Consider the following 230686-nt stretch of genomic DNA (forward strand, 5'->3'; position numbering starts at 1 on the left):
TCGCGGCGCTGCAGGTAGCCGGCTTCCTTGAACATGGTGGAGGCGATGTCTGACAGAGCACCCTTGTTGGGCAGTGCTACGCGAAGCATGTGGTTCTCTTTTCTGCTGTGGCGCACGGCAGGATGCTCACCTGCGGCGCCAAGGGATGATGGCTTGCCGGTGTCTATGCCGTCGGGCAGGGTGGGTTCGGGCTGGCGAACCCACCGCGCGACGGCTACAAATGCTTGTAGATATCGGCCAGGTCCAGTCCCTTGGCGATCATCATCACCTGGACGTGGTAGAGAAGCTGCGAGATTTCCTCGGCTGCCGCCTCGTCACTTTCGTATTCGGCGGCCATCCACACTTCGGCGGCCTCCTCGACGATTTTCTTGCCGATTCCGTGGACTCCGGAATCCAGTTCTGTGACGGTACGAGAGCCTTCAGGTCGGGTTTGGGCCTTGAGCGAGAGTTCGCTGAAGAGCTCGTCAAATGTTTTCACGTGTCTTAGCCTAGCGTTTTTGGGTACGCCGGTTCATCACGGCGTACCCATTGTGACGAAGCGGTAACCGGTTCAGCGCAGGGCTGCGGCGGTCATGACCGCGGCCGAGAACGCCTCATGCCCCTTGTCCTCCGAGGATCCTTCCAATCCCGCCCGGTCCAGTGCCTGCTGCTCATTGTCGCAGGTGAGCACGCCGAAGCCGATGGGGGTTCGGGTCTCCACGCTGACCTGGGTCAGACCCATGGTCGCCGCCTGGCAGACGTAGTCGAAGTGCGGGGTGCCGCCGCGGATCACCACCCCCAGGGCGATGACGGCATCGTACTTTTCGGCCAGGACCCGGGCGGCGACCGGCAGCTCAAAGGAACCCGGGACGCGCACCAGGTGTACGTCGGCGATGTTGGCTTCCTGCGCGGCGCGCTGGGCTCCGGCGATCAGCCCGTTCATCACGGTTTCGTGCCAGCTGGCCGCGACGATGGCGACCTTCAGGTTCGGGGTGTCCAGCGCCTTGAGCTGCTCGCTGGTGTTGGTGGGGGCTCCGTGCTTGCTCATGATTTTCCTTCTCTGGTGGTTCGTTGCCGGGTGGCTGGCGGCGGTGCGGCGCCCCGGCGTTGCTGTTTGCCGTCGGTGTGGGTCCGAGGGGCCCGGGCGCGCATCAGGGCAGCTGCAGGTTGTGCCCGAAGCGCTGCTGCTTGGTGCGCAGGTAGCGTTCGTTCTCGGCGCGCGGGGCGACCAGGCTGGGGACCTGCTCACTGACCTCGATCCCGGCCTGGCGCAGCTTGGAGACCTTGTCCGGGTTGTTCGTCAGCAGCCGGACGCGGTCGATGCCCAGGGTGCGCAGAATGGAGACGACCGCATAGTATTCGCGGGCATCCACCGGCAGGCCCAGGTGCTCGTTCGCGTCGGCGGTGTCCAGCCCGTGCTCCTGCAGCGAGTAGGCGCGCAGCTTGTTCAGCAGCCCGATGCCGCGGCCCTCGTGGCCGCGCACGTAGACCAGGTGCCCGCCCTCGGCGGCGATCTGCGCCAGGGCGGCGTCCAGCTGTTCGCCGCAGTCACAGCGGTAGGAGCCGAACACGTCCCCGGTTAGGCATTCGGAGTGGATCCGCACCAGCGGGGCCCGGCCCGCGGACCGGGCAGGGTCCGTTTCGGCGCCGCGGACCGGGTGGCTGAGCACGATGTGCTCGTTGCCCTCCACCAGGGTGGCCCGGGCCGTGAATTCGCCGAACGCGGTGGGCAGGTGGACCGGGGCGGTCAGCTCAATGGCGTCGTTCACCCGGCGCCAGCGGGCCAGGTCCTCGATCGAGATCAGCGGCAGCCGGTGTTCTGCCGCGAAGCCGCGCAGGTCATCCAGGCGCATCATCGACCCGTCATCGTGCACGATCTCCACCAGCACCCCCACCGGCTCCAGGCCGGCGGCGACGCACAGGTCCACGGCCGCCTCGGTGTGTCCGCGGCGTTCAAGCACCCCGCGTGGGTTGGCACGCAGCGGGAAGATGTGCCCGGGGCGGTTCAGCTGGCCCGCGGTGGTGCCCGGGTCGGCCAGCAGGCGTGCGGTCAGGGCGCGGTCGGCCGCGGAAATGCCGGTGCTGATCCCTTCGGCGGCATCGCAGGAGACGGTGAAGGCGGTGCCCTTGGCGTCCTGGTTGATCCCCACCATCGGGGCCAGGCGCAGCTCGTCGGCGCGGGCGGCGCCCATCGGCACGCAGATCACCCCCGAGGAGTGGCGGATGGTGAAGCCCATCAGCTCCGGGGTGGCGAACTGGGCGGCGAAGATGATGTCGCCCTCGTTCTCGCGGTCCTCATCGTCCACCACGACAACGGCCTTCCCGGCGGCCATGGCGGCCAGGGCGGTGGGGATGGAGTCGAACTCCTTCGTGCTGGTGCTCATCGGGTGACCTCCTGGAATTCGTTGAGCCGGGCGACGTACTTGGCCAGCACGTCGACCTCGATGTTGACCTCGTCGCCCACCTGGCGGGTTCCCATGGTGGTTTCGCGCAGGGTCGTGGGAATGATGCCCACCTCCACCCAGTGGGTTTCTGCGCCGGCCGGGCTCACGGCGGTGAGGGTCAGTGAGATCCCATCCAGTGCGATGGACCCCTTTTGCGCGGTCAGCGGCGCGTACTGGGTGGGCACAGCGACGCGGAAGCTGACCCATTGCCCGTGGTCTTCGCGTGAAAGCACGCGGCCCACGGCGTCCACATGTCCCTGCACGACGTGGCCATCGAGCCGGGCCCCGGCCTTGGTGCAACGCTCCAGGTTCACGCTGGCCCCGGGTTCCAGGGCGCCGATGGTGGTGCGGCGCAGCGTTTCTCCCATCACGTCCACGCTGATTCGCGGGCCGTCGATGGCGGTGGCGGTCAGGCACACCCCGTTGATGGCGATGGATCCGCCCAGTTCGAAGTCCTGCGCGTGCCCTGGGATGTCCAGGTCCAGCACGGCGCTGTCGCTGTGCGCGTCGTGCTGCAGCCCCAGCACGGTGCCGCGGCCGCTGATGATTCCGGTAAACATTGAAAACTCCTTGTGGTGGTGCGCGGGACGGTGGGTCGCCGCAGGACCCCTGCGGCGAGGGCCGGGGTTGGGGTGGGCGGTGGCGACCGGCCGCGCTGATTCTGGCGTCTGGTGCACGGTGCCGGGCGGCGCGCCTAGGGCCGGGTGTCGGGATCCGGCAGGGGCTCCAGATGCAGCAGCACGTCGGGGCCCAGCCGGGTGAGCGCCTCCTGGTGGGCGGCGTCGAGCCGGAAGCGGCGGGCCTGGCTCAGCGTGGTCACGGTGGGGATGTTCACCGCGGTGGTGCCGGCGCCGAGGATCATCGGCGCCTGGTAGCAGTACAGTTCGTCGGCCAGGTCCGCTTCGATGAAGGCGGAGGCGATCGTGGCCCCGCCTTCGATGAGCAGGTGGTGCAGTCCCAGTTCACGGGCCCGCTCCAGCAGCTGCTGAAGGTCGTGGGTGGGCAGCTGCTCCCAGTTCGCGTCGTGCGCCAGGGCCAGCTGGTCGGGCAGCTGCCGTTTGCCGAGCACCAGCCGGTAGGGCTGGCGTTCGTGCAGTCCCCCGGCGGCGGTGCGCGCGCTTAGCCGGGGGTCGTCGCTGAGCACCGTGCCGGTGCCCACCACGATCGCATCCACCCGGGCCCGCAGCTGGTGGGCGTGCACCCGGGAGGCGTCGGAGGTGATCCACTGGCTGCTGCCGTCCGGTGCGTTGATCCGCCCGTCCAGGGATTGGGCGGTCTTCACGGTGATGAACGGGCGGTTTTGCGCCTTGGCGCGGAACCAGCGGTGGTTCAGTTCCCAGCTGGCCCGGTCCGCGGCCTGGCTGACAGTCACCCCGTGGGCGCGCAGGTACTCGGCCCCGCCGCTGGCGGCGGTGTCATCGCTCATCGCGTAGTGCACGTGCCCGATCCCGGCGGCGGCGATCGCCTGCGAGCACGGGCCGGTGCGCCCGGTGTGGTTGCAGGGTTCCAGGGTGACAACCATGGTCAGCTTCGCCGCGGCCTGGGCATCCAGCCGTCCCAGCCGGCGCAGCGCGTCGACTTCGGCGTGCGGGTGCCCGGCCCCCTGGTGGAACCCGGTGGCGATGACCCGGGCCTGCTCATCCAGGATGCACGCGCCCACCAGCGGGTTCGCCCCGCGGGTGCCGCGCGCGGCGGTCTCCAGGGCGGTGCGCAGCGCCTGCTTCAGGTCCTGGCCGGTGATCATTCGGTACCGGCCTGGATGCGCGGGTCGGGCAGCTGGGTTTCCACGCTGGGCTTTTCATGGGACTTGGCGCGCATCCACACGAAGAAGCCGACAACGGTGAACGCCCCGTAGAACAGGTACATGAAGGCGGTGGCGTAGTAGCCGGCGGAGAACAGCAGCGGTACCCCGACCGCGTCCACGGCCACCCAGATCAGCCAGAATTCGACCCAGCCCTTGGCCATCCCCCAGGTCGCCAGCAGGGATCCGACGAACGTCCACGCGTCGGCCCAGACCGGTTCGTAGGAGCCCAGCACCCGGAACAGCGGGGTCAGGGCGATGGTGCCGATGACCAGCACGGCGGCCAGGCCCATGCGTTCGCCCAGGCTCGCCCAGCGCGGGGTGACCGCCTGGCCGCCCTCGTGCTTGGCCTTCTTCCAGCGCACCCACCCGTAGATGGCCACGGTGATGAACATGATCTGGCGTCCGGCCTGCCCCAGCAGGTTCGCCGTGCTGTCATGGCCGAACAGGCTGCCCAGGAATACCGTGAGCAGCAGCAGGTTGCCGATGATGCCCACCGGCCAAGCCCAGATCTTGCGGCGCATGCCGCCAAAGGCGCTGGCCAGCCCGAAGACGTTGCCGACGACCTCGCGCACCAGCAGCGCGGAGGAGCCGATCGTGATGTAGGAATTAAAAGCTTCTGTGAGCCACCGCAGGAAATCCATCTCTACCCTTCTCGAAGCGGCGGCTCCGGGGGTACCTCATTTGACGGCCTGCAATCGAATCACCCTGCCTCGGCTTAACGCCGCCGGCCGGATGGACTCCAGCTAATCAAATTCGTGCTTCTCCCATCCAGACTTTAACTGTCGGTACCGGAATTTCACCGGTTCAGCCAAGCCGGAGCCCCTGCTGGGGTTCCTGCTCGGGTCGCGGACTATCACCGCCGGTTCGGACTTTCACCGACCCCGGAGCACGTAATTGTTGTTACTACGCTCGATTATGGCACATTTAATGCCCACTGAGGGCAAGATTTCGTAACACATCGATTTCGACGGCCGGTTCGGGGGCGGAATACACCGCGGAGCCGGCCACGAACACGTCCGCGCCGGCCTCGGCGGCCCGAAGGATCGTGTCCCGTGAGATGCCGCCGTCGACCTGCAGGGCGATCGGCTTGCCGCTGCCGTCGATCGCGGCCCGGGCGCGGCGGATCTTGGGCAGCACCAGGTCCAGGAACTTTTGTCCGCCGAACCCCGGCTCGACGGTCATCAGCAGCAGCATGTCCAGCTCGCCGAGCATGTCCAGGTACGGTTCGACCGGGGTGGCCGGGCGCAACGCCATGGAGGCCTTCGTGCCGGCCGCGCGCAGCTCGCGGGCCAGGCGCACCGGGGCGGTGGAGGCCTCCACGTGGAAGGTCACCGAGTCCACGCCCAATTGCGCGTATTCCGGGGCCCAGCGGTCCGCGTCGGCGATCATCAGGTGGATGTCCAGCGGCAGCGTGGTGCTGTTGGCGATGGCCTGCACCACCGGCTTGCCGATGGTCAGGTTCGGCACGAAGTGGTTGTCCATCACGTCCACGTGCACCGCGTCGGCGGTGTGGATGCGTTCCAGCTCGCTGGCCAGGTTCGCGAAGTCCGCGGACAGGATCGAGGGGTTGATGCGCACCGTGTCTCTCCTAGGTGGTGGGGCCCGCCGCGGTGGCCGCGGCCGGCGGTGTTGGCGGGTGGCGGTCCGGTCCCGGGGCTTGGGTGGCCCGGCCGGTCAGGCGGTCTTGGTCAGCAGCGCTAGGAACATCGCGTCGCTGCCGTGGCGGTGCGGCCACAGCTGCACCGTGGAGCCCTCCCCCAGCGGGTGGCCGCTGGGGGCGGCGCCCGGCAGCAGGACCTGCTCCACCGCGGCGGCGGTGTCCAGCAGGCGTGCGTTCCGGGTGGATTTGAGGAAGTCCTCGATCACCAGCCGGGTCTCGGCCTGGTGGGGCGAGCAGGTGACGTAGCCGATCACCCCGCCCACGCGCACCGCGTTGAACGCGGCCCGCAGCAGCTGGCCCTGCAGTTCGGTCAGCTCCGGGATGTCGCGGGGGGATTTGCGCCAGCGGGCCTCGGGGCGGCGGCGCAGCGCGCCGAGCCCGGAGCAGGGAGCGTCGAGCATGATCCGGTCGTAGTCCCCGGTGTACTGCTGCTGGGCGTAGTCCCGCCCGTCCTGGTTGGTGACCATCCAGTAGTCCTCGGGCACCCCGGCCAGGGACTTCTCCACCAGCCGGGCACGGTGTTCGGCCAGTTCGTTGGCGGTCAGCCGCGCGTCGCGCTGCAGGGCGTGGGCGCCGAGCACGGCGGCCTTCCCGCCGGGGCCGGCGCACATGTCCAGCCAGTAGCGGTCTTCGCCGGGCACCGGCAGCGGCACCTCGGCCAGTGCGTGGGCGACCACCTGGCTGCCGGCGTCCTGCACGCGCACGCTCCCCTCGCGCACCCCGGGCACCCGGGTGACGTCCCCGTGCTGGTAGGTCGCGGACCCGGCCACCAGCGGCCCGGCCTGCGCGCCGGCCTCAAGCACCGCGTCAAGGTCCCCCAGACCGGGCAGGGCCACCAGGTTCACCACCGGTGCGGCATTGTCGGCCTGCAGCAGTTCGGTGATTTCCTCGGCCGGGCGCCCGTGGGTGACCAGGGCCTGGCGCAGGGCCCGCACGATCCATTCCGGGTGCGCGTGCTCCAGACCCAGGCGCTGGGACTCGTTGGCGGCGGTGGCGGTGATCTCATCCTTCCAGGCCTGGACGTCCTTCGCGCTGACCCGGCGCAGCACCGCGTTGATCAGCCCGGAAGGCCCGGCACCGATCTGGGCGCGGGCCAGGGACACGGTTTCATCCAGCGCCGCATGGTTCGGCACCCGCATCGCCAGCAGCTGGTGGGCACCCAGACGCAGGGCGTCCAGGATCGCCGGGTCCAGTTCGCCAAGTTCACGGTCGACCAGGGTGGCCAGCACCGCGTCGTAGAAACCCTGGGCGCGCAACGCGCCGTAGGCCAGCTCGGTGGCGAACGCCGCGTCCCGCTTGTCCAGCCGGTGGTCGCGGATCAGCCGGGGCAGCACCAGGTTCGCGTAGGCGTCCGAGCCGGAGACCTCCCGCAGCGCCTTGAAGGCCACCAGCCGGGCCGGGTCCGCGCTGCGCTTGCGCTGGCCGGGGGCGGCGGCGCTGTACTGGCGCGGGCCGCGCTGCCCGCGGTTGCGGGTGCGCCCGTGTTCGTTGCGCCGTGGGGCGGAATCCTGGCTGCTGGGGCTCATGCGAAACTCACTTCCGTGCCGTTGGCCAACAGGCCGCGGGCCCAGTCGGCGGCGTCCATCATTTTCTTGCCCGGCGGCTGGATCTGGGTTGGCTCCAGCGCCCAGGTGCCGGTGCCCACCAGCACCCGGGGGCGCTTGCCCGGTTCGATCCGCACCTGGCCGGGCGCCAGGTCGGTGACCTGCGGGTGTTCACGCAGCGCGCCGAACTTGAAGCGCCCGTCGGCGACCTTGATCCAGGGGCCCGGGAACGGGCTGGTGCCGTGGGCGCGGCGGCGGATTTCGGTGGCGGGGCGGGTGAAGTCCAGCTGCGCATCGGCATCGGTGATCTTCGGCGCGTAGCTGCCCGATCCGGTCTGCGGTTCGGGGCGGGCGACCCCCGCGTCCAGGGCCTGCAGCGTGTCGACCAGCAGCCGGGAGCCGCTGTCGCTCAGCCGCTGCAGCAGGGCCCCGGCGGTGTCCATCGCCCCGATCGGCTCGGTCACCTGCCCGAACACCGGGCCGGTATCCAGCCCGGTTTCCAGTTGGAAGGTCACCGCACCGGTGATGTCATCGCCGAAGATGATGGCGTGCTGCACCGGCGCGGCCCCGCGCCACTGCGGCAGCAGGGAGAAGTGCAGGTTGATCCAGCCGTGGCGCGGCACCTGCAGCGCGTCCTGCGGCACCAGTCCCCCGTAGGCGACGATGGCGGCGGCGTCCAGGTCCAGCGCGGTTAGCTGTTCGGTGACCTGCGCGTCGATCTTGGCGGCCTTGATGATCTGCAGGCCCAGCTCCTCGGCCCGCTGGGCCACCGGGGAGGGGGTCAGCACGCGTTTGCGCCCCAGCGGGGCGTCGGGCCGGGTGAGCACCGCGGCCACGTCGAAGCCCGCGTCCACCAGGTGGTCCAGTGAGGTGACGGCGACCTCCGGGGTGCCGGCAAAGAGGATGCGCATGCTAGTTGCCTCCCAGTCCGGCGCCGAAGCTGGAGCCCAGGGCCCCGGAGCGCTGCTGCACGGTGCTGGCGGCGGTGTTCTGGTAGTTGCTGGCCCGCAGCTTCTTCCACGCGGCCTTGCGTTCGGCCTCGGACAGGCGCTCCAGGAACAGGATCCCGTCCAGGTGGTCGGTTTCGTGCTGGATGCAGCGCGCCAGCAGCCCCTCGCCCTCGATCGTGATCGGGTTGCCGTACTTGTCAAAACCGGTGGCCTTGGCGTGCCGGCGGCGCGGGACCGGGGCGGCGATGCCGGGGATGGACAGGCACCCCTCCACCACGTCCGGCTGGTAGTCCTGGCTTAGTTCCAGCACCGGGTTGATGATGTGCCCGCGCTGCCCGTTGATCTGGTAGGTGAACACCCGCAGCGACACCCCGACCTGGGGTGCGGCCAACCCGGCGCCCTCGACGTTCTCCATGGTCTGGTCCATGTCCTCTACGAGCTTTTGGACCTCGGGCCCGAACTCGGTGACCTCCTGTGCCCTGGTGCGTAGAACAGGATCCCCGATAATCCGAATTCCCAATACCGCCATAATCGGTGCGTCGTCCTTTCAACGTGTGACTTCTCAGCATGCGGCCCCGCCAGGATTTGAGGATCTCTGCCCGTGGCGTCAGCGCAGGGATCCGGCCAGGGCCGGATCAACTCTTGTCCTAGTCTACGGGCCGGGCGGCGCCGGGCTGTGGGGGCGGGCCGATCTCTATCAGCCCCGAGGGCTGCTGCAGCAGCTGGTACTGCGCCTGCCAGGTGCGGTGCAGTGCCCAGAACTTGGACCAGTAGGCGGGCATGGAGCTGGGCCGGGCGGTGAAGGTGCGCGCCCCGACCTCGCCCAGCGCGACTGCCAGCAACATCACATCGGTATCGAACGGCCACGGCTCCCAGGTCCCGGCGACCGGGTCGATGCTGTGCTCCTCGGCCTTCGCGGCCGCCGCCAGCTGCATGATGACCTTCGGGTCCGGGGACTTGACCTGTCCCTCACGGTCGGTGCCGCGGGTCTTGTAGTCCACCAGGCACACCTGGCCGCCGATGCGGGCGACCAGGTCGATGGTGCCGGCGTAGCCCACGCTCTGGTTCCACACGGTCACCTCCGCGGCGATCGGCTCCACCTTGAAGTCGCGCCACCAGGTCTCGAAATGCCGCACGAAGCCCAGTTCGCCGTTCTCCCGCAGCGCCGCCAGCGCCGCGTCCAGCTCATGCGGCTTGCCCATTTCCCGCAACGCGTACTGCTCCGCGTAGTTGTGTACCCGGTCCCCGCGGGCGGCGGCCAGGTCCCGGTGGCCTTCGGCGGCGGAGGCCGAATCGCGCACCAGCCGGCGCATGGTCGATGGGTCGCCGGTGGCCAGCGGCAGCCGGGCGTCCTCGGACAGCGTCTTGGCGGCCAGGTAGCCGGCCCACCCGGTCAGATCGACCTTCTCCATGCCGATCACGGTGGTGATGGACGGGACGGCTGGCTGCCCGCCGACCTCGCGGGCATACATTCGTCCCAGTGCTGTCTGTACGGCCAACCGAGGGGAAGTCATAGTGCGATCATGGCATACCGCCCCGACACTTCAGCCCTAGTCCGCTCCAGATTCGGTACCGATTCGCGGGGCGCGGCGGGGAAAAAGCGGCTGTGAACCAGATCTCAGCTTTTGGATTTGGTGCTTCGGCATTTTCTCGTATAGAGTTTTTACTCGTTGGAAAGACGCCGAAACGGCAGATGAACTTCCAATTTTGCGGACATAGCTCAGCTGGTAGAGCGCAACCTTGCCAAGGTTGAGGTCGCGAGTTCGAACCTCGTTGTCCGCTCGCAAAAAGATCACCGGATCGGTTCGCCGATCCACGCCCGGTTTACCGACCGGACCTGGTGGGGTGGCCGAGAGGCGAGGCAGCGGCCTGCAAAGCCGTATACGCGGGTTCGAATCCCGTCCCCACCTCGCTGGAGGCATTTGCCTCAGGCATTATCTTTTTTGCGCGATTGGCGCAGCGGTAGCGCGCTTCCCTGACACGGAAGAGGTCACTGGTTCGATCCCAGTATCGCGCACTGGACATTCATCCTCGGATGGCTGTTTACGCGGACATAGCTCAGCTGGTAGAGCGCAACCTTGCCAAGGTTGAGGTCGCGAGTTCGAACCTCGTTGTCCGCTCCAAAGTTCCTGGGGTATCCTAGGTGCTTGGCCGAAACTCTTCGGAAATTCGGCGCGATTGGCGCAGCGGTAGCGCGCTTCCCTGACACGGAAGAGGTCACTGGTTCGATCCCAGTATCGCGCACTGGACATTCATCGTATGATTAATGTTCAACACAACATGCGGACATAGCTCAGCTGGTAGAGCGCAACCTTGCCAAGGTTGAGGTCGCGAGTTCGAACCTCGTTGTCCGCTCCACTGTCAGAAGGCCACCCCCACGGGTGGCCTTCTGCTTTTCCCGCCAGCACCTCCAGCCCATGCACGCATGCATCTCGCTGATGGCTGAATTCTTGCCGACGACGGTTCAAACCTTCCCCCGGCACCGCTGTTCGGTTTACCATATCCACAAGAGTGGGGACGGCAGGTGTTCCCAGCGTTGAAGGGAGGTGGCCTTTTTGTCAGGTTTTGACGAGCTGAAGGGCAAAGCCGAAGGACTGGCGCACAAGGCTGGCCAGTTTGCCGCAGAGAATTCAGAAAAGGTGGCCAACGGCATCGATAAGGCCGGAAACTTCGTCGATGAGAAGACCGGCGGCAAGTACGCCGACAAGGTCGACTCGGTTCAAGACGGAGCGCGCAACCTCCTGAACAAGCTCAAGGGCGATAACACGCCATAGCCGTTTATTGCGCGTCGAGTCGGGCATCGCCCCAAGCGCGTAGAAGGGCGTCGAACCACCGGTTCGGCGCCCTTCGCCTATCTGCAGCCGCGTGTCCACCGCTTCAGGGCGCTTCCCGCAAGGCGGACACTGCCCCGCCTCCCCGGGCGGACAAGTGTCCGCATCGCCCATTCCTCGCAGGCCGGCGCCGCCCGCATCATGGCCCGGCCAGCGCAACAGCCTGAAACAAATTTCGCCAACATCACAGGTGGCGGCTAGGAAAGGAGTCATGCCCACAGAACTGCCAGCACGCCCCAACACCCTCTCCGACGCGGTCATGGCCGGGTTCGTCACCACCATGGTCGGGTTCACCTCCTCCTTCGCGGTGGTGCTGACCGGGCTGCTGAATGTGGGAGCCGACGAAGGCCAGGCCGCCTCCGGCCTGCTGGCCCTGACGCTGCTGACCGGGCTGAGCACCATGCTGCTCTCGCTCTGGCACCGGATTCCGATCACGATCGCCTGGTCCACCCCGGGTGCGGCGATGCTCGCCAGTCTGGGCTCGGGCTCCTACGGCTTCGCCGAGGCGGTGGGCGCGTTCATCGTCAGTGCCGCCCTCATTGTGCTTTCCGGGCTGCTCCCGGTGCTGCAGCGGCTGCTGGGACGCATTCCGGTGCCGATCGCCCAGGGCATGCTGGCCGGGGTGTTGATCCCGCTGTGCCTGAAGCCGTTCACGTCCCTGGCGGTGATCCCAATGGCCGCGCTGGTCATCCTGCTGGTCTTCCTCATCGGGCTGCGGCTGCTGCCGCGCTTCGCGGTGGCGGTGACAATGCTCGCCGCCGTGCTGCTGGGCATGTGGCACATCACCAGCACCGGAACTTGGGGTGAGGTGTCGGCGCTGCCGCAGATGCAGTGGGTGGCCCCGGAGTTCAACCCCACCGCCATCGCCGGGATCAGCGTCCCGCTGTTCATCGTCACCATGGCCTCACAAAACGTGCCGGGCGTGGCGGTGATGTCCTCCTTCGGCTACCGGGTGCCCTGGCGGCCGGCGATGCTGGTCACCGGGACCGGTTCGGGGATCGGGGCGCTCTTTGGCGGCCACGCGATCAACCTGGCAGCGATCTCCGCCGCCCTGGCCGCCGGGGAACAGGCCGGGCAGGATCCGGCCCGGCGCTGGCGCGCCTCCTTCAGCTCCGGCGCGTTCTACCTGGTCTTCGCGGCCGGATCCACCGCCATCGCCACCCTGGCGGCCGCCTCACCGGCCGGCTTGTTCGAGGCCGCCGCGGGCCTGGCCCTGCTGGCCACCCTGGGCAATGCGCTGATGGGCGCAATGCAGGAACCGGCGTGGCGGTTGAGCGCGCTGGTGACGGTGCTGATCGCCGCAGGCAATGTGACCCTGTTCGGCATTGGCGGGGCCTTCTGGGCGCTGCTGGCCGGGCTGGTGACCCACCTGGTCGTGGAGCGCCCGGCACTGGCGCGCCGGGACAACAGGGGGCAGCACGGCACCGGCAACCCCGATGCCGCTGGGCAGCCGGAACACCGAACCCAGGAACCCGCTACGGAAGCGGAAGCGGCGCAGGACAGCGCACCGCCTGCGGGCGGGTAGCGCAAAGGCCCGCCAACGCTCGCGTCGTTCACGCGATGCGGGCGGGCCTGCTGCGGTGTGCAAAGCCGGCTGCCGGAACACAGGGACCCGGCGTGCGGGGCTATTCGGCGTTCTCGCCGATCTGGCCTTCGCGGGCCAGGGCAGTGAGGCGGGAGACCGCGCGGAAGTACTTCTTCTGGTAGCCGCCGGACATCATCTCCGGGGTGAACAGCTCGCTGAAAGGCTTGCCGGAGGCGATGATCGGCACGTCCTTGTCGTAGAGCCGGTCGGCCAGCACCACGAAGCGCAGCGCAATGGACTGGTCGGTGATCGTGTCCACGTTGTGCAGCACCAGCACGTCGGCCTCGGCCAGCAGCTGGCGGTAGCGGCTGGGGTGCACCTTGGACAGGTGCGCGACCAGCTCATCGAAGTTGTCCACCGCCAGCGTCGCTTGCGGGAAGCGCTGCTGGGCGTAGGCCTCGATGTCAGCGTCCTGCAGCGGGTCGGGAGCTTCGGGCAGGCCGCGGTGGCGGAAGTCCTCCCCGTCCACCCGGTGCACGTCGAACTGGTCGGATAGTGCCTTGATTTCGCGCTGGAAGTCCACGGCGGCGAAGCGCCCCTCCCCCAGCGCCCCGGGCAGCGTGTTGGAGGTGGCGGCCAGCTTGACCCCGGCGTCGGAGAGCTCGCGCATCAGTCGGCTCATCAGGACGGTGTCCCCCGGGTCATCGAGCTCGAACTCGTCGATGCACACCAGCTTGTACTGGCTGAGCACGTCCACGGTCTGGCGGAAGGAGAGCGCCCCGACCAGGTTCGTGTACTCCACGAACGTGCCGAACGCCTTCGGCCCCGGGGCGGCATGCCACAGCGAGGCCAACAGGTGGGTCTTGCCCACGCCGAACCCGCCATCGAGGTAGATCCCGTTCTTGGTGGTCTTGGCCTTGCCGAACAGCTTGGCGAACACCGAGCCCTTCGGGTTCTTGCCGACGGAGTCCGCGAACGCCTTGAGCTTGGTCACCGCCTCGGCCTGGGAGGGCTGGGAGGGATCCGGATGGTACGTGTCGAAGGACACCTCGCCGAAGCGGTAGGAGGGGTGGAACCCGGCCAGCAGCTCCTCGACGGAGACGTTCGGTGTCGTTTCCGTCAGGTGGGTAATCGTGGCCATGCGCTCCATAAAGTCCTTCAATCCCGTGCTCGTGTGCCCAAGCGTGCTCAAGTGTGCCCTGCTCGACCGGCGGGCTGGTCCATCGGCCAGTTTACCCCGAACCGTGGTGGGGATTGTGGCCGGATGTGACGTATGACGGCGCGAAATATTACGGCGGGGACTAACCTAGATAGGGAGTCGAGGCTGCTGCCCGCATCCGGGCGTCAGCGCTCCAACCAGCGAACCAAGCAGTTAGGAAAGTGAACGCCGCATGTCGCTCCCCATCGACACGAACCCAGCGTACGCCCAGTACGCCCACCCCGAACGGCTGGTCTCCACCCAGTGGGTCGCCGACCACCTGGGCAGCGACGGGCTGGTGGTGCTGGAATCGGACGAAGACATCCTGCTGTACAACACCGGGCACATTCCCGGGGCCCTGAAGATCGACTGGCACACCGAACTGAACGACGAGGTCACCCGCGACTACGTGGATGGCGAGGGTTTCGCCGCGCTGATGAGCGCCAAGGGCATCACCCGCCAGAGCACCGTGGTGCTCTACGGGGACAAGTCCAACTGGTGGGCCGCCTACGCGCTGTGGGTCTTCACCCTGTTCGGCCACGAGGACGTGCGCCTGATGGACGGCGGACGGGACAAGTGGATCGCCGAGGGCCGGGAGCTGAGCACCCACACCCCCACCGTGCAGCCCACCGAATACCCGGTGGTGGAGCGCGAGGACAGCGCCATCCGCGCCTACCTGCCCGAGGTGCTCGAGCACCTGGGCAAGCCGCTGATCGACGTGCGCTCCCCGGAGGAGTACACCGGCGAGCGCACCCACATGCCCGCCTACCCGGAGGAGGGCGCGATGCGCGGCGGGCACATCCCCACCGCGGCCTCCGTGCCGTGGGGCCGGGCCGCCGCCGAGGACGGGACCTTCCGCCCGCGCGCCGAGCTGGAGGCCATCTACCTGGGCGAGGCCGGTCTGCAGCCCGGGGACGATGTGATCGCCTACTGCCGCATCGGGGAACGCTCCAGCCACACCTGGTTCGTGCTGCAGCACCTGCTGGGCTTTGAGCGGGTGCGCAACTACGACGGATCCTGGACCGAGTGGGGCAACGCGGTGCGCGTGCCGATCGTGCGCGGCGCCGAGGCCGGGCAGCTGCCGGCAGGATTCGGGGGCCACGCATGAGCACCATGCCCGACGCGCTGAACGAAATCGTCGAGGAGTTCACCGAGGTGCCCGAGCCCGAGCGCCTGGAGCTGCTGCTGGAGTTCTCCCGCGAGCTGCCGGCCCTGCCCGAGCGCCTGGCCGACCACCCGGAACTGTTCGAACAGGTCGTGGAGTGCCAGTCCCCGCTGTTCCTGGTCGTCGAGGTGGCCCAGGATGCCCAGCACACCACCCGGCTGTTCTTCTCCGCCCCGCCCGAGGCGCCGACCACCCGCGGCTTCGCCTCGGTGCTGGCCGCCGGGCTGGACGGATCCACGGCCGCGGACATCCTGGCCGTGCCCGAGGACATGCCCCAGCAGCTGGGGCTCTCCCGGGCCCTGTCCCCGTTGCGGATGCGCGGGATGAGCGCCATGCTGGCGCGCATCAAGCGCCAGATCACCGAGCAGCTGGGGGCCTAGCACCGCGGCGATGGGAAAGAAGCCGAAACTCATCACCACCCCGGCGACGCTGGCCCTGGGCCAGGCCGGGGTGGCGTTCACCGAGCACCCCTATGAGCATGATGCGCGGGCCACGGACTACGGCGCCGAATCCAGCCGCGCCCTGGGGGCCGACCCGCGCCGGGTGTTCAAGACCCTGATGGCCACCGGCGGCAGCGGGGCCTCCACCGACTTCGTGGTGGCCCTGGTGCCGGTCAGCGCCCACCTGGATTTGAAGGCGCTGGGCAGCGCGGTGGGCCTGAAGAAGGTGGCGATGGCCGACCCGGCCGCGGCCCAACGCCGCAGCGGCTACGTGCTGGGCGGGATCTCCCCGCTGGGCCAGCGCCAGCACAGCCCCACCTTCATCGATGCCTCGGCCGAAGAGTGGCAGACCATTTTTGTTTCCGGCGGACGCCGGGGGCTGAGCCTGGAAATCGCGCCCCGCGATTTGGCGGCCGTCGCCGGCGCCCGGTTCGCGCCGATCGCCGCCACATAGCCGCCGCACCACCGACGTCCACCGGCAGCCTCCCCGCCGGCAGCCTCCCCGCGGGCAGGCTACCGGCGGGCGGTCACCGAGGGCGCCGCCTGCAGCCGCGCGGCCATGAATGCCTCGATCGCGGCGGCGAAACCCTGGGGGTCGACATTCGGCTCCCGGGTGTGCGCCGCCCCGGTGAAGGTGCGCAGCTGCACCAGATCAGGGCGCAGGCGCGCCAGCTGCTCGCTGGGGCGGCTGGGCACGAAGTCGTCGTCCCGGCTGTGCATGATCAGCACCGGGTGGCGCAGCTCCGCGGCGCGTTCCACCCAGTTCAGCCGCTTGAGGTTCACCGGCGCTGCGAGCCCGGTGATCCAGCGCCCGGCCCGGTTGCTCAGCAGCCACTGGGCGAAGAGCCCCACGGTCTGCGGGATGCGGTTCATCCGCGCCTGGTGGGAGAGCACGTCCACCCAGTTGATCACCGGCCCGACCAGCATCAGCGAGTCGATCTGCTCCGCCAGGTAGGAGCGATCCGCGGTCTGCAGGCTGATCGCCCCGCCCATGGACCAGCCCAGCAGCACGATGCGCTTAGCCTGGTGTTCGATGGCGTAGCGGATGGCGCTTTCCAAGTCATGCCATTCGGTGTCCCCCAGCCCGTAGCGTCCGTCGCTGGCATCGGGTGCCACCCCGTCGTTGCGGTAGCTCATCAGCAGCGCGGTGACCCCCAGCCCGCGCAGCGTGGGCAGCGCGCGGATGGATTCGGTCGGGCGGGCCCCGCGCCCGTGCACGCAGATCACCCACGTGTCCGGGTGCTCGGTGCCGGGCATCAGCCAGGCCGGGCCGGGCCCGACCTCCAGCTCGAGCTGCACCTGGCGCACGTCGATGCCCACGTCGTTGGGGTGCTCGTAGACGCTGCCCGAGAGGTTGGCCCGCCGCGCCCCGGCCAGCTGGCCGTAGTAGGTGTGCAAGACCTTGCGGGCCACCAGCTTCGGCTTGCCCGGCACCGGTTCGGGCCCGGAGAGGCGCACGCAGCACGCCCCGGCGTGGGTGAACATGCTGTGCTCCCCGGCCGCGGCGGTTTCCGCGTCGCGCACCAGATGCACCCACATCTGCCCGTGCTCGTCGGTGTGGATCGAGCGGATGACGTCCCGTCCGATGCGGCTGTCCTCCGGGGTGACCACGCGGCGGGCGAAGTAGGCGGCCAGCGCGGAGACGCTGGCGGCGACCAGGGACCCGGCGGTGACGCCGATCAGGGTGCCCAGCAGCGTGGCGGGGACCGTCTTGCGCGGTTCAAGGGACTTCACGATCTGGGCCATGGGTTCATCCTCTCAAATGCCCGGCGCAGATTCATCCGGGTTTCCTGCCGTCCGGGCCGGGGTTGGGCGGCGAAGTTGGCCGCAGCGGGGAATCTTCTGCCGCTGCGGCGCGTTAAAGGGGTATGACTTCCAACGATCCTGCTGCCCGTAATTCCGCGACCCCCAACCCCGCATCCCCGAACCCCGCATCCCCGAACGCCGCCGGCGGCGCGGCGGGGGAAAAGACCGAACTGGACTGGCGCCAGGTGCTCAGCCCGCAGGAGTACCACGTGCTGCGCGAGGCCGGCACCGAACGTCCGTTCACCGGCGAATACTGGGACACCACCACCGAGGGAGTGTACTCCTGTCGGGCCTGCGGGGCCGAGCTGTTCGCCAGCACCACCAAGTTCGATGCCGGCTGCGGCTGGCCCTCGTTCTTCACCCCGCTGGCCGAGGACCGGGTGCGCTACCTCACCGACAAGACCCTGGGCATGAAGCGGGTGGAGGTACGCTGCGCGGCCTGCGACTCGCACCTGGGCCACGTTTTCGAGGGCGAGGGCTTCAACACGCCCACCGACCTGCGCTATTGCATCAACTCGCTGTCGTTGACGCTGCGCGAGGCCAACGCCTAAGCCTCCCGGAGGAACCGGTTGCCCCGACCGCAGGCGGCCAGGGCAACCGGTGTCGATGCCAGATGAGGTGAACGCCACACCAAGCATTAGACCTGCTTTGGCTCAGGCCGGGCGGCATTACGAAAACCTGATTCTGGGCGTAGCGTGAGGGGTAGCAACCACTGATCCCGATCGACACGATGAGGTGAACGTACATGACCCAGAGCCCAGTACATCCACAGGTAAACGCCGACGAACTGGTGAACTCCGATGCCTGGCAGAACCTGAAGGCCGCCGCCACCGAGTTCCAGTCGCTGCAGGTGAAGGACGGCTCGCTGGCCGACGCCAAGGACCTGGGCCGAGCCCGCGAACTGCTGCAGACCGTGATCGCCTCGGTGCAGTCCCTGGCCCCCAGCTTCCCGCACGACGCCTCCTACCTGCAGAAGCTGGTGACGGACCTGCGCCGCTGGTCCGAAGAGGGCGTGGGCGTTCCGGACTTCCTGGATTCGCTGCTGCAGTTCCAGCCGCAGGGCCAGCGCCAGGACGGGCTGCTGCACCTGGTCGTCTTCCCCATGTACACCCAGAACGGCTCGACCAACCGCCACCTGGAGGCCGTGCTGGTCCAGGTGATGTGGCCGGACTTCATCGCCGAGCTGGAGGCGTCGAACTACTCCAACGCGCTGTTCGTGCCGCTGCGCTTCCTGGACTTCACCCCGGGCTACGACACCAACTCCGCGGTGCTCTTCCCCGAGTCGGTGGCCATCCGCGAGACCCCGTCCTTCACCTGGGGCGCGATCTTCCAGGACCGCGAGGCCGTGCGCTTCCGCAAGGTGCTGAAGGAGGCGGCCGCGGTGACCAACCTTGAGCTGCCGGCCGACGCCGCAGAACTGCTGGAGGACCAGCAGCTGGCCGAGGACACGTTCATCATGTGGGACCTGATCCACGACCGCACCCACATGCGCGGGGACCTGCCCTTCGACCCGTTCATGATCAAGCAGCGCATGCCCTACTTCCTGTACTCGCTGGAGGAGCTGCGCTGCGATTTGACCGCGTTCCGCGAGTGCGTGAAGATCGCCAACGACGCCAAGGCCGATGAGCGCACCGCCAAGACCGCCAAGCTGGTGCAGTACGCAGTGATCTTCGACCGGATCTTCCGCTTTGCCATCACCGGCAGCCGGGTGCGCAACTACGACGGGCTAGGCGGGCAGCTGCTGTTCGCCTGGATGCACCAGAACCACGTGCTGCACTGGACCGACACCAAGCTGTCCATCGACTGGGACGAGGTCCCGGCCGTGGTCTCTGCCCTGGGAGACGCCATCGACGAGCTGTACTGGAAGTCCATCGACCGTCCGAAGCTGGCGCACTGGCTGGCCGCCTACGAGCTGGTCTCCACCACCGTCACCCCGCATCCGGCGTCCACCTGGGCCAAGGGCCCGGACGCGCTGCCGCTGACCGCGCCGCTGCGGGAGATCACCGACCAGGTGATGGACGACGAGTTCCCGCTGTCGATGTTCTACGAGGCGCTGAGCAAGAAGATGAAGCAGACCATCGAGTCCACCCGTGGCATGTATGGCGCCAGCCTCATCTAGGCTCGGGGTATGGATAACACAACTATCGCCGATCGCACGATCCTGATCGCCGGGGCCACCTCCGCCAGCGGGGTGGCCACCGCCCGCGCCCTGTCCGATGCCGGGGCGCGGGTGCTGGTGGTCGGCTCCAACCAGCAGCGCCTGGAGGAACGCCTTGATTTCGCCACGGCCCGCTACCAGGCCGACTTGGGGGACGAAACCGAAGTCCAGTCCCTGACCAAGCAGGTGCACGACGAGCATGGACGGATCGACGCGCTGATCCACCTGGTCGGCGGCTGGCGCGGCGGCAAGGGCATCGTCGGGCAGTCCAGCCAGGACTACGACTTCCTGCACCGCTCGGTGATGACCACGCTGCGCAACACCACCCGCGCCTTCTACCAGGACCTGGTGGACTCCCCCGCCGGACGCCTGGCGATCATCAGCTCGCAGGCGGTGGCCACCCCCACCCCCTCGAATGCGAACTACGGGTCGGTGAAGGCGGCCGCCGAGTTCTGGGTCCAGGCCATCGCGCGCGCCTTTGCCAAGCAGGCCCCGCAGGCCGCGGCCGTGATCTGGGTGGTCAAGGCGCTGACCGAGCAGCGCCCGGAGGCCCCGGGCTCGAAGCTGGCCGGGTTCACCCATGTGGATGCGGTCGCCCAGGCGGCCCTGGGGCTGCTGGGCACCAGCGCCGGGCAGCTGAACGGCCGGCGGCTGGACCTGCCAGCGATCGACTAGCACTGCCCGCGCCCACACAACCATCCACCGTGCTGTAGCGTGTCCTTGGAACGAGAATTGGGACACGCTACAGCCGTCTTTTTGAGAGAACCGACTCAAACGCAAAGGATTGCACCGCTAATGAGCATCAGCCACGACACCACCCTGCGCGGATTCGCCTCCGATAACCACTCCGGAGTGCATCCCGAAATCCTTGAGGCGATCGCCCGCGCCAACGGCGGGCACCAGGGTGCCTACGGCGATGACCACTACACCGCCAAGCTCGATGAACTGGCCCGCGAAACCTTCGGCTCCCAGGCCGCGATCTTCCCGGTGTTCAACGGCACCGGGGCGAACGTGACCGCCCTGCAGTCGCTGCTGCCGCGCTGGGGTGCGGTGATCTGCGCCAGCACCGCGCACATCAACGTCGACGAGAACGGCGCCCCCGAACGCATCGGCGGCATGAAGCTGCTGCCGGTGGACGCCGAGGACGGCAAGCTGACCCCGGAGCTGATCGACCGCGAGGCCTGGGGCTGGGGCGATGAGCACCGCGCCCAGCCGCTGGCCGTGTCGATCACCCAGGCCACCGAACTGGGCACCGTCTACACCCCGCAGGAGATCGAGGCGATCACCTCCCACGCCCACTCCAAGGGCATGCGGGTGCACCTGGACGGCTCGCGGCTGGGCAACGCCGCGGCCAGCCTGGGGGTGCCGCTGCGCGCGCTGACCACCGACGTGGGGGTGGACATCGTGTCCCTGGGCGGCACCAAGAACGGGATGCTGCTGGGCGAGGGCGTGCTGACCCTGCACACCGAACTGGCCGCCGACATGAAGTACCTGCGCAAGATGAACATGCAGTTGGGCAGCAAGATGCGCTTCATTTCCGCCCAGCTGCTGGAGCTGTACGGCACCGATTTGTGGCACCGTTCGGCCTCCCACTCCAACGCCATGGCCGCGCTGCTGGGCCAGGCCGTGCAGGGCTCGCAGGGCGCCGAACTGGTCTACCCGGTGCAGGCCAACGGCGTCTTCGCCCAGCTGCCCAACGCCGTGGCCGACAAGCTGCGCGAGACGTTCCGCTTCTACGACTGGGACCGCGCCGCCGGGCACGTGCGCTGGATGTGCTCCTTTGACACCACCGAGGATGACGTGCGGGCCTTCATCGCGGCGCTGAACAGCGAACTGGCGGCCCACCACGCCAAATAGGTCTTCCCGGCGTGCCGTAACCCAACCCCGGTTACGGTGCGCCTTAGACTCGAAAATGTGAACCGCGAGCAACAGCAAAAGCCCGTTCCCCAGGCCTTCCGCCGGGCCCTGGAGGAACTCTCGCGCGCCAAAGTCCGCCAGGAGCTGCGCATCGCCGAAATCCCGGCGCCGCTGCGCCTGGCGCCCTACGCCCTGGCCCTGAGCGGCGAGGTGGAACAGCATTCACGCTCACTGCACGGCCAATACGGCCAGGAATTCGCCAAGACGCCGCTGCTGGAAGAACACCATTCCCTGGCCACCGGCCGCTTCGTGCTGCTCTACGACCCGGCCAGCCAGGACCTGTGGAACGGCACCTTCCGGGTGGTCACCTACATCCGGGCCCGCATGGAAGAGGACATGGGCCAGGACACGATGCTCTCCTCCGTGGCCTGGAGCTGGTTTGAGGACGCGCTGCGCGGCCGGCAGGCCGGCTACCACTCGGCCGGCGGCACCGCCACCCGGGTGATTTCCGAATCCTTCGGGCAAATGGCCACCGACGAGACCAGCGTGGACATCGAACTGCGGGTCTCCTGGTCCCCCGCCACTGAGGACCTGGGGGCGCACCTGAGCGCCTGGGCGGACATGGTCTGCACTTTTGCCGGGCTTCCCCCGCTGCCCGAGGGCGTCGAGCAGCTGCCGCTGCGCCGCCTGAGCTAGCCTGCCGTGGCGCGACACGCGCCGGGGCGCGCCGTGCCCGCTTGGTCACCTTTGCCCCGCCACCACCGGGCCCGGTCGTAGAATGGGGCTATCATGAGCAGTCCTGAACCCACCTCCAGCGCACACCCCACCCCCGTCTCCGCCGCCAACGGCGCGCCCGCCGACCCCGCGCAGGGGCCGCAGCCAGCCGAACCGGTGCTGGTGCCGCTCAGCGCCCCGAGCGAGGGCATCCCGGAAGTCATCAACACCGCCCCGGGCCTGAACCGGGCGATTCGCGCACTGCGCGGCGGGCAGGGGGCGCTGGCCGTGGACACCGAGCGGGCCAGCGGGTTCCGCTACGGACAGCGCGCCTTCCTGATCCAGCTGCGCCGCGAGGGGGCCGGGACCTGGCTGATCGACCCGGAGGAACTGGACACGCTGCAGCCGCTGGCGGACTTCGTGAACAGCGAGGCCTGGGTGCTGCACGCCGCCACCCAGGATCTGCCCTGCCTGCACGCCGAGGGGCTCTACCCCGATGAACTGTTTGACACCGAACTGGCCGGGCGGCTGGCCGGGTTCCCGCGCGTGGCGCTGGGCACCATGGTCGCGCAGCTGCTGAACCTGAAGCTGGCCAAGGAGCATTCGGCCGTGGACTGGTCCACCCGCCCGCTGCCCGAATCCTGGCTGAACTATGCGGCGCTGGACGTGGAGGTGCTGCTGGATCTGCGCGAGCGCATGGAGGTGGTGCTGGCCGAGCAGCACAAGCTGGAGTTCGCGCGCCAGGAGTTCGAGTACGTGCGCACCATGCCCGAGGCCGAACCGCCGGCCGAACCGTGGCGCCGGCTTTCGGGGATCCACAAGCTGAAGAACCGCCGGGCGCTGGCGATCGCCCGCGAGCTGTGGCTGGCCCGTGATGCCCTGGCCCGCAGCCGCGACGTCGCCCCGGGGCGGCTGTTGTCGGACTCGGCGATCATGGTGGCGGTGCAGCACCGTCCCAGCTCGGTGCCCCAGCTGCTGCAGATCCCCGGCTTCCATGGGCGCAGCGCCAAGCGCGACGCCCCGCGCTGGCTGGATGCGATCTCCCGCGGCAAGCGCACCCAAGACGTGCCGGATCTGCGCCAGGCCGGCAATGGGCTGCCCAACCCGCGGGCCTGGACCGAGAAGAACCCGGCCGCCGCCGACCGGCTGGGGGCCGCCAAGGCGGCGGTCACCGAGGTGTCCGAGGCCTGGAACATTCCGGCCGAGAACCTGATCACCCCCAAGTACCTGCGCCAGCTGGCGTGGGAGCCGCCGACCTCGGCCTCCGCCCCGGCCGTCGAGGAGGCCCTGGAGCAGCTTGGCGCGCGCCCCTGGCAACGCGAACTGCTGCGCGCACCGCTGGCCACCGCACTGGCCAAGTAGCCCCGGGGCCGGCGTCTTGGCGCCGATGGTCCATGCGGCCGCACCCCTTGCTCCCGGCGCCCCGGGAAAAAGGGGTGCGGCCGTTAGTTGTATCCGTCCCGCCAGGGCGGCTGCCTCGCCCCGCGCGGCGCGTGATGCAGCGCACTTGCACTTCAAGTTACCGCTAAGTAACATATGTTGTGGGTCACAGAACCCCTCCGATCTTCCGAGACCTCGGATTCGACCGACCACAACAAGGAGCCACACGGTGAGTGCTAACGATCCGACAGTGCACGCAGCCCTCGACGACCGCGACGTCGTCTTCATCGACGGAGTGCGCACACCCTTCGGCAAAGCCGGCGAAAAGGGCATCTACCATGGCATGCGCGCCGATGACCTGGCCGTGAAGACGGTGCGCGAACTGCTGCGCCGCAACCCCAACGTCCCGGCCGAGAAGGTCGACGAGGTGGCCATGGCCGCCACCACCCAGACCGGCGACCAGGGCCTGACGATCGGACGCACCGTCGGACTGCTCTCCGGACTGCCCAAGTCCGTGCCCGGCTACGCCATCGACCGCATGTGCGCCGGGGCGATGACCGCGGTGACCAGCACCGCCGGGGGCATCGCCTTCGGCGCCTACGACGTGGTGATCGCCGGCGGCGTGGAACACATGGGCAACCACCCGATGGGGGCCGGGGCCGACCCGAACCCGCGCTTCCTGGCCGAGAAGATCGTGGACCCGCAGGCGCTGAACATGGGCAACACCGCAGAAAACCTGCACGACCGCTTCCCGGCCATCACCAAGGAACGCGCCGACCGCTACGCCGTGGCCAGCCAGTCCAAGCTGGCCGCCGCCTATGAGTCCGGCCAGATCCAGCCGGACCTGGTGCCGGTGGCCTCCCGCCGCCCCGGGGAAGGCTGGCAGCTGAACACCGCCGATGAGCCGCCGCGGCCGGGCACCACGCTCGAGGACCTGGAACAGCTGCGCACCCCGTTCCGCGCGCACGGCCGGGTCACCGCCGGCAACGCGGCCGGGCTGAACGACGGAGCCACCGCCGCACTGCTCAGCAGCGCCGCGGCCGCCCGCGAACTGGGCCTGGCCCCCAAGATGCGCATGGTCTCCTTCGCCTTCGCCGGGGTGGAACCGGACGTGATGGGCTACGGCCCGGTGCCGGCCACCGAAAAGGCGCTGGCCAAGGCGGGGCTGGGCATCGAGGACATTGGCCTATTTGAAATCAACGAGGCCTTCGCCGTGCAGGTGCTCTCCTTCCTGGACTACTACGGCATCGACCAGGACGATGAGCGGGTCAACCGCTACGGCGGGGCGATCGCGGTGGGCCACCCGCTGGCCTCCTCCGGGGTGCGGCTGATGACCCAGCTGGCCCGGCAGTTCCAGGAGGACCCCTCGGTACGCTACGGCATCACCACCATGTGCATCGGCCTGGGCATGGGCGGCACGGTGATCTGGGAGAACCCGCACCACCAGGACTTCGGGACCAAGGCTTAGGAGAAGAGCATGACACAGGATACGCAGGACTTTTCGGCCGTCGCCGAACTGAAGAAGGACGAGATCGTCACCCATTCGCTCAGCCAGGAGCTGACCCTGCCCAGCGGCAAGAAGCTGGTGCTGATCACCCTGGACAACGGGCTGGACCACAAGCGCCCCACCACCCTGGGCCCGAATTCGCTGCTGGAGCTGCGCGCACTGCTCACCGAGCTGAAGCAGCGCGCCGCCGAGGGGCAGATCGATGCGGTGGCCGTGACCGGCAAGCCGTACTTCCTGATCGCCGGCGCGGATCTGTCCTCGGTCACCGAGCTGCAGCGCGCCGAGGACGCCCGGGCGATGGCGAGCCTGGGCCACGCCACCTACGACCTGCTGGCCGATCTGGGGGTGCCGACCTTCTGCTTCATCAACGGCCTGGCGCTCGGCGGCGGCATGGAGATCGCGCTGGCCTGCACCTACCGCACCGTGTCCACCACGGCCGGGGCGCTGGGGCTGCCCGAGTCCTTCCTGGGCCTGATCCCGGGCTGGGCCGGAATCTACCGCCTGCCGCGGCTGATCGGGCCCGAGGAGGGCCTGAAGGTGATCATCCAGAACCCCTGGAACAACAACCGCACCCTCTCCGGCCCACAGGCCTACAAGCTGGGCGCCGCCGATGCGCTGTACGAGCCGGCCGACTTCCTGGAGCAGTCCCTGGGCTTCGCCGATGAGGTGCTCACCGGCCAGCGCACCGTGCAACGCCCGAATGCGGTGGATGATGCGGACCCGCAGGTCGCCGCCCGCTTCCACGCCGCCGCCGATGAGGCCGAAAAGTTCGTCGACGCCAAGGTCCACGGCGCCGCCCCGGCCCCGTACAAGGCGCTGGAGGTCTTCCGCGCCGGGATCGGCAAGAGCCAGAAGCACTCCGCGCAGCTGGAAATCGAGGCACTGACCGAACTGATGGCCACCCACCAGTTCCACAACACCATCTACGCGTTCCTGGACCTGGTCCAGCGCCGCTCCAAGCGTCCGGCCGGGGCGCCGGACAGGAAGCTGGCCAAGCCGGTGACCAAGGTCGGCGTGGTCGGGGCCGGGCTGATGGCCAGCCAGCTGGCGCTGCTGTTCGTGCGCCGGCTGAACGTGCCGGTGGTGCTCACCGACCTGGACCAGTCCCGCATCGACAAGGGCCTTGGCTACATCCACGGGGAGATCGACAAGCTGGGCGCCAAGGGCCGGATGAACGCCGACGCGGTCAACCGCGCCAAGGCCCTGGTCTCCGGCTCGGTGACCAAGGACGCGTTCGCCGACGCCGACTTCGTCATCGAGGCGGTGTTCGAGGAGCTGAGCGTGAAGAAGCAGGTGTTCGCCGAGGTGGAGGCCATGGTCTCCCCCGAGTGCATCCTGGCCACCAACACCTCCTCGCTCTCGGTCACCGAGATGGGCCGGGACCTGAAGCACCCCGAACGCCTGGTCGGGTTCCACTTCTTCAATCCCGTGGCCGTCATGCCGCTGCTGGAGATCGCGGCCACCGAGTGGACCGACGAGGCGACCTTGTCCACCGCGTTCGTGCTGGGCAAGTCGCTGCGCAAGACCTGCGTGCGCACCACCGACTCGGCCGCGTTCGTGGTCAACCGGGTGCTGCTGCGGCTGATGAGCGAGGTGCAGGCCGCGTACGACGAGGGCACCGACGCGCAGACCGCGGACAGCGCGCTGCAGCCGATGGGCCTGCCGATGAGCCCGTTCACGCTGCTGGCGATGGTCGGGCTGCCGGTGGCGCAGCATGTGAACGAATCGCTGCATGCGGCGTTCGGTGAGCGTTTCAAGGTCTCGGCCAACCTGCAGGCGCTGATCGACGCGAAGATCACCGCGCTGTGGGTGAAGGACGAGCAGGGCAACCAGGTCATCGGCCCGAAGGCGCTGCAGGTCATGAGCTTCGGTGACCAGCCCTCCACCGCCGAGCAGCTGCTCACCCGGGTTCAGGACGCCCTGGCCGAGGAGATCGGCCTGCTGCTGGAGGAAGGGGTCGTCGCCGCGCCGCAGGACGTGGACCTGTGCATGATCACCGGCGCCGGCTGGCCGATGCACCTGGGCGGGATCACCCCGTACCTGGACCAGATCGGCGCCTCGCAGCGGGTGAACGGCAAGAAGTTCCACGCCTAACCCATCCCTGCGCCAGCAGGCGCACAGCCCCGGTACACCCGCAGCGCGCGGGGGTGCCGGGGCTGTGCGCGTTGGGCGCCCGGCGCTTTTCCCGGGCAGGGTTTTCTCTGGAAGAATGGAGGCATGACTGACGCCGTTCGCCCAGATCGCCGCACCATCATGTGCGCCACCGCCCTGTTCGGAGCCACCGCCACGCTGAGCGCCTGCGGGGATGGACGCTCCGAGGCCCCGGTCAACACCCCCGGGCCGGTCCCCGAGCCCAGCGGCGAGGGCCAGGTGGTCCTGCCCGCCAAGGACCTGCCGGTCAAGTCCCGTGCCCAGGTTGCCGCGAAGGACCCCTCCGGCGCGGACGTCGGGGTGCTGCTCTACCGCCAGGACGAGCAGACCGTGCTGGCCTACTCGAACATCTGCACCCACCAGGGCTGCGCGGTAGGCGTGAAGTCCCCGGCCAAGACGGACTTCTACTGCGCCTGCCACGGCTCGCACTTTGACCCGCTGGACGGCACCGCCACCGAGGGCCCGGCCAAGGGCGCGCTGACCCGCTTCGCCTGCACCATCGAGCAGGGCAACATCCTGGTCTACGTCCCGGCCGAAGACTAGGCCCCACACCGCGAGATGCAACGGCCAGGGGCCGGGGCCGGCCCAAAAAGCCGGTACCGGCCCCTGGCCGTCCCCTTGTCCCCCACGCGTCCCACCCGCGGCGCCGGGCCGTGCCGCGGCGCTAGAACAGTGCGACGCGCTGCGGGCTGGGGAAGATCTCGTCCAGCTGTTCACGCTCGGCAGCGGTGGGCACCCAGCGCACGGCCTGGGCGTTCGCGGTGACCTGTTCCGGGCGGGTCGCCCCGGCGATGACCGAGGCCACCGGGGACTGGGCGGCCAGCCAGGAGAAGGCCAGCTGCACCGGGCTCAGCTCCCGTTCGGCGGCGAAATCCGCGAAGCGCTGCAGCTGCTCGAAGTCGCTGGTTTCCAGCAGGTGCTGGCGGGCGTGGGTCAGCCGGCTGCCCTTCGGTGCACTGCCCTTGGAGTATTTTCCGGTCAGCAGGCCGTTGGCCAGCGGGAAGTAGGGCAGCACCCCGAGCCCGAATTCGCGCGCCGCCGGCAGCACCTCCAGCTCGGCCCGCCGGTCGAGCAGGTTGTAGTGGTTTTGGGCGCAGATGAAGCGGTGGGATCCGAGCTGCCGGGCCACGTACTCGGCCTGGGCGATCTGCCAGCCGGCATGGTTCGAGTGCCCGATGTAGCGCACCTTGCCGGAGGTGACCAGATCATCCAGCGCGCGCAGCGTCTCATCGATCGGCGTATTGGGATCCGGCGTGTGGAACTGGTAGAGGTCGATGTACTCGGTTCCCAGCCGGCGCAGGGAGGCCTCCACCGCGCGCATGATGTAGCGCCGCGAGCCCCGGGCCCCGAAGTCCGCCCCGTTCACCCCCTGCATGTCCAGGCCGAACTTGGTGGCCAGCACCACCTCGTCGCGGCGCTTTCCCAGCGCCTTGCCCAGCCGCTGCTCGGACAGGCCGGGCTGCTTGCCGTACATGTCCGCGACGTCGAACAGCGTGATCCCGGCATCCAGTGCCGCGTGGACCACCGCATCGGTTCCTGCCTGGTCCTCGGTGGCGGTCCCGGCCCGGCCGAGGTTGTTGCACCCCAGGCCGACCACTGACACGCTCAACCCGCTGTGTCCCAGCTGGCGGAATTCCATGTTCCCTCCTTGGCGGGCACGCTGCTGCTGCCCGCGGTCACCCACCACCGCGCCCGGTTCCCGTCGGCGGCCGGCGGGCGGCCCGAGGTGCTGCGGCGGTGGTCTGCCTCTGATTTCCTCTCCAGCGCGCCGCAGCGCGCCGGAACCTGCTTCCAACCTATCGGTTCGGATGAGGTCACGGACATATTTCGGTCAAAATTCACTACATTGCATATTTATCCACTATGCTGGATACATGTCTAAAGTCCTCACTAACCTTCCAGTCGGAGAACGCGTCGGAATCGCCTTCTCCGGCGGCCTTGACACCTCCGTTGCCGTCGCCTGGATGCGCCACAACGGCGCCATCCCCTACACCTACACCGGGGATCTGGGCCAGTACGATGAGCCGAACATCGACGCCGTTCCCGGCCGCGCCCTGGAATACGGGGCCGAGGCCTCACGCCTGGTCGACTGCAAGCCGGCCCTGGTCGAGGAGGGCTTCGCGGCCCTGGCCTGCGGCGCCTTCCACATCCGTTCCGGCGGCAAGTCCTACTTCAACACCACTCCCCTGGGCCGTGTGGTCACCGGCACCCTGCTGGTGCGCGCCATGCGTGAAGACGGCGTGGACATCTGGGGCGACGGCTCAACCTACAAGGGCAACGACATTGAGCGCTTCTACCGCTACGGGCTGATGGCCAACCCGCGGCTGCAGATCTACAAGCCGTGGCTGGACCCGAACTTCGTGCACGAACTGGGCGGACGCCAGGAAATGAGCGAGTGGATGGTCGCCCACGGCTTCCCGTACCGCGATTCCGCCGAGAAGGCCTACTCGACCGATGCGAACATCTGGGGCGCCACCCATGAGGCGAAGACCCTGGAGCTGCTGGACACCTCGCTGGAATCGGTCGAACCGATCATGGGCGTGAAGTTCTGGGACGAGTCGGTGCAGATCAAGTCCGAGGACGTGTCGATCACCTTCGAGGCCGGACGCCCGGTGGCCATCAACGGCCAGGAGTTCAGCAGCGCGGTCGCCCTGGTCAACGAGGCGAACCTGATCGGTGGACGCCACGGCCTGGGCATGAGCGACCAGATCGAGAACCGCATCATCGAGGCCAAGTCGCGCGGCATCTACGAGGCCCCGGGCATGGCGCTGCTGTTCATCGCCTACGAGCGCCTGGTCAACGCGATCCACAACGAGGACACCGTGGCCAGCTACCACAACGAGGGCCGCCGCCTGGGCCGCCTGATGTACGAGGGCCGCTGGCTGGACCCGCAGGCCCTGATGCTGCGCGAATCGATCCAGCGCTGGATCGGCTCGGCGATCACCGGCACCGTCACCCTGCGTTTGCGCCGCGGGGACGACTACACGATCCTGGACACCGCCGGGGAGAACCTGAGCTACCACCCCGACAAGCTCTCGATGGAGCGCGTGGGCGACGCCGCGTTCGGCCCGCTGGACCGCATCGGCCAGCTGACCATGCGCAACCTGGACATCGCCGACTCGCGTGGACGCCTGGAGCAGTACGCCACCATGGGCCTGGTCGGTGGGCACACCGCCGATCTGGTCGGCGCCCTGGAATCCGGCGGCGCCGAGGCCATCGCCGAGGTTTCCCCGGTGGAAAGCGAGGAGCTGGCCCAGGACCGGATCATCGAAAGTGCCGCGTTCGACGCCGGCACCGACTAGGAACCCGGCCCCGGCACCATGCTGAACGGCCCCGGCCGGCTTCCCGTTGTGGGAGCCGGCCGGGGCCTTGGCATGTGCGCCGTCCGCCTGGTTTCCGTGTTGCGCCCAGCATGGGGCTGTGTGCCCGCCGGGGCGCCGCGGTGGGGGCTAGCCGATCCACCCGTTCAGGACGGCCAGGGACTGCAGGGCCAGGATGAAGCCGACCAGCGCGATCATCCGCAGGCCGGCGTGAATGATCCTTCCGCTGCGGGTGTCCTTGCCCGGCAGGGTGAACGCCTCGTCGGCCAGCCAGGTCACTAGCGTGGTCAGCGTGCCGATCAGCGCCTTTTGCTCCTCGGGCATCCGCATCAGCCTGGCCAGGGCGATGCCCAGCGCCAGCCCGAACAGCAGTTGGCCGGCCACCAGCGCGGCGGCGCGCCAGCCCGGCCAGCCCCAGCGGTTCCGGCGCGGGCTCGCGGCCGGTGGGCGGTCCATGGTTGTGTCCCGTGCGGTCCGTGGTGCCATTAGCCGAGCAGGCTCATCAGCGCGCTGACGCAGATGGTGAAGCCGATCAGCGAGACGAGCTTGAGCACCAGCATGATCCGTGCGGTGGTGCGCAGGTTGGCGGTGGACCACTGCACGCCGTGCTCCACGGCCCAGGCCACGATGCTGATGATCACGCCGGTCAACGCCAGTTCCGCCGGCGGCAGGGCGATGACCTGCACCAATCCGAGTCCCAGGATCACCCCGATGCTGGCCTGGAACACCAGGTGCATCGGTGCCCGGCTCTCGCCCATGCGGGAGGTACGCCGCCCAGTGGCGTCGTGCCCGCTCTTGCTTTGCTCCATGTCTCCTCTTCGGGGGGTGTTTCGCGCCAGGTGGTACTTCCGGCGGTGCCGCTAGGCGGGCTAGGTCAGCGAGAACGGCTTGGGCGGCAGCGGGTGGACCGCCTTGGCAGCCTGCAGCCCGTCGTAGCCGGCGGTGGCGATCGTCATCTTGGTGAAGTCGAGTTTGGCCTCGCGGATGCACACCTTCACGGCGGCCACGGCCTTTTTCGGGGCCGGGGTCAGGATCCGGATGTTCAGCTTGTGCGGGGCAAAGTCGCTGGATTCCACGGTGCCCAGCCCACGCCAGGCCAGGTGGGAGGTCAGCGCGTCGGTGGCCTTGTGTTCCAGGTAGCGGTCGCGTTCGGTGCCGGCCGCGCTCTTCAGTGCGTACTGCACGATCACCCAGGACTGCTCCTGCTCCGGGATCGGGGCATAGCCGTCGGCCTGGCACTGCTCCAGGAAGCCGGCGAACAGTTCATCGGCCCGTTCCATGTCCACATCCTGCACCGAACTGGTCTTGGACTGGTGGCCGACCGCCCCGTGGTTGATGACGAACTGTCCCAGGTCCTCGTTTTCGAACTGCTGGTACCAGGCTTCCCGGAAGTGCAGCTGGTTCTTCTCGTCCAGATGGTAGGTGCGGATGATTGCCATAGTCAGTGGTCCTTGGTTTCGCTCAGGTTCGGATTCGGTGCGCGCAGCTCGGTGGCCCTCTCCAGCCAGGTCGCGCGGTACTGCCGGTTGAAGGGCGGCTGGTCGGCGCGGACCGCGGTCATCAGCTCCGCGGCGCTGTTGCGCATCTGTTCGATGAGCGGCCCGGGGTAGCCCATGGTGCGCGCGTGTTCCTCGAACTCGTCCTCGTCATCCAGGAACAGGCCGCGGGAGTTGGAGCGGATCACATCCAGGTCCATGTCGATCGAGTTCACTTCCCAGCCCCCGGTGGGCAGCGTCTGCCAGCCGATGCGGGTGGAGATGTCCAGGTAGACGTCCACGTCTTCGCCCGGGTTGTCGTAGAAGGTGCCGACCCAGGAGCCGGTGTGCGGGATCAGGCACAGGGCGTCGCAGGCGGCCAGGTGGGCGCGTCCGGGCCGGGAGACCAGGGAGCCTTCGGACTGGAAAATCCAGTAGCCGTACTCGTCCGAGCCCAGCAGGTAGCCGGGCACCACCCAGTGCGGGGTGCCGTCGTATTTCCAGGCGCGCGCCACCACCAGCTGGCCCAGGCGGGGCTGGCCGGGGGTGCGGGAGAGTCCGATCGGGCAGGACACGGCGTTCACAGTTTGGGGATCTGGCCGGTGGGCAGGTCCTGGCCGGGCAGCGGGCGGGCGAAGGGCACCTTGGTGCCCAGTACCTGGGCGAGCGTGTCCTGGGCGACCTGCTGGGCGGTGAGCCCCACCCGTTCAAGCACCTCGGCGCGTGAGCCGTGGGCCAGGAACTCGGTGGGCAGGCCGACCTCGTTCAGCGCGGTGTCCACCCCGGCGGCCCGCATCTCGGTGCGCAGCCGTGAGCCGATGCCGCCGGCGCGCACCCCGTCCTCGATGCACACCACGATCCGGTGGCGGGCGGCCAGGGACACCACCGACTGCGGGACCGGCAGCACCCAGCGTGGGTCCACCACGGTCACCGACACGCCCTGGCTGTTCAGCCGCTGCGCCACATCCAGGGACAGTTCGCTCATCGCGCCAACGGAGACGATCAGCACGTCCGGGGCCGAACGGTCCCCGAGCCGGGCGAGCACGTCCACCCCGCCGGGCAGCTGGTCGATGGCCTCGATCTCCGGGCCCACCGATCCCTTGGAGAAGCGCACCACGCTGGGCGCGTCCTCGATGGCCAGCGCCTCACGCAGCTCCTGGCGCAGCCGGGTGGCGTCGCGCGGCGCGGCCAGGTGCAGGTTCGGGACGATCTGGGTCAGCGCCATATCCCACATGCCGTGGTGGCTCGGCCCGTCGGGCCCGGTGACCCCGGCCCGGTCCAGCACGATGGTCACCCCGGCCTTGTGCAGCGCCACGTCCATCAGCAGCTGGTCGAACGCCCGGTTCAGGAAGGTGGCGTACACGCACACCACCGGGTGCAGGCCCCCGAAGGCCAGACCGGCCGCCGTGGTCATGGCGTGCTGTTCGGCGATGCCCACGTCGATCACGCGTTCCGGGTAGGCCTGGGCCATCTTCTTCAGGCCCACCGGCTGCAGCATGGCCCCGGTGATGGCCACCACGTCGGAGCGCTCCTGGGCGACCTTGGCGATCTCCTCGCCAAAGACGCTGGTCCAGCTCTGCGAGCCGGGGGCGGCGACCGGCACGCCGGTCTGCGGGTCGATCACCCCCACCGCGTGGAACTGGTCGGCCTCGTCGCGCACGGCCGGGGCGTAGCCGTGCCCCTTCTCGGTCATTGCGTGCACCAGCACCGGCCCGGCATACTGGCGGGCCTGCAACAGCGCCTCTTCGACCGCGGCCTGGTTGTGCCCGTCGATCGGGCCAATGTACTTGATGCCCAGGTCCTCGAACAGGCCCTGGGGTGCCCACCAGTCCTTGATGCCCTTCTTGGTGGCGTGCAGCGACTTGTAGGTGAACTTGCCCACCGCGCCGGAGTCCTTGAGCTTGTCCTTGAGCTTGTCCATCGCGGTCTCATAGGCCGGGTGGGTGCGCACCTTGTCCAGCTGCTGGCGCAGCCCGGAGAGCTGGTTGGCCAGGCCCCCGATGGTCGGGGCGTAGGAGCGGCCGTTGTCGTTGACCACGATGACCGCCTTGCGGTCCTTGTCCGCGGCGATGTTGTTCACCGCTTCCCAGGCCATCCCGCCGGTCAGCGCGCCGTCCCCGACCAGCGCCACGGCGTAGCGTTCGGTTTCCCCGCCGAGCTTGTAGGCCCGGGAGATGCCATCGACCCAGGACAGGGACGAGGAGGCGTGCGAGGATTCGACGATGTCGTGTTCGGATTCCCCGCGGTCCGGGTATCCGGACAACCCGCCCTGCTGGCGCAGGGTGGCGAAGTTCTGGCGCCCGGTGAGCAGCTTGTGTACATAGGACTGGTGGCCGGTGTCGAAGACGATGGAGTCGGTCGGCGAGTCGAAGATCCGGTGGATGCCCAGCGTCAGTTCCACCACGCCCAGGTTCGGTCCCAGGTGTCCGCCGGTGCGCGCGACGTTGTCGATCAAAAAGGCTCGGATCTCCGCGGCCAGTTCCTCCATTTGCGCCAGGGACAGGGCCCGCAGATCGCCAGGCTTCTTAATGGTCTTCAATAAAGACACGGTCATCCCCTTTACATTCTCGCCCATAACGGACACTACCAGTCCGTGCGGCAGCAATTCCGCGCGAAAGCAAAAGTATAGCCGCGCACCGACCTGTTCCATTATCCGCCACGGCGCGGCCGCACGCGAATCAGCGGGCCATGAAGTGGGCTACCCTCGGCTCTTTTAGAATGGGTGGATGAGCAGCGCTGCCCCCAGCATGGTTTTCGATTTGGACGGCACCCTGTGCTTTGACGGCGTCAGTGTTGCCGCGCCGATCGTCCGCGCCATTGACAGGGTCATCGCCGCGGGACGGCCGGTGGCATTTGCCTCGGCCCGTCCCATTCGGGACATGCTGCCCCTGTTGCCGGCGGCCTGGCATGGGCACCTGTTGATCGGGGCCAACGGGGCCCTGGTGCGACACGGACGGCAGGGTGCGGCCCGGAGCTTTGGCGAAGTGGACCGCCGCGAACTGGATGCGATCATTGAGCGGCACCAGCTGGCCTACTTGATCGACTCCCCATGGGACTACAGCTATACCGGCCCGGCCGGACACCGGTTGCGCCGACAGGTGGATCCGGGCGGGCTGGCGCGTAACCTGCCGCGACGGCACCTGAAGCGGTACTGCAAGGTCCTGCTGTTCAGCGACGCACCGCAAGTGCTTGACTGCCTCTCGTGCCTGCAGCTGGTGGCGCACCGGCATACTGGGCAGGGGTTGATCGACCTCTCCCCCGGGCGCACGACGAAGGCCGAGGCCGCCGCGCAGTGGCTTGCCGGGCCGTTCGTGGCCTTCGGAAATGACGCGAACGATGCCCAGCTGTTCACGGCCGCCCGATTCTCGGTGTGCGTCGGCTCGCACCCGGTAGCGGGGCTTGCAGACCTGGTGATCGCCGAGCAGCAGGTCTCCTCCACCATCACTGCCGTGCATGAACGCCTGCTCGCCGAGGCCAGCACCCCCTTGCGCTAGGACCAGCACCGGTTCCCCCGCGGCAGGAGCCGTGGCCGCGGCGCTAGTTGCGGTCGATGCTCACCATGGCCGCCACGTCCAGGTCCGAGGGCACCCCCTGGAAGCCGGCCTGGCTGAGCAGCACGGCGCCGAACACGGTGCTCCAGAAGGTGCGCACTTCCTTTTCCACGGACTTGGGCATGTGCCAGGCCTTGTCCTCCAGCACCGTCTCCACATAGCGGGTGGACTGGCGGAAGAGGACCTTCATGCCGGCCACCAGGCTCGGCTGCACGGACGTGTTCGCCCGACCCATGCCCAGCGCGGTGACCACCATCGGGGTGGAGGGCACGGCCAGTGCGGTGCGGGCTAGGGCGGTCACAAATGACTGCGGACTGGAGGCCCGCCGGGAGAGGGACCGCAGGCGTGCCGAATCCCGCAGCAGCAGCGAGAACGCGGCGTCCACGTAGAGCCCGTCCTTGGACCCGAAATGGTGGGTGATCTGGTTCGGGTAGACCCCGGCGTGGGTGGCGATGCGCGAGACGGTGACGTCCTCGGGGGCGAAGCGGGCGAAGAGCTCTACGGCGCTGGCCCGGATCCGGGAGCGGGTCACCGAACCGCGCACCTGCTTGCCCGTATGACTGCTGACTCGCTGCGGCTGACTCATGGGTATAGTCTAGACAAACCAATAAGACTTGTTTCCCATACAAGAAGGATGATTCATGGCCAATGTTGTGGTTTCCGGATATGGTGCGATCACCCCACTGGGCCGCGGAGCCCAGCAGTTGTGGGAGGGGCTGAACGCCCAGGAATCGGGCATCGGCACCCTGGAGGATGAACGCTTCAGCGCCGCCGGACTGGGCACTGCGGTGGCCGCGGCGGTCACCGTGGACATGGAACAGCTGCTGGGCCGGCCGAAGTCACGCCGACTGGACCGGTCCCAGCAGTTCGCCCTGCTCGCCGCGCAGGAGGCCTGGGAAGACGCCGGCCTGGATGAGGTCGACCCCGAACGCCTGGCGGTGGTCATCGGCACCGGCATCGGCGGGCTGACCACGCTGCTGGCCCAGGAAGAGGTGCTGCACAATTCCGGGCCGCGGCGGGTCTCCCCGCGCACCGTGCCGATGCTGATGGCCAATGCCGCCAGCGCGCAGGTGGCCATGGCCTACGGTGCCAAGGCCGGGACCTATACCCCGGTCAGCGCCTGCGCCGCCGGGGCGGAGGCCGTGGCGAGCGCTGCCCGGCTGATCGCCTCCGGGGAAGCGGACGTGGTGATCGCCGGGGGCGCGGAGGCAGCGGTCGCCCCGCTCACCGTCGCCGCCTTCGGCCAGGCCCAGGCACTGGCCAAGCCCGATGAGCGTCCGGCCGCCGAGCTTTCCCGGCCGTTCTCCGCGGACCGGGCCGGCTTTGTGCTCGGCGAGGGCGCCGGGGTGGTGATCCTGGAATCCGAGCAGCACGCCGCCGCGCGCCAGGCCCGAGTGCGGGCCCGGCTGACCGGGTGGGGCATCACCTCGGACGCGTACCACATCACGGCCTCGGACCCCACCGGGGCCGGCCAGGTGCGCGCCATGCGCCGGGCCATTGCGCATGCCGGGATCCAGCCCGCCCAGGTGGGACACGTCAACGCGCACGCCACGGCCACCAGCGTGGGGGATTTGAGCGAGTCCGGGGCCATCAATGAGGTCTTCGGCCACGCTCCGGTGGTGACCGCGCCGAAGGGCGCCATCGGCCACCTGGTCGGCGCCGCCGGCGCAGTGGAGGCCATCATCACCATTCAGGCCCTGGAGGAGCAGCAGGTGCCGCCGACCCGCAACGTGGGCAGAATGGATGAGCAGATCCAGCTGGACGTGGTCACCGGTGCCCCGCGGGCGGTGCACCTGGAGCATGCGATCACCAACTCCTTCGGCTTCGGCGGGCAGAACGTGAGCCTCTTGTTCTCCGCGAACTAGCCGGTTCCCCGAGGACACCGAGGGCTCCGGGGTCGGCACCGTGAAGGTGCCGGCCACGGGGCCCTGGCCTTTCTCCCCCCGCCCGGACCGGCCGCGCCAGCAGGCTCAAAGGGAACCGTTGGCCAGGCTTAAAGGCCCGCAGGGGCCCGAAGCCATGCGGCTTCGGGCCCCTGCGGGGTGTTCCGGTGACGGTGTGACCGTACCGCGTCCGCCTTAGTTGGCGGCAGCGATCTGGCGCAGCACGTACTGCAGGATGCCGCCGTTGCGGTAGTAGTCGGCTTCACCGGGGGTGTCGATGCGCACTACGGCGTCGAACTCGGTGACCTTGCCGTCCTCGGCGGTGGCGGTAACCTTCACGGTCTTCGGGGTCGAGCCGTTGTTCAGCTCGGTCACGCCGGAGATCGAGAAGACCTCGGTGCCGCTCAGGCCCAGCGAGTCCGCGGACTCGCCCTCGGGGAACTGCAGCGGCAGCACGCCCATGCCGATCAGGTTCGAGCGGTGGATGCGCTCGAAGGACTCGGTGATCACGGCCTTGACACCCAGCAGCGCGGTGCCCTTGGCGGCCCAGTCACGCGAGGAGCCCGAACCGTATTCCTTGCCGCCCAGGACCACCAGCGGGGTGCCGGCGGCCTTGTAGTTCTCCGCCGCGTCGTAGACGAAGGACTGCGGGGCGCCGTCCTGGGTGAAGTCGCGGGTGAAGCCACCCTCAACGCCGTCCAGCAGCTGGTTCTTGATGCGGATGTTGGCGAAGGTGCCGCGGATCATGACCTCGTGGTTGCCACGGCGCGAGCCGTAGGAGTTGAAGTCCTTGCGGTCCACGCCGTTCTCGATCAGGTAGCGGCCAGCCGGGGTGTCCGATTTGAACGAACCTGCCGGGGAGATGTGGTCGGTGGTGACCGAGTCGCCCAGCTTCAGCAGCACGCGGGCGCCCTCGATGTCCGAGACCGGTTCCGGGGTCTTGGTCATGCCCTCGAAGTATGGGGGCTTGCGCACGTAGGTGGAGTCCTCGGCCCATTCGAAGGTCGAACCCTCCGGGGTCTCCAGGGCGCGCCAGCGGTCGTCTCCGTCGAAGACGCCCTCGTAGCCCTTGGCGAACATGCCCTCGTCGATCGACGAGTCAATGATCTGCTGGACCTCGGTCGGCGAAGGCCAGATGTCCTTCAGGAACACCTCGTTGCCGTCCGCGTCCACGCCCAGGGCATCGGTTTCGAAGTCGAAGTCCATGGTGCCAGCCAGGGCGTAGGCGATGACCAGTGGCGGGGAGGCCAGGTAGTTCATCTTCACGTCCGGGTTGATGCGGCCTTCGAAGTTGCGGTTGCCGGAGAGCACCGCGGTGGCGGCCAGGTCGTTGGCGTTGATGGCCTCGGAGATCTCGGCATCCAGCGGACCGGAGTTGCCGATGCAGGTGGTGCAGCCGTAGCCGACGACGAAGAAGCCCAGCTTCTCCAGGTACGGCAGCAGGCCGGACTTCTCGTAGTACTCGGTGACGACCTTGGAGCCCGGGGCGACGGAGGTCTTGACCCACGGCTTGGACTTCAGGCCCTTGTTGGCGGCGTTGCGCGCCAGCACGGCGGCGGCCAGCATCACCGAGGGGTTCGAGGTGTTGGTGCACGAGGTGATCGAGGCGATCGAGACCAGGCCGTGGTCGATGGTGAACTTCTCACCGTTCTCGCGGGTGACCTCCACGGCGGTGGACGGACGTCCCACACCCTGGCCGTCGGTGGCATCCGAAACGTAGTTGTGGATGTCCTTGCGGAACTGTTCCTTGGCGCTGGAGAGCTCGATGCGGTCCTGCGGACGCTTCGGACCGGCGATGGAGGGAACCACGGTGGACAGGTCCAGCTCCAGGTATTCGCTGAAGCGGATCTCGCGGCTCGGATCGTGCCACATGCCCTGTTCCTTGGCGTAGGCCTCGACCAGGTCGATGTTCTCCTGGCTGCGCCCGGTCAGGCGCAGGTAGTCCAGGGTGACGTCGTCGATCGGGAACATGGCGGCGGTGGAGCCGAACTCCGGGGACATGTTGCCGATGGTGGCACGGTTGGCCAGCGGCACCTCGGCCACGCCTTCACCGTAGAATTCGACGAACTTGCCCACCACGCCGTGCTTGCGCAGCATCTCGGTGATGGTCAGCACCACGTCGGTGGCGGTGGCGCCGGCCGGGATCGAGCCGGCGAGCTTGAAGCCGACCACGCGCGGGATCAGCATGGAGACCGGCTGGCCGAGCATCGCTGCCTCGGCCTCGATGCCGCCCACGCCCCAGCCCAGCACGCCCATGCCGTTGACCATGGTGGTGTGCGAGTCGGTGCCCACACAGCTGTCCGGGTAGGCGCGCAGCACGCCGTTGACCTCACGGGTCATCACGGTGCGGGCCAGGTACTCGATGTTGACCTGGTGCACGATGCCGGTGCCCGGGGGCACGACCTTGAAGTCGTCAAACGCGGTCTGGCCCCAGCGCAGGAACTGGTAGCGCTCACCGTTGCGCTGGTATTCGATCTCCATGTTGCGCTCGATGGCGCCCTCGAAGCCGAAGGTGTCGATCTGCACGGAGTGGTCGATGACCATCTCGGCCGGAGCCAGCGGGTTCACGCGGGTGGCGTCGCCGCCCAGGTCCTCGACGGCCTCGCGCATGGTGGCCAGGTCGACGACGCAGGGCACACCGGTGAAGTCCTGCATCAGCACGCGGGCCGGGGTGAACTGGATCTCGACGTTCGGCTGGGCCGAGGGATCCCACTGGCCCAGCGCGTTGACGTGGTCCTTGGTGATGTTCGCGCCGTCTTCGGTGCGAAGCAGGTTCTCCAGCAGAACCTTCAAGCTGTAGGGAAGGCTGTCCGAGCCTTCGACCTTGTTCAGTCGGTAAATTTCGTATTCGGTTCCATTGACGTCAAGTACGCCCTTGGCACCGAAGCTGTCCACATTGCTCACTGGGACTCCTCTCGCCAGACTTCATCTTGATGCACGCGCACACTGTCATTCCAGTTAGGCGCTCCTAACTGAGATGGTCATGCTAGTTCCGCGGCAGAGCTAGTCCCAGTCTAGCCGCTTTGGCCCGTTTTTCCCCGCCGAGCACCACAAATCACGTTAATTTCACGCCCAAGCACCCGAAAGTGACGTTCAGCGGCGTTCGAAGAGCCCGATCGTTTCCATATGGTGGGTGTGCGGGTACAAATCGTGCACCTCGACGTGCCCTAATTCGTAGCCGCGGGCGGCCAACCGGGCCGTGTCCCGGGCGAAGGACGCCGGGTCGCAGGAGACGTAGCAGATCCGCGGCACGCCGCTGTTGCCCAGCTCCGCGGCGACCTTCTTGTCCACCCCGGCGCGCGGCGGATCAAGCACCACCGCATCCAGGCGTTCTGCGGCCAGCTGGCGCAGCATCCGCTCCACCCGCCCGCGGATCACCCGCGCCTGGTCCAGGGCGCGCAGGTTGCGCTTGGCGTCGCGGTGGGTGCCCGGGGCGCCCTCGATGCTGAACAGCGCCCCGGCCGGGCCCACCCGCTGGGCCAGCGGCAGCGAGAACAGCCCGGCCCCGGCATACAGGTCCGCGATGCGCTGCCCCGGGCGCGGGTCGACCAGCTCCAGCACGCGTTCGGTGAGCACGGTGGCCGCCTGCCGGTGGATCTGCCAAAACCCCTCCCCGGTCACCCGGTAGCGGTGGCCCAGCACGGTCTCGGGCAGCCAGGAGTGTCCGCGCAGCTGGTGCAGGGCACCCTGCCCGTCCGCCGCCGCCCCGGTGCCCTGGCTGAACGCGGCGACGTTCAGCGCCTCGGGCAGCTGGCGGGCCACCCGCACCGCCGCCTCCGGTTCGGCCTCTGCCAGCAGCACCAGAACGGTGGCGTCATCCGCGCTGGACACGGCCACCTCCACCCGGCTGATCCCGGAGTAGTCCACCTGGTAGATCCCGCTGTTCTCGATGCCCGGGTGGGCCAGCGGCATCTGCTCCAGCGCGGTGAGCCGGTGGCTGCGGTGCGCGCTCATCGCCAACGCGCCCTGCCCGTTCACCGCGTAGGCCATCCGGGTGCGCCAGCCCAGCCCGTCGCGCTCCCCCGGGGCCGGCTGTACGCCGGTGAAGCCGATCTGCTGCGCGTCCACGCCGGCCAGGCGCTGCAGCTGTTCGGCGAGGATCCGCCCCTTCAGCTCCCGTTGGTGGCCAAGGCTGATGTGCCCGAACTCGGCCCCGCCCACCGGGTCGTGGTGGGCCAGCGCGTCGGCCGGGTCCCAGAAGTGCGCCACCCGGTGCTCGCTGGGCTCGAGCACCTCGGTCACATCGGCCCTCCAGAACTTCGCATCCGGTTCGGCCTCGGTCAGCCGGGCCCGCACCAGTTCGCCGGGTATCGCGTGGCGCACGAAGATCACCCGGCCCTCGTGGCGGGCCACGCAGTGCCCGCCGTGGGCGATGGGCCCGATGCGCAGTTCAAGGGTGGGGGTGCTGGGCATGGTTGTCCTTTGCGGTTGCTCGTGCGGGATTCGGCCGGTGGCCGGCGGGGCTTAGCGGTGGGCGCTGGATTCCTCGGTGGTGCCGCTGGCGGAGCTGAGCAGGCGCCAGGGCACCGAGGCGACCACCACGCCCGGTTCGTGGTGCAGCCGGTTCTTCACCCGCACCGCGGTCTGGTTGTGCACCAGCTGCTCCCACCAGTGGCCGACCACGTATTCGGGGATGTATACCACGATCAGATCGCGTGGGGATTCGCGGCGGATGGAACGGATGTGGTCGATCAGCGGATCCACGATGGTGCGGTACGGGGAGGCCAGCACGGTGATCGGCACCGGGATCTGCAGCCGCTGCCAGTCGCTGAGCGTGCGCTCGGTCTTCTCGCTTTCCACATCCACCATGATCGCCTCCAGCTTGGAGGGGCGCGAGGCGCGGGCGAAGGCGATGGCCCGCAGCACCGGCTTGCGCACGGTGGAGACCATCACCAGGGCGTGCACCCGGGCCGGCAGCGCGGCCGCCTGGTGGTCCTGGCTGACCGCCAGCTCCGCATCCACCGCCCGGTAGTGGCGGTTCAGCGACTCCATGACCGCCATCAGCAGCAGGATGCCGATCACCGCCAGCCAGGCGCCGTGGGTGAAGCGGGTGACCAGCACGACCGCCAGCACCAGGGCGGAGAGCACCAGGCCCACCAGGTTCAGCAGCCGCTTGCGGTGGATCGCGGCGCGGGCGTTGCGGGAGGGGACCTGCACCAGGCGCCGGGACCAGTGCCGCAGCATCGCGGCCTGGCTGAGCGTGAAGGAGACGAACACGCCCAGCACGTAGAGCTGGATCAGGATCGTGACATCCCCGTCGAACGCGAAGATCAGCACGATCGCGGCCACCCCCAGGGAGAGGATGCCGTTGGAGAAGCCCAGCCGGTCCCCGCGGGTGCGCAGCTGGCGGGGCAGGTAGCCGTCGGTGGCCAGGTGGCTGGCCAGGTTCGGGAAGGAGTTGAACGCGTGGTTCCCGGCCATCAGCAGCACTCCGACGGTCAGCACCGCCACGCTGCCCACCCCGATCACCGAACCAAACACCGCGTCGGCCAGCTGGGTGAGCACCGGGGCCTGGGTGTACCCAGCCCCCACCGGCACCCCGTCGGCCAGCAGGTTCGCCTGCGGGTCGGCGACCACCTTCACCCCGGTGGCCCGGGCCAGCAGCAGGGTGCCGAAGGTCAGCACCCCGGAGAGCAGCCCGATCACCAGCAGGATCCGCCCGGCGTTGCGGGCCCGCGGCTTGGTCAGCGTGTGCACGTTGGAGATCGGCACCTCGATGCCGGTCAGCGCGGCCGAACCGGTGGAGAACGCGCGCAGGATCAGCAGCGCGCCGGTCAGCCCCTGCAACCCGGTGGCGAACTGGGCCTCCGGGCGGATTTCGTAGCCGGCACTCGGCGCGTCGCCCAGGTTGCCGCTCAGGGCCAGCACCGCGCCGACCGCGATCATCAGCAGCATTCCGCCGACGAACAGGTAGACCGGGATCGCCAGCGCCCAGCGTCCCTTGCCGCGCCCGCGCAGGTTGCCGAACACCAGCACCGCCACGATCGCCGCGGCCACCAGCGCCCGATGTTCCTCCAGCGCCGGGAACACCGCGCCGACGTACTGGGCGGCGGAGGTGCTGGAGACCGCCACGGTCAGCACGAAGTCCACCAGCAGCGCCGCGGCGACCGCGGTGCCCGGGCGCGGCCCCAGGTTCGCGCGCACGATCTCATAGTCCCCGCCGCCGGAGGGGTAGGCTGCCACTGACTGACGGTAGGACAGCACCAGCACCAGCAGCACCGCCAGCACCGCCAGGCCCACGGCCGGGGAGAGCAGGGTGGCGGCCACCCCGGCGGTGGCCAGGGTCAGCAGGATCTCATCGGGGGCATAGGCCAGCGAGGACAGGGCGCTGGAGGAGAAGATCGGCAGCGCGATTTTTGGCGGCAGCGGTTTGCGTTTCAACCGCTCGGTGCGAAACGGCTTGCCCACCAGCAAGCGTTTGACACCATCAAAGAATGCAGGCACGCATCAACGGTATAACAGCACGCGCGGCATGCTGAAGTCTCTGCCGCCCACACCCAGGCGGCCGGGGCAAAACGTGGCAGACTAATGCAGTGCCGGTTTTGCCCGGCACGCCCCGGGCCGGCGCCCGGGAAGGATGGCAGCGAACCTAAGGAGTATGCGATGGCCCACTTCGTGATCATGGGCTGCGGCCGGGTCGGGGCGACACTGGCCCTGACCCTGGACGCGGCCGGGCATTCGGTCACGGTCATCGACCAGAACGAGCGGGCCTTCGGCGCGTTGGGCGAGGACTTCTCCGGGGACACCGTCACCGGGGTCGGCTTTGACCGCGACACCCTGGAAGCGGCGCGCATCCGTGAGGCCTACGCCTTCGCCGCGGTCTCCAGCGGGGACAACTCCAACATCCTGGCCACCCGGGTGGCGCGCGAAACCTACAACGTGCAGCACGTGGTGGCGCGCATCTATGACCCGGGCCGCGCCGAAATCTACCAGCGCCTGGGCATCCCCACCGTCGCGGCGGTGCGCTGGAGCGCGGACCAGGTGCTGCGCCGGATCCTGCCCGAACATTCGATGCGCGGGGACTTTCGGGAATCCTCCGGCCGGCTGATGCTCACCGAGGTGGCGCTGCATGCGGACTGGTACGGCCACCAGGTCAAGTCCCTGGAGCGGGCCGCCGGGGTGCGCATCGCCTACCTGACCCGGTTCGGGGAGGGCATCATCCCGCAGAGCAACACCCGGCTGCAGGGCGGGGACCTGGTGCACGTGATGATGCGGGTGGACGAAAGCAGCGACGTGGAAAAGATCCTGGCCACCGCCCCGCGCCAGGCCCAGGACTAGAACGGAGAGCCACATATGAAGGTGATGATTGCCGGTGCCGGCTCGGTGGGTTCCTCCATCGCGCGCGAACTGCTGAACAACGGGCACCAGGTGCTGATCATTGACCGTGACCCGGATCCGGCCGAGCAGCAGGAGCTGCCTGAGGCCCGGTGGCTGCGCGGGGACGCCTGCGAGCTGGTGGTGCTGCAGCGCGCCGGGCTGGACGATTTTGACGTGGTGGTTTCGGCCACCGGTGATGACAAGGCCAACCTGGTGATCTCGCTGCTGGCCAAGAGCGAGTTCGGGGTGCGGCGCACCGTGGGGCGGGTGAACAACCCGAAGAACGAGTGGATGTTCGACGACGCGTGGGGGGTGGACGTGGCGGTCAGTACCCCGCGGCTGATGACCGCGCTGGTCGAGGAGGCCGTGGAGGTCGGGGACCTGGTGGAGCTGCTGAGCCTGAAAAGCGGGGCGGTGCACCTGGTGGAATTCACCGTGCCCCACGATTCGGCGCTGATCGGGCGCACCATGGGACGGGTCCCGTGGCCCGAGGACACCACCATGGTCTCGGTGGTGCGCGACAAGTCGCCCTTCCCACCCACCCGTGACGACGTCATCGAGGGCGGGGACGCGCTGTTCTTCTTGACCACCGAAGAAGCGCGCGAGCAGCTGCGCAAGGTGCTGCGCGAAACCCGGCGCTGAGCGCGCCGGCTAGTCCTGCTGCGCCGTGATCTGGCTGGCGGGGCGGGAAATCATCCATGCGAACCACAGACCCGCCGCGTACAGCGGCACCCCCATCACCAGGCGGCTGATGCCCAGGGCCACCACCTGGTCGGTGAAGTACAGCGGAAGCTGCACGGCCAGCCGGGCGGCGAACACCGCGGCCATGATCCAGGTGGCAATCGCGTAGCGCCGCAGCCGTGCGGGCTGCTGGCGCCAGTCGGTGCCCTCCTGGCGCAGGAACCCGTAGAGCACCCCCAGCAGCGGCCACTTGATCGCGATCGAGATCACCATTGCCAGCAGGTAGGCCCCGACAATGAAGAATCCGGGAACGTAGTAGTCCTTGGCCTCCCCGGTGCTGCGCGCGGCCAGCGCGCAGATCAGGATGCCCACCAGCCCACTGACCGACTGGGTGAGCGAGGAACGCTTGACCAGCCGGGCAATCATGAACACCGCACCCACCGCGATCGCGGCGATCAGCGCCACGTCCAGCTGCCGGGTGAGGGCGAAGAGCAGCACAAACAGGAATCCGGGGACCACGGTTTCCAGCACCCCGCGCACTCCCCCGATGCTGGCCATCACATCGATGTGCCCGGCCGCGTTTTTGCTCAGGTGCGCCGAGGATCCCAGGCGCTGTGCCAGCGACGGGTCCGGTTCACCATGGGTGCCGGGCTGCTCGGGGGAATCTGGCGTTTGGGTCATCTCACTCGCATTCAGTGTCAAAGGGGCCGCCGGGGCGGCTAGGCCTGCGGGCGTTCCTGCGGCAGGATCAGGTAGCGCGGGTTGTGCACCGTGGGAACCTGGTCCACCAGGCTCAGCATCCCCGAGTAGCGGATCTTCACCCCGGGCTTGATCCCCGGCACCCGCTTCTGGCCCATGAACAGCAGCCGCACGTGCGGGGCGGTGCGCCGACGCACCCCTGGGCGGGCCAACTGGTCCACCACGGTCGCGGTCAGCCGCGGCGCCTCCCCCGGCGGCACATGGGTCACCGACTGGATATAGCCGGTGTGTTCGATGCGGCCGCGTTCAGGCATCTGTTCCAGGTTCTGCAGGTGGCGGACCGCGGCGCTCTGCGGCAGCGCACTGACCGAAACCTGTGTCTTGCCAACCATGTCAGCGTTCCGTTCCAGCTAGCCGATCTGGGTGATTTCCGGCCCGCGTTCCGGGCGCTGCACCTCGGGCTGCCCGGCCGGGGCCTCGGCGCGGGTGGTGGCGTTGCTCGGCACGGTCAACGGCAGCAGCTCACGCGGCGGCAGCGGCCGGTCCCCGCGGTCCACCACGACCTGGCGCACCAGCTCCTCCACGGCCTTGGAGGCCTGCTCGTCGGAGATGGCCGCGCCGCCGATCACGACCCGCAGGAACCAGCGCGGCCCGTCGATGCCGATGAAGCGCAGCGCCACGTGTCCGGCCCGGCCGTCGGGCAGCTGCTGCGGCACCTTGGCCAGCAGCTCCTTGCCGTAGTCGCCGTCACGGGTGAAGATCTCCCCATTCTGGCCGGTGATGTCCTCGGCGATCTTGCTGGAGATGCCCGGCCAGAGTTCCTCGGACTTCGAACGGGCGAACGCCTGCAGCTGCACGCGCGATTCGGCCAGTTCCAGGGACAGCGAAATCACGCGTTTGGTCTGGTCCTCGATGTCCATGCGGACCTTCAGCCCGGTCATCGGCTTGATCAGCAGGGAACCGAAGTTCAGGTAGTCGTCCGGGTTGTCAATGTCCTTGATGTCGAACGGTCCGGTCACCGGCTGCGGAGTGCCGGGGGCAGCGTCCTGCGCATCGGTGCCGGGGGCAGCGTCCTGCGCGTCGGTGCCGGAGGCCGCCTGCTGGGTCGCACCGTCTTCAACCGGCTGCTGTTCCTGCTGCCGCTTCTTGCGCTTGAAAAACATCTCGTCCTTAAAACTCTTGTGGTTTACCTCTAGGGTACTTAGTTCGAGCTGAACCCGCCCGTTGAACCGAATCCGGCGGCGCCGCGCACCGTCTCATCCAGGGAATCCACGACGGTGAACTGGGCCTGTTCCACCTTCTGGATCACCAGCTGGGCGATCCGGTCCCCGCGCTGCACCTCGAAGGTCGCGTGCGGGTCGGTGTTCAGCAGGGTCACCATGATTTCCCCGCGGTAGCCGGCGTCCACGGTGCCCGGCGCGTTCAGCACGGTGATCCCGTGCTTGGCGGCCAGGCCGCTGCGCGGGTGCACCAGGCCAACGTAGCCGTGCGGGATGGCCAAGGCGATGCCGGTGGGGATCAGCGCGCGCTGCCCGGGGGCCAGCTGCACCGCTTCACGGGCGCACAGGTCCGCCCCGGCGTCCCCGTGGTGGGCGTAACCGGGGGTGGGCAGCCCATCGTCAAGCAGTTTGATGGCGATCTGCAGGCTTGGTTCACTCATGGGTGGTGTTTCGTCTTCCGTTGCATCCGGCAGTGGCTTCACTGTGCCGCGGGGCGGGCAGGAGCACTGCCTGCGGCACCTGAACAACTCTAGCGCCTCGGGCTTCGCCTGTGGTGGGCCGGGGACGGATTGCCCATAGTTCTTTACCGGCCGCCCGGCGCTGCGGGCGGGCTGGGCGGCACGCACAGGTTTCAGCGCCTAAAATGGAAGGCATGAGTATTGCGAGCTCCGGTGAGTCGACCGTGCTGTTCAACGAAAAACTGTGGCCTTCGGCCGGAACCTGGATTTGGCCGCTGCTGCTGGCCTTGACCGCGGGGGTGGCCCTGGCGCCGATCGGAGTGGCCTGGGGAATCCTGGCCGGGGTGATCGCCTTTGTGGTGATGACGGTGATCCTGATGCTGAACACCCCGCAAATCACGGTCACCGAGGATTCGGTGCGGGTGGGCCGGGCGAACATTGAACGCCAATACGTTGGCGAGGTCATCGGCTACCGCGGCCAGGAGGCCTTCGAGCAGCGCGGCCAGAAGCTGCACGGGCTGGCCTACATGAACCTGCGCGGCTGGGTGGACGCCGTGGTGAAGCTTGAGATCACCGACCCGCGCGACCAGACCCCGTACTGGCTGACCTCCACCCGCCGCCCCGAGGAGCTCACCCGCGCTCTGGGTGGTGTGATGAACGCCTACCGGCAGCCCGACGAGGTGCCCGCGGCCGAGGACGTCACCGCCGAGGACCAGGCCCAGCCGGAATCGCGCTCCAACCACGGGGACTCCCAGGGCCAGTAGCCTGTCGACGGCGATCGCCACCAGATACAGCAAGCCGCCCAGCACTTGCCCTCCCCTTGACGGGGATGCGGTGCTGGGCGGCTTCGGTGGTTAATGGGCCGGGCCCGGATCGGGCGCGCTCACGCGGGGACCGGGCTAGTCTTCACACTCGGTGCAGAACATCTGCGCGCCGTCCTGGCGGGCCAGCTGGGAGCGGTGGCGAACCATGAAGCAGGAGGCACAGGTGAACTCGTCGGCCTGCTCGGGCATGATTTCGACGCTGAGCTCCTCCTGGGTGACCTCGCCGCCGGGAAGCACGAACCCTTCGGCCAGGTCCGTTTCATCCTCGTCGATCAGGGTCGCCTGCTTCGCCGTCCGCCCGGCGTTCAGATCCGACAGCTGCCTGGCCGTCTCGGATTCCTCCTGCTTTTCGCGCGGTGCGTCGTAGTCGGTAGCCATTGAAGTATCGTTCTCTTTTCCTTGACGGATGTGCAACAACTCGTGGCGGTACACTACACCACCACTGGCACGCGTGTATAACGTCCTGGACGGCAAAAAATTCCCCGGATCCGGCCTGGAAGGGCGTTCTTCGCCCGCCAGGCCAAGGAAATCGCGCCACACCCTTGGCGGTAATAGGAATTCCGGGCGTTGAGTGGCAAAGTTTTACTCAGGAAATAAACCGTGTGGAGGGTAGTAATGCGTCAGCTGAGACTGGTAGGAATACATGAAAATGGTTCCAGCCTGCAGGTCAGCAGTGACGACGGGATGAGCTTTGAGCTGCCCGTCGACGATGCACTGCGCAGCGCCATGGCCGAAATCGCCCGCGCCCGTGCACCGCGCAACCGTGAACAGTCCTCCGACCACTCGCCGCGGGAAATCCAGGCCCGGGTACGCGCCGGCGCCTCGGCGTATGACCTGTCGGTGGAGTGGGATGTGCCGATCGAGCAGATCCTGAAGTACGAGGGCCCGGTGCTGGCCGAACGCGCCCACATTGCCGAACTGGCGCGCCGCGTGGAGGTTTCCGGTCCGCAGACCGATGCCGAGTACCGTGAGGCGTTTGGCGAGGAGCCGGCCGACCTGGGTGCCATGGTCACCCACCGGCTGGGCCAGCTGGGCATTGATGCGGAGTCGGTGCAGTGGGATTCCTGGAAGGACCCGGAGGGCCAGTGGCTGGTGACCGCCATCTTCAACTCCCCGCTGCACGAGGGCAACGTTGAGTCGCTCTCCGAGGAGAACCAGGACGACTCCCCCAACGTGGCCAAGTGGTCCTACCATCCGCAGCGGCGCACGCTGCGCAACCTGAACCGCTGGGCCCAGACCCTCAGCGAGCAGGCGGCCCCCGAATACTTCTCCACCATCACCCCGGTGGCGGTGGAATCCCCGGCCGCCGAGGCCCCCGGGGAGGCGGCTCCCACCCAGCCTGGCGACAGCGAGGAACTCGTGGAGCTGCTCAACGCCCGCCGCGGCCAGCGTTCGGGCAAGGACGAGGACTCCGATGAGCGGCTGAATGAGATCATCGACCGGAACCTGAACAACTATGGGCAGGACGATGAGGACGAGGGCCTGCCGCACCTGCCGCAGACCATTTCCACCCGCACTTCGCAGCTGACCGTGCTCACCCACGACTCGTCCAAGGACAAGCCGAAGCCCGAGCCGACGGCCGAAGAGGATGCCAACGCCCGCAAGTCCAAGCGTTCCTCCGTGCCCAGCTGGGATGACATCATGTTCGGGCGGCGCAAGAAGGACTAGGGGCCTGGTCCCCGCACCACCCCGGAACGCTGAAGGACGATTCCCCGGCAGCCAGCTGGCTGCCGGGGAATCGTCCTTTGCTGGCCCCCGTGGTTGGGTGGCCCGGGGTTATTCGGTGTGCAGCTGCAGCAGTGGCACCAGGCGTTCGGCGGTGGTCAGCGATCCGTGCTGCCCCACCATCTCAAAGGCCTTCGGGTTCACCCGCCGCCCGTCGTAGAAGGCGATGGACTCGGCGGCCAGGATCATCAAGTCCCCCAGCCGTTCGGCCACCGCGTCGCGCATCGGCCCGAACAGGCCGTGCTGGATCGCTTCCTGGCGGGTCAGCACCCAGGCCTTGGTGCCGTAGCGGCGTTGCCAGGCCTGACGCACCCGGGCGCGCACCGCATCGCTGGTGGCGGCGGCGAAGCTCAGCTGCACCCCGCGCGGCTCCCCGCTGGTCAGCTCCACCCCTTCAATCAGCTCCGGTTCCCGGCTGTAGTCGATGCGCTGGCTGGCCGGCACGTCCACCATGCCGTGGTCCCCGGTGATCAGCACGCTGGTTTGCGCCGGCAGCCGGGACACCATGGTCTTGAGCGTATAGTCCAGCTCCTCCAGGGTCTGGCGCCACTGGTCCGAATCCACCCCGTACTTGTGTCCGGCCTTGTCCAGCTCGTTGAAGTAGGTGTAGACCAGCGCGTGGCGGTGCGCGTCGAAGACCTCGGTGGTGGCCCGGCTGCGCGCGGCCAGGGAGGTGGCGGCGACGAACTGGGGCCCGCGCAGGGCAGCCCGGGTCAGTGCCGAATTCTCGAACAAGGCCAGCGAGACGCTGGCGGTGTGCACCCCGGCGTCGGCGACCTGTTCGAACACGGTGCGGTTCGGCTGCCAGGCCAGCGGGTCCAAGTCCGCGGGCCAGCCGCCCAACTGGTTCACCGTCCGGCGCCGCTCCGGGTCGATCACGTCGTAGCCGAGCATGCCGTGCGCGCCGGGGGCCAGCCCGGTGCCCAGGCTGCTCAACGAGGTGGCGGTGGTCGAGGGGAAGCCGACGCTCAGGCGCTGGGCCTTGTCGAACAGGCGGCGCAGGAAGGGGGCGTGGGCGATGTTCGACTTCAGCTGGTTCCAGCCCAGCCCGTCGATCATCACCACGTTCACCCGGCGGGTGGACTTCAGCCCCAGCGGGTTCTGGAATCCCGGCACACCCAGCGCGTGCGCGGCCGAGGGCAGCACCTCGGCCAGGGTCTGGGTGCCGTAGGGGGCGGGGGCCGGCAGCGCGGTGGCGGGCACGGGCAGGGTCGGGTCAGGCACGATGAACCCCGGCCCTAGAAGTCGGTGGCCTGGCGCAGGCGGACCGCGAAGCTGCGGGCCTTGTTGACCGCGTCCTGCCCGTCGGCTTCGGCGCTGACCCGGATCACCAGGTCCTCGGGCTGCGCGGTGCCGGTCACCCCGTGGTCGGCGTCGCATTCCGGGTCCGCGCAGGCGGCGGGGGTCAGGTCCAGGCGGGTGGTGCCGTTCCAGGACAGCCCGAAGGTCAATTCGCGCACCGCGTCCCCGCTGCGGTAGTGCTGGGGCTGGTGGAAGACATAGCTGGTGGCCACCGAGGCGATGCGTTTCAGGGAGATCATTTCGGTGGAGACCTGGGCGACGACCTGCTGGCCGTGGTCATCGAGCTGCTGGTCATCAACGTGGATGATGAACAGCGAATTGTCGCTGAGCACCAGCACGGTGATGTGGCGGTGCACCTCGGTGCGGTCGAAATGGGTTTCCAGGTGGACATAGTGGTCCAGGATCGGCCGGGTGTACATCGCTTCGGACAGCACGTCCTGGATCATCTGCGGATAGAAGCCGGCCCGGACCAGATCCTGCTGCAGTTCAGCGGCTGCAGTGGTCGAATACGATGGAGAACTCATGCCTTAAGTTTACCCAGTGCACCCGACTCTTACCTATGAGCCGCCCGCCCGGTGCGCCCCGCCCGCCGGGCGGTGAGAGCCTGCTCACATCGTACAGCCACGGCGCGCGCGACCGGATCCGGCACCGGGCGACGCCGCCCACCGGTTTGGTAGGTTCGAAGGATGAAGCAAATCGGTGGGGCGCACATCGCGCGGGCCATGGCATACGCACGCCACAAGGCGGGACTGGGATGAAGCGCTGGCTGCTGCTGGCGCTGGCGGTGATCGCCGAGGTCAGCGGGTCGCTGTCCATGAAGCTGGCCCTGGACGCCCCGGCGTTGTACCTGGTGACCGCCGCCGGGTACATTGTGGCCTTCGCCGCGCTGGCCGCCACGCTGCGCGCGGGCATGGCCCTGGGCGCGGCCTACGGCATCTGGGGTGCGTGCGGGGTGGCGCTGACCGCGCTGTTCTCCCACCTGCTCTTCGCCGAGCCGCTGACCCCGGTGATGCTGCTGGGGATGGGGTTGATCATTGCCGGGGTGCTGCTGGTCGAGTTCGGCTCGCAGCTGGCCGCCGCCCGCCAGGGCACTGCCCCGGCCCCGCGCGGAAGGTCCGGGGCATGAGCGCCTGGCTGCTGCTGATCCTGGCGGTCATCGCCGAGGTGAGCGGCACGCTCTCGCTGCGCATGGCCACCCACGGTTCGCGGCGCTGGCTGCTCCCGATGGTGTTCAGCTACCTGGTGGCCTTCAGTTCGCTGGCCACCAGCCTGGCGCTGAGCATGCCGCTGGGCCTGGCCTACGGGGTGTGGGCCGCCTGCGGGGTGGCGCTGACCGCGCTGCTGAGCTGGCTGCTGTTCAAGGAGCCGATGAGCTGGGTGATGTCGCTGGGGATCGTGCTGATCGCCGGCGGGGTGATGCTGATCAACACCGGTGCCCCGGCCTGAGCCGGGGCACCGCGGCCGGCCATGCTGCTCCCTCCCGGTTCGCGCTCGCGCGCCGCTTAGCCGCGCAGTGCCCGGCGCACGGTGTCGGTACGCTGTTCCGGGTTGCCGACCTGCACCTCGGCAGCCAACACGCTCAGCCCGTGTTCGGAAACGGTGACCGGGGAAATCTTCAGGATCGCCACCTCCGGGTGGTTGTCCTTCAGCAGCGCCACCCGGTTCAGCAGGTCCTTCAGCGCCGCCAGGTCCACCTGCGGCAGCCCCTGGTAGCCGAAGAGCCGGGCGCTGCTGCGTGGACGGTGGATCAGGTCCTCCAGGTCCTGCACGGACAGCGGAGCCACCCCGTGCGCCCAGTCATCGAGCAGGTTCACCGGGTCCCCGGAGAGCCCGAAGGAGATCACCGGCCCCAGCAGCGGGTCCTCCACCGCCCGGATCACGCAGGCCTGCCCGGCCTCGGCCATGGACTGCACCTCCAGGGCCTGCACCCCCCACTGCCCCATGGCCTGGAACATGTGGGCGTAGTTGGCCCGCAGCGTGGGTTCGTCGGTGATGTTCAGCCGCACCCCGCCCAGATCCAGGCGCTGGCGCAGGTAGGGGTCATCGGCCTTCAACGCCACCGGCCAGCCCAGCCGGTGCGCGGCCGCGACCGCCTCATCGGCGCTGTTCACCGCCTGGGATTCCAGCACCGGGATCCCGTAGTGGGCCAGCAGCGTGCTGGCCTGGTCGTAGTCCAGTTCGCGCAGCGTGGTGCCCGGGATCTGGGCGGTGAGGGTTTTCAGGTAGTCCTCTGCCCCGTCGGCGTCGATGCCCTCCGGTTCGGGCAGCGCGTCGTGTTCGACGTTCAGCCACTGCCGGTAGCCGTGAGCCTTGTCCAGGGCCCGCACCGCCGCGGCCGGGGAGGTGAACACCGGCAGCCCGTGGTGCACCCCGGTGCCGATGCTGCGGTCCGAACGCCCGGAGAGCACCACCAGCACCGGTTTGCCGCAGCCGGCGAAGCGGCCCAGCTCCCCCAGCAGTGCGTTGTCGCTGATGCCGGGCACCGGCAGCAGGGCGATGATCACCGAATGCACGGTGGCATCCTGCACCAGCTGCTGCACCCGTTCGCGCAGCAGCGGCAGGGCCCGGGACTGGCCCAGGCTGAAGTCCAGTTCGCGCTCGTCCGCGGCGGCGCTGAGGGTGCGGCTGACGGCCACATCGCAGGTGACTTCCGCCAGGGTGAGCGAATTGGAGAGCACCGTCAGGTTCGGCCCGGCCGGGGCCGGTGAGGTGCACAGCACGCTGGCCACGTCCATCAGCTGCTCCACCGAGCCGACCCGGATCACCCCGGCCTGGGCCAGCACCGCGTTCAGCGCCGCCGGCGGGGCCTGGGAGGTGCGCACCGAGTGCCCCGGCGGCAGGCGCAGGCCCATGACATCGCTCTTGGCCACGATCACCGGTTTGCTGCCGGACAGGCGCCGGGCGATGCGGGAGAACTTGCGCGGGTTGCCGAAGGACTCCAGGTGCATGGCCACCACCGCGGTGTGCTCATCGTCCTCAAAGTACTGCATGGCGTCGTTGCCGGACACGTCCGCGCGCAGGCCCGCAGAGATCGCGGAGCTCAGCCCCAGCCCGCGCTGGGCCTGCACCCCGTGCAGCAGCACCCCCATGGCGGCGGACTGGCTGAAGAAACCGATGTTGCCCGGGGCCGGCAGCTGCTGGGCGACCGAGGCGTTCAGCTGCACATCCGGGTCGGTGTTCTGCAGCCCCAGGGAGGCCGGGCCGATGACCCGCATCCCGTTGATCCGCGCCCGGGTGATCAGTTCGCGCTGTTCGCGCAGGCCCTGGTCGGATTCGTAGCCGGCGGTCATCACCAGCAGGCCCTTGACCCCGTGGGCGGCGCAGTCATCCACGACCCCCAGCACCCGTTCCTTGGGCACGCAGATGATGGCCAGGTCCACCGGGCCGGGCACCTCGGTGATCCGCCCGTAGCTGGGCAACCCGCCGATCTCAAAGGCCTGCTCGTTCACCGCGTACAGCGCCCCGGTGAACCCGGATTCCACCAGCCGGTTCAGCACGTCGTAGCCCAGGGTGCCCCAGGAGCGGCTGGCGCCGATGACCGCCACGGAGGCCGGGGCCAGCAGCCCGGCCACCGACTTCGCTTCGGCGCGGTGCTCGCGGGCCTCCATCACCGAACGGGACTTGTCGGTCGGGTCGATCGGGAAGACCAGCATCACCACCCCGTCCTCAAAGTGCCGGGCCACCGCGTAGCCGGCCTCGGAGAAGACGGTGAGCATCTTGCGGTTCTCCGGCAGCACCTCTGCGGTGAACTTCTCGATCCCGTTTTCGCGTCCGGCCGCGGCCAGGTGCTCCAGCAGGATGGAGGCGATCCCGCTGCCGTGGTACTCGTCCGAGACGTTGAACGCGACCTCCGCCTCGGTGGGGTCATCGAGCCGGTCATAGCCGCCGACCCCGATGACCTTCGCCCCGCGCAGCACCACGAACGCCACCCGGGAGGTGTGATCGACGTTGGTGAAGCGTTCCAGCTCCTTGGGGGTCAGCTGGGACTTGTAGGTAAAATAGCGCAGGTAGACCGACGCCTCGGACTGCTGGCGGTGCATCTCCTGCAGCGCCTGGGCATCCTTGGGGGTGATGGGCCGCAGGTGCGCGGTTGAACCGTCGCGCAGCACAACATCTGCTTCCCAATGTGCCGGATATGCCGCAGAAACTTTACGATCCACCATAAGCTAAACAATAGTGCGCGGTACCGGCCACGGCCAGATGCCACGCACCACGGCCTGCACCACGCCCGCGGCGCGCAGTCCGCCTGTTTGCATTCGAACAGTTTCTTATCGACCAGAAGGTAGGGGCACGAACAGCTCAATGGCTCGCAAGAACACTCCGGCCCTTGACGAGGATTTCGTCGAGAACATCATCGACATCGACGTCACCAGCGAGATGGAGAACTCCTTCCTGGAGTACGCCTACTCGGTGATCTACTCCCGGGCCCTGCCCGATGCCCGTGATGGGCTCAAGCCCGTGCAGCGGCGCATCCTGTTCCAAATGGCGCAGATGGGTCTGCGCCCGGAGAAGGGGCACGTAAAGAGCGCGCGCGTGGTCGGTGAGGTGATGGGCAAGCTGCACCCGCACGGGGACGCGGCGATCTATGACGCGATGGTGCGCCTGGCCCAGGACTTCTCGATGCGCCTGGCGCTGGTGGACGGGCACGGCAACTTCGGCTCCCTGGATGACGGGCCGGCCGCCCCGCGCTACACCGAGGCCCGGCTGGCCGCGGCCGCGGTGGCGATGACCGCGAACCTGGACGAAGACGTGGTCAACTTCGTGCCGAACTACGACAACCAGTTCACCCAGCCCGAGGTGCTGCCCGCCGCCTTCCCGAACCTGCTGGTCAACGGCGCCACCGGCATCGCGGTGGGCATGGCCACCAACATGGCCCCGCACAACCTGGGCGAGGTGATCGCCGCGGCCCGCCACCTGATCGAGCACCCCGAGGCCACGGTCGAGGACCTGATGAAGTTCGTCCCCGGCCCGGACCTGCCCTCCGGGGGCACCATTGTGGGCCTGGACGGGATCCGCGACGCCTACCGCACCGGGCGCGGGGCGTTCCGCACCCGGGCGAAGGTGGCGCTGGAGAAGATCTCGGCGCGCAAGTCCGCCCTGGTGGTCACCGAGCTGCCCTACACGGTCGGCCCGGAGAAGGTCATCCAGAAAATCAAGGACGGGGTGGGCAACAAGAAGATTGCCGGCATCTCCGACGTGGTGGATCTGACCGACCGGCAGCACGGGCTGAAACTGGTCATCGAGCTGAAGAACGGCTTCAACCCGAACGCGGTGCTGGCCAGCCTGTACAAGTACACCCCGATGGAGGACTCCTTCGGCATCAACAACGTCACCCTGGTCGAGGGCCAGCCGCGCACCCTGGGGCTGCGCGAGCTGCTGCAGGTGTACGTCGAACACCGCCTGGAGGTGGTGCGCCGGCGCACCACGCACCGGCTGGCCAAGCGGGAGGAACGCCTGCACCTTGTCGAGGGCCTGCTGATCGCCATCGTGGACATTGACGATGTCATCGCGATCATCCGCTCCTCCGAGGCCACCAATGAGGCCCGCGAACGGCTGATGACGGTCTTTGACCTCTCCGAGGCGCAGGCCAACCACATCCTGGAGCTGCGCCTGCGCCAGCTGACCAAGTATTCGCGCATCGAGCTGGAGGCCGAGGCCGAGCAGCTGCGCAAGGAGATCGAGGAGCTGCGAGCCATCCTGGGCTCCGACGCCCGGCTGCGTGAGGTGGTCTCCGGGGAGCTGGAGCAGACCGCCGAAACCTTCGCCTCCCCGCGGCGCACCGTGCTGGCCAAGGATGCGGAGACCAAGCCGCTGAAGGGCACCGTGCTGCCCGAGGCGGTGGGCAGCGGCAAGAAGGCCACCCTGGCCATGGAGGTCGCCGACCGGCCCTGCCGGGCGCTGCTCTCGGCCTCCGGGCAGATCGCGCGCACCCACGACCGCACGCCGCTGGATTTTGCCGGCTCCCGGGTGAAGCACGATGTGCTGCTCTCCGAGGTGCCCACCAGCGCCCGCGGCGAAATCGGCGCACTGACCAGCACCGGGCGGATCATCCGGGTGTCAATGATCGACGTCCCGGCGCTGGGCGAGGGCCATGGCTTCCCGCAGCTGGCCGGCGGGGTGTCGGTCAGCGAGTTCCTGAAGCTGCCCAAGGGCGAGAAGGCGGTGGCGCTGGTCCCGCTGAACCGCGTCTTCGCGCTGGGTACCCGCAACGGCGTGGTCAAGCGCGTGAACCCGGACTACCCGCTGAACCGTGACGAGTTCGAGGCGATTACCCTCAAGGGCAAGGACGAGGTGATCGGGGCCGCGGTGGCCGAGGATGAGGACGAGCTGATCTTCATCACCGCGCAGGCCCAGCTGCTGCGCTTCACCGCCTCCACGGTGCGCGCCCAGGGCCGCACCGCCGGGGGCATGTCCGGCATCAAGCTGGGCGCGCAGGACTTCGTGATCTACTTCGGCGCGGTGCCGGCCAATGACGCCTCCGCGGTGGTGGCCACCGTGGCGGTCGGCTCCCAGACGCTGCCGGGCACCTCCGGGCAGTCGGTCAAGCTCACCGAGCTGGACCAGTTCCCGCTCAAGGGGCGGGCCACCGCCGGGGTGCGCGCCCACCGCTTCACCAAGGGCGAGGACAAGCTGAGCCTGGCCTATGCCGGGCCGGGTCCGGCCCGGGCCAGCTCCGCGGCCGGGGTGGTGCGCGCCCTGCCCACCGAGTTCGGCAAGCGGGACGGCTCTGGGGTGCCGCTGGCGCAGTCCATCGCGCTGCTTGGCGGCGTGCTGCCGGCCGACACGCAAAGCGCGGACCCGGTCTCGGCGCGGGAACTGGATCAGACGCTGCCCAGCCCCGAGCACGCGGCGCAGACCACCAAGATCGGGCACGAACTGGTGGAGGACACCTTGCCGTTCTCCGATGGCGGGGTCATTCTCGGCGACGACTAGCAGCACCATGCATGAGGGGCGGGAAACCAGTGGCGAACTGGTGCCCCGCCCCTTTGGCCTCCCCACGCCCCGCACGCGCTGCGCGGGCGTGCCTACACCGTCAGGCCGTGCCGGGCCCGTTGGCCCAGATCTATCCGGTGGTCGCACTCGCCGGCCAGCTGGGCGTCATGGGTAATGAGCACCACGGTGCGTCCGGCGAGCGCGGCCCGCAGCTGATCGATCAGCGCCTGTCCCTCGTCCTGGCCCAGGTGGGCGGTCGGCTCATCGAGCAGCACCACCTGCTTGTCCGCCAACAGGGCCCGGGCCACGGCCAGGCGGCAGCGCTGTCCGCCGGAGAGGCTGTGGCCGCCGCTGCCGATGCGGGTCTCCAGGCCCTGGGGGTGCTGGGCGTACCAGGATCCCAGGCCCACCGCCTGCAGCACCTGGAGCATCTGCGACTCCGGCGGCATCGGCCCGTCCAGGCCCAGCGCCAGGTTGCGCGCCAGGGTTGAGTCGAACAGGTGCGCCTCCTGCGGGCACCAGGCCACCGAATCCAGGGCCTGGGCCGTCAGCGGTGAGAGCCGCCCGGCGGTGTCGATGGCGTGGATTTGCCCGGACAACGGGGGCAGCACCCCCAGCAGGGCGGTGAGCAGGGTCGATTTGCCCGAGCCGGAGGGGCCGGTCAGTGCCGTCCAGTCCCCGGGGGCGATGCGGGCGCTGAGCCCCTGGAGCACCGGTTCACCCTCACGGTAGCCAAGGGCCACCTCGTGCAGCTCAAAGCCGGTGACCGGCCCGAAATCCTCCTCCGGCTCCGGCAGCTGCTGCTGTGGTGCGCTGCTCACCCCACGGTCGGCCAAGGTCTGGCGCAGTTCGGCCAGTGCCCGGGCCTGTTGGATCGAGGCGACGCAGGCGGCGGCGGGTTCGGACAGGGCCAGGGCCAGCAGGGCGGCCACCGCGGTCAGTTCGGGCGTCACCTCGCTCAGGGCCACGCAGGCGGTGGCCAGCACGGCTCCGGTCAGGGTCATCAGGTTCGCCCCGACGCCCTGGCCCAGGGCGTGCCAGCTGGCCTTGCGGGTGTTTTCCCGCTCGGTGTGCCGCAGCCGGGCCAGCAGCTCCCCCAGGGAGCCGTTGGCCCGCAGCGAGGCCCGGTTGCGCAGAATGGCCAGCACGCGTTCGTTGACCTGCAGCCGGTGCTCCAGCTGCTCGGTGGTGCTGCGCCCCTCGATGCGGCGGATCAGCGGAACAATGACAATGAGCATCAGCAGCAGCGCGCCCAGTCCCGCATACCCGAAGGTCGGCTGGATCAGGAAGAGCACCACGGTGCCCAGCAGCCAGACGATCAGGGCCTGCAGGGGCGGGAAGACCACCCGGGCCAGCAGGTCGCGCAGTTCATCGACCTCGGCCAGGAAGAAGCGCAGCACCACCGGGGAACGGGAGACAACGCCCCAGCTGGCGGGCTTGGCCACCATGGCGTTCCAGATCTTTTCCCGCAGCTCGGCCGCGTACCCCAGCACGGCGTCGTGGATGGCCAGCTGCTCCAGGTAGCGCAGCGCCGCCCGGCCGATGCCCAGGGCGCGCACGCTCACGATCGCCACCATCAGGTGCAGCACCGGGGGCATGTAGCTGGCCTTGACGATCAGCCAGCCGCTGACCGCGGAGAGGGCCACGGCGAAGAGCACCGACAGCACCCCCAGCAGCACGGCCTTACGGGCCCCGGTGTAACGGGTCAGCAAATCCCGCACCGGGGTGAATCCGGTCGCCTGCTGGCCGCGCGGCGGCCGGGGCGCCTGCGGCAGCGCCGCCGGTTCGTCCGCATCCACCGGGGCGGTGGTGGCCGCCGGTGCGGCGCCGGGCACCTGGCGGGCGCCCAGCAGCGGGTCGTGGCTGGCCACCAGGACCGCGCAGCCGGCAGGCAGTTCGCCCAGCAGCCGGCGCACCGCGGCCGCGTTGCGCGCATCCAGGTGGGCGGTTGGCTCATCGGCCAGCAGCAGCCGGGTGTCGGGTTCGCTGTGGATGCGCAGCAGGGCGCGCAGCACCTCAAGTCGGCGCAGTTCGCCCGGGGAGTATTCGGCGATGGGCCGCTGCAGCATCGTGTGCAGCCCCAGCTCGTGGGCCAGACGCTGGATTTGTTCGGCACTGGCCTGGGGCGCATCCAGGGCCAATTGCCGTACGCCGGTGTCCTGGCTGAATTCCGGGTGCTGGCTGATCAGCGCGAACCCGCCGCGCAGCCGCAGCCGGCCGCTGGTCTGCTCGGCGTCCAGCGCGTTGGCGCTGGCCCCCTCGGCGATGGCCTTGAGCAGGGTGCTCTTCCCGGTGCCGCTGGCCCCGTCCAGCAGCAGGCGCTGGCCCGGGTCCAGGCGCAGCGTGTAGTTGCGGTAGAGCGGCGCCTCGGTGCCGTAGCGGAAGGAAAAGTCCTCCAGCTCCAGGATCGGCTGGCGGTTCCCGGCATCCAGGGGCAGCCGTTGGACGCTGATGGCCGGTTCGGGGTTCTGCCCCACCATCTGCTCGTAGCGCTGGTAGGCGGCCAGCCCGTCATCGGCGGCATGGTAGGCCGAGCCGACCTCACGCAGGGTTCCGAAGACCTCGGGAGCCAGGATCAGCACGATCAGCCCGGCGGCCAGGTCCATGTGGCCGCCGACCAGGCGCAGGCCGATGAACACCGCCACCACCGCAACCGAGAGCGTGGAGATCAGTTCGAGCCAGAAGCTGGAGAGGAAGACCGTCTTCAGGTTCTCCATGGTGGCCTTGCGGTAGCGTCGGCCCAACCGGGCGATCGCCGTTCCCTGGGCGCGGGCCCGCCCCAGGCCCAGCAGGGCCGGCAGCCCCAGGGCCAGCTCATACAGCTGGTGGGCCAGCGCGTCGAGTCCCGCCTGGCTTTCGCGGATCTTCTCCTGGGTGTGCATGCCGATCAGGGCCATGAACAGCGGCACCAGCGGAATGGTGATCAGCAGCACGATGGCGCTGGTCAGATCCACGGTCAGGACATAGATCCCCAGCAGCGGCGGCAGCACCAGTGCGCTGACCATGGCCGGGATGAACTTGGTGAAGTAGTCATCGAGCTTGTCGATGCCGTGCGCCGCCAGGGTGGCGGTTACCGGCACGGAGAACTTCTTGGACGCCACCGGGGCGATGGTGCTGACCCCTGCGGTGCTGGCCACCAGCTGTTCGCGCATCCGCTCCTTCGCGCCCAACCCCATCCGCCGGGAGGACACGTTCAGCCCCCAGCCGCCAGCGGCCCGCAGCAGCGCGCCGGCCAGTGCCAGCCACAGCAGCCGCGGGCCGGCCGGCGCACCGGAGCCGGCCAGGGAGGCGATCCAGGTGCCCAACGCGAAGGCGAGCAGGATCAGCCCCAGGGCCTTGCTGATCGACCACACGGTCAGCAGCACCAGCTGCCGGCGCTGCAGCAGGTTTGAGGGCAGGAAGCGTGGTGCGGCCATCTTCTCTCCTTGGCGTTGGGCCATCGACGGTTACTTGACCACGGGGGTGATCAGGCGGGTCTCCGGGATGTGCTTTTCGTGGATGCGCTTGCGGAACACCCAGTAGCTCCAGGCCTGGTAGGCCAGGACCAACGGCACCCCGAACGCGGCCACGATGCTCATCAGCCGCAGCGTGTACGGCGTGCTGGAGGCGTTCATCACCGTCAGGTTGAACGCCGGGTCGATCGTGGAGGGAAGCACCACCGGGAAGGCGGCGGTGAAGATCGCCGCGACCCCCAGTGCCAGGGCCGCCCCCAGGGCGATGAAGGAGAATCCCTCGCGGCCCGACCGGGCGGTGCCCCAGGCGGCCACCATGGCCAGCGCAGCCAGCCCCAGCAGCGCCCAGGCGCCCATCGAGTCGTTGCGCAGCAGCACCGCGAGCGCCCACAGCACCAGCGGCAGCAGGCCCAGCGGCAGCCACCTGACCAGCAGCGAGCCGCTGCGTTCGCGGATCGGCCCATCGGTCTTCAGGCGCAGGAAGGCCAGCGCCTGGATCAGGCAGTAGCCCACGACCGCCAGGCCACCAAGCACCGCTTCCCAGCCAAACCAGGCGAACGCTCCGCCGACCCGGTCCCCGTTTTCATTCAGCGGCAGCCCCAGGGTGGTCAGCGCCAGCATGGCGCCCACACCGAAGGCGGCCACGAAGGAGCCCAGGCTCATTGCCAGGTTCCACATCTTCAACGCGGTGGCGGTGTGCGCCTTGCCGCGGTATTCAATGGATACGGCACGGAAGATCAGTGCGGCCAGCACGATCACCAGCGGCAGGTAGAGCCCGGAGAAGAGCGAGGCATACCAGTAGGGGAAGGCGGCGAAGGTGGCCCCGCCGGCGGTCAGCAGCCAGACCTCGTTGCCGTCCCAGACCGGGCCGATGGTGTTGAGCATGACCCGGCGCTGGCGTTCATTGCGGGCCATCACCCCCATGAGCATGCCCACCCCGAGGTCGAAGCCCTCAAGGAAGAGGTAGCCAAGCCACAGGACGGCGATGACCACGAACCATAGTGTTGGAAGCCATTCCATTGTCAGTTTCCGTTCCCGCTAGTAGGCGAAGGACAGCACATCATCATCGTGCTTGTCCTCGTCCTTGCGCTCGTCGTTGTTCAGTTCGGGCATGGAGGAGGCCACCCCACCGCGGATGAACCGGGTGAGCAGCACGAGTTCGACCACCAGCAGCACTGCGTAGATCAGCGTCAGGCTGATCGTGGAGAAGAGCATCTCCCCGGCACTGACGGTCGGCGAGACCGCGGCGGCGGTGTACATGAACACCTGGTCAATGCCGCCCATCTGCGGGTTCGGCGCCACCACGAAGGGCTGACGTCCCATTTCGGTGAAGATCCAGCCGAAGGAGTTCGCCCCGAACGGGGCGGCGATGCCCAGCAGGGCCAGCCGGGAGACCCACTTGTTGTGCGGCACGGTCCCCTTGCGGGTGAGCCACAGGGCCACCGCGGCGGCGACGGCGCTCAACCCGCCCAACGTGATCATCAGCCGGAAGCCCCAGTAGGTGACCTCCATGACCGGGACGTAGTTGATTTCCTGGCCGGCGTACTGACCGAGGTATTCCTCATCCGGGTAGTGGGTGCCGTACTTTTCCTGGTATTCGGGGATCAGCGTGTTCACGCCCTTGACCGGGGTTTCAAAGTCGCCGTTGGCCAGGTAGGAAAGCAGACCGGGCAGTTCGAAGACCGCGGTGACGTCATCGCAGCTGGTGCTGCCCTGGGTGCGGACATCGCCCAGCGTCAGCACCGAGAACCCGGTGCCGTCGTGGCAGGCGGCCTCGGCGGCGGCCATTTTCATCGGCTGCTGCTCGAACATCAGCTGGGCCTGGGTGTGCCCCGAGAAGGCCACCCCCAGGAAGGAGACCAGCGCCACCACTGCACCGATGCGCAGCGAGGAGAGCCATACCTTGTGGTCGGTCTTGTCGCGGTTGCGGCCCTTGCTCAGGTCTTCCCCAACGAGGACGCGCCCGTTGGCGTCCACCGTGTCGATGCCCTCCGCGCGGCGACGGTACAGGTGGAACCAGGAGATGCCCAGCAGGAATCCGCCGGCCACGGCGAAGGCGCCGAAGACGGTGTGCGGGAAGGTGACCAGCGCCGTGTTGTTGGTGAACACGGCCCAGGCGTCGGTCATGACCGCGCGCCCGTCAACGATTTCGGTGCCCACCGGGTGCTGCATCCACGAGTTTGCGACGAGGATGAAGTAGGCCGAGAGGATGCTGGCCAGCGAAGCGGCCCAGATCGTGGCCAGGTGCAGCTTTGCCGGCAGTTTCTTCCAGCCAAAGATCCACAGTCCCAGGAAGGTGGATTCGACGAAGAACGCCAGCAGCGCCTCCATGGCCAGCGGGGCCCCGAAGACGTCGCCGACGAATCGGCTGTACTCGCTCCAGGCCATGCCAAACTGGAATTCCTGCACGATACCGGTGGCCACGCCCATGATGAAGTTGATCAGGAACAGCTTGCCCCAGAACTTCGTCATTCGCAGCCACTGTTCATTGCCGGTGCGCAGCCATACCGTTTGCAGCACCGCTACGACCAGCCCCAGCCCGATCGTCAGCGGCACCATCAGGAAGTGGTATACGGTGGTGATGCCAAATTGCCACCGCGCAATTTCCAACGGGTCCATCGGTTTCCCTTCGAGTGTAAACACGTTTTCTACTGAACGTAGAAAAGTCGTTCACCACCACGATAGGCCAATTTCGACAAGACGTAGAACTCGCGGGTAACCGGCCTGTGGCCTGCAAAACAAGCCACCGACCAAACCGCGTGATGCCAGCAACAGGCAAGCGCCAAATTTGCCGAGTTCTCAAGGTGCGCCCAAGAGACTATGCCCGAATGTGATTTTGGCAACAATAATCTACTCAGACCCGATTTTTACGAAGTGTAGAAAATTTGGTCAATCCCCTATAGAATGGACTGCACGATACGTTCGTTGGCGCTTAATGGCGCCGGACGTTTTAGCACTAGTAGGCAAGTGAGGTACTGCCCTGTGGCCAGCCTTGGCGATCTGGAACGCTCAGTCATGGAACTTCTGTGGGACTCCGCAGAACCACTGACCGCCAATGATCTGCGCGATGAACTCGCCGCACCCGGCGATGCTGCGAAGGAACTCGCAGTCACCACTGTGCTGACGGTACTCGCGCGGTTGGAAAAGAAGGGCCTCGTCGCCCGGGAACGCTCCACGCGTCCGCACCGCTACACGGCCTCGTCGACCCGCGAGGATCACACCGTGAACCTGCTCAACGAGGCATTGGGAACCGCCCAGGACCGCGAAGCTGTTCTGGCGCGCTTCATCGGCGGCATTTCCCCCGACGAAGCGGCGGCACTTCGTGCTATCTTGGACGCACCGAAAACCGTCTAAATCCTTCACGATATAGAGGGCTGAGTGCTTCTCACCTCATACTTTCTTGCGGCGTTGGCCATCGCATTAGCGTGGCCAACGCCGTTGGCGTTGGCCAAAGCGAAATGGCCAGCCCGCTCCCCGGTGGCCGCTGTCCTGTTGTGGCAGGCCATCGCCCTGGCCGGTGGGCTGTCAATGATCGGCTCCATGCTCGTGTGGGGTCTGACTCCACTGGGCGATGACCTGCTCAGTGCCCTGCACCAGGGATGGCGCTTGCTGCTCGGGGACCCCGATGCCCCGTCCCCCGGGGTGGTCCACCTCTTTGCGCTCAGCGCCGCACTGCTCTTTGCCACCCATCTGGTCCTGACCCTGCTGCGCGCCGCCTGGCGGATCTCCCGGCAGAGGGCCAAGCATCGCCAGCTGCTGATGCTGTTGACCAACCCCGCCGAGGACCGGCCCAATACCCTGGTTTTGGACCATGACGTCCCGGTTGCCTATTGCGTTCCGGGCATGACCCGCTCGGTCACCGTCCTGTCCCGTGGCCTTCTGGACCAGCTCTCCGAGACCGAACTGCAGGCGGTGCTGGCCCACGAGCGGTCGCATCTTGAACAACGCCACGACCTGCTGATCCTGGCCTTCACCGCCTGGCACGAAGCCCTTCCCTGGCTGCCGACATCGCGCCTGGCGTTGGACGCGGTGCGCCAGCTGACCGAGATGCTGGCCGATGACACGGCCCTGCAGAAGGTGCAGCGCCCAGTCCTGTTGCGGGCCATCGTGACCGTCGCGTCCTCCGTGGCCCCCAACCCGGTCCACGATCCCGCCCAGCAGGGCGGCTCGGGCGGCGACCTGGAAACCGTGCCGAACGGAGAATTGTCCTCCGGACGCCTGCAGCGCCTGCTCAATGATCCGAACCCGCTGAGTGTTTTCCAGACCACGGCGATCGTCTTTTGCTCACTGATGCTTTTGGTCTGCCCCACCGTGTTGCTGATTGCGCCCAAGCTGCTGGGCTAGACGCAATCCACAACCGGCCACGGCTGAAGTCCCGGAACACCGGGCAAAAGGAAACGCCGACCGGTCCCCCCGGGTAATACCCGGGGCAAACCGGTCGGCGTTTTCGCTGCTGGCGCCCCTAAACGTCGATGCGTTCGCGTTCCAGGTTGTCAGCACCGGAGATGATGAATTCCTTGCGCGGTGCCACATCCGAGCCCATGAGCAGGTCGAAGATTTCCTCGGCCGCCTGGGCATGCTCCACGCCGACCCGGCGCAGCGTGCGGTGCCGGGGATCCATGGTGGTTTCGGCCAGCTGGTCCGCGTCCATCTCACCCAGGCCCTTGTAACGCTGGATCGGCTCCTTGTAGCGCCGGCCTTCGGCCTCGATCTTTGCCAGCAGGCGGGTCAGCTCGGCTTCGGTATACGTGTAAACCACTTCGTTGCTCTTCGAACCGGGATTGATGATCTCAATCCGGTGCAGTGGCGGCACCGCGGCGTAGACCCGGCCCTCCTCCACCATCGGTCGCATGTACCGGTAGAAGAGGGTCAGCAGCAGGGTCCGGATGTGGGCGCCGTCCACATCGGCATCGGTCATCAGGATGACCTTGCCGTATCGGGCCTGGTTGATGTCAAAGGTGCGGCCCGATCCGGCGCCGATGACCTGGATCATCGAGGCGCACTCCGCATTCGAGAGCATGTCCGAAATGGAGGCCTTCTGCACGTTCAGGATCTTGCCGCGGATGGGCAGCAGGGCCTGGAAGTCGCTGGACCGGGCCAGGCGGGCGGTACCCAGCGCACTGTCACCCTCAACGATGAATAGTTCGGAACGCTCGGTTTCCTTCGTCCGGCAATCCAGCAGCTTGGTCGGCAGGGATGAGGACTCCAGAGCGGTCTTGCGGCGCTGGGTTTCCTTGTGCACGCGTGCGCTCACGCGGGACTTCATCTCATTGACGACCTTCTCCAGCAGTGTGGCCGCTTCCTGCTTTTCTGCACGCTTCGTCGACGCTAGGCGCTCGTTGAGCGCCTTCTCCACGACGCGGGAGACGATCTGGCGCACCTGCGAGGTACCCAGGATCTCCTTGGTCTGGCCCTCGAACTGCGGTTCGGCCAGGCGGACGGTCAACACGGCTGTCATGCCGGCCAGGACGTCGTCCTTCTCGATCTTGTCCTTGTTGCCGAACTTCAGTTTGCGGGCGTTGGCCTCCACGGCCTTGCGGAAGGACTTCAGCAGCGCCTGTTCAAACCCGGTCTGGTGGGTGCCGCCCTTGGGCGTGGCGATGATGTTCACAAAGGTGCGCACCGTGGTGTCATAGCCGATCCCCCAGCGGACGGCGAGATCGACTTCGCAGACGCGCTGCAGATCTTCAATGTGGCTGCGCCCCTCGGCGTCGAAGACCGGCACTTTCTCATGGAATGAGCCGCTGCCCTGGATCCGCCAGATGTCGGTGACTGCCGAATCGCTGGAGAGGAAGTCCACGAATTCGCTGATGCCGCCGTCGTGTTGGAAGACCTCCTCGTAGGGCCCGTCCTCACCCAGGGTGCCGGGCAGGCCGCGCTCGTCGCGCAGGGTCATGCGCAGGCCGGGCACGAGGAACGAGGTCTGCCGTGCGCGGTTTTGCAGGTCCTCGTAGGAGAAGCGGGCATCGGAGGTGAAAATGTTGTCATCCGCCCAGTAGCGGATCCGGGTTCCGGTGACGCCGCGCTTGGCCTTGCCCACCACGTCGGGTTCGGTGGCCTTCTTGAAGGCCTCGAAGGGAGCATCCGCCCGGGGTTTGCCGCGATCGGTGAAGCGGCCCGGTTCCCCGCGGCGGAACTGCATGCCGTAGGTCTTGCCTCCGCGGTCAACTTCCACGTCCAGGCGTGCCGAAAGGGCGTTGACGACCGAGGCGCCCACACCGTGCAGGCCGCCGGAAGCGGTGTAGGAGCCGCCGCCGAACTTGCCGCCGGCGTGCAGCTTGGTGAAGACGACCTCGATGCCGCTCAGGCCGGTCTTGGGTTCGATGTCCACCGGGATGCCTCGCCCGTCATCGCGCACTTCCACCGAACCGTCGTTGTGCAGAACGACGGAGATGGACTGGCCATAACCGCCCAAGGCCTCATCGACCGAGTTGTCGATGATTTCCCACAAGCAGTGCATGAGTCCGCGCGAGTCGGTGGATCCGATGTACATGCCGGGACGCTTGCGTACGGCTTCGAGTCCCTCGAGCACGGAAAGATGGCGGGCGTTGTAATTATCGGCTTTGGCCACGTGGTTACTAACTCCTACTGCTGCCTGACGGGGATCCTGCCCCCATTCTAGTCGTCAATGTGTTCGAATTCTGTGAGCCGGACACCCGTGAAAACGGGAACTTGGCCACTATGAGTTTATCCACAAGCAGTACGCGGTGAGCGAAAGAGCGGCCCGAGGGGCATAAAGTTCGGGCCATAACTGGTTGTATTGAATACACCAAGATTTAAGGAGGCTGGCAATGACTACTACAACTGCAAGTCGCGAACTCAATGCCCTCGACCGGTGCGACCGTTGCGGCGCACAGGCCTACGTAAGGGCCGTGCTAGCCTCCACAGGTGGCGAACTGCTGTTCTGTGCACACCACGCACGAGCCGTAGAGGATAAGCTTCGCCCGCTCACCTCGGAGTGGCAGGACGAAACTTCGCGGCTTTACGAGAAGCCGAAGGTGGACATCCAGGACTAGCTCGCGCCGTCCGTTGTCTGCCAAACGCTGGGATCCGCCGAAGGGCGGGTCCCAGCGTTTTTGTTATGGGTCAAATATTGCTCCGCAGCGCCGGTGCCGCTCAGCAACCGCCAAGCAGGGCCCGCACCACTCATCGGTGTGCGAATTGCGGCGAAATGTTGGGTTTAACGACCGCGGCGGACGAAGCCACACAGAGCTTCGTCCGCCGCGGAACGATCGTTTTAGTCCAGGTAGTCGCGCAGCACCTGAGAGCGCGAGGGGTGACGCAGCTTGGACATCGTCTTGGATTCGATCTGACGGATGCGTTCACGGGTCACCCCGTAGACCTTGCCAATTTCGTCTAAAGTCTTCGGCTGACCGTCGGTCAGGCCAAAGCGCATCGCCACGACGCCGGCTTCACGTTCCGAGAGGGTGTCCAGCACCGAGTGCAGCTGCTCCTGCAGCAAGGTGAAGGAAACCGCGTCGGCCGGAACCACGGCTTCCGAGTCCTCGATCAGGTCACCGAACTCCGAGTCGCCGTCTTCACCCAGCGGGGTGTGCAGGGAGATCGGTTCGCGGCCGTACTTCTGGACTTCGACAACCTTTTCCGGGGTCATGTCCAGTTCCTTGGCCAGCTCTTCCGGAGTGGGTTCGCGGCCCAGGTCCTGCAGCATCTGACGCTGGACGCGGGCGAGCTTGTTGATGACCTCGACCATGTGCACAGGAATACGAATGGTTCGTGCCTGGTCGGCCATGGCACGGGTGATCGCCTGACGGATCCACCAGGTGGCGTAGGTCGAGAACTTGAAGCCCTTGGTGTAGTCGAACTTCTCAACCGCACGAATCAGACCCAGGTTGCCTTCCTGGATCAGGTCAAGGAACAACATGCCGCGGCCCGTGTAGCGCTTGGCCAGCGAAACCACGAGGCGCAGGTTGGCCTCCAGCAGGTGGTTCTTGGCGATCTTTCCGTCGTGGATGATCTGTTCATAGTCCCAGCGCAGCCGCTGGTCCATTGACCCGTCGTCCTTGTTCAGCTTGTCCTGAGCGAACAGCCCTGCCTCGATGCGCAGCGCAAGATCCACTTCCTGCTCGGCGTTCAGCAGTGCGACCTTGCCGATCTGCTTCAGGTAGTCCTTGACCGGGTCGGCGGTGGCACCTGCCACCATCACCTGCTGCTGAGGGGCGTCGTCTTCGGACGAGCTGATGACGAAGCCAACGGAATCGTCTTCAGTCTTTTCTTCAGTTTCGGCGTTGTCGGTCTGAGCCTCGGTCTGCTCTTCGTTGTCAACGACTTCTTCTGAGGCCTTACCGGCGGCCTTGCTGCTTGCCTTGGCCTTGGTTGCGCGCTTCTTCGCGACAGGTTTCTCTGCCACAGCCTTGGCGTTGGCTTCCTCAGCCGCAGTTGCGTTGGCAGCCTTGCGCTTAGCGTTCGTCTCAGTTGATGACACGAATAACCTTTCTCACGATGCGTCCCAGATGCACCTACCGGTAACACCACTATGACCCTGTCAAGTCCGTTAGCGGAAACAAGGAGTTTCCGCCATGGCGACAGTCACGTATTTCAACGCATCTACGCCTTCTTTTGTTCCCGCTGTGAAAAGACGGAACGCAAAAGAACAATCGGACCTAACCGGGTCTGTTGTCCCATTATCCACGAATAACCACGCAGGCACCACTTGGCGCGGCCGGATTTCGCGCTCCTAATGGAAACTTGAACGCCAGGCACGTTGGGGATCAGTGGCCCACTCCGGCATGATTCCGCGGTAAAGCAGTTGCTGCAGCAACTGCGCAAGACGGTATTCAGGGTCACTATCCAAGGCGGTCCGCAAGAGCGCCATGGACATGCTTCCCCTGCCTTTGGCCCATTCAATCCACGCCAGGATGCACAGCAGCGCCGAACGCTGTCCGGCTCGCGCCACCCCCAATAGGTCTCGGCAGATGAACCACAGGTTCTCCAGCCGTTTCCACTCCGGAGTGTTCGCCCCACCGCCCAACAGGAAATCGGCCAGTTCCTGGGCGCGTTCCTCGGTCTCGCGCAGCGCCAGTTCACGCACCGCCGTGCGCGCCGCGACCGCACCCACACCAGCGAGGTAGGGCAGGATGTCGCGCACGAGCCGGATTTCCAAGCCAGAGAGCAGCCGTGCCGCGACCAATGGTTCGGAGCGCATGGTTGCCTCGGACTGGTAGGCGTCTGTTTCCAGCAGTGCAGCCCAGGTATCCAGGCAGTCGTACATGTCGCCGTCGAGCGAATCGGCGAGGCTGCGGATCGTTCCGGCGTTCTCCCATTCCGGGACGCCCTCCCCGTCCCAGGGCTCGTGCAGTGGGGCGGAACCGGCCAGGACCATTCTGAGGTAAGTGTCGCTGAGTTCCGGGCAGGCCGGGTTCTCGCGCTGTTCTGGCACCGCCCCGTTGTAATTCCACACCATGCCCCGGTTGACAAACCACGCCTGATGCAGTGGCGTACGGCGCGCATCGAAGCTCTCGCTGAGCTCGGCAAGCAATTGGTGATAGGGCAGTTCCCGCCCGGCAGGTGGCGGGTCGTTGGAGTACAGGACGCACAGTGCTCCGGTCAGCTGCGGCAGCTTTCCCACCAACTTGCAGACCTGCTCCACCCACGGCCGGCGCTCCCCCGCGCTGTCGTGTTTTGGCAGATCAACGCGCAGGGTCGCTTCCAGCTTCTTGTCGACCATCAGCAACAGCACGGCCGAATCGGAGGGATGAAACCCCAGCGCGTGGGGCACGTAGGCAAGGATGTCTTCGGCGCGCTCCAGGGAGAGCGGCTCTTGTTCCGGTGTAGTAGTCATGACCCGACAGTGGGCCAAGACCGAGGTGCCCACGGAATCGGGGACCCCGAGTGTGGACAACTCGGGCCGCAGCCACCAGGGAAGCTAATGGCCGGGATTTTGCTGGCGGCGCGCCTTCTTGCGTGCCAGGAGCATCCCGCTGATGCCCACGGCCACGAACACGAACTGGACGCACAAGGCCAGCTTGAACGCGCCCAGGTTGTACAGTTCCCGTTCACCGCCGGCCAGCTGGAACTGGAAGTCCAGCAGCATGCCGACCAGGTACATGCAGATGAAGGCCCCGGAGAATCCTCCGACGTTGACCAGGCCCGTGGCTGTTCCCATCACGTGCGGCGGGTTGAAGGTGCGGGCAAAGTCGAAGCCGATCACCGACGCCGGACCGCCAGCGGCGATGCTGATCATCAGGACGATCAGCACCCACAGCGGCGCCCGTCCGGGCCACAGCAGCACCACGGCCCACATCACCGTCATCCCCAGCACGATGGTCAGGGCGATCAGCGACCGGCGGGTCGGATAGCGGGCGGTGAGGGCCCCCAGGATCGGGGCAAGGACAATCGCGACGACAACGAAGATCGACAACAGGCTGGAGGCCAGTGCTCCGGAGACCCCCTGGCCTTCGACGAGGAAGGGGAAACCCCAGGTAAGCATGAATACGTTGACCATGAACGCGGTGCTGAAGTGGGTCCAGAACCCCAGCCGGGTGCCCGGTTGCCGCCACGCCGCCGCCAGCCGCGCCCGGGTGCTCAGCGGGTCCTCTTCCCCGGTGCCACGCCATTCGTGCCCATTGTGCACAAAGGTGATGACCAGCAGCAGGGACACGAAGGCGATGACGGCAAGCATCGCAAATGCCGGGGTCCACCCGACGTGGATGAGCATCGCGTGGAACGGGAAGAGGCTGATCAGCTGGCCCAGCTGCCCTACCGTGCCGGTGATCTGGGTGAGCATCGGGATGCGGGACCCGGAGAACCACATGGGCAGCAGCCGCAGCACCGAGACGAAGACCATGGCATCTCCGGCACCGACCAGCACACGCCCAACCAAGCCCTGGGGCACGTTGTTCGCAAAGGCCAAGAATGCCTGGCCCAGGGTCATCAGGATCGCCCCGCCGACAATCATCCGGCGCGGGCCGACCTTGTCCAGGATCAGCCCGACCGGCACCTGGCCGGCCGCGTACACCAGCAGCTGGACGACCGAGAAGGTCGCCAGGATCGAGGCGGAGGCGTTAAAGCGTTCCGTGGCCTCCAGCCCGGCCACGCCGAAGCTGGTGCGCTGGGCGACCGCCGAGAGGTAGGCCAGCAGCGCCACCGTGTAGACGATCCAAGATTTTTTTGAATTCAGCTGGTCATGGCTCAAGGGGTCGGGTCACCGGAACCATCGGCCGAACCTTCGGGGCCGTGCGGGTCATCGTCCGAATCGGCGCTCTCATCGGCGTCGGTGTGCGTGGCGTCCTCGTCACGGTCCTCGGGCAGGGGGCCGGTTTCGGCCAACCAGGCATCCAGGTCCTCGATCCCGGCCAGGAAGGATTCGGCGCGGGCAGCGATCTGCTCGGCGTCGGGAAGCTCATGGTCCTCATCAAGCAGCAGCGACCGCGGCTGGTGCTCCTGGGCGTGGGCGTCAAAGCGCTTCTCAAACCCGGCCACCATCTGGCGCACTTCGGTGTTCGCGTCGATCTGTTCGGCCAGCTGTCCTTCGATCAGCCGGCCGGCTTCACGCAGGCTGTCGGTGGGCAGGGCCAGTTTCAGGGCCGCCCCCACAAATTCCAGGGCGGCCACGGCCACCGGTGGGTATTCGGCCTCGGCCAGGTAGTGCGGGGTGTGCAGCGAGTAGCCGACCACGTCGCGCCCGGCCTCGGCCAGGCGGATCTCCAGCAGGTCAGTGAAGGCGGCCGGCAGTTCGGCGGTCGGCGACCAGGTGGAAATCTGTTCGATCAGGTCCTTGCGGTTGCCGTGGGCGGTCACACCCACCGGACGGGTGTGCGGGACCGGCATCGGCAGCGAACTGGTGGAGACCACCGGGCCGATGTTAAAGGCCTCGATCAGCGCCAGCAGCTGGGAGCTGAGCTCTTCCCATTTCAGGTCCGGCTCAACGCCGGTGAGGAACCAGAAGTCCCGGTCCATGCCATCGGTCATCAGGTACAGCTCGATGACCGGCTCCTGGTAGGCGGCGAAGTGGTCCCCCAGGTAGGTCACCCGGGGACGCTGGGCGGAGTAGCACACCAGCTGATCGGCGTCGAAACGGGCCACCAGCTCGCCGGCCAGCTGCCCAAACAGCTCGTTGTGCACCTGGACGTGGGCGTTGCCCGCGTCGCTGGCCCCCTTGAGGGAAATGTACATTCCCAGCCCCTGCAAGCAGGGGTCATCGAGGTCTTCGGCCATCAGCTTCATCAACGACGAACTGGTCATTCCACCCCGATCCGAGATCAGCCGCCGGATCATTCCGACGGATCACTACTTGTCCTACCCGTTGGGCCAACGGCACCGTCGTGCACGCCATGCACGCCTGCCTGCCACCCAACGATTCTTAGCAGAACCCGGGCCCCCGGGTCATACTCCAACGTCACATTCTATCTCTTCGGGGCAACAGCCACTGTGAAGTGGGGCACGCGCGGGGTGTACCTCGGCTAACATCTACTAGTGGGACACGGTGCAGCTGCCGCATGCCGCCATCCGCGGCGCCCGCTCCGCCCGGTCCCCTACCCTTACAGATCCTCAAACCCTACAAAGGCTTAGAAGGAATGATTTCGTGATCAACTCCAGCGATCTCAAGCTGACCGCAATCGGAACCGACATCAAGCGCAAGAACGCCGACGCACTGGTGCTGGGCATCTACAAGAGCGATGAGAAGGTTCACATCGCCGAATCGGTGCTTGACCCCCAGACCACCGCAGAACTGGAAAAGTCCCTGGCCGACATGGGCGTCGGCGCCAAGGCCGATGAGCTGACCCGGCTGCCGGCGGTGGAGGCCTCCAAGGCCAAGTACGTGGCCCTCATTGGCCTGGGAGTTGATTCGCTGCAGGAGCTGACCGACGAGAAGCTGCGCCGCGCCGCCGGTTCGGCCGCCCGCCAGCTGGGCAGCGTGAAGAGCGCCCTGTTCGCACTGCCCGCCGCCACCGTGGCGCGCGCCGCCGCAGTGGCCGAGGGCATCGCCCTGGGCAGCTACCGCTTCGAGAACTTCCGCTCGGAAAAGAACGAGAAGCCGGTGCTCAGCGACGCGATCGTGGTCACCGCCGCCTCCGCGGACAAGCAGCTGCCGGCGGCGCTGAAGCGCGCAGCGGTGCTGGGCCGCGCCGTGCGCGCCACCCGCGACCTGATCAACACCCCGGCCAACGCGCTGTACCCCGAATCCTTTGCCAACGCGGTCAAGGACTACGCCAAGTCGCTGCCGTTGAAGGTCACCGTGTACGACGAGAAGCGCCTGGCCAAGGACGGCTTCGGCGGGCTGATGGGCGTCGGCGGCGGCTCCGAGCGGGCCCCGCGCCTGGTCAAGGTCGAGTACTCCCCGGCCAAGGCGAGCAAGCACCTGGCCCTGGTGGGCAAGGGCATCACCTTTGACACCGGCGGCATCTCGCTGAAGCCGGCCGCTGGCATGCACGCCATGAAGTCGGACATGTCCGGCGCGGCGGCCATGTTCCAGACCGTGGCCGGTGTGGCCGAGCTCGGCCTGGACCTGAAGGTCACCGCCTGGCTCTGCCTGGCCGAGAACATGCCCGGCGGGCGTTCGACCCGCCCGGGCGATGTCATCACCATCTACGGCGGCAAGACCGTGGAGGTGCTGAACACCGACGCCGAGGGCCGCCTGGTGTTGGCCGACGGGCTGGTCGCCGCCAGCGAAGAGAAGCCGGACGCGATCATTGACATCGCCACGCTCACCGGCGCCCAGATGCTCGCCCTGGGCCTGCGCACCGCGGGGGTCATGGGCGATGAGGCGCTGCGCGACGAGCTGGTGTCCGCTTCCGACGAGGTCGGTGAGCTGGCCTGGCCGATGCCGCTGCCCGAGGATCTGCGCGCCTCAATCGATTCGCAGGTCGCCGACCTGGCCAACATCGGTGAACGCATGGGCGGGATGATGACCGCGGCCGTGTTCCTGCGCGAGTTCGTGGGCAAGGTCGATGAGACCCCGATCCCCTGGGCCCACATCGACTTCGCCGGCCCGGCCTTCAACGAGGCCAGTGCCTGGGGCTACACCCCGAAGAACGGCACCGGTTCACAGGTGCGCACGCTCATCGGATTCGCGGAGCGCTTCGCCACCCGTTAAACGGGATTGATGAGTCACGAAATACATCCCGGTGCGGGAGGCGTCACAGCTTCCCACACCGGGTTTCGTGCAAAAATATAGGGGAAAGCGACTTTTCGCTGTCACGAGGTGACTGATGGCGGTTCACCGGACTAAGGTAAGTTTTGAAACATCACGGCACGCCGCCCTCCACCCTCCACCGGGAGGTGTTGTGCGCAGCGTGTCCCACCCGATCCCCGGTCGGCCAGAAGTCGACCAGATTAGCTATTACGAGGGAGCGTTCACGTGGCCGAATCGGCAGCAACGCAAGAATTCGATGTCCTCATCCTCGGTGGCGGTTCCGCTGGATACTCGGTCGCCCTGCGCGCCGTCCAGCTGGGCCTCACCGTTGGCCTGATCGAGAAGGGAAAGCTCGGCGGCACCTGCCTGCACACCGGCTGCATCCCGACCAAGGCCTACCTGCACTCGGCGGAGCTGGCCGACAACGCACGCGAAAGCGCCAAGTACGGCATCAACACCACCCTTGACTCCATTGACCTGGGTGCGGTGCGCAGCTACAAGGACGGCATTGTGGCCGGCAAGTTCAAGGGCCTGAGCGGTCTGCTGAAGATGAAGAAGATCAACGTCATCGAAGGCGAAGGCCGCCTGGTCTCCCAGGACACCATCGAGGTCAACGGCAACCGCTACAAGGGCAAGAACATCGTCTTGGCCACCGGTTCGACCTCCAAGACCTTCGGCCTGGAAATCGGCGGCCGCGTGCTGACCAGCACCGAGGCGCTGAACATGGACACCATGCCCAAGAGCGCCATCGTGCTCGGCGGCGGCGTGATCGGCGTCGAGTTCGCCAGCGTGTGGAAGTCCTTCGGCGTGGACGTGACCATCGTGGAGGGCCTGCCTTCCCTGGTCCCGAACGAGGACCCGGCCATCATCAAGGTGCTGGAGCGCTCCTTCAAGAAGCGCGGCATCAAGTTCAACACCGGCGTCTTCTTCGAAAAGGTCGAGCAGGACGAGAACGGCGTGAAGGTCTCGCTGGCCGACGGCAAGACCCTGGAAGCCGACATCGTGCTGGTGGCCGTGGGACGCGGCCCGGTCACCGAGGGCTTCGGCTTCGAGGAGCAGGGCATCACCATCGACCGCGGCTTCGTGATCACCGATGAGCGCCTGCACACCGGCGTGGGCAACATCTACGCCGTGGGCGACATCGTCCCCGGCCTGCAGCTGGCCCACCGCGGCTACCAGCAGGGCATCTTCGTTGCCGAGGAGATCGGCGGCCTGAAGCCGACCATCATCGAAGACATCAACATCCCGAAGGTCACCTACTGCGAGCCGGAAATCGCCTCGGTGGGCTACACCGAGCCGAAGGCCAAGGAGAAGTTCGGCGCCGATCAGGTCGAGACCACCGAATACAACCTGGCCGGCAACGGCAAGTCCTCGATCCTGGGCACCAGCGGCATCATCAAGATGGTGCGCGTGAAGAACGGCCCGATCGTGGGCGTGCACGGCGTCGGCAGCCGCATTGGCGAGCAGATCGGCGAGGCCCAGCTGATCGTGAACTGGGAAGCCTACCCGGAGGATGTGGCCCAGCTGGTCCACGCCCACCCGACCCAGAACGAGGCCCTGGGCGAGACCGCCATGGCCCTGGCCGGCAAGCCGCTGCACGGCTAGTTGCCCGTCATGAAGCAGCGTGTCCGCAACGGCACGCTGCTTCGTCCGCTAGGCTCGGAGGCAACGCCTCCATCAACCACGTGGGCTCGCGGGCCGCTTGAGGCAAGCCGGCACCGCGGACCAACCTAATAGCTTTTAAATTTTCAGAGGAGATACGGGAAGATGTCTGAAACCGTAAACCTGCCCGCATTGGGTGAGAGCGTTACCGAAGGCACGGTGACCCGTTGGCTCAAGCAGGTCGGCGATCGTGTCGAGGTCGACGAGCCATTGGTGGAAGTTTCCACCGACAAGGTCGACACCGAGGTGCCCTCCCCGGTTGCCGGCGTGATCGAGGAAATCCTGGTGGCCGAGGACGAGGAAGCCGAAGTCGGCGCGCCGCTGGTGCGCATTGGCGATGGCTCGGGCGCAGGCTCGGATTCCGGTTCCGATCAGCAGCAGGCCGAGGAACCGGCCGCTGAGGAGCCGGCGCAGGAAGAGTCCGCACCGCAGCAGGAATCGGCCCCGGCCGCCGAGCAGTCCACCGAGTCGGCTCCGGCCGCTTCGGGTGACGCCTCGGGCACCGAGGTCACCCTGCCGGCCCTGGGCGAATCGGTCACCGAAGGCACCGTCACCCGCTGGCTGAAGCAGGTCGGCGACGACGTGGAGGTTGACGAGCCGCTGCTGGAGGTCTCCACCGACAAGGTCGACACCGAGGTCCCCTCCCCCGTGGCCGGCAAGCTGCTGGAAATCCGCGTGAACGAGGACGAGGAAGCCGAAGTGGGCGCCGTACTGGCCGTCATCGGCTCCGGCTCGGCCGCACCGGCCGCCAAGGAAGAGGCTCCGGCCCCGGCCCCGGCCGAGAAGAAGGAAGAAGCCCCGGCCCCGGCTGAGAAGAAGCAGGAAGAGGCTCCGGCCGCTCCGGCTGCTCCGAAGCAGGAAGAGGCTCCCGCAGCTCCGGCCCCGGCCGAGAAGAAGCAGGAAGCTCCCGCTGCCGCCCCGGCTCCGGCCGCCGGCGGTTCCGAGGGCGCCGGCTACGTCACCCCGCTGGTGCGTCGTCTGGCCAACCAGAACGACATTGACCTGAGCACCGTAACCGGTACCGGTGTCGGTGGCCGCATCCGCAAGCAGGATGTGCTGGACGCGGTGGAGGCCAAGAAGGCCGCCGCCCAGTCCGCTCCGGCCGCTGCCGCGCCGTCGGCTCCGGCGGCCAAGGCCGCTCCGGCCGTCGAGGCCTCCTCGCTGCGTGGCACCACTGTCAAGGCTCCGCGCATCCGCCAGGTCATTGCCCGCCGCATGCGCGAGTCGCTGGATGTCTCCACCCAGCTGACCCAGGTCCACGAGATCGACATGACCCGCGTGGTCAACCTGCGTGCCAAGGCCAAGGCCGGGTTCAAGGCCACCAACGGCGTGAACCTGACCTACCTGCCGTTCATCGCCAAGGCCGTCGCCGAGGGCCTGAAGCAGCACCCGACGCTGAATGCCGAGTACGACGAGCAGAGCCAGCAGATCACCTACCACAATGCCGAGCACCTGGCATTCGCGGTGGACACCGATCGCGGCCTGCTGGTTCCGGTCGTGGCCAACGCCGGTGACCTGAACCTGGCCGGCCTGGCCTCGAAGATCGCCGATGTCGCCCAGCGCACCCGCAGCAACAAGATCGGTCCCGATGAGCTGGCCGGTGGAACCTTCTCCATCACCAACATCGGTTCGGTCGGCGCGCTGTTCGACACCCCGATCATCAACCAGCCGCAGGTTGCCATCCTGGGCACCGGCGCGATCGTCAAGCGCCCGATGGTCATCACCGACGCCGAAGGCAACGACTCGATTGCCGTGCGCCACATGATGTACCTGTGCCTGACCTACGATCACCGCCTGGTGGACGGCGCCGACGCCGGTCGCTTCCTGCAGACCGTCAAGGCCCGCCTGGAGGGTGGCGCATTCGAAGGTGATCTTGGCCTCTAGGCCCTGATCAGCCCGGCTTGCCCAAGGCCCGCTGACACGCGGCACCGCGTGTTCCAGCGGGCCTTGGGCATTTCTACAATTTGTCGAAGCAGACTATTCTTGAAGCATGACTTTCCTGTTTAACGTTCTGGTAATGCTCCATATCCTGGGTGCTGCGGCCATCTTCGGCGGCTGGCTGGCCAACTTCAAGACCCCTACCGTCAACCTGTGGCAGTGGATCGGCGCACTGACCCAGTTGATCACCGGCCTGGCCCTGGTCGGCGTCATTGAAATGCAAGACGGCAACCTCAACCACATGAAGATCGGCATCAAGCTGGTCATCTCCATCGCCATCGTGGTGACCGCGTTCCTGGGCCGCAAGAAGGTCAAGGCCGGCGAGGAGGTTTCCACCGGCATCGCGCATGCCACCGGCGGCCTGGCCCTGGTGAACATCCTGATCGCCACCCTCTGGAACTAGTCCTCGACAGGCCCGGTTTCATACCCGCTCATGGGATCGCCGTTCGCGGCGGTCCCATTTGTCGTCTCCCGGGCAAGAATCCGCGAGATGAGCCACTGCCCGGTATGCTGGCGCAGTTCGAAGCGGACTCGCTCGGCCCGGGCCTGCTGGGCCCGGTGAACATCTTCCTCGCTCGACAGGCTTCGATAGGCGTACGGGTCAAGCACACTATGCGCCTCCAGGACCACGGTGTCCGGGAAGCTTCGCGCCACGACTTCGATCCCGCTCAGTCGGGTTCGCATCCCGGTGACCCCCAGGTCCATATCCTTCAATTCCTGCAGGACCCGGGCATCTTCACCCAGTTGTTTAGCTTCCGGCACATAGAGCTTGGAGAGCGCCTGATAGTCGCCCGAATTGAATGCCCGGTCCCGCGCGTGGGTCAGTTTCAACAAGGCTGCCCCGACGGCGTCCGGTGACTGAGCGCAGGGCGGCAACTGGGCATCGGACTGAATGGAGCAGGTTCGGGAAGCATCCACTGGTGCCTGCTCGCCGTTGGCGGCGTTGGCATCGGTTTGCGACTGCCAGTGATTCACCCCCAGCCCGGCAATGACGACCATGAACAAACCGAGCAATGCCGCGGCGATCAGCCGTCGACCACCGGGCGTGGGTTTCAGGGCGTGCCGGTCCTCGAAGCGTCGGGCTTGTTCCTGGGTGACTTCGGGCCGTTCCGGAACCAATCGTTGCCGACGCTCCTGCCGCGAACGCATGGCCCGGCGTCGGCCGCGGGGTGCTGACGGATGAATGGTCGCCATCAGGTGTGATGCCTGGGCGGGAACCGATTCAGTCCAGTTCAGTGGTTCGGCCTGCCCGCTGGCGTACAGGCTGCGGGCGAATTGGTCGGCACTGGGACGCGCGGTCGGTTCCGGGTGCAGCGCATCCAGCAGCAGGTCCAGCACGGTTTCCGGCAGATCCTCAAACACCAGCGTCACCGGCGCACGCAGCGCCGGAGGGTCGGGGACCTTGGCGCTGAGCAGGTACCACAGGCAGGCCCCCAGCGCGTAGACATCCCGCGCCTCGCCGTTAGCCACCGCATCGGGCGCTGTTGCCGGTGAGTCCCCTGCTTCCGGCGCGATGAACCCTGGGGTGCCAGCCCTGTGATTATTTTCGCCCAGCAGGTTCACTTCTTGGAAGTCACAAAGCTTGGGCATCCCCTCGGCGGAGAGCAGGATGTTGTTCGGGGACACGTCCCCGTGCGCCAGCCCCTGGGAGTGCAGGCGCGCGACCGACTGGGCGACCGGAGCCAATGCGGTAATCACCTCCCCCAGCGGCAGTGGGCCGCGGGCAGCGACCATTTGGCCCAAGCTGCCCCCGGGACAGTATTCCACCAGCAGCGCCGGCCCCCGGTTGGTCATCACCGTGTCATGAAGCTTGATGGTGTGCTGATCGTTGGGCCCGTCGGTCCCCTGCCGGATCGTGGCCAGCGTTTCAGTCTGGGAGGCCAGCTTCATGACCAGGAAGCATTGGTCGGCTTCGCGCTGGACGAGCCACACCCGCGAATCTTGGGCATCGTCCAGCGACCTGAGGGTCAGGTAGCCTTCGCATTCGGGCCACGCGAAAGGACTGAGTTCATATTCCATGACTCAGTTGTAAAGCAAACTTGTATTACGCGTTTAAGTTATCCACATTCGTTGTTTCGTTACCAACTCGAGCCCTTTACGCATTAGGCGTAGGCTGAAGCTCATGACGATCGAATTCGAACGACTCGGTCTAGGCGAATCGCTGGTTCCCTACAGGGAAGCCTGGGACTACCAAATACGTCTCCACGACGCCGTGGCTGCCGACAAAGAAGCCCCCAGAATCCTTCTGCTGGAACACGAGGCGGTCTACACCGCTGGACGCCGTACCGAAGATGAGCAGTTGCCGCAGGACGGCACCCCCGTGGTTGAGGTTGACCGCGGTGGACAGCTGACATGGCATGGGCCGGGGCAGCTGATCGGGTATCCGATCGTCAAGCTCAAGAAGATCAACGCCATCCGCCTGTATGTGGAAACCCTTGAAGAAGCCTTGATGAACGTCCTGGCCGAACTGGGCATCCGAACCGTCCAGATCAAGGGACGCTCCGGAGTCTGGGTTCCGGGTGACGGCGTGCAGCAGGACCGCAAGATTGCCGCCATCGGCATTCGCATCAACCATGGGGTGACCATGCACGGTTTCGCCCTGAACTGCTCCAACTCCCTGGAACCCTACGAGCAGATCACTGCCTGCGGCATTACCGATGCCGGGGTCACCTCGATCTCCCAGGAGCTGGGACGCACCGTGAATCCCGTAGACGTCGCCGACCGGGTGCAAGAAGAGCTGGATCGTCTGCTCACGCCCCAGGTTGTCACCTCCCTTCCCGTCGCTTAAGACCTTCCTACTTCCTCAGAAAGAGCAATACACATGAGTGTCGCCCCTGAAGGCCGTCGAATGCTGCGCGTCGAGCAACGCAACTCCAAGGTTCCGGTGGAACGCAAGCCGGAGTGGATCAAGGCCAAACTGAACATCGGACCGGAGTACGTCGGTCTGAAGAACCTGGTCAAGTCCGAAGGACTGCACACGGTTTGCGAAGAGGCTGGCTGCCCCAACATCTTCGAATGCTGGGAGGACCGCGAGGCTTCCTTCCTCATTGGCGGGTCGGAATGCACCCGTCGCTGCGATTTCTGCCAGATTGACACGGGCAAGCCCTCGGCGCTGGACCGCTCGGAGCCATTCAAGGTGGCCATGAGCGTGAAGAAGATGGATCTGCGCTACGCCACCGTCACCGGCGTGGCCCGTGACGACCTGGAGGATGAGGGCGTGTGGCTGTACGCGGAAACCGTGCGCCGCATTCACCAATTCAACGAGAACACCGGCGTCGAGCTGCTGATTCCCGACTTCTCCGGCAAGCCGGAGAACCTGGACGCGATCTGCGATTCGGCCCCGGAGGTCTACGCCCACAACGTGGAAACCGTGCCGCGCATATTCAAGCGCATCCGCCCGGCCTTCCGCTATGAACGGTCCATGGACGTCATCACGCACGGTCACAAGCGCGGGCTGATCACCAAGTCCAACCTGATCCTGGGCATGGGCGAGACCCGTGAGGAAATTTCCGAGGCCATGGCGGACCTGCATGAGGCCGGCTGCGACCTGCTGACCATCACCCAGTACCTGCGCCCCACCGAACGCCACCTGCCGGTGGACCGCTGGGTCAAGCCCCAGGAATTCCTGGAGCTGCAGCAGGAAGCGGAGGAGCTCGGGTTCCTGGGGGTCATGTCCGGCCCGCTGGTGCGTTCCTCCTACCGCGCCGGACGCCTGTGGGCCGGGGCAATGCGCAAGAAGGGCCGCGAGATCCCCGAAGCGCTGGCGCACATTGAGTCCTCGGGCAACACCCGCCAGGAAGCAGCCTCCCTGGTCACCAACTAGCGTTACTGCCCCACGAGGCGCCCCCTAACCCGAGCAAGGTCCCGATCACCACTGTGTGGTCGGGACTTTGCCGTTCCCGGATGGAACGCGGGCAGTGGACTCGGGTAGAATTGAGTCACTATGGCCAAAAACTCCGACAATGTCGCATCCAACACAGACCCGCAGCCCAAGCGTGGCCTGTTCTCGCGCAAACCAAAAGCCGATAAGCCGAATAAAGAGCCCGGTCGCCTGAAGCAAATGGGCCAGGTGTTCCAGATGACTCGCCGCAATGACCCGATGGTCGTGTGGTGGATGTTGCTGGCTGGCCTGGGTGTCGTTGCGGTGGGTCTGCTGATCGGCATCCTGCTGAACAACTGGATCACGATGCTGCTGATCTCGATCCCGTTGGGCTTGTTGGCGGCCATGTTTGTCCTCTCCCGTCGCGCCGAGAAGGCGGCGTTTACGCAGTTGGAGGGACGCCCGGGTGCTGCCGGCGCCGCGATGAGCGTATTGCGCCGCGGTTGGATCCTGAAGCAGGAGCCGGTAGCCGCCAACCGCCACCAGGACCTGGTGTTCCTGGGTGTGGGCCGCGCCGGAGTCGTGCTGGTCACCGAGGGCCCGAACGGCCGTGTTCGCGAGCTGGTCAGCTCCGAGCGCAAGCGCATCGGCCGTGTGCTGCCCAACGTTCCGATCACCGTGATCAATGCCGGCAGCGGCGAGAACCAGACCCCGTTGCCTGAGGTCAGCAAGAAGATGAAGAAGCTTCCCAAGACCTTGTCGAAGCTTGAGGTCAGTGCAGTGGATAAGCGCCTGACCACCCTGAGCGCGAATCGTCTGCCGATTCCGAAGGGGATTGACCCGAACAAGGTGCGTCCTAGCCGTCGCGCCATGCGCGGGCGGTAAACCACCGAATGAAAGCGAGCCGTGCACCCTGGTGGGTGCACGGCTCGCTTTCATTTAACCCCAGTGCTTTCCTGACCGGCCGGGTCTTTGCCGCGTGGATCGGGCAGGCTTAGCGGATGCTCACCAGAACGCTGCCTCCGGCGCGGTCGTGCAAGCCCCGCTGGTCGGCGTCCGCAATCAGAGCGGGAATGACCAGACACAGCAGCACCGAGCGCACCAGACCGGTCAGCGGCTTGATCGCGGTGCCGTCCATGGACTGGACCTGCATGCCCAGCGCCCGATGGCCGATCGAGTGGCCGGTGAATCCAACGGTGATGATCTGGCCCAGGCAGAAGAGCAGCAGGGTGGCCAAGGCGGCGGAATCAAACAGCCACCAGCTCACCAGCATTGCCAGCGCCCAGTCGATGATGATCGCCCCGACACGCCGGGGGAAGCGGGCAATTGAACCGGGCCCCCGCTCGGGCCGTCCCAGTCGCTGTCCGGGCCATTGCTGGGTGTTGAGCTGAGGGGGTCCTTCCAGCCAGGAACCCAAGTCTTTTCGTTCCACTCCCCCAGTTTATCGGGGTTCACTGTGCGAACCCATTGAGTGTGCCCGGCGGCACAGGGCGGGCACTGTAACAGAAGCGAAAAACCCTGCTTTGTAACGCACAAGAAACAATAGAGACACCACTGGGAAACGGATCCTCGGTATTGTAGAGGGGTAGGCAAGGGCAAGCGATCATGATTTGACCGACTTGTTTACCGTTTCAATAGACAACAGGGAGTAACCTGCACATGTTTTCCAGTCCAGAAGAAGCTTTGGCGTACATCGCCGAGGAGGACGTCAAGTTCGTCGATATTCGCTTTACCGACCTACCGGGTGTGCAGCAGCACTTCAACGTTCCTGCCAAGTCAGTGGACGCCGACTTCTTTGTCAACGGCCAGCTCTTTGACGCGTCCTCGATTCGCGGCTTCGCCGGCATCTCCGATTCGGACATGCAGCTGATCCCGGATGTGAAGACCGGCTTCCTCGATCCGTTCCGGATCGAAAAGACCCTGGCATTCAACTTCTCCATCATCAACCCGCGCACCGGTGAGCCCTACCACCGCGATCCGCGCGGCGTGGCCGAGCGCGCCGAGGCCTACCTGGAATCGACGGGCATCGCCGACACCGCGTTCTTCGCCCCGGAAGCCGAGTTCTTCATCTTTGAAGACGTCCGCTACGAATCCAGCCCGCAGGGCGCGTTCTACCAGATCGATTCGGACGAGGCCCCCTGGAACACCGGCCGCAAGGAAGAAGGCGGCAACCAGGGCTACAAGACCCCGTTCAAGGGCGGCTACTTCCCGGTCTCCCCCACCGACAAGCAGGCCGACCTGCGCGACGCGATCTGCGTTGAGCTGGATAATGTCGGGCTGGAAGTTGAGCGCAGCCACCACGAGGTGGGTGCCGCTGGCCAGGCGGAAATCAACTACAAGTTCAACACCATGGTGCACTCGGCCGATGAGCTGATGCTGTTCAAGTACGTGGTGAAGAACGTGGCCGACGCCTGGGGCAAGTCCGCCACCTTCATGCCCAAGCCGGTCTTCGGGGACAACGGTTCGGGCATGCACGTGCACCAGTCGCTGTGGTCCAATGGGGACCCGTTGTTCTACGACGAGAAGGGCTACGCGGGCCTGTCCGACACCGCCCGCTGGTACATTGGCGGACTGCTGAAGCACGCCTCCTCGGTGCTGGCCTTCACCAACCCGACCGTGAACTCCTACCGCCGCCTGGTCAAGGGCTACGAGGCACCGGTGAACATGGTCTACTCGCAGGGCAACCGCTCGGCCGGTATCCGCATCCCGGTCACCGGGTCGAACCCGAAGGCCAAGCGCATCGAGTTCCGCGCCCCGGATGCCTCCTCGAACCCGTACCTGGCGTTCGCGGCCCAGCTGATGGCGGGCCTGGACGGCATCAAGAACCGCATCGAGCCGGCCGAGCCGATCGACAAGGACCTCTACGAGCTGCCCCCGGAGGAAGCCAAGGACATCCAGCGCGCCCCGGAGACCTTGGAGGAGGCACTGCTGGCCCTGGAGGAGGACTATGAGTACCTGCTCGAAGGCGGAGTGTTCACCGAGGACCTGATCCGCACCTGGATCGAGTACAAGCGAGAGAATGAGATCCGTCCGCTCTCGCTGCGCCCGAACCCGTACGAGTTCGAGCTCTACTACGGCTGCTAGCTAGAACCAGGTTGCCAGCTAAATAAGCAAGAAAAAGCCCGCGTTTTCATCGCCAAAAAAATTGGTGTGGGAAACGCGGGCTTCACACATTTAGCAAGGACTAGCACAGCGCCACCCTAAGCTTTCCCTTTAAGCTTGTTCCCCGTAATTTTCACGCCTAAATTACAGACAAGAGAATAGAGCAGTATTGCGGTCGGTCTACTGACCGCCGGTGAAAAATGGGAGACGTTATGGCAATCGATTTTCGCTGTAGCCAACGTATTTTTGTTTTGCTTAGCAGCGCAGCTCTGACCATCTCACTAACCGGTTGTATCACATTTGAAACGAGCGGACCGGAACCTACTAGTTCGCCGGAGTCGTCTCCGCAAGAGACGCCGGTTTCACCTAGTCCCACAGATACGCCATTAGAACAATCACCGTCAGTTCCCCCATCTGTCGCCCCAACGCCGCCTCCAGCAACGGAAGATTCTCAGGTACCCGAAACGTGGGCCGATATATACGACCGAGTCCATACTGGAGTAGCACTGATAGAGACGACACAATGTCACGGTTCGGCATCGCTGGGCACCGGTTTCCTAGTGGGTGAAGATTTGGTCGTCACTGCTGCGCACGTCGTTGATGGCAAAAGTTCAATCCGTCTGTCTCTTGGAGATCAACGAGTAGGTGCGCAAGTACTTGGCAGCAACGCGCTTGAGGATATTGCTCTACTAAAGACCGCACAGGATTTAAACGGGCATCAGTTCGAGATAAGCCGCGAAGCACCGCGAATGGCAATAGAAGTAGCCGCTATCGGCTATCCCTTGGCTTTTGATATTGAAGCTGCAGATCGAGCTGATTTTGGCATAAACGTAAACGATGGATCCATAAGTGGTCTAAATCAGACGATTAAAAATGACACGGTCGACGCCAAGGGCGCGATTAAGTTTGACGCAAAGGTAAATCCAGGAAACTCGGGCGGTCCATTGGTCAATAGACAGGGGACTGTCGTCGGCTTGGTCGCTGCCAAAGATTCTTCAGAGCGGGACATCGATACGTCAGCCTATGCTATTACGAGCGAGCGTGTAGGTCAGGCAGTCGAGGAGTGGAAGAACGTAAGTAATCTACGACCACTCGAAATCTGCGACTCAGGGACTGGTTCGGCACTACTGCCAGCGGAAAAGATTGACTCTCGACACGATCAAGCCGTTTATGTTTCTGAAACTTTCAAAAGACATGGGACAGCGATCAACCATGGAAACTATGAAAAGGCCTTCAGCTATTTCACCGACCGCCGACAAATCGAGTACGGCTCATCCGACGAGTGGTCAGCTGATTTGTGGTCCTCAAACTGGGTTCTCACTAACGTCCGAGACGTCGAGGGAACCGGTACCCGGCTTAGTGCTCGTGTTGAGTTTTGGACAATCCAACACCCCATTTTTGGCCCCTTAGAAACAGATCAGTGGTGTTCCGTTTGGGACAACACCTACGAACTGGAATGGAATGGTGTTTTGTGGGCAATCGATGCGGTGAAGTCCAATAAGAATCCGACACCCTGCGACGAGACCGCTCTCTTAGAGGAACTAACAGAGGAAGAACTTGAGGATCTCTCGAGCATGATCAGCTGGATGTACGAGTGATGGCGACAAGGGTATCTAGGAATCTATCTCAGCTTTCCATCAACGGAAAGTTCAGACCACACGCACGACAAGAGGCGGGGACAACTGATCCCGATGTGCACCCAGTGGATGCCGGTCACCCGTGAGGACCGCGAGGTCGTCGGCTATCTGGAACCGGTGACCGAGGATTTCGACACCGTCCAGTCGCGCAGCATTCTCGGCCACGCCGTGGGTCCGGCGTGTGACTTCCACGCCGGTGAAGAGCTGCTGTTGGAACGCGGCATCGCCGAATTGGCAGCCAACTGGCGGCTGCGCGATGCCCCACCGGGGCTGGAGGGCGACCTGGCGATCCTGGAGGTGGGCGGTAACGGGATCGTGCTTGCCGATGCCCTGCGTGCCAAGGCCCTGGTGGCCGGGGCCCTGGCCGTGGCGCAATGGCCGGACATCACTGGCCGGCTCACCCGCGCGCAGGGTTAACCGCCCCTAGTCCTCGAAACCGTAGAAGCGCTTTTCAAAGATTGCCCTCGCCCGCCGGGTGGCCTTCAGGTAGTCGTCCTCCAGCTGGTAGCCCTGGTTCGGTTCGTAGCCGCACCAGCGTCCCACCGCCTCCATGTCCCGGGCCGAGCGCGGCAGCACGTCACTGGAGCGCCCGGAGGTGATGATTTCGGCGCTGCGCACCTTGGTGGCCAGGGTCCATGCCATGTCCAGCGTCTTGACCTCCGATTTGGACAGGTACTTCAGCTCCGCCAAGGCCTTGAGCGCGGCGCGGGTCGTGGTGGTGCGCAGCTGCTCGTGTTCGCAGGCGTACTGCAGCTGGAAGAACTGGACCAGCCATTCCACGTCCGAAAGTGAACCGCGGCCCAGCTTCAGGTGCCGCGCCGGGTCGGCGCCGCGCGGCAGGCGTTCGGCCTCCACCCTGGCCTTGATCTTGCGGATCTCCTTGACCTCCGCCTCATCCAGTCCCCCGCCGTAGCGGACCGGGTTGATCAGCGCGATGAAGTCCTCACCCAATTGCCGGTCCCCGGCCATCGGCCGGGCGCGCAGCAGTGCCTGGCGTTCCCACACATCGGCCCAGCGTGCATAGTATTCGGCGTAGGAGTCCAGGCTGCGTACCAGGGCTCCGGTCTTTCCTTCCGGGCGCAGGTCCGCGTCGATCACCAGACGCACCTCCGCCGGGATGGCCGGCTTGAGCGGCCGGGAGACCGCGGCGATCAGCGCGGTGACGATGCGCAGCGCCTGTTCCTGGGCCTGCTGGCCATCCGCTCCGGGCACCGGGCGCTGGACAAACATGACGTCCGCGTCGGAGCCGTAGCCGATCTCCTGCCCGCCCTGCCGGCCCATGGCGATGACCGCCAGGTCAGTGTGCTCCCCGTGCTCGGCAACATCCGCGGCGCGCAGCACCCGCAAAATGGCCTCCACGGCGACGGCGTCGATGTCCGAGAGCGCTCGGCCGACCTTGGAGACGTTCATCAGCCCGGCCGCGTCGGCCAGGGCGACGCGCAGGAATTCCTTGCGCCGGGCCACCCGCACCTGGCGGATCGCGGTGTCCGGCTGGCGGTTGCGCCGGATAATCGCGTCGCTTTGCTGCTCCAGGGCGGTGCGGTCCAGCGGCTGCAGGGCGCTGTCATTGCCCAGCCAGGCTGCGGCGGTGGATTCCACGGCCAGCAGGTCGGTCAGAAAGCGGGTGTTGGACAGCAGTGCGCTTAGTCGTTCGGCGGCGGCGTTGGTGTCGCGCAGCATCCCCAGGAACCAGTGGGTCTTGCCCAGCGATTCGCTCAGCCGCCGAAAGCCCAACAGCCCGGCGTCCGGGTCCACACCCTCGGCAAACCAGCCCAGCAGCACCGGCAGCAGCTGGCGCTGCAGCGCCGCCGAACGGGAAACACCACTGGTCAGCGCCTCGATGTGGCGCATGGCCGCCTTCGGGTCCAGATACCCCAGGGCGCGCAGCCGCGCCTGGGCGCTGGCCGGGGTCAGCCGCACCTCTTCGGTGGTCAGGTTCGAGCTGGTGACCAGCAGTGGGCGGTAGAAAATCAGTTCGTGCAAGGAGCGCACCAGCCGCTTGGTTTCATTCCAGCGCCGCATCAGCTGCGCGGCACTGGTCAACCGGGTGTCCCCGGCGCTGCGGATGGCCCGGGCCAGCACCCGTTGGGCGTGTTCGGTGCGCGGCATCAGATGCGTGCGGCGCAGCTGGGAGAGCTGGATGCGGTGTTCCAGCAGCCGCAGGAAGCGGTAGGCCTCATCGAAGTTCATCGCGTCGGTGCGTCCAATGAACCCCAGCTCGCTCAGCGCCTGGATGGCCAGGGTGGTGGTGGGCACCTGCAGCGCCTGTTCCACCCGTCCGTGCACCAGCTGCAGCAGCTGGACGGTGAACTCCACATCCCGCAGTCCCCCGGGGCCGAGCTTGATCTGCCACTCGACCTCGTCCTTGGCGATGTTGGCGCTGACCCGGCGGCGCATCTTCTGCACCGATTCCACGAACCCGTCGCGTTCGGAGCTGGACCAGACCATCGGGGAGACCATCCGCTCGTAGCGTTCGCCCAGTTCCCGGTCCCCGGCAATGGCCCGGGCCTTGAGCAGCGCCTGGAACTCCCAGGAATGCGCCCAGCGCTGGTAGTAGGCCTCATGGGAGGCCAGGGTGCGGGTCAGCGCCCCCTCCTTGCCTTCGGGGCGCAGGTTGGCATCCACCTCCCACAGCGGCGGTTCCCCGCCGGGCAGCATGATGGTGCGCGCGGTGCCGCTGGCCAGGGTGGTGGCGATCTCGGTGGCCTGCTGTTCTGCCAGTTCCCCCATCCCCTGGTGCACGTAGATCACGTCCACGTCGGAGATGTAGTTCAGTTCCCGGGCCCCGCACTTGCCCATGCCGATGATCGCCAGGCGTACCTGGTCGACGTGGTGTTCTCCGTACTGTTCACCGGCTTCGGCCCGGCTGACGGCGAGCGCCGCTTCCAGGGCCGCGGCGGCCAGGTCCGCCAATTCGGCGGCGACCTGCGGCAGGATGTGCTGCGGTTGGCTGGAGCCCAGGTCCCGGTAGGCCAGGTCCAGCAGGGCCAGGCGGTAGGCGGTGCGCAGGGCGCGGCGGGCCGGTTCCCCGCGCTGCCCCGCCACCCAGTGTCCCGAAGGGCTGGGGTAGGCTTCCACGGCCTGCAGCAGCTGTTCAGTCAGCGCCTGGGGCGGGCGCGGCTGGAAATGCTGCTGCGGGGTGTGGGTGATGACCTGCAGGGCCTGCGGGCAGCGGATCAGGAATTCACCCAGCGCGTCGGAGGCTCCCAGCAGCCGGATGAGGGCCTGGCAGCTGTCCGGTTCGCACAGCAGCCTGCCGGCCTGCGGGTGCTTGTCCACCAGGCGCACGGCCAGCAGCAGCGCCTGGTCCGGGTCCGGGGCGTGGGCCATGCTGCGCAGGATCAGGCCGCGGTCCAAATCGGCCAGTTCCGGCGAGTCCAGGAACTGCTTGGCCCGCGTGGTGTCCAGGAAGCCTGCGTTGATCAGTTCCCGCGAACTCGGTGTCATCGGCCTTTCTTCTTTCCCCCGTTGTGCCGCTCTGGCCCTAGAGCATGCCCAGGTAGCGGTTCAGCTCCCAGGGGGTGATTTCCTGGCGGTATTCCTCCCATTCGGCCCGCTTGTTGGCCAGGAAGGAGTTGAACACCTGCTCTCCGAGGATGTCGGCCATCAGCTCCGAGTCCTCCAGGGTGCGCAGCGCGTCGTGCAGCGAGCCGGGCAGCGGGTCATGTCCCGAGGCGCGGCGTTCGGCAGTGGACAGGCTCCAGACGTCATCCTCGGTGGGGTCCTCCAGCTCGTAGCCCTCGTGGATGCCCTTCAGCCCGGCGCCCAGCAGGCACGCGTAGGCGAGGTAGGGGTTCGCGGCGGAGTCGATGCCGCGGTATTCCACCCGGGCGCTTTGGCCCTTGCCGGGCTTGTACAGCGGCACCCGCACCAGGGCGGAGCGGTTGTTGTGACCCCAGGACAGGTGGCTGGGGGCCTCGCCCCCGCCCCACAGCCGCTTGTATGAGTTCACAAACTGGCTGGTGACCGCGGTCAGCTCCTTGGCGTGGTGCAGGATGCCGGCAATGAAGGAGCGGGCCACATCGGAGAGCTGGTATTCGCGCCCGGCCTCGAAGAAGGCGTTGGAGTCGCCTTCGAAGAGTGAAAAATGGGTGTGCATCCCACTGCCGGGGTGTTCGGCAAAGGGCTTGGGCATGAAGGTGGCGTACAGCCCCTTCTGCATGGCCATCTCCTTGATGACGGTGCGGAAGGTCATGATGTTGTCCGCCGTCTGCAGGGCATCGGCGTAGCGCAGATCGATTTCGTTTTGCCCGGGGCCGGTCTCATGGTGGGAGAACTCCACGGAGATGCCCAGCGCCTCCAGGGTGGTCACCGACAGCCGGCGGAAGTCCTGGCCAACCCCGTCCGGGACGTGGTCGAAGTAGCCGGCGTTGTCGATCGGCACCGGGCGCCCGTGCGGTCCCAGCTCGGCGGACTGCAGCAGGTAGAACTCGATCTCCGGGTGGGTGTAGCAGGTGAAGCCGAGCTTGGAGGCCTCGTCGAGCTGGCGCTTGAGCACGTGGCGCGGGTCCGCGGTGGAGGGGGTGCCCTCCGGGGTGAGGATGTCGCAGAACATGCGGCTGGTTGGCTCCACCTCACCGCGCCAGGGCAGCAGCTGGAAGGTGGAGGGATCCGGCTGCAGCAGCATGTCCGATTCGTAGATGCGCGAGAGCCCCTCGATGGAGGAACCGTCAAAGCCCAGCCCCTCGGCGAACGCGTCCTCCACCTCGGCCGGTGCCAGCGCCACGGACTTCAGTGAACCGACCACATCGGTGAACCACAACCGCACGAATCTGACGTCGCGTTCCTCAATGGTGCGCAGTACGAATTCCTGCTGACGATCCATCTCTTACCGCCTTGCCTGTCGGGTGCGTGCGCCGGGCCTGACTCGCCGCGGCCATTTCTGCTCTGTTGCAAGACTATACGTTTTTGCACCGCGACGCCGGTGCAAGCGGCCATGCCAGCGGGCATTGCCGGGCCCAAGTGCGCTAAGGTCTTGCTATGCCTCAACCCTATCTCTCAGACCCTGCCACGCGCCCTGCACGCATCCGCATCGGGCACCTGGCCGAAGCGAAGAAACGCGGCGAGAAGTTCTCGATGCTCACCTGCTACGACCGGATGCTGGCCGAAGTGTTCGACGAGGCCGGCATCGAGATCCTGCTGGTTGGCGACTCGGCGGCGAACACGGTCCTGGGCTACGACTCGACCCTGCGCATCAGCATGGATGAGATGATCACCTTCTCCAAGGCGGTGGTCAACGGCGCCAAGCGGGCGCTGGTCGTGGCCGACCTGCCCTTTGGCAGCTACGAGCAGTCCCCCGCCCAGGCGGTGGAATCGGCGGTCAGGCTGATGAAGGAAGCCGGGGTGCACGCGGTGAAGATGGAAGGCGACGCCCGCCATGCCGGGCACGTGCACGCCATGGTCGGCGCCGGGGTGCCGGTGATCGCTCACATCGGCTTCACGCCGCAGTCCGAGCACGCCTTGGGCGGCTACCGGGTGCAGGGCCGCGGGGACGCGGCCGATGCGCTGCTTGAGGACGCGGTGGCGCTGCAGGATGCTGGCGCCTTTGCGGTGCTGCTGGAGATGGTGCCCAGCCCGGCCGCCGCGAAGGTGGAGGCGGCGCTGCGCGTGCCCACGATCGGCATCGGCGCCGGGAACTCGACCACCGGGCAGGTGCTGGTGTGGCAGGACATGCTGGGCCTGGGCTCCGGGCGCACCCCGCGTTTCGTGAAGAAGTATGCGAACCTGCGTGAAATCGTTTCCGGGGCGGTGAGCCAGTACCACCGGGATGTGGCCGATGGCAGCTTCCCCAGCGCGCAGTACGAATTCGACAAGTAGCCACAAAACCTACCCGGCGCGTCCGGAACCGGCAGCGGCCGCCCCTGAGGCGGCCGCTGCCGGTTTTAACGGCTATTCGTCCTCTTCGTCTTCCGCGTCCCAGGCCTCATTGCGCGCCTGGACCTTGGCCATCGCGTTGCGGGCCTCGTCCTCCGTGGCATAGGGACCCAGCAGTTTCGTCCAATCGGACTGCGGGCCTTTTTCGATGCCCCCGGTTTCCACGTTGTACCAGTACTGGCCTTCGCTCATGGTCTCTTCCTTCCTTGTGTTGCCCGCTCTTGGCGCAGCGGCGCGCCCATCACACCCCTTGGTGGCGTGGAACAGTCACCGCTCTCACCGCCAGCCTAGTGCCCGGTCGGGTTGCTGTCATTGAACCTTGAAGCGCGTCCCCAACGGGTGGGGCACCGTTCCCAGCCCGACGGGTGTGCCCTAGCAGGCAGATTCTGCCGGGGCGCCATGGCTAGAATAAAAATATGACTACTGCCGCAACAGCCCCCATTGGAAACCTCACTCCAGGCGTCGTCGGCCCACAACTGAAGGTGCCGGCGGATATCGCCCGCCCCGAATACGTGGGCAAGCCGGAGCCGACCTCGCACCGCCACCCGGACGTCAACACCCCGGAGATGATTGAGCGGATCCGTGTCGCTTCGAGGATTGCCGCGCAGGCGCTGGCCGAGGTGGGCAAGGCCTGCCAGCCGGGGGTGACCACGGCGGAACTGGACCGGATCGGGCACGAGTACATGATCGATCATGGCGCCTACCCCTCCACCCTGGGCTACCGGGGCTTCCCGAAGTCGGTGTGCACCTCGATCAACGAGGTCATCTGCCACGGCATCCCGGATGACACCGTGCTGCGGGACGGGGACATCATCAACATCGACGTGACCGCCTACATTGACGGCGTGCATGGCGACAACAACGCCACCTTCCTGGTGGGAGACGTGGATGAGGAATCACGCCTGCTGGTGGAGCGCACCGAGAACTCACTGAAGCGGGCCATCAAGGCGGTCATGCCCGGGCGCGAAATCAACGTCATCGGGCGCACCATTTCGGCCTACGCCAAGCGCTTTGGCTACGGCGTGGTGCGTGACTTCACCGGCCATGGGGTCGGCCCGGCGTTCCATACCGGGCTGATCATTCCGCATTATGACGCGGCCCCGGCTTACAACCAGCTGATTGAACCGGGTATGGTTTTTACCATTGAGCCGATGCTGACACTCGGAACGATCGAGTGGGACATGTGGGCCGATGGGTGGACTGTCACGACGAAGGACAAGAAGCGAACCGCCCAGTTTGAGCACACGCTGCTGGTCACCGACAATGGCGCCGAAATTCTGACCTTGCCGTAGCTGAGGTTTATTTTCCTTCCGTGTTTTAAAGGCTGAAAGGAGCCTCATGGTTCAGCAACGCGCCTCACAGCAGGAGCGCCTCGGGTTCGGCATCGACGTTGGCGGTACCGGAATGAAGGGCGGCATCGTTGATTTGACCACCGGGAAACTGGTGGGCAAGCGTTTCCGGATGCCCACACCGAAGCCTTCACTGCCCGAGGCTGTCGCCGAGGTGGCCGCCGCGATCTACTCCGAGCTGCGCAGCCGGGAGGGCGCGCCGTTGGATGATGCTCCGCTGGGGATCGCGGTGCCGTGCATTGTGCACCATGGGGTGGCGCGTTCCGCGGCAAACGTGGACAAGTCCTTTATCGGCACCGACCTGGTGCAGTTGTTCGGAAAGACGCTGGGCCGAGATGTGGTCATGCTCAACGACGCCGACGCGGCCGGACTGGCCGAGGGCGAGTACGGTGCCGGGCGCAACGTGCCCGGCAGCGTGATGACCCTGACCCTGGGTACCGGGATCGGTTCGGCATTGCTGTTCAACGGACAGCTGGTGCCGAACTTCGAGCTGGGCCACCTGGAGTTCAATGGGGCCGAGGCCGAGGCCACCACGAGCGCCGCGGCACGCGAACGCGAGGAGCTGCCCTGGGACCAGTACGCCCAGCGTCTGAGCGCCTTCCTGCGCCACCTGGAGTTCCTGTTCTCCCCCGAGCTGTTCATCCTTGGCGGGGGGATCTCCAAGAACCCGGAGCGGTTCGTGCCGATGATCGACATCGACACCGAGCTGAAGGTGGCCACCAACGCGAACAACGCCGGTATCATCGGCGCGGCCCTGCAGGCCTCGCGCATCCGCTGACCCGCAAGGAAAAGCACCGCGCACGTACCGTGGAAGACAAACAACCTCGACCAGTTACTACTGGTCGAGGTTGTTGTTGCTTAAGCCGCCTCACGGACGTCAAGCCGCGGCCCTATTCGGCGGTCAGTGGCCGCTGGTTGCCGCGCGGGAGGTCGCTGCGCTCCTCACGCAGCTTGGCGATGGCGGACTCAAAGTCGCTCAGCGACGTGAAGTCCTGGTAGACGCTGGCAAAGCGCAGGTAGGCGACCTCGTCCAGGCGCTGCAGCGGTTCCAGGATTGCCAGGCCAATCTGGTGGGCCGGGATCTCCGCGGCCCCAGACATCCGTACGGTCTCCTCCACCTCCTGGGCGAGCACGGCCAAGTCGTGGTCGGTGACCGGGCGGCCCTGGCAGGCCTTGCGCACACCGTTGATGACCTTGGTGCGGGAGAACGGTTCAGCGGCCCCGGACTGCTTGATCACGTTCAGGCTGGTGGTTTCCAGGGTGGTGAAGCGGCGGGAGCAGGCGGTGCACTGGCGGCGCCGGCGGATCGACACCCCATCGTCGGCCACACGGCTGTCGACGACGCGGGAGTCGGGGTTGCGGCAATAGGGACAGTTCATTGCACCTCCAGGATGTTTCCGGGACACGGTCCCCCTGGCCCTCATTGCGGCCACGGTTACCCGATGTCACCTAACAGTTTATCGTCTATTTACGCTGGCGTATTTGGACTGCGTCACCATGGGCGGGCAGGTCCTCGGCGTTGGCCAGGTTGATGACGTGTTCGGCCACCTCCCCCAGCGCCGCCTGCGGATAGTCGATGACCTGAATGGCCTTCAGGAAGGTGTTCACGTTCAGGCCCGAGGCGTGCAGTGCGGTCCCGGAGGTCGGCAGTACGTGGTTGGATCCGGCGCAGTAGTCCCCGAGGCTGACCGGGGCGTAGTCCCCCACGAAGATCGCACCGGCGGCGGTAATGCGCGAGGCGACGAACGTGCTGGATTCGGTCATGATTTCCAGGTGTTCGGCCGCGTAGGTGTTGCACACCTCGATGCCCTGCTCCACGTCGGCGACCAGGATGATCGCCGACTGGCTGCCGGAGAGGGCCGCACCGACCCGTTCGGTGTGCTTGGTGGCCGCCACCTGGCGTTCCAGGCTGGCCCGGACGGCCTGTTCCAGTTCCGCGGAGTCGGTGATGAGCACCGCGGCGGCGTTCTCGTCGTGCTCGGCCTGGGAAATCATGTCGGCGGCAACAAAGTCCGGGTTGGCACTGGCGTCGGCCAGGATCGCGATCTCGGTCGGCCCGGCTTCGGCATCGATGCCCACCACGCCCTTGACCAGACGCTTGGCGGTGGCGACAAAAACATTGCCGGGGCCGGAGATCACGTCGACCGGTTCAATGCCGCCGCGGGGATCGGCGGTGGCCGGCACCCCGTAGGCGAAGGCGGCCACGGCCTGGGCCCCGCCCATCGCGTGCACCTCGGTAATGCCCAGCAGTTTCGCGGCGGCCAGGATGGTGGGGTGGGGCAGGCCGCCGAACTCGCGCTGCGGCGGGCTGGCCAGGGCCAGTGACTGGGCACCGGCGGCCTGGGCGGGCACGGTGTTCATGATGACCGAGGACGGGTAGACGGCCAGTCCCCCGGGAACGTACAGGCCCACGCGTCGCACCGGCACCCAGCGCTGGGTGACCCGGGCTCCGTGCGGATACTCCACGACCGCGTCCTGGGGTACCTGCGCCGCGGCGAAGGCGCGGGCCCGCTCAATGGATTCCTCCAACGCCGCCCGTACCTTGGGATCCAGTTCTTCCAGGGCCCGCTGCAGCTCCTCCTGCGGGACCAGGGTATGCTCCAGGCGCACCTTGTCGAACTTCTCGGACAGTTCCAGCAGCGCGGGCATCCCCTCACCGCGCACCTTGTCGATGATCTGCTGCACCGATTCGGCGGCGGTCTGCGAGTTCACCACCGGCCGTGGCAGCTGCGCCTTCAGTTCGGCGCGCTCCAGCCGGCGTGCCCGCCAGTCGATGGTGGCCAATTGCGGGAAGGGGTTCTGAGCTGAGGAAGTCACCCGTCCAGTTTAACCGTGCCCGCCGTTGGGTGCGGCAATGGTTACCCGGCCCGGTCACACAGGATCAGGCCGGGTACCTAGGCATCCAGGCAGGCCGGACCGAGCAGCACCTTCAGGTCCCCGAACAGTGCCGGGTTCGGGTTCACCCGGTAGTTCATGCCCAGGCGCATCAGCGAGGTGCCGCGCGAGCCGGAGAGCTTGACCCGCACCTCGGTGTTGCCCCGGTGCGTGCGCAGCACGTCACCGAGCTGGGAGACCAGGGTTTCGGTGGCCTTGTGGGTGGGGATCGCAATGACCACCGGCCCGGTGCCGGTGGCGTCGGAGAGCTCCGGGATCATCATTTCCTGCGCGTTCAGGGTGATTGAACCGTCGTCGCGGCGCTGCACGCGTCCCTTGATGACCACAATCAAGTCTTCGGCCAGCACCTCGGCGATCGGCTGGTAGGCCTGGCCAAAGAACATGACCTCCATCGAACCGGAGAGGTCCTCCAGCTCGCAGCGGGCGTAGGGGTTGCCGGACTTCTTGGCAATCCTGCGCTGCAGGCCGGTGATCATGCCCGCGATGGAGATGATGTGCCCGTCGGAGGGGCCGTCATCGGAGATCACATGGGTGATCGACATGTCCGCGTACTGGTCCAGGGCCTGGCCCAGCCCCTGCAACGGGTGGTCCGAGACGTAGAGGCCCAGCATTTCGCGTTCGAATCCGAGCTTTTCCTTCTTGTCCCAGTCCGGCAGGTCCGGGATGCTTACGCTCATCGAGTCGGAGGCATCCTCGGTGCCCAGCGCGCTAAACAGGTCAAACTGGTTGGCGGCCTCATTGCGCTTGAGGGTGATCACCGAGTCCACGGCCTCTTCGTGGATCGCCACCAGGGCTCGGCGGTGGTGGCCCATGGAGTCGAACGCGCCGGCCTTGATCATCGATTCAATGGTGCGCTTGTTGCACACCACGGCCGGGACCTTGCGCAGGAAGTCGCTGAAGTCGGTGTAGGCGCCCTTCTCGGTGCGGGCCTCGACCATGCCCTCCACCACGTGGGTGCCCACGTTGCGCACCGCACCCATTCCGAAGCGGATGTCCTTGCCGACCGGGGTGAAGGTCAGGGCGGATTCGTTGACGTCCGGCGGCAGCACCGTGATGCCCAGGCGCCGGCATTCGTTCAGGTACATGGCCAGCTTGTCCTTGTCATCACCCACGGAGGTGAGCAGGGCCGCCATGTATTCGGCCGTGTAGTGCTCCTTGAGGTAGGCGGTCCAGTAGGACACCACCCCGTAGGCCGCCGAGTGCGCCTTGTTGAACGCGTAGTCGGAGAACGGCAGCAGGATGTCCCATAGGGTCTGCACCGCGGCATCGGAGTACCCGTTGTCGTTCATCCCCTGCTTGAAGCCGACAAACTGCTTGTCCAGTTCGGACTTCTTCTTCTTGCCCATCGCACGACGCAGGATGTCCGCCTGGCCCAGCGAGTAGCCGGCCAGCTTCTGGGCGATCGCCATTACCTGTTCCTGGTAGACGATCAGGCCAAAGGTGCCGCCCAGGATCTCCTCCAGCGGTTCGGCCAGCTCCGGGTGGATCGGCACCACGTCCTGCAGCCCGTTCTTGCGCAGTGCGTAGTTGGTGTGGGCGTTCGCGCCCATCGGTCCCGGGCGGTAGAGCGCCAGCACCGCGGAGATGTCTTCGAAGTTGTCCGGGCGCATCAGCTTCAGCAGCGAACGCATCGGACCGCCATCGAGCTGGAACACGCCCAGCGTGTCGCCGCGGGCCAGCAACTGGTACGTGGCCGGGTCATCCAGTGGCAGGGTCTCCAAATCCAGGTCGTCCCCGGTGTTGGCCTTGATGTTCTCGATCGCGTCGGAAATGATGGTCAGGTTGCGCAGGCCCAGGAAGTCCATCTTGATCAGCCCCAGGCCTTCGCAGGTCGGGTAGTCGAACTGGGTGATCACCTGACGGTCCTGCAGGCGGCGCATGATCGGGATGACGTCAATGATCGGATCCGAGCTCATGATCACCCCGGCCGCATGCACACCCCATTGGCGCTTGAGCCCCTCCAGGCCCTTGGCGGTTTCGAACACGCGCGCCGCTTCGGGATCGTTGGCGACCAGGTTGCGGAAATCCGCGGCCTCGGAGTAGCGCTTGGACTGCGGGTTTTCGATGTCGTTCAGCGGGATGTCCTTGGCCATCACCGCCGGAGGCAGCGCCTTGGTCAGCGTTTCACCCATCGAGAAGGGGTACCCCAGCACCCGGGAGGAGTCCTTCAGCGCCTGTTTGGTCTTGATCGAACCGTAGGTGACGATCATGGATACGCGCTCGTCTCCGTACTTCTCGGTGACGTACTTGATCACTTCGGGGCGACGACGATCGTCAAAGTCGACGTCGAAGTCGGGCATGGAAACGCGCTCCGGGTTCAGGAAGCGTTCGAAGATCAGTCCGTGCTGCAGCGGATCCAGATCGGTGATGCGCATTGCGTAGGCGACCATGGAACCTGCACCGGAACCACGGCCGGGGCCGACGCGGATGCCGTTGTCCTTGGACCAGTTGATGAAGTCGGCGACCACCAGGAAGTAGCCGGGGAAGCCCATCTTGATGATGACATCCAGCTCGTAATCGGCCTGCTTGCGCACCTCATCGGGGATGCCATCCGGGTAGCGGTAGTGCAGGCCCTTGTCGACTTCCTTGATCAGCCAGCTGGTTTCGTCCTCCCCTTCCGGGGTTGGGAACTTGGGCATGTAGTTGGCGTTGGTGTCGAAGGAGACCTCGGCCCGTTCGGCGATGAGCAGGGTGTTGTCGCAGGCCTCGGGGAACTCGCGGAACAGTTCACGCATTTCCCGGGCGCTCTTGAGGTAGTAGCCGGAGCCGGAGAAGGCGAAGCGCTTGCCGCCCTGGTCGTAGGTGGGTTCATCAAGGGTGGAACCGGAGTTGATGGCCAGCAGCGCCTCGTGGGCCTTCGCGTCGGCTTCGTGCGTGTAGTGCAGGTCGTTGGTGGCCACCAATGGGATCTGCAGTTCCTTGGCCAGGCGCAGCAGGTCCTTGGTGATCCGCCGTTCAATCTCCAGACCATGGTCCATGATCTCGCAGAAGTAGTTCTCCTTGCCGAAGATCTCCTGGAATTCGGCGGCGGCCGCCTTTGCGGCCTCGTACTGTCCCAGGCGCAGCTTCGTCTGGATTTCACCCGAGGGGCAGCCAGTGGTGGCAATCAGGCCCTTGGAGTGGTTGTTCAGCAGCTCGCGGTCCCAGCGCGGATACTTGCCGAAGACCGAATCCAGGGAGGCGATGGAGCTGCCCTTGAAGAGGTTGTTCATGCCTTCGTTGTTGTAGGACAGCAGCGTCATGTGGGTGTAGAGGCCACCGCCGGAGACGTCATCTCCCTTTTGCTTTTCCTCGGTACGCCATTTCACGCGCTGCTTGTCATCGCGCGCGGTTCCCGGCGTCACGTAGGCCTCGACCCCGATGATGGGCTTGATGCCGGCCCCGGTGGCCTGGCGCCAGAAGTCGAAGGCACCGAAGAGATAGCCATGGTCGGTGATGGCCATGGCTTCCATGCCCTGCCGGTTGGCTTCCTCGAAGAGCTCGCCAAGACGGGCCGCCCCGTCGAGCATCGAGTATTCGGTGTGGGTATGAAGATGAACAAATCCGTCGCGTGTGGCACTCACGCATCCAGTCTAGCCCTCGGCCCGCGCGGAATCAGCTCGGGCGCGGGTTGGGAAAAGCCACACTCGAGGAGGCGGTTTTTGCCATGGACCCGGCACGCTCCGCATAAGGAAACCGCTGGGTGTGGCAACAAAAACTAGTAGGTGCCTTCGCGCAACAGTTCCAGGGCCCCCGCCAGGTCTGCCGGGTATTCGCTGACGAATTCGATCCATTGCCCGGTAGCCGGATGGGCGAACCCCAGCTGATGGGCGTGCAGCCATTGACGCGTCAGGCCCAGCGCGGCCGCGAGCTTTGGATCGGCGCCGTAGGTCTGATCCCCGGCGCACGGATGACCGAACGCGGAGAAATGCACACGGATCTGGTGGGTTCGTCCGGTTTCCAGTTCGACCTCGACCAGGCTGGCCCGGCCAAAGGCCTCCTCCACCTTGTAGTGGGTGACCGAGTTGCGCCCGCCATCAAGGACCGCGAACTTCCATTCGAAACCCGGATGCCGGCCGATGGGCGCGTCGATCGTCCCTTCCAGGGGGTCGGGCAGACCCTGGACGACCGCATGGTAGATCTTCTTTGGGGTGCGTTCCTTGAACGCCCGCTTCAGCTCCGTGTAGGCCAGCTCGGTTTTTGCCACCACCATCAGGCCGCTGGTCCCCACGTCCAGCCGGTGCACAATCCCCTGCCGTTCCGGGGCACCGGAGGTGGAGATGTTGTAGCCCTCGGCGGCCAAGGCCCCGACGACGGTGGGTCCGACCCACCCGGGTGAGGGGTGGGCGGCTACGCCCACCGGCTTGTCGATCACCACGAAGTGTTCGTCATCGGCGATGATCTTTAGGTTCTCCACCCGTTCCACCCTCACTTTCAGTGGGTCTTCTTTGGCCGGCAGGTTGACCACCAGCTGGTCCCCCGCCTTGAGCTTCGGGGATTTGCTGATGGTCCTTGCATTGACTTGCACCTGTTCGCTGCGGCACAGTTCGGTGGCCTCGACCCGTGGGATTTGCAGCTGCCGGGCGATGAAAACATCGGCCCGACTTCCCTGGTCTTCGTCCGGGACCAGCAGTCGGTGCACTGCGGCGGGGCGATCCTGGCTCATTGTGGTTGATCCGTTCCCGTGGCCGTCTGGGTATTCTTGCCGGCTCCGTTCATCGGGACGTCACGCAGCAGCAGGATCGCCACCACGATCATCGAGCAGACGATGAAGGAGTCGGCGACGTTGAAGATGGCAAAGCCCGGTACGGAAATCATGTCGACGACGTGTCCGAAGCCCAGGCCGGGAGCACGGAAGATCCGGTCAATGAGGTTTCCACCGACTCCTCCCAGCAGCGCGCCGAGGGTCAGCGCCCAGGACAGGGTGCGCACCTTGCGGATCAGCAGGTAGATCACGTAGCAGAAGACGGCGGCCTGCAGCAGCGCGAAGACGATGGTGAAGTTCTCTCCGAAGGAGAACGCGGCGCCGGGATTCAGGATGTAGTGGATGTTCAGGATCCCGGGGATCACAGGAACCGACTCGCCCAGTTGCATCGTTGATTCGATATAGAGCTTGGTTCCCTGATCCAGGATCAGGGCCAGCACGGCCAGGCCAAAGCCCAGTGCGAGGAACCTGCCGGCGGAGCGGCGGGGATCCGGGGCGGCCGCGGGTGAGTTGTTTTCCATTCGTACCCTTTGTCAACGACGTGTTAAACGACAACGGTGGTGACCGGATGTCCGGTCACCACCGTCAACTGTACTGACTAGCTTTTCAAGTCAGCAAAACCGGTTGGTTAGCTGTTCTTGGTCGTGCTGTCGATCGATGCCTGGGACTCCAGGTCACGCAGCTGGCCTTCGATGTAGGTCTTCAGGCGGGCACGGTAGTCGCGCTCGAAGCCTCGCAGCTGTTCCAGCTTGCGTTCCAGGACGGACTTCTGCTGCTCCAGGGCCGAGAGAGTCTTGCGGCTCTTCTCCTCGGCCTCGGTGACCATGGTGTTGGCTTCGGTCTTGGCGTCAGCGATGATCTTGTCGCGCTGCTCCACACCGGAGGCCACGTACTCATCGTGCAGACGCTGTGCCATGGCAAGCACGTTGGCTGCGGATTCCGCGGTGTCGGTCCGGGCACCGGTTTCGGCTGCCGGAGCGGCCTTCGGAGCCTCGGTCTTCTTTTCCTCGGCAGGCTTGGCAGCAGGTGCCTCGGCCTTCTTCTGCTCGGCAGGCTTTGCAGCTGCGTCGGCCTTCTTCTCCTCGGCAGGCTTGGCAGCAGGTGCCTCGGCCTTCTTTTCCTCGGTGGGCTTGGCAGTCGGGGCTGCTGCCACCGGGGCCGGCACGGACTGCTCCTTGGAGGAGGAAACATCCTCACCCAGGGCAGACAGGCGGCGGCGGAGCTCGTCGTTCTCAGCGTTCAGGCGACGCAGTTCTACGACGATCTCGTCGAGGAAATCATCTACCTCGTCCTGGTCGTAGCCTTCGCGGAACTTGGTCGGCTGAAACCGCTTATTGACTACGTCTTCTGGCGTCAAAGCCATTGGGTCACCTCAATACTGGGATCTCTTCCGCACGACCTAGGTTGCCCTGCGAAACACTTACCTTGTTCAATACTACGACCGGTGTAGTCGAAGCACCATTTTTTAAAGGATATAACGTTTTGGTCACTAAACACGAAAACGACATCTAGTGGCCGTGTCATTCATTTTGAACCTACCGCGTCAGCCCCGTAAGGACAATCTGCGAACAGGTTCGACAAACACTAAATTCCGACGCTGTACCCGAGATTGCCGACGATCGCCTTGGCGATCACGACGACGATGAACAGCACCAGAAAAGACAGGTCCAAGCGTATTCCGCCCAAGTCAAGGGGTTTAATACGCTTGCGCAGCCAACGCAGTGGCGGGTCGGTGATCGTTACCACGACCGTGGCTGCGACCAGAGCAATTCCCTTCGGGCTCCAGTGCCGGGCAAAACTTTCAGTAACATCCAACACAATTCTCATTAACAGCAGAATTTGAAGAATGCTCAGCGCGAGATAAAGAATCCCGAATAGCATCGTGGCGTTCTCGCTCCTTGGCGGTTAGCTCTGATTGAAGAAAGTTGCCTGGGCTTCGGACTGCTTACGGTCCTCGCCCAGCACCTCTACAGTAGCCGGTGAGAGAAGGAACACCTTATTGGTGACGCGTTCGATGGAGCCATGCAGGGCGAAAACCAGTCCTGCGGAGAAATCTACGAGGCGCTTGGCATCGGTTTCGCCCATGTCGGTGACGTTCATAATCACCGGGATACCGTCACGGAAGTTCTCACCAATGATTTTGGCATCATTGTAAGAACGAGGGTGCACGGTTGTAATCTGACGCAATTCGGAATCCTCATCCCTAACCGAAGGGGCACGTTTGATGGGAGTGACAGGAGCCCGGTACTCGGTTTCCTGCTCATACTGATCTGGTTGCGGAATCGCTGCTCGGGCAGCAGGGGTTGGGCCTGCTGCTTCGGTCGGTCGCTGGGGAGCTTCCTCTTCCACGACTCGCACCTGGGCGCGCTGCTCAGGCTCGCGGGCAGGAGCTTCCTCGTGCTCGACCGCATCGGCCAAGCCAAGGTAGACCATTGCTTTACGTAGTCCGTCCGCCACGATACTCTCCTCGTTTCCCGTACATGCAACCCCAGTGCATGATTCCGCTAGTTCGACGCTACCGCACTGGATTCGGGTAGCAACGTAAATCTGTTCAATTCTCTGCGGTGTGTCGCAGGGAGCTAGTTTTCTCGCCAGATGATGCCGGCGAAGCGGCCGCTGTGACGGTCCCGACGGTAGGAGTAGTACTCCGGATTTTCCAGGGTACATATCCCACTGTTGCGCACCTCGACGGCCAGATCGCGAAGTTGCCCCGCGGCGGCCCTTGGCAGGTCCAAGGCCGGGGTGTCCCAGCTGGTGATGCTGCCGATGCCCGGCACCCGCGCCTCTGACTCCTCGAGCATTTCGTTCGGCACCTCGTAGCAGCGCCCGCAGATGGCCGGGCCGATAACGGCCTCAATGCGGGTGGAACCCAGCTCGGTGAGCTGCTTGACGGTTTCGGACAGGATTCCGTCCAGTAGTCCCCGGCGTCCGGCGTGAACCGCGGCGGTGGCGCTGGAGTTGTTCTGCGGGTTGTGCCCAACGAACAGCACCGGCAGGCAGTCGGCGACCATGACGGCCAAGGGCGTTGTCCCCGTGGGGCTGATCAGCCCGTCACAGGTGGCCGCCGCGCTTTCCGCGCCTTGCTGTTCGGCACGCTGTTCGGCGTTTAGCACGGTGGCCGAGTGAACCTGGTTCATGAAGGTCAGGGAAAAGCTTCGAACCCCGATCCGCTCCTCCAGCCTGGCGCGGTTGGCCCGCACCTGTTGCGGGTCGTCATTCACGTGCAGGGCGAGGTTGCCCTCGGCCTGCGAGGTGAATGCCAGGTGGATCTGCGGATCGAGGTTCGATGCGTAATGTAGCACTGCGTTCAGGTTCCGGTGCGGACTACTTCAGGAAGTCCGGCACGTCCAGATCGTCATTGGAGCCGTTCAGGTCCGAATCGACAACGTCGGGAAGGTCCTGGAAGTCCCTGGAGGATTCCGATTCGGGCTTGCGCTCGGGGATGGCGGCGGCGACGGGCTTCTCGGCTGGCTTGGCCGAGACGCTCTCCGCGGCCGCTTCAGCCGGCGGCGGGGTGGTGATCGACTGGGCCGGCAGCTTCGCCATTGGCTTGCTGGTGGCATCCACGGAGTCGAAGCCGGCGGCGATCACGGTTACGCGTGCCTCATCACCCAGGGCGTCGTCGATGACGGCACCGAAGATGATGTTGGCTTCGGGGTGGGCCACTTCCTGGACCAGGCGGGCTGCCTCGTTGATTTCGAACAGGCCGAGGTCCGAGCCGCCCTGGATGGACAGCAGCACGCCATGGGCGCCGTCGATGGAGGCTTCCAGCAGCGGGGAGGCGATCGCCAGTTCGGCGGCCTTGACCGCGCGGTCCTCACCGCGGGCCGAGCCGATGCCCATCAGCGCCGAGCCGGCACCCTGCATCACCGACTTCACGTCGGCGAAGTCGAGGTTGATCAGGCCCGAGGTGGTGATCAGGTCGGTGATGCCCTGCACACCGGAGAGCAGCACCTGGTCAGCCTGGCGGAAGGCGTCAAGCACCGAGACGTTGCGGTCCGAGATGGACAGCAGTCGGTCGTTCGGGATGACGATCAGGGTGTCGACTTCGTCGCGCAGCGCCTCGATGCCAGCCTCGGCGGAGTTCGCACGGCGGCGGCCTTCGAAGGTGAAGGGACGGGTGACCACACCAATGGTCAGTGCGCCCAGCGAGCGGGCGATGCGGGCCACGACCGGGGCGCCACCGGTGCCGGTGCCGCCGCCTTCGCCGGCGGTCACGAAGACCATGTCCGCACCGCGCAGGACGTCTTCGATCTCCTCGACGTGGTCCTCGGCCGCCTGACGACCAACATCCGGGTTGGCGCCGGCACCCAGGCCGCGAGTTAGTTCGCGTCCCACGTCGAGCTTCACGTCGGCGTCGCTCATGAGCAGTGCCTGGGCGTCGGTGTTGATGGCGATGAATTCAACGCCCTTCAACCCGACTTCGATCATTCGATTGACCGCGTTTACACCGCCACCGCCGATGCCGACGACTTTAATGACCGCGAGGTAATTCTGTGGAGCTGCCACGTCCCGCTTCCCTTGTTAGTTGTGCTACATGAATCACGAAACCAGCGCGAAACCTTCACCCTTAGCCTTAAGGTTTGGCTTCTGTCAAGCTATCGTTATAAGAACGCTATGAGTCGCGCCGGTCTAGTGCAACGACCGCTTGGGGGCGTGTCGTTTTCTACTACGTTCCATCTTTCCAGAATTTTCGCCCAAGTTGCTTCTCCCACACCCACGGCGCGCCAGTTAATGCGGGCAATCCGCGACGCCTAGTAGGTCACCGGATTTTCCGGATTGGAGATGTCCACCACCTTGGGCGGGTTGCTGGACGCGGATAGCTCCTTTAGGAAAATCTGGGCGACTTCGTTCTTCAGCTCTGGCTTGTCTCCCTCACCCCAGATCAGCGTGCGTTTCTTGGGAAGGTTCAGTTCCACGAAGTCCGCCTGGGTCAGTGTCGCGGAGCTCACCTGTTCCAGAACCTTGTTGTCGATGGTGCTCAAAACACCGGTCAACAGCTTGAAGGCTTCGGGATCCTTGGTGCGTTCCGAGGCCGTGATGCCCGGTAATTTATATTTTGCGTCCTTGCCCACTTTTTTCAGTTTGCGCCCGTCCGCGGCCACCAGGTAGCGGTCCTTGCCCTCGATGAGCACCGCCACCGGCTCTGCCTCCACGAGCTCCACCTTCAGGGTGTCGGGCATCTGGGCGCGCACGACCACCTCATCCAACGCCGGCTCCTGCCCGATCAGCTCCATCACCTTGGATTCGGAGATCCGCGGCAACGGGGTGCCTTCCAGGCTGGAGAGGCGTTCGGTGACCTTCTGCTCGTCAATCAGCTTGGTGCCGGTGACCTGGATGTGCTTGGCCGCCAGCACCGGGCTGAAGCTGAGCACCAACACCGCGGCCAGGCTGAGCAACACCACCGCTCCGGCGACGATCAGCATCACCCGGCGGCGTTTCCTCTCCGGCGGTTCGGGCAGCGGCAGGACTTTTGCGCTTTGGTTCATGGTCCTCCCGCCGCTTAGTCCTGCTGTTCGCGCATGGCCTGGACAATGCGCGGGCCCAGGTGGGTTACGTCCCCGGCGCCGATGGTCATGATCACGTCCCCGGGAGCCGCGGATTCCACGACCCGCACAATGGCCTGCTCGTTGTCCAGCACCGCGCTGGGCACCTCGATGCGGTCGGCAATCAGCTCGCTAGTGACCCCCTCGATCGGATCCTCCCGGGCGGCATAGATGTCCAGCACGCTGACCGTGTCGGCCAGGGAGAGCGCCTCGGCGAACTGCCGGTAGAACTCGTAGGTGCGGCTAAACAGGTGTGGCTGGAAGATGACATGCAGCTCCCCCTCGTCGGCGACGGCCCGCCCGGCGCGCAGCGCCGCGGCCACCTCGGTCGGGTGGTGGGCGTAGTCGTCGTAGACGCGGATGGAGGCGACCTCGCCCTTGAATTCAAAGCGGCGGGCCGCTCCGGTGAAGCTGGCCAGCGCGTCCAGCGCCTCCTCGACCTCCAGCCCCACGTGCATGCCCACGGCCAGGGCGGCGGCGGCGTTGAGCAGGTTGTGCTCGCCGGGGATGGCCAGGTTCAGCTCGTGCTCCTGCCCGCTGCCCCATTCCACGGTGGCCACGAAGCGTTCCCCGACCGGGTGGGCGTCGCTGAGCCGGCGGTCGGCGGTGTCGGAGAAACCATAGGTCTGCACCCGCAGTCCGGGCCGCTCGCGGCGCATGGTGCGCGCCAGCGCGGCGGCGCCGGGATCATCGGCGCAGCAGATCAGCAGCCCGTCCTCGGGCAGCAGCCGGGCAAAGTCCTCGAACGCCCGGTGCACGGCCTCTGCGGTGATGTAGTGGTCCAGGTGGTCGGCTTCGATGTTGGTGACCACGATGACGTCGGGCCGGTAGTTCAGGAACGAGCCGTCGGATTCGTCGGCTTCGGCCACAAAGATCGATCCCCGGCCCAGTTCGGCGTTCACCCCGAGGCTGGCGATGTTGGCGCCGACCGCGAAGCTGGGGCTGGTCCCGGCGGTGCGCAGCATGTGCGCGGTCAGCGCGGTGGTGGTGGTCTTGCCGTGGGTGCCGGCCACGGTGACCGTGTGGTGTCCGGCCATGGTGGCGGCCAGTCCCTCGGAGCGGTGCAGGATCCGCAGCCCGCGGGCGACGGCCTCATCGTATTCGGGGTTGCCCGGCTTGATGATCGAGGAGATGACCACCGTCTGCGCGTCCTGCAGGTTCTGCGGGTCGTAGCCGACGTGCACGCGCGCCCCGCGCTCTTCCAGCTCCCGCAGGACCGGCAGGTCCTTCGCGTCGCTGCCGGAGACCGTGACGCCGGCATCCAGCAGCAGCCGGGCCACGGCCGAGACCCCGACCCCGCCGATTCCCATCAGGTGGACCTTGCCCAAATCCGAGACCTTGTGCTGCATTTGCTGCGCCATTGCTACCCTTCCTCAGTGTTCTGCCCGCCGGCGGTGCCGGTGGTGTCCTGCCCGGCCGCGCCCGCTTCGATTTCCTCGATGACCATGCGGGCCATCACCTCGGCCGCGTCGCGCCGGCCCTGCCCCGCCGCGGCCCGGGCCATCTCCTGCAGCCGCGTCGCGTCGGAGAGCAGCGGCAGCACGGATTGGCGCACGTAGTCGGGGGTGAAGTTGGCATCCTCGACCAGCAGCGCGCCGCCGGCGGCGACCAGTTCACGGGCGTTGAGTTTTTGCTCGCCGTTGCCGATGGGCAACGGCACCAGGACGGAGGGCACCCCGGCCACCGCCAGCTCGCACACCGTTCCGGCGCCGGAACGGCACACCATCAAATCCGCGGCGGCGTAGGCGTAGTCCATGCGGTCCACGTACTCCACCTGCGTGTACCCTTCGGCGCGCAGCAGCTGCCCGGAGTCATCAAGCACCGGCTTGCCGCGCCCGGTGATGTGCACGGTGTGGATCCCGGCCGCGGCCAGCGCCGGCAGGGCGGCGGCGATGGTCCGGTTGATGTTCAGCGCCCCGGAGGAACCGCCGGTGACCATCAGCACCGGGGCCTGGGTGTTCAGTCCAAAGTGCTGCCGGGCCTGCTCGCGCAGCGCCGCACGGTCCATGCGGGCCACGTTCGAGCGCATCGGCATCCCGATCTGTGTGGCGTTGGGCAGCCCGGTGCCGGCGAACGTGGTGGCCACGACCTTGGCGGTCTTGGCGCCCAGCTTGTTGGCCATGCCGGCCACCGAGTTCGCCTCGTGCACGAAGATCGGCAGCTTCAGGCGCCGGGCGGCCAGGTAGGCCGGGGTGCACACGTAGCCGCCCACCCCGATCAGCCCCTGGGCCTGTTGCTCGCCCAGGATCTTGGCGGCCTGGCGCACGGCGGCCGGGAAGGCGAACGGGAAGCGGAACAGGCTCGGGGAGATCGAGCGGGGCATGGGCACCTTGGGGATCAGTTCCAGGCGGTAGCCGGCCTCGGGCACCAGCCGCGTTTCCAGGCCCCCGGCGGTGCCGATCGCGGTGATCTGCGCGTCGGGACGCTCATCGCGGATCGCGTCGGCGATGGCGAGCATCGGTGAGATGTGTCCGGCGGTCCCCCCGCCGGCGACCACAAGTTTCATGGGCTCACTCATGATGCTGGGCTAACTCCTTGTGCTTGGTGGAGGCAGTGCGCGCACTGCCCGGATGGGCCGGATGGCGCACCGGCCGGGCGGCGGCTTTCACCCCGCCCGGGGCTGTGCCTTCTATTCTGCCGTCTTTGGCGCGGAAAGCGGGGCCTTGGGCTCGGCGCGTTTCTGGTCGCGCGCTGCCGAGAGCACATATCCCATGGCCAGGGTGACGGCGAGCATGGCCGAACCGCCGGAGGAAATGAACGGCAGCGGCACGCCGATCACCGGCAGCAACCCGCTGACGGTGCCCAGGTTGATGAAGGACTGGCCAATAACCCAGGCCATCAGGCAGGCCATCAGGATGCGGGTGTACAGGTCGGTGGCGCGCACCGCAATCCGGTACATGGCCAGGGCCAGCAGGCCGAAGAGGATCAGCACCAGCAGCACCCCCAGGAAGCCGAACTCCTCGCCCAGGATGGAGAAGATGAAGTCGTTCTGCGCCTCTGGCACATAGGACCACTTCATGCGCGACTGTCCCGGGCCGACCCCGAACCAGCCGCCGGAGGCGAAGGCCTGGATGCCCATGGAGGACTGGTAGCAGATCGCGTCCCCCGGGCCGCAGTCGATGCCCAGCCAGGCCAGGATGCGCGAACGGCGGTTTTCCGAGAGCATGACCATCCCGGAGACACCGACCAGCCCGACCGCCCCGATGCCCAGCAGCAGCTTCATCCGCAGCCCGGCCATGAACATGGCGGTGGCGATGATCATGATCAGCACCAGGCCGGTGCCCACGTCGCGCCCGACCAGCACCAGGCCCAGGATGCCCACCCCGACCGGGAAGGCGACCGGGATCATGATGTGCTTGTAGTCGTGCAGCAGTGACTGCTTCTTCTCCAGCATGTAGGCGGAGAACACGGCCAGCGCCAGTTTGGCGAACTCACTGGGCTGCATGCCGATTCCGGCCACGCGCAGCCAGTTGCGGTTGCCCAGCACGGTGTGCCCCAGCGGGGTGAAGGCCACCGCGAACAGCGCCGCCCCGGCCAGCAGGATCGCCGGCACGGCGGCCTTGCGCAGCGTGGCGGGCTTGAAGAACTGCATGGCGAGCATCGCGGCGATGCCCACCCCGGCGAAGACTGCCTGGTTCAGGGCGACGGTGAACCCGTCCTGCCCGCGGGCGATGGCCTCCACCGAGGCCGAGGACTGCACCATCAGCACCCCGAAGACGGCCAGCGCGATCGTGGAGACCATCACCAGGGTGTAGTCGATCGATGCGCTGGTGCGGCTGCCGGACTCGATGCGCCCCAGCACCCGTTGCGGCCACGGGGGCCTGGGCGTGGTGCCGTTACGCGGTGTTGAGGTGCGCTTGTTCACCGGTGTCCTCCCCCGTTGCCTGTTGCCTGGTTAGTTGCCTTCTCCGCTCTCATCTGCCGGGTCCGGGGCTGCCGGATCGGTGGTGAGCGGGTCGTGTTCCATCAGATCACTGACCGCGCTGATGAACGCGTTGCCACGCTGCGCGTAGGAAGTGAATTGGTCGATGGAGGCCGCGGCCGGGGCCATCAGCACCGTATCCCCGGCGGTGGCCAGGGTGTGGGCCCGGCGCACCGCTCGGGTCATCACGGCCGGCCCGGCCGGCAGGGTTCCGTCCGCAGCGGTGGCGGCCGCGGTGATGTCCTCGACGGGGACCGCCGGGGCGTGCTTGGCCAGGGCCTGACGCAGGGCGTCGTCGTCGGTGCCGATCAGCAGCACGTGGCGCAGCCGAGCGGCGTGCTTGGCCACCAGCTGGTGGTAGTCCACGCCCTTGGAGACTCCCCCGGCGATCCACACCACCTTGGTGAAGGCGCTCAGCGAGGCGTCGGTGGCGTGCGGGTTGGTGGCCTTGGAGTCATTGATCCACAGGATGTCCTCGCTCCGGGCGACCGCCTGGATGCGGTGGGCCCCGGCGTCAAAGCCGCCCAGCCCCCGGGCCACGGCTTCGGCCGGCACCCCGTAGGCGCGGGCCAGGGCCGCGGCGGCGGCGGCGTTCGCGGCGGTGTGCCGGGGAACAATTTCCCCGATCTGCTCCAGGGCGACCAGTTCCACCGCGGAGCTGTGCCGTTCCTCGATGAAGGCGCGGTCCACCAGCAGCCCCTCGACGATGCCCACCATGGACACCGCCGGGGTGTTGGTGGTGAAGCCGATGGCGCGGCAGCCCTCGATCACCTCGGCGTTTTCCACCATCGTGATCGTTTCTTCCTGCTCCACGTTGAAGATCGCGGCGATCTGGGTGCGCGCGTAGATCTTGGCCTTGTCGGCCTTGTACGCCTCAAAGCTGCCGTGCCAGTCCACATGGTCCTCGGCCAGGTTCAGCACCACGGAGGCCAGCGGGGAGATCGAATGGGTGAAGTGCAGCTGGAAGCTGGACAGCTCCACCACCAGGACCTCAAAGCCCTGCGGGTCGCGCACGGCGTCCAGGATCGGGGTGCCGACGTTGCCCACCGCAATCGCCTTCTTGCCGGCGGCCAGCAGGATCGATTCGGTCATGCCCACGGTGGTGGTCTTGCCGTTGGTGCCGGTCACCACCAGCCACTTCGGGGCCGGGCGGCCGGCGCGGGTCTGCACCCGCCAGGCCAGTTCCACGTCGCCCCAGATCGGGATGCCGGCTTCCGCGGCCTCGGCCAGCACCGGGTGGCGCGGGTTCCAGCCCGGGGAGGCGATGACCAGCTCGGGCTGCTGCCCGTCCACCTGCGGCAGCCCGGTGACGTGCTCGGCCCCCAGCAGCACCTGCTGGGCCCCGACGATCTTCAGCGTGTCGGCGCGCTGCACGTTCACCGCGTCCTCGCGCCCGTCCACGACGGTGACCAGGGCGCCGAGTTCGATCAGGGTGTCGGCGGCGGAGAAGCCGGACAGGCCCAGGCCCGCCACGACCACGCGCAGGCCCTTCCAGTTCGCATCCCAGCTGGTTAGTTCGTCCAGACGTTCACTCACAGTGCCACAACCCATTCAGAGTAGAAGAGCCCCAGCCCGGCGGCGACGAACAGCCCGGCCAAGATCCAGAAACGGACCACCACGTTCTCCTCGGACCAGCCGGAGAGCTCAAAGTGGTGCTGCAGCGGTGCCATCTTGAAGACGCGCTTGCCGCCGGAGAGCTTGAAGTAGCCGACCTGGATGATCACCGACAGGGCGATCATCACGAACAGCCCGGCGATGATGACCAGCAGCAGCTGGGTGCGCGAGAGGATCGCCATCGCGGCGACCGCGCCGCCGATGGCCAGCGAACCGGTGTCCCCCATGAAGATCTTCGCCGGCTTGGCGTTCCACCACAGGAAGGCGACCAGGGCGCCGGAGATTGTGGCGCCCAGCAGCGCCAGGTCCAGCGGGTCGCGCACGGTGTAGCAGACCTGGGCGGGGGTGGGGATGGTGCAGGCCTGGTTCTGCTGCCAGATGCCCATCAGGGTGTAGGCGCCAAAAACCATGATGGAGGCGCCAGTGGCCAGCCCGTCCAGCCCGTCGGTGAGGTTCACTCCGTTGGTGGTGGCGGTGACAATGAAGTTCGACCAGATCACGAACAGCACCAGCCCCAGCATCGGGCCGGCGAAGGCCAGGTCGATGTTGGTGTCGCGCAGGAAGGAGATGGCGGTGGAGGCCGGGGTCAGGCCCTTGTCGTTGGGGAACTGCAGGGCCAGCACGGAGAAGCTGACGCCCACCACGGCCTGCAGCACGATCTTCTGCCAGGCGCGCAGCCCCAGGGAACGCTTCTTGGCGATCTTGATGAAGTCATCCAGGAAGCCGACCAGGCCCATCCCGCCAAAGAGCAGCAGCACCAGCAGACCGCTGGGGGTGATGCCGGCGCTGGCCCGGCCCAACAGGGCCAGGATGCCGTGGGTGGCGAAGTAGCTGATGAACACGCTCAGCACGATCACCACACCGCCCATGGTGGGGGTGCCGGACTTGACCGAGTGCGAGTTCGGTCCGTCGTCGCGGACGACCTGGCCGTATTGCTTCTTGGTCAGCAGGCGGATGTACAGCGGCATGACCACCATGGTCAGCACCAGGGCGATGCCTGCCCCCAAAATTAATGCGATCACGCTTTGCGGCCTTCCTTTACCTCTGCGGCAATCTCATCTCCGAGGAAACGCAGCCCCGCACCGTTTGATGACTTGAACAAGACAATGTCTCCGGGTTCCAGCTGCTCGTTCAGCAGCTGTCGTGCCTCGTCGAGGTCTTCAACATAGTGGGCTTCCTCTCCCCAGCTGCCCTCCAGGACCGCCGAGTTGTAGGCCGGTTTGGCTTCACGGCCCACGACCACCAGCTTCTTGATGTTCATGCGCACGGCCAGGCGTCCGAGCTTGTCGTGCTCCAGCACCGAATCCGGGCCAAGTTCCAGCATGGAGCCAAGCACGGCCCAGGTTCGCCGGGCCACCCCCTGCTCGTTGGGCAGGCCCAGTTCGGCCAGGGTGATCAGGGCGGCGCGCATCGAGTCGGGGTTCGCGTTGTACGCATCGTTGATGATGCTCACCCCGTCGGCGCGTTCAATGCGCTCCATGCGCCAGCGGCTGCCGGCCTGCAGGCCGTCGAGGGTCGCGGCGATCTGCGCCGGGGCCAGGCCCAGCACGTAGGCGGCGCTGGCGGCGGCGGTGATGTTGGTGACGTGGTGCCTGCCCAGCAGTCCGCTGGTGATCCGGTGGGTGGAGCCGTCCGGGAAGTTCAGCACCAGACTGAGCCGGCCGTTGGCGTCGGTGTCGGCCTCGCTCGCCCACACGGCCGCATTCGCCGGGGCCTGGTTGGCGGCACCGAAGTACTGCACGTCGGCTTCGGTGCGCGAGGCCATGCGGGCCACCCGCGGGTCTTCGACGTTCAGCAGCGCGGTCCCGTTGGCGGGCAGCGCCTCAACGAGTTCGCCCTTGGCCTTCTCGATGTTCTCCACCCCGCCGAACTCGCCGGCGTGGGCGCTGCCGACGCAGAGCACCACGCCCAGCTGCGGCTTGACCATGCCGGTCAGGTAGGTCAGGTGTCCGATCCCGGTGGCGCCCATTTCCACGACCAGGTACTTGGTCTCTTCGGTGGCGCTGAAGATGGTCAGCGGGACCCCGACCTCGCCGTTGTAGGAGCCGATCGGTGAAACGGTGGGGCCGGAGGTGGACAGCAGGGCCGCCAGCAGGTCCTTGGTGGTGGTCTTGCCGGCCGAACCGGTGATGCCCACGACGACCGCGTCGTTGCGTTCCTTGAGGAACTCGACGATGTGGGCGGCAATCGAGCCCATCGCCTCCACCGCGTCCGGCACGATGATCGCCGGGTGCGGCTGACGCTGTTCGGTCAAGGTTTCGCGTTCGGCCAGGGCGGCGATCGCCCCGGCCTGCAGCGCCTGGTCGATGAAGGCGTGCCCGTCGGAGAATTCGCCGGGCTTGGCAACGAACAGCGCCCCGGCGCCGACCTCGCGCGAGTCGGTGGTGACGGAGCTGATGACCCCGGCCGGGTCCAGGCTCTGGCTCGCCCGACCGCCGGTGATATCAAGGATTTGTTGGATGGACAGTTCAATCATGGCATTTAGGACTTTACACTCAGGCGGGTTAGTCAATCGTCTGTGCGATCGGCGAAAGGGGCGTGAATCCGTGTTTCGACAGCGCCTGGGCCAGCTCCTGGCGGTCATCCAGCGCAACGTCGATTCCGGCGACTTCTTGGCTAACTTCGTGTCCGCGCCCGGCCACGAGGATGGCGTCGGCCGGGTTGGCCAAACTCACAGCGAACTCCACGGCGGCATCGCGTGGCGCGACGTTGTACAGCTTGACGCCGTGGCCGCCCGCGTCGATTTCCGCCTGGGCGCCGGCGGCCACCTGTTCGCGGATCTGCGCCGGGTCCTCGTCGTGCGGGTCGTCGTCGGTGACGATGACGATGTCGGCGTTGCGTACCGCCACCGCGCCCATGTCCGGGCGTTTGGTGGTGTCCCGTTCCCCGGTGGCCCCGAAGACGATGATGCGCCGTCCCCCGTCGCCGGGGCGCAGTGAACCCAGCGCCTTGATCAGCGCATCGGAGTTGTGGGCAAAGTCGACCACGGCCACCGGCTGCTCGCTGATGACCTGCATCCGCCCCGGCACCGACAGGGAAAGCGGGTCGTGGGCGTCAAGCACCTGCTGCAGCCGCTCGGGGTCGACCCCGCTGGCCAGGACCATGCACACGGCCAGGGCCGCGTTGGCGACGTTGAACAGGCCCGGCAGCCCGGTGCGCAGCGCCAGGCGCTGTCCGTCGCGGTGGCGCAGTGTGAAGGCGTGGCCCAGCCCGCTGGGGGCCAGCTCGTCCACCACCCACTGGGCGGCCGGGTTAGCGGCGTCCAGGCTGAGCGTGGTCACCGGGACGCGGGCGTTCTCCGCCAGTTTGCGGCCGTACTGGTCATCGACGAGCACCACGGCCTGCTCGCAGCGTTCGGGTTCAAAGAGCCTGGCCTTGGTGGCGAAGTACTCTTCCATGGACCCGTGCAGGTCCAGGTGGTCCTGGGTGAGGTTGGTGTATCCGGCGACGGCGAACTTCAGCCCGGCCACCCGGTTGTAGCTCAGCGAGTGGCTGGAGACCTCCATGGCCACCGCCTGCACGTCCTGCTCCCCCATCCGGGCCAGCAGGCCGTGCAGCTGGGTGGATTCGGGGGTGGTGAGCACGCTGGGGATGATGCGCCCGCGAACGGACATTTCGATGGTTCCGATCAGCCCGGTGTTGCGGCCCAGGGCCTCCAGCAGGGAGCGGATCATGAAGGTGGTGGTGGTCTTGCCGTTGGTGCCGGTGACCCCGAAGAGCTCCGGCGTGCCGGCATCGGTGCCGTAGACGGCGGCGGCTGCGGTGGCGGCGATGGCCCGTACGTCCGGGACGATGCCCATCGGCACCTGGGCCTGGCTGCCGATCAGCTCCTGTCCGGCGGCGTCGGTGATGACCGCCAGCGCCCCATTGGCCAGGGCGTCGGGGAGGAACTGGGCACCGTGGCGCTTGGCCCCGGAAATCGCCAGGAACACGTCCCCGGGCTGCACGGTCTGCGGGTTCAGGCTCACGCCGGTCAGTTCCAGGTCCTGCTCGGCGCCGGAGGTGCTCTGCGCCTGGACGGCGGCGCACAGTCGGGCCCAGGAGATCGCCGTGCGGGCCGTGGGGCGCAGGTGGCGTTCGAGCTCGCGCGGTGATTCCGGCTGGTGGTTTACCAAGGTTTCTTCTGTTCCTTACCGACAAAGACGTTATAGGTATCGGGTTCCGTGGAGGACGGGGGCACGTTGAAGGTGTTCAGCGTGTGGCTCATTACCTCGGTGAAGGTGTCGGCCACCGAGAAGTTGCGCCAATTGCCCTTGGGCCGGTACATGGTGGCAACGACCACGAACTGCGGATCATCCAGCGGGGCGACCCCGGCGAAGGAATAGGTGTAGCCGTCGTAGCCGCCGGATTCGCCGGCGGCCTGACCGGTACCGGTCTTGCCGCCCACGCGGTAACCCGGAATCTTCATTTTAGTACCGGTGCCCTCTTCGACGACCGATTCCATGAGTTTGAGCATCTCTTGTGCTGTTGACTTCTTCACAACCCGCGTGTTCTGCCCGGCTTCGGGCTTCTCCTCGGTGCCGTCGGGGTTGACGTAGCTCTCAATCAGGCTCGGCGGGATGCGCACCCCGCCGTTGGCCAGGGTCTGGAAAATGGAGGCGGTGTGCAGCACGGTCTGCGAGTAACCCTGGCCGAACATGGTGGTGTACTGCTGACGGCGGTCCCAGGCCTTCGGCTCGGCCAGCAGGCCCTTGCTCGCCCCGTTCAGGCCAAGCTGGATTGCGTCACCCAGCCCGAACTTGCGCATGTACTCGTAGCGTTCCTGGTTGCTCAACTTTTCGCCGACCATCACCGTGCCGGTGTTGTAGGAGCGGGCGAAGATGCCAGAGACGGTCATGTCATAGGTGGCGTGCGGCAGGGAGTCGTTGATGGTCTCCTTGCTCACCGTGTACTTGTTCGGCACCCGGAATTCGTCGGTGGGCTTGACCTTCCCGGCGTCGATGGCCGCGGCGAAGGTGGCGGCCTTGCCGGTGGAGCCGGGCTCGAAGGCGCGGGTGATGGACACCGAGCGGCGGAACTCCCCGGGGGTGGCCCCCGGATTGTTCGGATCCAGCTGGGCGGAGTCCCCGATGGCAAGGATCTTTGCATCCTTGACCCCGAGCACTACGACCGAGACCCATTCGGCGTTGAATTCCGCGCGCTTCTTCTCGGCTTCGCGCTGGGCGACGAAGTTGATGTCCGAGTCAATGGTCAGCTTCACGTCCTGGCCGTCCACGGCCGGGACTTCCTCGCTGTCGGCGACGGCGATGCGCACCCCGTCGGCCCCCACTTCAATCTTGCGGCTGCCGTCGGTGCCGCGCAGGCGCTGCTCCTGGCTCAGCTCAAGGCCCTCGGCACCGACCACGGACGTCTGGTCCTCGGAGTTGCGCACGAAGCCCAGCAGCGGTCCGGCGATGACACCCTGCGGGTACTGGCGCTCACTGCGCAGCTGGGAGATCAGGCGCGGAACCCCGACTTCCATGACCTCGTTCTTGATCTCGGGGGTAACGCCCTTGGCGACAACCACGTACCCCTTGGGCTTTTCCCCGTCCTCGGGACGGATCGCATCGGAGACCTGCTCGACATCCTGGTCCAGGATTTCGGCGATCTCCTTGGCGGCCTGCTCGTAGGTGATCTTTTCGCGCTCATTCGATCCGTCGCGCTTCTTGCGCGAGATCATGTCCTTCTGCTCGCGCTGGTCGATCACCAGGTCGTAGCGGTCCACGCTGACAGCCAGCGTGGTGCCGTTGCGGTCGACGATCGAGCCGCGGGTCGGGGTGATGACCTGTTCGCGCATGCGGTTGTCCTGCGCGGTCTGGGCAACCTGTGCGGCATTGATGCCCTGGACATAGAACAGCCGCCCGGCGATGGCCAACAGCGCGGCCAGGGACAGGATGAGCACCAGCCGCATCCGGCGCTTCGCTGTATCAATGCTCGTTGAGTTCACGCTCCAGCTCTTTCCCCTCAACTTCATTTCCGACAGCGAATCCTGCCGCCATATTCAAGCTTAGAAAGCGATTCCTAGTTTGCCGGGGATTTGATCGACGGTGCCGGGATCGAGCCGCCGTTCAGCTCCTTGTCCTCGAATACCGGGCGCCCGTCGCTGCCCTTCTCACGTGCCGTTTCCTCGGCGGCCGGGGCCTTGGAGGATTCCTTGGGCTCGCTTTGCTGTGGCGCGTCGGATTCGGTCTTGGCTTCACCGGCCTCCGCTTCGCTGGAGGAGCCGGCCGTGGCTTCCTTTTCCTTGTTCGCCTTGGCCACGCGGGCGCTTTCGGCGTCATCGCTGGCCTTGGAGCGGATGTTCTCCCCCGGCAGCGGCAGGCTTGCGTAGTCGGCGTGCGCGGCGGAATCCTTGGAGGCCGACTCGGCTTCCTTGCTGATCTTGCCGTCTTCCAGGTCAACCAAACCCGGGGCGGCCGGGGCCACCAGCCCAAGTTCCTTGGCACGCTTGGCCAAGGTCTGCGGGGCGGCCAGGGACTGCGCTTCCTTCAGCAGGGCCTGATTTTCCTGTGACAGCTCGCGTTCCTGATGACGCAGCGACACCATTTCGTACTGGCGCTGGGCCACGGAGGTGTTCAGCAGAACCAGGGTGACGATCACCGCGAAGGCCAGCAATGCGAGCACGGAGACCATGACCACCAGCGGGCGACGGCGCTTCGGGCTGGTGTTGGGCACCAGGGACAACGTCGTGCGCTGTTTCGGATCAACGAACGGAACTTCGCTGGCGGCCACCGGTTCGGGGCGCGCCGATTTGGCGGTGGCGCCCTCAACCACGGGTTGGGCAGTCATAGCTGCGGTCCTCGGCAGACGTCGCGGGGCACGTTGGCTCATGCTAGCTCCTCTTCAGGATGCGCTCCACGGCCCGCAGGCGGGCCGAGGCGGCGCGAGGGTTTTCAGCGATTTCCTGTTCACTTGGCTTCTCGGTCCCCTTGGTGAGGACCTTGAATTCCGCTTTGTGCTCTTCGAGCTCAACGGGGAACCCCGGGGGTGCCGAGGACGTTGAACCCTGCACAAAAAATCTCTTGGTGATCTTGTCTTCCAGCGAGTGGTAGCTCATGACCACAATTCGGCCACCCACGTTCAGGGCGCCCATGGAGGCCGGAATGGCGCGCTCAAGCACATCAAGTTCCTCGTTGACCGCGATGCGCAGCGCCTGGAAGGTTCGTTTGGCCGGATGACCGGAGTTACGGGCAGCGGCTGCGGGAACCACCGAGCGGATGACCTCCACCAGCTGGGCTGTCGTGCTGATGCGCGCGTCCTGGCGCTGCTGAACAATGGCCGAGGCAATACGCCCGGCGAACTTCTCTTCGCCCCATTGGCGGATGATCCGCTGCAGCTCACCGCGGTCCAGGTCGTTCACCAGGTCCTCCGCGGTGGGTCCCACAGAGGTGTCCATGCGCATATCTAAGGGGGCGTCGTATGAATACGCGAATCCGCGTTCCCGCTCGTCCAGCTGCAGTGAAGAGACACCGAGGTCAAAGAGCACCCCGTCAATGCCGGTAAAGCCAAGGTCCTGGACCACGTCGGCGATTTCGTCGTAGACCGCGTGGACCAGGTCGATGCGGTCGGCGAAGGGCTCAAGACGGGCTCCGGCCAAGGCCAGCGCTTGTTCGTCACGGTCCAGCCCAATGAGGTGTACGTTCTCGAAGCGTTGCAGGATGGCCTCTGAATGCCCTCCCATGCCCAGCGTGCAGTCCACGACGACGGCGCGGCGATTCTCCGCATTGGCCCGCTCAATACCCGGAGCGAGCAAGTTCAGGCAACGGTCCTTAAGGACGGGAATATGCCGCTCGGATGTTGGACGTTCTTCGCCGCTAACCGGCATAGTGCCCCCTTTCGCCGTGTCGTGTGCTGGGATCAGATCCCCCTCCAACCCAAAAGCCGGTGTTCGGTTCTGGCTCCGGGGAAGTGAAGCCAGGGCCGAACCGCCTTGAGATGGCTGGAGATCTCATCCCAGCTGTGCCCCCATGGTTCGTAAAACTACTTATCCAAGTCCTGGAAGTTCGTCTTCATCGGTATCGGAGAAGGCTTCTTCCTGCTGCTGCAGGTAGTCCTGCCACGCCGTGGTGTCCCAGATCTCCACGCGGTTGCCTGCACCGATGACCGTGACCTCACGGTCCAGCCCGGCGTAGGAACGCAGCATCGAAGGAATGGTGACCCGGCCCTGCTTATCCGGCACTTCATCCGACGCCCCGGACAGAAATACACGTGCATAGTCTCGAGCCCGCCGGGATGAAAGAGATGCCTGCGCGAGCTGCTCGTGCTGCTTCTCAAATTCCCGTTGGCTAAAGACGTAGATGCACCGTTCCTGCCCGCGGGTCAGAACCAGTCCGTATGACAGTTCCTCGCGGTATTTAGCAGGAAGAATCAACCGCCCCTTGTCATCGAGACGCGGTGTATAAGTTCCAAGGAACATACACACCGCCTTTCGCATGAAGTGGTGATTCCGCCATCTTCCTCTACTGTCCTCCACTTTACTCCACCACTCCCCACTGTCAACGCGACCGGAGGTGTTTTAGCTCAGGAGTAGAGAAATAATCCGCGGGATTTCGGGCTAGTTTCACGGGGGTGGACGGTGGAGGGATTTGGGCTGTTTTGACCCAGGGCGTGGCTCGTACCCCCTCGCAAACCCCGATTTCGCGCGAAATTCGCTGGCCCGGAGGAGCAGTGGAGGAAAGTGGGGGAAGATTACTCGGAGCGGTGGAGAGTGGTGCAGAACACGCGAAACTCGACGGGTTAGGGCAACCTTGGAATCTACTTAGAGTTCGTTGCTCGCTAGCTGCCGCAGTACGGTATATACACGGCCGCTGCGGGTGCCTGCCGGCCGGGGGCCGCGGCCATCGCGTTGGGGTTTATGCAGCCTTGCCGGCGCAGTTGGCCAGAGCTGCCCGGCAAGAGGGTTAAAACGAAAAGGCACGATCCATTGGATCGTGCCAATTGCTTCGGGAAGCTCTAGCTATCCCGCTGGTCCCGCTTACGCTGGTTCCACTTTTCTTCAAGACCGCTCATGAACTGGGAGCTGCCGCGGTTGGCGGTCTTTGATCCGCTCTTCAGCGGATTTCCTCCCAGCTTACCCTTGGCGGACTTCTTCAGTGCCAGGGCTACGCCTGCAAACATGACGGCGAAACCGATCACGCCCACCACGATCAGTTGTTGGGAGATTCCGAAGATCAGCGCCCCCAATCCGACAATGAAGATCAGGGCGCCAAGAGCGATGTTGCGGGTCGACAGGCGTCCGCTATTGCCGGGAGCTTTCATGTTGGAAGCGAAGCGACGATCTTCATGCAGCTGCTTTTCAAGCTGCTCCAGCAGACGTTGCTCATGCTCAGATAGTGGCATCGTCTTCTCCTTCCAAGTCCCTGCGTGACGACCGACTCCGTCCTCACCCAGTAGAACGGTTTACCGCAAGATTTTGTTCCCCGCGAGAAATCTCCTACGTATCTCTAAGGATAGTCTTTTTAGACTCGAGGCTGCTAGTTCAGCCGTTGTGCTGTTAATAAGACTTAGTCTCAGCGCTGCGGCCCAGGTGTCATGAGTCGGTTGAAGACGGGCCTTTGGGTCGCAATAGCCGCGCTGGAGTGAGCCGCTGGGATGGGAACTTCAGCGCGATGCTGTCAGCGATCTTTTCCGCTTCACGGGTCTTCTCGTCAATCGGGTCCAAGGACAGCTGCACTCCCTGGGTTTCCTGCCCCAGCCGTTCTGCCCTAACCCCCACCAGACGCACTGCTTGCGGCAGTGGCAGCAGACGGCGGAACAGTTCAAGCACGCCGTTAGTCAGAGCCGAGGGAGAATCCGTGGCTGCCGGCAGCGTTTTGGAACGATTAACCGTGGTGAAGTCCTGGTACTTGATCTTGATGGCCAGCGCCTCGGCCAGCTTTCCAGAGCGACGCAGGCGTTGGGCAACCTTGTGGCTGAGCACCACCAGTTCATCTTCCAAAAGCTTTAACTCGCTCTGGTCCGATTCAAAGGTGTGTTCCGCCGAGAGCGACTTTTCCTGCCGCACGGGAACCACTTCGCGGTCGTCGATCCCCCGGGACAAACGGTGCAGGTTGCGACCATGCTCGCCAAATTTTTGCACCATGACATTTTCCGGGTACTGGGCCAGCTGTTCCACGGTTTCAATCCCTGCCCGATGCAGCTGCTCCAGGGAACGCTTCCCCACGCCCCACAACGCAGAGACCGGCAATTGATGCAGAAATTCAACGGTGCGCTGCGGTGCCACGACCACCAGGCCGTTGGGCTTGGCATGCTCCGATGCCAACTTGGCCACGAACTTATTGCGGGCGATCCCGACGCTGGCCGGAAGCCCCAGCTCATCCTTGAGGTACTGCTTGATCTGCTGGGCGATCCGCACCGGGCCGCCCAGGCGCCGCATGCTGCCGGTCACGTCCAGGAACGCCTCGTCAATGCTCAGCTGTTCGACCAGAGGGGTGATTGTGGAGAAGTACTGCATGATCTTGGCGGAAATCGCAGAGTAACTGTGATGGTTCGGTTCCACGATGGTTGCATTCGGGGCCAGGCCCATCGCCTGGGACATGGGCATTGCCGAATGAACTCCCAGGGCCCGGCAATCGTAGGATGCTGAAAGCACGACGCTGCGCCCCTGCGGGTGCCCAACAATCACCTGCTTGCCCGCTAGCTCTGGGCGAGACAGCAGTTCCACTGACACGAAGAAGGCGTCCATGTCCACGTGCAAAATCGCCCGCTCAGCCTTATCAGTCATGGCTTAAGTTTACCGGTGCGTACCTACAAATTGGCGGGTTCTTCCGGCGCCCGTCCAGCGTCTTTCCGCTGGCCGTGAATTCCTCCCCCGCAACGTGCGCCAACCCGGTGAGACGGTAGAGTGGATGTAATCTCTTTCCCTCGTCATACAGAGAATTGGAACCGAATGTCGCTGCCCCAGTCCATTGTTGCCCAAGCGCCTGAAGCTGAAGAGCTCACCCGGACTTACACGCAGCGGTTAACCGCAGAATTGGACTCATTCCTTGAGGCCAAAGCGGCCGAGGTAGGCTCCATTACCGCCAGCGCCGTGGCCTTGGTTGACGCCATTAAGGCCCTAACCCGTGGGGGCAAACGACTGCGGCCGGCTTTCGCCTTCTGGGGATTCATTGGAGCTGGCGGGGATGCGATGGACGATGACATCGTGAAGGTGGGTGTTTCGCTGGAGCTCTTTCAGGCGGCCGCGCTGATCCACGATGACCTAATTGACCGTTCCGATACACGACGGGGACAGCCCAGCGTTCACAAGCGCTTCGAGGCGCAGCACCGTGAGGCCGGACTGAGCGGTGATGCGGCGCATTACGGTGGGGCCAGCGCAATCCTGACGGGAGATCTGTGTCTGTCGCTGAGCGAAGAGGTGTTCGCCTCGGTAGCCTTCGCAACTGCCGATACTCGTCGCATTTTCAATCGGATGCGCACCCAGGTCATGGCCGGTCAGTACCTGGACATTCTGGAGGAATCGGCTGGGTCGGCTTACGACCCGGCCGAAGCGGTCAAGCGGGCGCGCACGATCGTGCGCTACAAGTCGGCGAAGTACTCCACGGAGAATCCCTTCCTTCTGGGTGGGGCTCTTGCCGGCGCCAGCCCGGACTTGTTGGATTCCTATCAGGCCTTCGCGTTGCCCCTGGGTGAGGCATTCCAGTTGCGGGATGACGTCCTGGGTGTATTTGGTGATCCCTCGATCACCGGCAAGCCGGCGGGCGACGACCTGCGTGAGGGCAAGCGCACGGAAATGATCGCGCACGCCATGCTCCTGGCCTCCGATGCGGAACGCCAACTGATCACCGAGCGCCTTGGCGCGCCCGACCTCGGCGACGATGAGGTACTGCGCATCAGCTCAATCCTCAAGGAATGCGGTGCGTTGAAGGCCACCGAACAGAGCATTGAGGAGTTGACCGCCACAGCGTTGACCGCGATGGAGCGGATCCCGGTTGCACCCCTGGCGGTGGCGGGCATGGCCCTGCTTAGCGATGCCGTGACCAAACGCATCAAGTGATTACTATTCGATAAAGTCCGACTGATACACCTGCGGATGCCTGAGGGGCATAAAAAATCCGTTGCCCTCCTCCGGGCAACGGATTTTTGTTCTGTTCGGCGTGATTACCAGGCCATGGCTTGGGCACGACGACGAATTTCGGTCTTGCGTCCCTGACGCAGTGCTTCCATCGGCGTCCCGGGCAGGGTGTCGTCCGGCGTAAAAAGCCAGCGGAGAGCTTCCTCGTCCGAGAAGGCAGCGTCGCGCAGCACCGTTAGGGTTCCCTTTAGGCTGTCTACAACTTGCCCGTCCATGACAAATTCTGCGGGAACCGAACGCACCGGAGGTTCCCCGATGCGAACCGCGATGATTTTTCGATCGTCGATGAGCCGGTGTACCTGACGAATATCGGTGTCCAAGGCCTCTGCCATGTCCGGCAGGTTCAGCCATTCCCCAATGAGATTCTCTAGTTCTTTCACGCTTTAAGGGTCGCACACTCCACGGGCGTTGTGTTCGCATAATGAAAACTTGAGGAAAACCTGACCCATTGGTTTCCTTGCGCCCCACTAGTAGTGTAAATTTTCAGATATCACTTTGATAACAATTGCAACACAATCCACAGCAACATCATGCTTGTCGTGGAAAGGGTTGCTCAGGTCTCATCGACTCCTTCAATTGAGGAAAAATACATGCCCCAAGATTCGATTCGTGTCACCAAGCATGCGTTGAGTGCCGTCGCTGGTGCAGCAATTCCGGCGGTTGTCCTGGGCAGCCTTGCCGCAGCCCCGGCCCAGGCCTCGCAAGTAGAGTTGACCAAGTCCTCCGTCTTGACGCCCAAGAGCGTTTCCCCCCAGACGGTGAAGATCGCTGAAGAACACATCAAGGCCCACCTGTTGGCCTCGCGAATCCCTACCCTGGGGTTGCCCGCGCAACGGCAGGTCAAGGAGATCAAGGTGCCGGCGGGCGCTTCGTTGTGGAGCCTGGCTCGCGAATACGATTCTTCGGTCTCCGAGCTGAAGAAGATCAATGACCTAGACAGCGACCTGATCCGCGAGGGCCAGAAGCTGAAGGTTCCAGGCAAGAATTCCTCGTCTGAGAAGAAGACCGCGAAGAACACCCGCGGCGTGGCCAGCAGCGAAAGCTACACCGTGAAGGCCGGAGACACCATGGGCCACATCGCCCACCGCCTGGACGTCTCCCTCTCCGAGGTCCGCAAGGCCGCAGGAAACCCCTCCGGCGACCGCATCTACGTCGGACAGAAGCTGAACTTCGGCGGCTCCTCAACATCATCCAAGAGCAGCCCCAAGAAGGACAGCGGCAAGACCACCGGCGGCAGCTACACCGTCAAGGCCGGAGACACCATGGGCCACATCGCCCACCGCCTGGACGTCTCCCTCTCCGAGGTCCGCAAGGCCGCAGGAAACCCCTCCGGCGACCGCATCTACGTCGGACAGAAGCTGAACTTCGGCGGCTCCTCAACATCATCCAAGAGCAGCCCCAAGAAGGACAGCGGCAAGACCACCGGCGGCAGCTACACCGTCAAGGCCGGAGACACCATGGGCCACATCGCCCACCGCCTGGACGTCTCCCTCTCCGAGGTCCGCAAGGCCGCAGGAAACCCCTCCGGCGACCGCATCTACGTCGGACAGAAGCTGAACTTCGGCGGCTCCTCAGCACCATCCAAGAGCAGCCCCAAGAAGGACAGCGGCAAGACCACCGGCGGCAGCTACACCGTCAAGGCCGGGGATACACTGGGTGCGATCGCGGCCCGCAACGGGATCAGCCTGAGCAAGCTGATGAGCATGAACAACTTGTCCTCCAAGTCGCTGATCTTCCCTGGTGACAAGCTCAAGCTCAGCGGATCGGCCCAGTCCTCCTCGCCGAAGCCGACCTCGCAGTCAAACAGTGCCCCGAAGTCGAGCGGCACCAGCAGCTACAGCGTCAAGTCCGGCGATACCCTCGGCGGCATTGCTGCCAAGCACGGGATTTCGCTGAGCCGTCTGCTGGATCTGAACCCAGAGGTCAGCACGCAGACTCCGTTGCAGATCAACACGAAGCTGAAGGTTTCTGGTTCCTCGGTAAAGCCGAACGCGGGCGTGAAGCCGACACAGAAGATCGGCAACACCTTCGCGGGGCGCACCTATCCTGATGCCACCGTGCGCAGCGCCAATGAGAACAAGGCCTACTTGGATTCGATCTCGGTTCCCAGCCGCTCCGAGATGCAGGCGCTGATCCGCAGCACTGCCAAGAGCATGGGGGTTGACCCGGCCCTGGCCCTGGCCCACGCCCAGCAGGAGTCCGGTTTCAATCAGCGCGCGGTCTCCCCCGCCAACGCCATTGGAGCCATGCAGGTGATCCCGAGCACCGGTGAATGGATGTCGGGCATGGTGGGGCGCAAGCTGAACCTGTTGGATCCGCGGGACAACGTCGCGGCCGGCGTTGCCACCATCAAGTACAACCTCGACAACGCCGAGAGCCTGGACCACGCCATCGCCGCGTACTACCAGGGCCTGGGCGGGGTGCGGAAGTACGGGATGTATTCCGACACCAAGGTTTATGTCGCCAACGTCAAATCCCTGATGAAGCAGTACCGCTAGTCGGTGGCCGGGTGCCGTGTTCTGCCAGGACGGGGGCACGGGGCCTGGCTAACCGGCACTCCGCATGACTAAGGCGGGTGAATCCATATTGGATTCACCCGCCTTAGTCATGCGCGGTATCGGCTCGCAGCGTTAGTGGGCGTTGCTGCGCAAGTCCAGGGGCATCTCAATGACCACTTCGGTGCCCTGGTTCGCTGCCTGGTTCCAGTGGATTTCGCCGCGCAGCTCGCTGGTGACCAGGGTGCGCACGATCTGCAGTCCCAGACCCTCGCTGTACTCCCCCTCGGGCAACCCATGGCCGTTGTCGCTGACCGTGACTCGCAGCCACTTGTGGCCGTCCCGGCCCAGGTATCGTTCGGCCAGTAGCCGCACTTCCCCGTCACGGCCGGCCAGCCCGTGTTCCACTGCGTTGGTGGCCAGTTCGTTGATGACCAGGGACAACGGGGTGGCCAGTTCGGCCGGCAGCATCCCGAATTCCCCTTCGCGCACGGTGCGAACCCGCTGGCTCGGACTGGCGATTTCAACGATGAACCGGAACTGTCGGTCCATCAGGTCATCAAATTTTACGGTTTCGTTCAAACCCTTGGACAGGAAATCGTGTACCGAGGCGATGGTTGAGACCCGGCGCATGGCCTGTTCCAGACCCTGTTTGCCCTCGGTCGAGTTCATGCGCCGGGACTGCATGCGCAATAGCGCGGCCACCGTCTGCAGGTTGTTCTTCACCCGATGGTGGATTTCGCGGATGGTGGCGTCCTTGGTGACCAGTTCCTTTTCCCGCCGGCGCAGCTCGGTCACATCCCGGCACAGAACCAGGGATCCCCAGCGGCGGCGTTCGTCGCGCAGCGGGATGGCACGCAGCGAAATGTTCACCCCGCGGTACTCCATCTCGGTGCGCCACGGCATTTTGCCCTGGACCACCAGCGGCAGGGTTTCGTCAATAACCCGCCGGTCGCTGACCAGTGCCATGGTCAGGTCCGAGAGCGACTGGCCCTGCAGTACCTCGGCGGCTCCGAGCCGGCGAAACGCCGACACCGCGTTGGGGCTGGCGTATTCCACCACCCCGGCGGCGTCCATCCGGATGAAGCCGTCGCCTACCCGCGGGGCGCCGCGCCGTGACCCGGTCGGGCTGGCGAAGTCGGGCCAGAGCCCGAGGGTGCCCATGGTCAGCAGGTCATCGGCGCTCTGCCGGTAGACCAGTTCCAGGTTGGAGGGGGTGCGGCTGGAGGCCAGGTCGAAGTGGGAGGTGATGACCGCGACCTTCCGTCCCTGGCGGACCAGGGGGACGGCCTGGACGGTACTCTGCCCGGCCAGGTCGGCCGGGTGCTGCACTGAACGCTGCAACTGCCCGGTGGCCCAGGCCTCGTCCACCATGATCCGCAGGTCCTTGCGGATCCGCTCCCCGACGAAGTCGGTGTGGAACGCGGTGTGCGAGGTGGAGGGCCGCACGTGCGCCAGGGCCACGTAGGACCCGTCCCCGGTGGGGAACCAGAGCACCAGGTCGGCGAACGCAAGATCGGCGACCAGCTGCCAGTCCCCCACCAGCAGATGCAACCAGTCCTCATCACCGGGCCCGAGCTGAGAATTTTCGCGCAGTTGCTCGGTGATGAGGGCCATGGTGTGTTACTTCCTCCGGACGATGGAACGCAGCAGGCGAAGTGCGACGGACAGCGAGGCCATGTCGTCGCGCTCCAGGTTGTTGACCTCCTGGAACATGTTCTTCGCACGATCAAGGTTAGCCGCGTTGGCTTCCTCCCAGGCCGCAACACGCGCGTCGGCGTCCTGCAGGTCTCCGGCCGCGTCCAGCACGTCCCCGGTCATGTCAATGATCGTGGAGTACAGGTCATCGCGCAGCGCGGCACGGGCCAGTGCCTTCCAGCGGTCGGTGCGCGGCAGCGCGGTGATCCGGTTCAGCAGGGCGTCGACCTCGAACTTGGCGTACAGCGCGAAGTAGGTGGTGGCCACCTGCTCGGTGTCGGCGTCGTTGCGGAAGATGTAGTCGGCGATGTCCAACAGGGCATAGGACTCGAACTGTCCGGCCCAGTGGATCGCCTGCTCCTCGGTCAGCCCATGCTGGATGGCATCTTCACGCCAGGTGGCGAAGCGGGCGGCATCCACCCCGCGCAGCAGCTGCGGCAGCTGGGCGCGCAGCTTCTGCACCTTGGCGGCGTAGCGTTCCACCATTTCCCCGACGCTCAGTTCCAGGTCCACATGGTTCAGGAACCAGCGGGTGGTGCGGTCCAGCAGACGGCGCAGGTCGTGGTGCTGACCCGACCAATAACCGATGTCCTGCCCGGCCGGCTGCAGGTTGATTTCCTGGAACCAGCGTTCGTACTCGTAGATCTCCCGCAGCGCGCAGAAGACCTTGGCGATCTGCGCCTCGGTGGCCCCGGTTTCCTCCATGGCGCGGAAGATGTAGGTGATGCCGCCGATGTTCACGATTTCGTTGGCCACCACGGTCGCCACGATCTCGTTGCGCAGCGGATGGCTGTCCAGTTCTTCCCCGAACCGCTCGGAGAGCTGGCTCGGGAAGTAGCGCTTGAGGGTGGCGAAGAAGTAGTCGTCCTCGGTCAGGTCCGATTCGGCCAGCGCCTGGGCCAACTGGATCTTCGCGTACGCGGTGATCACTGCCAGTTCCGGGGTGGTCATTGATCCGCCCGAAGCGCGCCGGGCCTCCAGTTCGCTGTTGGAGGGCAGGAACTCCAGCTCACGGTTCAGATCCGCGTGCTCCTCCAGCCAGTCCATCAGCCGTTCGTAGGCCGGGGTCCAGGTCTTGGCCGCGTGCTTTTCGTTCAGCAGCAGCACGTTCTGGTTGAAGTTGGTCTCCAGCACCAGGTCGGCGACGTTGTCGGTCATCGAGATCAGGAAGTCCGCACGCTCGGCAGGGTCGATGGCCCCGGCCTTGACCTGGCGGTCCACGAAGATCTTGATGTTCACCTCGCGGTCGGAGGTGTCCACGCCGGCCGAGTTGTCAATGGCGTCGGTGTTCAGGATGACCCCATTGGCCGCGGCCTCGATGCGGCCACGCTGGGTCATGCCCAGGTTGCCGCCCTCACCGATGATGCGGGCCTGCACCTGGCGTCCGTCCACGCGGATGGCGTCGTTGGCGCGGTCCCCGACCTGGCCGTGGCTTTCGGTGCTGGCCTTGATGTAGGTGCCGATGCCGCCGTTGTACAGCAGGTCGACCTTGGCCGAGAGGATCGCCTTGAGCAGGTCGTTGGGCGCCATCGCGGTGGTGTCATCGGGCAGGCCGAGCAGCTCGCGCACTTCGGCGCTTACCGGCACCGACTTCAGCGACCGGGAGAACACCCCGCCGCCGGCGGAGATCAGGTCCTTGTTGTAGTCGGCCCAGCTGGAGCGCGGCAGGTCGTAGAGCCGCTGGCGTTCGGTGAAGGCCGCCTCGGGCTCCGGGTTCGGATCCAGGAAGATGTCGCGGTGGTCGAAGGCGGCCACCAGCTTGATGGTCTTGGTGCGCAGCATGCCGTTGCCGAACACGTCACCGGACATGTCTCCGATGCCCACGGCGGTGAACTGTTCGCTTTGCGAGTCCACGCCGATTTCGAAGAAGTGGCGCTTGACCGATTCCCAGGCACCGCGGGCGGTGATGCCCATGCCCTTGTGGTCGTAGCCCACCGAGCCGCCCGAGGCGAACGCGTCGCCCAACCAGTGGCCCTTTTCCTCGGAGATTGCGTTGGCGGTGTCGGAGAAGCTCGCGGTGCCCTTGTCGGCGGCGACCACCAGGTAGGTGTCATCCCCGTCGCGGCGCACCACGTCCACCGGCGGCACCACCCGCTGGCCCTGCTCATCGGTGATGACGTTGTCGGTCAGGTCCAGCATGGTGCGGATGAAGATCCGGTAGGAGGCCTTGCCCTCCTCCATCCAGGCGCCGCGGTCCACGGCCGGGTTCGGCAGCTGCTTGGCGTAGAAGCCGCCCTTGGCGCCGGTGGGCACGATCACCGAGTTCTTCACCATCTGCGCCTTGACCAGGCCCAGCACCTCGGTGCGGAAGTCTTCGCGGCGGTCCGACCAGCGCAGGCCGCCACGGGCGACGGCGCCGAAGCGGAAGTGCACGCCCTCCACGCGCGGGGAGTACACCCAGAACTCGTGCTTGGGGCGTGGGAACGGGGCGAAGTCGATCTCGTTCGGGGCCAGCTTGAAGCCCAGCGCGTGCCCGGCGGCATAGTAGTTGGTGCGCTTGGTCGCCTCGATGACCTTCACGAAGCGGCGCAGCAGCTTGTCGGCATCCAGGGTCGGCACGCTTTCCAGGGCCGCGCTGATCTTCTGGTGGGCTTCCTCGCGGGCCGCCTCGGACTCCTCGGCCGAGAGCTTCGGGTCGAAGATGGCGTGGAAGAGGCTCACGATCCCGTGGGTGACCTCGGCGTTGGAGACCAGGGTGCTGGCGATGAAGTCGGTGGAGTTCGGAACCCCCAGCTGCAGCAGGTAGTGGGCGTAGGCGCGCAGCATGGCCACTTCGGTCCAGTGCAGTCCCTCGCGCAGCACCAGGGCGTTCAGCTCATCGGATTCGGCGGCGTTGCGCACCACCGCCGAGTAGGTTTCGGCCAGCAGGTCCTGGACGGCGGAGAAGTCGATGTCCTCATCGACCTTCAGGCCCAGGTCGTAGATGTAGCGCTGCTCGCCGTCCTGCGGCTGCAGCTCGAAGGGCCGCTCGTCCACGACTTCCAGGCCCAGGTCCTGCAGCACCGGCAGGATGCGCGAGAGCATCAGCGGACGGTTGACGTAGATCTTCATCCGGACGCTGACCGGGCTGTCCTCATGCTCGTCAGTCGGGGCGTAGAAGGAGACGACCGGGCCTTCCTGGGCCGGCTCATCGAGCTGGGCCAGGCGTTCAATGTCCGCCAGCGCATCCTCGATCTCGAACTGGACCTTGTAGGACTCGGGGAAGGCCTCGGACCAGGACCGGGCCAGGTTGCGGGCCTCGTTGGCTTCCAGGCGCTCGTGGGCCGCATCGTGCACCGCTTCACCCCAGGAACGCACCGCGTTGGCGATGCGGGTCTCCAGGTGCTTGCGGTCCACCACCGGGGCCAGGCCGTGGCGCTGCAGGCGGATCCGGTAGAACAGGCGGATCAGAGCCGAGTCGCTCATCAGCACGTCGTATTCCATGGAATCCGGGTTGAAGGACTGCTTGAGCACATCCTCGATGCGCTGGCGGACCAGGGTGGAGAAACGGTCACGCGGCAGGTAGACCATCACGGACATGAACCGGCCGTAGTCATCGGGGCGCAGGAAGACGGAGGTGCGGCGGCGCTCCTGCAGGCGCAGGATGCCCATGGCGGTGTTGGTCAGGTCCTCCACGGAGATCTGGAACAGCTCATCGCGTGGGTAGGTTTCCAGGATGGTGACAATGTCCTTGCCCGAGTGCGAGTCCGGGGCGAAGCCGGCGTGCTTGAGCACTGCGGCGACCTTTTCGCGCACCAGCGGCACGGCGGTGACGCTGGAGGTGTACAGGCTGGAGGAGAACAGGCCGATGAAGCGGCGTTCGCCGTTGACCTCCCCATTGGCGTCAAAGCTCTTGACACCCACATAGTCCAGGTAGGTGCCCCGGTGCACGGTGGAGCGGGCGTTGGCCTTGGTGATCACCAGGGCGCGCTTGTCGCGTGCCGTGGCCCGGCCGCGCTTGGTCAGGTGCAGCGGGCCGCGGTCATCGGCGTCGCGCATCAGGCCCAGGCCGCTGCCCGGGCGGGCGCGCAGCACGTCCTCGCCGTGCTCGGTGACCAGCTCGTAGTCGCGGTAGCCCAGGAAGGTGAAGCGGCCATCGGCCATCCAGTTCAGCAGTTCCACGGCCTGATCAAGGTCCGGGATGTCCTCGGCTCCCACGGTTTGGGGCAGCGTGGCGGCGATTTCGTGGGCACGGTCCATCAGCTTCGGCCAGTCCTCGACGGCCATGCGCACGTCGCTGAGCACGGACTGCAGGCCGGTGGTGACTTCCTCGGCCTGCTCCTCGCTCATCTCGTGGTCCAGTTCCACGGAGATCCAGGATTCAACCTCGGTGTTGCTCCCGGCCAGATTCAGGGTGCTCAGGTCGGCGAGCGCGGCAGTGTCGCCGCTGGCCACATGCTGGGCGTCGGTGGGGGTCAGTGACTTGATTTCACCGGTCTCGGTATCGCGGGAAACCACGAAGGTGGGGTGCACGACCAGGTGGATCGGGCATTTCTGGCGCACCAGCTCGGTGGTCACGGAATTGACCAGGAACGGCATGTCGTCGGTGACGATGTAGACCACGGAGCTGCCGGCAGTGGACTTCACCACGACATTCGCGGTTTTCGGCTGCCTAACGAACCCGATATCCAGGTGGGCCGCCACCCGCTCCTCCAGCTCTCCGGGCTGGTAGGCGGCAAAGTCCTCCCTGGCGATTTGACTATAGTACTCACTGATCAGGTCGTTGGTGAGTGTCGCATTCATAAATGCTTCTGACACGGCCGATTCCGACGAGTTCAACTGAACGCCTCCAAGAGTGAAGATCAACGATTCGCCCCATTGCGAATGCACGATGTCTACCAGCCTATCGCGTTTTTCCCGCCGTTTTCCTACACTCTCTCGCGCCCCGGCTTCGGGTTCGGTGTGGTTGCCCGAAATGGTAGTTTCTTGCCGGCCAGGGCGCGGATTTCTGAGCGTAGTGCGCAACGTGGCGCCAACTCCAACAATGAGCTTCCGGCCAGCACCGCAGCCTGGCAAACCGAGTGGTCATCAGGCAAAAATCCGAGGATGGGATAGGAGGGCCCGAAGCGCTCCCAGGCCTCCGAAATGCCGCGGCGCGGGGCCCTGCCGGAGGAAGCCGAGCCGACCTTGTTGAACAGGATCCGCAACTGTGGGTGAAGCTGCGCCTCGGCCAGTTCATCCAGGGCCCGGATGGCCCGGGGAATGCCCACACTGTTCGCGGCCACGACCATGATCACCTCGTCGGAAAAGCGCAATGCCTCCACGCTGACCCCGTTGCGCTGCGGGGCGTAGGTGTCGAAGCTGAGCTGTTCGTCGGTTTCCACCGGGGCGGCCACGTCCAGGATGACCCGGTCATGGTGTTCCTTCAGTACCGCCACGGCCCGGCGCAGCGAGGCGGCCCGCACCTCGGGCCAACGACTGGCGCGCGGGATTCCGCTGGCCACCTTCAAGGTGGAGGATCCGACCTGGATTGTGGTCAACACCGCTTCAAGGCGGGCAGCATCGAAGTGCCCGGTGTCCACAACCCGGCACAACTGTGCCACCGCTGCCGCCTCATCGAGCATTCCCAGCTGGATGGCCAGGGATGAGGCGTAGGTATCGGCATCGATGAGGACCACCGATTCGCCGGCGGCTGCCGCCTCCACCGCGAAATTCAGCGCCAGCGTGCTGCGCCCCGGGGAGCCGGCCCCACTCCAGAAGGTGCTCACCCTTCCCGGTTCGCGCCCTGACTCCGCTCCCATTAGGCCCTGGCCCAGGGCGCCGCCAGAGGGCCGGTCCAGCTCCCGCTCGCGCAGCCCCTGGGCGATCAGGGTTTCCAGTTCGGCGGCGCTGCCGCTGGGGGCGGCGGAAATCACCCCGGGGATCGGGGAGACCTCGGTGTCCAGCAGCACCAGCACCACGTCACGTTCCTGCACGTAGTCGACCTGCTCCATGGCCGGCATCAGGCCCGGTTCGGCAACCAGCAGCACGTCCACCCGATTGGAGGTGCAGGCCGCAACCGCCTCGGGGATCTCCTGGCAGACCCGCACCACCATCAGCTCCCCGCGGTAGCTCTCGATCCGGCGCACCAGATCGGGGTCTTGGCCAAGGACCACCACCGAGATGCTCATGAGGATTCACCGGCCGGGTTGTACACCACAATGATCCGTGATTCATTGGCCAATGCCTGCAACAGGGGTTCAAGATAGGCCGGTTCCACCAGCAGCTCCAGGTTGACGGCACTCTGCCCGACCAGACCGGCGGCCCGTTCGGTGCGTGCCGAAACTTCCACGAGGTTCGCCAGCAGTTCCGGGGTTCCATAGCTGGCGGTACCCGGCTCCCGCTGGGCGATCCACACGTCGACCCTGCTGCCGGGGGTGATGGCCGGGGACAGGTCCACCGGCAGATCAATGTTGATGGGCCGTCGCGAACCCAGTTCACTGCGGGTGACGAAGTCCTGGGCGATCAGCTGCCCGGAGCCGATGAAGGTGTTCGCCCGCGCATCCAGCAGGTGCTGCGCCTCGGCCGGCACATAGTGCTGCATGGAGTCCCCCAGCTGCACGTGGGCAACTTCCAGGTTCTCTTCACCCAGCGGCTCACCCAGCGTGATGTCCTGCTTGGCCACATACACCGCTGTGCGCTCATCCATGGAGTTGACCAGCACTACGGTGCCGGTCACGGCGGCCGCCACCAGCAGCAGGCCCAGCAGCAGCCGCGGTTCCTTCCATCTGGCACGGCGCACCCGGGGGCTGACCGGTACCGGCTGGTGCTTGCTGCGCGCCTCGGCAACCACGGCGTTCACCTCATTTGAGAACCTGCATGTTGTGCGGTGAGCCTAATGGAAGAACGGGCAACTGTGAAGGGGCGAATCCAGGATTGTGGATTTCGTGGGCGCTGGCAGGAACCTGGCGGGGCCTCAGTGCCGGTGTTCCAGCATCAACCAGCCCAGCGCGGTGTGCGGGATGAGCAGTTCGGAGGTAATGCTGCGCGGGCGGGCATATTCGTCCCGCGCGTGGGTGCCTAGCACGATGAAGTCCTGGGCTGCCTGCAGTAGTGTCCCCTCCCCCAGGAGTTGGCCATCAATTCCGTGCACCTGGACCGGGTTCCGGTCGCGTAGCAGGGCACGCAACACCGCCGCGAATCTTGCGGCCGCAAGTTTCACCGTCTCGCTGTGCGCGGAAGGCTTGGGCGGCAGGGCTACCGTCTGCACGGCGGCGGCGCGGATGAGCCAGCGGGTCGCGGACTCTTCCAGGCACAGGTAGTCATTGCCAACCGGCCCCAGCCGTGCCGTGAGTTCCTCGCCCCCGGCCAGCCGGAGCGACAAGGGCCGGCCCTGGCAGGTCAGCAGCCGTTCGGCCAGTGTCTGCCGCGCCTGCTCCACCCGAACCGATTCGGCGATTTCCGCTCGCAGGTCTTCTGCCAGCTGTGCCTGCAGCTGGGATTCAAGATCCGCAAACAAGGATTCCCATCGCATGACCACACCCTACGGGCCTCCACAATTTTCAACAAGAGCCTTCCCTTAATCAGCTTCAAGTGTCATTATCTTATTCAAATAACATCAAACGCTATCAAACAACAAAGGATGTGGTTGGGATGTGGCAGAAACGGCTGGCTGCCTCGCTGGTAACCGTGGCTGTGGCGGCGGCGCTGATCAGCCTGCTCTGGCTGCATCGGATGCTCTCTGGCGTTGAGCCGCAACGGTGGAGCAGCTGGCACCTGCCCGTCTCCTGCGGCCTGTTCCTGCGCGCACTGACCTTGTTCCTCATTGGCTACCTGCTCTGGCTCTGCCTGGGCTGGCTCGCGCACTTGCTCTCACGCACGGCGGCCCGTCGAGGTCATCAGCGCTTGGCGCTGATGCTGGGAAGGGTGGGTCCGCGGTTTTTGCGACGCCTCTACATTTCCGGGCTGGGGGTTGGACTGGTGACCGCCATGCCGCTGGGGACCGCTGCCGTGGCCGCTCAGGCCGTGGCCGCTCAGTCCGCCGCCAATACCATTCCCGGTCCCGGCTTCCCTGTCGGTGCAGGGACATCGGATGACCAGAGGGAACCGGGCGTACCGGTGCCCACCTGGAACGCGCAGCGCACCGCAATTCCCCTCGGCCGCACCCTGGGTACTCCCCCGGACGCGGCGCAGTCCCGGCCCGTGGTGCAGGAAGTGATTATCCGGCACGGGGACACCCTGTGGGACATCGCCCGGACCCGGCTGGGCGAAAGCGCTTCCATCGGTGACGTGGCCGCCTACTGGCCACGCATCCATCAACGCAACCGGGACGTGATCGGTGCCGATCCGGATCTTCTACAGGTCGGCATGGTGCTGCACCTGCCCACACCCTGATACCCAGATCGCCCCGGCCCCACGGGTTGATCATCTTGAAAGGTCATCGCCATGTCCACCACCACCCTCCACCCCAGCGTCACCTCGGTGAGCTGGTTGCAACGACCCGCTGCTCACCTGACGGTGCGCCTGCAGGGCCCGGCGTTGCCACATCCGACGCGCCATCAAAGCCCGCAGGCCATTGCCAAACCCATGAACTGGATCTTCCACCGGGCTCCGGCACCGCGTACCGGCAGAATGGCCGCGGTCCAGCTGTGCCACGCCGTGGCCCGTGCCGTCTTCGAGGTGCTTTCCGGGTACCGCAGCATCCGCCAGCTCAATTTCGCGATGGAGCCAGGCTGTGTTGAAAAGATTAAACGGCAGATGCTCATCGAGACCCGCAATTTCACCACCACCGCGCAGCCGGGAACCACCCACGGCTGTGTGCGCACCATCCGGATGGAGCAAACCCAGTCCGGGGCCTATGAATGCGCTGCGGTTCTGGCCTTTAAGCACCGCGTCCGTGCCGTGGCTCTTCGAATCGAGCCCTGGCACGGACGCTGGCAGGTGACGGAACTGGAAGTGCTCTAGGTCAGCGGCGCTTCTTGTTCTTCTTGGACTTTCCGGTCCCAGCCCCGGCAGCGGCCTTGGGCTTGGAGGACTTGGCCTGCTCGCGGGTGGTGCTGGCCTCCCCGTCCTCATCCGGTCCGGTGAACTGCAGGTTCTGCGGTTGCGCCGGAGTGCCCAGCGCCTCGCCGATCGCCTCCGGTTCCTTCTGCCCGGCGGGCAGTTCCAGGTGGAACAGGGTGCCGATGGAATCCTCGCGGATGCCTTCCATCATGGTCTGGAACATGGTGTAGCCCTCGCGCTGGTATTCCACCAGCGGGTCACGCTGTGCCATGGCACGCAGCCCGATGCCCTCCTTGAGGTAATCCATCTCGTACAGGTGTTCCTGCCATTTGCGTCCAATGGTCGAGAGCACGACGCGACGCTCCAGTTCGCGCATGGTCTGCGAACCGACCGCCTCTTCGCGGGCCTGGTACTGCAGGCGTGCATCGGAGAGGACTTCCTGCTCAATGAACGCCGGGGTCAGGTGGGAGACGCCGCCGGCTTCCTCGGCCACCTCATCAACGGTCAGCGAGATGGGGTAGAGCTGCTTGAAGTTGGTCCACAACTGGCGCAGATCCCAGTCATCCGGGTTGCCGGACTGGGTGGCTTCGACAACCATCGCCTTGACGACGTCCTCCAGGAAGTGCTCCACCTTCTCGTGGATGTCATCGCCTTCCAGGATGCGGCGGCGGTCGGTGTAGATCGCCTCGCGCTGGCGGTTCATCACGTCGTCGTACTTCAGCACGTTCTTGCGCTGTTCGGCGTTGACGCCTTCAACCTGAGCCTGGGCGGATTCAATGGCCTTGGAGACCATCTTGGATTCCAGGGCCACGTCATCGGGCATCGAGGGATTGTTCATGATCCGCTCGGCCATGCCGGAATTGAAGCGGCGCATCAGGTCATCGGTCATCGACAGGTAGAAGCGGGATTCACCCGGGTCGCCCTGGCGCCCGGCACGACCGCGCAGCTGGTTGTCGATGCGCCGCGACTCGTGGCGTTCGGTGCCCAGCACGTACAGTCCGCCCAGCTCGGCGACTTCCTTGGCTTCGCGGGCCACGGTTTCCTTGGCCTTGGCGAACACCTCGTCCCATTCGGCCTCGTACTGTTCGGAGTTCTCCTGCGGGTCCAGTCCGCGGCGTTCCATTTCGGCCACCGCGATGAACTCGGCGTTGCCGCCGAGCATGATGTCGGTACCGCGCCCAGCCATGTTGGTGGCCACGGTGACGCCGCCCTTCTTACCGGCCATCGCCACGATGGCCGCTTCACGGGCGTGGTTCTTGGCGTTGAGCACCTCATGACGCACACCCTGCTTGGCCAACAGCCGGGAAAGGTATTCGCTCTTTTCCACGCTGGTGGTGCCCACCAGGATCGGCTGGCCGCTCTGGTGGCGTTCGGCGATGTCGGCGACGACGGCGTCGAACTTGGCGATCTCGTTCTTGTAGATCAAATCCGACTTGTCTTCGCGGATCGCCGGACGGTTCGTGGGAATTTCCACCACGCCGAGCTTGTAGGTGCCCATGAACTCGGCCGCCTCGGTCTGGGCGGTGCCGGTCATGCCCGAGATCTTCTCGTACATGCGGAAATAGTTCTGCAGGGTGATCGTGGCCAGGGTCTGGTTCTCGGCCTTGATCTGCACGCCTTCCTTGGCCTCGATGGCCTGGTGCATGCCCTCGGAGTAGCGTCGTCCAGGCAGGGCACGGCCGGTGTGTTCGTCCACGATCATGACCTCGCCGTTGACCACGACGTAGTCCTTGTCGCGCTTGAACAGCTCCTTGGCCTTGATGGCGTTGTTCAAAAAGCCGATCAGCGGCGTGTTGGCCGCCTCGTAGAGGTTGTCGATGCCCAGGTAGTCCTCGATCTTCTCGATGCCCGGCTCCAGCACACCCACGGTGCGCTTCTTCTCATCGATCTCGTAATCGGATTCGCGCTCCAGGCGGGTGACCATCTTGGAGAATTCGGTGTACCAGCGGTTGACATCGCCTGAGGCCTGGCCGGAAATGATCAGCGGGGTACGGGCCTCGTCGATCAGGATGGAGTCGACTTCATCGACGATGACGAAGTGGTGTTCGCGCTGGACCAGTTCTTCCTTGCTCCAGGCCATGTTGTCGCGCAGGTAGTCGAAGCCGAACTCGTTGTTGGTGCCATAGGTGATGTCCGCGGCGTACTGCTTGCGGCGCTTGGCAGGATCCATGTTGGCCAGGATGCACCCGGTGCTCATGCCCAAAAAGCGGAAGACGCGGCCCATCAGGTCGGACTGGTATTCGGCCAGGAAGTCGTTGACGGTCACCACGTGCACGCCGCGGCCGGTCAGGGCGTTGAGATAGGCCGGTGCGGTGGCGACCAGGGTCTTACCTTCACCGGTGCGCATTTCGGCGATGTTGCCCAGGTGCAGGGCGGCACCGCCCATCAGCTGGACATCGAAGTGGCGCATCCCGAGTACGCGGTCGGCGGCTTCACGCACCGCGGCGAAGGCTTCGGGAAGCAGCGAATCCAGGGTCTCGCCTTCGGCGTACCGTGCCCGGAACTTATCGGTTTCCCCGCGCAGTTCCTCATCGGACATGTCGCGAAATTCGCCTTCCAACGCATTGATTGCGTCGGCGTAGACCCGCAGCTTCTTCAGGGTCTTCTTGTCGCCGGTACGCAGAATACGTTCTAGCAATGATGCCACGTGGTAGCTCCCAATATCTCAAGCACAGTAAATTCTGGCGGTTTACAGTCTACGTGAGTAATTTGAACTGCAAACTCATTTCAGACCGAGGCCTGGTGTTTCGCGGACAACCGCCATGGGCTGCACAGCAGCCGCTCAGTTCCCACGGTAACCGATGAGAGTCCAAGCCACCGTGCCATCAGCCACAGTTCGGCGTCGGTCCCCTGCAACACCGATTCGGTGGGGGCCGCTTCGAAATGCACGGATTTCACCTGCAGCTCCCCCGAGCTTGCGGTCCGCCTTCAGATCCACCCGGCCCACCAGGTCGTCGCCGTGCAGGATGGGAAAGACGTAATAGCCGTACCGGCGTTTGGGTTCGGGCACATAAATCTCGATGCGGTAATGGAATCCGAACAGCTTCTGCAGTCGGCGCCGGTTGAAGATCATGGAGTCAAACGGCGAAAGGATGCGGGTGGTACGTGACCGGCGGGAGGCAATCACCAGCCCGGGGCGCAGGTAGAAGTCTTCGGTGAGCGATTCAACCCGGCAGCGTTGCAGCTCACCGGCATGCAACAGTTCGTGGACCATCGTTTTGACCGGGGCGGCGGGGAGCCGGAAATACTCGCTGACGCAGTGCAGGCTGGCCACCCCCAACGCGTCCACGGCGGCGAGCACCAGGCGCCGCAGGGATTCCTGCGCCGAATGGGCTGGCTCCAGGTACTGTGCCTGGATGACGGTGCTGGCCGGGGCGAAGCGCCGTTCAAAGTGCTGGTTGCGCCCCAGCGAGAGAATCCGGGTTTGCCAGAACAGTGATTCGGTGACCAGTTTCGTGTCGTTCCAGTTCCATCCCCAGTGGTCCTTGTCCGTCGTGGCCGGGATATCCAGGGCCTGGCTGATTTGGCGGGCAGAGGAGCCGGGGTTGGAGTCCAGGAATTCCAGGACCGGGGCGACCAGCTGGTGCTGTTCGGGGGTGAAGCGGTGGGAGGCGTCGGCCCAGTGCCGCGGACGCCAGCGCCGCAGGTCCCCCACCAGGTCGCTGCGCACGTAGCTGGCTTCGTGGGACCAGTACTCGGTGACCGGGCTGGCCGCTCCGGCCACCAGCCGGTCCAATTGGGTGCGGCTGTAGTCCCCGAGCCGGGCGAACACCGGCTGGTAGTGGGCGCGGGCCACGACGTTGACCGAGTCGATTTGGGTTTGCGCGATCTGCTGGTAGACCTGCAGGATTTTTGCCCGTCCGCTGCGTGCGGGGCTACGTGTCCCGGACAGGCCTTGGGCGGCCACGGCGATCCGTCGAGCCTGTTGCAGGCTCAGGTCGCTGTGGCCGCCCATGGTCATAATGACGTGGTGTTCCACCGCCTGCTAGGCGTCGGTGGACACTTCGGAGTCACGGTAGCCGCGGACCTCGGTCGGCAGCTCATCGTCTTCGTTCAGTGACGGATCCAGGGTGAGCACGCCGTACTGGTACTGGTGGCGGCGGTACACCACCGAATGTGACCCGTTGGCTTCGTCGATGAACAGGTAGAACGGGTGACCCACCAGTTCCATGCGGTCCACGGCGTCGTCGATGCTCATGACCTCGGCAGGGAAGACCTTGCGGCGAATCACCACCGGGGTGTACTGCGAATCCTCGCTGTTTTGCGCGGCTTCCTCGGCGGCCTGGTTTTCCATGGCCTGTTCGACCAGGGTCTTTCCGGCGCCTATCGTCGGCAAGCCGCTGGTGGCCTGGTGGACGGCGACCGGGGTGTGATTCCCGCGGTGCACCTTCTGCTTGTCCCGCGCCTTGCGCAGGCGCTCCAGCAGCTTGGAGAAGGCCACGTCGAATGCTGCGAACTTTTCTGCGCCGGTGGCTTCGGCGCGAATCGCCGGTCCTCGGCCAACCACGGTCAATTCCACGGACAAGGCGGTGGATTGGTTGCGGGCGTGGGGTTCCTTCACGACTTTGACGTCGATCCGCTGCACCTTGTTGGTCAGTTGCTCGATCTTGACCATTTTCTCGTCCACGTATTCGCGGAAACGATCGGAAACGGTGACGTTACGGCCGCTGTAGTTCAGCTCCATGGTGTCCTCCAAAATAGAGTCGGGTGACACAACAATCCAGGGATTTTCCAGCCCCTGGACTGAAGATGGGCCTTACGCTGCATCTGCGATGCAACCCATACTTCACCATATGCCACTTCGTGTGGATTCCACTACTTACTGCCCAGATTTCTTATCGCGTTCAGCGAAACCGACGCTTCAGCGGCTACTTCGTTTCGGTGCTCGGTGGCGGTGTCAAGGCCAGGGCGATCGCTCCAATCACCCGGTACCCGGCCGCCCGGCAGGCGTTTGCCGCGGCGATGAGGGTGGCGCCCGTCGTGACCACGTCATCCACCAGCAGCACCTGCTGTCCCGGCCGGGCGGCGTCGAAGGCGTACAGTGCCCCACCGCTGCTGCGCCGCTGGGAGCGGCTCTTGCCCTTCTGGGCCCCGGCAGGACGCAGGGAGAACCGGTGACGCAGGATCGGCCGGCAGCTCAGCCGGGCGGGGATCAGCCCGTCGGCCTGGGCCCGGCACAGGATTCGTTGCACCGGCCAGTATCCGCGCCGGGTCCGGGCGGCCGGTGAGGAGGGAACCGGCACCAGCCACACCTGCTCCCCCGGAACGCACGGTGGGCTCAGCGCGGCGGCGACGGCCGCCAGGTAGGGCGCGAACTGCGCGGCGAGGAATACCCGCTGGCGGTTCTTGAACGCCAGGATCGCCTGGGCCAGCTCGTTGGCGTAGAGACCGGCGGCGCAGACCAGGAACAGTTCCCGGTGCTGGGGCAGTTCCAGCCGGCAGCGCAGTGCCGGGCCCAGCGGAGGCAAATGCAGCTGGGCGACCAGTTGCCGGGCACACCGCGGGCAGAGCCGGTGATCGGGGGCTTGGCACAGTGCGCAGCTGGTGGGCAGCAGCAGGGCTGCAAGCTCGCGCAGGCCAAAGGCGGCGGCGCGCGCCGGGGTCAAGGACAGGGCCCGGTCCACCCAGGCCGCCAACGGGGAACCCATGGCGCCCAGTGTGCATTGCCCGGGCACGGCAGGTGCCAGCACGGCGGCCGGTTGGGGATGCTAGCCGGGGTAGGACACGTCGGCGGCGAAGTCATCAAGCTTGCGCCAGGTGTTGCCCACCCGGGTGTGCAGGTCCTCCGGGGTTCCGGCGTAGACCGGGCGGCGATCGCCGGGGCCGGCGGCCAGGGACACCATGCCCAGCAGCGGGGAGAACGGTTCGGAGCCCGAGGAGAAGGTCAGCAGCTCGGCTTCCACCGATTCGGTGCGGCTGAACCTGGCCACGATGATGGACTGGTCCGAGTTCCACAGCGCGGTGTTCACCGGAACACTGGGGAAGATCTCCATCGGATGCTCACTCAGTCCCCGGGGCACCCCATCGGCGTCGCGCACCACGCCGCTGACCAGAACCCGGGTCTGTGAACCATCACGCACCACCAGCAGCGCCCGGGCCCCGTCCCGGGAAATCCGCAGCGACTGCACCTGTTGGCCCTTGAGCCAGTCCACGCTGATCGGCCGGGTTTCCCCGGAGACCGCCGGATCGGCGGGGGCCACCAGGATGGGGGTCTTGGCGGAATTACCCGCGGTCCAGGTCCACCCGGCCACATCCATGGAGGGGCGCAGCAAATTGGTGCCGGTGGCGACCTGGCGGACCCGGCCGTTTTCATCCACGGTCATCAGTGCGCTGCGTTTGCCGTTCAGGAACGCGTAGCGGTTGCCCACCGGCGACATCGCCGGGTCGCGGGGCGAGTATTCGGACAGGTCCGGCACCCCGCCCACCGGGATCACGCTGCCGCCCTTGACGTAGACCAAGGACCCCTCGTCGATGCCGATCAGCGTGTCCGGGGTGCTGGGGTTGCGTTCGGCCTTCTCGAATTCCGGCGGCACCTGTTCCAGGTTTACGTCCGCTTCCTCGGACTGCATCTGCACGCGTTCCACGGAGGTCAGTTCGTCCAGCGAGGCGACCAGCTGCTGCTGCATCAGCTGCTTGGCCAGGTCGGTGCTGTCCACGAAGGTCTCGGCGTTCAGGTCCACCGTGGCGGTGCCGTCCTTGACCGGGACCGCCGGGCGCACCAGGGAGCTGGCCGAGGAGAACGCGGAGACGACCGCGTTTTCCAGGTAGGGGGCCGGGCCCTCCAGCAGGGCCTCGACCACGGAGGTCGCCGCACCGCTGCGGGAGGAGAACCAGCGGATGTCCGGGACCAGGTACTTGTAGCTGGCGTCGTAGAAGTACAGGGTGCGCGGGGTGAAGATCCGCTCGAAGAAGCTGCTTTCGAGCATGATCCCGTCCGGGGCCTTGGAGATGCGCCATTCCCCGTCGATTTCGCTGAGCTCCACGTCCACCGCCCGGGTGGAATGGGAGGGGTATTCGGTGCGGATCCCGTTCGCGTCGACCTCGGCGGTGATTTCCAGCTGGATGGTGTAGCGGTTTTCCGCCCCCGCCTCGATGATCGAGCTGGCGTCGTACACCAGGGTGCGGCTGCTGCCCTTCCAGGCGTTTTGCAGCTGCGGGGTCATGAACTCGCGCGCCACCGCGTAGTCCTGGGCCAGGGACACCCCGGCCTCTAAGAAGCCCTCCACGATGCCGCGCGGGCTGGAGCCCGGCTGCGGTCCCAGCGCGTCAAAGCTGTAGTTCTCATCGCTTTCATCATCGGGCTGGGACTGGATCTGCTGGACCGGGGAGGAACGCGGGATGGAGGCGCAGCCGCTGAGCACCAGCACCCCGGCCAGGGCCAGGACCAGGGCGTGCAGCAGCCGGGCCGGACCCAGTGCGAAGCGCAGCCGGGCGACGGGGAACCTCAAGGTGCCCCTCGGCCGCGGGGTGCGGGGTGCCGGTGTGCTCATGACTGATCCCCCGCATCCGGGTTGGCGGCGCCGGGCAGGTCCCTGCCCGGCTTGTCGGTGCCGGGCCGTTCACTGCCCGGTTTCTGGGTGCCAAAGGCCCCGCGCGGGTCGATGACGTCATCGTCCAGCGGTTCATCCAGCAGCAGCGGCACGAAGCCGATCTTGGGCAGCTCCCCGGTCAGCGGGAAGTGTTCCGGGATTCCGGCGGCACCCAAATCCGGCAGCACGGTGGGCTCCAACGGCAGCGGTGAGCTGGAGATCGTGTGCCCGGCGGTACGGGGCAGGGTCAACCGGAAGTTCGAACCGACCCCCTCCTCCCCCCAGGCCTCCAGGCGTCCACCGTGCAGCGCGGTGTCCTCCTTGGCGATGGCCAGCCCCAGCCCGGAGCCGCCGGTGGTGCGCTTGCGGGCCGGATCGGCGCGCCAGAAGCGGTCAAAGACGTGGGAGGCTGCCTCGGCGCTCATCCCGATGCCGTGGTCGCGCACCGAGATCGCCACCGCGTCCTCATCCTGGCCGATGCTGATGTCGATCGGGTTGCCCTCCCCGTGTTCGGCGGCGTTGAGCACCAGGTTGCGCAGGATCCGCTCGACCCGCCGCGGGTCCACTTCGGCCACGCAGCCCTCGGCGGGGGCCGAGAGGCGCAGCACCGAACCGTATTCGTCGGCGACCGGGGTGGCGGTGTCGATGACCTTGCGGGCGATCACGTTCAGGTCCGTGGATTCACGGTCCAGCACCGCCACCCCGGCATCGAAGCGGGAGACCTCCAGCAGGTCATTGAGCAGGTTCTGGAAGCGTTCGATCTGGTTGTACATCAGTTCGGCCGAACGCGAGGTCAGCGGGTCGAAGGACTCCCGGGCATCATGGATCACCTCGGCGGCCATGCGCACCGTGGTCAACGGGGTGCGCAGTTCATGGGACACGTCCGAGACGAAGCGCTGCTGCATTGCCGAGAGCTGGTTCAGCTGGGTGATCTGGTCCTGCAGGGAGGCGGCCATGTGGTTGAAGGCGGTGCCCAGGCGGGCGACCTCGTCCTCGCCGATCACCCGCATGCGCCGGTCCAGGTCCCCGGCGGCGATCCGCTCCGAGACGTAGGCGGCGTCGGCGACCGGGCGCACCACGGTGCGGCTGACCGACCAGGAGATCACCCCGACCACCAGCAGCAGGATCATGCCGGTGAGCACCATGGCGCGGTTGATGAATTCCAGGGTGCTTTGCACGCTGGAGAGGTCATAGACCAGGTAGAGGCCGTATTCCCGGCCCGGGGGCAGCAGCACCTTGGTGCCGAAGATGATCCCCGGCGCCTGGCTGCCGGCGGTGGGGATCTCCACCGAACGCCAGTAGATCCCCGAATCGTTCATGACCCGTTCGGACAGGTCCGCCGGGATGATCCGGCTGGTCAGCTGCCCGGAGGCGGTGGGGGCCACATAGATGTTCTCATCGCCCGGGAAGGGCATCAGCACGAAGTCGCGCACCACGCTGGCCCCGTCGCCCTCCAGGGTGCTTAGCGTGCTGTTGACCAGCGACTGGGTGGAGACCCGGTCGGTGGTGGCCGCGGATTCGAAGATGGACCGGGCCTGGGACAGCCCGCGCTCGGACTCGGTGGCGACCTGATTGAAGCGCTCGGTGAACAGGGTGCTGGCGATCTGATTTGACAGGAACGCCCCGGCCGCCAGCAGCGCCAGGGAGGAAAACAGCAGCGTGGAGGCCACGGTGCGGTACATCAGGTGGCGGTTCCAGCGTCGGCGCACCGCCGCCAGCGGACGGCGCAGCCACAGCCGCAGCCGGTAGAAGGGTGGGGCCTTGGGAACCGCCGAGTCGCGCACGTCGACCGGGACAAGTTCGCTTCCGGTCGTGGTGCGCTGACTCAACTTGCCGATCCCGCCTTGTAGCCGACGCCGCGCACGGTCTGGATGATCGTGGGCTTCTCCGGGTCCTTCTCAATCTTCGACCGCAGCCGCTGCACGTGCACGTTCACCAGCCGGGTGTCCGCCGCATGGCGGTAGCCCCACACGGCCTCCAGCAGCTGTTCGCGGCTGAAGACCTGCCAGGGCTTGCGGGCCATGGTGACCAGCAGGTCAAATTCCAGGGGGGTCAGCGACAGCACGCTCTGCCCGCGGGTGACCCGGTGGCCGGCCACGTCGATGGTCACATCGGCCACGTTCAGCATTTCCGGGGCGTGGGTTTCGGCCGGGCGCAGCCGGGCCCGCACCCGGGCGACCAGTTCGGCCGGCTTGAAGGGCTTGGGCACGTAGTCATCGGCCCCGGACTCCAGCCCGCGCACCACGTCGGCGGTGTCGGACTTGGCGGTGAGCATCACAATGGGGACATCGGATTCGCCGCGGATCTGCTTGCACACCTCAATGCCGTCGATGCCCGGCAGCATCAGATCCAGCAGGACCAGGTCGGGGTTCGCCTCGCGGAAGGCCTCCAGCGCGCCGGAACCGTCGTAGCAGAACACCGGGTCGAACCCGTCGTTTTGCAGCACGATGCCGATCATCTCCGACAGCGCCTCGTCGTCATCGACGACCAGGATCTTAGCCTTCATACATTTCCCCCTGAATAGCGACAAGCCGGCTACTGGCGCGGCCCAGCGAAACGGCAGGCAGCAAACTTACCCGCTGCTCTTTAAGATACATGAGTTCCGGGGCCTTTCTCCCGGTCAGGGCGCACCCCGGGCGTGTACTCCCGGGTGCGGGCCTAGGCGTCCACACGGGTCTGCTCCAGCGCCTGGGCGTACCCGGTCAGCGCCTGCAGGCAGCTGATCACCTCGGCGGCCCCGGAGGCGGAGAAGTCCCCGCGCGGCATCAGGCGCAGCGCCCCGAGCCGCTCCAACCCCAGCCCCAGCATCCGCCAGGGACGCAGGATGTCCTTGACCGCCTGCACCACCCCCGGCGGCTTCTGCCCGGGCTCCAGGACCTGCAGGAAGAGCCGGCCCCCGGATTCGACCAGCGCCGCGGCCCGCTCCCAGCCGGCATGGTCCAGGCCCAGCGGGTCCAGCACCAGGGCATCGATCCCGGCCTGGTGGACCAGGTCCACCCGTTCGCGCCAACGCCCGTCCTGCTGCGCCAGCTGCGCCACCCAGGACACGTTGTGGTGCTGGTTCACGTGCTCCACCAGTGCCCCCAGCAGCTGGCGCACCTCCTGGCGGGGCACCGAGCGCAGGGTGCGGTACCCGCTGGCGGTGGGCAGCGCCCCATCCAGCACGGCGCCCAGCGCCGGCTCCTCCAGCTGCACGGTGAAGTGGCGCAGCGCGGTGATCCGGGACAGGCGGGTGAGCCAGTCCCCCAGCCCCTGGGCGTAGGCCTCGATGATGTCGCGCCGGGCCCCGTGGTCGGCCACCGCCCGTTCCCCGTTGCCCAGGTGCAGGCCGGCGGCCAGCGACCAGGGCCCGAGCACGTTCAGCTTGATCCGCGCGGCCGGTTTCTTCTCCGCGCCCAGCACGTCGGCCAGCAGGTTCTCGTCCCTGCGCAGCAGGCTGCGGGCGCGGCGGGCGTCCATCCCGTCCGGCACCCCAATCCGCCAGCCGTGCGGCTGCAGGTCAAAGCCCAGCTCGGTGATCATGGCGGTGCTGCGCGCCTGCTGGCGTGCCCACACTCCGCGGTCGGGCAGCTGCGGGAAGACCGCCAGGTTCGGTTCGCCCAGTTCCCCGCGCACCACCTTGTGCACTTCCACGGCTTCGGTGCCGGCAAAGCGGGGCTGGCAGGTGACGTGCACCGCGGCCTCGGCGGCGGCCACCGCAGCGGTGGCCGGATCTGCCGCCGGGCCCGGTTCGGCGGGCTGATTGCCGGATACGGCTTGTCGTTCACTCATCGTGCTCACCGGGCGGGCTTACTCGTTGTTGTGCGCGTTGGAGATGTGCTGGTGGTGGCGGATCACCTCGGAGATGATGAAGTTCAGCACCTTCTCGGCGAACTCCGGGTCCAGGTGCGCCTCACGGGCCAGGTGGCGCAGCCGCTCAATCTGCGCCTTTTCCCGGTTCGGGTCGCTGGGCGGCAGCTGGTGCACGGCCTTGAGGTGGCCCACCCGCTGGGTGGCCTTGAAGCGTTCGGCCAGCAGGTAGACCAGCTGGGCGTCGAAGTTGTCGATGCTGCCGCGGATGGAATACAGCTCATCGAGCACCGCCTGGTCGACCTCGCCGTGCAGGGAGCTGGCGTGCGGGTCGAAGTCCGTGGGCAGGGGGTTCGTGTTCGGCTCGCTCATGCGCCCAGTTTACGTGGGATTAGGCCACGACCCGCATTAAGTGACGCGCCGCCACCGGCCCGGGAGCTGGTGGCGGCGCGTGTTGCGCTCACTGTGCCAGGTTCAGCTGCTCGATCAGCGCCCGGCGCTTGGCCTGTTCACGCGGGTCGGGCACCGGCAGGGAGGCGATCAGCCGCTGCGTGTACGGGTGCTGCGGGGCGCTGAGCACCCTGGAGCCCAGCCCCTCCTCAACCAGTTCGCCGCGCAGCAGCACCCCCACCCAGCTGGCGAGCATGTCCACCACCGCCAGGTCGTGGGAGATGAACAGGGCCGCGAAGCCCAGCTGCTGCTGCAGCTCCAGGAACAGCTCCAGCACCTTGGCCTGCACCGAGACATCCAGCGCGCTGGTGGGTTCATCGGCGATCAGCAGCTTCGGCTCCAGGGCCAGCGCCCGGGCCAGCGAGGCGCGCTGGCGTTGGCCGCCGGAGAGCTCGTGCGGGTAGCGTTCGGCGTAGCCGGCCGGCAGCTGCACCGACTCCAGCAGCCCGCCCACCCGGGCCCGGGTTTCGCGCGGACCCAGGCTGCGGTGCACGTTCAGCGGTTCGGCCACGCACTGCCCGATGGTCAGCTGCGGGTTGAAGCTGGCGGCCGGGTCCTGGAAGACGAACCCGATCTGCTCCCGCAGCGGCTTGAAGCTGCGTTCACGGAAATCGGCCATCTCATAGTCCAGCACCCTCAGCGACCCGCCGGTCATCCGGTTCAGCCCGGCGATGGTGCGCCCGATGGTGGTCTTGCCCGAGCCGGATTCACCGACCAGCCCGTACACCTCCCCGGCGTGGATCTTCAGGGACACCCCGTTGACGGCCGTGAACCCCGGTGCGCCCAGGCGCCCCGGGTAGTGCACGCTCAAGTCCCGGGCCTCGACCAGCACCGGCTTCTCGGCGTGGGCGCGGGACTCCAGGTCCTTCGAGGCGCTGGAGCGGCCCAGGTGCGGCACCGCCTCCAGCAGTGAACGGGTGTAGTCCTGCTGCGGGTTCTCGAACAGGTCCAGCGCCTTGGCCTGTTCGATCACCAGGCCCTGGTTCATCACGATCACCCGGTCGGCGATGTCGGCGACCACCCCCATGTTGTGGGTGATGATCACGATCGCGGTGCCCAGCTCCTCGCGCACCTGGCGCAGCAGCTGCAGGATTTCGGCCTGCACCGTCACATCCAGGGCGGTGGTCGGTTCGTCGGCCACGATCAGTGAGGGGCGCAGCGCCAGCGCCGCGGCGATCACCACGCGCTGCTTCTGCCCGCCGGAGAACTGGTGCGGGTAGTAGTCCACCCGGCGTTCGGGGTCCGGGATGCCGACCTGGCGCATCGCCTCCACGGCGCGGGCCTTGGCCTGCCTGCGGCCGATCTTGTTGTGCGCCCGGATGCCCTCCATGATCTGCCAGCCCACCGTGTACACCGGGTTCAGCGCGGTGGAGGGTTCCTGGAACACCATGGACACGTCCCGGCCGCGGGCCCGGCGCAGCTGGGCGCCGCTGGCGTGCAGCATGTCCTGGCCCTTGAGGTAGACCGCGCCGCGCGCCGCCCCGTTCTCGGCCATGATCCCCAGGGCGGTGCGGGCGGTGACCGACTTGCCGGACCCCGATTCCCCGACGATCGCCAGGATCTCCCCGGGCTGGACGGAAAGGTCCACCCCGCGCACGGCCGGCACCGGCCCGGAGTCGGTGACGAAGTCGATGGACAGGTCCTGGACGCTGAGCACCTGGTTCGGTTCGCTGTGGGTGTGGCTCATGCCGCGGCCCCCTTCTGGATCATGCGCTTGGCCTTCTTGCGGCTGATGCGCCGCAGCCGCGGGTCGTTCAGGTCGTTCATCGATTCACCGACCAGGGTCAGCCCCAGCACGGTCAGCACAATCGCCAGGCCCGGGAACAGCCCGGTCCACCAGATCCCGCCGGTGGCGTCGCTCATCGCCCGATTCAGGTCAAAACCCCATTCGCTGGCGGCGGTCGGTTCGATGCCAAAGCCCAGGAAGCCGAGCCCGGCCAGGGTCAGCAGCGCCTCGGAGGCGTTCAGGGTGAAGATCAGCGGCAGGGTGCGCGTGGCGTTGCGCAGCAGGTGGGTGCCCATGACCCGCCAGCTGCTGGCGCCGATCACCTGCGCGGACTCGACGAACGGTTCGGCCTTCAGCCGGATCACCTCGGCGCGCACCACCCGGTAGTACTGGGGGATGAACACCACGGTGATGGACACCGCCGCGGCCATGATGCCGCCGAACAGGGAGGACTGGCCCTGGGAGATCACGATGGACATCACGATGGCCAGCAGCAGGGAGGGGAAGGCGTAGATGGCGTCGTTGAGCACCACCATCACCCGGTCGAACCAGCCGCCCAGGTACCCGGAGACCAGCCCCAGGAACACCCCGAGGAAGATCGACATGACCACCGCGGCGATGATCACCCAGACCGCGGTCTGCGCGCCGTACAGGGTGCGGGAGAAGACGTCGTACCCGGAGACCGTGGTCCCCCAGATGAACTTGTCATCCGGGGCCGACTGGCGCGGGAACGCGCCCGAGGCATCCCGGTTCTGGGCGAAGTCAAACGGTGCGATCACCGGGGCCAGCAGTGCGGTGAACACCAGCAGCAGGGAGAGCACCAGCCCGGCGATCAGCATTCCGCGCTGCAGCCCGGAGGACATGCGCAGGTGGGAGATCACCGGCAGGCGCAGCCACCAGGGCGCGTGGGCCTTGATTTCAGTGACGGTGGTGGTGCTCATGCTAGTACCTCACTCTCGGGTCGATCAGCGCGGCGACCACGTCCACGATGAAGTTGGTGACGGCCACGATGATGGCCAGCAGCACCACGATGCCCTGCACGGCCACGAAGTCGCGGGCGGTCAGGTACTCGGCCAGCTTGAAGCCCAGCCCCTGCCATTCGAAGGTGGTTTCGGTCAGCACCGCCCCGCCGAGCAGCATGGCGATCTGCAGGCCCATCACGGTGATGATCGGGATCAGGGCCGGACGGTAGGCGTGCTTGGTCAGCAGCCGGTACTCCCCCACCCCGCGGGAGCGGCCGGCCTCCACGTATTCGCGGCCCAGCGTGCCGATCACGTTGGTGCGCACCAGGCGCAGGAACACCCCGCCGGTGAGCAGGCCCAGGGCGATGGCCGGCAGCAGGGCGTGGCGCACCACGGCCCAGAAGGCCTCGAAGTTGCCGCTGCGCAGCGCGTCCAGCCAGTAGATGCCAGTCGGTGAGCCCAGGTTGGTCAGCTCCAGCTCGGTCTGCCAGTCCGCACGTCCGGAGATCGGCAGCCAGCCCAGCCAGATCCCGAAGATCAGCTTGAGCAGCAGCCCGGCGAAGAACACCGGGGTGGCGTAGCCCAGGATCGCGAAGATGCGCAGCGCCGCGTCGGAGTAGCTGTCCCGGAAGCGGGCGGCCAGCAGTCCCAGCGGGATGCCCAGCAGCAGGGCGACAATGACCGCGTTGATGGACAGCTCCAAGGTGGCCGCGCCGTAGGTGATGAGCACCTCGGTGACCTCCCGGTTGTCGCTCATGGTGCGGCCCAGGTCCCCGCGCAGGATCTGGCCGAGGTATTCGAAGTACTGGACCATGATCGGCCGGTCATAGCCGGCCTCGGCGATGCGTTCGGCCAGCTGGGTGGGGGTCAGCCGCCCGCCCAGGGCCGCGGTGATCGGGTCGCCGGTGACGCGCATCAGGAAGAAGACGACGGTGATCAGGATGAACACGGTCGGGAAGATCAGCAAAAAGCGGGTGATCAGATAGCGCAGGAAGCCGCCGCCGGCCCCCTTGGACTTTTTCTTGGTCGGTGTACTGGATGTGGGTTCTTCCACAGGCAGGGTGATGGACATGGTGGTGTTCCTCTTAGGTGTTTGATCTGCCGGCCCACGCCCCGGTGGGGGCTGGGCATGCCAAAGGGGCCTGCGGCGGATTCTCCCTGCAACGGGCCCGCAGGCCCCCTTTGGCTCATCTCAGGCCGCCTGGGCCGGGGCCTACTTGCTCAAGACGCCCATGCGGAACTTGAAGGAGGCATCCAGGGTCTTGTCAACGCCCTGCACGTCCTTGCCGGCGACCGCGACCTGCGCGCCCTGCAGCAGCGGCAGGGTGGAGAGGTCATCGGCCACCATGTCCTGCAGCTGGCCGATCATTTCGCTGCGCTTGCCTTCATCGGTTTCACCGCGCTGCTCGGAGATCAGCGAGTCAACTTCCTGGTTGTCGTACCCGTTGGACAGGAAGTTGTCCTTGGCGAAGAACGGCGCGAGGTAGTTATCGGCATCCGAGTAGTCCGGGAACCAGCCCAGCTGGTAGGCAGGGTAGTCGGTGACGCGCTGCTTCTGGTAGGTGACCCATTCGGTGGACTTCAGATCCACCTCGAACAACCCGTCGGCCTCCAGCTGGCTCTTGACCATCGCGTACTCGTCCCCGGAGCTTGGACCGTAGTGGTCGGGGTTGTACTGCAGCGCCAGCTTGACCGGGGTCTGCACCCCGGCGTCCTCCAGCACCTTCTTGGCCGCCTCGGCATCCGGGCCGCCGTCCTTGCCGTACTTTTCCTTCAGCGGCTCGGTGGCTCCGGTGAATCCCTGCGGGACGAAGGAGTAGGCCGGGGTGTAGGTGTCCTTGTAGACCTGGGTGGCGATCGCCTGGCGGTCCACCAGGTTGGCGGCGGCCTGGCGCACGGCCAGGGCCTTGGCCGGGTCGGCGTCGGAGGTTTCCTTGCCGTAGGGCATGGAGTCGAAGTTGAACACGATGTACCGCAGTTCCCCGCCCGGGCCCTTGTGGACGGTCAGGTTATCCTGGCCCTCCAGGTCCTCGATGTCGGTGGGGGTCAGCGAACGCCAGGCCACGTCGATCTTGCCCTGCTGGATTTCCAGCTTCATGTTGTTCGCGTCCGCGTAGTACTTGATGGCCGCCTGGGAGTTGGCCGGTTCACCCAGCACGCCCTGGTATTCATCGTTCTTGCTCAGCGAGACCAGGGTGTTCTTGTTGTAGGAGTCGATCACGTATTGTCCGCCAAAGGCCTTGGCGTCCACGATTTCCTTGTCGTCGATGACCTTGTCGGCCGGGAAGACCTCGTCATCGACGATCGGGCCCACCGGGGAGGAGAGCACCTGGGCGAAGGTCTGGTCGTTGGGGACCTTCAGGGTGAACACCACGGTGGTGGCATCCGGGGCCTCAACCTTGTCCAGGTTGCCCAGCAGCGAGCTTGGGCCGTTCGGGTCGGCGATCTTCAGCTGGCGGTCGAAGCTGTGCTTGACGTCCTTGGAATCCAGGTCATGGCCGTTGGCCCACTTCAGCCCCTCCTTGAGCTTGACCGTGTACTCGGTCGGCGAAGTGAAGTCCGCGCTGGCCGCGATGGCGGGCACCGGGTCCGGGGAACCGGGCTCATTGTTCAGCAGGAACGGATAGATCTGGTTCATGACCATGAACGAGCCGTTGTCGTAGGACGCGGCCGGGTCCAGTGAGGTGACCTTGTCGGTGGTGCCCAGCGTGATGACCGCGCTGCCGCCGCCCTGATCCCCGGACTGGCCCTCCTCCTGGGAACCGGAAGGGCCGGTGCAGGCACTCAATGCCAGCGCACTGGCCGAGAGGATGACCGCAGCCCGCGAGAGGCGCGAAAACTTTGATGACATTTCATATCCTTCGCATAGTGATGCAAGTGACCCCACTGGGTGTTCAGGGTCACACCCAAGTCAACTATACGACACTTCTTTCACGTTTCTGTGTCGCGCATCACGCCGATTGTGTGAAGGATCCGGGCCGAAGCAAGGGACGCCCGGGCGCGGGGACTACATCGCCAGCAGCACCGAAATGATGTTGCTCAGCGCCCAGGCGCCCAACAGCGACCACCCGATGGCGCCCAGCATCCGGGCGTGGGACACCGGCGCTGTGGTCTGGGGGTGCTGCTCGTGTCCGATGCGGTAGTACACGACGCTGGGCGCGGCGGTGTCGGTGAGCGCGTGCTCGTGCAGGGTGCTGCGCCGGGTGCCGTCGGCGGTGCTCCACACCAGGCAGGGCTGGCCCTCCAGGACCATCAGCTCGCACTCGGCCCGCCGCCATCTGCGCATCGAGCGCCTGGAAACCTGGGCGGCAAAGAGGAAGCCGAAGCAGGCGGCCAGCAGCAGCCAGCCGATCAACTCCAGTGCAGGTTGCAAGCTGCCCGACGCGTCGCCCATCACCCCATGATAAGGGCAGCACCGGCCGGCCGGGGTGCGCCCGGTGATCGCCCAGCCCAGATGCAGCTAGCGGTTCTCCCCGGTGATCTCGAACAGGCCGTGGGCGCCGCGCTCACCGTCGGACATGTAGTGGGTGACAAACGGGTAGTGCCCGGCCTCCGGGAAGACCAGCTCGACAAAGCCGCCCTGGGCCGGGGCCAGGGCCAGCGCCTGGCTTCCGCCCTGCGGGTCCTGCCGGTGATCCAGCCGGTAGCCGCCTTCGAACCAGACGGTGTCGAACTGACCGCCGATGACATGGAAGGAGGAGGGACGGTTGGGACCGGCATCCAGCAACCAGATCCGCACCCGTTCCCCGGCCCGGGCCCTGAGCGGCTGATGCAGGTACTGGTTGGCGTAGCCGTTGAAGGCCACGATGTCCGGGGTGCCGGCCAGCAGCTTGTCCATGTCCACTTCCCCGCCCTGGGCGCCCAGGTAGAAGTCCGACTGGGTGAGCACAAAGCTCTTGTCCACCTGCGGCAGGTCACCGGGTTCGATGACCACCGTGCCAAACATGCCGTTGGCGATGTGGGCGCTCATTGGCGCGGTGCCGCAGTGGTACATCCAGATTCCCGCCTTGGTGGCGGTAAACCGGTAGGTCAGGCTCTGGCCGGGCGCGATGGTGCGCATCGGCTCATCCGGGGCCAGGGCACCGGCATGGAAGTCGATGGAATGGCCCATGCTGCCGTCGTTGTACAGGGTGATTTCAAACCTGTCCCCCACCCTGCCGTGCAGCACCGGGCCGGGCGCGGTGCCGTTGAAGGTCCACAGTTTCTGGGTGACCCCGGGGGCGACGGCGGCCTGCAGCTCACTGACGGTGAACCGGTGTCGGTGAGTGACCGGTTCGCCGGCGTCCTTCGCCAGCGGCTCCAGTTCGGCCTCGCGCGAGGTGAACCCGTCCTGCGGGGCGGCGTTGAAGTCCAGCTCGCTGGCCGCGTCGGGTGCTGCCGGGCCCTGCTCCTGAGGTTCGCGGCCCATCATGGGATGGGAGCCGTCCTGGGCGGGCGCCTCACCCTCGCCCGGGTCCTGCTGCTGCCCGGGACCGGCGGAGGACTGCCCGGTGGCCACAATCTCCAGGACCATCCCCATCTGCTTGTGCCCGACAATTGAGCACCAGCCGTCCACCGAAGCGCCAACGACCCCGGCCTCGACTTCCGCACTTTGGCCCGGGGCCAGCCGCCCGCTGTCCTGCCCGGTGCCCAGCACCAGGTCGTGGGTCTGCTCGGCGTCGGTGTTCGTCAGCTCAATGATCAGGTGGGTGCCGGCCTGCACGTCGATGCGAGCCGGGAAGAAGCGCATGTCCTGGGCGGTGACCTGAACACGCTGCACCGGGGCGTCCACTTCCGCCGCGGACTGCTGCTGCCCGGCGGCCGGGGCCGGTTCGCGCAGCCCGGCCGCGGCCGGATCCAGGGCCACCCCCAGGGCGATGGCCACCACCACGGCCATGAACCCGGCCACCGCCTGACCGGCGCGTTGCCCGGCCGGGCGTTCGCCTTCCGGGGCCCGCGGCCCGCGCGGACGCCCGGCGGCCGGCAGCGTCTTGGCCTGCTGCACCTGGGCCTTCACCTTCCGATGGGTGCGCAGCGCGGCAAACAGCAGGGGCAGGAAGCTGGCCATGGCCACCAGGTAGAGCACCGAACAAACCACACGCACCAGGGAGGAAACCGGCAGGGCGCACACCAGCAGGGCGGTGTTGGCCATCGACACCCGCCACGCCGCTCCCCGGTCAAACACCGTCGCGGTTTCCCGCACCGGACGCGGCCCGCCGCCCAACGCCACCGGGATCAGGTAGGACAACGCCCCGAGCAGGACCTGGGCGGCAAAACCGGCCACCAGGTAGGGCGCCAGGGTGTCAAAGGCGCGCCCCATGACCCGCCAGTCCGAGGTGGTCACGAGCCCCACCAGCATCCACACCAGCATGCCCACCCACCAGCAGACCGCGGCGAGCACCGAGAGCGTGGCGAAACTGCGCGGCGGCTTGTTGCGGGCCGCGTAAATGAACGGGGAAGCCAGCAGGCCCAGCCCCACCAGGTATCCGGCCACCCCGGCGGCAGCCACCGGAAGCACACCGAACCCGGCCCCGGCCGCCGCGATCAGCACCGCCGCCAGCAGCACCGGCAGGCTGTGCCGCAGCCGGGCGGCGGCCTGCGGGGCGATGCGGGTGCGCAGCATGGTGGGCCACAAGGTGATCAGGGTGCCGGCCACGGTCAGCCCGACCCAGCCGAGCAGGTTCACCAGCGCGTGCGCCAGGGTCAACCGCTCATGCAGCGGGGAGGGCAGGCCGGTGGAGATCCAGGTGCCCAGCGCGGCGCCGACCGGCAAAAGCGCCGCGGCGGCCACATAGTAGCGCACACTGGCCCCATAGGGTGAGGGCAGCGCGCCGCGCAGCCGCCGGTACAGCCACACCCCGTGCCACAGTGCGGCCGCGGCGACCAGGCCCGCCCCACAGGCAGTGACCGGCCACCAGGCGCCAAGCACGCCGGTCATCACCACCACGGCCCCGGCGTTCAGCAGCAGCAGGCGCCGGGACTGCTGCCGCCGGGAGTCCTGGGTCACCGGCAGCTTGAGCAGGGCGGTGGCAAAATACTGGGACCAGACCAGGATGGCGTGGGACAGCGCGCCGAGCAGCAACAGGTGAATCATCAGCCAGCGTGGGGCCGGCAACTGGCGGTGGATCAGGGTGCTGAGCACCAGCAGGATCAGCCAGATCGCGGTGGGAAGATCCCGCAACGGCCAGAAACCCCGCCCCGGAACCTTGGCCGATGCCTCACTCATCACGTTTCCCTTCATGTTCTTCTCGGTTCCCCGCCCCGGCCCGGCCGGTCGAAGGGGCCGGAGCCATCCCGGGACGCAAGCCAATGGAATGCCCAGGCCTACCGGTAGGCACCGGCACGCTGCGTTTGGGCGCGTGCGCGGCGCCGCCACCCGGCGACCATGGCAGGGCACGCTCCCCCAGCAGCGCACTGGCCAGCGCCACCAGAACGAACAGCACCACGGCCACCACGTTCAACACCCCGCCAGCCTGCCACAGCACCTCGTACCCCAGGCCGTCACCCAGCCACAGACGCAGCACCAGTCCGGCGTGCAGCAGCACCGCGGGCACCCACATCAGTGCCCGATACGGCAGCTTGATGGCCAGTACCGCCGGCAGGATCGTAGGGGCGTGGGCCATGATCATGGACATCACGAAGCCCAGGAACACTCCGTGCACCACCGTGTCGTACGCCGCAACACTCACCGGGTACCCGAAACACCAGGTCACCGCGGCAACCAGCAACCAGAAGTATCCCGCCAGCAGGCACGCGGCCATGAAGCGCGGTGCCCCCTGGGCGTGTATGGTGCGCCGGGCAACGTCCTGGCGCACCAGCCACAGCACCAGCAACGCCAGCGCCGCACCGAACAGGACGGTGCCGGCCCAAACCCACAAGACGGAGGCCGCCGCGCAGCCCACCACGGCGCAGCACAACACCAGGGCCACCATCTCCGAGCGTGGGCCCAGATGCAGCCGGGCCAATTCCACGCGCTCGCCGGCGATGGTGATCACCAGAAAGCTGCACAGCCAGGGCAGGATCAGGGAGGTTTGCACGCCCGCCAGCCACAGCAGCGTCGCGGCCACCCCGGCCCCCGCCCCGAGCATTTGGATCAGCACCGCCACCGCCCGTTGGCGTCGCCACAGCGGAACGTAGAGCGCCACGGTGGCCACCATGCCGGCCAGCAGCAGCGTCCCGGCAAGGATCCGGGGCAGGGAAACCAGCAGGCCCAGCCCGCCCAGGGCGAGCAGCAAGGGGGCCAGGTAGCCCCAGGCTCTGCCCAGTGCCACGGCCCGCTCCAAGGCAATGAGGGCGCCGACGAATCCAAAGACCAAGACCATTCCGTGGGCCTGGCCCCAACTGGCGACGGGCAGCGGCGCATGCACATCCAGCAGGATCAACCCCGCATCCAAGCCGGCCAGCAGGCACAGGCCCGCAGGGATCATCAGCAGCAGACGCCAGCGCCCGCTGCGGCGGACCGGGCCGGGCTTGCGCAACGGGCGGCTCATGAGTCACGGTCCTGCGCATCATCCAGGCGCAGCAGGCAGTACCCCGGGCCGGCAAACGGCGTGATCGCGGTGCTCTCGGCCGGGTGGGGGTCAGCCTCCTGGCCCAGCACCCCGCGCACGATGCCCAGGTGCACGTTGCATACCACCTCGGGGTGTTCGCGGGCGGCGCCCAGCAACGGGCAGGCTTGCAGCCTGATCTGTCCGTCCGCCGCCTGGCTGGGGTCAAATCCCATGCGCCGCAGGACGGGCAGGACCCGCTGGGCCGCGCTGGCCTGAGGGTTCAGGTGTTGGGTCGAGTCTGCGTGTTGTTCCCGGGCCAGTTCCCGGCCCCAGCTGGTGCCGGCCTCCAGACCGGCGCTGACCGGGTCGGCGCTGCTGGCAGCGATCTGCCGGGCCAGCACCCTGGCCAGGGTGGCATAGGGGCTCTCGGGAGTCGGGGCGGGCGACCAGATCCAGGGCGGACGGCCGCGGCCGGCGACGGCGGCGGGCTTGCGCCGCACGTAGCCATCGCGCAACAGCGCCTCCAGCTGGGCGCGCACCGTGTTTTCATGCATGCCGGCAGCTTGGGCCAGCTGCGGGATGCTCAGTGCCTCGTTTGCCTCCTGGAGCAGGTGCAGGATGAGTTCGCGGGAGGGGGAATGCATTCGGCCGGCGCCGCTGCGCCGGTTTTCCCGCGGACTGCGTGGCCGAGTCGTCAATGCTTTCCCCTCACCGTGACGGTCTCCGTTGCCGAAACCGCTATTTTCCACTGAGTTAATTGTAATAAAATAGTGGCGGGCATGCCATGTGGCATCCCCGCCACCTGGCGGATCAGAGTGAAGGAGTCGGTGATGGCCGAGAACATTGAAATCTCAGCAACCCGGGAAGAGGCGCTGAAGCAGACAACGGCAGGCACCTGCGCCTGCGGTGGGCATGACGAGCAGCTGCCGGTCCTGGATGTGCAGACGATTCCGCATGCGGTGCGCCACGCGGCAATTTTTGGCGCCCTGGGTTCACTGCGCAGCGGGTCGGGGCTGGTGCTCAGCGCAACACACAACCCGTTGCCGCTGCTCAGGCAGCTCGATGAGCGCCATCCGGGCGAATTCGAGGTCAGCTACCTGCAGCAGGGCCCGGAGGTTTTCAAGCTCAAGCTGGTGCGCAACTAGCGCCCCCGGGGCGGTCCCGCCAGCGGCTACGTCAGCTGACCTTGGCCGGGTCCCAGGCCGTGGAGCGGGCCGAGTCGATGGTGGCCTGGCCCAGCACCCGGCTGTCCTGGTAGACGACCATGGTCTGGCCCGGGGCCACCCCGCGCATCGGCTCCACCAGCCGGGTCACCAGCTGGCACACCCCATCGGCCTGCTGCTCGACGTGGGCCACCGCCGCCACCGGATCCCCGTGGGCGCGCACCTGGACCATGCAGTCGAACTCGGTGCCGAGCCCAACCTCGCTGATGGGCCGCCCCGCCCAGGAGACGCGGATGCCGCGCAGCTCATCCACGGCCAGCAGCGCCTCGGGGCCAACGATCACCTTGTTGTCCTTGGGCCGGATTTCCAACACGAAACGGGGCTTGCCGTCCGCTGCCGGGCGGCCCAGGCGCAACCCCTTGCGCTGTCCCACGGTGAAGGCCTGGGCGCCGGTGTGCTCGCCCAGTTCGTTGCCGTCCTGGTCCACGATCTTCCCCGGCGTCATTTCGATCCGTTCGGCCAGCCAGCCGCGGGTGTCCCCGTCCGGGATGAAGCAGATGTCGTGGCTGTCGGGCTTGTTCGCCACGGTCAGCCCGCGTTCGGCGGCCTCGGCCCGCACCTGCGCCTTGGACGGGGTCTCCGCCAGCGGGAACATGCAGTGCTCCAGCTGCTGGTGGGTCAGCACGCCCAGCACATAGGACTGGTCCTTGGCCCAGTCCGCCGCGCGGTGCAGTTCTGGGTTGCCGGCCTCATCGCGGATGACCTTGGCATAGTGCCCGGTGCACACCGCGTCGAAGCCCAGCGCCAGCGCCTTTTCCAGCAGTGCGGCAAACTTGATCTTCTCATTGCAGCGCATGCACGGGTTCGGGGTACGTCCGGCCTCGTATTCGCTGATGAAGTCATCGACCACGTCCTCGGCGAAGCGGTCCGAGAAGTCCCAGACGTAGAACGGGATGCCCAACTTGTCGCAGGCGCGCCAGGCGTCCGAAGAGTCCTCGATGGTGCAGCAGCCGCGCGAGCCGGTGCGCAGGGTGCCCGGCATCCGGGACAGGGCCAGGTGCACCCCGACCACGTCGTGCCCGGCCTCGACGGCTCGGGCGGCGGCCACCGCCGAGTCAACGCCGCCGGACATCGCTGCTAAGACCTTCATCGTGTAAATCCTGTTCCCGCAGTATGGATACTGCTCTCGTCGGCCGCCATTCCGGCCTTCTTCGCCCGGGCGTAGGCCTCGGGCAGTGCTTCCAATAGTCTGTCAACGTCGGCCCGGGTGGTGCTATGCCCAAATGTGAAGCGTTGCACACTGCGGGCGCTGCGCGCATCGCGGCCCATGGCCAGCAGCACGTGGGAGGGCTGGGGCACCCCGGCGGTGCAGGCCGAGCCGGTGGAGGAGCAGATGCCCAGCATGTCCAGCACGAACAGCAGCGAGTCCCCCTCGCAGCCGGGGAAGGTGTAGTGCAGGTTTCCCGGCAGCCGGGCCTGGGTGTGCCCGGCATCGGCCGGGCCGTTCAGCTGGGCCTCGGGGATGCTGCGCGAAATCTCGGCGACCGCGTAGTCGCGCAGGCCGGCCAGCCGCTCGTATTCGGCCTCGCGCTGCGCGGCCGCTTCCTGGGCGGCGGCGGCGAACCCGGCGGCCAGGGCCGCGTTCAGGGTGCCCGAGCGCAGCTTGCGTTCGTGTCCCCCACCATGCTGCACCGGGGTGAGCACCACGTCGCGGCGCACCAGCAGCGCGCCAATGCCCACCGGCCCGCCGATCTTGTGGGCGCTGATGGCCATGGTGGCCACCTGGCTGGCGGCGAAGTCGGTGGCCACGGCCGTGAAGGCCTGGACTGCGTCGGTGTGTACCGGGATCTGGTAGCCGGCGGCGTGCCGCGCCAGTTCGGTCACCGGCTGCACGGCCCCGACCTCGTTGTTCGCCCACATCAGGGTCGCCAGGGCGATCCGTTCGTGGTGCTCATCCAGCAGGGCGGTGGCGGCGGGCAAATCCAGCACGCCGTCCCGGTCCACTGGCATCCACACCAGCTCGGCGCCCTCGTGGGCGGCCAGCCACTCGGCGGTATCCAGCACCGCGTGGTGTTCAATGCCCGAGAGCAGGATCTTGGTGGCCTGCGGGTTGGCGGCCACCCGGTTCCAGTACAGCCCCTTCAGGGCCAGGTTGTCCGACTCGGTGCCACCGGAGGTGAAGATCACCTCGGACGGGTGGGCGCCGGCTGCCCGGGCGATCTGCTGGCGGGCCTCATCCACCACCCGGTTCGCGGCGCGCCCGGCCCCGTGCAGGGAGGAAGGGTTGCCGGTGCGCGCGAACTGGGCGGTGACCGCCTGCAGGGCGGCACCGCTCAGCTGCGTCGTCGCGGCGTGATCCAGGTATACGGCCGAAGTGTTCATCCCTTCAATGGTACGAGTTCGCCGCCCCTAGGCTGAATGGCCGATTCGTGTGAGTTCTCCTACCTCCAGCGCCTCCAGCGCGTCGCTGCCCAGCACCGCATCGATCAGTGCCCGGCTGCCGCCGAGGATGGTGGAGTCATCGTAGGGTTCGGTGGACAGCATCCAGGAATGGTCGTGGGGGAAGGCCAGGGAGGGACGCTGGCGCTGCTCTCCGGCGGTGGTGCTCGCCCACAGCGGGTTGGCCAGCTGCGCCCTGTTGAGGGCGAAGAGCAGGTAGTTGCGGTAGCCGCCGCCCAAATCCAGGCGGGGCGCGGTGCGGACCGCTGCGGGCAGTCCCGGGCGCTGGGCCTCGGCGAGCGCCCGCGCATGGGCCTGGCGGTTGTGTTCCGCGTCGGCGTTGGGGTCCGGCTCGAAGTCGATCTGGATGCGTTCGCCTCCCTCGATGAAGGCGTACCCGCCCCACAGCCCGGCCACATAGGGGGCTGCGGCGGGTCCTGGTTCAGTGTGCCGGGACAACAGCTCCACCAGGGCGCCCCACTGGTCGATGGGCAGTTCGTAGGCCGGTACGTCCCCGTCCACCCAGGCGTCCTCCTGCTGCGGGTCGCCGTGCTCGTCCAGCCCGGAGACGTCCTCGAACAGGTCGGCGCCCTGCAACCGGTGCCCGCGCAGGGCCGCGATGCTGCCCCAGCTGACCGGGGCCCCGTCCTCGTCCATGGCCGGGTGCAGGATTCGGGCGTAGGCGGCATAGCCTGCGGGGACCTGGGCGGCGATGGTCCCGGGGGCGGCGCTGTCGATGGCCTGGCGGATCCAGGTCCCGGTCTGGGCGGGAAGATGTGGCATGTCCATGTCACCAGCCTACTGTTTGCGCGGCGACGGCTGTGGGGCCGCCGGCTCGGGGCACCGGTTCCGGCTGGGGGTTCAGTGGTATGTATTAAGTGAGAGTTGTCCCCGAAAAATCTGCAGTAAGGGTTTAGATAGCGATGTTCCTGCCGGATCTGAAATACCCCGTACACGATTTTTCGCACCGGAGCATCGATTTTTCGCAGCGCATCGCGGTGATGGCGGTCGTGAACCGCACCCCGGATTCCTTCTTTGACGCCGGGTCAACCTTCGGATTGGATCAGGCCATCGCCGCGGCGATGCAGGCCGTGCAGGACGGGGCGGATTGGGTGGATATTGGCGGGGTGCCCTTCTCCCCCGGCCCGGCACTGTCCTGGCAGGAGGAGGCCGAACGCGTGGTTCCGGTAATCCGGGCAGTACGTGAGCGCAGCGATGTGCTGATCTCCGCGGATACGTTCCTGCCGCAGGTGGCGCAGGCCGCGATCGAGGCCGGGGCCGATGTCATCAACGACACCACGGGCCTGTCACAACCCGGCATGGCCCAGGTCGTGGCGGACAGCGGCGCCCACCTGGTGCTTACCCATTCACTGGCCAAGCCGCGTACGGTGTACCCGCGCCCGCATTATGCGGACGTGGTCGGTGAGGTGCGAGACTACCTGGCGCGCAAGGTCGAGCTGGCGGTGCAGGCCGGGATCGGTGAGCAGAAGCTGATCATTGACCCGGGGCATGACCTGAACAAGAACACCCGCCATACCCTGGAGCTGACCGGCAACTTCTCCCCCATCGCCGAGCTCGGCTACCCGGCGCTGGCCGCGGTGTCGAACAAGGACTTCATCGGCGAAACCCTCAACCTGCCCAAATCGGAGCGGATGGTCGGTTCGATGGTCTCGGCCACCATGTGCATCATGGGAGGGGCGCGGATCATCAGGATGCACAATGTTCCCGAGGCGGTGCAGACCGTGCACCTGATCGAAGCGGCCGCCGGTTGGCGCGCGCCGGCCTACCAGGTCCACAACATGTCGGACATCAATCCCCCGGCCCACCCCGAACACAGCCGCAACTAGGAGCTATCTGCATGCACGGAATCTTCCCGGAACCCACGCCCGAACTGAGCGACAACCAGCTGCTGGAGCGCTACGCCATCGATCGCCGGCCCTATGTCCGGTTCAACTTTGTCTCCAGCCTGGACGGCAGCGCCCAGGTCGGCGGGGTCTCGGCCTCCTTGGGCAGTGCGGCCGACCAGCGCCTGTTCAAGTTGCTGCGCCGGCAGGCCTCGGTGGTGTTGGTGGGGGCCGGAACCGTGCGCGCCGAAGGGTATGACGGACCGCTGGTGGACCCCGAATCCCAGATTTGGCGCGAGGCCAACGGCCTTGGCCGCCACCCGGTGCTGGCGATCTTGAGCAACGGGCTGAACATCTCCCCCACCTCCGCGGTGGTGCGCAACAGCCCGGCCCCGATCCTGCTGTTCACCGCCGTGAACGTGGACCCGCAGACCGCCCGGCACTACCCGCAGCATGTCCAGCTGATCCAGGTCCCACAGTTCAATGGGCTGATCAGCGCCACGCACGTGGTCCACGAACTGACCGAACGGGGCCTGGAGTGCATCCACGCCGAAGGCGGTCCCACGATCTTTGGCCAGTTCATCGACCAGCAGATGGTTGATTCACTGTGTCTGAGCATCAGCCCGCAGCTCATTGGCGGGCAGGGGGCGCGCATTGCCTCCGGCACCGGGGAACACCCCCAGGCGCTGCAGCTGCATTCTGTGCTGCACGAGGAAGGGATGCTGCTCACCGAATACCGGCGCTCACGTCCATCAGCGACAGACACCCCGGACGCACCGTAACCCTGAAGTCCCCGGTGCCCAGCTGCTCCCCGTCCCCGTAGCTGGTTCCGGCAAATTCCACCCGGGCGGTGCTGAACACCCCGGCACGCCGGTAGCGGTGTTCACGCCCGGTGAGGATCTGCACGATCCGGGGCAGCACCCGGTACAGCGGGGCGGCGGTGACTATCATGGCGTCCATGCGCCCGTCATCGTCCCGGGCTGCGGGAAACAGACCGATGCCGCCGCCCAGGGTGCGGATGTTGGCCAGGCTGGCCAGGTACACTCCGCCGTGGAAGGAGAACCCGTCGGCGCTGATGCTCAGCTGCCGGGGTTTGATCCGAGGCAGGCACAGCAGCAGCGCCAACCCGTAGCGGGTGGCTCCCAGCCAGCGCGGCAGGGCGTTGGCCGCCTCGTTGACCTGCGCTTCAAAACCGCAGGAGACCGCCCCAAGCACGAAGCGCGTGCGCTGCGGCTCGTTGGCGAAGCTGACCTCCAACACGTCGCTGGTGCGGATCCTGCCGTGACCGGCCAGGAACCCAAGGATCGCCTCCCGGGTGGAGTGCACCGAGGAGGACCGGCCCATCCGCCACGCGTCGTTGCCGCTGCCGGCCGGAAGAATCCCCATCGGGATGCCCAGGTCGATCAGTGCGGGCAGGCAGGAGTGCACCAGCCCGTCACCTCCCACAATGACCACGGCGTCACTGCCGCGCAGCCGGCTGGGCAGTTCACTGCGCGGCACCTGCGAGGTGTCCACCAGCTGCGGGTTCCGTTCGGCGTCCTGCAGGGTGGCGTGCAGCGCCCGCGCCCGGGACAGGCCGCGGCCGTGGCCGGAGGCGGGGTGGAAGACAATGGAAACGCGGTGATACCCGCGCGGGGTGTTCATAGCCTCACAGCCTACCCATGGGCGGGCGGTGGGCGGAAAAGCGCCGGGGGCATTTATGCTTGTTACACCGCAGCTTCACTCGCGCCCTGCCCCACATCGTTGAAAGGACTTGCTCCTGACCATGAGCTCGCCAAGTCCCTATGAAGTCCTTGGCATTGCGCGCACCGCCTCCCAGGCCGAGATCAAGATGGCTTACCGCAAGGCCGCCCGCGAGTCCCACCCGGACCTGGGCGGCTCCGCCGAACGGTTCCGTGCCGTGCAGCGGGCCTACCAGCTGCTCTCGGATGAGGCGGACCGTTCGCGCTATGACCGCTCCTTCCAGGCCCCCGACACCCGCTCCACTGGATCCGCCGGCACCGGCTCACGTCCCTTTGACGAGCGCGTGCGCACCTCCACCCAGCCCAAGGCGCAGATGCAGGTGCAGTACGTTCCGCCGCTGGAGGATACCGGTTTTACCGACCTTTCCGCCCAGCTCTCGCGCCGCCAGGTCCACGGCGAGCCGCGCAAGCGGGGGCTGTTCACCTCCCGCTCGCGGCTTGAACGGGAGGCAGCCACCATTTCGCTGCTTGAGCGCAACGTCCTGTCGGTGCTGCCCGCGGCGCGGCTGATCAATGGAGTGCACTCCCCCGGCGGCGGACACTATGACCACGTGCTGTTGGCCGGGTACCGGATGGCGGTCATTGGCACCATGACCCTGCCCGAAGGGTACTACATGTTTGACGGGCAGGTCCTGCGCCACGGCAATCGCATGACCCAGCCCCCGGTCCTGCAGATCTCCGGTCTGCAGCGCGCCTTCATGAACCTGAACGTGGTGCCCTACACGCTGGTGCTCACCGGACGGGACAATCCCCATGAGCCGGTCATTGAATACGGCCGCAAGGGCGCCCCGGCGTTGGCCGCCTCCCCCAACGTGCTGAACGCCGCAGGGCTGGTGCGCGAGCTGAAACTGTTCCTGGGCTCCGGCCCGCAGCCCAACCTGGTGGATCGTCCCACTCTGGCGCGTCTATTGGCCGGCATGTACTGAGCACCAGATCCATGCCCACAAATCACCGCTGCGCAGGGTCTGAAGCACTACAATTGGGTGAGTGTTTCGAATCCTGTTTAACGCCCCCGAAATTCCGGGCAACACCGGTAATGCCATTCGTCTCGCCGCGGTAACCGGCGCCGAGCTGCACCTGGTCAAACCACTGGGTTTTGACTTTGATGACGCGAAACTGCGCCGTGCCGGGTTGGATTACCATGACCTGGCGGTGATGAGCATCCATGAGGATTTGGATGCCGCATTCCAGGCGTTGGGTGAGGGCCGGGTTTTCGCCTACACCAGTGAGGGAACGACCCTCTACACCGATATCGACTACCGCCCCACCGACATCCTGCTCTTCGGCAAGGAGTCGGTCGGGCTCTCCGCGCAGGACAAGTCCCACCCGCGGGTCAACGACCTGGTGCGCCTGCCAATGCTGCCGGCGCGCCGGTCCATGAACCTGGCCAACTGCGCCTCCATTGTGTTGTTTGAGGCATGGCGGCAGCACGGTTTCGCCACAGTATAGGACATTCAGCCTCGACACCCTTCAGTCACAGGTTGATAACAACTTTGTGCAGTAGGCTCAGTTAACGCGGTGCAGCGGAATTCCGGCTGGACCAGACACAACCGACGAAACTCTCGGGAGACTCCATCACCATGAACGGTAGCTTCGATCAGCGCCGCAACGAACAGCACGATGACGACCTGGGACTGGGAATCGTTGACGAACTTGCCAGCACCTCCCGGGCCGAGAAGTCCCATAAACCACGCGGCTGGATCTTTGCCGTGGTGGGTGTCGTGGTGTTGGCGGTCCTGGCCCTGGTGCTGTTCTCCCTGCTGAACTCCGGGGCGACGAACGACACCTCCGCGCTGAAGGCCAAGGACTCGGTGTCCAACACCCTGGAACTGCGCAGCGGCGGCAAGGCGACGGTGACCACCTCCGAATCCGATCGGGCGGTCGCCGTGGAACTCTCGGGTCTACCGGCCCTGGATGAGTCCGAGCGCTACGTGGTGTGGGGCATCGATGACGAGGGCAACACGATGGTGCTGTTGGAAACCGCCAAGAGCGCGGATCAGGCCGGGGTGAAGGACAAGCCGGCCCTGGCTTCCATCCTGGTCACCGTCGAGACCACGCCCACCCCGGAAACGCCAACCAGCGAATCCGAGGCCTCGGTGGATCTGCCCCTGGATCCCAACGCGCCGCAGGAAGACGGCACCACCAACGGCGACGACGCCTAGCGTCCGTCCACGAGCAGCAACGAAGGTCCGTGAATCCCCGCTGGGGTTCACGGACCTTCGTCATGCCGGGCCGTTTGCGCGGCCGCAGTTCAAGCCGGTGCGGCTAGAACCCGGCAATCGTGTCATCGGCGTTCACCGCCACCGCGTGGAAGCTCTCGGCGTGCCGGGCCTGCTCCAGCCCGCCGCGCACCGCGTTCTCCCGACACTGTCGTTCGACGAACTTCTCCATGGCTCCAACATCCGGGTGCTGGGTGAAGTGCGAACGCAGCGCCTCCATTTTGCGTCCGAAGTGCTCGGTGATGTCCACGAACGCGTTTTCCCGTTCCTTCGGCGCCCCGTAGAGCCACAGCCAGGGAACCTTGTAGGCTTCCAGGCCCTGCTCGGTGATCAGCTCCGGGAAGCTGAACGGGTTCTCCACCGCCGGATAGATGGCCCGGGTCACCGCCTCACCACAGGCCAGGTGGTCCGGGTGTGAACGCTGCAGGCGGTCCCACGCCCGTTCCGGGTGCATGGCCATGACAATGTTCGGACGCACCTGGCGGATCAGCCGGACCACTTCGCGGATCACCCGCTGGTTCGGCTCCAAGAAGCCGTCGCGTTCGCCCAGGAAGTGCACCGTTTGCACGCCCACCTTGGCTGCGGCCTCGCGCTGTTCCAGGTGGCGCAGCCGGGCGGTTTCCTGTGGGTCCCGGTCATCAAAGCCGCCGGCGTCCCCGTCGGTCATGATGCAGTATTCCACCTGCACCCCGGCGGAGGTCAAGGCGGAGACGGTGCCGGCGGCCCCGAAGTCCAGGTCGTCCGGGTGCGCGGCAAAGGCCAGCACGCGGGCGGTGGATGGTTGAATAAATGGCAGGGTATCGATCATGACTTGCGGCGGCGAATCTCCTCGGCGGCCTGCGGCAGCACCTGGCGCAGGTCACCAATGATCCCGAAGTCGGCGATCTCAAAGATTGGCGCGTCTTCGTCCTTGTTCACCGCCACAATGTACTTGCTGGTCTGCATCCCGGCCTTCTGCTGGATGGCCCCGGAGATGCCCACCGAAATGTACAGCTGCGGGGAGACAGTGGTGCCGGTCTGCCCCACCTGGTAGTCGTGGTCGATCCAGCCGGCATCGGTGGCGGCACGCGAGGCACCCACCGCCGCGCCCAACGCGTCGGCCAGTTCCTCGATCGGTGCGAAGTCGCCATCGACGCCGCGCCCGCCGGCCACCACGATGCGTGCCTCGGACAGGGCCGGGCGTCCGGTGGAAACCTTCGCCTGGCGCTCGACAACCTGTACTGCACTGTTGGCGGCCGCGACCTGCAGGTCCTGCACCTGCGGCTGCTGCCCGGCGCCGGCGGGGGCGTCCTCAATGCTGTTGGGCTTCACGGTGACCAGCAGCACACCGGAGGCGGCATTGGCCTGGGTGGTGTATGAGCCGGCCAGTTCGTCCTTGGTCACGGTGCCGTCACCGGCCACATCCACGGCGTCGGTGATCACCCCGCCGTTGCAGCGGATGGCGGCACGGGCGGCGACCTCGCGGTTGAAGCTGTCGTTGGCCAGCAGCACCAGCTCGGGGTTCACCGAGCTGATTGCGGCTTCAAGGGCGGCCACCTCGTGGTCCTGGAAGGAGTCAGCGGCCGGGGCCTGCAGGACGCTGGTGATCCCGTAGCCAGCAAGAACCTCAAGGGCCGGGGCCGAAACCTCACCCACCACCGCCACGGTGGCAGGGGAGAAACGGGTGGCCAGGGTCAGCAGTTCGCGCTGGGCCTTGGTTGGTTCCTGGCCCAGGGCGTCAAAGAATACTAATGCGGAAGTCATGTGGTTCAGTCCTTAGATCAGCTTCTGTTCGGCCAGGTAGTCGACCAGCGCGATTCCGGCCTGGCCGTTGTCCGTGATGACGGTACCGGCCCCGCGCGCCGGGCGGGCGTTGGCCGAGAGCACACGGGTGGGCGAACCGGCTGGGCCAACGCTGGACGCGTCCAGCCCCAGGTCGGCGGCGCTGACCTCTTCCACCTTCTTCTTCTTGGCCGCCATGATGCCGCGGAAGTTCGGGTAGCGCGGCTCATTGGCCTGGTCGGTCACCGACAGCACGGCCGGTAGCGAGCCACGCAGCGTCAGGGAATCGGCGCCGTGATCGCGGGTGATGCTCAGCGTCCCGGCCGCCGAATCGAAGTCCACGTTCGAGGCGTTGGTCAGGGCAGCGAAGCCCAGCAGTTCTGCCAGCTGAGCCGGAACGATGCCGGTTTCGGCGTCGGTGGAGGCCATGCCGGTGACCACCAGGTCGATGTCCCCGGCATACTTGATCAGCGCGGCCAGGGCCTTGGCGGTGGCCACGGCGTCGGAGCCGGCCAGGGCCTCGTCGTTCAGGTGCAGTCCGCTGGTGGCGCCCATCTGCAGGGCCTTCTTCACTGAAGCCACCGCCTTGGGTCCTCCCATGGTGGCCGCAATGACTTGGTTGCCTGCCTTGGGCCCGCCGCGGTCCTCGGCGATCGCCAGGGCCGCCTCCACGGCGTATTCATCCAGCTCGGAAAGGATTGACTCGCTGCGGTCGATGCGCAGGGTGTCCAGGTCGATGTGACGGTCAAACTGAGCATCCGGTACGTGTTTGACCAGTACCAAGATGTTCAGTGGCGTGCTACTCGCGTCGCTCATTCTCGCCTTTCATGCAAAGTGTCTTCGCTGTCGTAAAGACCGTGGAAGGATCTCTTCCACCCTTATCGTATCGGCGCACCGGCAATACGCCAGAACCTTTTGAAAAATCCAACGGCGGTACGTGACGCATGTCCTTGCATGTCGTAACACGTACCGCCGTGGCCTCATTGCCGGTTCACATTCTGCTTCCCCCGCCGCGCATCGCTGCGCGGCCGGCCGGGATCTTCGTCAACTTCTTCAACACTGCTTCACACTTCGCCCCATAGGAGGGCGAAGTGTGAAGCAGTGCCTGCTGGGTTCTAGTCCTCCAGGGTGCCGACCGTGACCTCCACGTCTTTGGTTTGCCCGTCCCTGATGTAGGTGATCTTCGCCTGGCCCTTGGCCGGAACCTCACGGATGGCCGCGGTCAAGGTCTGTGAATCCTGGATGGGACGGTCGTTGACACCGGTAATCACATCCCCCGACTTCAGCCCCGCTTCCGCGGCGGCCGAACCGGAGCTGATGTCCACGATCTTCGCCCCGGTGCTGAACCCGGAGCTTTGCTGCCCGGTGCGTGCCGCGGCGGCCTGGACAGTGGCGCCCAGCAGCCCGTGGGTGGCCGAGCCGTTCTCAATCAGTTCGCTGGAGATGCGCTTGGCGTAGTCGATGGGGATTGCGAAGCCCACGCCAATGGACCCCGAGTCTTCGTCCCCCGAGGAGGCGATGGCGACGTTGACCCCGATGATCTCGCCCTTCGCATTGACCAGGGCGCCACCGGAGTTTCCGTGGTTGATCGCCGCATCGGTCTGCATGACATTGATGTAGATGGAGCCCGAGTTGTTCTTCTGCTGCGGTGCGCCGGGGAATTCGAAGTTGAACTCACTATCGCCCCCGCCGTCGCTGGGCTGTTCCGGCACTGCGGAGGAGGCCACGGAGATCGTGCGGTTCAACGTGGAGATGATCCCGTCAGTGACGGTGCCGCTCAGTCCCAGAGGTGCGCCGATGGCCACGGCGGTGTCCCCGACGTTCAGGCTGCTCGACTCGCCCAGAGTCGCTGGAACCAGGCCCTCGGCGTCAATCTTGATGACCGCCAGGTCCGACATCGGGTCGGTGCCCACCAGCTCCGCGGAATACACCTTGCCGTTGTTCAGTCGCACATTCAGCTGCGGATTGCCGGTGGCCCCGCCCAGGGTCACCACGTGGGTATTGGTCAGGATGTGCCCCTGATCATCCAGCACGATGCCAGAACCCGAGCCGGCCGAACCGTTGCCGGAAGCCTCGATCGTCACCACGCTGGGCGCGGCCTTGGCGGCCGCGGCGGTGGCGGTGGTGACCGTTTCCGGGTTGTTGATGACCACGCCGTCCTGCGGACTTTGCACCTGGGCGGTGCCGCTGGAGTTGGGGTTGATCAGGTAGGTGGTCCCGGCGGCGGTGACCCCGCCGATCAGGGCGGCGGCGACCATGCCGGAGATCAGGGTGGTCCCGGCATAGCGCTTGCGCGGCTTGCGCTCGGGAGCCTGCGGCGACTGGTGCGGGTGGAAGTCCCCCTGCCCATACGGGTTCTGCCCGGCCGCGGAGTGCTGCTGGTCAGCGGCCGAGTAGTAGTGGCTGGCCGTGGGGTATTGGGTGGTGGGCGCTCCGCTGTCGTGCTGGGAGCCGGCTGCCGAGCGCGGGTTTGGCTGGTTGGCATCCTGCGGGGTCACCGGTTCCCCGGCGTTGTGTGCCGGCTGGCCCACGCGCGGTTCGTGGTCCCCGCCCTGGCCCGGTTCCCTGGGATCACTCGGTGACTGGCTCATGGTTGCCTCTCTAGTTCTCTTCGATCTCTTGGTAATTATTATTCCGATGCGAACTGTGGCCTTAAGCGGGAGAAACTGAGCAGCCGCTGTGAGTTCGGCGCAAGTCAACACGGCCAACCCGGGCTTTACCGGTCTTACCCTATGGAATCACGAAAATTCGTGGCACGGTCCTGAATTCGCCGAACGGGCACGGGTATTGTGTAACTCATATCCGCATGCAGATCTGAGTAAGGACGAAAATGCGACGTACCGCACGGGGACTACTGGCGGCGGTCGTGACCGCCGTGGCCATGTTGTTTGCTCTGGCGCTGCCCACTCATGCCGAATCCCCGGTGGATATTCCTCCGGGCAGCTTCGTGGTGGACAACTCCGGGGTGCTGGGCGGCGGTGAAGCCAACGAGCTGGAGGAGGAGATCTCCAAGCTGCGCTCCGAGACCGGGGTGAGCCTGTTCGTGGTGTTCGTCGATCAATTCAGCAATCCGCAGGATCCGCAGCAATGGGCCGCCGACGTGGCCGAGCGCAAGAACATGGGCAGCAATGACACGATTTTGGCGGTGGCCACCGAGCAGCGCCAGGCCCAGTTCCTGACCTCGCAAAGCGGACCGCTGGGCGGCGCCGGTCAGCAAATCTATACCCAGTACATTGCCCCGGAACTGAACAACCTCGATTGGCTGGCCGCGGCCGAAGGTGCCATCAACGGCATTGAGGATGCCGCCAGGGGCACCGGCTCGCGCGGTGGATCCTCTGGCTCGGGCTTCTCCCTGGTGCCGATCCTGCTGGTTTTCGCCGGCGTGGCCGTCATCGGCTACTTCGTCTTGTCCCGCCGCAGCAAGAAACAGGTCCGCCGCGGTCAGGCCCAGCCCAACCAGCCGGTCCAGCCGGCCATCCCCCTGGACCAGCTGCGCAAGCAGGCCGACCACCTGCTGGTGGCGGCCGATGACTCGATCCGCTCCTCCGAACAGGAACTGGGTTTCGCCGAGGCGCAGTACGGCTCCGCGGCGATTGCCACGTTTACCCAGGACCTGTCCAAGGCCAAGGAGCACCTGCGCGAGTCCTTCAAGCTGCAGCAGCAGCTGGATGACGAGATCCCGGACACCGAAGAAGACCAGCGTTCGTGGCTCAACGAGATCATCCGCAGATGCCAGGAGGTCAATTCGAGCCTGGAAGCCCATGCCGCGGACTTCAAGTCCCTGCGTAAGCTGGAAACCAATGCGGAGAGCCACATCTCCGAGCTGGAGGCAGGACTGGAGCCGTTGAATCAGCGGTTGTCCCAGAGCGTTGCCCTGCTTGAGGACCTCTCCCAGCGCTACGCCCCGGAAGCCACCTCCCAGGTCTTGGATAATGCCTCGCAGACCTCCGAGCGCATCAGCTTCATCCGCTCGGCGCTGAACCAGGCCCGGACCGCGATCCAGAGCGGCGAACGTTCCCAGGCCGCGGTGCTGGTGCAAAACGCGGAGGAAGCCCACGATCAGGCCACCGGCCTGCTGGATGCGATTGCCAAGTCCAACGAGGCGCTGACCAACGCCGAGGCGGATCTGCGGGCGGCAGTGGCCGAGGCCGAGCAGGAGCTGTCCCAGGCCAAAGCGCTCATGGGCGCGCAGGGCGGACAGCGGTTGGCCGCCCCGATAGCAGCCCTGGAAACTGCCCTGGAATCCGTTAAGCGTTCCATGCGGCAGGGCAAGCCCAACCCCTTGGCCCTGATCGCAGCCCTGGACGAGGCGGGACAGGCGTTGAGCAATGAGCTGGGAACCCTGCGTGAGAAGGATGAGCAGGAACGTCACGCCCGCTCCCAGCTGCAGTCGGTGCTGCGCACCGCCGAATCGCGGATCAACGGCACCGATGACTACATTCGGGCCCGCCGCGGCGGGGTGCGTTCCTCGGCCCGCACTCGCCTGGCCGAAGCGCGGCGCTGCCATGAGGATGCGGTGCGGCTCTCCGGCTCGGATCCCATCCAGGCCCTGGCCACCGCCCAGCGGGCCATTCGCCTGGCTGAGGAGGCCGCGCGCATGGCCGAGAGCGATGTTGATAGCTTCGGAGGCCCGGGCGGCTATGGCGGTTACGGCCAGGGACGACGCGGTCCGTTCGACGGATTGGGCGGGGCCGTGCTCGGCGGCATCCTGATTGATTCGATCCTGCACGGGGGACGTTCCTCCGGCGGCCATTCCGACGGCGGCTTCTTTGGCGGCGGAGGATTTGGCGGCTTCGGCGGCGGGGGCGGCGGCTTCGGCGGTGGAGGCGGCGGCTTCGGCGGCGGGGGCGGCGGCTTCAGCGGTGGAGGTGGCAGCTTCTAACTTCCCTGGCGTCATTACCGGTTTGACCCTGTTGTTCAGATTCACCATTGTTTTACAACCAATAGGAAGGTTCACATCATGACCAAGCAGTCCATTTTTGGCCGCGTTGCCCAGCTGGCCAAGGCGAACATCAACGCCATGATCGATTCAGCCGAGGATCCGCAGAAGATGATGGATCAGATGATCCGCGACTACACGAACAACATCGCCGAGGCCGAACAGGCCGTGGCCCAGACCATCGGCAACCTGCGGATGCTGGAAGACGACTACCGGGAGGACGAGCAGGCCGCCAGCGAGTGGGGCACCAAGGCCCTGGCCGCCTCGAACAAGGCCGAGGACTTCCGCACCTCCGGGGAGGACGCCAACGCCGCGAAGTTCGACAACCTGGCCAAGGTGGCCATCCAGCGCCAGATGCAGGCCGAAAGCGAAATGAAGAGCGCGCAGCCGACCATCGCTTCACAACGTGAAATTGTTGAGAAGCTGAAGACCGGCCTGGAGCAGATGAAGAGCAAGCGCACCGAACTGGTTTCCAAGCGGGACGAGCTGACGGCCCGTTCGAAGGCCGCTGCCGCCCAGAACCAGATCAACGAAGCGGTCAAGTCCGTGAACATCATGGACGCCACCAGCGAGATCAGCCGCTTCGAGGAAAAGGTTCGCCGCGAGGAGGCACGGGTCCGCGGCGCCTCCGAACTGGCTTCTTCCAGCCTGGACTCCCAGTTCGAGCAGCTGGAGGATCTGGGAGAGCAGACCGAAATTGAGGCTCGTCTCGCGGCGCTGAAGTCCAAGCAGACCGGCGCCCTGGAGAACTAGTACCTGTAGGCAGCAACAGCATCCGTGGCCGTCACCGTTCTGGTGGCGGCCACGGGTTTATCTGGTCCGCTTGAGGCTGCGCGCCAGGCCCGGAAACCGGCCAAGCGATTGCGCCGGATAAAGCAAAAGAGGAGATCCTTTCGAATCTCCTCTTATCTCGTGGCGGGGGAAGGATTTGAACCTTCGACCTCCGGGTTATGAGCCCGGCGAGCTACCGAACTGCTCCACCCCGCGTCGGTAAATACAACATTACCAATCCTTGAACTCCATGGCTAATCCTGGACCGGTGACCTTCGTCACCGGAGGCTTTCCCGCCCTGCCCGGGACGACTTGGTTGGATTATGCCGCCACTGTTGAATGATGCCTGTCAGAGAATCCAGCCCCCGCCAACGCGGGGGCTGCCGGAACCACTGTCCCCGAAGTCGTGCACGCCCCTTGCGATCCCGTAAATGAGCCGGCAGGCCTTGCTGGACACAACGTCTCATCCGGACCGCGCGGTGAGCCCTGAAGCGGCCATAGCGCCTACCGCCGTCCGGCGTTGGGAAGCTTTAGGGCCACCGGGCCATTCCTGCGCCCCTTGCGACACGGCCCGGGTTGGAGGGCATCAAATCGTCCGGACATGCAAAAAGGTGGAAACGAATTGTTTCCACCTTTTTGTCTTATGTGGCGGGGGAAGGATTTGAACCTTCGACCTCCGGGTTATGAGCCCGGCGAGCTACCGAACTGCTCCACCCCGCGATGACTAGACTATTCTTCATCATCGCGGAGCGGAATGCAAATCGGGCTGCCTGGGGCTGGCCGGGACTAGTTCCCGTCCTGCGGCTGCTCGGTCGGAGCGCCGCTTTCCTCCGGGGCCGGGGCCTCGGTCCCATCGGCCTCCAGCGCCCGGCTCAGGGCGTCCTCCAAGGCCTTCTGGGCTTCGCCATAAGCACCGAAGTCACCATCGGACAGGGCCTGCTGGCCGCGCTTGATGGCTTCGTTCGCGTCCTTCAGCGCCTGGGTCAGCTTCTCCGAGTCGGTCTGCTCCGGGGCCTTGGGCTGCTCATCATCCGGCGAGTCGCCCGGGTCGGCGCCATCATGCTCCTGGGTCACCGCTCCGGAGTCGCCTCCGAAGATCTCATCCAGGGCTTCGCCCAGGGTGTCAGCGAACCCGACCTCGTCACCGAAGGCCACCAGGACCTTGCGCAGGGTTGGGAAGCTGGTCTGGCCCGAAGACTGCACGTAGACCGGCTGCACGTAGAGCACACCGCCGCCCACCGGCAGCGAGAGCAGGTTGCCGCCCTTGACCTCGGAGGCACCCTGACGCAGCAGGTTCAGCTGGGTGGTGACCCGGGTGTTCGTGTCGAAGTTCTGCTGTGCCTGGCCGGGGCCGGGGACCGCGGTGTCGCGCGGCAGCTCCAGCAGCCGCAGCTTGCCGTAGTCCTCGTTCTTCACGCCCGCTTCCCCGCCGGCGTCAGCGTTGGCGGAGAGGAAACCGAACAGCACGTTGCGCTGCTGCCCGTTGCGCGAAGCGGCCGGGATGAACGTGGTGGTCAACGAGAACGTCGCATCGTCCTGGGTCGGCATCTTCAACGACATGTAGTACGGAGGCTGCTTCACGTCCCCGCTACTGGCCGTCGGATCGCTGGGCACGGCCCAGGCGTCGTTGGCCTCGTAGAACGTGTCCGGGTTGGTCACGTGATAGGTGGTCAGCACCTCACGCTGCACCTTGAACATGTCCTCCGGGTAGCGCACGTGCTCGATCAGTTCGCCGGACATCTCCGACATCGGCTTGACCGAGGTCGGGAAAATCTGCTGCCAGGCCTTGAGCATCGGCTCCTGGTCATCCCAGGCGTACAGGTCCACCGAACCGTCATAGGCGTCCACGGTGGCCTTGACCGAGTTGCGGATGTAGTTCACCCGGCCCGAGAGCCGGTCGAATTCCGAGGCGTTGGTCAACGAATCGGTCACCGCCGATTCCAGCTGCTGCTGCTGCGAGTACGGGTAGGCGTTGGAGGTGGTGTAGCCATCCACGATCCACTTCACCCGACCGTCGATGATCGCCGGGTAGGCGTTCGAATCCAGGGTCAGGTACGGGGCGACCTTGCTCACGCGTTCGCGCGGGTTGCGGTCGTAGATGATCTGGGATTCGGCGTTCACCGCATCCGAGAGCAGCAGGTCGGTGGACGCGAACTTCAGCGAGTACACCAGGCGGTTGAAGAAGTTGCCGATGTTCGGCCCGCCGTCGCCCTCGAAGGTGTAGCGCACGTCCTCACCCTCGGAGCCGGTGCTGGGGCGGTCCAGTTCACGCGGCTGCCAGTCCTCCGGGCCACCGACAATCGAGTAGTCCGGGGACCGCTCACCAAAGTAGATCCGCGGTTCGTAGCTTTCATCGCTGGCCAGCTCACCGCTGGTCGGCACGCCCCCGAGCATGAAGTCCGGGCGTCCGCCGGCGGCCACGCGGTTGCCGTAGGCTGCCACCAGGCCGTAGCCGTGGGTGTAGGTGATGTGCTGGTTGATCCACGAATCGTTCGGGTCCACGGTGATCTCACGGGCGGCGATGACCGTGTCCTCGGTCTTGCCGTCGATCTCGTAGCGATCAACGTTCAGGTTCGTGGGGAACGCGTAGTAGCTGCGGAACTGCTGCAGCTGGGCGAACGCCGCGGAAACCAGGTTCGGATCCAACAGGCGGATGTTGGTGGTGGTCGCCTTCTCGGCGGCCAGCGCACCGGATTCGGCGGTCACCTTCGCCTCATACGGGGTCACCTCCACATCCTGCAGGCCATAGGCCTCCCGCGTCATCTTGATGTTGCGGTCAATGTATTCGCGTTCCAGGGACTTCTGCGAAGGCTGCACCTGGTATTCCTGGACCAGGAACGGGTAGATGCCCCCGGCCACGATCATGGTCACCACCAGCATCGCGGTGCCGATCAGCGGCAGGCGCCAACGCCCGGTGAAGGCGGCAATGATGAAGGTGATGGCAATCAGCACGGCGATGATCGCCAGGATCATCCGCGCCGGGATGACCGCGTGCACGTCCTTGTACAGGGCACCGGCCACGCGGCCGGACTGGTCGGTGAGCGTCTCGTACTGGCCAATCCAGTAGTTCACGCCCTGCAGCACCAGGAAGACGGCCACGACGACGGCGGTGTGCACCCGGGCGGCCTTGCCGATGGTCACTCCCCCGCGTTCCTCGATGCGGATCCCGCCGTAGAGGTAGTGGGTCAGCAGCCCGGCCACCCCGCCGAGCAGGACCACCGAAATCAGGAACCCGTTGATCAGTCCGATGAACGGCAGGGTGAACACGAAGAAGCTGATGTCCAGGTTGAACTGCGGGTCGGTGGTGCCGAACTCCTGCTGGTTCATGAACAGCAGGATGGTCTGCCACTGGCCGGCCACCGCGATTCCGGAGAACACACCGATCACCACGGGGATGCCGATCATCAAGAAGCGGCGGATCGGCTCCAGCTGCGCCTGGTAGCGGGACATCATGTCCGGGCGGTTTGAGCTGGGCGCGTACACCGGGCGGTGCTTGTAGGCGCTGCGCATGGACAGCCACATCGGCACGGCCATGAGGGCGGCGGCAACGATGAAGATGACCACCTTGGCGATCTTCTCGGTCCAATACACCTCCGAGTATCCCAGCTGGTTGAACCAGAGGATGTCGGCGTAGAAGTTCGAGAAGAAGACGAACAGCGCGACGAGGATACCCACCGCGAAAATCGTCAACGTCAGCGGCGAGGTTTTCCGATTCGGCGGGTTCGGTGGGCGCTTGGGTTCATCGGATCCCCGCGGGGGCCCTCCGAATGGACTGTCAGGTCCGAATGACACTATTTTTTCCTCACACTCAAGGTCCCGGTGAGCAAAGTTCGTGCCGAGACGCGTGTATTTACTTACATTGGTATCTGGTCTGCGGGGGTTTGGCTAGCGGAACCCGCCGCGGGGCTCACTTCAAGGTGCAGGTGGGCAGCTGCTGCGGGTCGGTTCCCGAGGCGATGCGGCTCAGGGCCTGGCGGGCCTCGGCCAGGGTGGACACCTTCACCACGTCCAGGTCCTTGGGGACCCGGTCCTGCACGTCGGGGCAGTTATCGGCCGGGGCCAGGAACACCTCGGCGCCGGCGCGCTGGGCGGCGGCCATCTTCTGCGCGATCCCGCCAATGGGTTCGACCTTGCCGTCATCGGTGATCGCCCCGGTGCCGGCCACGTGGGTGTCCCCGGCCAGGGAGCCTTCGGTGAGCTGGTCGATGATGGCCAGGGCGAACATCATCCCGGCGCTGGGTCCCCCGATGTCCTCCACCCCGAAGTTCACGTCCATGGGGAAGGTGTATTCCGGCTTCAGGAACACGCCAATTTGCCGGGTCCCGTCCTCGGCCGCGGCGGTGCTCACCTCTTCGTCCACCGATTGGCCCTCACGCTTGACGGTCAGTGTGGACGGCTTTGTCCCCTGGCGGGTCAGGGCCTGCTTCAGCTGGGCCAGGTCCTTGATGGGTTCACCGTTGATCTTCTCCAGTTCGTCCCCCTCACGCAGGGCGCCCTGGTTGAGCGGATCGCCGAAGCCCACCACCTGCAGGGTGGTTGTGAAGGGGATCTGCAGTTCATTCAGGGCCGCGGCCACCGACAGCTCCTGGCTGGAGGCCATCAGCGAATCGTTCTGCTGGCTCAGCTCATCGCTGGTCACCCCGCGCGGCAGCACGGTCTCTTCCTGCACCACGTCCTTGGTGGGATTCACCAACGCCTCCAGGATCACCGGGACGGTCACCCGGTGCTGCCCGCCACCCTGGACGTAGACCGTGGTCATGTCCAACTGGCTTTCGGTCTCAAAGGTCTGGGCGTCCTTGATGCTCAACAGCTGATGTCCGTCCAGCTCGCCCAGCGTGTTGACCACCGGACCCGGTGATTCGACCACAAAGTTGGTGGGCAGGAAGGAAATCACCGCCACCAGCAGCAGCGCAATGGTTCCGGCGATGGTGCCGCGCGGCCGAGGGGAGCTGGTGGTTGCGGATTCCCGCGTTTGGGCTGGGTCAGCTCCTGGCAGTGGTTCCATCTCTTGCACGTAAGTCGCTCCCGCCGCGGACATAAAAGTTGTGGCTCGGCCATTTGGGGACAAACGACCACTCCTAGCCTACTGAATAAGCCCAGGGAACTTCATCCGCACACAGAGGTATATTCGGTGTGCCGAAAGCGAACTGGTGCGTGGATCTATGTCAACGCTCAGCTCGAACGGGTACTTTTATTACATGGCACAGAACCCACCAAATAATCGACCGCACGGGTCGGACGACGAGAATGACCCACAGGATCCTTTTGCTGCGATGTTTGGACAACTCTTCGGTGGTGGATTCGATCCCAACAATCTTCCACCGCAGTTGCGGGCCGCGCTGGGCGACCAGGCGAACAATCCCGCGGCAATGCAGCAGATGATGCAACAGGCCCAGGCCTTCATGTCGGCGATGATGCAGTCCAATCCCGCCGAGGGCTCGGTGAATTGGAAGCTGGCTTCGGACACCGCGCTGCAGGCCTACGCCAGCGAAGACCCGGCCGTGAGCGAATCGCGGCGCAGCGCCATCGCCGACGCCTCCCACCTGGCCGGCATGTGGCTGGATAACGCGACCGTCTTTGAAGGCACCGGCATGCCGCTGGAGGCGTGGACCCGCCGCAAGTGGTTCGACAAGACCCTGGGCACCTGGAAGCAGCTGACCGAGCCGATCGCCGAATCGGTGATCAAGGCGATCACCTCCTCGATGCAGGAGCAGCTGCCCGAACAGATCAAGGGCATGCTGGGCAATTCCGACCAGATCTTCCGCAACCTGGGCGGCAGCATGTTCGGTGCCCAGCTGGGCACCGCGCTGGGCACCCTGGCCAAGGACGTGTTGGGCGGCACGGACATTGGTCTGCCCCTGGCGGGGAATACCCCGGGGCTGGTGGCCACCAACGTGCAGGCCTTTGGCGAGGGGCTGGAGATCCCGGAGCAGGAAATCCTGCTGTACGTGGTGCTGCGTGAGGCCGCCCATGTGCGCCTGTTCCAGCGGGTCCCGTGGCTGTCCTCGAAGCTGATCGGCGCGGTGGAAAGCTACGCTCGGGGCATCCACATCGACATGTCCCGCATCGAAGAGGCGGTGCGCGATGTCGACCCGTCAAACCCGGAGTCCCTGCAGCAGATGCTCGGCGAGGGCCTGTTCACCCCGCAGCGCACCGAGGCGCAGGAACGGGCGCTGAAGAACCTGGAACTGACCCTGGCGCTCATCGAGGGCTGGGTGGACCATGTGGTCTCCCTGGCCGCGAAGAACCTGCCGTTCTCCGAGCACCTGCGAGAAACCTTCCGTCGCCGCCGTGCCTCGGGCGGGCCGGCGGAGAACACGTTCGCCTCCCTGGTGGGCCTGGAGCTGCGTCCCCGCCGCCTGCGCGAGGCCACCGCCCTGTGGGAGCACCTGGATGCCGAACGCGGTACCGAGGGCCGTGACGCGGTCTGGGGTCACCCGGACCTGATGCCCACCGCCGAGGATCTTGATGATCCGGCCAGCTTCACCAGCCGCCGGGAGACCGCGGCGTCGGAGTTCGAGGACTTTGACGCCCAGCTGGGCAAGCTGCTCGACGGCGGTTTTGAGGCCACCGATGATCCGCAGGATCCAGAAGACCCTGACGGCCCGCAGGAGCCGAAGCCGTAGCCAGACCGCCTCATTCGATCACGGGCTGGGCCCCGACGACCGTGGTCGTCGGGGCCCGGCCCGTTTCTCAAGGGATGCAGCCCCGGAAGGACGGCGAGCGCCGGCGGAGCGCTTAGCGGTGCTCCAGGTCCCCACCCTCATCCAGGTCCTCGAGCTGATCATCCGGGCGCCCCATCTCCCGGGCGTGGGCCCGGTAGCCGGCGCTAAAGGCCTTGAGGTATTCGTCGGCTTCGCGCCGCCGCTCGAAACGGTTCAGCAGCTCGTTGAAGCGCGGGCCGTGCCCGTCCGCCGGTTCCACCAGGTGGCACAGTTCGTGCACCAGCACATAGTCCTGAACCCATTGCGGCATGTACTGCAGGCGCGTGGAGAGCCGGATGCGGCGCTCGTACACGGTCGCCGAACCCCAGCGCTTGGTCTGGTTGCTGACCCAGCGCACCGAGACCGGTGCGGCCAAACCCCCGGTGTAGTGCCGGTCCAGGGCTATGGCCCGCTGCATCAACGCCTCATCACTTAGCGCCCAGTCGGTGGTGCGCTTGCGCTGACGGAACTTCTTGAGCATCTCCTCGACAAAGGTGCGTTCGGCCGATTCGGTCAATGCCGCCGGGACCGAGACGACAAAGCGGTCATCCTTCCACTGGGAGGAGACGGTCTTGCGTCGTTTGGTGGAACGCACGATGCGTACCGGGATGTCATCCTCGGCATAGAAATCCACTGTGGTGGGATGCGCTGGCATGCCAAGCCTCCGATTCTAGAAGTTCGTGCCCGGGCTGCCGGACGTGGAATCCCCACCCTAGGCCCGCACTCACCGCCCCGGGCGATGCGGGTCACCGGTTGGGGATAGACCGGCTGGCCCCGCGCCCCGCAGCGCGTTACCGCATCACGGTACGGGCCGGCGGCTCTCAGCCCTGGTTCACCAGGTCCAGCACGGCCTGCCCGTAGCGTTCAAGTTTGGATTTGCCCACCCCGGAAATCCGGCCCAGCTCCTGTAGCGTACCGGGTTTGTCCTCAGCAATGGCCATCAGCGTTGAATCGGTGAACACCACGAACGCGGGAACCGAGTTCGCCTGGGACACCTCACTGCGCCAGCCGCGCAGTGTCTCAAAGAGCTGCTCGTCGTAGGCGGCCGGACAGTCCGAGCACCGGCGCAGCTTGCGTTCACGGGCGTTGCTGAGGAACGAGCCGCATTCCCGGCACACGGCCGGCGTCAGTTTCTGTTCCTTGCGCCGCCGGCTTGGCTGGCGGGCCGAGGAATGCGGCACGGCGCGGATCCCGTCCAGGAAGCGTGAGGGCTGGCGGTGGGCGCGTCCTCCTGGTGTGCGGGCCAACGACCAGGAGAGGAACAGCTGCAGCCGGGCCCTGGTGATCCCCACGTACAGCAGTCGCCGTTCCTCGTCGTAGCCGGCCTGGTCCTTGGCATAGGTGATCGGCACCAGCCCGTCACTGAGCCCGGCCAAGAAGACCACATCCCATTCCAGGCCCTTGGCCGCATGGAAGGAGGCCAGGGTGACCCCGTTCAGCGTGGGCGCGTGCTGGGTGGCGGCGCGCTCCTCAAGTTCGGTGATGATCTCCCGCAGGGTAATCTGCTCGCCTCCCTGTTCGCGGGCGGCGGCCATGTCGTCGGCCAGACGCACCAGCGCCGAGAGCGATTCCCAGCGTTGGCGTTGGGCCCCGCCGGCCGCCGGCGGCTGGGGGGCGTAGCCGTGGGAGGAAAGCACGTCGCGCACCATCTGGGGTGCCGGGATCTCCGATTCCACGTGCAGGGCCGCGCGCAGCGCGAGCATCCCCTCCTTGACCTCGGTGCGGGAGAAGAAGCGTTCGGCGCCGCGCATCACGTACGGGATGGAGTGTGCGGTCAGGGCCTGTTCGAAGGCCTCGGACTGGCCGTTGGTGCGGTACAGGATGGCGATTTCACTGACGTCCTGGCCGTTGCCCAGCAGTGCCTTGATCCGCTGGGCGACTTCCTCCGCCTCGTGCGCGTCATCACTGGCCTCGAAGAACTCCGGCTCCGGGCCGTGCTCGCGCTGGGCGATCAGCTCCAGGGGTTCAGGCCAGGTGACCGTGCGGTCCGGCACGGAGGTTTCAATGCGGCGCGTGGCCAGGATCTTGTTGGCCAGGGCCACCACTTCGGGGGTGGAACGGTAGTCGCGCACCAGCTTGACCACGTCAGCCTCCGGGTAGCGTTGGCGGAACTTCAGCAGGTAGTCGGAGGTCGCCCCGGTGAACGAGTAGATGGTCTGGGAAGCGTCTCCCACCACGCAGATGTCCCGCCGCTCCCCCAGCCACAAATCCAGCAGGCGCTGCTGCAGCGGGGAAACGTCCTGGTACTCATCCACCACGAAGTGCCGGTACTGGGCACGCACGCTGGCCGCGACCTTCTCATCGTCCTCCAGGATGGCGGCGGTGAGCATCAGGACGTCTTCAAAGTCGATGACCTGGCGGTCGTCCTTCAGCTCCTCATAGGTCTGGAAGATGCGCACCATCGTCACCGGCTCCAGCCCGTTGGGCAGCTCCCGGCCCTCGACCACCTTGGCGTAGGTTTCCACCGAATGCATCGAGACCTTCGCCCACTCAATTTCGGAGGCCAGGTCGCGCACCATCGCCCGGTCGCTGGAAATGCGCAACCGGCGCGCGCTTTCGGCCACCAACGGCGCCTTGTGCTCAATCAGGTTCGGCAGGGTGCCGCCAATGGATTGCGGCCAGAAGTACTGCAGCTGGCGCAGCGCCGCAGCATGGAAGGTGCGGGTCTGCACCCCGTTGGCGCCCAGGTGGCGCAGCCGGGTGCGCATCTCCGCTGCGGCACGGGTGGTGAAGGTCAGGGCCAGCACGGTGTTGGGCTGGTACACCCCGGTATAGACCCCGTGGGCGATGCGGTGGGTGATTGCCCGGGTCTTGCCGGTGCCCGCCCCGGCCAGGATGCACAGCGGTCCGGTCAGGCTTTCGGCCGCACGGCGCTGCTCGGCGTCCAGGCCCGCCAGCAGATCCGGGCTCACGCTGGACTGCTCGCTCATCGGGCGCCCGCCTCCGGCAGGGGCTGGCCGTACCAGTCGCGGATCAGGGCGTGGGCAATGGAGACCCCGCGCGGGATCTGGATGCTGCCGGCGGCCAGTTCCCGGCCCAGTTCCGCCCGGGAGAACCAGCGCAGGTCCAGGATTTCCAGTCCGTCGGGCACCAGGTCGGTGGTTTGGGCGTGCGCCGTATAGCCAAGCATCAGCGAGCGCGGCAGCGGCCAGGGCTGGGAGCCGCGGTAGTGGCATTCATCAACGCGCACCCCGGATTCCTCGAAGACCTCGCGCCGCACCGCCGATTCGCAGGATTCCCCGGCCTCAACGAAGCCGGCCAGCACCGAGTACACGGTCGTGTTCCAGCGGGCGTTGGCCCCGAGCAGGATCCGGTCCTGGTCATCGATGATGGCCACGATCACCGCCGGGTCGGTGCGGGGAAAGAGCTCATGCCCGTTCTTCACGCATTTAAGCACCCACCCGGCCGTGGTGGGGTGCACGGGGGAACCGCATTCGGGGCAGAAGTTGTAGCTGCGCCGCCAGTTGGTGATCGCCTGGGCGATTAGCATCAGGTGCTGGTGTTCGGGCCGCAGTTGGGTGAACGCGGTGCGCAGGTCCAGCAGCTCGTGGTGGGCCGGGGCCATCTGCTGCGGCAGCAGGGCCACCACGTAGTCGTGCTGCGCCGCGCGCCCCAGGTAGATGTACTCCCCGCCCTCGGGCAGGGTGGAGGATGGGCCAGGCACCAGCGCCAGCCCGCCGGCATCGGCCAGGGCCCTGCCCTCGACCATGCTCATGACCAGGGTGCTCTCACGTTGCAGAACCTGTTGCAGCAGATCCGGTTCATCATATTCGATAATCTGCCGTTCGAACCGGGCCTCCGCGAAGCTCAGGTCCTCCAGGGGCAGGTGGTATTTCTCTGCAAGCGCCATATCTACAACTTTAGGCGTGCTGTCAAAATACGGGTGGCCGCGGGCCCCGGAGTGTGGGCGACCCCACCCTGCTTCCCCCAGGGCCACACGGGGCCCACCGATTTGCGGTGACATACCGTGAGTCTTTGGCCATCAGCACTGTGCCGGTAGTTTACGGTGGAACATGTGAAACGCTCTGCCATGGAACTCGCCGCAATTGCCACCGCAGCAGTGCCCGGTCTCTGCCCGGTTGGCTATGCTGCGTTGTCCGATGACCCCGAAGATTTTGATTCGGCGCTGCTCATCGACGACAAGAAAAACCGTTGGCGGGTGCGTTCGCCCAAACACGATGAGGCCAGCATGCGCTTGGAGGCCGAGCTGTCGGCGCTGCGCGCTTTTTCGGCCAAGGTCCGCGCCGCGCTGCCCTTCGCGCTGCCGGCGATAGCCGGCACCGTCCGCCAGGGACCGCTGCGCACCTTCGTCTACAAGGACCTGCCCGGACACGGGGTGATGCTGGAGGACCTGGTGCAGCTGGGTGAACCGCTGGCCCGGGAGCTGGGCAACACGATGGCCGCGATCCACAAGATCCCGGATGAATCGGTGGAGGTCGCCGGGCTGCCCACCTACACGGCCGACGAGGTGCGCCAGCGCAAGCTCAACGAACTGGACACCGCCGCCGCCACCGGCAAGGTGCCCAGCCGGCTGCTGCGCCGTTGGGAGCACGCGATGGAAGACGTGTCGCTGTGGCGGTTTAATGCCGCGGTGGTCCACGGCTCCTTCGATGAGGAGCAGCTGCAGGTGCTGGGCAGCCGCATCACCGCCGTGAAGGGGTGGACCGACCTGCACGTGGGCGACCCGGCCGAGGACTTCGCCTGGCTTTCGGCGGTGGAGGATCACGAGTTCGGCGACAAGGTGTTTGCCGCATACATGCAGGCCCGCGCCGACAAGGCCGACCCGCACATCATGCGCCGCGCGGCGCTGAACGCCGAGTTCGCCCTGGCCCAGTGGCTGGTGAAGTCCCTGGATTCGAAGGACGATGAACGCATCGCCGACGCCGAGCAGATGCTGCACGAGCTGGATGAGAACATCGCCGAGTACGGCGGCCAGCCGCTGTCCGTGGTTGAGGAGCCGCGACCGGTCAGCTCCGTGTTCGGCAAGCCGCAGCAGGAGCAGGACCCGACCAACGAGCAGGGCAGCACCGCGCACGGCGAGGATTCAAACACCGCCAGCGCGCCGGATTCCTCCCAACGGGTCTCCAAGCTGCCCGAGCGTGCGCAGGCCCAGCCGGCCGGGGCCGATGAGGCAGCCAAAGATGAGGCAGCCAAGGATGAGGCAGCCAAGGATGAGACCGAAACGGGCCGGGAGGCGGACCAGCAGGAAACTGTGGCCCCCGAAACCGGCGGAACCCACACCGGCTCCACCGCGGCCAAGCAGCCCCCGGCACCGGAGCAGGATTCGACGAAATAGGTCATGGCGCACGGGCCTCGGCCGCGGCGGCACCCTTGGATGCTGCTGCGGCCGGGGCCCGTTGCGTTACCCCTGCCTGGTTGAACGCTGCTTGGTTCAGCCCTGCCGGGTTGGTTCGTCCAGCTGCTCGAACGCGGCGCCGATCATCTGTTCCAGCTCCGCTTCGGATTGCAGCTGCTGGGCGTGGATGGTGATCCCGGCCCCCACATAGTAGAAGGCGGCCTGGATTTCCTCCAGCGGAATCCCGTGCAGGCGCGACCAGCCCAACCGGTACACGGCCAGCTGCACCAGTTTGTCCTTCAATGACTTGCCGCTGGGCACGTTCCCGGTCTTCCAGTCCACCAGCAGCCAATGCCCCTCAGCGGTGCGGAACACCGCATCGATCCGGCCGCGCACCGCAATATCCCCGATGCGGGTTTCCAGGGGCACTTCCACGTGCACCGGTTGGCGTTCGGCCCATTCGCTTTGCCGGAACGCCTGCTTCATCCCCTCCAGGTCCAGGGTGTCGTCGATCAGCGCGTCGGCCGGTTCCAGGATCTCCCCCAGGTCCAGCATCTGGGTCTGTTCGTAGTATTCCTCCAGCCAGGCGTGGAACGCGGTACCGCGTCGTGCCGCCATGCCGGGGCGCCGCGGCACCGGGCGGCGCAGGTTCTCCAGCACCTCCTGCGGGTTCTCGGCCAATTCCACAAACAGGGAGGCCCGCACGTGTTCGGGCTTGTGCACACCGTGCTCCTGCTGGGCCGCGAACTGGCGTTGGGCGAGCAGCCGCGTAGCCTCCTCCGCCCAGGCCTGGCCCTGCTCGGTCTGCATCACCGCCTCCTGCGGGGTTTGGGCCGCCCCCAGCACCCCCTCGGCCATGGTCTGCAGGACTTCGCGGCGCGAGTACGGGTAGACGGTGCGTGGGTTGCCCCCGGTGACCTCCGGCCCCTGCAAAGGGTCGTAGGGCCAGCGCGCCTCAACCGGTTGCGAGCGGGTTGGGTTGGCTTCGGGCGCCTGCTCGTCCTGCACCCACACCCCGATCTCGGCCCCAGGGGTAGGGCCCTCGGCCAGCGGCAGCAGCTGCTCTATGAAGATAGATGGGCTTGAGGGTTTGGTGCGGGTCCCGTACCAGACGCTGCAGCTGCAGATCAGCAGCGATTTAGCGCGGGTCAGCGCCACATAGGCCAGACGGCGTTCTTCCTGTTCATTGTGCTCTGCCACGTCGGCGGCGAATTGCTTCTCGGCTTCGAGCAGCTCAAAAAAGGAGGCCTGGTCGGTGTCCCACTGCGGCAGGTCACGGCGGTCACCGCGCAGCGGCCAGGGCAGGGCCGCGTCCCCGCTGGTCCAGCGGTCCGAGGTGCGGTCCGGGAACACGCCCTCGTTCATGGACATCACCGCCACGATGTCCCATTCCAGTCCCTTGGAGGCATGGATGGTCAGCAGCTGCACGCTGTTTGGGTCGGCGTCCTGGGCCGGCAGCGGCAGCCCCTTCTCCTTGTCGGCCGCCTGCTCCAGCCAGTACAGGAACCCGGTCAGGTCCGCCTGCGGCGCGTGGCGGCAGTAGTCCTTGATGACATCGGCAAAAGCGTCCAGGTTGGCCCGCCGCTGCCCTGGCTCCACCCAGGGCCGGGCCGCGACCTCGATGTCCAGGTTCATGGCGCGCTCAATTTCCCTGACAAGGGCCTCGAGGTCGTCGTTTGCCAGCAGCCGCAGCCGGCGCAGTTCATCACGCAGGCTGCTCAGCCGCAGGTACCCGGTCTCACTCAGTGTCCGCCCATCGGCGCTGGTCCAGCCGGCCGGCGGCAGGAAGTCCAGCGCCTCAATCAGGCTCGCGGCGTCGTTGACCTCCGCCCGGGCCAGGGTTTGCTCATCTTCTTGCGCGTCCTGCACCAGCAGCTGCGCTTCGAGGGTTCCGGTCAGGGCGTGTTCACGGCGCCGGGCCAGGAAACGGGACCAGTCGGCGAAGGCCATCAGGTCCGCCGGGCCGATACGCCAGCGGGCGCCGGCCAGCAGCCGCATCAGCTTGTCGCTGCGCAGCGGGTCCACCAGCACGTGCAGACAGGAGACCAGGTCGTTGACTTCCGGGGTGCTCAACAGCCCGGAGAGCCCCACCAGCTGGTACGGGATTTCCTTCTCGGAAAGCACCTGGGCCATCAGGCCCAGCTGGGCGCGGTTGCGGCTGAGCACCGCAGCGGTGGTCTCCTGGCCTGCGGAGCGGCGCTGGAGGATTTCTGTCTCGATCGTTTGGGCGATCGCTTCGGCTTCCTGCCGGTCGGTCGCACAGCGGTTGAGCACCACCCGCCCCGGCTGGGCGTGGGCGGAGGCCTCCAGCGGTTTGACGGCCACCGGGCCGGGAGCCTGCTGTCCGCTGCCGGAGACCAGGTTGGCCGCCTGCAGCACGTTGACCGTGTTGCGCCAGGCGATCGTCAGGTGGCGCACGTGGGCGTTGCGCCGCTGCCCGTCCGGCTCGACGATGGGAAATTCGTTGGGAAAGTGGAAGAGCTGTCCGGCGCTGGCTCCGCGGAAACCGTAGATGGACTGGTTCGGGTCCCCCACCGCGGTGACCGGGTGTCCGTCGCCGAAGAGCTGGGAGAAGAGCACCATCTGGGCGTGGGAGGTGTCCTGGAACTCGTCAAGCAGCACCACCTTGTACTTGGAGCGTTCGGCCACCGCTGCGGCCGGGATCTGCTCGGCGATGCGTGCGGCGTGGGCGACCAGGTCCCCGTAGTCCATGACCCCGCGCCGCGCCTTCTCCTCGGCGTAGCGCTGGCTGAGTTCGGCGATGGTGGCCCGCGAGGCGATCTTGTCGATGAGTTTGCCGGCGACCGCGGTCTGCGCCTTGTCCTTGTCCGGGTACATGGGCAGACGGCGCAGCCGCTGCTCCAGGTCCCGCAGCCAGGCTTCGGCCTGCGCGGTGCCCACCAGGTGTTCGGAGGCCTCGGAGGAGAAGCTGACGATCGCGTTGATCAGGGTGCTGGTGGCGCTGCCCAGGTGTTCGTAGTCCCCGGTGTAGGCCTCAAGGACCTCGCTGGCCAATTCCCAGGATTGGGCGGCCCCCAGCAGGGCGCTGTCCTCTTCAATGCCCAGGCGCAGCCCGTAGTCCTGCACGAGCGTGTTCGCGTAGGAATGGTAGGTGGACACGGACGGGTCCAGGTAGTCCTCGGTGGTCTGCCCATCCAGCAGGCCGGTGTTCACCAGGGCGGCGATCTTCGCGCGGATGCGGGCGGACAGTTCCCCGGCGGCCTTGCGGGTGAAGGTCACCCCGAGCACTTCCTCCGGGCGCACCAGCTCGTTGGCCACCAGCCAGACAACCTTGTCGGCCATGGTCTTGGTTTTCCCGGACCCGGCCCCGGCGATGACCAGCATCGGTTCCAGCGGGGCGCAGATGATCCGGCTTTGCTGTTCGGTGGGCGGGAACTGTTCGCCCAGGGCGGCGGAGAGCTCTTCGGGGGTAAAGCGGATTTCACTCATGGTTCGGTCACCTGTCGTCCTTCGCTGCACAAGGGGCAGATGTCTGGCAGGGCGCACCCGCTGGAGAATCCGGCGCCGCGCGAGGCATCGTGCCGGGTCACGAACTCGGCGTCGCCCATCAGGGCCGCGGCCTCGATGATCAGCTGCTGCGCCCAGTCATCGGTGGGGGCCTGCTGGGTGCGCAGGCTCGGCTTTTTGGTGTTGGATCCCACGAACACCAGGGTCGCCCCGGCCGGTTCGGCCGGCAGGTGGCTGGTTTCGGGGGTGGAGTCCAGGGCCCCGAGCGTGATGGCGGCCTGGTAGACGCCCAGCTGCGGGTGGGTTAGCGCGTCCTTGGCGGAGGGCATCCGGGCCCCGGTCTTCAAATCCACCACATAGGGCCGGCCCTGCCCGTCCACCTCGATGCGGTCAATGACCCCGCGCAGTTCCACCTCCCGCCCCTCATGGGGCACCGGCACGTTGAACGGCAGTTCGCGGGCGACCAGGGAGCGCCCCTCGGAGCGCATCTGCAGCGAGTACAGGGCCAGCTTCTTCAGCATCTCCTCGGCCCGGTCATGGTCGCGCCTGCCTTCCCAGTTGTTCGGCATTTCCAGTTCCGGCCACCGCTCATCGAGCACCTTCAGGTATTCGCTGCCGGCGGCGTCGGGGTGCTCCTCGGCGATGGAGTGGATCAAGGTGCCCAGCGAGGCGGCAAAGTCCACGGCGCTTTGCCCGCCTGCGGCCTGCACGAACCAGTTCAGCGGCGAGGCGTGCACCGCCTCCACCTTGGAGGGCGAGACCCGGATGGGCTGGTCCTGGGGGAAGACCGGGGCCTGGGTGCTCAGCGGCGCCAATCCCCACCAGGTGGCCGGGGCCGCCCCGCGCACCGCCGGCTGTGCCGCGGTGAGCTGGCCCAGGACCGCCACCGCATCCTGGGCGACCGCGGAGACCGTTTGGGAGGAGTCCTGCTGCCAGGCGCCCATGGCGGCGGCGATGTGGCTTTCGGCCTCGCAGCGCAGCTCGGCGACCAGGGAGGGCAGGGACCGGATCCGGGGCACCGCGGTGTAGCTGCCCTGCTGGTCCGCGGCGGGGTCGATGATCTGCAGGAAGGAGGAGGGCTGCTGTTCCTCGCTGGCCACGGCGGTGCAGATCAGTGACTGGCTGGCGCGGGAGATCGCGTTGGAGAAGGAGCGCAGCTCGTCGTTGCGGATTTCGCGCACCAGCCGGCTGGGGGTGCGGGTGCCAAGGAAACCGACCCCGTGCTCCACCGCCTCGGCCAGGGCGTTGGAGCCGAGCAGTTCACCGCGCAGCCGCAGGTTGGGCCAGGAGCCCTCCTGCAGCCCCGGGACGAACACGACCGGCCATTGCCGGCCGGCGGCTGCCGCGGTGGTCAGCACCGTGACGGTCTGGTCGCTGGCCGAACGGCTGGCCAGGGAGTCCATGGGCAGCTCCTGTTCCAGGATGTGTTCGACGAACTGTTCGACACTGGCCCCGGGCAGCTGGTCAACGAAGCGTTCAGCCGCCTGGAACACGGAGAGCACCGCGTCCAGGTCGTGGTCGGCGCGGCGGGCCGCCGGTCCGGTGCCCAATGCCTCGGTACGCCAGGCCTCGGCCCGGCCGCTGGCCTCCCACAACGCCCACAGGGCGGTTTCCGGGGTGGCGTTGCCGGTGGCCAGTTCTTCGCGCAGGCGCTGGTACATGCCCAGGAGGCGTTCCAGCCCACGGGCCACCGGGCCCAGGTCCTGGGCCAGCTCCGGTTCATGCAAGGTGGCTTCGAGCAGTTCCTGGCTCGAACGCCGGCCTCCACCGGCACTGTCCTTCTGGCGCAGCAGCTGGCGCAGCCGCCGGATTTCCAGCGCGGTGCTCATCCCGTAGCGGGAGAGCAGCAGCGACTGCATGCGCAGCGGGTCCTCGTTGGCTTCGGGGTTCACCGCCAGCGCCAGCAGGTCCAGCAGCGGGCGCACCGCGTTCTCCTCCTTCAGCGGCACTTCCGCCGGAGGGGTGGTTACCGCGATTCCCTGGCCTTCCAGGAAGCGGCTGAGATTGCGCACCTGGGAGCCGGTGCGCACCACGATCGCCATCTCCGCCAGGGGGCGGTGTTCGTAGAGATTCAGGTGCACGATGTGCTGGGCGAGGAACCGCTCCTCCTGGGTGGAGTTTTCAAATAGATGCGTTTGCACCGTTGCAGGGTGGGGATCTTCCCCGAACTCCAGGGTTCGGCCGTGCAGTCCGGCGGCCACCGGGACCCGGCGCACCACGCGTTTCCACGCCTGGGCGATGGCGGGGCCCATCCGGTAGCTGGTTTCCAGTTCGTAGATGCCAGCCGGGTTGCGGGGCGTTGAGTAGCGCTGGGTGAACTGTGCCAGCTCATCGGCGCGGGCGCCGCGGAACCCCTGCACCACATTGTCGGGGGCGGCGAAGGCCACCAGGTTTCGGCCACGCCCCAGCAGGGTCAGCAGCCGGTGTTGGGAAAGGCTGGCCTCCTGCAGGTCATCGACCAGGACCAGCCGCAGCTGATCCTGTTCGGCGGCCAGGAATTCGGGGTTGGCTTCCAGCAGTTCCGCGGCCCGGGTGATCAGCCCGGCCGGGTCGAAGGCCTCGGCGCTGCCCAGGTCCAGCAGGTCCCGGTACTCCTGGTAGAACATGGCCGCGGCCACCCATTCGCCGCGTTCGGCCTGCTCCCCCAGCTGCGCGATGTCGTCCGGTTCCAGGCCGAGTTCGGAGACCCGGTCAAAGAACTCACGCACCTCCTTGCGAAAACCCCGGGTGCCCACCGCCAGGCGCAGTTCCTCCGGCCACGGCGGGGATGGGGTCAGCCCCTGTTCGTGGCCTTCGAGCAAGTGCCCGAGCAAGGTGTCCTGTTCCGGCCCGGAGAGCAGGCGCGGGGCCCGCTCCACCATGGGCAGCAGCCCCTGCAGCCGGGCGCGGCGAATCAGGTCGAAGGCGTAGGCGGACCAGGTGCGCACCACCGGTTCGGTAAAGGTTTGCTCGGCCCGTGCGCTAAGTTCATTGCGCAACATGGCGGCGGTGTTGCGGGTGGGGGCCAGCACCAGCAGGGAGAGCGGGTCCAGCCCGGCACGCAGGCGCTGCACGGCGACTTCAACCAGCAACGTGGACTTTCCGGTTCCCGGGGCGCCGGCGACCAGTGAGGGCCGGCGCGAGGTGACCAGGTGATCCAGCAGTTCTGGGGTGCCCGTTGCCGTGTCTGCCGATTCGCTCATGGTTCCATCCCATCACGCGGCTCCGACGTTTTGGTTCCACGGCCCGCCTGCTGCCCGAAGGCTGGGTCGGTGCGCGGCCGCTCTTCATCCGCCCTGGAGGTCCGCGGCCCGTCGAGGCTGGCGGACAGTTCCTGGATTTGGCGCCACTGCCGGTCATTGGGCTGCCAACGGGCCCGGGCGACATCCACTCTGCCCCCGCGCCGGGGCATGCGCTCTTGATCCCAGTGGGCGCGCGCCTGCTCCAGCAGGGATGCGGTGATGTTGCCATCTGCCCGGATGATCCGCCACCAGGGCGTGCCCGGCGCGGTGCCCTGCATCGCCTTGCCGACCTGGCGGGGGCCGGCGCGGCCAAGCAGCTCCGCCACGTCCTTGTAGGTGAGGATCCGCCCGGCGGGAACCAGGCCGGCCAGCTGGTGGACGGCCTCTTCGAAGTCCAGCGGCGGCGGGGAGGGGGACGGCAGGTGCATGCCCCTATTGTGCCAAGGCCCATGCTTCTGTCCCCAACCGGTGGGTCACGCCGCGTCGGCGCACCTTGGGACGGTAGCGTTATTTGCATGAGTGAATGGCATATCGGCCCCTGCCTGGGTTTTGACTTGGAAACCACCGGTGTTGACACGAATACCGCGCGCATCGTGACCGCTTCGGTGGTGTTGCTGGATTCCTCCGGGCAGATCCTGAACCAACGCGAGTGGCTGCTGGATCCCGGAGTAGAGATCCCGGAGGCGGCCACAGCGGTGCATGGGGTCACCACCGAGCGGGCGCGCGCCGAGGGCGTCGCGGCCGCTCGGGGGGTTGGCGAAATCCTGAACCTATTGCAGTTCGCGTCCCAGCAGGCACCGATCATTGCCTTCAATGCCTCCTATGACTTCTCGGTCCTGCACACCGAGGCACTGCGCCACGAGCTGGTGCCCTTCATCCCGGGCAACGTGGTCGACCCCTACGTCCTGGACCGGCAAATGGACCGCTATCGCAAGGGCAAGCGCACCCTGGAGGCGGCGTGCCAGCACTATGGGGTGGTCTTGGAGAACGCGCACACCTCCTTCGCGGATGCGGTCGCCTGCGTTGGGGTGGCCCGCGCCCTGGCCTCCCGTTACCCGGACCTGCTGGTGGATCCGGCCGAGCTGCACGGCCAGCAGATCCGCTGGGCCCGGGAGCACGCCGAGAATTTCCAGCAGTACCTGCGCCGCACCAAGCCCGAGGCGGTCGTCGACGGCGCCTGGCCCATCAAGGATTCCTAGGCGCTTCGAGACCTAATTCACAGCCGTGCCCAGCGGCCCGTGATGGCCGCCACGAGCCCGGCGGGCGTCCATCCTTTTTTGTGAATGATGTTCACTCAAAGATTCTTCGACCCCATCCGTGAGATAGCGGAGCTTTACGGCGCATTACCGAATGTGCAGGGCGATTCGGTCGATAATATTCGACGGTGATTCAATTGGGGGTACTCTCTTTACCCTTGAGAATTGAAGGACCACCACCCTGTGATTACGATCAAGGACCTGCGCAAGGTCTACCGCCAAGGAAGCGATACCGTTGTTGCCCTTGACGGGGTTAGCCTCGAAGTCCCCACCGGGAAAATCCACGGCATCGTCGGACACTCCGGTGCCGGCAAATCCACCCTGGTTCGGTGTTTGACCCTGTTGGATCAACCCACCAGCGGAACGGTTGCCGTCAACGGCCAGGAGCTGACCAACATCGGCGACAGCCAGCTGCGCGAAACCCGCCGGCGCATCGGGATGGTGTTCCAGCACGCGAATCTCTTCGATTCACGCACCACCGCCCAGAACGTGGCCTACCCGCTGGAACTGAGCGGGATGTCCAAGAAGGACAGCGCACACAAGGTCCGCGAACTGCTCGAGCTGGTGGGGCTGGGCAAGTTCAGCAACGCCTACCCCTCCCAGCTCTCGGGCGGGCAGCGCCAGCGCGTGGGCATCGCCCGCGCCCTGGCCACCGACCCGGACGTGCTGCTGTGCGATGAGCCGACCAGCGCCCTGGACCCGAAGACCACCGATGAGATCCTGGACCTGGTCAAGGCCCTGCGTGACCGGCTGAACATCACGGTGCTGATCATCACCCACGAAATGCACGTGGTGAAGCAGGCCTGCGATTCGGTCTCCCTGCTGGAGGCCGGGCGCATCGTGGAGCACGGGGACCTGGAAAGCGTGATCAACACCCCCGGCTCCACCCTGGCGGCCACCTTGCTGCCGTTGCCCGGCGAAGCGCCGCAGGCTGCCGGGCAGGGCCCGGTGCTGGACATCATCTACTCCGGTGCCCAGGCCAACGAGCCGGTGCTGTCCGGGCTGTCCCGGCACTTCGACATGGACGTCAACGTCATGGCCGGCTCGGTGGAACAGATGGGCGAGCACCAGTTCGCCCGGCTGCGCATCCAGCTGCCAGCCAGCGCCAACACCGAAGAAGTGGTGGCCTACCTCGAATCCATTGACGTCGCCGTGGCTCTGAAGGGAAGCGGAAAGTGAACGAATTTTTCAACGACCTGCTGACCAACCCGGGGATCACCAAGGCCATGTGGCCGGCGACCGTCGAAACCCTGCAGATGACCGCGATTTCCGGGATCTTCACGGTGCTGATCGGCCTGCCGCTGGGCATCTTGCTGCACACCACCGACAAGGGCGGGCTGACCCCGGTGCGCTGGCTGAACGTGGTGCTCTCGGGCATCATCGTGAACATCACCCGGTCGATCCCGTTCGCCATCCTGATGGTGGCCCTGATCCCGTTCGCGGCACTGGTCGTCGGCCAGGCGCTGGGGCCGATCGCGGCCTCGGTGTCGCTGACCATCGGCACCGTGCCGTTCTTTGCCCGCCTGGTGGAGACCGCGCTGCGTGATGTCTCCTCCGGCAAGGTGGACGCCGCCCTGGTGATGGGCTCGACCAAGATGCAGATCATCCGCAAGGTGATGGTTCCCGAGGCCCTGCCCGGCCTGGTGGCCGCCACCACGACCACGATCGTCACGCTGATCGGCTACTCGGCGATGGCCGGCCTGGTCGGCGGCGGCGGGCTGGGCCGCCTGGCCTACAACTACGGCTTCCAGCGTTACGAGCCGACCATCATGCTGGTGACCCTGGTGATCATCCTGCTGCTGGTGCAGATCGTGCAGCTGCTGGGCGACTGGCTGGCCCGCAGGGTCGACCACCGCTAATCGGCCGCAGCCCCTCCACAACCCCGCAAACCCCGCCCGCCGCCGAAAACCCGGCGGGCATCAACCGAACAAAGGACAACACCATGCTGCGCAAGAAACTCGCACTTGCCGCCACCGGCGTCGCCACCGTGCTGGCCCTGACCGCCTGCGGCGGCGGAAGCTCCCCGGAACCGGCCGCCGACGCGAGCCTGGACCCGGCGAACCCGACCGTTGTGAAGGTCGGAGCCAGTGCGGTGCCGCACGCCCAGATCCTGGAGTACATCGATGCCAACCTGGCCAAAGATGCCGGCATCGACCTGGACATCACGGAAATCGATGACTACCAGACCCCGAACATCGCCCTGGAAGACGGCACCATTGACGCCAACTACTTCCAGACCGAGGCCTACCTGGCCGACCAGGTCAAGGCGAAGGGCTACAAGTTCGAGCATGGCGAGGGCGTGCACGTCGAACCGCTGACCGCGTTCTCGCAGAAGTTCGACAAGCCCGAGGACGTCACCGACGGGGCGCGCGTGGTGCTGAACAACGACCCGGTGAACCAGCTGCGCGGCCTGCGCGTGCTGGAGTCGGCGGGTCTGCTGAAGAACCTGGCCGACGGGGATTCGGCGTTGACCGTTGAGGGCGATGCCGAGAAGAACCCCAAGGGCCTGACGTTCGAGGAAGTCAACTCCGAGCAGGTCCCGCAGTTCTACAAGGACGGCAAGTCGGCGGACCTTGCCCTGGTCAACGGCAACTACATTGTCCAGGCCAAGCTGAACCCGGAGGAGATCCTGTACCAGGAATCGGCCGAGAACAACCCGAACGCCAACTTCCTGACCTGGCGCGAGGGTGAGGAAACCGCGGCGATCGCCAAGCTCGAAGAGCTGCTGCACTCCGATGAGGTGCACAAGTACATCGAGGACACCTGGAGCGACGGCAGCGTGCTGCCGGCCACCAACAAGTAGGCCGGTTCCGCGGCCCGGCCCGGCGCCAGCACCCGCATACCGGCAAGGCAACGGCCCGCTTCCGGCGGGTTCGGGCTCAGCGTGGGCGGATCAGGCGCTGGCGTTGGCGGCGGCGCGGGCCGCGGCCGGCAGCGCGTTGATGATCCGTTCCATGGCCGCATCATCGTGTGCCGCAGAGACGAACCAGGCCTCGAAGACGCTCGGGGGCAGGTAGACCCCGGAGTCCAGCATGGAGTGGAAGAACGGGGCGTAGCGGAACGCCTCCTGCTTCTGCGCCTCCGCGTAGTTCTGCACCCCGGTGTCCGCGGTGCCGAAGGCCACCGAGAACAGCGTGCCGGCACGCTGGATCGAGTGGTTCACCCCGGCCTCGTTCAGCGCGTTGACCAGGGCGGTCTCCAGGGCCTGGGACTGCTTGGCGAGGTGGGCGTAGACCTCGTCGGTGGCGTGGGTCAGCTGGGCGATGCCCGCGGCCATGGCCACCGGGTTCCCGGAAAGGGTTCCGGCCTGGTAGACCGGCCCCAGCGGGGCCAGGTAGTCCATCACCTCGGCGCGTCCGCCCAGGGCGGCGGTGGGCAACCCGCCGCCGATGACCTTGCCGAAGGTGTACAGGTCCGCGTTCCAGCCCTCTTGCCGGCCGGTCAGCCCCCAGTACCCGGCGTCCGAGGCCCGGAAGCCGGTGAGCACCTCATCCAGGATCAGCAGGGCGCCGTGCTGGGCGGTGGTGTCCTTCAGGAACTTGTTAAACCCCTCCTGCGGGGTCACCACGCCCATGTTGCAGGGCGCCGATTCGGTGATGACCGCGGCGATGTTCTGCCCGTGCTCGGCGAAGGCCTCCTCCACGGCGGTGCGGTCGTTGTAGGGCAGCACCAGGGTCTCGGCGGCGGTCGCGGCGGTCACCCCGGCCGAGCCGGGCAGCGCCAGGGTGGCCACCCCGGAACCGGCCGAGGCCAGCAGCCCGTCCAGGTGCCCGTGGTAGCAGCCGGCGAACTTGATGATCAGCTCGCGCCCGGTGTAGCCGCGGGCCAGGCGGACCGCGGTCATCGTGGCCTCGGTGCCGGTGGAAACCATCCGCACTCGTTCCACCCCGCCCATGCGCTGCTTGATCAGCTCACCGAGCTTCACCTCATCCGGGGTGGAGGCCCCGAAGGACAGCCCCTGGTCCACCGCGCGGTGCACGGCGGCCTGGATCTCGGGGTGCTGGTGCCCCAGCAGGGCCGGGCCCCAGGAGCAGACCAGGTCCACATACTCGTTGCCGTCCACATCGGTGAGGTAGGCGCCCTTGGCGCTGGCCATGAACGGGGGCACCCCGCCCACGGAGCCGAAGGCCCGCACCGGGGAGTTCACGCCCCCGGGCATGACCTCTTGGGCCCGGGCGAAGAGTTCATCTGATTTCGACATCTACTTCTTTCCTTCGTTCAACCAGCCAGCCACTTCGGCGGCCCAATAGGTCAGGATCTGCTGTGCCCCGGCACGCCGGATGGACAGCAGGGATTCAAGGATCGAGGCCTTGCGGTCGATCCAGCCGTTCGCGGCGGCGGCCTCGATCATCGAGTACTCCCCGGAGATCTGGTAGGCGGAGACCGGCACGCTGCAGGCCGCGGCGATGTCCGCGACGATGTCCAGATAGCTCATGGCCGGCTTGACCATCACCATGTCCGCGCCTTCGGCCAGGTCCAGTTCGACCTCCACCAGCGCCTCGCGGCGGTTGGCCGCGTCCATCTGGTAGGTGCGCCGGTCCCCGACCAGCTGGGAATCCACGGCCTCGCGGAACGGGCCGTAGAAGGCGCTGGCGTATTTGGCGGCGTAGGCCAGGATCGCGGTGTTGGTGTGCCCGGCCGCTTCCAGGGCCTGGCGGATCGCGGCGATCTGCCCGTCCATCATCCCGGAGGGGCCCAGCACGTGGGCGCCGGCCTCGGCGTGCATCACCGCCATCTGCGCGTAGATGGCGTTGGTGGCGTCGTTGTCGACCTGGCCCTGGGCGTCCAGCACGCCGCAGTGGCCGTGGGAGGTGAATTCGTCCAGGCACACGTCGGACATGACCACCAGTTCGTCCCCGACCTCGGCGCGCACCGCGGCGATCGCCCGGTTCAGGATCCCGTCCTCGGCGATGGCCCCGGAGCCGGTCGCATCGCGCACCGCGGGCACGCCGAAGAGCATGATGCCGCCCAGGCCCTGCTCGGCGGCCTCGGTGGCGGCGGACTTCAGGGTGTCCATGGTGTGTTGCACGACCCCGGGCATGGAGGCGATCGGGTTGGGTTCGCTGATCCCCTCGCGCACGAAGGCCGGCAGGATCAGCTGGCGGGCACTGAGTTCATGTTCGGCGACCAGCCGGCGCATGGCCGGGTTCTGGCGCAGCCGGCGTGGCCGGTGTTGCGGGAATGACATGGCAACTTCCTCCATCGGTTCGGGACCTGAAACGGTCCGGGCTAAGTGTGTGGGCGGTGCCGGCCGGGCTCCGGTTCGCGTTGCAGCAGCCGGCGGGCGCAGGCGGCCAGGCCCGCGGGGGTGGGGTCCGCGGCGGTGGCGTCCACCCGGATCCCGGCCTGTTCCAAGGCCCGGGCGGTGGGGGCGCCGATGGCGATGGTGCCCAACCCGGCGGCCAGGCTGGTTCCGGCCAGTTCGGCGAAGCGGCGCACGATGCTGGGGGCGGCGAACACCACCAGCTGGCTGTGCGGCAGCGCGCCGAGCATCTGCTGCGGGTCCAGGACCCGCACCCCGTCCGGTGCCGGCAGCGCGTGCACCGGATGCTGGTCGCCGCCGGCCGGAACGGTGGCATAGGCGATGACTTCATCCAGCGCCACCTGCCAGCCGCGCAGCCCCTGGCTTAGGGTGGGGCTGGCCAGGTCCCCGTGCGCGTAGAGCACCCGGGTGCCCGGCGGTAGAAAGAACTCGCGCACCATCCCGGCGGCGGACTGTTCGGCGGGCAGGAAGTCCACCTCGCGCCCCAGCAGCCGCCCGGCGGCCGCCGCGGTGCTGGCACCCACCGCCGCGAACCGGGTGTGCGGGGGCAGGGGCCGGCCGGCCAGGCGCTGGGCAAGCACGTGCACGGTGCTCACCGAGGTGAGCATGACCCACTGGTACTCCCCGGCGGCCAGCCGTCCCACGCGTTCATCCAGCGCCGCCAAATCCTGCGGCCACACCGTTTCGATCAGCTGGGTGCAGCTGGAGTCGATGCCCAGCCGGGCGAACTCGGCGACGGTGGCCGCCGCCCGGTGGGCGGCGCGCAGGATGATCGCGTGCGGGGCCATGGGCGCCTAGGCCAGCCCGGCGATGACCGCCGCGCCGTTCTCCAGCATCCGGTGGGCCAGCGCCCGGCCCACGTCCAACGCCCCGGCCTCATCGCGAACCGGTGCCGCGTGGGACTGGCGCATGATCTGGGTGCCGTCGGGCCGGCAGGCCACGGCCTCCAGCACCAGGTGTTCGCCCTCGAAGTGGGCCAGGGCCCCGATCGGGGCGGCGCAGCCGGCCTCCAGGGTGTTCAGCAGCGCCCGTTCGGCGGCAACCTGCCAGCGGGTGGCGGTGTCATCGAAGCGTTCCAGTGCGGCATCAAGTTCGGGGGCGCCGCTGCCGGTGGAGCGCACCTCCACGGCCAGGGCCCCCTGGCCGGGGGCCGGCAGCATGATCGCCGGATCCAGGTATTCGGTGATGTGCCGTTCCATCCCCAACCGGTGCAGCCCGGCCGCGGCCAGGATCACCGCGTCCAGATCCCCCTGCACGGCGCGTCCCACGCTGCCGTCATCCAGGGTTTCGCCCACGCCCTTGACCCGGCCGAGCCGGGTGGGCACGTTGCCGCGGATGTCCACGATCTGCAGGTCCTTGCGGTGGGCCAGCAGCTGGGCGGCGCGGCGCGGGGAGCCGGTGCCGATCTTGGCACCGTCGGGCAGCTGGGCCAGGCTCAGCCCGTCACGGGCGCACAGCGCGTCCCGCACGTCCTCGCGGACCGGGATCGCGGCCAGCGCCAGGCCCTGGGGCTGCACGGTGGGCAGGTCCTTGAGCGAGTGCACGGCCAGATCGCACCCGGCATCCAGCAGGTGCTGGCGCAGTGCGGCGGCGAACACGCCGGTGCCGCCCAGGGTGGCCAGTGATCCGGTGACCACATCCCCCTCGGTGCGCACCAGCACGGTGTCGGCACGCAGCCCGCTCAGCTCGGCCAGCTGGTTTGCGGCCCACGCGGTCTGGGTGGTGGCCAGGGCGCTGCCCCGGGTTCCCACGGTGAAGGATTCGCTCATGGCTGGGGCACCCCCACCTCGGAGTCCATCCCGGCGATGGTCGGGCGCAGGGAGCCGTCCTGGGCCGGCTTCACGCAGCACGCGGCCGGGCACACGTCGAACCACGGCCCGCCGGCCACGGCGCTGACCCGCCCGGTGCGCCGCGGGGCCCCGTCGGGGCCGGTCAGGCGTTCCTCGATGACGTCGATCAGTCCGGAGACGAACTTGGTGTGGGTGCCGGGGGTGGGCACCCGGCAGAAGGCCAGGCCCAGTTCGGCGCAGGTGTCCTTCGCCTCGGTGTCCAGGTCCCAGAGCACCTCCATGTGGTCGGAGATGAAGCCGATGGGCACCACCACCACGCCGGCCACGCCATTGGCGGCGTCCTGTTCCAGCGCGTCGTTGATGTCCGGTTCCAGCCACGGAATGTGCGGGGCCCCGGAGCGCGACTGGTAGACCAGCGAATCCTCCAGGCCCTCCGCCTCGGGCACATGGGCCAGGATGTGGGCGGCGACCGCCCGGTGCTGGGCGGTATACAGGTTCTCCGGGTAGTTTTCGTGCTCGGCGGCCGGCCCGGCGGCGTTCGCGTCGCTCATCGGGATCGAGTGGGTGACGAACACGATCTTGATCCGTCCCTCCGGGTTCCCGCGATCGGCCAGCTGCTCACGCACGTCGGCCAGGGACTGCCTCACCCCGTCGATGAACGGCTCCACGAAGGCCGGGGTGTCAAAGAACTGGCGGACCTTGTCCACCTCCACCACGCCCTCCAGCCCGGTTTCGCGCAGCCCCATGCCCAGATCCTCACGGTACTGGCGGCAGGCCGAGTACCCGGCGTAGGCGCCGGTGCCCAGCAGCAGCACCTTGCGGTGCCCGTCCGCGGCGATCTGCTTGAGCGTGTCGTTGATCATCGGGTACCAGTTGCGGTTGCCCCAGTAGACCGGCAGCTGGATGCCGCGGGCCTCCAGCTCGGCCTCCAGGGCCGCCTTCAGCGCCCGGTTCTGGGCGTTGATCGGGGACACGCCCCCGTTGGTGCGGTAGTGGACGGCCACCTCCTCCAGGCGCTCATCGGGGATGCCGCGCCCGGCGGTGACGTTGCGCAGGAACGGGATCACGTCCTCCTGGCCCTCCGGTCCGCCGAAGCTGGCCAGCAGCAGGGCGTCGTAGGGCTTGGGGGTCATGGTGCCGTTGGCGTCATACCCGGTGCGCGGGTCGAAGTCCTGGTTCACTGCAGGACCTCGGCAACCTCGGCGGCGCTGATGCGCCGGCCGGTGTAGAACGGGGTTTCCTCGCGCACATGGTGGCGGGCCTCGGTGTAGCGCAGGTGGCGCATCATGTCGACCAGGTCGATCATGTCATCGGCCTCCAGGCAGACCTGCCATTCGTAGTCGCTGAAGGAGAACGCGGCCACGGTGTTGGCCAGCACGTTGGGGAAGTCGCGGCCCAGGATGCCGTGGTCGCGCAGCATCTTGCCGCGGGAAGCCGGGTCCAGGGTGTACCAGTCGTGGGAGCGCACGAACGGGTAGACGGTCATCCATTCCTTGGCATCCAGGCCGCGGGCGAACGCCGGGGAGTGGTCCTTGGCGAATTCGGCCTCGCGGTGCACGGCCATGGTGGAGTAGGCGATCTCGGTGCCGGCAAACAGGGCGCTGCGCCGGATCCGGCGCATGCCCGCCTGCAGCAGCTCGGCGGCCGGACCGTGGATCCACACCATGACATCGGCGTCCTGGCGCATCGCGGAGACGTCGTAGAGCCCGCGCACGCTCACGCCCTGGTCGGCCAGCTCCTGAACGAGGGTTTCGAACTCGGCCGCACCCTGCCCGCGCTCGGCCGGGACCGAACGCTTGAAGACGGTCCACAGGGTGTAATACATGGTGGCGTTGCCGGCGGCCTCGCGGTCACGCAGCACCGGTGAGTTGTTCTCTGGACGTTCAGTCATGGTTCTCTCCTCGGTTGGATTCTCGGTCAATGGTCTTGGTGGCCGGCGCATGGGTCCCGGGCCGGCGGGCCGGGTGGGGCTAGCTGGCGCTGATGGCGACCTGGGCCCTGGTATGGGCGATGACCCGGGCCAGGCCGGTGCCCGAACGCCAGGCCCCGACCACGCTGAGCCCCTGCAGGTCCTGCAGCGCCTCGTCCAGCCGGGCGTTGGCCTGGCGCTGGGCGCTGCCGGTGAGCGGCACCATGTCGCTGAAGCGGGAGATCGCGCTGCCCAGCACGTCGTCCTCGCCCACGTCCACGCCCAGGATGGTGGCGGCGTCGGCGATCGCCTGGCTGGTCAGCGCCGCGTCGTTGCCGGCCTCCACCAGCGGTTCGCGGTGCCCGATGCGCCCATAGGACAGGCGCACCACGTGGGTGCCCGGTCCGGTGGCGTCCCCCAGCCACGGCCATTTGGCGGTGGAGTGGGTCAGGGCCTTGGCCTTGATCGTCGAGCCCTCGGTGACCAGCACCCCGCTGCCGCGCGGGGCCTCGTCCAGTTCGGGCTTGTCCACCACCAGGATCACCAGGGCAATGGAGTTCGACTCGCGTCCGGCGCCGGCCAGGGTGCCGGCCGGCAGCAGCGGCTGCAGCAGCGGGGCCGCGGCGGCGGCTTGGGTGGCCACCACCACCTTGTCGGCATGCAGCACCTCGGTGTGGCTGGTGACGGTGAAGGGTTCGGCGGCCTGCGGATCATGGGCCAGGGCGGTGACCGGGGCGTTGCGCACCAGGTTCACCCCGGCCTCGCGCAGCTGGGCCGTCAGTTCGGTGATCAGCGTGTACATGCCGTCCTGCAGCCCGGCCACCCGGGAACCGGCCGGGGCCTGGCCCTGCAGCTGGGCGACGGCGCGGGCCAGCGAGCCGGTGTCCTGCATCGCCTGGCGCAGCCCGGGCGCGGCGGCGTCGATGTCCACCTGGTTCGGGTCGGTGGAGTACACCCCGGCCACCACCGGGGCGACCAGCTGCTCCAGAACGGCCGAGCCCATCCGCTGGCGCACCACCTCGCCCACGCTCAGCTTCTCGGTGGCCCACTTCTTGGGCATCGGGGTGACCAGGTCGGCGGCGGCGCGCACCACGGCCGGACGGCCAATCAGGGCCCGGACCTCGTCGCTGCGCACCTGGGCGGGGATGCCCATCAGGGAGCTGGCGGGCATCGGGTGGGATTCAACGTGCTCGTCGCGCTGCTGGGTGAGCCAGGCGCTCATCCCGCTGGTGGGCACGATCTTCTGCCCCATGTCCAGCTCCTGCAGGAACTCGGCCACCGTGTTCGAGCGCACGGCGAAGGATTCGGCGCCGGCATCCAGCTGCAGCCCGGCCACTTCCATGCGGCGCAGGCACCCACCGAAGTCGGCGGCGGCCTCCAGCACGGTCACCCGGTGCCCGGTCTGCTGCAGTTCGTGGGCGGCCACCAGCCCGGAGATCCCGCCGCCGATCACGATCGCGTGCGGTTTGCCCGCCTGCTCGCCGGCCGTGTCCGGGCCGGGACGCTGGGTGGAGGTGCGGATCTTCTCCAGTAGGCGCAACGCATGGGCGGCGGCGTCGGTGGCGATGTCACGGCGCACCCGGGTCGTCGATGGATTGTGCCGGGCCTGCTGGCCACGCTCGTCAATCATGTTCCTACGCTAACCCCTTGCCTGTTTCGGCGTGTTGTTACCACTTGATCTTGGGCGCCGCGTTCGGTGCGGCGCTGCCGGCGGCCGGTGCCGGTGGCGGGAACCGCACGGCGCCCGCCACCAGCTTAGTCCCCCGCGGCTACAGCGAATGAATGAGTTCGACCACTTTGCTCAGCACCTCCGGGTCGGTGTTCGGCGGCACCCCGTGACCCAGGTTCATCACGTGCCCACGGGCGGCCTCACCGCGCCGGGCCACCTCACGCACGTGCGCCTCAAGCACCGGCCAGGGGGCGAAGAGCAGCGCCGGGTCGATGTTGCCCTGCAGGGAAACCGTGTCCCCCAGGCGCTGGGCGGCCACATCCAGCGGGATGCGGTAGTCGATGCCCACCGCGTCCACCCCCACATCGCGCATGGCGGTGAGCAGTTCCCCGGTGCCGGTGCCAAAGTGCACCAGCGGCACGCCCAGGTCCCGCACATGATCCAGGGTGCGCACCGAGGCCGGGGCCACGTGCTGCTGGTAGTCGGCCAGCGGCAGGGAGCCGGCCCAGGAGTCAAACAGCTGGGCGGCCGAGGCGCCGGCCTCCACCTGGGCGCGCAGGAACTTGCCAGAGGCGTCCGCGGCCCAGTCCATCAGCGCCTTCCACACCTCGGGTTCGGCGTGCATCATGGTGCGCGGGCCCAGGTGGTCGCGGCTGGGCTTGCCCTCGACCATGTAGGCGGCCACCGTGTAGGGGGCGCCGGCGAAGCCGATCAGCGGGGTGGAGCCCAGCTCGGCGACGGTCAGCGCCACCGCCTCGCGGATCGGTTCCAGGGATTCGTCGGTCAGTTCGGGCAGGGCCGCGACCTGTTCGGCGGTGCGCACCGGCTCACTGAGCACCGGACCGACCCCGGGGACAATGTCCACCCCGATTCCGGCCAGGCGCAGCGGAATGACGATGTCGGAGAAGAAGATTGCCGCGTCCACCTTGTGCCGGCGCACCGGCTGCAGGGTGATCTCACTGGCCATCGCCGGGTTCAGGCACGAATCGAGCATCGTGGTGCCCTCACGCAGTTCGCGGTATTCGGGCAGCGAGCGCCCGGCTTGGCGCATGAACCACACCGGGGTGCGGCGCGGGGTGCCGCCGCGCAGGGCGGTAATCAGGTCGGAATTACTCGTACGTCCATCAACCATCGGATGGTGTGCAGGCAGGGTCATGTGCCCAATTCTGCCAAGTCTTGGCGACAAATGCCCACCCCGTCGGGTGAGCAGGCTCACGAGGTGAGCAAGATAACCTCTACGACGTGTCGAAAAACCTCTACAACTCGTCGAAAACTTTTCTACAAAATGTCGAAAACGACCTCGAGGATAGGTTCACCTACGTTGTCGAAACAGGTACCCAGGCCTAATCTAGGTATCACTGTGGTTTACCTATCTCTCGTTGCATCTCACTCGCAGCTCGATCTGGAAACCGTGGCACAGCTCAGCGCCGCGGCCACCGAGCTGGCTCCCGCGACCCTTCAGGCCTGCGACAACATCAACGGCACCGTGGTGTTATCCACCTGCAACCGGTTCGAAATCTACGCCGATGTCGCCTCCCCGCTCTCCGCGGCCACCGAACTGGTTCACCAGCTCTCCTCCCACAGCGGCGTACCCGCCCACCTGCTGGACAGCAAGCTGCTGCGCTTCGAGGGACGCGCCGTCATCGACCACCTCTTCTCCGTGGGCGCGGGACTGGACAGCGCCGTGGTCGGTGAACGCGAAATCGCCGGACAGGTGCGCCGCGCCCTGACCCAGGCCCAGCAGCAGAAGACCACCACCGGCAACCTCACCCGTCTCTTTGAATCGGCCACCCGCGCCGCCAAGGACGTCGGTTCCCAAACCGCACTGGGCGCCCAGGGCAAGTCCGTGGTCTCCGTGGCCCTGGACCTGGCCGATGACCTGATGCAGGCCAACCGCTCCTGGCAGGATCAGGAAGTGGTGCTCTTTGGCACCGGAGCCTACGCCGGGGTGACCCTGGCGCTGCTGCGTGAACGCGGCGTGAAGCACATCAAGGTCTACTCCACCTCCGGGCGGGCGGCGGACTTCGCGCAGAAGCGCGGCGTGCAGGCCATCAGCACCGAGGAACTGGAGCAGGCACTGCGCCAGGCCGACGTGCTCGTGGGCTGCAGCGGCAGCGGCACCCAGCTGGCCGCCGAGCGGCTGGCCGCACTGCGCGTGCCGCGCCACCCGCTGATCGCCATCGACATGGCCCTGACCCACGACTTTGACCCGGCCCTGGCCGAGCTGTCCGATGTTGAGCTGATCACCCTGGAATCGGTGCGGATGGCCGCGCCGGACGAACAGTCCCTGGCCGTATACGAGGCCCGCAAGATCGTGGCCCGCTCCGCCGAGGAATTCGACGCCTCCCAGCGTGAACGCGACGCCGACCAGGCGATCGTGGCACTGCGCCGGCACACCCAGCAGGTGCTGGAGGCCGAGGTCGCCAAGGTCCGCTCCCAGCACGGGTGCACCGCCGCGGCGAACGAGGTGGAACTGGCCATGCGCCGGATGATGCGCCAGCTGCTGCATGTGCCAACCGTGCGGGCCCGCGAACTGGCCGCCGAAGGACGCACCGAGGAGTACGTCCAGGCGCTGAACACCCTCTACGGCCTGGAGCTGCCGCAGGCCGGCGCCCCGGCCCCCGCGGCCCAGCCCACCCCCTCCCCGGCGGTGCAGCCGGCCAGCTGCCCACTGCAGCAGGACACCCGAAGCGCCTAGCCCACCGCGTTGCCGCGCCCCGCCGGCCCCTCCCGTTCAGGGCTCTGGCCACCGCGAAGAGCGCCACTTTTGCAACGCAACGTGGAATACTACACACAAGGAGGCTTCCCGGCCTGCCCCTGACCAGGGGCGCCGCGAGCCCGGGCCACCACGCTGAAAGGCACGAGATGTCGGGTACCGATGAACGCAAGGGGACACGCACCCAACGCCTGCCCCGCGAGGCCCGCCGCCGCCAGCTGCTGGCCGCCGCCCACCAGGTCTTTGTGGCCCACGGCTACCACGGGGCGTCCATGGATGAGATTGCCGAGGTCGCCGAGGTCTCCAAGCCGGTGCTCTACCAGCATTTCCCGGGCAAGCGGGAACTGTACCTCGCGCTGCTGGACGTGCACCTGGCCGAATTCTCCGAACTGCTGGACACCGCCATCTCCTCCACCGATGACAACCGCCAGCGCGTCTACAACACGATCGACACGTATTACCAGTACATCAGCCGTGAATCCCAGGCCTACCGGCTGATCTTCGAATCCGATGTGCTGGCCGACCCATTGATCTCCGAACGCATTGAGAAGTTCAACGCCCAGCTCTCGGAGGCCATCGCCGCGGTGGTGGTGGCCGATACCCCGCTCACCGAGGACGAGGGCAACCTGCTGGGCCGGGCCCTGGCCGGGCTTTCCCAGGTCTCCGCCCGCTACTGGGCGACCACCGACAGCGCCGTGCCGCAGCAGACGGCGATCGAATTGATCTCGCTTTTAGCTTGGCGCGGAATTGCGCGGTTCCCGAAGGAAAAGTAGCTAGATTTGGTTCTAGGTCCAGCGTATGGGCGCAGCAGGCGCCCGCACGGGGCAGTCAATGAACCTTCGAGAGGATCAAGAACTCCATGGAAATCCGTATTGGCATCCAGAATGTCGCCCGCGAAGTCGTGCTCGAATCCGACAAGGACAACGCTGAAATCTCCGAAATCGTTGCGAAGGCCTTGAATGACGGCGGGCAGCTGCGGCTGACCGACAACAAGGGCCGCGACGTGATCGTCCCGGTTCCGGGCATCGCCTACGTTGAGATCGGTCCGGACCAGGTGCGTCGCGTGGGCTTCGCCCAGTAGCGCCCAATCTTTTTCGCCGGCCGCAGACCGGCCTGCCGGTGGCCCCCGCCGCGTTCCGCGCGCCGGGGGCCACCGGCGTTTTCCATGACTGGCACCATCGCCGGTGATTATGCTGGGCTTGTGTTCAATCGTCAGGTCCAAGTCCCCGCCCCGGTCCGCAGCACCACCCTGCAACAGCTGCTTGAGCAGCTGGAGGGTGAGTTCCAGCTGCCCGGGCCCTTCAGCGCCCCGGTGCTCGCCGCCGCCGAACGCGCTGTGGCCGAACTGGCCCCGGCCCCCGAAGATCACACCGATCTGCCCTTCTTCACCCTGGACCCGGCCACCTCCACCGACCTGGACCAGGCCATGCACCTGAGTGAAACCGCCACCGGGTACCGTATCCACTACGCCATCGCCGATGTGCCGGCCCTGGTGGAGCTGGGCGGTGTGCTGGACGCCGCCACCCGCCAACGCGGGCAGACGATCTACCTGCCGCACCGGCGCATCCCGCTGCATCCCGAGGTGATTGGGGAGGATCACGGTTCGCTGCTGCCCGGGCGCCCCCGGCGGGCGTTCATCTGGATGCTGGACCTGGACGCGGAGGGCCAACTGCGGCACACCGCCCTGCACCGCTCCATGATCCGTTCCCGGGCCAAGCGAGACTACCTCACCGCCCAGCAGCAGCTGGACGCCGGCGCCCCTGATGCGCAGCTGGTGCTGTTGCAGCGCATCGGCAGGTTGCGCATCAGCCAGGAGGCCCGCCGGCGCGGGGCCAGCCTGAACCTGCCCGAACAGGATGTTCAGGTCGACGCCCACGGCAACTACACGCTGGTCAGCCGCACTCCCCTGCCGGTGGAGGACTACAACGCCCAGATTTCACTGCTGACCGGGATGGCCGCCGCCGAGCTGATGTTGCAGCACAAGGTGGGGATCCTGCGCACCATGCCGCCGCCGCGGCCCGAGGACCTGGCCGAGTTCCGGCTGCAAAGCCGGGTGCTGGGCCACCGCTGGGAGGAGCATCTGGACTACGGGCAGTTCCTGCGCACCCTGGATGTCTGCGACCCGGCCCAGCTGGTGCTCATGCATCGGGCGGCCGCGCTCTTCCGCGGCGCCGACTATCAGGTGATCAACGGCAAACCCGACACCGAGCTGGTGCAGGCGGCACTGGCCGCCCCCTACGCGCACGCCACCGCGCCGCTGCGCCGCCTGGTGGACCGTTTTGTGCTGCTCACCTGTCACCTGCTGTGCCGGCAGCGTCCCATCCCGCAGCCACTGCTGGAGGCCTTGGAAGAGTTGCCCGGGCTGATGCGCACCAGCTCCGCGGAGGCCGCAGCGGCCGGGCGGGCCAGCATCGCCCTGATCGAGGCCTGGGTGCTGCAGCACCGGGTGGGTGAGCACTTCGACGCGGTGGTGCTTACCGCCGCAACCGCCAATGGCCAGGGCAAGCTCCGTCCCGGACAGGTCCAGCTGCTCGGTGAGGCAATCACCGGATCCTTCACCGGCAGCGCTCCGGCCGCCAGCCTGGTCTCGGTGCGGCTGGAGGAGGCCGACCCGCTGACCCGGCGCTGCCGTTTCAGCCAGGTGGCGAGCAAAGTCACACCATGAGACGTCCGGGGGCAAAACCCGATATGCTAGAAGGACAAAGTTATTTAGGATGCCCGGTCGCGCCGCGCTAAACGAGAGACAACAGTTTTCGTGGTGACTTCCCAGCGGTCACCATCCCCCACCGCCACTACGCCGCGGTGGTGCATGTAGCGATCGGCTCCGCTGGACCGCGTTCCCCTGCCCGCCGGGACACCGTTCCCGGGCACCGTTCGCCGGAGGCCCAGGTCAGGCCGGGACGCCAACGTGAAACGAGAATATGGACATCGTGACTGACACGACCACCCAGGACGCCGCCGCGGCGCCTGAAGAAGCACCCAAGACGTTCGCCGACTTCAATGTGCGCCAGGACATTGTCGCCTCGCTCTCCGAAGCCGGCATCATTCACCCCTTCCCGATCCAGTCGCTGACCCTGCCGGTCGCGCTGGCCGGCAATGACATCATCGGCCAGGCCAAGACCGGCACCGGCAAGACCCTGGGCTTCGGCATCCCCGCGCTGCAGCGCGTGGTGCGCGAATCCGATGAGGGCTACGAGCGCCTGGAATTCCCCGGCGCCCCGCAGGCACTGATCGTGGCCCCCACCCGCGAACTGGCCCTGCAGGTCTCCGCGGACCTGGCCCAGGCCTCCCGGCACGCCGGCGTCCGGGTCACCACCATTTACGGTGGGCGTCCCTATGAGGAGCAGATCGCGGCCCTGAAGGCCGGCACCGACGTGGTGGTGGGCACCCCCGGGCGTCTGATCGACCTGAACCGCCAGCGCGTGCTGAACCTGAAGCAGATCGCCACCGTCGTGCTGGACGAGGCCGACGAAATGCTGGATCTGGGCTTCCTGCCCGATGTGGAGCGCATCCTGGCCGCCCTGCCCCCGGTGCGCCAGGCGATGCTGTTCTCCGCCACCATGCCCGGCCCGGTGATCACCATGGCCCGGCGCTACATGTCCCGTCCCATGCACATCCGTGCCGCGGATCCGGGCGACGACTCGATCACCAAGCGCAACATCCGCCAGCTGGTGTACCGCGCCCACTCGCTGGACAAGGACGAGATGGTCGCCCGCCTGCTGCAGGCCGAGGGCCGCGGCAAGACGATCATCTTCACCCAGACCAAGCGGTCGGCCGCCAAGCTCTCCGATGAGCTGATCGACCGCGGCTTCAACGCCGGGGCCCTGCACGGGGACCTGGGCCAGGGAGCGCGCGAACAGGCGCTGAAGGCGTTCCGCTCCGGCAAGGTTGAGATCCTGGTGGCCACCGATGTGGCCGCCCGCGGCATCGATGTGGACGACGTCACCCACGTGGTGAACCTGCAGTGCCCGGATGACGAGAACACCTACCTGCACCGCGTGGGGCGCACCGGACGCGCCGGGAACACCGGCATCGCGGTGACCTTCGTGGACTGGGACTCGGTGCCGCGCTGGTCGCTGATCAACAAAGCGCTGGGGCTGAACGTGCCCGAGCCGGTGGAAACCTACTCCTCCTCCCCGCACTTCTTCGCCGACCTGAACATCCCCAAGGGCACCAAGGGACGCCTGCCGCGGGCCAAGCAGGCCACCGCCGACGGCGGGGAGCCGCGCCGCGCCCGCTCCGAGGGCTCGCGCAACTCCTCGCGCAACCGCCAGCGCACCCGCCGCGAGGACACCTCCGGCAACCCGCGCGCTGCCGAGGGTGCGGACCGGCACGGGCATTCCAAGGGCAAGCAGGACCGCCCGGCCCGGGAGGCCGAACGCCACCGCGAAACCCGGGACGCGAACCAGGAAGAGGGGCGCACCGCCCCGCGCCGGCGCCGTACCCGCCGCCGCACCCGCAGCCAGGACTCGGCTCCCCGGCAGGACGACTAGCCTGCCGGACTCAGGCAGCAGCAACGCTTTGATGGAAGGAACACCGCGCACGTGACACTGCCGACGCTCGATGCACACCCACCGCTCTTCGACCCGGCCGGTCCGAACACGGTGGTGCACGGCGATAACCAGCATGTGCTCGGCCTGCTGCCCGACGCCAGCTTCTCCCTGATCTACGTCGACCCGCCGTTCAACACCGGACGCAAGCAGACCCGCGCGGCACGCACTACGGTGCGTGCCGCCGCCGGGGAAGGCGACCGGATTGGCTTCAAGGGCCTGGACTACATCACCGAGCTGGGCCAGGCGCGCTCCTACCAGGACCGCTTCGATGACTATCTGAGCTTCATCGCCCCGCGCCTGGTCCAGGCGCACCGGCTGCTGGCGGAGGACGGCACCTTGTACGTGCACCTGGACTACCGTGAGGTGCACTATGTCAAGGTGCTGCTCGATGAGATCTTCGGCCGCGATTGCTTCCTGAACGAACTGATCTGGGCGTATGACTATGGGGCGCGCACCAACCGGCGCTGGCCCTCCAAGCACGACACCATCCTGGTGTATGTGAAGAACCCCAAGGCCTACCATTTCGACTCCACCGAGGTGGACCGCGAACCCTATATGGCTCCCGGGCTGGTGACCCCGGAAAAACGTGAACGCGGCAAGCTGCCCACCGACGTGTGGTGGCACACCATCGTTTCGCCCACCGGCAGGGAAAAGACCGGCTACCCCACCCAGAAGCCCGAGGGCATCCTGCGCCGGATCATCACCGCGTCCTCGCGCCCCGATGACTGGGTGCTGGACTTCTTCGCCGGTTCGGGCACCACCGGCGCGGTGGCCGCGAAGCTTGGACGCCGCTTCCTGCTGGTGGACCAGAACCCGCAGGCCATTGAGGTCATGCAGTCCCGCCTGGGCGAGGGAACCCGCTACATTGAGGCCGGGGAGCCGGTGCCGGCGGACAAGATCCGCTGAAGCATCTGCGGGTCGGTGCTGTTCTCCCCCAGCCGGTTCGGCTTGCCCGCCCCGTGATAGTCCGAGGACCCGGTGATGATCAGGTCATGGCGCTGGGCCAACTCGCGCAGGAACTTGCGCCCGGGCTCGGAATTGTCCCGGTGGTCAATCTCCAGACCGGCCAGCCCCGCCTCAATCAGCTCCTCGAAGTCCTCCGGGGGCACCACTCGTCCGCGGGCCGAGGCCATCGGGTGGGCGAAGACCGGAACCCCGCCGGCCTCGCGCACCAGGCGCACGGCGTCCACCGGGTACACCGCCGGGTGGGAGACGTAGTAGCGCGACCGGGAGGAGAGCATGCTGGCGAAGGCCTCTTCCCGGGTGCCGACCACCCCGGCGGTGACCAGCGCGTCGGCGATGTGCGGGCGGCCCACCGTGGTGCCCGGCTGGGTGTGTTCCTGGACCAGCTCCCAACTGATCGGGTAGTCCTCCGAGAGCAGCCCCACGATCCGCTGCGCCCGGTACTCGCGGGCGGTGCGGGTGACCTCCAGTTCATCAAGCAACGGCTTGTAGGTCGGGTCATGCAGGTAACTGAGCAGGTGCACGCTGATCCCGGTGCGCGAATGGCAGGTGATCTCCATCCCCGGCACGAACCCGATCCCGCGTTCCACGGCCCGCGCCCGCGCCTCGTGCCACCCGGTGGTCTGGTCGTGGTCGGTCAGCGCCACCACGTCCAGCCCCGCCGCCACCGCCGAATCAATCAACTGGCCCGGAGGTTCGGTGCCATCGGAAATATTCGAATGGGCGTGCAGGTCGATCAGCATGGCTCTAGACTATCCGGTCGCCCCGCGCTTTGTGCGCACCGGCGGCAGGTGAGAATATGGGAACTATGACCACTGATGCATCGAACACCCCCGGCAACGATCAACCACTGGAAGACCGCGTCAACAACCGCTCGCAGCGACCCACCTCGCGGGCCTTCAAGGAATTCATGGCCTCGAACTGGGCACCGGACAACTCCGAGCTGCCCGACGCCGATGAGGCCGCCAGCTATGCCGCGCAGCGCCGCAAGGCCCTGTCCGAGCGCTTCCCGGGTGAGCGCCTGGTCATCCCGGCCGGGCCGCTGAAGGTGCGCAGCAACGACACCGACTACCGTTTCCGCCCGCACTCGGCCTTCGCCCACCTGACCGGGCTGGGTGTGGACCATGAGCCGGATGCCGTGCTGATCCTGGAACCCACCGACAAGGGCGCCGGGGATGAAGGCGGCAACCACAGCGCCACCTTGTACTTCGCCCCCATGGCCGGACGGGACTCCACCGAGTTCTACCTGAACTCGCGCTCCGGGGAATTCTGGATCGGCCCGCGCCCCACGCTGTCCAAGATGTCCGCCCGCACCGGCATGCCCACCGAGGGGCTGGAGCAGCTGGAAATGGCGATCACCAAGAACTCCGGCCCCCAGGCCCTGGGCGGCATCCGCATCCGCCTGGTGCGCGAGGTCGATTTGAACGTCGAGGCCCTGGTGGACACCTCCCGCATCAACACCGGCCAGGACCTTGAGGCCTCCGACGCCCTGGACAACGAGCTGGCCGAATTCGTCTCCGAACTGCGTCTGGTCAAGGACGAGTACGAGATCAAGGAACTGAAGCACTCGGTAGCCGCCACCATTGAGGGGTTTGAGGACGTGGTGCGCAGCCTGGACAAGGCCATCGCCCACCAGCGCGGGGAACGCATCGTCGAAGGCGCCTTCTTCGCCCGCGCCCGGGCCGAGGGCAACGAACTGGGCTACGACACCATCGCCGCCAGCGGCAACAACGCCACCATCCTGCACTGGATCCGCAACAACGGGACCGTGCGCGAGGGCGAAGTGCTGCTGCTGGACGCCGGGGTGGAAGCCGATTCGCTGTACACCGCCGACATCACCCGCTCGCTGCCGGTCTCGGGCAAGTTCACCGACGTGCAGCGCAAGATCTACCAGGCCGTGCTGGATGCCGCCGACGCCGCATTCGCCGCGGTGAAGCCGGGCCTGAAGTTCCGCGACCTGCACAACATCGCCACCCGCGTGCTGGCCGAGAACCTGGACTCCTGGGGCCTGCTGCCGGTGCCGCTGGAGGAGGCGCTCTCCCCGGAGGGGCAGCACCACCGCCGCTGGATGCCGCACGGCACCAGCCACCACCTGGGCCTGGATGTGCACGACTGCGCCCAGGCCCGCGCGGAACTCTACCTGGACGCCGAGCTGCAGGAGGGCATGGTCTTCACCATCGAGCCGGGCCTGTACTTCAAGAACGAGGACCTGGCGATCCCCGAGGAGTACCGCGGCATCGGGGTGCGCATCGAGGATGACATCCTGGTCACCGCCGAGGGCGGGGTGAACCTCTCGGCGGCGCTGCCGCGCGACCCGGATGAGGTTGAGGCCTGGATGGCCAAGCTGCGCGGCTAAGCCGGCCGGCGCGACGCCAGGGCAGGACAGCGAAAAGCGGTGGGCCACGGAAGAATTCCTTCCGTGGCCCACCGCTTTGTCTTTCACCGGCAACCGGGTGGCACGCCGTGGTGCGCGCCGGTGTCCGGTAGCTAGCGTCCCTCGTTCTGCGGTCCGCTGCCCGGGGTGCCCGGTTCCCCCGGATGTCCTGGGTTGCCCGGGTGCTTGGATTCGGGCTGTGGCTCGCCGCTGGGGGTTGCCTCGTTTTCCGGGCGGATCACCACCGGTTCGGCCTGGCTCTCGTCGCGTTCACCGGGCTCGGTGTGCTGCGGGGCCTGGCCTTCCGGGTGCTGCTCCTGGCCGGACTGCTGCTCGGCGCCGGGCGCGGCCTGCGGCTGATTCACCCGCACCCCGTAGCGCGGGCGCCCATCGGGCAAATCCGGGAAGGTGCCGCTGGGACCGGAGGACGGGGCCTGCGGTTCGGCCGGGGCACCAGGGGCCGCCGCGGTGGCCCCGGTGGAGGCCGGAGGGTTCTGCGGCGCCGGCGGCTGGGCGGCCGGCGGCTGGGCGGCCGGGGCCTGGCCCGGGTGCATTGGCAGCTTCGAGGCCAGGGCGCGGGCCTTCTGCGCGTTGGCGAAGTCCACCACCACGTCATAGCTGGTGGCCACAAACTGGCTGGAGGAGGCGAAGTCGCGCTTGCCGCGGCGCATCGAATAGCTGACCACCCCGGCGATCATCCAGATCGCCATGCCCAGCCCGATCGCCGAAAGGATCTGGTAGAGCCCGCCGTCCGGACTGAATAGGGACAACAGCAGGCCCACGAAGAAGCCCATCATCGCGCCCTGCGCGGCACCGGCCAACGCCACCTTCGGGTAGGAGAGCTTGGCGGTGACCCGTTCGACGGTACGCAGGTCATTGCCCACAATGGTGACCGAGGAGACCGGGAAGTCATTGTCGGCCAGATAGTCCACCAGTTTCTGGGCATCAAGGTATGAGGTGTAGCGGCCTAGCAGTTCGCCCCGCGGCAAACCCCCGGCACTTTGCATATTGGCTCCAAGCGGCTGGGTCATACCTATATTGTGCATGCATTTGCTGTGCAAACCCCCATACGGTGCCCAGCTATCGCTGAGGGTGAAAGCTTCACGCCGGGCAATCGCATCACAATTGCCCCCGTTGCACCAGCTGACCGCGATACGCTGGGGTGGTGAGCTCCACTGTTTCCAAGATCTTCGTTGCCCGCCTGCTGGGGCTGGACGTCTTTGACCCCCTCGGCGACCGGCTGGGCCGGCTGCGCGATGTGGTCGTGGTCTCCCGCGGGCCCAAGAAGTCAGAATCCTGTGTGGGCGTGGTCGTCGAGGTCCCGGGCAAGCGCCGGGTCTTCGTGCCGATGACCCGCATCCAGTCCATGGAGGCGAACCAGATCATCTGTTCCGGGCTGGTGAACATGCGCCGCTTCCAGCAGCGCGGGGCCGAAACCCTCATCGCCGCGGAAATCTTTGACCGCAAGATCGCCTTCCGGGACGGCACCGGGCACGGCGTGGTCGAAGACGTGGGCCTGATCCAGACCCGGATGGGCGACTGGGAGGTCAACGAGTACTTCGTGCAGCGCGCCGAACCGGGCTCCAGCCTGCTGGGCCTGCGCCGCAACCGGCGCCACCGGGTGCTGGTCTCCTGGGAGCAGGTGATCCCGGTCGGCGCCCACGAGCCACAATCCGCGGACACGTTCGTCGCGGCCCACGATGAGATGAAGCCGGCGGACTTCGCCGACGCGCTGCATGAGATGAACGCCAAGCGCCGCCTGGAGATCGCCGCCCACCTGCAGGATGACCGGCTGGCCGATGTGCTGCAGGAAATGCCGGACCGCGAACAGGTCCAGATCCTCTCCGCCCTGGGCCTGGAGCGTGCCGCGGACGTGCTGGAGGAGATGGACCCGGATGACGCCGCGGACCTGCTTGGTGAACTGAACGAGGACACCAAGGTCCAGCTGCTGGACATGATGAGCAAGGAGGAGGCCGATGACGTGCGCCGCCTGCTGGCCTACCCCGAAGGCACCGCCGGCTCGGTGATGACCCCGGTGCCGGTGATCCTCACCCCCGAATCCACGGTGGCCGAGGCGCTGGCCGCCGTGCGCCGCGAGGAGCTCTCCCCCGCCCTGGCCTCGGCCGTCTACGTGGTGCGCCCGCCCTTGGAGACCCCCACCGGCAAGTACCTGGGAGCCGTGCACATCCAGGCGCTGCTGCGTGCCGCTCCCCCGGAGCCGCTGGGTGACATCCTGGACAAGGAGCTGGAACCCATCCCGGACAACGCCAGCGTCTCGGAGGTCGTGCGCCACCTGGCCACCTACAACCTCACCTCGTTGGGCGTGGTCAACTCCGATGGCCGCCTGGTGGGGGCGATCACCGTGGATGACGTCCTGGACCACCTGCTGCCCGAGGACTGGCGCAGCCAGCACTAGACCACGCTTAGCCCGGTGCCGCCCCGGCCCGGGAACCGCACGCACACCGTCCGAACCGGTGCCGCCGCAGCGCGGACCGCGTTCCCGATCGAAGGAGCAACACGCATGCCAGAGCAGCGTCAGGCCACCGGCCTGGACACCCCGATGTCGGCCCGCGCCAGGCTGTTGCCCCGATTCAGCCCGAACCCGGACGCCTTCGGCTCCACCACCGAAAAGTTCGCCCGCTTCATGGGCACCCCGCAGTTCCTGGTCTACATGACCATCTTCTGCGCGTTCTGGCTCATCTGGAACACCTGGGCCCCGGCCGGTTGGCGCTTTGACTCGGCCGCGCTGGGTTTCACCGCGCTGACCCTGATGCTCTCCCTGCAGGCCTCCTACGCCGCCCCGCTGCTGCTGTTGGCCCAGAACCGGCAGGATGACCGCGACCGGGTCTCGCTCACCGAGGACCGGGCCCGGGCCGAACGCAACCTGTACGACACCGAATACCTCACCCGTGAGCTGGCCAGCCTGCGCCTGGCCATGCAGGATGTGGCCACCCGCGACTATGTGCGCTCCGAGCTGCGCAACGTGCTGGAGGAGCTGCTGGAAACCACCGAGGGTGAGGAGCTGCACCTGCGGGCGAAGAACCCGCGCCGCAAACCGGCCCAGCACACCGGCCTGATCCCGCAAATCGACCAGGGCCCCGGCCCGCATGAGAGCCAAGGTGGCAAGTGAGCACGAACGAGCAGCTGCGCACCGCACTGTCCAAGGTCATCGACCCGGAACTGCGCAAATCCATCACCGAACTGAACATGGTCCCCCACGCCAGCGTGGAGGGGAACACCGCGCGGGTGACCGTGCTGCTGACCATCGCCGGCTGCCCGATGCGCTCCACCATCGAGGCCGACGTGCGCGCCGCGGCGCTCAGCGTGCCGGGGATCAGCCAGGTGGACCTTGAGCTGGGCGTCATGAGCCCGGAACAGCGCAAGGAACTGCGCGACTCGCTGGCCGGACGGCGCACCCCGTTCTCCGACCCGAACTCCCTGACCCGGGTCATTGCCGTGGCCAGCGGCAAGGGCGGGGTCGGCAAGAGCTCAATCACCGCCAACCTGGCCACGGCGATGGCCGCGGACGGGCTGAAGGTCGGGTTGATCGACGCCGACGTGTACGGGTTCTCCATCCCGGCGCTGATGGGCACCAGGCAGAACCCGACCCGGGTCGATGAGATGATCCTGCCGCCGGTCGCCCACGGGGTGAAGGTGATCTCCATCGGCATGTTCCTGGATTCAAACCAGCCGGTGATCTGGCGCGGACCGATGCTGCACCGGGCGCTGGAGCAGTTCCTGTCCGACGTGTACTTCGGGGACCTGGACGTGCTGCTGCTGGATCTGCCCCCGGGCACCGGGGACATCGCCATCTCGGTCTCCCAGCTGCTGCCGAACTCGCAGCTGCTGGTGGTCACCACCCCGCAGTCCACCGCCACCCAGGTGGCCGAGCGGGCCGGCACCATCTCCCTGCAGACCCAGCAGAAGGTCATCGGGGTGGTGGAGAACATGAGCTACCTGCAGCTGCCGGACGGCACACGCATGGAAATCTTCGGCTCCGGCGGCGGTCAGGTGCTCAGCAACTCGCTGGGTGAACAGCTGGGCTACCCGGTGCCGCTGCTGGGGCAGCTGCCGTTGGAGGAATCCCTGCGCGAGGGTTCGGACGCCGGGGTGCCGGTGGTGCTCTCTGACCCGGACGCGGAGGTGTCCCGGCGGCTGCGGCAGATCTCCCGCACCCTGGTGCACCGGCCCCGTGGCCTGGCCGGGCGCTCGCTGCCGCTGAACGTGTAGTCCGCGGCCGGTCACGGGGTGGACCGGCATCGCGCAGCGTCTTGCCCCGGCGCCGCGGCGCTGCTAGTGTCCTAAGCACGCTGCGGCGTCCTGGATCAGCAGACAGGCAAACTGAGCTGGCATTTTACTTTTTCAACGAAAGGAATGTCGGCCATGCCGCACCCGAGCACCCTTTGGATCAAAAACCCGCAAGGCATCCTCAGCGACACCGATGCCGGCAACGGCATCGTCGTCCGGGACAATCTGATCATTGAACTGGTCCCCTGCGGGGCGCAGCCCACCACCGCGTATACCGAGGTCTTTGACGCGGCCAACCATGTGCTCACGCCGGGGTTGGTCAACACGCACCACCACTTCTACCAAACCCTGACCCGCGCCTGGGGACCGGCGGCCAACGCCCCGCTCTTCCCGTGGCTGCAGAACCTCTACCGGGTGTGGGCGCGGCTGACCCCACAAGCCCTGGACGCCGCGGTGCGGGTGGCGCTGGCCGAACTGCTGCTCTCGGGCTGCACCACCGCCGCCGACCACCACTACCTCTTCCCGGCGGGCATGGATGAATCCATTGACATTGAGGTCGCCGCGGTGCGGGACTTTGGGATGCGCGCCACCTTGACCCGCGGGTCGATGACGCTGGGAGAGGATGACGGAGGGCTGCCGCCCCAGTCCACGGTGCAGGAGCTGGATGTGGTGCTGGCCGACAGCCAGCGGCTGATCGAGGCCTACCACGAGCCCGGGGAGGGCGCCACGATCCAGATCGCCCTGGCCCCCTGCTCCCCGTTCTCGGTGACCACCCAGGCCATGAGCGAAAGCGCGCGCCTGGCCGGGCACTACGGGGTGCGCCTGCACACGCACCTGGCCGAAACCCTGGATGAGGAGGAGTTCTGCCTGAGCCGGTTCGGGCTGCGGCCACTGGACTACCTGGACAGCGTGGGCTGGCTGGGACCGCACACGTGGCTGGGGCACGGCATCCACTTCAATGACGCCGAGATCCGCCAGCTGGGCGCGGCGGGCACCGCCGTGGCCCACTGCGCCACCTCGAACATGCGCCTGTCCTCGGGCATTGCCCGGGTGCTGGAGCTTGAGCAGGCCGGGGTCCCGGTTGGGCTGGGCGTGGATGGTTCGGCCTCCAACGACGGCTCGAACATGATCCTGGAAGCCCGTCAGGCCCTGTACCTGCAGCGGCTGCGCTACGGGGCGGACGTACCGGTGGAACGCGCGCTGCGCTGGGCCACCGAGGGGTCGGCGCGGGTGCTGGGACGCCGGGACATTGGCCGCATCGCGGTGGGCCAGCAGGCGGACCTGGCGTTCTTCAAGACCGATGAGCTGCGCTTCTCGGGCAGCCACGACCCGTTGGCCGCCCTGCTGCTGTGCGGTGCGGACAAGGCCGACCGGGTCATGGTCGCCGGGCGGTGGCGGGTGCTGGACGGTGCCATCCCGGGACTGGACCTGCCGGCGCTGATCCATGAGCACCGCCGCCACGCGCGGGCGCTGGTGGATTCGTCCACCCCGGTAATCCAGTACAGCTAGCCGTTCTCCGGCCGGATGCCGGTTCGCCCGTTACCGGCAGCGAACCGGTGTCAGGCTTTAGGAACAAGTAATCCCCTGCTGCCGGACTCATACCGGGGCAGGGGATTGTGTCGTTGGGGGAAACCTCCAGGCTAGGTGGCCTCGTCGTCGAAGGGGGCCGGCTCCCCCGGGGCCAGGCGGTCGGTGGCCGCCGGGGCCACGGATTTGCGGATCGGGGCGGCCGGGGCGGATTTTGCTGCGGTGACCGCCTCATCGAATTCGTCGACCAGGGCTTCCTTGATGATCCGCCGCGGGTCGTACTGACGCGGATCCAGTTTCTTCCAGTCCATGTCGGCGACTTCGTCGCCCACTTCCTCCCGCAGCTGCTCCCTGGCCCCGTTGGCCATGCGGCGCAGTTCCTTGACCAGGTTCGCCAGTTTCCGGGCGTACTCGGGAAGCTTTTCGGGGCCCAAGATCACCACCGCGAGAATCGCCAAAACGACGAACTCGCTACCGTTGATACCTGCAAACTCCACGATAGAAAGATTACCCTGTCATCCGGGCATCGGCCTAAGCGCGCTGCCGTGTCGAGAGCCGGTGCCCCGGCGTGCTAGCTGGCGCTGGGCATGATCTTGCCGGCGATGCGCGGCAGCGAAACCGTCAGCGGGGCCTTGGTGTTGGCGGGGTTGCGGTGTGCCAGCGCATCACGCAGCATCGCCCGTCCACGGTGGATGCGTGAGCGCACCGTGCCCAGTTTCACGTTCAGGGCGTTGGCGACTTCCTCGTAGGAGTACCCCTCCAAGTCACACAGGACAATCGCGGCTCGGAACTCCGGCGGCAACGCCTTCAGGGCGTTGTGCACGTCCACATCCAGGTTGTTCAGTTCAAAGCCGCGTTCGGGGCCCGGCGCGGTGCCTTCCAAACGGTCCTCGGCCCCTTCGGCGAAACGGTCGAAGCGGATCTTGGAGCGGCGGCGCGCCCCGTCCAGGAACAGGTTGGTGGTGATGCGGTGCAGCCAGCCGCCCAGGGTGCCCGGAGTGTAGTTCTCCAGGCCCTTGAAGGCGCGCACGAACGCTTCCTGGGACAGGTCCTCCGCGTCCTGGCGGTTACCGGTCAGCCGGTAGGCCAGGCGGAAGATGCGATCCCCATGTTCGCGCACCATGGCATCCCACGTGGGTGCGGGATCGGCGGGGGCGGCGAGTTCGTTGCGTGTAGTGCTCACGTATTAAGTCTCGGCTCTCCAGCTGAGCACAAGCTAAGAATCCACTGCGCTGAAGCCGTCAGTTGTCCTTGGGCAGCACGCCCCGGCCCGGATAAGCCACTGCGGGGAACGCCCGCGGTCGCATCAGCGCCGGGACTTCAAGGTTCTGTGACAAAGAGCGCTACGATGGACGGTGGCCGCCATTTTCATGGAATGAGGAACGCACCCACATGCCGTCGATGAACACCGAGTTGTTTGCCAGCTGGACCCATGCCCAGAACGCCGTGACCGAAGATGAGGTCATGACCCGCGCCCGGGAGCGCGGCAGCGAACTGGGAGCGCACACCATCGACCCGGCCGGCGCGTCCATCCTGCAGCTGCTCTCCAATCTTTACAGCCCCCGCAACGCAGTGCAGATCGGCGCCGGGGTCGGGGTCGCCTCCCTGTCGATCCTGCGCGGCATGGGAACCAACGGCACCCTGACCGTGATCGAAAGCGACCTGGAGAACGTGGGGGCGCTGCGCGAGGCGCTGCGCGAGGACCGGGTGCTGGGCGCCCGGGCGCGCATCATCACCGAACGCGCCGCCACGGTACTGGGCCGGCTCACCGATCGCGCGTACGACATGGTGCTGATCGATGCCGAGCACGAGAACCTGCTGGACTACGTCGCCGAGGCCAAGCGCCTGATCGGCAAGCGCGGGGTCATCATCATCTGCAACGCCTTTGACGAGCACCGCCTGGCCAAGCCGGCCGTGCGCAAGGCCTCCACGGTGGCCATGCGTGATGCCATGCGGATGCTGCGAGAGGACCCGAACCTGCTGTGCCACCTGCTGCCCACCGAACAGGGCTTGTTCATCGCGGCAGCCAAGCACTAGTACGTCCGTAGGACGCAGGAGGAACGGGGCCGCCTGCCGCGGCGGGTGCGCGACGGGCTGGTGACAGACCAAAGGGCCGGCGAATGCCGGCCCTGAGAATCCTTATTCAGTGACGTTTACCAGACAATTACGCAGCTCGGTGGCCTCATCTGCATTCAATTCGACCACCAGGCGACCGCCGCCATCGATGGGCAGGCGCAGGATCAAGCTTCGGCCTTCCTTGGTGACTTCCATTGGCCCATCACCGGTGCGTGGCTTCATCGCCGCCATGTACGTTGTTCCCTTCGTCAGTGACCGGAACGTTCAACCGCATACCGGTTCAACGCCCGAGCCGTCCTATAGTCCGCTCAATCAGCTGGGATTACCTTGTTGATTTGGAGACTCTATACTCTCCATTATTCCTAATTTTCACCCGTGTCGCTAATCACACGCCGCGACTCGATGTCATGAATCTTATTCTCCAGCCGGTTGATGCGCGCAGCGAGCTGATCCAGAACGTCGTCCACCTGGTCGCACCGGTAGCCGCGCAGCCCAATGGAAAAACGCACCGCATCCACGTCGCGGGCCGAGGGTTCATCGGGCAGCAGCACCGGCGGCAGTGACGCCTCGGGCTCAATCAGGCCGGCCACCGGTTCGCGCGGCACCTCGAAGCGCCGCCCCGCGGAGCGTGCCGGATGGCGCAGCGCACTGAGGTAGAACGCCGCCGCACCACACAGCACAATCGCCAGCGCCACCAGCAGGAAGGACATCAGATCCCTTCCGAGTTATGCGAGGAGTTTGCATCAATCAGCGCGCTGATCACCACGTCAACCGCTTCGTCCGGGTCATCGGTGAGGGTGAACAGGTTCAGGTCCTTCGGCGAGATGCAGCGCTCCTCGGCCACCACGTTCGTCAGCCAGTCGACCATGCCGCCCCAGTAGTCCTTCCCCACCAGCACGATGGGGAAGCTGGTGATCTTCTCGGTCTGGACCAGGGTCAGCGCCTCGAAGAGCTCATCCAGGGTTCCAAAGCCGCCGGGCAACACGATGAAGCCCTGGGAGTACTTCACGAACATCGTCTTGCGCACGAAGAAGTAGCGGAAGTTGATTCCCTTGTTCACCCACTGGTTCAGTCCGGTTTCGAAGGGCAGCTCAATGCCCAGCCCCACCGAGACTCCCCCGGCGTCGCTCGCGCCGCGGTTCGCCGCCCCCATGATGCCCGGGCCCCCGCCGGTGATGGTGATCAGTCCGGCTTCGGCCAGGCGGCGTCCGATGCGCTCTGCCTGTTGGTAGTAGGGGCTGTCTTCCCCGGTGCGGGCCGAACCAAAAACGGAGACGGCCGGGCCGATCCCCGCCAGGGTGCCGAAGCCGGAGACGAACTCGCTTTGAATCCGCAGCACGCGCCACACGTCATTGTGGGTGAAGTCCTCCTGCGGCCCGGAAAGCAGGTAGCGGTCCAGCTGCATGCCCGGGGTCTTGCCGGGCCACGAGGCTTCGACGTGCAGTTTTCTGCCGGCTCGTGCGTTTTGTTCACTCTTGCTTTTGTGGGCCATGACTTCACTCTATCCGTCCCGCCACCACTATGGGCTGCTTCATTGCATCCTGTTAGCGAACAAATGACGCCCTTGCTCCCGATCCGGCGCCACACCCCTACCCCAGGGCAGGTACCTCCGCACCCACTCCGCTGCTGGCGGATGCCTTCACCGCACTTGGCAGCTCAGACTGGGTTCACCGTGCGTGCATCGCTCGGACCACCGGCACGCAAGGAGCCTGCCCGGGCACCGGCCTGGTCACGCCTTTGCACTCCGAATTTGCGCCATTCCCGCTGCGACGTGCGCGTTACCATTTGGTAACAACTTCTGGACGAGTGTGATTCGTATCGCGTTACCCCGGTCACATGGGCTAATGTCTAATCTATGAAAAGAGATCCTGCGACTCAATCTTCATATGACGGCCCGATTGTTCAGCTGACCACGGTCAACAAGCATTACGGTGCCCTGCATGTCTTGAACGACATCAACCTTGAAGTTACCAAGGGCGAAGTAGTCGTGATCCTCGGTCCGTCGGGCTCAGGGAAGTCGACCCTGTGCCGTGCCATCAACCGCTTGGAAACAATCGATGACGGCACGATCAAGATCGATGGCAAGACCCTGCCCGAAGAGGGCAAGGCCCTGGCCAACCTGCGGGCCGATGTCGGGATGGTTTTCCAGTCCTTCAACTTGTTTGCGCACAAGACGATTCTGGAGAACGTCACCCTGGGCCCGATCAAGGTCAAGGGCATGAAGAAGTCTGAAGCCGAGAAGCTGGCCATGCAGCTGCTTGAACGGGTGGGAGTGGCCAACCAGGCCAACAAGCTGCCGGCCCAGCTCTCCGGCGGCCAGCAGCAGCGTGTGGCCATCGCCCGGGCACTGGCCATGCGCCCGAAGGTCATGCTCTTTGATGAGCCGACCAGTGCGCTGGACCCGGAAATGATCAACGAGGTGCTGGACACCATGGTCACCCTGGCCAAGGAGGGGATGACCATGCTGGTGGTCACCCACGAAATGGGCTTCGCCCGCAAGGCCGCGGACCGGGTGATCTTCATGGCTGACGGAAAGATCGTCGAACAGGCCGCACCGAACGACTTCTTCACCAACCCGCAAACCGACCGGGCCAAGGACTTCCTTGGCAAGCTCATCACCAACCACTGATACACACACCCGCATCACAAGTAGGAGAACATCATGCGTAAGACACGTTTCGGTTCGATTCTCGCCATGGCCGCGGTGGCAGGCCTGGCCCTGACCTCATGCGGCGGATCGGGCTCCGATGACGCCGGAAGCGGCGACGGTGGCGGCGAGAAGGTGCGCATCGGCATCAAGTTCGACCAGCCGGGCCTGGGCTTCAAGGAAGGCGATGAGTACACCGGTTTTGACGTGGACGTCGCCAAGTACGTCGCCAAGGAGCTGGGCTACGACGAGGGCAACATCGAGTTCGTCTCCGCCCCCTCGGCCAACCGCGAAACCCTGCTGGAAACCAACCAGGTCGACATGATCTTCGCGACCTACACCATCAATGACGCCCGCAAGGAGCGCGTGGCCTTCGCTGGCCCGTACTTCGTGGCCGGCCAGGACCTGCTGGTGCGCACCGATGATTCCACGATCACGGGCAAGGACTCGCTCGATGGCAAGAACCTGTGCTCGGTCACCGGTTCCACCTCGGCCGAAAACGTGAAGAAGGACATCCCGGGCGTCAATCTGGTCGAGCAGCAGGGCTACGCCGACTGCCTGGGCCTGCTGGAGACCGGTGGGGTGGACGCGATCACCACCGATGACATCATCCTGGCCGGCTTGGCCGCCACCGAGGCGAACAAGGGCAAGTTCAAGGTCGTGGGCGCACCGTTCAGCGAAGAGCCCTACGGCGTGGGCCTGAACAAGGAAAACGACAAGTGCGAGGACATCAACACCGCCATCAAGAAAATGATCGATGAGGGCGAGTGGGAGAAGGCGCTGAACGCCAACACCGAAGGCACCGGCTACAAGCCGAACGCCGAGTTGAACCCGCCGACCGAATTCGAGGCCTGCAGCTAGTCAGGCCAGCGCACTAACGACGTGGTGCCGTGTTTCGGTTCGCACCGGGCACGGCACCACCGGTTTCCACCCCATCCACCGACCAAGGAGAACACGTCGTGGAAGGCT

At 66.6% G+C, this 230686-nt stretch carries 196 protein-coding genes, 8 tRNA genes and 1 riboswitch (2 of these 205 cut by a window edge); of the genes, 79 read left to right on the forward strand and 125 right to left on the reverse strand.

Going from position 1 to position 230686, the window contains the following annotated elements; all coding sequences use genetic code 11:
- The 12 genes from hisG to AC6I21_RS09240 all read right to left on the reverse strand — a co-directional run.
- A protein-coding gene (gene hisG / locus AC6I21_RS09185) for an ATP phosphoribosyltransferase (protein ID WP_138177899.1) crosses the window boundary here: on the reverse strand, positions 1 to 89 show its start. It extends 760 nt beyond the left edge of the window; 89 of the gene's 849 nt are visible here — the first part of the coding sequence; it begins with the start codon at positions 87 to 89; its stop codon lies off the left edge, out of view.
- A gap of 125 nt (positions 90 to 214) precedes the next feature.
- On the reverse strand, positions 215 to 478 hold the full coding sequence (locus AC6I21_RS09190; protein WP_054821212.1) for a phosphoribosyl-ATP diphosphatase: 264 nt from the start codon (positions 476 to 478) through the stop codon (positions 215 to 217).
- Between the two features lie 72 nt (positions 479 to 550).
- Entirely contained in the window at positions 551 to 1027 is a 477-nt protein-coding gene (gene ribH, locus AC6I21_RS09195) for a 6,7-dimethyl-8-ribityllumazine synthase (RefSeq protein WP_138177901.1), read from the reverse strand.
- Between the two features lie 103 nt (positions 1028 to 1130).
- Complete coding sequence (gene ribB / locus AC6I21_RS09200) at positions 1131 to 2363, reverse strand: 3,4-dihydroxy-2-butanone-4-phosphate synthase (RefSeq protein ID WP_497762251.1); 1233 nt, start codon at positions 2361 to 2363, stop codon at positions 1131 to 1133.
- Complete coding sequence (locus AC6I21_RS09205) at positions 2360 to 2983, reverse strand: riboflavin synthase (protein ID WP_138177905.1); 624 nt, start codon at positions 2981 to 2983, stop codon at positions 2360 to 2362. Before AC6I21_RS09205 ends, ribB begins: the two co-directional genes overlap by 4 nt.
- A 134-nt stretch (positions 2984 to 3117) precedes the next feature.
- Entirely contained in the window at positions 3118 to 4167 is a 1050-nt protein-coding gene (gene ribD / locus AC6I21_RS09210; RefSeq protein WP_138926397.1) for a bifunctional diaminohydroxyphosphoribosylaminopyrimidine deaminase/5-amino-6-(5-phosphoribosylamino)uracil reductase RibD, read from the reverse strand.
- Entirely contained in the window at positions 4164 to 4868 is a 705-nt protein-coding gene (gene pnuC, locus AC6I21_RS09215; RefSeq protein WP_054821940.1) for a nicotinamide riboside transporter PnuC, read from the reverse strand. Before pnuC ends, ribD begins: the two co-directional genes overlap by 4 nt.
- Positions 4869 to 4979: 111 nt before the next feature.
- Positions 4980 to 5120: riboswitch (FMN riboswitch) on the reverse strand.
- 31 nt (positions 5121 to 5151) lie between these two features.
- Positions 5152 to 5805 (reverse strand): ribulose-phosphate 3-epimerase, encoded by a 654-nt coding sequence (gene rpe / locus AC6I21_RS09220; RefSeq protein ID WP_497762252.1) that lies wholly within the window; start codon positions 5803 to 5805, stop codon positions 5152 to 5154.
- A 96-nt stretch (positions 5806 to 5901) separates the two neighbouring features.
- The gene (locus AC6I21_RS09225; protein ID WP_497762253.1) at positions 5902 to 7413 is read right to left on the reverse strand and encodes an RsmB/NOP family class I SAM-dependent RNA methyltransferase; all 1512 of its coding nucleotides are present in this window, start codon (positions 7411 to 7413) and stop codon (positions 5902 to 5904) included.
- Positions 7410 to 8342 carry a methionyl-tRNA formyltransferase gene (fmt, locus tag AC6I21_RS09230; protein WP_497762254.1) on the reverse strand — a complete coding sequence of 311 codons (933 nt, stop codon included), beginning with the start codon at positions 8340 to 8342 and terminating at the stop codon, positions 7410 to 7412. Before fmt ends, AC6I21_RS09225 begins: the two co-directional genes overlap by 4 nt.
- A 1-nt stretch (position 8343) precedes the next feature.
- Positions 8344 to 8910 (reverse strand): peptide deformylase, encoded by a 567-nt coding sequence (gene def, locus AC6I21_RS09235; RefSeq protein WP_138926401.1) that lies wholly within the window; start codon positions 8908 to 8910, stop codon positions 8344 to 8346.
- A gap of 118 nt (positions 8911 to 9028) precedes the next feature.
- Positions 9029 to 9895 (reverse strand): cytochrome, encoded by an 867-nt coding sequence (locus AC6I21_RS09240; protein ID WP_497762255.1) that lies wholly within the window; start codon positions 9893 to 9895, stop codon positions 9029 to 9031.
- A 195-nt stretch (positions 9896 to 10090) separates the two neighbouring features.
- Between AC6I21_RS09240 and AC6I21_RS09245 the strand changes: the two genes are divergently transcribed.
- From AC6I21_RS09245 to AC6I21_RS09280, 8 genes are all read left to right on the forward strand, one after another.
- Positions 10091 to 10163 (forward strand) — tRNA-Gly (locus tag AC6I21_RS09245).
- A 57-nt stretch (positions 10164 to 10220) separates the two neighbouring features.
- A tRNA-Cys gene (locus AC6I21_RS09250) sits at positions 10221 to 10291 on the forward strand.
- 35 nt (positions 10292 to 10326) lie between these two features.
- Positions 10327 to 10398, forward strand: a tRNA-Val gene (locus AC6I21_RS09255).
- Positions 10399 to 10428: 30 nt separating this feature from the next.
- Positions 10429 to 10504 (forward strand) — tRNA-Gly (locus AC6I21_RS09260).
- A gap of 49 nt (positions 10505 to 10553) precedes the next feature.
- Positions 10554 to 10625 (forward strand) — tRNA-Val (locus tag AC6I21_RS09265).
- 38 nt (positions 10626 to 10663) lie between these two features.
- Positions 10664 to 10739 (forward strand) — tRNA-Gly (locus tag AC6I21_RS09270).
- A gap of 197 nt (positions 10740 to 10936) precedes the next feature.
- Complete coding sequence (locus tag AC6I21_RS09275; RefSeq protein ID WP_138178097.1) at positions 10937 to 11155, forward strand: antitoxin; 219 nt, start codon at positions 10937 to 10939, stop codon at positions 11153 to 11155.
- 268 nt (positions 11156 to 11423) lie between these two features.
- Positions 11424 to 12737, forward strand: a complete 1314-nt coding sequence (locus AC6I21_RS09280) for a benzoate/H(+) symporter BenE family transporter (RefSeq protein ID WP_497762256.1) — start codon at positions 11424 to 11426, stop codon at positions 12735 to 12737.
- A gap of 100 nt (positions 12738 to 12837) precedes the next feature.
- Here AC6I21_RS09280 and zapE read toward each other — a convergent pair whose 3' ends face one another.
- Positions 12838 to 13878 (reverse strand): cell division protein ZapE, encoded by a 1041-nt coding sequence (zapE, locus tag AC6I21_RS09285; protein WP_497762257.1) that lies wholly within the window; start codon positions 13876 to 13878, stop codon positions 12838 to 12840.
- 250 nt (positions 13879 to 14128) lie between these two features.
- Between zapE and AC6I21_RS09290 the strand changes: the two genes are divergently transcribed.
- The 3 genes from AC6I21_RS09290 to ybaK are packed head-to-tail and all read left to right on the forward strand — an operon-like array spanning position 14129 to position 15994.
- A complete protein-coding gene (locus tag AC6I21_RS09290) occupies positions 14129 to 15043 on the forward strand; it encodes a sulfurtransferase (protein WP_497762258.1) in 915 nt (304 codons plus the stop codon).
- On the forward strand, positions 15040 to 15480 hold the full coding sequence (locus AC6I21_RS09295) for a SufE family protein (RefSeq protein WP_138177923.1): 441 nt from the start codon (positions 15040 to 15042) through the stop codon (positions 15478 to 15480). The genes AC6I21_RS09290 and AC6I21_RS09295 overlap by 4 nt, the downstream gene beginning before the upstream one ends.
- A gap of 10 nt (positions 15481 to 15490) precedes the next feature.
- Complete coding sequence (gene ybaK / locus AC6I21_RS09300; RefSeq protein ID WP_497762259.1) at positions 15491 to 15994, forward strand: Cys-tRNA(Pro) deacylase; 504 nt, start codon at positions 15491 to 15493, stop codon at positions 15992 to 15994.
- Positions 15995 to 16053: 59 nt separating this feature from the next.
- On the opposite strand, the gene AC6I21_RS09305 is transcribed toward ybaK, so the two are convergent.
- Positions 16054 to 17286 carry an alpha/beta hydrolase gene (locus AC6I21_RS09305; RefSeq protein WP_497762260.1) on the reverse strand — a complete coding sequence of 411 codons (1233 nt, stop codon included), beginning with the start codon at positions 17284 to 17286 and terminating at the stop codon, positions 16054 to 16056.
- A gap of 122 nt (positions 17287 to 17408) precedes the next feature.
- On the opposite strand from AC6I21_RS09305, the gene msrB reads away from it, so the two are divergent.
- The 9 genes from msrB to AC6I21_RS09350 all read left to right on the forward strand — a co-directional run bounded on the left by msrB (position 17409) and on the right by AC6I21_RS09350 (position 27656).
- Positions 17409 to 17897: a peptide-methionine (R)-S-oxide reductase MsrB gene (gene msrB, locus AC6I21_RS09310; protein WP_497762261.1), complete on the forward strand. Its 489-nt coding sequence runs from the start codon at positions 17409 to 17411 to the stop codon at positions 17895 to 17897.
- A 194-nt stretch (positions 17898 to 18091) separates the two neighbouring features.
- The gene (locus AC6I21_RS09315; protein WP_497762262.1) at positions 18092 to 19465 is read left to right on the forward strand and encodes a DUF6421 family protein; all 1374 of its coding nucleotides are present in this window, start codon (positions 18092 to 18094) and stop codon (positions 19463 to 19465) included.
- Positions 19466 to 19474: 9 nt separating this feature from the next.
- Positions 19475 to 20179: an SDR family NAD(P)-dependent oxidoreductase gene (locus tag AC6I21_RS09320; protein ID WP_497762263.1), complete on the forward strand. Its 705-nt coding sequence runs from the start codon at positions 19475 to 19477 to the stop codon at positions 20177 to 20179.
- A 120-nt stretch (positions 20180 to 20299) separates the two neighbouring features.
- Positions 20300 to 21361 carry a threonine aldolase family protein gene (locus AC6I21_RS09325; RefSeq protein ID WP_497762264.1) on the forward strand — a complete coding sequence of 354 codons (1062 nt, stop codon included), beginning with the start codon at positions 20300 to 20302 and terminating at the stop codon, positions 21359 to 21361.
- A gap of 57 nt (positions 21362 to 21418) precedes the next feature.
- The gene (locus AC6I21_RS09330) at positions 21419 to 22057 is read left to right on the forward strand and encodes a DUF3000 domain-containing protein (protein WP_138926410.1); all 639 of its coding nucleotides are present in this window, start codon (positions 21419 to 21421) and stop codon (positions 22055 to 22057) included.
- Between the two features lie 93 nt (positions 22058 to 22150).
- Positions 22151 to 23437, forward strand: a complete 1287-nt coding sequence (locus AC6I21_RS09335; protein ID WP_497762265.1) for an HRDC domain-containing protein — start codon at positions 22151 to 22153, stop codon at positions 23435 to 23437.
- A 247-nt stretch (positions 23438 to 23684) separates the two neighbouring features.
- Entirely contained in the window at positions 23685 to 24923 is a 1239-nt protein-coding gene (locus tag AC6I21_RS09340) for a thiolase family protein (protein WP_396276832.1), read from the forward strand.
- Positions 24924 to 24932: 9 nt separating this feature from the next.
- The gene (locus AC6I21_RS09345) at positions 24933 to 27056 is read left to right on the forward strand and encodes a 3-hydroxyacyl-CoA dehydrogenase NAD-binding domain-containing protein (protein ID WP_497762266.1); all 2124 of its coding nucleotides are present in this window, start codon (positions 24933 to 24935) and stop codon (positions 27054 to 27056) included.
- A gap of 123 nt (positions 27057 to 27179) precedes the next feature.
- Entirely contained in the window at positions 27180 to 27656 is a 477-nt protein-coding gene (locus AC6I21_RS09350; RefSeq protein WP_396276834.1) for a Rieske (2Fe-2S) protein, read from the forward strand.
- A 121-nt stretch (positions 27657 to 27777) separates the two neighbouring features.
- Here AC6I21_RS09350 and AC6I21_RS09355 read toward each other — a convergent pair whose 3' ends face one another.
- The gene (locus tag AC6I21_RS09355) at positions 27778 to 28752 is read right to left on the reverse strand and encodes an aldo/keto reductase (protein ID WP_497762267.1); all 975 of its coding nucleotides are present in this window, start codon (positions 28750 to 28752) and stop codon (positions 27778 to 27780) included.
- Positions 28753 to 28987: 235 nt separating this feature from the next.
- Between AC6I21_RS09355 and argG the strand changes: the two genes are divergently transcribed.
- Positions 28988 to 30415 (forward strand): argininosuccinate synthase, encoded by a 1428-nt coding sequence (gene argG, locus AC6I21_RS09360; protein WP_497762268.1) that lies wholly within the window; start codon positions 28988 to 28990, stop codon positions 30413 to 30415.
- A 147-nt stretch (positions 30416 to 30562) separates the two neighbouring features.
- Here the strand turns inward: argG and AC6I21_RS09365 are convergent, their stop codons facing one another.
- Genes AC6I21_RS09365 through dxs form a run of 5 tightly spaced genes read right to left on the reverse strand, consistent with a single transcriptional unit; the run spans position 30563 to position 34456 of the window.
- A complete protein-coding gene (locus AC6I21_RS09365) occupies positions 30563 to 30889 on the reverse strand; it encodes a hypothetical protein (protein WP_497762269.1) in 327 nt (108 codons plus the stop codon).
- Positions 30890 to 30918: 29 nt separating this feature from the next.
- On the reverse strand, positions 30919 to 31242 hold the full coding sequence (locus tag AC6I21_RS09370) for a hypothetical protein (RefSeq protein WP_054821823.1): 324 nt from the start codon (positions 31240 to 31242) through the stop codon (positions 30919 to 30921).
- A 60-nt stretch (positions 31243 to 31302) separates the two neighbouring features.
- The gene (locus tag AC6I21_RS09375; RefSeq protein WP_396276839.1) at positions 31303 to 31872 is read right to left on the reverse strand and encodes a hypothetical protein; all 570 of its coding nucleotides are present in this window, start codon (positions 31870 to 31872) and stop codon (positions 31303 to 31305) included.
- Positions 31873 to 31874: 2 nt separating this feature from the next.
- Positions 31875 to 32483: a DUF402 domain-containing protein gene (locus tag AC6I21_RS09380; RefSeq protein ID WP_346923045.1), complete on the reverse strand. Its 609-nt coding sequence runs from the start codon at positions 32481 to 32483 to the stop codon at positions 31875 to 31877.
- Between the two features lie 5 nt (positions 32484 to 32488).
- Positions 32489 to 34456, reverse strand: coding sequence for a 1-deoxy-D-xylulose-5-phosphate synthase (gene dxs, locus AC6I21_RS09385; RefSeq protein ID WP_138177957.1), 1968 nt, complete (start codon positions 34454 to 34456; stop codon positions 32489 to 32491).
- A 178-nt stretch (positions 34457 to 34634) separates the two neighbouring features.
- On the opposite strand from dxs, the gene AC6I21_RS09390 reads away from it, so the two are divergent.
- Positions 34635 to 35402: an HAD-IIB family hydrolase gene (locus AC6I21_RS09390; RefSeq protein WP_497762270.1), complete on the forward strand. Its 768-nt coding sequence runs from the start codon at positions 34635 to 34637 to the stop codon at positions 35400 to 35402.
- Positions 35403 to 35445: 43 nt separating this feature from the next.
- Here the strand turns inward: AC6I21_RS09390 and AC6I21_RS09395 are convergent, their stop codons facing one another.
- Positions 35446 to 36045: a TetR/AcrR family transcriptional regulator C-terminal domain-containing protein gene (locus AC6I21_RS09395; protein ID WP_497762271.1), complete on the reverse strand. Its 600-nt coding sequence runs from the start codon at positions 36043 to 36045 to the stop codon at positions 35446 to 35448.
- A 55-nt stretch (positions 36046 to 36100) separates the two neighbouring features.
- Here AC6I21_RS09395 and AC6I21_RS09400 point away from each other — a divergent pair, with 55 nt between their 5' ends.
- On the forward strand, positions 36101 to 37324 hold the full coding sequence (locus tag AC6I21_RS09400) for a beta-ketoacyl-[acyl-carrier-protein] synthase family protein (RefSeq protein WP_497762272.1): 1224 nt from the start codon (positions 36101 to 36103) through the stop codon (positions 37322 to 37324).
- Positions 37325 to 37537: 213 nt separating this feature from the next.
- Here AC6I21_RS09400 and acnA read toward each other — a convergent pair whose 3' ends face one another.
- The 3 genes from acnA to AC6I21_RS09415 form a co-directional block, all read right to left on the reverse strand.
- Positions 37538 to 40246: an aconitate hydratase AcnA gene (gene acnA / locus AC6I21_RS09405; protein WP_138177966.1), complete on the reverse strand. Its 2709-nt coding sequence runs from the start codon at positions 40244 to 40246 to the stop codon at positions 37538 to 37540.
- A gap of 189 nt (positions 40247 to 40435) precedes the next feature.
- Positions 40436 to 41755 (reverse strand): class I SAM-dependent RNA methyltransferase, encoded by a 1320-nt coding sequence (locus AC6I21_RS09410; protein ID WP_497762273.1) that lies wholly within the window; start codon positions 41753 to 41755, stop codon positions 40436 to 40438.
- A 51-nt stretch (positions 41756 to 41806) separates the two neighbouring features.
- Positions 41807 to 43786, reverse strand: a complete 1980-nt coding sequence (locus AC6I21_RS09415) for an APC family permease (protein WP_138926426.1) — start codon at positions 43784 to 43786, stop codon at positions 41807 to 41809.
- Positions 43787 to 43945: 159 nt separating this feature from the next.
- Between AC6I21_RS09415 and AC6I21_RS09420 the strand changes: the two genes are divergently transcribed.
- Positions 43946 to 44620 (forward strand): potassium channel family protein, encoded by a 675-nt coding sequence (locus AC6I21_RS09420; RefSeq protein WP_054821578.1) that lies wholly within the window; start codon positions 43946 to 43948, stop codon positions 44618 to 44620.
- A gap of 15 nt (positions 44621 to 44635) precedes the next feature.
- The gene (locus AC6I21_RS09425) at positions 44636 to 45301 is read left to right on the forward strand and encodes a potassium channel family protein (RefSeq protein ID WP_138177971.1); all 666 of its coding nucleotides are present in this window, start codon (positions 44636 to 44638) and stop codon (positions 45299 to 45301) included.
- A gap of 9 nt (positions 45302 to 45310) precedes the next feature.
- Here AC6I21_RS09425 and AC6I21_RS09430 read toward each other — a convergent pair whose 3' ends face one another.
- The 4 genes from AC6I21_RS09430 to dut are packed head-to-tail and all read right to left on the reverse strand — an operon-like array spanning position 45311 to position 47699.
- Positions 45311 to 46021, reverse strand: a complete 711-nt coding sequence (locus AC6I21_RS09430; protein WP_421013842.1) for a DUF3159 domain-containing protein — start codon at positions 46019 to 46021, stop codon at positions 45311 to 45313.
- A gap of 38 nt (positions 46022 to 46059) precedes the next feature.
- Complete coding sequence (locus AC6I21_RS09435) at positions 46060 to 46431, reverse strand: hypothetical protein (RefSeq protein WP_346922715.1); 372 nt, start codon at positions 46429 to 46431, stop codon at positions 46060 to 46062.
- An 18-nt stretch (positions 46432 to 46449) separates the two neighbouring features.
- On the reverse strand, positions 46450 to 47202 hold the full coding sequence (locus AC6I21_RS09440; RefSeq protein WP_497762274.1) for a DUF3710 domain-containing protein: 753 nt from the start codon (positions 47200 to 47202) through the stop codon (positions 46450 to 46452).
- A 38-nt stretch (positions 47203 to 47240) separates the two neighbouring features.
- Positions 47241 to 47699, reverse strand: coding sequence for a dUTP diphosphatase (dut, locus tag AC6I21_RS09445; RefSeq protein WP_346922717.1), 459 nt, complete (start codon positions 47697 to 47699; stop codon positions 47241 to 47243).
- Positions 47700 to 47911: 212 nt separating this feature from the next.
- Here dut and AC6I21_RS09450 point away from each other — a divergent pair, with 212 nt between their 5' ends.
- Entirely contained in the window at positions 47912 to 48481 is a 570-nt protein-coding gene (locus tag AC6I21_RS09450) for a DUF3093 domain-containing protein (protein ID WP_138177981.1), read from the forward strand.
- Between the two features lie 135 nt (positions 48482 to 48616).
- Here the strand turns inward: AC6I21_RS09450 and AC6I21_RS09455 are convergent, their stop codons facing one another.
- The gene (locus AC6I21_RS09455) at positions 48617 to 48919 is read right to left on the reverse strand and encodes a DUF4193 domain-containing protein (protein ID WP_138926430.1); all 303 of its coding nucleotides are present in this window, start codon (positions 48917 to 48919) and stop codon (positions 48617 to 48619) included.
- Between the two features lie 237 nt (positions 48920 to 49156).
- Here AC6I21_RS09455 and sepH point away from each other — a divergent pair, with 237 nt between their 5' ends.
- Positions 49157 to 50209, forward strand: a complete 1053-nt coding sequence (sepH, locus tag AC6I21_RS09460; protein WP_343832735.1) for a septation protein SepH — start codon at positions 49157 to 49159, stop codon at positions 50207 to 50209.
- 108 nt (positions 50210 to 50317) lie between these two features.
- Here the strand turns inward: sepH and AC6I21_RS09465 are convergent, their stop codons facing one another.
- The gene (locus AC6I21_RS09465; RefSeq protein ID WP_497762275.1) at positions 50318 to 51490 is read right to left on the reverse strand and encodes an alkaline phosphatase family protein; all 1173 of its coding nucleotides are present in this window, start codon (positions 51488 to 51490) and stop codon (positions 50318 to 50320) included.
- Between the two features lie 14 nt (positions 51491 to 51504).
- Complete coding sequence (locus AC6I21_RS09470; RefSeq protein ID WP_138177988.1) at positions 51505 to 52092, reverse strand: DUF5998 family protein; 588 nt, start codon at positions 52090 to 52092, stop codon at positions 51505 to 51507.
- 230 nt (positions 52093 to 52322) lie between these two features.
- Between AC6I21_RS09470 and AC6I21_RS09475 the strand changes: the two genes are divergently transcribed.
- Both AC6I21_RS09475 and AC6I21_RS09480 read left to right on the forward strand, forming a co-directional pair.
- Positions 52323 to 52694, forward strand: coding sequence for a DMT family transporter (locus AC6I21_RS09475; RefSeq protein ID WP_360028581.1), 372 nt, complete (start codon positions 52323 to 52325; stop codon positions 52692 to 52694).
- A complete protein-coding gene (locus AC6I21_RS09480) occupies positions 52691 to 53014 on the forward strand; it encodes a DMT family transporter (RefSeq protein WP_497762276.1) in 324 nt (107 codons plus the stop codon). The genes AC6I21_RS09475 and AC6I21_RS09480 overlap by 4 nt, the downstream gene beginning before the upstream one ends.
- 56 nt (positions 53015 to 53070) lie before the next feature.
- On the opposite strand, the gene AC6I21_RS09485 is transcribed toward AC6I21_RS09480, so the two are convergent.
- Positions 53071 to 55731, reverse strand: a complete 2661-nt coding sequence (locus tag AC6I21_RS09485; protein WP_396276851.1) for a bifunctional acetate--CoA ligase family protein/GNAT family N-acetyltransferase — start codon at positions 55729 to 55731, stop codon at positions 53071 to 53073.
- Between the two features lie 139 nt (positions 55732 to 55870).
- Here AC6I21_RS09485 and AC6I21_RS09490 point away from each other — a divergent pair, with 139 nt between their 5' ends.
- Positions 55871 to 58501 (forward strand): DNA gyrase/topoisomerase IV subunit A, encoded by a 2631-nt coding sequence (locus AC6I21_RS09490; protein WP_497762277.1) that lies wholly within the window; start codon positions 55871 to 55873, stop codon positions 58499 to 58501.
- Between the two features lie 92 nt (positions 58502 to 58593).
- Here AC6I21_RS09490 and cydC read toward each other — a convergent pair whose 3' ends face one another.
- From cydC to AC6I21_RS09505, 3 genes are read right to left on the reverse strand one after another with little or no spacing between them, the layout of a single operon-like run.
- Positions 58594 to 61917 carry a thiol reductant ABC exporter subunit CydC gene (gene cydC / locus AC6I21_RS09495; RefSeq protein WP_497762278.1) on the reverse strand — a complete coding sequence of 1108 codons (3324 nt, stop codon included), beginning with the start codon at positions 61915 to 61917 and terminating at the stop codon, positions 58594 to 58596.
- Between the two features lie 30 nt (positions 61918 to 61947).
- Positions 61948 to 62973 (reverse strand): cytochrome d ubiquinol oxidase subunit II, encoded by a 1026-nt coding sequence (gene cydB / locus AC6I21_RS09500; protein ID WP_343832724.1) that lies wholly within the window; start codon positions 62971 to 62973, stop codon positions 61948 to 61950.
- A gap of 18 nt (positions 62974 to 62991) precedes the next feature.
- A complete protein-coding gene (locus tag AC6I21_RS09505; protein ID WP_497762279.1) occupies positions 62992 to 64572 on the reverse strand; it encodes a cytochrome ubiquinol oxidase subunit I in 1581 nt (526 codons plus the stop codon).
- 363 nt (positions 64573 to 64935) lie between these two features.
- Between AC6I21_RS09505 and AC6I21_RS09510 the strand changes: the two genes are divergently transcribed.
- Both AC6I21_RS09510 and AC6I21_RS09515 read left to right on the forward strand, forming a co-directional pair.
- A complete protein-coding gene (locus tag AC6I21_RS09510; protein ID WP_054820860.1) occupies positions 64936 to 65307 on the forward strand; it encodes a BlaI/MecI/CopY family transcriptional regulator in 372 nt (123 codons plus the stop codon).
- Between the two features lie 24 nt (positions 65308 to 65331).
- Positions 65332 to 66297 carry a M56 family metallopeptidase gene (locus AC6I21_RS09515; RefSeq protein ID WP_446753417.1) on the forward strand — a complete coding sequence of 322 codons (966 nt, stop codon included), beginning with the start codon at positions 65332 to 65334 and terminating at the stop codon, positions 66295 to 66297.
- Positions 66298 to 66415: 118 nt separating this feature from the next.
- On the opposite strand, the gene AC6I21_RS09520 is transcribed toward AC6I21_RS09515, so the two are convergent.
- Complete coding sequence (locus AC6I21_RS09520) at positions 66416 to 68524, reverse strand: DNA gyrase/topoisomerase IV subunit B (RefSeq protein ID WP_138926441.1); 2109 nt, start codon at positions 68522 to 68524, stop codon at positions 66416 to 66418.
- Positions 68525 to 68744: 220 nt separating this feature from the next.
- Between AC6I21_RS09520 and AC6I21_RS09525 the strand changes: the two genes are divergently transcribed.
- On the forward strand, positions 68745 to 68969 hold the full coding sequence (locus AC6I21_RS09525; protein WP_054820859.1) for a DUF7455 domain-containing protein: 225 nt from the start codon (positions 68745 to 68747) through the stop codon (positions 68967 to 68969).
- A 221-nt stretch (positions 68970 to 69190) separates the two neighbouring features.
- On the opposite strand, the gene AC6I21_RS09530 is transcribed toward AC6I21_RS09525, so the two are convergent.
- The 4 genes from AC6I21_RS09530 to AC6I21_RS09545 form a co-directional block, all read right to left on the reverse strand.
- Positions 69191 to 70396 carry an RNA polymerase sigma factor gene (locus AC6I21_RS09530; protein WP_138178008.1) on the reverse strand — a complete coding sequence of 402 codons (1206 nt, stop codon included), beginning with the start codon at positions 70394 to 70396 and terminating at the stop codon, positions 69191 to 69193.
- 252 nt (positions 70397 to 70648) lie between these two features.
- Positions 70649 to 71752 (reverse strand): DUF4192 family protein, encoded by a 1104-nt coding sequence (locus AC6I21_RS09535; protein WP_138926452.1) that lies wholly within the window; start codon positions 71750 to 71752, stop codon positions 70649 to 70651.
- 84 nt (positions 71753 to 71836) lie between these two features.
- Positions 71837 to 73105 (reverse strand): MFS transporter, encoded by a 1269-nt coding sequence (locus AC6I21_RS09540; protein ID WP_346922126.1) that lies wholly within the window; start codon positions 73103 to 73105, stop codon positions 71837 to 71839.
- The gene (locus tag AC6I21_RS09545) at positions 73102 to 74154 is read right to left on the reverse strand and encodes a proteasome assembly chaperone family protein (RefSeq protein ID WP_346922125.1); all 1053 of its coding nucleotides are present in this window, start codon (positions 74152 to 74154) and stop codon (positions 73102 to 73104) included. The genes AC6I21_RS09540 and AC6I21_RS09545 overlap by 4 nt, the downstream gene beginning before the upstream one ends.
- A gap of 340 nt (positions 74155 to 74494) precedes the next feature.
- On the opposite strand from AC6I21_RS09545, the gene AC6I21_RS09550 reads away from it, so the two are divergent.
- From AC6I21_RS09550 to AC6I21_RS09565, 4 genes are all read left to right on the forward strand, one after another.
- A complete protein-coding gene (locus AC6I21_RS09550) occupies positions 74495 to 76006 on the forward strand; it encodes a leucyl aminopeptidase (RefSeq protein ID WP_497762280.1) in 1512 nt (503 codons plus the stop codon).
- A 264-nt stretch (positions 76007 to 76270) separates the two neighbouring features.
- Positions 76271 to 77650, forward strand: a complete 1380-nt coding sequence (gene lpdA / locus AC6I21_RS09555) for a dihydrolipoyl dehydrogenase (protein WP_138178017.1) — start codon at positions 76271 to 76273, stop codon at positions 77648 to 77650.
- A 162-nt stretch (positions 77651 to 77812) separates the two neighbouring features.
- Complete coding sequence (gene sucB / locus AC6I21_RS09560) at positions 77813 to 79591, forward strand: 2-oxoglutarate dehydrogenase, E2 component, dihydrolipoamide succinyltransferase (protein ID WP_497762281.1); 1779 nt, start codon at positions 77813 to 77815, stop codon at positions 79589 to 79591.
- A 106-nt stretch (positions 79592 to 79697) separates the two neighbouring features.
- Positions 79698 to 80048, forward strand: coding sequence for a hypothetical protein (locus tag AC6I21_RS09565; protein ID WP_138178021.1), 351 nt, complete (start codon positions 79698 to 79700; stop codon positions 80046 to 80048).
- On the opposite strand, the gene AC6I21_RS09570 is transcribed toward AC6I21_RS09565, so the two are convergent.
- Positions 80045 to 81664: a serine/threonine-protein kinase gene (locus AC6I21_RS09570; RefSeq protein WP_497762282.1), complete on the reverse strand. Its 1620-nt coding sequence runs from the start codon at positions 81662 to 81664 to the stop codon at positions 80045 to 80047. The genes AC6I21_RS09565 and AC6I21_RS09570 overlap by 4 nt on opposite strands.
- Before the next feature lie 103 nt (positions 81665 to 81767).
- On the opposite strand from AC6I21_RS09570, the gene lipB reads away from it, so the two are divergent.
- The 3 genes from lipB to AC6I21_RS09585 all read left to right on the forward strand — a co-directional run bounded on the left by lipB (position 81768) and on the right by AC6I21_RS09585 (position 84350).
- Positions 81768 to 82433 (forward strand): lipoyl(octanoyl) transferase LipB, encoded by a 666-nt coding sequence (gene lipB, locus AC6I21_RS09575; protein ID WP_497762283.1) that lies wholly within the window; start codon positions 81768 to 81770, stop codon positions 82431 to 82433.
- Positions 82434 to 82466: 33 nt separating this feature from the next.
- A complete protein-coding gene (lipA, locus tag AC6I21_RS09580) occupies positions 82467 to 83468 on the forward strand; it encodes a lipoyl synthase (RefSeq protein ID WP_138178027.1) in 1002 nt (333 codons plus the stop codon).
- Between the two features lie 120 nt (positions 83469 to 83588).
- Positions 83589 to 84350: a DUF4191 domain-containing protein gene (locus AC6I21_RS09585; protein WP_054820886.1), complete on the forward strand. Its 762-nt coding sequence runs from the start codon at positions 83589 to 83591 to the stop codon at positions 84348 to 84350.
- Between the two features lie 109 nt (positions 84351 to 84459).
- Here AC6I21_RS09585 and AC6I21_RS09590 read toward each other — a convergent pair whose 3' ends face one another.
- Positions 84460 to 84897: an RDD family protein gene (locus AC6I21_RS09590; RefSeq protein WP_054820885.1), complete on the reverse strand. Its 438-nt coding sequence runs from the start codon at positions 84895 to 84897 to the stop codon at positions 84460 to 84462.
- A gap of 227 nt (positions 84898 to 85124) precedes the next feature.
- Here AC6I21_RS09590 and glnA (AC6I21_RS09595) point away from each other — a divergent pair, with 227 nt between their 5' ends.
- From glnA (AC6I21_RS09595) to AC6I21_RS09605, 3 genes are all read left to right on the forward strand, one after another.
- A complete protein-coding gene (glnA, locus tag AC6I21_RS09595) occupies positions 85125 to 86549 on the forward strand; it encodes a type I glutamate--ammonia ligase (protein WP_138178029.1) in 1425 nt (474 codons plus the stop codon).
- 230 nt (positions 86550 to 86779) lie between these two features.
- Positions 86780 to 88165 carry a S1C family serine protease gene (locus AC6I21_RS09600; RefSeq protein WP_497762284.1) on the forward strand — a complete coding sequence of 462 codons (1386 nt, stop codon included), beginning with the start codon at positions 86780 to 86782 and terminating at the stop codon, positions 88163 to 88165.
- Positions 88166 to 88258: 93 nt separating this feature from the next.
- A complete protein-coding gene (locus AC6I21_RS09605; RefSeq protein WP_497762285.1) occupies positions 88259 to 88621 on the forward strand; it encodes a hypothetical protein in 363 nt (120 codons plus the stop codon).
- A gap of 6 nt (positions 88622 to 88627) precedes the next feature.
- On the opposite strand, the gene AC6I21_RS09610 is transcribed toward AC6I21_RS09605, so the two are convergent.
- Entirely contained in the window at positions 88628 to 91651 is a 3024-nt protein-coding gene (locus tag AC6I21_RS09610) for a bifunctional [glutamine synthetase] adenylyltransferase/[glutamine synthetase]-adenylyl-L-tyrosine phosphorylase (protein ID WP_497762286.1), read from the reverse strand.
- Positions 91652 to 91688: 37 nt separating this feature from the next.
- Complete coding sequence (gene glnA / locus AC6I21_RS09615; RefSeq protein WP_138178035.1) at positions 91689 to 93029, reverse strand: type I glutamate--ammonia ligase; 1341 nt, start codon at positions 93027 to 93029, stop codon at positions 91689 to 91691.
- A gap of 155 nt (positions 93030 to 93184) precedes the next feature.
- Here glnA (AC6I21_RS09615) and panB point away from each other — a divergent pair, with 155 nt between their 5' ends.
- Complete coding sequence (panB, locus tag AC6I21_RS09620) at positions 93185 to 94021, forward strand: 3-methyl-2-oxobutanoate hydroxymethyltransferase (RefSeq protein WP_497762287.1); 837 nt, start codon at positions 93185 to 93187, stop codon at positions 94019 to 94021.
- Between the two features lie 72 nt (positions 94022 to 94093).
- Here the strand turns inward: panB and AC6I21_RS09625 are convergent, their stop codons facing one another.
- Entirely contained in the window at positions 94094 to 94270 is a 177-nt protein-coding gene (locus tag AC6I21_RS09625) for an SPOR domain-containing protein (RefSeq protein WP_138926461.1), read from the reverse strand.
- A 224-nt stretch (positions 94271 to 94494) separates the two neighbouring features.
- Between AC6I21_RS09625 and map the strand changes: the two genes are divergently transcribed.
- Together map and ppgK are read left to right on the forward strand one after the other, a co-directional pair.
- The gene (gene map / locus AC6I21_RS09630; RefSeq protein ID WP_138926462.1) at positions 94495 to 95370 is read left to right on the forward strand and encodes a type I methionyl aminopeptidase; all 876 of its coding nucleotides are present in this window, start codon (positions 94495 to 94497) and stop codon (positions 95368 to 95370) included.
- A 46-nt stretch (positions 95371 to 95416) separates the two neighbouring features.
- Positions 95417 to 96205, forward strand: a complete 789-nt coding sequence (gene ppgK, locus AC6I21_RS09635) for a polyphosphate--glucose phosphotransferase (protein WP_138926463.1) — start codon at positions 95417 to 95419, stop codon at positions 96203 to 96205.
- 112 nt (positions 96206 to 96317) lie between these two features.
- Here ppgK and nrdR read toward each other — a convergent pair whose 3' ends face one another.
- The 24 genes from nrdR to dinB all read right to left on the reverse strand — a co-directional run bounded on the left by nrdR (position 96318) and on the right by dinB (position 124790).
- Positions 96318 to 96806 carry a transcriptional regulator NrdR gene (gene nrdR, locus AC6I21_RS09640; RefSeq protein WP_054821459.1) on the reverse strand — a complete coding sequence of 163 codons (489 nt, stop codon included), beginning with the start codon at positions 96804 to 96806 and terminating at the stop codon, positions 96318 to 96320.
- 85 nt (positions 96807 to 96891) lie between these two features.
- On the reverse strand, positions 96892 to 98244 hold the full coding sequence (gene hisD, locus AC6I21_RS09645) for a histidinol dehydrogenase (RefSeq protein WP_497762288.1): 1353 nt from the start codon (positions 98242 to 98244) through the stop codon (positions 96892 to 96894).
- Positions 98245 to 98321: 77 nt separating this feature from the next.
- Entirely contained in the window at positions 98322 to 101885 is a 3564-nt protein-coding gene (dnaE, locus tag AC6I21_RS09650) for a DNA polymerase III subunit alpha (protein WP_360028738.1), read from the reverse strand.
- A gap of 134 nt (positions 101886 to 102019) precedes the next feature.
- On the reverse strand, positions 102020 to 102967 hold the full coding sequence (locus AC6I21_RS09655; RefSeq protein WP_497762289.1) for an RluA family pseudouridine synthase: 948 nt from the start codon (positions 102965 to 102967) through the stop codon (positions 102020 to 102022).
- Complete coding sequence (gene lspA, locus AC6I21_RS09660) at positions 102964 to 103527, reverse strand: signal peptidase II (protein ID WP_497762290.1); 564 nt, start codon at positions 103525 to 103527, stop codon at positions 102964 to 102966. The genes AC6I21_RS09655 and lspA overlap by 4 nt, the downstream gene beginning before the upstream one ends.
- A gap of 107 nt (positions 103528 to 103634) precedes the next feature.
- On the reverse strand, positions 103635 to 104369 hold the full coding sequence (locus tag AC6I21_RS09665; protein ID WP_054821023.1) for a DivIVA domain-containing protein: 735 nt from the start codon (positions 104367 to 104369) through the stop codon (positions 103635 to 103637).
- A 221-nt stretch (positions 104370 to 104590) separates the two neighbouring features.
- Positions 104591 to 104887: a YggT family protein gene (locus tag AC6I21_RS09670; protein WP_138178055.1), complete on the reverse strand. Its 297-nt coding sequence runs from the start codon at positions 104885 to 104887 to the stop codon at positions 104591 to 104593.
- A gap of 24 nt (positions 104888 to 104911) precedes the next feature.
- On the reverse strand, positions 104912 to 105463 hold the full coding sequence (locus AC6I21_RS09675; RefSeq protein ID WP_138178057.1) for a cell division protein SepF: 552 nt from the start codon (positions 105461 to 105463) through the stop codon (positions 104912 to 104914).
- A 122-nt stretch (positions 105464 to 105585) separates the two neighbouring features.
- The gene (gene pgeF / locus AC6I21_RS09680) at positions 105586 to 106308 is read right to left on the reverse strand and encodes a peptidoglycan editing factor PgeF (RefSeq protein WP_497762291.1); all 723 of its coding nucleotides are present in this window, start codon (positions 106306 to 106308) and stop codon (positions 105586 to 105588) included.
- A 22-nt stretch (positions 106309 to 106330) separates the two neighbouring features.
- Positions 106331 to 107515, reverse strand: a complete 1185-nt coding sequence (gene ftsZ / locus AC6I21_RS09685) for a cell division protein FtsZ (RefSeq protein WP_138178061.1) — start codon at positions 107513 to 107515, stop codon at positions 106331 to 106333.
- Positions 107516 to 107760: 245 nt separating this feature from the next.
- Positions 107761 to 108495 (reverse strand): cell division protein FtsQ/DivIB, encoded by a 735-nt coding sequence (locus AC6I21_RS09690; protein WP_138178063.1) that lies wholly within the window; start codon positions 108493 to 108495, stop codon positions 107761 to 107763.
- A gap of 14 nt (positions 108496 to 108509) precedes the next feature.
- A complete protein-coding gene (murC, locus tag AC6I21_RS09695; RefSeq protein WP_396276874.1) occupies positions 108510 to 109913 on the reverse strand; it encodes a UDP-N-acetylmuramate--L-alanine ligase in 1404 nt (467 codons plus the stop codon).
- 2 nt (positions 109914 to 109915) lie between these two features.
- Positions 109916 to 111070: an undecaprenyldiphospho-muramoylpentapeptide beta-N-acetylglucosaminyltransferase gene (murG, locus tag AC6I21_RS09700; protein ID WP_497762292.1), complete on the reverse strand. Its 1155-nt coding sequence runs from the start codon at positions 111068 to 111070 to the stop codon at positions 109916 to 109918.
- Between the two features lie 111 nt (positions 111071 to 111181).
- Positions 111182 to 112417 (reverse strand): FtsW/RodA/SpoVE family cell cycle protein, encoded by a 1236-nt coding sequence (locus tag AC6I21_RS09705; RefSeq protein WP_497762293.1) that lies wholly within the window; start codon positions 112415 to 112417, stop codon positions 111182 to 111184.
- Positions 112418 to 112447: 30 nt separating this feature from the next.
- A complete protein-coding gene (gene murD, locus AC6I21_RS09710) occupies positions 112448 to 114025 on the reverse strand; it encodes a UDP-N-acetylmuramoyl-L-alanine--D-glutamate ligase (protein ID WP_497762294.1) in 1578 nt (525 codons plus the stop codon).
- Positions 114007 to 115110, reverse strand: a complete 1104-nt coding sequence (gene mraY, locus AC6I21_RS09715; protein ID WP_138178069.1) for a phospho-N-acetylmuramoyl-pentapeptide-transferase — start codon at positions 115108 to 115110, stop codon at positions 114007 to 114009. Before mraY ends, murD begins: the two co-directional genes overlap by 19 nt.
- Positions 115107 to 116564, reverse strand: coding sequence for a UDP-N-acetylmuramoyl-tripeptide--D-alanyl-D-alanine ligase (locus AC6I21_RS09720; protein WP_497762295.1), 1458 nt, complete (start codon positions 116562 to 116564; stop codon positions 115107 to 115109). The genes mraY and AC6I21_RS09720 overlap by 4 nt, the downstream gene beginning before the upstream one ends.
- Positions 116565 to 116592: 28 nt before the next feature.
- Entirely contained in the window at positions 116593 to 118203 is a 1611-nt protein-coding gene (locus AC6I21_RS09725) for a UDP-N-acetylmuramoyl-L-alanyl-D-glutamate--2,6-diaminopimelate ligase (RefSeq protein WP_497762296.1), read from the reverse strand.
- Complete coding sequence (locus tag AC6I21_RS09730; RefSeq protein ID WP_497762297.1) at positions 118197 to 120014, reverse strand: peptidoglycan D,D-transpeptidase FtsI family protein; 1818 nt, start codon at positions 120012 to 120014, stop codon at positions 118197 to 118199. Before AC6I21_RS09730 ends, AC6I21_RS09725 begins: the two co-directional genes overlap by 7 nt.
- 74 nt (positions 120015 to 120088) lie before the next feature.
- Positions 120089 to 120856: a cell division protein FtsL gene (ftsL, locus tag AC6I21_RS09735; protein WP_497762298.1), complete on the reverse strand. Its 768-nt coding sequence runs from the start codon at positions 120854 to 120856 to the stop codon at positions 120089 to 120091.
- A gap of 43 nt (positions 120857 to 120899) precedes the next feature.
- Complete coding sequence (gene rsmH, locus AC6I21_RS09740; RefSeq protein ID WP_343832672.1) at positions 120900 to 121892, reverse strand: 16S rRNA (cytosine(1402)-N(4))-methyltransferase RsmH; 993 nt, start codon at positions 121890 to 121892, stop codon at positions 120900 to 120902.
- A gap of 159 nt (positions 121893 to 122051) precedes the next feature.
- The gene (gene mraZ, locus AC6I21_RS09745; RefSeq protein ID WP_054820651.1) at positions 122052 to 122483 is read right to left on the reverse strand and encodes a division/cell wall cluster transcriptional repressor MraZ; all 432 of its coding nucleotides are present in this window, start codon (positions 122481 to 122483) and stop codon (positions 122052 to 122054) included.
- A 536-nt stretch (positions 122484 to 123019) separates the two neighbouring features.
- Positions 123020 to 123406, reverse strand: a complete 387-nt coding sequence (locus tag AC6I21_RS09750) for an SCO2097 family morphological protein (RefSeq protein WP_054820652.1) — start codon at positions 123404 to 123406, stop codon at positions 123020 to 123022.
- 190 nt (positions 123407 to 123596) lie between these two features.
- Positions 123597 to 124790, reverse strand: a complete 1194-nt coding sequence (dinB, locus tag AC6I21_RS09755) for a DNA polymerase IV (RefSeq protein ID WP_054820653.1) — start codon at positions 124788 to 124790, stop codon at positions 123597 to 123599.
- Between the two features lie 165 nt (positions 124791 to 124955).
- Here dinB and AC6I21_RS09760 point away from each other — a divergent pair, with 165 nt between their 5' ends.
- Positions 124956 to 126062 (forward strand): polyprenyl synthetase family protein, encoded by a 1107-nt coding sequence (locus tag AC6I21_RS09760; RefSeq protein ID WP_497762299.1) that lies wholly within the window; start codon positions 124956 to 124958, stop codon positions 126060 to 126062.
- A gap of 104 nt (positions 126063 to 126166) precedes the next feature.
- On the opposite strand, the gene AC6I21_RS09765 is transcribed toward AC6I21_RS09760, so the two are convergent.
- A complete protein-coding gene (locus tag AC6I21_RS09765; protein WP_246049511.1) occupies positions 126167 to 126520 on the reverse strand; it encodes an Rv2175c family DNA-binding protein in 354 nt (117 codons plus the stop codon).
- 210 nt (positions 126521 to 126730) lie between these two features.
- Between AC6I21_RS09765 and AC6I21_RS09770 the strand changes: the two genes are divergently transcribed.
- Positions 126731 to 128638: a LysM peptidoglycan-binding domain-containing protein gene (locus tag AC6I21_RS09770; RefSeq protein WP_497762300.1), complete on the forward strand. Its 1908-nt coding sequence runs from the start codon at positions 126731 to 126733 to the stop codon at positions 128636 to 128638.
- Between the two features lie 132 nt (positions 128639 to 128770).
- Here AC6I21_RS09770 and AC6I21_RS09775 read toward each other — a convergent pair whose 3' ends face one another.
- The 5 genes from AC6I21_RS09775 to AC6I21_RS09795 form a co-directional block, all read right to left on the reverse strand.
- Positions 128771 to 130252, reverse strand: coding sequence for a sensor histidine kinase (locus AC6I21_RS09775; RefSeq protein ID WP_346921659.1), 1482 nt, complete (start codon positions 130250 to 130252; stop codon positions 128771 to 128773).
- Positions 130253 to 130258: 6 nt separating this feature from the next.
- The gene (locus AC6I21_RS09780) at positions 130259 to 135055 is read right to left on the reverse strand and encodes an NAD-glutamate dehydrogenase (RefSeq protein WP_497762301.1); all 4797 of its coding nucleotides are present in this window, start codon (positions 135053 to 135055) and stop codon (positions 130259 to 130261) included.
- 125 nt (positions 135056 to 135180) lie between these two features.
- Positions 135181 to 136422 carry a CpaE/TadZ family protein gene (locus tag AC6I21_RS09785; protein WP_138177541.1) on the reverse strand — a complete coding sequence of 414 codons (1242 nt, stop codon included), beginning with the start codon at positions 136420 to 136422 and terminating at the stop codon, positions 135181 to 135183.
- Positions 136419 to 137093 (reverse strand): hypothetical protein, encoded by a 675-nt coding sequence (locus tag AC6I21_RS09790; RefSeq protein WP_497762302.1) that lies wholly within the window; start codon positions 137091 to 137093, stop codon positions 136419 to 136421. The genes AC6I21_RS09785 and AC6I21_RS09790 overlap by 4 nt, the downstream gene beginning before the upstream one ends.
- Positions 137094 to 137207: 114 nt before the next feature.
- On the reverse strand, positions 137208 to 137765 hold the full coding sequence (locus AC6I21_RS09795) for a hypothetical protein (protein WP_421013900.1): 558 nt from the start codon (positions 137763 to 137765) through the stop codon (positions 137208 to 137210).
- A gap of 119 nt (positions 137766 to 137884) precedes the next feature.
- On the opposite strand from AC6I21_RS09795, the gene AC6I21_RS09800 reads away from it, so the two are divergent.
- Both AC6I21_RS09800 and AC6I21_RS09805 read left to right on the forward strand, forming a co-directional pair.
- The gene (locus tag AC6I21_RS09800) at positions 137885 to 138625 is read left to right on the forward strand and encodes a LysM peptidoglycan-binding domain-containing protein (protein ID WP_497762303.1); all 741 of its coding nucleotides are present in this window, start codon (positions 137885 to 137887) and stop codon (positions 138623 to 138625) included.
- Positions 138626 to 138676: 51 nt separating this feature from the next.
- Positions 138677 to 139195 carry an Rv3235 family protein gene (locus AC6I21_RS09805; RefSeq protein WP_054820954.1) on the forward strand — a complete coding sequence of 173 codons (519 nt, stop codon included), beginning with the start codon at positions 138677 to 138679 and terminating at the stop codon, positions 139193 to 139195.
- A gap of 1 nt (position 139196) precedes the next feature.
- Here AC6I21_RS09805 and secA read toward each other — a convergent pair whose 3' ends face one another.
- The 17 genes from secA to AC6I21_RS09890 form a co-directional block, all read right to left on the reverse strand.
- On the reverse strand, positions 139197 to 141881 hold the full coding sequence (gene secA / locus AC6I21_RS09810; RefSeq protein WP_497762304.1) for a preprotein translocase subunit SecA: 2685 nt from the start codon (positions 141879 to 141881) through the stop codon (positions 139197 to 139199).
- Positions 141882 to 142016: 135 nt separating this feature from the next.
- Complete coding sequence (locus AC6I21_RS09815) at positions 142017 to 143213, reverse strand: winged helix-turn-helix domain-containing protein (protein ID WP_497762305.1); 1197 nt, start codon at positions 143211 to 143213, stop codon at positions 142017 to 142019.
- 6 nt (positions 143214 to 143219) lie between these two features.
- Positions 143220 to 143918 carry a ribosome hibernation-promoting factor, HPF/YfiA family gene (gene hpf, locus AC6I21_RS09820; RefSeq protein WP_138177527.1) on the reverse strand — a complete coding sequence of 233 codons (699 nt, stop codon included), beginning with the start codon at positions 143916 to 143918 and terminating at the stop codon, positions 143220 to 143222.
- Between the two features lie 184 nt (positions 143919 to 144102).
- Positions 144103 to 144882 carry a ComF family protein gene (locus AC6I21_RS09825; protein ID WP_497762306.1) on the reverse strand — a complete coding sequence of 260 codons (780 nt, stop codon included), beginning with the start codon at positions 144880 to 144882 and terminating at the stop codon, positions 144103 to 144105.
- Between the two features lie 60 nt (positions 144883 to 144942).
- A complete protein-coding gene (locus AC6I21_RS09830) occupies positions 144943 to 146682 on the reverse strand; it encodes an LpqB family beta-propeller domain-containing protein (protein ID WP_497762307.1) in 1740 nt (579 codons plus the stop codon).
- A gap of 38 nt (positions 146683 to 146720) precedes the next feature.
- A complete protein-coding gene (mtrB, locus tag AC6I21_RS09835; protein ID WP_446753382.1) occupies positions 146721 to 148592 on the reverse strand; it encodes an MtrAB system histidine kinase MtrB in 1872 nt (623 codons plus the stop codon).
- Positions 148589 to 149269, reverse strand: coding sequence for an MtrAB system response regulator MtrA (gene mtrA / locus AC6I21_RS09840; protein WP_138177519.1), 681 nt, complete (start codon positions 149267 to 149269; stop codon positions 148589 to 148591). The genes mtrB and mtrA overlap by 4 nt, the downstream gene beginning before the upstream one ends.
- Before the next feature lie 152 nt (positions 149270 to 149421).
- Positions 149422 to 150534: a uroporphyrinogen decarboxylase/cobalamine-independent methonine synthase family protein gene (locus AC6I21_RS09845; protein ID WP_497762308.1), complete on the reverse strand. Its 1113-nt coding sequence runs from the start codon at positions 150532 to 150534 to the stop codon at positions 149422 to 149424.
- Positions 150535 to 150552: 18 nt separating this feature from the next.
- Positions 150553 to 150924, reverse strand: coding sequence for a chorismate mutase (locus AC6I21_RS09850; RefSeq protein WP_054822019.1), 372 nt, complete (start codon positions 150922 to 150924; stop codon positions 150553 to 150555).
- Positions 150925 to 151012: 88 nt separating this feature from the next.
- The gene (locus tag AC6I21_RS09855) at positions 151013 to 152689 is read right to left on the reverse strand and encodes a dipeptide ABC transporter ATP-binding protein (RefSeq protein WP_446754847.1); all 1677 of its coding nucleotides are present in this window, start codon (positions 152687 to 152689) and stop codon (positions 151013 to 151015) included.
- Entirely contained in the window at positions 152686 to 153669 is a 984-nt protein-coding gene (locus AC6I21_RS09860; protein WP_138177513.1) for an ABC transporter permease, read from the reverse strand. Before AC6I21_RS09860 ends, AC6I21_RS09855 begins: the two co-directional genes overlap by 4 nt.
- 1 nt (position 153670) lies before the next feature.
- A complete protein-coding gene (locus AC6I21_RS09865; RefSeq protein ID WP_054821394.1) occupies positions 153671 to 154762 on the reverse strand; it encodes an ABC transporter permease in 1092 nt (363 codons plus the stop codon).
- Positions 154763 to 154903: 141 nt separating this feature from the next.
- Positions 154904 to 156541, reverse strand: a complete 1638-nt coding sequence (locus tag AC6I21_RS09870) for an ABC transporter substrate-binding protein (protein ID WP_360028763.1) — start codon at positions 156539 to 156541, stop codon at positions 154904 to 154906.
- A gap of 156 nt (positions 156542 to 156697) precedes the next feature.
- The gene (locus AC6I21_RS09875; RefSeq protein ID WP_497762309.1) at positions 156698 to 157063 is read right to left on the reverse strand and encodes a hypothetical protein; all 366 of its coding nucleotides are present in this window, start codon (positions 157061 to 157063) and stop codon (positions 156698 to 156700) included.
- Between the two features lie 87 nt (positions 157064 to 157150).
- Positions 157151 to 159895 (reverse strand): multicopper oxidase domain-containing protein, encoded by a 2745-nt coding sequence (locus tag AC6I21_RS09880; protein WP_497762310.1) that lies wholly within the window; start codon positions 159893 to 159895, stop codon positions 157151 to 157153.
- Positions 159888 to 161159, reverse strand: a complete 1272-nt coding sequence (locus AC6I21_RS09885; RefSeq protein WP_497762311.1) for a DUF8744 domain-containing protein — start codon at positions 161157 to 161159, stop codon at positions 159888 to 159890. Before AC6I21_RS09885 ends, AC6I21_RS09880 begins: the two co-directional genes overlap by 8 nt.
- Entirely contained in the window at positions 161156 to 161803 is a 648-nt protein-coding gene (locus AC6I21_RS09890) for a helix-turn-helix transcriptional regulator (RefSeq protein WP_497762312.1), read from the reverse strand. Before AC6I21_RS09890 ends, AC6I21_RS09885 begins: the two co-directional genes overlap by 4 nt.
- Positions 161804 to 161989: 186 nt before the next feature.
- Here AC6I21_RS09890 and AC6I21_RS09895 point away from each other — a divergent pair, with 186 nt between their 5' ends.
- On the forward strand, positions 161990 to 162304 hold the full coding sequence (locus AC6I21_RS09895) for a DUF2249 domain-containing protein (RefSeq protein WP_138177503.1): 315 nt from the start codon (positions 161990 to 161992) through the stop codon (positions 162302 to 162304).
- Positions 162305 to 162335: 31 nt separating this feature from the next.
- Here AC6I21_RS09895 and mnmA read toward each other — a convergent pair whose 3' ends face one another.
- From mnmA to AC6I21_RS09910, 3 genes are read right to left on the reverse strand one after another with little or no spacing between them, the layout of a single operon-like run.
- Positions 162336 to 163472: a tRNA 2-thiouridine(34) synthase MnmA gene (mnmA, locus tag AC6I21_RS09900; RefSeq protein ID WP_446755081.1), complete on the reverse strand. Its 1137-nt coding sequence runs from the start codon at positions 163470 to 163472 to the stop codon at positions 162336 to 162338.
- Positions 163469 to 164704: a cysteine desulfurase family protein gene (locus AC6I21_RS09905; RefSeq protein ID WP_360028769.1), complete on the reverse strand. Its 1236-nt coding sequence runs from the start codon at positions 164702 to 164704 to the stop codon at positions 163469 to 163471. Before AC6I21_RS09905 ends, mnmA begins: the two co-directional genes overlap by 4 nt.
- Positions 164705 to 164731: 27 nt before the next feature.
- On the reverse strand, positions 164732 to 165550 hold the full coding sequence (locus AC6I21_RS09910; protein WP_446754253.1) for a hypothetical protein: 819 nt from the start codon (positions 165548 to 165550) through the stop codon (positions 164732 to 164734).
- A gap of 134 nt (positions 165551 to 165684) precedes the next feature.
- Between AC6I21_RS09910 and folP the strand changes: the two genes are divergently transcribed.
- Both folP and AC6I21_RS09920 read left to right on the forward strand, forming a co-directional pair.
- Positions 165685 to 166608 (forward strand): dihydropteroate synthase, encoded by a 924-nt coding sequence (gene folP, locus AC6I21_RS09915; protein WP_138926492.1) that lies wholly within the window; start codon positions 165685 to 165687, stop codon positions 166606 to 166608.
- Positions 166609 to 166619: 11 nt separating this feature from the next.
- Positions 166620 to 167387 (forward strand): dihydrofolate reductase family protein, encoded by a 768-nt coding sequence (locus tag AC6I21_RS09920; protein WP_446754254.1) that lies wholly within the window; start codon positions 166620 to 166622, stop codon positions 167385 to 167387.
- Here AC6I21_RS09920 and AC6I21_RS09925 read toward each other — a convergent pair.
- A complete protein-coding gene (locus AC6I21_RS09925) occupies positions 167332 to 168249 on the reverse strand; it encodes a diacylglycerol/lipid kinase family protein (protein WP_446754255.1) in 918 nt (305 codons plus the stop codon). The genes AC6I21_RS09920 and AC6I21_RS09925 overlap by 56 nt on opposite strands.
- Positions 168250 to 168370: 121 nt before the next feature.
- Here AC6I21_RS09925 and AC6I21_RS09930 point away from each other — a divergent pair, with 121 nt between their 5' ends.
- From AC6I21_RS09930 to AC6I21_RS09940, 3 genes are all read left to right on the forward strand, one after another.
- The gene (locus AC6I21_RS09930) at positions 168371 to 169273 is read left to right on the forward strand and encodes a J domain-containing protein (RefSeq protein WP_497762313.1); all 903 of its coding nucleotides are present in this window, start codon (positions 168371 to 168373) and stop codon (positions 169271 to 169273) included.
- A 61-nt stretch (positions 169274 to 169334) separates the two neighbouring features.
- Positions 169335 to 169796, forward strand: a complete 462-nt coding sequence (locus tag AC6I21_RS09935) for a tRNA (cytidine(34)-2'-O)-methyltransferase (protein WP_346921831.1) — start codon at positions 169335 to 169337, stop codon at positions 169794 to 169796.
- Between the two features lie 131 nt (positions 169797 to 169927).
- Positions 169928 to 170509: an anti-sigma factor domain-containing protein gene (locus tag AC6I21_RS09940; RefSeq protein WP_138177490.1), complete on the forward strand. Its 582-nt coding sequence runs from the start codon at positions 169928 to 169930 to the stop codon at positions 170507 to 170509.
- 103 nt (positions 170510 to 170612) lie between these two features.
- On the opposite strand, the gene AC6I21_RS09945 is transcribed toward AC6I21_RS09940, so the two are convergent.
- From AC6I21_RS09945 to AC6I21_RS09960, 4 genes are all read right to left on the reverse strand, one after another.
- The gene (locus AC6I21_RS09945; RefSeq protein ID WP_497762314.1) at positions 170613 to 171374 is read right to left on the reverse strand and encodes a PIG-L deacetylase family protein; all 762 of its coding nucleotides are present in this window, start codon (positions 171372 to 171374) and stop codon (positions 170613 to 170615) included.
- Positions 171371 to 172309 carry an electron transfer flavoprotein subunit alpha/FixB family protein gene (locus AC6I21_RS09950; protein ID WP_138177487.1) on the reverse strand — a complete coding sequence of 313 codons (939 nt, stop codon included), beginning with the start codon at positions 172307 to 172309 and terminating at the stop codon, positions 171371 to 171373. The genes AC6I21_RS09945 and AC6I21_RS09950 overlap by 4 nt, the downstream gene beginning before the upstream one ends.
- 12 nt (positions 172310 to 172321) lie before the next feature.
- Positions 172322 to 173143, reverse strand: coding sequence for an electron transfer flavoprotein subunit beta/FixA family protein (locus AC6I21_RS09955; protein WP_175419387.1), 822 nt, complete (start codon positions 173141 to 173143; stop codon positions 172322 to 172324).
- Between the two features lie 299 nt (positions 173144 to 173442).
- Positions 173443 to 174918, reverse strand: coding sequence for a S1C family serine protease (locus tag AC6I21_RS09960; RefSeq protein WP_138926499.1), 1476 nt, complete (start codon positions 174916 to 174918; stop codon positions 173443 to 173445).
- Positions 174919 to 175157: 239 nt separating this feature from the next.
- Here AC6I21_RS09960 and AC6I21_RS09965 point away from each other — a divergent pair, with 239 nt between their 5' ends.
- Entirely contained in the window at positions 175158 to 177209 is a 2052-nt protein-coding gene (locus AC6I21_RS09965) for a TPM domain-containing protein (protein ID WP_497762315.1), read from the forward strand.
- Positions 177210 to 177287: 78 nt separating this feature from the next.
- A complete protein-coding gene (locus AC6I21_RS09970) occupies positions 177288 to 178019 on the forward strand; it encodes a PspA/IM30 family protein (RefSeq protein ID WP_138177481.1) in 732 nt (243 codons plus the stop codon).
- A 160-nt stretch (positions 178020 to 178179) separates the two neighbouring features.
- Here the strand turns inward: AC6I21_RS09970 and AC6I21_RS09975 are convergent.
- The 4 genes from AC6I21_RS09975 to AC6I21_RS09990 form a co-directional block, all read right to left on the reverse strand.
- Positions 178180 to 178253 (reverse strand) — tRNA-Met (locus AC6I21_RS09975).
- 430 nt (positions 178254 to 178683) lie between these two features.
- Positions 178684 to 178757: transfer RNA gene (locus tag AC6I21_RS09980), tRNA-Met, on the reverse strand.
- A gap of 66 nt (positions 178758 to 178823) precedes the next feature.
- The gene (locus AC6I21_RS09985; protein ID WP_446754257.1) at positions 178824 to 181829 is read right to left on the reverse strand and encodes a UPF0182 family membrane protein; all 3006 of its coding nucleotides are present in this window, start codon (positions 181827 to 181829) and stop codon (positions 178824 to 178826) included.
- A 115-nt stretch (positions 181830 to 181944) separates the two neighbouring features.
- Positions 181945 to 183042, reverse strand: coding sequence for a YlbL family protein (locus tag AC6I21_RS09990; protein ID WP_346921828.1), 1098 nt, complete (start codon positions 183040 to 183042; stop codon positions 181945 to 181947).
- Positions 183043 to 183310: 268 nt separating this feature from the next.
- Here AC6I21_RS09990 and AC6I21_RS09995 point away from each other — a divergent pair, with 268 nt between their 5' ends.
- Positions 183311 to 184663, forward strand: a complete 1353-nt coding sequence (locus tag AC6I21_RS09995; protein WP_446754258.1) for a zinc-dependent metalloprotease — start codon at positions 183311 to 183313, stop codon at positions 184661 to 184663.
- A gap of 112 nt (positions 184664 to 184775) precedes the next feature.
- Here AC6I21_RS09995 and AC6I21_RS10000 read toward each other — a convergent pair whose 3' ends face one another.
- The 3 genes from AC6I21_RS10000 to nudC form a co-directional block, all read right to left on the reverse strand.
- Positions 184776 to 185396 carry a M48 family metallopeptidase gene (locus tag AC6I21_RS10000; protein WP_446754259.1) on the reverse strand — a complete coding sequence of 207 codons (621 nt, stop codon included), beginning with the start codon at positions 185394 to 185396 and terminating at the stop codon, positions 184776 to 184778.
- A gap of 166 nt (positions 185397 to 185562) precedes the next feature.
- On the reverse strand, positions 185563 to 187671 hold the full coding sequence (locus AC6I21_RS10005; protein ID WP_446754260.1) for an ATP-dependent DNA helicase UvrD2: 2109 nt from the start codon (positions 187669 to 187671) through the stop codon (positions 185563 to 185565).
- A complete protein-coding gene (gene nudC / locus AC6I21_RS10010) occupies positions 187668 to 188591 on the reverse strand; it encodes an NAD(+) diphosphatase (protein ID WP_497762316.1) in 924 nt (307 codons plus the stop codon). The genes AC6I21_RS10005 and nudC overlap by 4 nt, the downstream gene beginning before the upstream one ends.
- 180 nt (positions 188592 to 188771) lie before the next feature.
- On the opposite strand from nudC, the gene AC6I21_RS10015 reads away from it, so the two are divergent.
- A complete protein-coding gene (locus AC6I21_RS10015; RefSeq protein ID WP_497762317.1) occupies positions 188772 to 190037 on the forward strand; it encodes a phosphotransferase in 1266 nt (421 codons plus the stop codon).
- 96 nt (positions 190038 to 190133) lie between these two features.
- Here AC6I21_RS10015 and AC6I21_RS10020 read toward each other — a convergent pair whose 3' ends face one another.
- The 3 genes from AC6I21_RS10020 to AC6I21_RS10030 are packed head-to-tail and all read right to left on the reverse strand — an operon-like array spanning position 190134 to position 197154.
- Positions 190134 to 193487, reverse strand: coding sequence for an ATP-dependent helicase (locus AC6I21_RS10020; RefSeq protein ID WP_497762318.1), 3354 nt, complete (start codon positions 193485 to 193487; stop codon positions 190134 to 190136).
- Complete coding sequence (locus AC6I21_RS10025) at positions 193484 to 196687, reverse strand: ATP-dependent helicase (RefSeq protein WP_497762319.1); 3204 nt, start codon at positions 196685 to 196687, stop codon at positions 193484 to 193486. Before AC6I21_RS10025 ends, AC6I21_RS10020 begins: the two co-directional genes overlap by 4 nt.
- Positions 196684 to 197154 carry an MGMT family protein gene (locus tag AC6I21_RS10030; RefSeq protein ID WP_138926508.1) on the reverse strand — a complete coding sequence of 157 codons (471 nt, stop codon included), beginning with the start codon at positions 197152 to 197154 and terminating at the stop codon, positions 196684 to 196686. The genes AC6I21_RS10025 and AC6I21_RS10030 overlap by 4 nt, the downstream gene beginning before the upstream one ends.
- 87 nt (positions 197155 to 197241) lie before the next feature.
- Between AC6I21_RS10030 and AC6I21_RS10035 the strand changes: the two genes are divergently transcribed.
- From AC6I21_RS10035 to AC6I21_RS10050, 4 genes are all read left to right on the forward strand, one after another.
- Positions 197242 to 197925, forward strand: a complete 684-nt coding sequence (locus AC6I21_RS10035; protein WP_497762320.1) for a 3'-5' exonuclease — start codon at positions 197242 to 197244, stop codon at positions 197923 to 197925.
- Positions 197926 to 198165: 240 nt separating this feature from the next.
- Positions 198166 to 199161, forward strand: coding sequence for a methionine ABC transporter ATP-binding protein (locus AC6I21_RS10040; RefSeq protein ID WP_138177457.1), 996 nt, complete (start codon positions 198166 to 198168; stop codon positions 199159 to 199161).
- 47 nt (positions 199162 to 199208) lie between these two features.
- Positions 199209 to 199841, forward strand: coding sequence for a methionine ABC transporter permease (locus AC6I21_RS10045; protein ID WP_138177622.1), 633 nt, complete (start codon positions 199209 to 199211; stop codon positions 199839 to 199841).
- An 83-nt stretch (positions 199842 to 199924) separates the two neighbouring features.
- Positions 199925 to 200785 carry a MetQ/NlpA family ABC transporter substrate-binding protein gene (locus AC6I21_RS10050; protein WP_138177455.1) on the forward strand — a complete coding sequence of 287 codons (861 nt, stop codon included), beginning with the start codon at positions 199925 to 199927 and terminating at the stop codon, positions 200783 to 200785.
- A gap of 90 nt (positions 200786 to 200875) precedes the next feature.
- Here the strand turns inward: AC6I21_RS10050 and hemL are convergent, their stop codons facing one another.
- The 8 genes from hemL to hemE form a co-directional block, all read right to left on the reverse strand.
- A complete protein-coding gene (hemL, locus tag AC6I21_RS10055) occupies positions 200876 to 202183 on the reverse strand; it encodes a glutamate-1-semialdehyde 2,1-aminomutase (protein ID WP_138177453.1) in 1308 nt (435 codons plus the stop codon).
- Positions 202184 to 203170, reverse strand: a complete 987-nt coding sequence (gene hemB / locus AC6I21_RS10060; protein ID WP_497762321.1) for a porphobilinogen synthase — start codon at positions 203168 to 203170, stop codon at positions 202184 to 202186. It lies immediately after the preceding gene.
- Positions 203171 to 203211: 41 nt separating this feature from the next.
- A complete protein-coding gene (locus AC6I21_RS10065; RefSeq protein ID WP_497762322.1) occupies positions 203212 to 204033 on the reverse strand; it encodes a uroporphyrinogen-III synthase in 822 nt (273 codons plus the stop codon).
- Positions 204034 to 204039: 6 nt separating this feature from the next.
- Positions 204040 to 205014 (reverse strand): hydroxymethylbilane synthase, encoded by a 975-nt coding sequence (hemC, locus tag AC6I21_RS10070; RefSeq protein WP_497762323.1) that lies wholly within the window; start codon positions 205012 to 205014, stop codon positions 204040 to 204042.
- The gene (locus AC6I21_RS10075; protein ID WP_391495668.1) at positions 205011 to 206216 is read right to left on the reverse strand and encodes a ferrochelatase; all 1206 of its coding nucleotides are present in this window, start codon (positions 206214 to 206216) and stop codon (positions 205011 to 205013) included. Before AC6I21_RS10075 ends, hemC begins: the two co-directional genes overlap by 4 nt.
- A complete protein-coding gene (gene hemQ / locus AC6I21_RS10080) occupies positions 206213 to 206926 on the reverse strand; it encodes a hydrogen peroxide-dependent heme synthase (protein ID WP_138177446.1) in 714 nt (237 codons plus the stop codon). The genes AC6I21_RS10075 and hemQ overlap by 4 nt, the downstream gene beginning before the upstream one ends.
- Before the next feature lie 79 nt (positions 206927 to 207005).
- Complete coding sequence (gene hemG, locus AC6I21_RS10085; protein ID WP_138177444.1) at positions 207006 to 208574, reverse strand: protoporphyrinogen oxidase; 1569 nt, start codon at positions 208572 to 208574, stop codon at positions 207006 to 207008.
- Positions 208575 to 208713: 139 nt separating this feature from the next.
- Complete coding sequence (gene hemE / locus AC6I21_RS10090; protein WP_138926513.1) at positions 208714 to 209769, reverse strand: uroporphyrinogen decarboxylase; 1056 nt, start codon at positions 209767 to 209769, stop codon at positions 208714 to 208716.
- Between the two features lie 204 nt (positions 209770 to 209973).
- On the opposite strand from hemE, the gene AC6I21_RS10095 reads away from it, so the two are divergent.
- The 6 genes from AC6I21_RS10095 (at position 209974) to AC6I21_RS10120 (ending at position 216788) form a co-directional block, all read left to right on the forward strand.
- The gene (locus tag AC6I21_RS10095) at positions 209974 to 211311 is read left to right on the forward strand and encodes a glutamyl-tRNA reductase (protein ID WP_138177440.1); all 1338 of its coding nucleotides are present in this window, start codon (positions 209974 to 209976) and stop codon (positions 211309 to 211311) included.
- A 167-nt stretch (positions 211312 to 211478) separates the two neighbouring features.
- Positions 211479 to 212102 carry a TetR/AcrR family transcriptional regulator gene (locus AC6I21_RS10100; RefSeq protein ID WP_138177438.1) on the forward strand — a complete coding sequence of 208 codons (624 nt, stop codon included), beginning with the start codon at positions 211479 to 211481 and terminating at the stop codon, positions 212100 to 212102.
- Positions 212103 to 212188: 86 nt separating this feature from the next.
- Complete coding sequence (locus tag AC6I21_RS10105) at positions 212189 to 212410, forward strand: DUF3107 domain-containing protein (protein ID WP_138177436.1); 222 nt, start codon at positions 212189 to 212191, stop codon at positions 212408 to 212410.
- 120 nt (positions 212411 to 212530) lie between these two features.
- Positions 212531 to 213994, forward strand: a complete 1464-nt coding sequence (locus tag AC6I21_RS10110; RefSeq protein WP_497762324.1) for an RNB domain-containing ribonuclease — start codon at positions 212531 to 212533, stop codon at positions 213992 to 213994.
- A 256-nt stretch (positions 213995 to 214250) separates the two neighbouring features.
- Positions 214251 to 215822, forward strand: a complete 1572-nt coding sequence (locus AC6I21_RS10115; RefSeq protein ID WP_138177432.1) for a DEAD/DEAH box helicase — start codon at positions 214251 to 214253, stop codon at positions 215820 to 215822.
- Between the two features lie 51 nt (positions 215823 to 215873).
- A complete protein-coding gene (locus AC6I21_RS10120) occupies positions 215874 to 216788 on the forward strand; it encodes a DNA-methyltransferase (protein ID WP_249354532.1) in 915 nt (304 codons plus the stop codon).
- Here the strand turns inward: AC6I21_RS10120 and AC6I21_RS10125 are convergent.
- Positions 216743 to 217588 (reverse strand): PHP domain-containing protein, encoded by an 846-nt coding sequence (locus AC6I21_RS10125; RefSeq protein WP_138177430.1) that lies wholly within the window; start codon positions 217586 to 217588, stop codon positions 216743 to 216745. The genes AC6I21_RS10120 and AC6I21_RS10125 overlap by 46 nt on opposite strands.
- A gap of 65 nt (positions 217589 to 217653) precedes the next feature.
- On the opposite strand from AC6I21_RS10125, the gene AC6I21_RS10130 reads away from it, so the two are divergent.
- Positions 217654 to 219201: an aminopeptidase P family protein gene (locus tag AC6I21_RS10130; protein ID WP_446753625.1), complete on the forward strand. Its 1548-nt coding sequence runs from the start codon at positions 217654 to 217656 to the stop codon at positions 219199 to 219201.
- A 131-nt stretch (positions 219202 to 219332) separates the two neighbouring features.
- On the opposite strand, the gene AC6I21_RS10135 is transcribed toward AC6I21_RS10130, so the two are convergent.
- Entirely contained in the window at positions 219333 to 220250 is a 918-nt protein-coding gene (locus AC6I21_RS10135) for a YflT domain-containing protein (RefSeq protein ID WP_497762325.1), read from the reverse strand.
- 134 nt (positions 220251 to 220384) lie between these two features.
- Here AC6I21_RS10135 and AC6I21_RS10140 point away from each other — a divergent pair, with 134 nt between their 5' ends.
- The 4 genes from AC6I21_RS10140 (at position 220385) to AC6I21_RS10155 (ending at position 224976) form a co-directional block, all read left to right on the forward strand.
- Entirely contained in the window at positions 220385 to 221635 is a 1251-nt protein-coding gene (locus AC6I21_RS10140) for a magnesium transporter MgtE N-terminal domain-containing protein (RefSeq protein WP_138177426.1), read from the forward strand.
- 105 nt (positions 221636 to 221740) lie between these two features.
- Positions 221741 to 222349, forward strand: coding sequence for a DUF1003 domain-containing protein (locus AC6I21_RS10145; protein WP_497762326.1), 609 nt, complete (start codon positions 221741 to 221743; stop codon positions 222347 to 222349).
- Positions 222346 to 223449, forward strand: coding sequence for an Mrp/NBP35 family ATP-binding protein (locus tag AC6I21_RS10150; protein ID WP_497762327.1), 1104 nt, complete (start codon positions 222346 to 222348; stop codon positions 223447 to 223449). Before AC6I21_RS10145 ends, AC6I21_RS10150 begins: the two co-directional genes overlap by 4 nt.
- Positions 223450 to 223602: 153 nt before the next feature.
- Entirely contained in the window at positions 223603 to 224976 is a 1374-nt protein-coding gene (locus AC6I21_RS10155) for an 8-oxoguanine deaminase (RefSeq protein WP_497762328.1), read from the forward strand.
- Between the two features lie 131 nt (positions 224977 to 225107).
- Here the strand turns inward: AC6I21_RS10155 and AC6I21_RS10160 are convergent, their stop codons facing one another.
- Together AC6I21_RS10160 and sigE are read right to left on the reverse strand one after the other, a co-directional pair.
- On the reverse strand, positions 225108 to 225491 hold the full coding sequence (locus AC6I21_RS10160) for a sec-independent translocase (protein WP_138177418.1): 384 nt from the start codon (positions 225489 to 225491) through the stop codon (positions 225108 to 225110).
- A 74-nt stretch (positions 225492 to 225565) separates the two neighbouring features.
- The gene (gene sigE, locus AC6I21_RS10165; RefSeq protein WP_281283949.1) at positions 225566 to 226177 is read right to left on the reverse strand and encodes an RNA polymerase sigma factor SigE; all 612 of its coding nucleotides are present in this window, start codon (positions 226175 to 226177) and stop codon (positions 225566 to 225568) included.
- A 209-nt stretch (positions 226178 to 226386) separates the two neighbouring features.
- On the opposite strand from sigE, the gene AC6I21_RS10170 reads away from it, so the two are divergent.
- On the forward strand, positions 226387 to 227031 hold the full coding sequence (locus AC6I21_RS10170; RefSeq protein ID WP_138177416.1) for an O-methyltransferase: 645 nt from the start codon (positions 226387 to 226389) through the stop codon (positions 227029 to 227031).
- A 102-nt stretch (positions 227032 to 227133) separates the two neighbouring features.
- Here AC6I21_RS10170 and AC6I21_RS10175 read toward each other — a convergent pair whose 3' ends face one another.
- From AC6I21_RS10175 to AC6I21_RS10185, 3 genes are all read right to left on the reverse strand, one after another.
- Complete coding sequence (locus AC6I21_RS10175) at positions 227134 to 227301, reverse strand: DUF3117 domain-containing protein (RefSeq protein WP_138177414.1); 168 nt, start codon at positions 227299 to 227301, stop codon at positions 227134 to 227136.
- A 131-nt stretch (positions 227302 to 227432) separates the two neighbouring features.
- Positions 227433 to 227780, reverse strand: a complete 348-nt coding sequence (locus tag AC6I21_RS10180; RefSeq protein ID WP_138177412.1) for a DivIVA domain-containing protein — start codon at positions 227778 to 227780, stop codon at positions 227433 to 227435.
- Positions 227780 to 228475, reverse strand: coding sequence for an LOG family protein (locus AC6I21_RS10185; protein ID WP_249354555.1), 696 nt, complete (start codon positions 228473 to 228475; stop codon positions 227780 to 227782). Before AC6I21_RS10185 ends, AC6I21_RS10180 begins: the two co-directional genes overlap by 1 nt.
- A gap of 450 nt (positions 228476 to 228925) precedes the next feature.
- Here AC6I21_RS10185 and AC6I21_RS10190 point away from each other — a divergent pair, with 450 nt between their 5' ends.
- From AC6I21_RS10190 to AC6I21_RS10200, 3 genes are all read left to right on the forward strand, one after another.
- Positions 228926 to 229699, forward strand: coding sequence for an amino acid ABC transporter ATP-binding protein (locus AC6I21_RS10190; RefSeq protein WP_054821282.1), 774 nt, complete (start codon positions 228926 to 228928; stop codon positions 229697 to 229699).
- A 33-nt stretch (positions 229700 to 229732) separates the two neighbouring features.
- A complete protein-coding gene (locus AC6I21_RS10195) occupies positions 229733 to 230578 on the forward strand; it encodes a glutamate ABC transporter substrate-binding protein (protein ID WP_054821281.1) in 846 nt (281 codons plus the stop codon).
- A 98-nt stretch (positions 230579 to 230676) separates the two neighbouring features.
- Positions 230677 to 230686 carry the start of an amino acid ABC transporter permease gene (locus AC6I21_RS10200; RefSeq protein ID WP_054821280.1) on the forward strand. The gene runs 671 nt beyond the window's last position, so 10 of the gene's 681 nt are visible here — the first part of the coding sequence; the start codon lies at positions 230677 to 230679; the stop codon falls past the right edge of the window.

Source organism: Glutamicibacter sp. St.4D3 (assembly GCF_059728615.1).

Excerpts from the sequence above, each read along its gene's own strand:
- ribH (WP_138177901.1), bottom strand. The coding sequence starts at position 1,027 with ATGAGCAAGCACGGAGCCCCCACCAACACCAGCGAGCAGCTCAAGGCG.
- ribB (WP_497762251.1), bottom strand. The coding sequence starts at position 2,363 with ATGAGCACCAGCACGAAGGAGTTCGACTCCATCCCCACCGCCCTGGCC.
- AC6I21_RS09205 (WP_138177905.1), bottom strand. The coding sequence starts at position 2,983 with ATGTTTACCGGAATCATCAGCGGCCGCGGCACCGTGCTGGGGCTGCAG.
- ribD (WP_138926397.1), bottom strand. The coding sequence starts at position 4,167 with ATGATCACCGGCCAGGACCTGAAGCAGGCGCTGCGCACCGCCCTGGAG.
- pnuC (WP_054821940.1), bottom strand. The coding sequence starts at position 4,868 with ATGGATTTCCTGCGGTGGCTCACAGAAGCTTTTAATTCCTACATCACG.
- AC6I21_RS09225 (WP_497762253.1), bottom strand. The coding sequence starts at position 7,413 with ATGAGCCCCAGCAGCCAGGATTCCGCCCCACGGCGCAACGAACACGGG.
- fmt (WP_497762254.1), bottom strand. The coding sequence starts at position 8,342 with ATGCGCATCCTCTTTGCCGGCACCCCGGAGGTCGCCGTCACCTCACTG.
- def (WP_138926401.1), bottom strand. The coding sequence starts at position 8,910 with ATGGCGGTATTGGGAATTCGGATTATCGGGGATCCTGTTCTACGCACC.
- AC6I21_RS09240 (WP_497762255.1), bottom strand. The coding sequence starts at position 9,895 with ATGACTTCCCCTCGGTTGGCCGTACAGACAGCACTGGGACGAATGTAT.
- AC6I21_RS09280 (WP_497762256.1), top strand. The coding sequence starts at position 11,424 with ATGCCCACAGAACTGCCAGCACGCCCCAACACCCTCTCCGACGCGGTC.
- zapE (WP_497762257.1), bottom strand. The coding sequence starts at position 13,878 with ATGGCCACGATTACCCACCTGACGGAAACGACACCGAACGTCTCCGTC.
- AC6I21_RS09290 (WP_497762258.1), top strand. The coding sequence starts at position 14,129 with ATGTCGCTCCCCATCGACACGAACCCAGCGTACGCCCAGTACGCCCAC.
- AC6I21_RS09295 (WP_138177923.1), top strand. The coding sequence starts at position 15,040 with ATGAGCACCATGCCCGACGCGCTGAACGAAATCGTCGAGGAGTTCACC.
- ybaK (WP_497762259.1), top strand. The coding sequence starts at position 15,491 with ATGGGAAAGAAGCCGAAACTCATCACCACCCCGGCGACGCTGGCCCTG.
- AC6I21_RS09305 (WP_497762260.1), bottom strand. The coding sequence starts at position 17,286 with ATGGCCCAGATCGTGAAGTCCCTTGAACCGCGCAAGACGGTCCCCGCC.
- msrB (WP_497762261.1), top strand. The coding sequence starts at position 17,409 with ATGACTTCCAACGATCCTGCTGCCCGTAATTCCGCGACCCCCAACCCC.
- AC6I21_RS09315 (WP_497762262.1), top strand. The coding sequence starts at position 18,092 with ATGACCCAGAGCCCAGTACATCCACAGGTAAACGCCGACGAACTGGTG.
- AC6I21_RS09320 (WP_497762263.1), top strand. The coding sequence starts at position 19,475 with ATGGATAACACAACTATCGCCGATCGCACGATCCTGATCGCCGGGGCC.
- AC6I21_RS09325 (WP_497762264.1), top strand. The coding sequence starts at position 20,300 with ATGAGCATCAGCCACGACACCACCCTGCGCGGATTCGCCTCCGATAAC.
- AC6I21_RS09335 (WP_497762265.1), top strand. The coding sequence starts at position 22,151 with ATGAGCAGTCCTGAACCCACCTCCAGCGCACACCCCACCCCCGTCTCC.
- AC6I21_RS09345 (WP_497762266.1), top strand. The coding sequence starts at position 24,933 with ATGACACAGGATACGCAGGACTTTTCGGCCGTCGCCGAACTGAAGAAG.
- AC6I21_RS09350 (WP_396276834.1), top strand. The coding sequence starts at position 27,180 with ATGACTGACGCCGTTCGCCCAGATCGCCGCACCATCATGTGCGCCACC.
- AC6I21_RS09355 (WP_497762267.1), bottom strand. The coding sequence starts at position 28,752 with ATGGAATTCCGCCAGCTGGGACACAGCGGGTTGAGCGTGTCAGTGGTC.
- argG (WP_497762268.1), top strand. The coding sequence starts at position 28,988 with ATGTCTAAAGTCCTCACTAACCTTCCAGTCGGAGAACGCGTCGGAATC.
- AC6I21_RS09365 (WP_497762269.1), bottom strand. The coding sequence starts at position 30,889 with ATGGACCGCCCACCGGCCGCGAGCCCGCGCCGGAACCGCTGGGGCTGG.
- AC6I21_RS09370 (WP_054821823.1), bottom strand. The coding sequence starts at position 31,242 with ATGGAGCAAAGCAAGAGCGGGCACGACGCCACTGGGCGGCGTACCTCC.
- AC6I21_RS09375 (WP_396276839.1), bottom strand. The coding sequence starts at position 31,872 with ATGGCAATCATCCGCACCTACCATCTGGACGAGAAGAACCAGCTGCAC.
- AC6I21_RS09390 (WP_497762270.1), top strand. The coding sequence starts at position 34,635 with ATGAGCAGCGCTGCCCCCAGCATGGTTTTCGATTTGGACGGCACCCTG.
- AC6I21_RS09395 (WP_497762271.1), bottom strand. The coding sequence starts at position 36,045 with ATGAGTCAGCCGCAGCGAGTCAGCAGTCATACGGGCAAGCAGGTGCGC.
- AC6I21_RS09400 (WP_497762272.1), top strand. The coding sequence starts at position 36,101 with ATGGCCAATGTTGTGGTTTCCGGATATGGTGCGATCACCCCACTGGGC.
- AC6I21_RS09410 (WP_497762273.1), bottom strand. The coding sequence starts at position 41,755 with ATGCCCAGCACCCCCACCCTTGAACTGCGCATCGGGCCCATCGCCCAC.
- AC6I21_RS09420 (WP_054821578.1), top strand. The coding sequence starts at position 43,946 with ATGGCCCACTTCGTGATCATGGGCTGCGGCCGGGTCGGGGCGACACTG.
- AC6I21_RS09425 (WP_138177971.1), top strand. The coding sequence starts at position 44,636 with ATGAAGGTGATGATTGCCGGTGCCGGCTCGGTGGGTTCCTCCATCGCG.
- AC6I21_RS09430 (WP_421013842.1), bottom strand. The coding sequence starts at position 46,021 with ATGACCCAAACGCCAGATTCCCCCGAGCAGCCCGGCACCCATGGTGAA.
- AC6I21_RS09435 (WP_346922715.1), bottom strand. The coding sequence starts at position 46,431 with ATGGTTGGCAAGACACAGGTTTCGGTCAGTGCGCTGCCGCAGAGCGCC.
- AC6I21_RS09440 (WP_497762274.1), bottom strand. The coding sequence starts at position 47,202 with ATGTTTTTCAAGCGCAAGAAGCGGCAGCAGGAACAGCAGCCGGTTGAA.
- dut (WP_346922717.1), bottom strand. The coding sequence starts at position 47,699 with ATGAGTGAACCAAGCCTGCAGATCGCCATCAAACTGCTTGACGATGGG.
- AC6I21_RS09450 (WP_138177981.1), top strand. The coding sequence starts at position 47,912 with ATGAGTATTGCGAGCTCCGGTGAGTCGACCGTGCTGTTCAACGAAAAA.
- AC6I21_RS09455 (WP_138926430.1), bottom strand. The coding sequence starts at position 48,919 with ATGGCTACCGACTACGACGCACCGCGCGAAAAGCAGGAGGAATCCGAG.
- sepH (WP_343832735.1), top strand. The coding sequence starts at position 49,157 with ATGCGTCAGCTGAGACTGGTAGGAATACATGAAAATGGTTCCAGCCTG.
- AC6I21_RS09470 (WP_138177988.1), bottom strand. The coding sequence starts at position 52,092 with ATGAGTTCTCCATCGTATTCGACCACTGCAGCCGCTGAACTGCAGCAG.
- AC6I21_RS09475 (WP_360028581.1), top strand. The coding sequence starts at position 52,323 with ATGAAGCGCTGGCTGCTGCTGGCGCTGGCGGTGATCGCCGAGGTCAGC.
- AC6I21_RS09480 (WP_497762276.1), top strand. The coding sequence starts at position 52,691 with ATGAGCGCCTGGCTGCTGCTGATCCTGGCGGTCATCGCCGAGGTGAGC.
- AC6I21_RS09485 (WP_396276851.1), bottom strand. The coding sequence starts at position 55,731 with ATGGTGGATCGTAAAGTTTCTGCGGCATATCCGGCACATTGGGAAGCA.
- AC6I21_RS09490 (WP_497762277.1), top strand. The coding sequence starts at position 55,871 with ATGGCTCGCAAGAACACTCCGGCCCTTGACGAGGATTTCGTCGAGAAC.
- cydC (WP_497762278.1), bottom strand. The coding sequence starts at position 61,917 with ATGGCCGCACCACGCTTCCTGCCCTCAAACCTGCTGCAGCGCCGGCAG.
- cydB (WP_343832724.1), bottom strand. The coding sequence starts at position 62,973 with ATGGAATGGCTTCCAACACTATGGTTCGTGGTCATCGCCGTCCTGTGG.
- AC6I21_RS09505 (WP_497762279.1), bottom strand. The coding sequence starts at position 64,572 with ATGGACCCGTTGGAAATTGCGCGGTGGCAATTTGGCATCACCACCGTA.
- AC6I21_RS09525 (WP_054820859.1), top strand. The coding sequence starts at position 68,745 with ATGACTACTACAACTGCAAGTCGCGAACTCAATGCCCTCGACCGGTGC.
- AC6I21_RS09535 (WP_138926452.1), bottom strand. The coding sequence starts at position 71,752 with ATGACTACTACACCGGAACAAGAGCCGCTCTCCCTGGAGCGCGCCGAA.
- AC6I21_RS09545 (WP_346922125.1), bottom strand. The coding sequence starts at position 74,154 with ATGACCAGTTCGTCGTTGATGAAGCTGATGGCCGAAGACCTCGATGAC.
- sucB (WP_497762281.1), top strand. The coding sequence starts at position 77,813 with ATGTCTGAAACCGTAAACCTGCCCGCATTGGGTGAGAGCGTTACCGAA.
- AC6I21_RS09565 (WP_138178021.1), top strand. The coding sequence starts at position 79,698 with ATGACTTTCCTGTTTAACGTTCTGGTAATGCTCCATATCCTGGGTGCT.
- AC6I21_RS09570 (WP_497762282.1), bottom strand. The coding sequence starts at position 81,664 with ATGGAATATGAACTCAGTCCTTTCGCGTGGCCCGAATGCGAAGGCTAC.
- lipB (WP_497762283.1), top strand. The coding sequence starts at position 81,768 with ATGACGATCGAATTCGAACGACTCGGTCTAGGCGAATCGCTGGTTCCC.
- lipA (WP_138178027.1), top strand. The coding sequence starts at position 82,467 with ATGAGTGTCGCCCCTGAAGGCCGTCGAATGCTGCGCGTCGAGCAACGC.
- AC6I21_RS09585 (WP_054820886.1), top strand. The coding sequence starts at position 83,589 with ATGGCCAAAAACTCCGACAATGTCGCATCCAACACAGACCCGCAGCCC.
- glnA (WP_138178029.1), top strand. The coding sequence starts at position 85,125 with ATGTTTTCCAGTCCAGAAGAAGCTTTGGCGTACATCGCCGAGGAGGAC.
- AC6I21_RS09600 (WP_497762284.1), top strand. The coding sequence starts at position 86,780 with ATGGCAATCGATTTTCGCTGTAGCCAACGTATTTTTGTTTTGCTTAGC.
- AC6I21_RS09605 (WP_497762285.1), top strand. The coding sequence starts at position 88,259 with ATGTGCACCCAGTGGATGCCGGTCACCCGTGAGGACCGCGAGGTCGTC.
- AC6I21_RS09610 (WP_497762286.1), bottom strand. The coding sequence starts at position 91,651 with ATGACACCGAGTTCGCGGGAACTGATCAACGCAGGCTTCCTGGACACC.
- glnA (WP_138178035.1), bottom strand. The coding sequence starts at position 93,029 with ATGGATCGTCAGCAGGAATTCGTACTGCGCACCATTGAGGAACGCGAC.
- panB (WP_497762287.1), top strand. The coding sequence starts at position 93,185 with ATGCCTCAACCCTATCTCTCAGACCCTGCCACGCGCCCTGCACGCATC.
- AC6I21_RS09625 (WP_138926461.1), bottom strand. The coding sequence starts at position 94,270 with ATGAGCGAAGGCCAGTACTGGTACAACGTGGAAACCGGGGGCATCGAA.
- map (WP_138926462.1), top strand. The coding sequence starts at position 94,495 with ATGACTACTGCCGCAACAGCCCCCATTGGAAACCTCACTCCAGGCGTC.
- ppgK (WP_138926463.1), top strand. The coding sequence starts at position 95,417 with ATGGTTCAGCAACGCGCCTCACAGCAGGAGCGCCTCGGGTTCGGCATC.
- nrdR (WP_054821459.1), bottom strand. The coding sequence starts at position 96,806 with ATGAACTGTCCCTATTGCCGCAACCCCGACTCCCGCGTCGTCGACAGC.
- AC6I21_RS09655 (WP_497762289.1), bottom strand. The coding sequence starts at position 102,967 with ATGAGCCAGGATCGCCCCGCCGCAGTGCACCGACTGCTGGTCCCGGAC.
- lspA (WP_497762290.1), bottom strand. The coding sequence starts at position 103,527 with ATGGAAAACAACTCACCCGCGGCCGCCCCGGATCCCCGCCGCTCCGCC.
- AC6I21_RS09665 (WP_054821023.1), bottom strand. The coding sequence starts at position 104,369 with ATGGCTTTGACGCCAGAAGACGTAGTCAATAAGCGGTTTCAGCCGACC.
- AC6I21_RS09670 (WP_138178055.1), bottom strand. The coding sequence starts at position 104,887 with ATGCTATTCGGGATTCTTTATCTCGCGCTGAGCATTCTTCAAATTCTG.
- AC6I21_RS09690 (WP_138178063.1), bottom strand. The coding sequence starts at position 108,495 with ATGAACCAAAGCGCAAAAGTCCTGCCGCTGCCCGAACCGCCGGAGAGG.
- murC (WP_396276874.1), bottom strand. The coding sequence starts at position 109,913 with ATGGCGCAGCAAATGCAGCACAAGGTCTCGGATTTGGGCAAGGTCCAC.
- murG (WP_497762292.1), bottom strand. The coding sequence starts at position 111,070 with ATGAGTGAGCCCATGAAACTTGTGGTCGCCGGCGGGGGGACCGCCGGA.
- murD (WP_497762294.1), bottom strand. The coding sequence starts at position 114,025 with ATGGGTTGTGGCACTGTGAGTGAACGTCTGGACGAACTAACCAGCTGG.
- AC6I21_RS09720 (WP_497762295.1), bottom strand. The coding sequence starts at position 116,564 with ATGATTGAACTGTCCATCCAACAAATCCTTGATATCACCGGCGGTCGG.
- ftsL (WP_497762298.1), bottom strand. The coding sequence starts at position 120,856 with ATGACTGCCCAACCCGTGGTTGAGGGCGCCACCGCCAAATCGGCGCGC.
- rsmH (WP_343832672.1), bottom strand. The coding sequence starts at position 121,892 with ATGCCGGTTAGCGGCGAAGAACGTCCAACATCCGAGCGGCATATTCCC.
- mraZ (WP_054820651.1), bottom strand. The coding sequence starts at position 122,483 with ATGTTCCTTGGAACTTATACACCGCGTCTCGATGACAAGGGGCGGTTG.
- AC6I21_RS09750 (WP_054820652.1), bottom strand. The coding sequence starts at position 123,406 with ATGCCACTATCTGAGCATGAGCAACGTCTGCTGGAGCAGCTTGAAAAG.
- dinB (WP_054820653.1), bottom strand. The coding sequence starts at position 124,790 with ATGACTGATAAGGCTGAGCGGGCGATTTTGCACGTGGACATGGACGCC.
- AC6I21_RS09760 (WP_497762299.1), top strand. The coding sequence starts at position 124,956 with ATGTCGCTGCCCCAGTCCATTGTTGCCCAAGCGCCTGAAGCTGAAGAG.
- AC6I21_RS09770 (WP_497762300.1), top strand. The coding sequence starts at position 126,731 with ATGCCCCAAGATTCGATTCGTGTCACCAAGCATGCGTTGAGTGCCGTC.
- AC6I21_RS09775 (WP_346921659.1), bottom strand. The coding sequence starts at position 130,252 with ATGGCCCTCATCACCGAGCAACTGCGCGAAAATTCTCAGCTCGGGCCC.
- AC6I21_RS09780 (WP_497762301.1), bottom strand. The coding sequence starts at position 135,055 with ATGAATGCGACACTCACCAACGACCTGATCAGTGAGTACTATAGTCAA.
- AC6I21_RS09785 (WP_138177541.1), bottom strand. The coding sequence starts at position 136,422 with ATGAGCATCTCGGTGGTGGTCCTTGGCCAAGACCCCGATCTGGTGCGC.
- AC6I21_RS09795 (WP_421013900.1), bottom strand. The coding sequence starts at position 137,765 with ATGCGATGGGAATCCTTGTTTGCGGATCTTGAATCCCAGCTGCAGGCA.
- AC6I21_RS09800 (WP_497762303.1), top strand. The coding sequence starts at position 137,885 with ATGTGGCAGAAACGGCTGGCTGCCTCGCTGGTAACCGTGGCTGTGGCG.
- AC6I21_RS09805 (WP_054820954.1), top strand. The coding sequence starts at position 138,677 with ATGTCCACCACCACCCTCCACCCCAGCGTCACCTCGGTGAGCTGGTTG.
- hpf (WP_138177527.1), bottom strand. The coding sequence starts at position 143,918 with ATGGAGCTGAACTACAGCGGCCGTAACGTCACCGTTTCCGATCGTTTC.
- AC6I21_RS09825 (WP_497762306.1), bottom strand. The coding sequence starts at position 144,882 with ATGGGTTCCCCGTTGGCGGCCTGGGTGGACCGGGCCCTGTCCTTGACC.
- mtrA (WP_138177519.1), bottom strand. The coding sequence starts at position 149,269 with ATGAAGGCTAAGATCCTGGTCGTCGATGACGACGAGGCGCTGTCGGAG.
- AC6I21_RS09845 (WP_497762308.1), bottom strand. The coding sequence starts at position 150,534 with ATGAGTGAACGACAAGCCGTATCCGGCAATCAGCCCGCCGAACCGGGC.
- AC6I21_RS09850 (WP_054822019.1), bottom strand. The coding sequence starts at position 150,924 with ATGAGCGAGCCGAACACGAACCCCCTGCCCACGGACTTCGACCCGCAC.
- AC6I21_RS09855 (WP_446754847.1), bottom strand. The coding sequence starts at position 152,689 with ATGAGCCACACCCACAGCGAACCGAACCAGGTGCTCAGCGTCCAGGAC.
- AC6I21_RS09860 (WP_138177513.1), bottom strand. The coding sequence starts at position 153,669 with ATGAGCACCACCACCGTCACTGAAATCAAGGCCCACGCGCCCTGGTGG.
- AC6I21_RS09865 (WP_054821394.1), bottom strand. The coding sequence starts at position 154,762 with ATGTCCATCACCCTGCCTGTGGAAGAACCCACATCCAGTACACCGACC.
- AC6I21_RS09870 (WP_360028763.1), bottom strand. The coding sequence starts at position 156,541 with ATGTCATCAAAGTTTTCGCGCCTCTCGCGGGCTGCGGTCATCCTCTCG.
- AC6I21_RS09880 (WP_497762310.1), bottom strand. The coding sequence starts at position 159,895 with ATGAGTGAGGCATCGGCCAAGGTTCCGGGGCGGGGTTTCTGGCCGTTG.
- AC6I21_RS09885 (WP_497762311.1), bottom strand. The coding sequence starts at position 161,159 with ATGAGCCGCCCGTTGCGCAAGCCCGGCCCGGTCCGCCGCAGCGGGCGC.
- AC6I21_RS09890 (WP_497762312.1), bottom strand. The coding sequence starts at position 161,803 with ATGCATTCCCCCTCCCGCGAACTCATCCTGCACCTGCTCCAGGAGGCA.
- AC6I21_RS09895 (WP_138177503.1), top strand. The coding sequence starts at position 161,990 with ATGGCCGAGAACATTGAAATCTCAGCAACCCGGGAAGAGGCGCTGAAG.
- mnmA (WP_446755081.1), bottom strand. The coding sequence starts at position 163,472 with ATGAAGGTCTTAGCAGCGATGTCCGGCGGCGTTGACTCGGCGGTGGCC.
- AC6I21_RS09905 (WP_360028769.1), bottom strand. The coding sequence starts at position 164,704 with ATGAACACTTCGGCCGTATACCTGGATCACGCCGCGACGACGCAGCTG.
- AC6I21_RS09910 (WP_446754253.1), bottom strand. The coding sequence starts at position 165,550 with ATGGACATGCCACATCTTCCCGCCCAGACCGGGACCTGGATCCGCCAG.
- folP (WP_138926492.1), top strand. The coding sequence starts at position 165,685 with ATGTTCCTGCCGGATCTGAAATACCCCGTACACGATTTTTCGCACCGG.
- AC6I21_RS09920 (WP_446754254.1), top strand. The coding sequence starts at position 166,620 with ATGCACGGAATCTTCCCGGAACCCACGCCCGAACTGAGCGACAACCAG.
- AC6I21_RS09925 (WP_446754255.1), bottom strand. The coding sequence starts at position 168,249 with ATGAACACCCCGCGCGGGTATCACCGCGTTTCCATTGTCTTCCACCCC.
- AC6I21_RS09930 (WP_497762313.1), top strand. The coding sequence starts at position 168,371 with ATGAGCTCGCCAAGTCCCTATGAAGTCCTTGGCATTGCGCGCACCGCC.
- AC6I21_RS09940 (WP_138177490.1), top strand. The coding sequence starts at position 169,928 with ATGAACGGTAGCTTCGATCAGCGCCGCAACGAACAGCACGATGACGAC.
- AC6I21_RS09945 (WP_497762314.1), bottom strand. The coding sequence starts at position 171,374 with ATGATCGATACCCTGCCATTTATTCAACCATCCACCGCCCGCGTGCTG.
- AC6I21_RS09950 (WP_138177487.1), bottom strand. The coding sequence starts at position 172,309 with ATGACTTCCGCATTAGTATTCTTTGACGCCCTGGGCCAGGAACCAACC.
- AC6I21_RS09955 (WP_175419387.1), bottom strand. The coding sequence starts at position 173,143 with ATGAGCGACGCGAGTAGCACGCCACTGAACATCTTGGTACTGGTCAAA.
- AC6I21_RS09960 (WP_138926499.1), bottom strand. The coding sequence starts at position 174,918 with ATGAGCCAGTCACCGAGTGATCCCAGGGAACCGGGCCAGGGCGGGGAC.
- AC6I21_RS09965 (WP_497762315.1), top strand. The coding sequence starts at position 175,158 with ATGCGACGTACCGCACGGGGACTACTGGCGGCGGTCGTGACCGCCGTG.
- AC6I21_RS09970 (WP_138177481.1), top strand. The coding sequence starts at position 177,288 with ATGACCAAGCAGTCCATTTTTGGCCGCGTTGCCCAGCTGGCCAAGGCG.
- AC6I21_RS09990 (WP_346921828.1), bottom strand. The coding sequence starts at position 183,042 with ATGGAACCACTGCCAGGAGCTGACCCAGCCCAAACGCGGGAATCCGCA.
- AC6I21_RS09995 (WP_446754258.1), top strand. The coding sequence starts at position 183,311 with ATGTTTGGACAACTCTTCGGTGGTGGATTCGATCCCAACAATCTTCCA.
- AC6I21_RS10000 (WP_446754259.1), bottom strand. The coding sequence starts at position 185,396 with ATGCCAGCGCATCCCACCACAGTGGATTTCTATGCCGAGGATGACATC.
- AC6I21_RS10005 (WP_446754260.1), bottom strand. The coding sequence starts at position 187,671 with ATGAGCGAGCAGTCCAGCGTGAGCCCGGATCTGCTGGCGGGCCTGGAC.
- nudC (WP_497762316.1), bottom strand. The coding sequence starts at position 188,591 with ATGGCGCTTGCAGAGAAATACCACCTGCCCCTGGAGGACCTGAGCTTC.
- AC6I21_RS10015 (WP_497762317.1), top strand. The coding sequence starts at position 188,772 with ATGGAACTCGCCGCAATTGCCACCGCAGCAGTGCCCGGTCTCTGCCCG.
- AC6I21_RS10020 (WP_497762318.1), bottom strand. The coding sequence starts at position 193,487 with ATGAGTGAAATCCGCTTTACCCCCGAAGAGCTCTCCGCCGCCCTGGGC.
- AC6I21_RS10025 (WP_497762319.1), bottom strand. The coding sequence starts at position 196,687 with ATGAGCGAATCGGCAGACACGGCAACGGGCACCCCAGAACTGCTGGAT.
- AC6I21_RS10030 (WP_138926508.1), bottom strand. The coding sequence starts at position 197,154 with ATGCACCTGCCGTCCCCCTCCCCGCCGCCGCTGGACTTCGAAGAGGCC.
- AC6I21_RS10035 (WP_497762320.1), top strand. The coding sequence starts at position 197,242 with ATGAGTGAATGGCATATCGGCCCCTGCCTGGGTTTTGACTTGGAAACC.
- AC6I21_RS10045 (WP_138177622.1), top strand. The coding sequence starts at position 199,209 with ATGTGGCCGGCGACCGTCGAAACCCTGCAGATGACCGCGATTTCCGGG.
- AC6I21_RS10050 (WP_138177455.1), top strand. The coding sequence starts at position 199,925 with ATGCTGCGCAAGAAACTCGCACTTGCCGCCACCGGCGTCGCCACCGTG.
- hemL (WP_138177453.1), bottom strand. The coding sequence starts at position 202,183 with ATGTCGAAATCAGATGAACTCTTCGCCCGGGCCCAAGAGGTCATGCCC.
- hemB (WP_497762321.1), bottom strand. The coding sequence starts at position 203,170 with ATGTCATTCCCGCAACACCGGCCACGCCGGCTGCGCCAGAACCCGGCC.
- AC6I21_RS10065 (WP_497762322.1), bottom strand. The coding sequence starts at position 204,033 with ATGGCCCCGCACGCGATCATCCTGCGCGCCGCCCACCGGGCGGCGGCC.
- hemC (WP_497762323.1), bottom strand. The coding sequence starts at position 205,014 with ATGAGCGAATCCTTCACCGTGGGAACCCGGGGCAGCGCCCTGGCCACC.
- hemQ (WP_138177446.1), bottom strand. The coding sequence starts at position 206,926 with ATGACTGAACGTCCAGAGAACAACTCACCGGTGCTGCGTGACCGCGAG.
- hemG (WP_138177444.1), bottom strand. The coding sequence starts at position 208,574 with ATGATTGACGAGCGTGGCCAGCAGGCCCGGCACAATCCATCGACGACC.
- hemE (WP_138926513.1), bottom strand. The coding sequence starts at position 209,769 with ATGACCCTGCCTGCACACCATCCGATGGTTGATGGACGTACGAGTAAT.
- AC6I21_RS10100 (WP_138177438.1), top strand. The coding sequence starts at position 211,479 with ATGTCGGGTACCGATGAACGCAAGGGGACACGCACCCAACGCCTGCCC.
- AC6I21_RS10105 (WP_138177436.1), top strand. The coding sequence starts at position 212,189 with ATGGAAATCCGTATTGGCATCCAGAATGTCGCCCGCGAAGTCGTGCTC.
- AC6I21_RS10115 (WP_138177432.1), top strand. The coding sequence starts at position 214,251 with ATGGACATCGTGACTGACACGACCACCCAGGACGCCGCCGCGGCGCCT.
- AC6I21_RS10125 (WP_138177430.1), bottom strand. The coding sequence starts at position 217,588 with ATGCTGATCGACCTGCACGCCCATTCGAATATTTCCGATGGCACCGAA.
- AC6I21_RS10130 (WP_446753625.1), top strand. The coding sequence starts at position 217,654 with ATGACCACTGATGCATCGAACACCCCCGGCAACGATCAACCACTGGAA.
- AC6I21_RS10135 (WP_497762325.1), bottom strand. The coding sequence starts at position 220,250 with ATGACCCAGCCGCTTGGAGCCAATATGCAAAGTGCCGGGGGTTTGCCG.
- AC6I21_RS10145 (WP_497762326.1), top strand. The coding sequence starts at position 221,741 with ATGCCAGAGCAGCGTCAGGCCACCGGCCTGGACACCCCGATGTCGGCC.
- AC6I21_RS10155 (WP_497762328.1), top strand. The coding sequence starts at position 223,603 with ATGCCGCACCCGAGCACCCTTTGGATCAAAAACCCGCAAGGCATCCTC.
- AC6I21_RS10170 (WP_138177416.1), top strand. The coding sequence starts at position 226,387 with ATGCCGTCGATGAACACCGAGTTGTTTGCCAGCTGGACCCATGCCCAG.
- AC6I21_RS10175 (WP_138177414.1), bottom strand. The coding sequence starts at position 227,301 with ATGGCGGCGATGAAGCCACGCACCGGTGATGGGCCAATGGAAGTCACC.
- AC6I21_RS10180 (WP_138177412.1), bottom strand. The coding sequence starts at position 227,780 with ATGTCCTTCCTGCTGGTGGCGCTGGCGATTGTGCTGTGTGGTGCGGCG.
- AC6I21_RS10185 (WP_249354555.1), bottom strand. The coding sequence starts at position 228,475 with ATGCAGCTGGACCGCTACCTGCTTTCCGGGCCGCAGGAGGACTTCACC.
- AC6I21_RS10190 (WP_054821282.1), top strand. The coding sequence starts at position 228,926 with ATGAAAAGAGATCCTGCGACTCAATCTTCATATGACGGCCCGATTGTT.
- AC6I21_RS10195 (WP_054821281.1), top strand. The coding sequence starts at position 229,733 with ATGCGTAAGACACGTTTCGGTTCGATTCTCGCCATGGCCGCGGTGGCA.